We start from the raw sequence: 218,364 nt of genomic DNA on the forward strand, positions 1-218,364 counted from the left end.
TCACGCTGGGGCATCCCCACTACGACCCGTGGCGGGAATGTCTGGTCAACCTGGGCGTCGCCTACGGCCGGGAGACGACCTACACCCTCTTTCGTCGGGACGGCGAGTCTGTCACTCCGACGGCGACAGTCGCGTTCGACGACGCCCCCTACGTCCACTCCTTCGCGCTGACCGAGCGCTACGCCGTGCTCCCGGCCATGCCCTTCGGGCTCGACCCGACCGCGCTGTTGCTTGGGGCCATCACTCGCAGGACCTTCGTCGACGCCTTCGAGCGGTTCGACCGGCCGGGCGAGTTCGTCGTCGTCGACCGCGAGACGGGCGAGATTGCGGCCCGCAACCGCGTCGACCCGCTCTTCGTCTATCATCACGCCAACGCCTTCCCCGACGGCGACGAGCTGGTCGTCGACCTCGTCGGCTACGGGGACCAGCGGGCCGTGACCGACCTCACGCTCGCGAACCTCCGGAGCGAGAATCCCTCGGTCCCCCGTGGCGACCTCCAGCGCTACCGGCTGCCACTCGACGGCGGCCGGGCGACCGGCGAGACGGTTCGCGAGGGCCACATGGAATTTCCCGTCATCGACTATCCGTCGCGGCTCGGCGAGTCCTACGACCGGTGCTACGTCGCCGAGGGCGACGGCCCGTCGGCGCTCCCGACCCGGCTGGCCCGTGTCAGTGTGCCCGACGGCGAGGCGGTGACCTGGCACGAGTCCAGCACGTTCCCGGGCGAGCCAATCTTCGTCCGCGCGCCAGAGGGTGCCGACGCCGAGGGCGTCGTCCTCTCGGTCGTGCTGGATACCGAGACCGACGGCTCCGTCCTGCTGGTGCTTGACGCGACGACGATGGACGAGCGGGCGCGGGCACCCCTGCCCCACCGGCTCCCCTACGGGTTCCACGGGCAGTTCTACGCCGCCGACAACCCAGTCCGAAGTATGGCATGACGGTGTCGCTGCTGGGCTGTCAGCGTTGGATCAGGCAGCTCGCATCGGCGACGAGCCCGATTGCCCGCGAGGGAAAAACGCGCGCTTGCTGTGCCTACCTCGGATATTTAACTGGAGGCTACCGGGTAACACCGGGCGAAAACTAAGTACCCGGCTCCCGTCGGTCCGGATATGTCACCGCCCGGGCGCGAAGTCCAGTACACGGAATCGGACGTCATCGAGGTGTTCAAAGACCGGGGCGACTACGCCGAGCCGCTGACCGCAAAGGAAATCGCGGACCGGCTGGGCTGTTCGCGGCGGACGGCGCTGAACAAGCTCCACGACCTCGAAGCGGAGACGGACATCACCAGCAAAAAAGTGGGCGGACGCTCGCGGGTGTGGTGGATTCCGGTCCGGACCGACTGACGATGGCCGGACGACGGAAACGCCCATCGCTGCCGGGACAGCGACGGCCATGAATCCCGTGACAGTGCTCTCGGGGCATCGGTTCAGGGTCGCCTTCGCGCTGGCGGCTCTGCTCTGTGTGGCCGTCATCGTCGGCGGCTACGCGACCGCCGAGAGCGACGCGTCGCTGGCCCGGAGCGACTCGGCTGGCGCGGACATCAGCAACGGGACCGGAGAGCAGGTCGTCCCACCCCGGGACAACGTCACCGTCGTCTCGACCGACTCGACGGCGTTTGTCACCGACGACGGTGACGGCCCGCGAAAGCGCGCGGAGCTGGTCGCGTTCGCCCCCAACGGAAGCCTCTACTACCGCAACGAGAGCCACACGCGCTACTGGGACGTCGACCCCATCGAGGGGACGAACGCCACCGTCGAGTACGTCTACGCCGACCACCTCGAGCCCGAGGACTGCAACTCCGAGAGCGTCTGTACGCGCAACGGTATCGAGCGGGTGAACCTGACCACCGGCAACGTGACTCACATCTACTCGCGAATCACGCCCGGGAAACACTCGACGCGGTGGCACGACGCCGACCGCATCGGCGAGGACCGGCTGCTGGTGGCCGACATCGCCCAGGACCGCGCGTTCGTCGTCAACACCACCTCCGAGCAGATAACGTGGTCCTGGGACGCCCAGACGGACTTCAACACGAGCAGCGGCGGCCCCTATCCCGAGGACTGGACCCACATCAACGACGTCGAGTACGTCGAACTCGAGGGTCGGGAGACGGTGATGGTGAGCGTCCGCAACCACGACCAGGTCGTCTTCGTCGATATGGAGAGCGGGCTGCGTGAGAACTGGACGCTGGGCAGCGACGGCGACCACGAGACGCTGTACGAGCAGCACAACCCCGATTTCATCCCCGAAGCGCGGGGCGGCCCGGCCGTCCTCGTCGCCGACTCGGAGAACGGCCGCGTCGTCGAGTACCAGCGAGCGAACGGCTCCTGGGAGCAGTCCTGGGAGTGGCGCGACCAGCGCCTGACGTGGGTTCGCGACGCCGACCGGCTGCCGAACGGCCACACCCTGATAACCGACTCCAACGGCGATCGCGTGCTGGAGATAGACGAGAACAGCAGCGTCGTCTGGTCGAGTACGATCGGCTTCCCCTACGAGTCCGAACGGCTGGGCACCGGCGACGAGAGCGCGGGCGGGCAGAGTGCGGCGGCACTCGGGCTCCCCGACAGGACGCCGTCGGCGGAGAACCGCTCGGCGGTGAGCGACGCGGCGACGCTCCTGCCGAAGCCGGTCGTCAACGGCGTCGCCTACCTGCTGCCGGGGTGGGTCGGCCCGGTCGAGTCCCTGGCCGCGGTCGGACTCCTCGTCGTGCTCGCGCTCTGGGCGGTCCTCGAGTGGCGCCGGCGCTCCTTCGAAGTACATTTGCGGTGGCCGGTGCAGATACGTAACAGATGACCAGCTCGCACGTAGACGGCGGGGTTCGAGCGGACGTCCGCGGGCGGCTGCCAGCGTCGCCGCTCTCCGGCGACGACGCCCGGTGGCTCGGCTGGCCGCTGTTGGTCGGGCTGGCCGTCGTGGCCATCTACCTCGGGACGAACGACTACCCGGCCTACGGGGCCGGGCTGTACGTGGAGACGGCCGACGCCATCCGGGCGAACGGCTACGCGCTCCCCGCGACAGTGCCCCACTACGGCCCCGAGGGCGTCCCCTTCGCGTATCCCCCGCTCATGTTCTACGTCCTCGCCGTGTTGCGGGACGCCGGCGCCGGGGCCTTTGGGACGTCGCTGTATCTCCCGCCGCTTTTCACCGTCGCGGCGCTCGTGCCGACGTATCTGCTCGGCCGCGACGTGGTAGGCGACCGCCGGGCCGGGACCGCCGCGGCACTGCTGCTCGTCCTGAACCCGCAGGTCCTGGAGTGGCATATCAGCGCCGGCGGCCTCGTCCGCGCGCCGGCGTTCGTCTTCGCGCTCTGGGGGAGCTACGCCGCGCTTCGCATCTTCCGGGACGGGGCCCGAGAGTGGGTGCTGCCAGGGCTAGCCGCGGTCACGCTGGTCGCCCACACCCACCCGACCTACACCATCTTCACCGTGGCCACCTATCTCCTCTTCTGGGTCGGTTACGACCGCTCGCCGACCGGATTCGTTCGGGGCGCGGTCGTCGGCTTCGGCGCGCTGGCGCTCGCCCTGCCGTGGCTGGCGACTGTCGTGAGCCACCACGGCGTCGCGGTCTTTTCCGGCGCCGGGCACGCACGGCGGTCTGTTCGGCGTCGTCTACCGGCTCCGCGAGTGGGGGCCGACCGGCGCCGTCGTGCCGATGGTCGCCGCCGTCGGCCTGCTGGGGACGCGCCACCGGGTGCTTGGCGCTGGACGGCCGCCGTCTGGCTCCTCTTTGCCCAGCCCCGCTTCGCCTACGCGGTCGGGGCCATCGCGATGGTCGCCGCCGTCGTCGAACTCGGCGAGCGGGGAGTCACGGACAGGGTCGTCGCGCTCGTCGACCGGGCCCGCGGCCGTCCCACCCCCGAGACACCCGACCGGCCTGACGGGGGTCGCGAGGCCGACCGGGAGACAGCCCTGGGACACGTGAGCGAGGTCGTCCGACCCGAAACAGTCGTCGCCGCGCTGGTCGTGCTCTCGCTGGTCGGTCTGGGCGGGGTCGGCTACGAGTTCGCCGGCGCGGACGGGACGACCCCGGAGTTCGTCGACGACGACGACACCGCGGCGATGGCGTGGGCCGCCGACGAGACCGAGCCGGACGCGACCTTCGTCGTCTTCGGCGACGCCGCCGAGTGGTTCCCGGTCTACGCCGACCGGACCATCCTCGTCTCGCCGTGGGGGGCCGAGTGGCGCGGGCCGGACACCTACGGGGCACACCTCGACGCCTTCGTCAACGGCTCTGAGTGTGCGAACCGGAGCTGTGCCGAGGCCGCGATGGCGACCGTCGACGCCGACCCCGACTACGTCTACCTGCCGCAAGGAGCCTACACGGTCCGGGGCGACTACGAGCGGGCCAACGGGACGCTTGCGGCGTCGTTCGGCGAGCACCCGCGCTACGAGCGAGCGTTCGAGAACGACGGCGTGGTCGTCTTCCGACGGCTCGGCGCCTAGTCTCGTCTCGGTTGGTCGCTATTCTTCGGAAGCCCGTACTCAGACAACTACCCTCCACGCCAGCGACCGTACAGCGACGTACAGCGACCGTACAGCGACGTACAGCGACCGTACAGCGACGCCACGCGGGGAGAAGAGACCACCCACACGCTGAAGAGTGCGAGCACCGTCCCCGCGACGACGTCGGTCGCCCAGTGGATGCCAAGAATCATCGTCGAGAGGACGATACTCACCGCGAGGAAGACGGCGACCGGCGTCCACTTCGGGAACGTCTCGTGGTCCCGTATCGCAAGCAAGGCGACGGTCATCGACAGCGACGTGTGCAGGGACGGGAAGACGTTCGTGTTGGCGTTGACCTCGCTGGTCAGCAGCTGGAATCTCGGGAGCGTATCGAACAGGAGCGGCTCGACGATACCGTAGTTTCGCGGCCCATAGGAGACAAAGAGGAGGTAACAGCACATCCCGATGGTGTAGTTGATGATGTAGGCAAATGCGGTGTGGCGCAGGTAGCGTCGCTCGGCGGCGACCAGCCCGGCCAGTAACGGGAACACGAGCAAGAAGGCGTAGCCGTAGACGTACACGTAGCCGAAATACAGGGTGAGCCAGCCCGGGACTGCAGACTGGAGGGTCGCGACGACAGTCCCCTCGATGGAGAACAGCAGCCGCGTGATGTTGAACCCGATGAGCCAGGAGAGGTCGACGCCGGTGGTGCGCACGCGGCTGTTTATCGCCAGCACGACCACGAGCAGCCCTATCGGTCTGGCTGCCATCCGGAGCCGCTCCGGGAGTTCGGTCAGTGACGCCCGGAGCCGCTCCGGGCCGACGACGACGGAGAGCGACACGGTCAGCATGAGCGCGAGGACCGCGACGACTTCCAGAAAGACGGCGACTATCCCCATCGCTATGACCGAAGCAATCGCTGCTGTTCATTGTATCGGTAGCCGACCGCCCGGAACGCCTTGCGAGCGCGCTCCGAGTCGACGGTCCCGCCGGTCCCGAGGAAGTCCGTGACCGGGTTCGTCGGCTCCCAGGCGAGGTCCGAAGGGAGCCACGCGGTGCCCGAAAGCGGACTCACTGCGGGGTCGACGTAGCCGTCGAACACCGACTCAGACAGCGCGCCTCGGTCGACCAGTCGGGCGAGCGTGCTCCGGAAACGCGGATTCGTCAGCGGCGAGCGGCGCGTGTTGAACCCGACGAAGTAGAACGCCCCGCTGCGCTCGAGATTGAGCGAGACGTCGTCTGCGCGCCCGATAGTCGAGGTGAGGTCGGGACCCACGCCGAGTGCGGTCACGTCGGCCTCGTCGTTCGCGACGAGATTCACTGCGGAGGCGTCGGAGCCGACGAACTGGAGTTCGAACTCCTCGAAGGGCGGCCCGCCGGACAGCGCGCTCGGCAGTCCGGTCTCCTCCGAGGTCGAAAGGAAGTGGTCGTCGAACCGCTCGAGCACCAGCGTCTGGCTCTCTGTCACCGACCTGAACTCTAGGGGTCCGCTCCCGACCGGCTCGATGTTCGAGGTCACCAGAGCGTCAGTCGTCGTGACGCCGACGTCGACGCCGCTGACCGTGGCCTTGTCCGTTCGGTCTTCCCAGACGTGCTCTGGCAACAGCGGCACAGTGAACACCCGGCGGGCGGTCTGTCGGCTACAGTCATCGAACTGCAACCGTACTGTCGTGTCGTCGACGGCCTCGGCGCTCTCGACGAGCGAGGACCGGCCGCGAAAGCGGAACGTCGGGACCGACTCGGAGAGCGACCCCAGAGAGGTGTCCTGCAACAGCCGGTAGGTGAAAGCCACGTCCGACGCGGTCAGACGCCGGCCGTCGTGCCACCTCAGTCCCTCGCGAAGCGTCACCTCGAGTTCGAGCGGCTCCTTGTCGGTCCACTCCCAGTTCGTGGCCGCCCACGGGTAGAGCGTGTCCCGGTAGCGGTACGCGAGTGTGTCGTACAGCAGGTCGGTGATATCCGACGGCCCGCGGTGGCTCGCCATGAGCGGATTGAGGTTCGCAGTCGGCCGGTCGTCGGGCGTAGTCGCACGGAGCCGTGTCGCCGACTCGTCGTTGCGGTTCAGTCCCAGCAGGTTCACCGGCGACGGGTCGAACACCCCGTTCCACCCGGTGAAGCGGTCGGTGCGCGCGGCCCGGATGACGTTGGGAAAGCCAAGCACCAGGAAGGGACACACCTGCACGAGCTGTCGCTGGATACGCGTGACCGTCTCGGTCCGCTGACGACCGGTCTCCCGGCGCTGTCGCTCCAGCAGGTCGTCCAGCAGGAGGTTCGTGTAGCCAAACGGGTTCTGCATCCCCGACTCGACCGAATACGTCGAGTGCAACAGCGGGTAGAACGCGTCCGGGTCCGCGAACGGGCCCGGGAACTGCCCGACGAACACGTCGAATTCGTGGTTGATGAGGGCCTGTCGGTAGAGCTCCTCGGCGGTGATCGGCTGGATACTCGTCCGGATACCGGCGGCTTCGAACCACTCCGACAGCTGGCGGGCGATGGCAATCGCGTACGGGTCCTGATCAACGGGACGTGTTTTGATAGAAAGCGAGACAGTCGTCGGCTGGTTCCGACCGACGAGCGCGCGGATCTTGCCGAGACAGCCGCTCGTCGCAGCCAGTCCCCCAGTGAGACCAGCCAGTGCGGACCGACGGGTGACCCCCACATCACCACCGGAACGGGACGCCATTACTGTAGGTGTTCACCTCATGATATAACAGCCCTGTGTTTGCGGACGGGCAGTCATATAAATCCGAACAGCGGGGCCACGAGCCCCCATATCCACACAGCGCTGCCAGCGAGCGTAAACAGCGAGCGACGGTCGCCGCCACCCGCCGCCAGCGCCCCGAGTGCGGCCGTCATCAGCAGTCGGTGCTGGAGTATCGTGTCCGGCGGGACCAGTCCCAGCATGGCGAACTCCAGCGTGAACCCGACCGCGAGCCCGAGGCCCGCCGCCGGCGCGGCCAGCCAGTTGGGCAGGTCGGCCCCGTACCAGGCCACCGCTACCGGCAGCCCGATAGCGAGAATCGGGTATAACACGAGGACGAACAGCTTCGGCGTGACGAGCGGGACAGCGTCCTCCAGTCCGATACCGAGGGCCCGAACGCCCAGCGGAATCCCGGCCGCCAGCCCGAAGACGACCAGCGCCTGGTCGCGGATTGTGGGTTTGGAGAGCGCCTCGTCGATACCCGCCCAGTCCCTCCGGGTGGTGATGCCGACGAGGGCCGGGAGGAGCATGCTCACCACGACGACGATACCGCGGTCGAGCCCTCTGGCGTTTCGCTGGTGTCGCCGTTCGACCGACTCGACGTCGCCGTCCTGGAACTCCGTCTCCAGCATGTCGGCGGTCCCGCGGATGTCGGTGACGGTGTGGCGCAGTCGGAACCAGTCCCAGTACTCGGAGTGGGCCTGCAGCGCGGTCCAGGAGGCGTCCTCGGAGGGGGCGAAGGCACGGACGTGGTGGCGCGAGCCCAGATAGGTCCCGACGTGGAGCTGGTACCGCTGTTCGAGCCACTGCCCGTCACCGGAGCCGGTTTCGACGTAGGTGTACCGCACCGACCCGTGGGCGTGTCGCCAGCTCGACACCGAGTTGCTCTCGGCGAGGTTTATCTGTGCGCCCAGTGGCTGCCTGGTCGGTTTCGTCCGTTCCCAGCCGTCCTCGACGTTCTCGCCGAGGATGTCTCTGGACGTCTCCGGGTCCTCGATGATAATGGCGTTGATGACGAGCGTCCGGTCCGCGAACGTCTCCGAGCGGCTGGTGTATGGCCACAGCCTGTCCCCGGAGTCACCGACCTCAATGATGGTCTGTGAGCCGTCGGCCTGCTGGCCACGGTCCGGCGCGTGGCCGGCGACCGGTGCCGAGAGCGCCGGGACGAGCGCGAGTGCAAGCACGGCGAGCGTGACGGCGAGATAACGCCCCATTGGTGTGGCGATTACTACAGAGCACAGCGTTAATTACGTGTCGTTCAATCCCCATTCGGCTGCGCGCTGCTTCGCTTCCTGTCGAGCCTGCTCGCGGATGGCCGATATCTTCTCTTCGTCTTCGAGGAAGGCCTCGACCGCGCCGTGGTCGTCAGCCGACTCGGCCCCCGCGGCGGTCGGCCGTCCGGCGGGCGCGGCCCGACGGGTGCTGTCGGCCAGCGCGGGGTCACCGGCGAGCCGTTCGGCGGGCATCCCCGGCGGGACACACAGCTCTTCGACGTCGTGGACGGGGGCGAGGTCCGCCGCGTCGAGTTCGAAGATCGAGACGTGGTAGGGCCCGGGGACGGCGAGGTCGGCCAGTGCCGGCGGCCCGCCCCGGTCGCTGCCGGTGTGATAGGCGACCACCGGTACGCCGTCGGTGAACGTGACGACGCCGCGACCGTCGGCATCGAGCAACAGTGAGTCCTGTGGCTCGAACACCGCGTACCCGGTCACCCTGCGGTCCAGCATCTCCGCGAGCGGCTCGCGCGGGTCCGAGACCACCCGGGACTTCAGCAGTCGGCCCTGGGGGAGCCTCATGGTGGCTCCGGGATGACCGCACTGCGGAACCGGTCGGCGACGTCGTCCGAGGGCCCGTCCCGAACCGACAGGGAGTCAGCCGCCCGGCGGTAGGCCGCCGCAGCCTCGCAGTCGGGGGCGTGAGCCAGCAGTGGCCGGCCCGCTCGGCGGGCCTCACGCGCGCGTTCGCTCTCGGGGACAGCCTCGAGCGTCGGCCCATCGAAGTAGCGCTCGGTCTTCTCGGCGACCGACTCGATACCGTCCTCACGGACCTTGTTGAAGAGGATACCCGCCACGTCGGTGCCGTAGGAGGTGGCGTACTCCTGGACTTTCAGGCCGTCCGAGATAGCGGGGATGGTCGGCTGGAGCACCACGACAGCCCGGTCGGCGATCACGACCGGGAGCACGGCGGCCCGGCTGTCCAGGGCCGGCGGCGAATCGAGCAGGATGACGTCGGTGTCAGCGGCCAGCGTCGCTACCACCTCGCGCAAGCGCGACGGGTCGGCGTCGCGAAAGCCCTCGAGACTCGTCCCACACGGGACGACCGTCATTCCGAACCGGTCGTAGGTCGCGTCCGCGACCGCCGCCGAGTCGGCGAGCACGTCGTGCAGCGTGGTCTCCACCTCGGAGAGGCCGGCGTGGAAGAGCAGGTTCGCCATCCCCGTGTCGGCGTCGACCACGGTGACGTCGTAGCGCTCGGCGAGTGCCATCCCCAGGGCGACTGTACTAGTGGTCTTGCCCGTTCCACCTTTCCCGCTGGCGACGGCGAACACTTCGACCATTATCGGTAGTGGACAACCGATAGCATATAAAGTTCCGGGCAGGTGTCGTAAAATAAAGCTACCAGTCGACAGGCATGGGTCCCGGGTCGACGTGGTCACCGACCAGTGTGCCAGCGCGGTCGTAGGGGTCGTCCCGTTCACCCTCGTCGGTCAGTAGACGCTCGACACCGACCGCCTCGAATATATTTTTCACGAAGGCATCAACTACCGTCCGGTTGTTGAAGAGGTCGTGGAGGTAGGTCCCGAAGGCATCCTCGGTCGCCGCGCCGGCGCCGTCGAAGGGCCTCGCAACGTCCCCGGTCGGTTCCGACTCGCCCATGTGTATCTCGTATCCCGAGACGGTGCCGCTAGCACCCGAAAGCGGCCCGACACCGTCGACGTGCCGCTCGACGTGTTCGACGGTCTTCGCCGCCGAGAACCGCGTTCGAACCGGGAGCAAGCCGACCCCGTCGACACGCGCTGCAGTTCCAGTACCTTCGAGAGATGCGTTCGTTATCTCCTCGCCGAGCATCTGATAGCCGCCACAGAGTCCGACGACCGGCCCATCGAACGCCCGAAGTCGGTCGTCGAAGCCGGCCTCGCGCAGCGCCAGCAGGTCGTCGACGGTGTTCTTGCTCCCCGGGAGCACCACGGCGTCGGCGCCGGCCAGGGAGGCAGACAGCGGGACGTAGGCGACACGGACGCCGGGTTCGGCAGCCAGCGGCTGGAGGTCGGTGAAATTCGAGATACGCGGGAGCCGCGGGACCGCGACGGTGACACTGTGCTCGTCGGACACACCGTCGTCATCACCCCGAACAGCCCGCTGGCCGACCGGCGGCAACGCGACGCTGTCCTCCTCGGGGAGGCCGGGGTCGTCGTACGGGAGGACGCCCAGCACCGGAACTCCGGTGCGCTCCTCGAACGCCTCCAGCCCGGGAGCAAGCAGCGACTCGTCGCCCCGGAACTTCGTGATGACGACGCCGACGATTCGCTCGCGGACGTCCTCGGGGACGAGTTCGATAGTCCCCACGAGCGACGCGAAGACGCCGCCGCGCTCGATGTCCGCCACGAGCAGGACGTCGGCGTCGGCAAAGCGGGCCGTCTCGACGTTCGCGAGGTCGCGGTGGTGGAGGTTGATCTCGGCGATGGAGCCCGCGCCCTCGGCGACGACGACATCGTGGTCGGCCGCGAGTCTGCCGTGGGCGGCTTCGGCGGCCCCCAGCGCGTCCGCCCAGTGTTCCTCGTAGTAGCTCCCGGCCGCGTAGTTACCCACGGCCTCGCCGTCGACGACCAGCTGGGACTCGCCGTCGCCGCGTGGCTTGAGCAGGACGGGGTTGTGGTCGGTCGACGGCGAGACCCTCGCCGCGCGGGCCTGGACGTACTGCGAGACGCCGATTTCGCCGCCGGGAGTCGCGCGGGCGTTGTTGCTCATGTTCTGGGCCTTAAACGGCGCGACCGAGACGCCGCGGTCGGCGAGCAGTCGGCACAGCCCCGCCGCTACCGTGCTCTTGCCAACGTGTGAGGCCGTGCCGGCCACCAGTATCGTCTCGGCCATCTATCGGGGCTGAGGGCGCCGGCGACATGAGTGATTCGACAGGGGGACTTTTCTCGACGGGCCGTCTGGCTGGCGTATGAACGACGAGCGTCTGCGGGACCTGCACGACCACCTGGCGGCGACCGCCGAGCGCCCGGTCGAACGCACCGCGAGTCGATGGCTCGGCGAGGCCGAGGCCATCGCCGACGATATCGCCCACGGCGAGATGGACGCGTCGGTCCGACGGGAGCGACTGGGGAACGTCGAGCATCTACTGGAGAACGTCGAGGAGACGGGCGACGAAACCGCCGACGGTCACGTGGCGGCCGCCGAGGCGATTCTCGACGAGCTACTCACAGACAGCTGACCGGCAGACAGCCACGAGCCGTCGCTATCGACGTTCTGACGGCTCAATTCGAGCGAGTTAGCTGTTAAACCGTTATAGGTTTAACCACTGATTATAAATCGTAATGGATTTATACAGAAGATATGAACGGGCGCCGGTGCGTCGTCGTCGGCGAGGTGCTGGAACCGCGGTCGGTCAACGACAGAGAAGCGTTGCGAGCGTCGCTCGAAGCGGGTATCGAGCGGGCGAACGAGGCGCTGCGTGAGCAGCTCGTCGCGCCGTTTTCGGTGTTGCGAGGGGTCGAAGAGATAGGCGGCGCCCTCACCAATCCCGAGCGGTCCTATCGGGCACTACGGGAAATCACTGAAACGGTCCTCCCGGTCGAGATGCGCTTTGCGGTCGTCCACGGGGGGATAGACGTAGGGCTGGCGACCGAGGCGGTCTCGCGGATGGACGGCCCGGCGTTCCAGACGGTCGACAGGCTCCTGACGACGCTTGCCAGCGACGGGCGGGCGGTCGCGTTCGCGGACCCCAACGTCGAGCCGTGGATTCGGACGGTGCTCGCAGACCAGATACAGTTGCTCCAGACGTTGAAACGAGCGTGGACGGCCCATCAGGCCGAGCTGGTGCGGGCGTACCGGCGCGAGGAGCGCATGCAGGCGATAGCAGACCAGCGGGACGTGTCGGTCCAGACGGTGTCCCAGACGCTCGCCCGGGCGAACGCGAAGCAGATACTGGCCGTGGAGTCGAACCTCGAGACCGCGCTGTCGGCAGTGTGGGGCTGGACGCCGTAGCTGTCAGAACTCCGCCCCCTTCCGCGCCGGGTGTCCCGCGTCGAGGGGATGTTTCACCTTGCCGACTTCCGTCACGAGGTCGGCGTGGTCGAAGACGTACTCCGGCGGTTCGTGGCCGCCGGTGAGGACGAGTTCGACGTCGTCTGGTTTCGCCTCGACGAGCTCGACCACGTCCGCGGGGTCGATGAGGTCCCGGTTGGCAGCGTACAGTATCTCGTCGATGACGAGCATGTTTACGCCGTCCTCGGGCGGCCCGTCGGCGTCGAGCGGCTGGGAAAGGTCCACGTTGCCGCTGGCGGCCAGTATCTCGTGAGCGCGTTCGAGTGCGCCCTTCGCGCGGGCCGCGTGTTCATCGTCGCTACTCCCGTCCAGAAAGCCGTGCCAGCCGTAGTGGCCCGCGTTCTCGTAGGAAAAACCCGGCAGCGCCGCGATGGCGTTGTACTCGCCGCGGACGTCTTCTACGGTCCCGGTGCCGCCTTTCATGAACTGGAGCAGGTGGACGCGGTAGCCGTGGCCGACCGCGCGGGTCGCCATCCCCAGAGCCGCCGTCGTCTTGCCTTTGCCGTCGCCCCACCAGACCTGAACCAGACCGAACTCCTCGGGCGCGCTGGGCTCGATGGGTTCGGCCGTCGGACCGGCAGTGTTGTCGCTCATAGGAGGGTGGTTAGGGGGCACGAACATCGCTCTGGCGGTCGGTGACGACGCCGTGCTCTGCGGTCGCCGGCGCGGGCGGCCCGTCGTCGTAGCGGGCATCCAGACTCGCCAGCACAGCGTCGCGCACGCAAGCCCTCGTTGCCGCCCCCACCTCGGTCGCGCTACCCGCGAACTCGGCCGGGGCGGCGCTCGGGTCGGTACCGACCAGCACGGCGTCCGAGGTGGTCCCCGGCATCTCGGCGACCGCGAGCAGCGTCGCCGCCTTCGCTTCGACGGCGGTCCCCAGCAGGGTCGCCAGCGCGCCGTCGGCGAGCGAGCGGGCGACGCCCACGACGAGGTTGACCGTGCCAGGACGCCAGGGCTCGCTGTCGTCGCTATCGCGCACATCGCTACCGTCAGCAGTCGCACCGTCGCGGTCAACCGGCAACACCGCCGGGTTCGAGAGCCCCGCCGTCGCCAGCACCGTCACCGGGCCGCTCGTGGCGACGCGGGCGTGGCACATCTCGACCCCCGTCAACAGCGTCGGCCCGACCGGGAAGCCAGCCTCGGCGAGGCGCGCCTCGCGATAGGCGTCGAGGTCGGTGCGGGCGAACCCGATCGGGACGGAGACGTTGTAGACAGTGTCCGACTCGCAGTAGCCCCCGTCCCACGCCGTCGAGAGCCAGCGCGCCCCCTCGTGGCGGACCTGCGCGATGCCGTCCCGGCGGGTCGTCTCAAACATCCAGTACCTCCAGCAGCCGGTCGTTTTCCTCCGGGCGCCGGACGGCCACGCGGACGTGGCTGTCGAGCCGCCGGAAGGTGCGGGCGTCCCGCAGCGCGATACCCGCCTCGCGGGCGGTCGCGAGCAGGTCCTCGACCCCGGTGTCGCCAGTGTCGAAGCAGAGGAAGGGGGCGTCCGACGGGAACACGTCGAACCGCGTTGCGAGCCGGTCGCGCATACGCTCGCGTTCCTGGGCGACCCGTTCGCGGGTCTCGGCGACGAACGCGTCGGCCCCGTAGCAGTGCGTGCCGAGAGCCGCAGCTGCCGCGCTCATCGACCAGGCCCGCCGGGCGGTCGCGAGCCGGTCGAGCGCGTCGTGAGTGGCTACGGCGTAGCCCATGCGGACCCCAGGTAACCCGAACAGCTTGGTGAGCGAGCGCGCGACGACGACGCCCGCACGACCCGCGAGCGAGGGCTCGTCGGTGAAACCCAGGAAGGCCTCGTCGACGAGCAGGGTCGTCCCGACCTCGCGACAGCGGTCGGCGAAGGCCCGGAGCGCGTCGGCGTCGTAGCACTCCCCGGTGGGGTTGTTGGGGGTACAGACGACGGCCATGGCGTGGTCGGCCGGGTCCGCGTCGAGAATCTCGTCGTGGCCGACGAAGGTGGGCTCGCCGCCCTGCAGGCGCACCTCGCGGGCGTACTCGCCGAAGCTCGGGGCCGGGATGAGGACCGACTCGCCCGAACGGACGGTGGTCTGAATCGACAGTCGGATGGCTTCCAGCCCGCCCGCAGTGGGAACGACCTGAGCCGGGTCACAGCCGACGAACTCGGCCGCCGCCGCGCGAAAATCGGGGTAACCGTCGTTGGGGTAGGAGCGTGCGGTGTCGAACGCCGCTTCGAACACCTCGCGCGTGCCCGGTGGGACCCGCGGGTTCGTGTTCGCGCTGAAATCGAGCACGTCGGGGTCGTCGCTGCTCCCGTGTGGGACACGCCCGTCGGTCCCGATGTGTGACTCGCTCTCGCCGGCGGCGCGCAGCGCCGCGACGCTGTCGGGGTCCATGGGAACGACGACGGTGAGCAGTGGGGAGAAACTTTCGTGCGACGCCTCTAGCTGAAAATCGAATACGAACAGCCAGAAAGCCCCGGCATGCTACACTCGGGGGACTCGCTGTCGTTCGAAAGATGGCTGCGCCGTCTTTCGTGATGACGAGAGAGCAAAGCTCTCTCGAACCACGCTCCTCGCCTTCGGCTGCGGTGTCTGCTCACGGGCCGTAGGCCCGTTCGCACGTGCCGAGGCGCGTAGCGCCTCGCGCCTTACGTCGTCCACCGTCGTGTAGCATGCCGCCCCTTTCAGTCCCACCCGCGCCGGCTGGCCAACCAGCTACGGGCGGGGCATTCTGGCCTTCGAAATCAGCAGCGTTGCAAGATAATTCAGCTACAGCAATGCCTCAGCAATCCGGGCGTCGGCGAGCGTGTTCACGTTGACCGCGACCCGCGCGTCCTCGGTCATCCATGCATCGTCACCATCGTCGCCGACGACGTTGACACCGGTCGGCGCGACCTCGCGGCCCTCACGCTCGAAGGTGGTGTCGTCGCTGACACCCAGCTCGCGCTTGCGGGCGGCGGGGACGAGTACCGACAGCGACCCGCCCTCGTGGGCGTCGAGCACGCGGTCGAGAATCGCGCCGTCGAGCAGCGGGAGGTCGGCGGCGACGGTGAGTACGGGCGCCGAGACGCGGTCGTCGGCAAGCGCCGCGTCGAGGTCCGCGACGTATCCGTCGCCGGGCGTCTCGATACAGGGAACGTCGAGATGCGCCCGTGTCTCGGGCGTCGCGGGCGACGTGACCGCGTAGGCAGTGTCGACGGCGCTCTCGGAGAGCGCCCCGAACACGCGGCCGACCATCGGCGCGTCGCCGACCCGAAACAGGGGCTTCTCGACGGGGGTATCGAGCCGAGTGCCGCGGCCGCCACACATCACCAGAGCGTCCACGCGGACCCCCCCAGGAGGTGCCAGGCGGCGACCGCGCTATGCAGCGCGACGACGCGGGCGAGTTCGTTCGTGGCACCGAAGACGTCACCGCCGACGCCACCCAGTGAACGCTTTGCCCACCGGCGGACCAGCAGTGTCACGACAAGAGCGGCGGCGAGAGCGACGGCGGTGGCCGCCGGGGCGACGGCGGCTATCGGCACGGCAGCCGCGAGCGCGACCAGCAAGTCGACCGGGCCGTTGCCGTCGAGCATCGTCGCACCGAACCCCTCGTGACTCGGGGTACCCAGGCAGGCGAGCGTCGCCATGGCGGCTTTCGCACCGACCTCGCTGGCGACGACGGCGGCGACGGCGACGCGGACCGGCAGGGTCGTCACCGCCAGCAGGCCGAGCGCGAGCCCGACGAGGGCAGTTCCCAGCGCGAGCACCGCGCCGACGCCGACCGTCGTGTCGCGCATCACCTCGCGGCGCTCTTCTGGGGTGCCGTGGACCGCCGCCGCGTCGCCGAGGTCGGCCAAGCCGTCGGCATGGTTGACGCCGGTGACCGCGACCAGGGCCGCGAGCGCCGCCGCGGCGACGACCGGGCCGGGAAGCCGGCCGACGGCCAGGAACGGGAGTGCCACCAGCCCGCCGACGACGTAGCCCGCGAGCGGGAACGCCGCCGGCGTCGCGGTGAAGGCCACCCACGCGCCCTCGTCGTGGCCGACGGGGAGCCGGGAGAGAAAGCCCAGCGCGCCACGCAGTGCACTCAGAACCACGCTGGCACCCCCGAGCGCGGCAAGTGCCAGCCCCGCGAGCGCGTAGCTGCAGACGCCGGCGAGCCCGACCGCGCGGACGCCGCGGCGCGACGCCGCCACGTCCGGCAGGCTGGCCTCGGGGTTGAGGACGTACACGCCCGGCTTCTCCAGGCGCACGTCCAGCCCGGCGGCGGCGACGCCCATCGGCCAGCCGGAGTTCGGCGAGGGGACGCCGTCGAGCCACTGTCGCGTGCGCACGAGCGAGCGCAGGTCCGCGAACGCGACCGCGAGTGCGAGCGCGCTCAGGCGGGCCGGGAGCCACATCACCGCGTCGTCGAGCACGGCGGCGGGGGTGCCGACCCGCTTCGTGCGATAGCCCAGCATCGAGTCCAGCGTGTTGACGGCCTTGACCCACACCGCCGCCGCCGCGGCGACCGGGAGCGGGGCCACGCCAGCGAGCGCGGCGACCACCGCGGCGAGGACGAACGCCGACAGCGGCGCGACCAGTCCGTCGGCCAGGTTCTCGGCGGCGCTTTCGACGGCCGCGCTGCGGAGCTGTCCCGGCGAGAGCGCGCTCGCGTCCCGTCCGGCGAGCGCGAGTAGCCCGCCGCGAGCCGCCTCGATATCGGTGTCAGAGTCGCCGATGACCGACCCGGCCGCGGTGAGCAACCGCCGGAGGCTCGTCGAGAGGAACAGGACCAGCCCCGCGATGGCGACCGCGGCCAGTTCTGACCGGGTCCCGACGACAGCGACAATCGTCGCGACCGGGACAGCGGCCGCGAGCGGGAGCGCGAGCGCGCCGACACCACCCACGACCAGCGGGTGTCGCCACTCGCGGTCCAGCGGCGCGACCAGCCGACCGAACCAGGCGACAGGGTGGTACCGCGTCGGCGGTTCGCCGACGAGCGCCTCAAGCCCACCCGCGACGAGCATCGCGACGACCGGCATCACAGCCGACCCTCCCGGAGCCGCGTCGCGACGGTCGAAAGCGGCGTGTCGGCCAGCAGGACCGACCGTGCGCCGGCCCGCTCCGCGCCGCCGTCGGTGCGAGCGTCGTCGCCGACGTGGACCAGCGCGGGGAGCGGGACATCGAGCGCGTCGACAGTCGCCTCGAAGATGCGGGGGTGGGGCTTGCGCCAGCCCACGTCTACGCTGGTCACGACGACATCGAGCACGTCGCCGGCGAGGTCGGTGCGGTCGAGCGTTCGTTCGACCAGCCCGGGAACGCTGCAGTTCGAGCAAATGGCGACCTGACCGCTGTCGGCCGCCGCAGCGAGCGCGTCGCGAGCGCCCTCGCGTCGGGACACTGGCCCGTCGAAGGCAGCCAGGACGGCCTCGCGAGCGGTCGCCGCCGTGACCTCGACGCCGCGGCTGGCCAGGGCGAGTCGAACGTGTTCGTCGAGGGCGCCTCCCGGCCGCGGTCGTACTCGCGATGGGCGGACCGATAGGCGGCCTCCCAGTCGTCGGGCACGGAGACACCGCGCTCGGCGAGGCTGTCGGCGACGGCGTCCCAGGGCTGGTCGGGCCGGTCGGTCGCGACGAGGGTCCCGAACAGGTCGAACGAAACTACCACGTCCGTGTGGTTACTGCAATCGCACTTGAACTGTGTGGTCAGCACGGCCCGTGGCCGTCGCCGTCATACGGACGTCTTTCACCAGTACTAATTCTGATAGTAATATCAGCTATTTCTATTAGAACTCTTATATTTGAGGTGGCGTTTACAGTTAGATTTGATATATTAATTGGCAGACTGAGATGGTATGAGACCCTACATTTATTCGACAGGTCTCCCCTTCGGAATCTCATCGAACACGCAGCAATAATCATTTGTATACCGATATATTCCGGTACTGCGTGGTCGTCACACCCGTCAGCACTGCCGACAGCGCTGGCCACCCGGTGTGTGGGTGTGTACAAAAATGGGCGAAGGCCCGATAGCGAAGCGGACGTGCCAGTGTGGACGCCGACGGTTACTCGACCCATTTCGCGCGGCGGATATCGTACCCGCCACAGTCTGGACAGGAGTGGTGCTGGAGGTCGAACGACGCATCGCATGCTAGACAGATGTACGGGCGTCCCGTGGGCTCCCCGAGGTGGGAAACGCTGCGTGCTTTGTCAAAGACTCCCATCGACGACCACATCGAGTAATCGGTCCATACTACCAAAAAGAGCGCTGATAGTTCACGTTATTTTATCCGACGCCGTCTTGCGGTTTGTTCGAAGAGTACGATACGGGCGGTCGGCCGGTTGTGTCGACCGGAGGACCCGCCAGTGGCGGCGCGAGAGCCACTGACCGGTGACCGGAAGACTGGGTCTGTGACAGAACGATTACTATGTCAGACACCCACCAGTTAGGCTGGAAGTACGGCACGCCGATCACTCATCGACGGTTCCGGACGTCGCCTGTGTCAGCGAACGGGACACATACTAATATCGGTGTTTGGCGAGTCCAACATACGACCGAACGGCATGGCCGAGGCACTCATTCCGACGGGACACGAGGCACAGAGCTACGTCTGTCTCCGATCGCTATCCGGCCACGGTGTCGGTTCGATAATCGCATCGGAGAAACCGAAGGTCCCGGCGGCGAGGTCACGCTACTGCTCGGCGTCGGTCCGCGTCGCGGACCCCCGCGAAGACCTGCTGGCGTACCGCGACGACCTGCTCGCGGTTGCCCGCCGACCGACAGTCGAGACGGTGATTCCGATACGACCGGAAGACAGCTACGTCCTCTCGCGGTACCGCGAGCAGTTCGAGTCGGTGACAAACGTCGTCGTCCCGACGTTCGAACAGCTCCAGGCCGTCATCGATAGACAGCGTCTCATCGAGGTCGCGGCGACTGCCGGCGTCCCGGCCCCCCGGACGACGAGACTCGACGCCGTCGACGACTGGACGCCCCAGCAACTCGTCAAGTCACGATACAACGTGCTTGCGGAGGGTGTCCTGCCGGGGATGGACGCCTCGGAGATAGCGGTCGAAAAATCGCTGACCCATCTCGCCGCTGGTGAGCAGCCCGACCGGCGGGCACTGCGGGAGGCGATGGGACACGAGCCAATCGTTCAGGAGTATATCCCGTCAGACGCGGAGTATCTGGTCGGCGCGCTGTACGCCCACGGCGACCCACTGGCGCTCTTTCAGCACCGACAGGTCCGTGGCGACAGCTACACCGGCGGCGGCGGTGTCTACCGGAAATCCGTGGCCATCCCTGAACTGGAAGCGGTCGCACGCGACCTGCTCGGCGAGCTCGACTGGCACGGGCTGGCCTGTATCGAGTACATGCGCCACGAGGAGACAGGCGAGTTCGTCCTGACGGAAATTAACCCCCGAATGTGGCAATCGCTCCCGTCGGCGGTCAGGGCCGGCGCCGACTTTCCGGGCTATTACTGGCTCGCGGCGACCGACCGACGCGATGCCATCAGCTGTGACTACGACGTCGGTGTGGGCACGCATCTGCTACACGGCGAGCTGGGCCACCTGCTGAGCATCATCCGGGAAGACTCCCCGCTCGTGGCGAAACCGTCGGTCGCGAAGCGTGCCACGGAAATCGTCGCGTCCTGTCTGGGCGACCCGAACTTCGACTACCTCGCGATGGACGACCCGCGACCGTTTCTCCGGGGCGTCCTGAACAAGGTCTCGAACTGACTGCCCCGAGCTGAACAAAAGAAGACGATCAGTAACAAAACGAGTCCGCCCTCTCCGATTTGAACAGGTGAGAGACGTTCCTGCTCGGTCGCTTCGCTCCCTTCGCGGGCTGCGGCTCTCGTGTTCAAACCGTGTCGTGGGTGACTCGATAGACGCCGCTGGCTCACTACGTTCGCAGGCGGCGTCAAAACGAGTCCGCCCTCCCCGATTTGAACGGGGGACAAGTCGATCTACAGTCGACTGCTCTACCAGTCTGAGCTAAGGGCGGTCTGCAGTCGAAAGTAGCCCGTGGTCGAGACTTAAGGATTGTTATTCGCGAAGCGTGCGGGGTCCCGTAACATATGCGCATTCGCACACAATATGTAAATCAGAGGTAAGCGTAGGGAGGGGTGTGCTTGGAGACTGTGACTACTGTGGTGACCCGCTCACCAACGAACTCCAGTCGGTAACCTGTGACCACTGTGGGGAAGGGTTCCACGTCGAATGCGCTCGCGAGGCGGGCGAGTTCTCGGTCACGGTCGAGTCGAAACTGCTCGGTTCGGATAACTACCGTATCGAGTGCCCCTTCTGTGACCTCTCCTGGAGTGCCGGCTACGACCCGCGCTGACGCGACGACGACGAGCGTCAGACACAGCGGGAAGATTGAAATACCCGGGAGACAACCTGTATGACGAGTCGGATGAGCAAGATAACGTTCCGCGCTGACGACGACCTCGTCGACCGCCTCGAGGAGTTCGACGCCTCGAAGAGTCAGGTCATGCGCGAGGCACTCCGTGCGTATCTCGATGGCGAGGGGTCATCGGAGAGCGCGTCGGACGCGGACGAGGCAGTCACCGACACGGAGAGCATCGACGCGCTCATCGCCGACCGCGTCGACGCGCTCGTCGCCGACCGACTGGAGACACCGACGACGCCGCGCCAGCCACAGGACGTGAATGTAAACATCACGCTCGACGCCGATAGCGGGGCTGTAACAGAGGAACGGGCCGGCAGCAGACGCGCGTCAGACACAGAGACCGACACTGCGACGACGGGTGTATCACACGACCGCGAGGGCCGTAAGACAGCACCCGAGAGCCGTGAAGACGCGGAGGCCAGCGGGCAGTCCGCCTGTGCCCAGTGTGGCGAGAACCTGGCGTCCTCGCACGTTTACTGCCCGAACTGCGGGGAGAAAGCCTCCCGACGCGTGTTCTGTGACTGCGGTGACGAGCTCCGGTCGGACTGGGGATTCTGCCCCGGTTGCGGGCGACGAACCCCCGCTGCGGACGTGCTCGAACAGACCAGAAGTGGCGCAAACAGGGAGTAAGAGCCCCTTACCGCCGTAAACGCACAATTGTCATACACTCAGCGATACTTTTATTATCCCATAGTCTGTGGTACATCGTGCGTAAGACGGTCGTCTTACACAGCCGGGGTCGCGGTGGCGTACCCGCCGCCGTCGGTCGATTTCGCTGTGTAAAACAGTCAGGCGGGCCGTAAACACGGCTCGTTTGGATCGTCTTACCCAAAGGGAAACAACCATGGAGCGTGTGACACTACGGATTCCGAAGCAGCAGATAGAAGAGGTCGAACAGATGGTCGATACGGGGGAATACCCCAACCGGAGTGAGGCTATCCGGTCGGCCGTCCGGGAGATGCTGTCCGAGCAAGAGGGCTCGGAACGTGCCTCCGAGAAAGACAAACGAACGTGGGCGAGGGTGTAACGATGCAGGACATCGTCAACGAAGCCCTCGAACGCGACGAGCAGGAACAGCAGAAGCTGTCCGACGAGGACGTCGACGGGTTCGGTGACCCCCGCATCGTCATCGTCGGCTGCGGTGGCGCCGGCAACAACACGGTCAACCGGCTCTACAACATCGGCGTCGAGGGCGCCGACACCGTGGCCATCAACACGGACAAACAGCACCTCAAGATGATCGAGGCCGACACGAAGATACTGGTCGGCAAGTCCCTCACCAACGGTCTCGGCGCGGGTGGCGACCCCTCGATGGGCGAGCGCGCGACCGAGATGGCACAGGGGACCATCAAGGAGGTCCTGGGCGATGCGGACCTGGTCTTCGTCACCGCCGGTATGGGTGGCGGGACCGGGACCGGCGCGGCGCCGGTCGTCTCGAAGATCGCCAAAGAGCAGGGCGCCATCGTGGTCGGCATGGTGTCGACGCCGTTCAACGTCGAGCGCGCCCGCACGGTGAAAGCCGAGGAAGGCCTGGAGAAGCTTCGCAACGAAGCCGACTCCATCATCGTGCTGGACAACAACCGCCTGCTCGATTACGTCCCGAACCTGCCCATCGGCAAGGCGTTCTCGGTGATGGACCAGATCATCGCCGAGACCGTCAAGGGCATCTCGGAGACCATCACCCAGCCCAGCCTCATCAACCTCGACTACGCCGACATGACCTCGATCATGAACCAGGGCGGCGTCGCGGTGATGCTGGTGGGTGAGACCCAGGACAAGAACAAGACCGAAGAAGTGGTCAAGGACGCGATGAACCACCCCCTGCTGGACGTGGACTACCGCGGCGCGAGCGGCGGGCTCGTCCACATCACCGGCGGCCCGGACCTCACGCTGAAGGAGGCCGAGGGCATCGCTCAGAACATCACCGAGCGACTGGAGGCCAACGCCAACGTCATCTGGGGCGCCCGCATCCAGGAGGAGTACAAGGGCAAGGTCCGAGTCATGGCCATCATGACCGGCGTCCAGTCCGCACAGGTCCTGGGGCCGTCCACCCAAAAGCAGGCCAACAAGTCCCGCGAGGCGATTCAGGAGGTCGACGACGGCACCTCCTTCGACGCCTCCGAGAACTTCGAGAGCGCCGGCGGCGCCGGCGGCAGCAGTGCCGGCTACGGCGAGACGGACGGCGGCCGCAGCACGAAAGAGAAGAACAACGGCCTCGACGTCATCCGGACGAGCGAGTAGCGGTCGACCTCGTTCTCCGAGGGACAGGACCCCTCTTTTTGTGCGTGCTGAGCTAGAAGCGGAAGCCGGATAGCCGACAGCTACTGCGTCGAAACCATTGTTAACAGCCAGAAAGTCCCTGGAGACGCTTCGCGTCTCCCGACCCTCGCGGAGCCTTCGGCTCCGCTCAGTCCCACCCGTAGCTGTTTGACCAGCCAGCTTGGGCGGGACTGAGAGGGGCACTGCTCTCAGCGAACCCCGGCGAAGTAAGCACTGGAGCGAACGCAGTGAGCGAAGGGCGTCGTTCGAGAGAGCGAAGTCGTCCGAGAGAGCAAAGCTCTCTCGTGATGGCGAAAATCTTCGATTTTCGGACGACTCTCTCGTGATGCTGCAAGACCGAAGGTCTTGCACAGATCGCGAATCTCCGATTCGCTCACTCACGAAAGGCGCTACGCGCCTTTCGGGCGACAGCGAGCCGCGGGTCGCGAGGGACCGAAGGTCCCTCGTCTTGGCGAGCGGGCCTTGCGCGGCGCTACGCGCCGCGAAGTCGAGGCGGTGGAACCGCCTCGCACGGCCCGCGAGCCAAAGCTGAGAGCAGTGGGACTTTCTGGCTCTCTGTACGGTCTACAGCTAACAGAAAAGCAACTAGTCAGACTGCTTCCAGCGCCTCGAGCAGGTTGCACTTCCGACAGATGTCGCGAGCGGTGGGCGCACCGCAGTTGTCACACTCGCCGAAGTCCCTATCGCTACTCTCGCCGCCGAAGGCGTCGGCCGCCAGCGCGGCGAGTTTCTCGTAGCCCGCCATGATCGAGTGGCGGGTCCCGGGATGGTTCTCCTCCAGCCCGAGCATCAGCTCCTGAATCTCGCCGCGGTAGGCCTCGGAGGCGTGGGGACACTCGGTGATGTGAGCCGGGAGGTCGCGAAAGCGAGCGTAGAGCGCGATTTCCTTCTCGGGCACGTCACGCAGGGGCTTGGCCCTGGGGACGTGGTGGTCCTGTGGCTCGCGTGTCTGCTCCGTGGGCGCGTCGCCGCCCTCGAACGGGCCCAGCGAGGCGTCGAAGTGCTTGGCGATCTGGTCGACGTCGCCCTCCAGGAAGTTCATCAGCGCCGTCTCGGCCTCGTCGTCTAAGTTGTGGCCCGTCAGCAGTTTGTCCGCGCCCAGTTTCTCGGCGTAGCGCGAGAGGATATCGCGGCGGAAGACCCCGCAGTACGCACAGGCGGCCATCCCCTCGGGGTCGTCCTCGACGACGTCGTCCATCTGGACGCCGAATTCGGACTCGTAGGAGACGACCTCGTGGCGGATGCCCAGCTCCTCGGTGAGTTCCTCGCAGGCGTCGAGGCTCTTGTCGCGGTACCCCTCGATACCCTCGTGAATGGAGAGGGCGACGAGTTCGATTCTGGGGTCGCGTTCGAAGATGTCGTACAAGATGTGTGTGAGGACGACGCTGTCCTTGCCCCCGGAGAGACCGATGACCCAGGTCTCCGGGTCCTCGGGCGTCGCGTCGTCGGGAACGAGGCCGTCCTCGCGCACCCGGCGGCGCAGGCGTTTCTCGACGGCCCGACAGAGGTGGTCCTCACAGAGATAGAGGCCGGAGTAGGCCGCGTGCAACACCGCGTCGGACCCGCACTTGTCACACTCCATTAGTTCAGGGTACGTCCGGGTCGTCCTGAGGGTTTCGTCTCGTGCCTACAGCACCGCCTCGATGGCGGGCCCGCTCGTGACGGTTCGGGTGTCGGCGTCGTAGGTGAGCAGGTCGACCGACGCCAGTTTCGGGAGGTCGACGTGGTGGCAGGCGATAGCGAGTTCGCGCGGCGTCGCGGTGAACCCGTCGGTGTCCGCCAGTCGGTCGGCGAGCCGCGACAGGGAGAGCGACTCCTCCTCAGCGAGGGCGGCGACGAGTGAGTACCGGTATGGCCGCCTGAGCACCGCCGCGGCGGCGGGCCACGAGGGGTCAGTCGGCTCCGCCAGCGACGGGAACCGGACGTCGAAGCGCGCCAGCGTTTCGGGGACGTATCGGACGAAGCCGTCGGGGGACCGCTCGAGGAGCCCGGTGTCGGTCAGCCGCGGCAGGTAGTGCTGGTCAAGTTGCCGGCGGTACTGCCGTCGGTCGGCCGATGTCAGGGCCGAACGTGCACAGCCGAGCTCCGTCGCCGCGAGGGCGACGGCCAGGTCCCGGACGGTCGCCGGGCTGTCCTGGAGACAGCTGAGGAGGTGCCTCGACCGCTGGTCGGCCAGGGCGGCGGACAGCTGACGGCGGTTGGGTCGCGAACACTGTGCGGTTTTCATTGGGAGGTGTACACTCGGTCTGAGGATACGTTGCCTGCCGGAAATATGTGACACTCGGAGAACTATTCGAAGACGGCGTCGAGTAGCTTCGCCTCGGCCTTCCGGAGATGCTGGTGGAAGGTCGAGGAACTCACGCCGAGGCGCTCGGCCACCTCCGGCCCGGAGCTGTCACGCGGCCAGTCGAAGTACCCCATGAAGTACGCTGCATCCAGCGACGCTCGCTGGCGCTCGGTCAGCGAGTCCGGGAGCCGCTTGAAGAGTCGGTCCAGCGAGCGAGCGGGACGAGTCATCTGTCGGCGCCGGAGCATCTCTGCGTCGGGTTCGGCGCTCGTGATGCGGTCGATGGCCCCGGAGACGTCCTGGTCGGCCGCGAGGTTGACGGTCATCGTCGTGCTGGTGCCGGTGATGGTCACGTTCGAGACTGACCCACCGAGGTTCGCGACTGTCGAGAGAACCGGCGGGTCGACCATCTCGACCTCGAGTTCGTACCCGTCGTTTGTCTCCCCGAGAATCGTGAGACGCTCGATATACTGGAGTTCCTCGGTGTCGGCGAGCGAGGCTATCGGGGCCCGTTCGACGTCCGTCGCCGTACAGTACACCAGGAACGTCCCGTCGCCAAGCGACAGCGTGCTGTCGAACTCGAAGGAGGCCTCAAACGACGGCGGGATACCGATTTGGCTGTCGGTGTTGTCAATCCGGAACGACAGTTCGACAATCTCGTCAGAGAGCAGGGCCTGTTTGCGCTCGACGGCCGCGATAGCGTGGCCGACTATCTCGCCGATACCCGCGAGCACCTCCCGCTCGGCCGCCCCGAAGGCGCCCACCCGCTCGGAGTAGATGCCGAGCACGCCGTACAGCGTCTCCCCGAAGACGATCGGGATGACGGCCATCGAGCGGTAACCGTAGCGCTCGGCCAGGTCCAGCCAGGGCTCGAAATCGGGGTCGGCGTAGACGTCCCGCGAGAACTGCATCTCCTGGGTCCGGACAGCTCGGCCGGCGGGACCCCGTCCGCCGGGCTCGGTCGGGTTCGACGTGAGTTTGGCGTCGGTCAGATAGCCCTCACAGCCGTGTCCCACGCGCGGGACGAGTTCCAGCGTGACAGGGTCTACCGTGGCAATCCACGCGAATCGATAGGGCTCGGCGCCGGCGAGCCGTTCGCAGGTCGTCGCCTCTATCTCGGCCCGCGTCGACTGGTCGATGACGGCGTCGGTGAGCTGTCGGACGACGGCGTTGAGACTGTTCAACACCTCCAGGTCAGCGCGCTGGGTTTCGAGCAGTCGCTCGTGTTGCTTCTGGGCGGTGATGTCCTGGAGGTAGCCCCGGACCGTCGCATAGCCGTTCTCGGAAATGGCTTCCCCCGAGACACTGACCCAGCGTTCCTCGTCGGCCGCCGTGATCAGGCGAGCCTCCGTGCTGTAGGGGGTGGCCGTCTCGACGCAGGTCTCGAACAGCCGGCGAATGGCCGGCCGGTCGTCGGGGTGGTAGAACGCCAGTGCCGCTTCCAGCTCCGGCTCGTAGTCGCTGTCGACGCCGTGTATCCGACAGGTCCCGTCGGTCCAGAACAGCTCCTCGTCGTCGATGTCGTACTCCCAGGCGCCGACGTCGCCCAGCCGCTCGGTGTTGGTCAGTAACTCCCTGAGTCGGCGGCGGTCACGCGAGTCGGTGTCGGCCGGGGGCCACCAGACCCGGGCGCCCGCGCCGACTTTCTTCGTGCGGAGCTCGCCCACCTCGACCAGCTGTTGCAGCCGCTTGTGGGTGGCGCGGCGACCACACTCCAGTTCCGCGGCGACCTCCGGTGTGGTTCGAGGGGCCGTCGGCTCGTCGCTGTCGGTGAACACCCGCAGCGTCGCGACGTAGATATCGTCGAGCACCGAACGGTCCTCCATGTGGTGTCAACTATCCTGAAAGATATAACTGTTCCGCCGGTGGAACCGGTGTCGCGAACGCTACAGCGTCTCACGAGCGTCGGCGGCCAGAAGTCCCCCGGGCCCCCGTTCAAGCGTCTCGAGGACCGTCTCGGTGAGCCGCTCCCTGACAGTCGAGGAGAACAGCTCGTGGCCCCCGTCGTACAGCCGGATGCGGTCGGCCGGGAGCCGGTGGCCGACCGCCCGCGGGTCGACGATGGCGTCCGTGAGCGTACAGAAGGCCACGGCGTCCTCGCGACCAGGTGGGAGTCGTCGCTGTGCGCGGTCGATAGCCCCGAGGAAGGCCGGCGACGCGGCCGTGGGGGCGTCCGCGACCTGCTGGTCGGTCGCGAGCGCGCCCAGCGCGTCGCCCTCGAGGTCGCTGAACGGGACGATAGGCCTCGATATCGGAAGCGAGGTGAGGGCGCCGAAGACGAAGCCGGGCAGCGGGTAGTCGCTGCCCCACCAGGGGCTGAGATAGACGCGGTTGCCAAGCCCCTCGGCCTCGAGGTGGGCGGTCGCCAGCCCGCCGGCGCTGTGACTCAGGACGTGAAAGCGCTCGAGGTCGGCCGCGTACTCCGCCAGCGGCGCGACCCACTCGCGCTCGACGTCCGTGATGTGTGTCGGCAACTCGGCGACGTGGACGCGGTAGCGCTCGGCGAGCCGGTCGACGAGCCACTGGACGTTCTCGTGACGACAGCGGTTCCCCCAGCCCAGCACGAACAGGCAGTCCCGGACCGCGTCGTCAGCACCAGCGGCGCCGTCGTCGTAAACCCGAATCTGCATACTCCCGGCTTGGCCTGTGGGCGTGAAAAAACCGCGTTCCACGGCCCGCTTCGCTCACGGGTCGCTGCGCTCCCCGTTCGCGACCTCGCTATCCCCATTCGAGCCACTTACCGTGGGGGTCGTGTGTGAGGAGGCGGTCTCGGCGGACCGCACCGGCCTCGCGACGGACCCAGTCGAGGTCGACCGACTCGCCCCCCGAAAGTTCCGGCGCGCCGGTGAGCCAGTGGAGCGGTCGCTCGGCCATCCGCTCGTGTAGCGTGGCTTCGAGGGCGCCACAGACCGCGTCGGGAACCTGGTACAGCACGAGCGTGTTGACCACGCAGACGGGCACGTCGTCGGGAATCCCGGAAAGCACGGCTGGCAAATCCTCGAGGAGGTCACCCTCGACGAGCCGGGGCGGGTCCGCCCTTGCGACCTGGAGCGCACCCTCCAGTAGCTCGCGCCGCTCGGTGTGGGCCGGCCAGACGAGCGCGCGGAGCCAGTCGGTATCAGCAGGGTCGGTCACGGCAAGCGGGTTCAGGTCGACGCCGACCCGCGAGTGGACGGCCGGCGGTGACTCGGGCAGCGGCGGGTCACCGCCGCGAATCTCGCTCTCGATGGTGACCGGCGACTCGGTCTCGCCGACCACCTGGCCGTCGTAGTCGTAGCAGTAGCGGTCAAAGCGGAGGTTCAGCCCGGCGCCCGGCCCGAGTTCGACCAGCGCGAGCGGGCCGTCGGTCCGGGCCGCGACGTGCGCGATGGCGGGATAGAGCACGGCCGACCGGCGCACCGAGTTGGTCTGGGTCCGCCGGGTCGCAAGCAGCGGGCGGAGCGCGTCGGCGTTGTCGAGACAGAACTCCCGAAAAGCCGGATAGCACTCCGCGTCCGGTGAGCGTGGGTCCGCGGTCAGGCTCGGATAGTACCGGGCCAGGCGGTGGTCACCGTCGCGCTCGAGCCGGTACTGTACCGCCGCGAGCAGGAGATTCGGCATCTGTCGGCCCTCTGGGGCCGTCTCGGCCAGCGCCAGCACGTCGGGGTCGTCGGCGACGCGCCGGCAGAGATGGGCGTACAGCGGGTCCGACCCCTCGGCCCACGCGGCCAGGTCTCGGAACTGGTCGGCATGTCCGTCCATACGACCGCCGACTGCCGTCGGCGACAAAACGCTATCGCCTGTGTGGGAAGTCGTGTCACGCCCTGGCGGCGGAGAGTCAGCGTTTTGGCCGCCGACCTACAACGACGGACAATGAGTATGGACCGCGCGGCCGCCGTCGCCCGCGTCGAGGACATCGTCGAGACGGTCGAGTCCGAGACCATGCCGGTGCCGGTCCGGGAGGTCTGGGTGTACGGCGACGTGGCGCTCGGGCTCGACCCCCTCGAGCGCCTTGACGTCTACGTCACCAAGGACATCCTGTTCAAGGACGCCCCGGAGCGCAGCGAGGAGTTCAGGAAGCGTCACGGCGTCGACGGCGTGGGCAAGACGGTCCGGGCCGAGTGGGCCGACGAGCATCCCGACTACCTGCGGGCCAACGCGAGCGGCCACGCCGCCCCGGAGAAATGTCTGGCCGCCCACCTCCTGCCCGACGACACGGACGAGCCCATCCACCTGGAAGTGTGTAACGCCTCCTTCGACGACAACGTCACCCAGCGGTTGAAGGGCGCGATGGCTCGCGAGAACTACGAGCAGATTCTGGACCCCCGCGGTGCGTGTCTGTGGGTAGAGGGGCAGCGGTCCGAGGAAGCGTTCCGGAAGCTCCGCGAGGGCGAGTTCGTCCTGCCGACGCTGTCGGGTGCGCTGGAGATGCTGGGGATGGCGGCCGAGGAGGCCGACGAAGCCGCCGACGCGGTGCGGGCCTACCGTGACCGGCAGGAGGGGGCGACGGTCCGCGGGGATGTGGTGTAGGAGACGCTGACCGTAAGGAAGCGTCTCCGGACAGGCGAGCGGTGGAACCGCGAGCAATAGCGAGGGAGTGAGCGAAGCGAACTACCTCGAAGCGGGACGGTGACCGCAGGGAGCCACATAGCAGTAGCGAGGGAGTGAGGAGTATCCCAGTCGAGTATCGCTCAAATCCTCGTTTGAGCCACTACAAGAGCTTTACTTGCACCGAATCACCTCCCAGTATGGCACGAACCCGACGCGACGCCCTCCGACTGGCCGGCGTCTCGGTAGCGACGCTGGCCGCTGGCTGTCTGGACGACACCGCCGACGAGCCCGCCGGGACGACGGGTGACAGGACCGAGACGACCACGGACCCAGGAACGCCGACCGACGGGACTGAGAAACCCCCGGAGCCGGGAACGCCGACCGACGGCGAGCTCCCCTCGGACCTGGCGCGTGTCGACGAGCCACCCTACGAGATATCCGTCCCCCAGTGCGACGAAACCGATTCCGACGAAGGGGGCAGGGACCCGCTGTATCTCTGTGCGGACATGGCCAGCGAGCCGTCGCTGTCGTTCGAACAGGCGAGTGCCCGCGGCTCGGTGTTCCCCGACGCGGGACTCGAGAACACGAAAGACAACGCGAACGAGCAGGTGTTCGCAACGCTGTTGACCGAGGACTCCGACAGGACGCGGGTAGACGGGGACGCGGACGACGGGCCGGTCGAGCTCATCGAGGGGACGGAGTTCGATACCCACGCCGTCCTCGTGGTCGAGACCGGGTGGGGGTCGGGTTCGGTGGTGCCACACATCAAGCGCGTCGAGGCCACCGACGACGGCGTCCGCGCCTTCGGCTGTCACAGCGACCCGTGTATCCAGACGGACGACTACACCTCACGGACGGTCGCCGTCCGCTTCGAGCGGCCCGAGACGCTGTCCGCTGCGGTTGCGAGCCTGACCGTCGCGTCGGACGAACGCTGGAACGTCGCCGCCGGCGAGGGGGTCGTGTCGATTCCGGATAGCTAGACCCGACCGACGGTGACGAAGAAGGGGACCGTCTCCCGGCGCTCGTAGTCGCCGGTCCCCATCTGGTCGACAACTGTCCGCCCCATCTCGCGCCACTGCTCTCGCAGGGCGTCGTACTCCTCGGGCGTGGTCTCGCCGTCGAGAATCGTCTCCCGGTCGGTCGCCAGCCCCTCGCCGGTGGCCTTCCGCCGGGCGGCCCGCACGGCCCGCTCGCCATACGGTGGCTCGACGCACAGTTCCTGGTCGTAGCGGCGGGTCGAGACGACGTCGAGGCCGGCCGCCTCGAAGACGTCGGCGGCGTCGGCCCCCAGTTCGACGTCGGTGTCGACCCCGTCGAGAAAGAACTGACGGGCGCGCCGCGCTGGCTGGGGCTCGCTGTCGACCGTGGACTGGACCGTGACCGCGCCGTTGTTGGGCTCGACGGCCGCGACGCGGTCGCTGGCCACGCGTTTGAACTCCCGGACCGCGGCGACGGGGTCGGGGAGGTTGATGAGCAGTGCCTGACAGACCACGAGGTCAAAACTGTCGTCGGCGACGGGCAGCCGGGTGGCGTCGCCCCTGACGGTCGGCCCGGGCACCGAGGCCAGCAGGCCCGCGTCGGCGTCGAGGGCCACCACGTCGCCGTCGCTCTCTTCGCGGAGCACGCGGGTGAGTTCCCCGGTGCCACAGCCGACATCGAGCACGCGGTCCGACTCCGCGAGCGCGAGGTCAGACAGGGCCTCGCGGGAGTCGGCCCACATCCCTGAGCGGGTGTCCGAGAGATAGTCGGCGGAGAAGCGTCGCACGCGAGAGCAAAGTCGGGACAGCAGCAAAAAGTCCGCGGTCGGCGGTCAGTCCTCGCGCAGTTCGCGCACCCGCTCGATGTTCCACGCGAAGCTCTTGCCGTTCTCGGTCGGTGTCTCGAGGACGAACGGAACATCCGCGACGGCGTCGTGGTTGACGAACGCACGCATTCCGGCTTCGCCGATCTCGCCCTCGCCGATGTGGGCGTGTTCGTCCTTGTTGGTCCCGCAGGCGTGTTTCGAGTCGTTGAGGTGGATGCAGGCGAGGTCGTCGAAGCCGACCACGTCGTCGAACTCGGCGAAGGTCTCTGCGACCCCGTCGGGCGTCGAGAGGTCATAGCCCGCCGCGAACATGTGGGCGGTGTCGAGACAGAACTCGATGTCCAGACTGGTGCGCTCGCGGACCGTCGCCAGGTGGTCGAACTGCCCGCCGAGCTTCGTCCCGCTGCCGGCGTCGGACTCGATGAGGACGGTGACGCCGTCGGGGACATCCAGCTCGTCCAGCACGCTCGCGGCGTTGTCGAGGCCACCGTCGACGCCCGCGCCCGTGTGGGCGCCCAGGTGGACGTTGACGTACTCGACACCGAGCTTGGCTGCGGCGTCGACCTCCTTTTGCATCGAGTCCAGCGATTTCTCGCGGAGGTCGTCTTTGGGCGTACAGAGATTGACGAGATAGGAGGAGTGGATGACCCACGGACCGACGCCGTTGTCCTCGGTCAACTCGCGGAACTTCGCTGCTTCCTCGTCCTCGATGTTGGGGTCCTGCCAGACCTGCGGGGAGTGGGAGAATATCTGGCCACAGTTGCCGCCGTACTCGACCTGCTCGTCGACGGCGTTGTACGCGCCGCCGGCGATAGAGGTGTGTGCACCGACTTGTACCATGGACAGCGGTGTGTGCCGTTGGATAAAATGGGTTCCGACATCTCGTGGAGCAAATGTTCACAGTGCCTTCGCGGCTCACCTGGCTCACAGCTGCGCCGTTCGCTCTCGAGGCGTCTCCGAGTCGACGCCTCGCTCTCCCCGCTTCGGTCAGAGACGCGGTGGGCCTCGTTGCCCCGCGCTCGTTCGGCAGTGTCTCCCTGTGGTCGAGACCGCCCGACTCAGGGTGACTTCCGGACCCACTCGTCAGTGTCGTACTTTGATCCCGCGCGCTCGCGGGCGCGATATCGCTCGTCGTCGGTCCAAGTGCCTTCGTCGGCATCGACCCACGCCGAAAGCGTCTCCCGGAGCGCCGCGACCACGTCGCCCCGTTCGAGGTCAACGTACTCGTCGATAGCACCGACTCGCTCACGGAACGCCTCGGGGTCCGGCTTTTCGGTGAAACAGCCGCAGTGTCGCTCAGGCCGCAGGGACACCGACAACGAACCGTGCTGGACGACGGCGTCCTTCCGCCGGTACTGGGCGTTGCCACCTATCTTCCGGCCGTCCGGACCGACGATGTCGTGGGCGGGGTGCAGGGCCCGTAGGTAGCAGGCCGGCTGGTGGACGGCCTCGTACGTTCGGTCGACGAAGCCGGCGTCGACGCCTATTCCTTCGAAGGTGTCGAGGATGGGCCCACAGAACAGCTCGTAACACTCCATAAGGTCGCCCGGCACCGCGTCGGCGGGCGCGACGATGCTGTAGGAGAGGTCCGCGTCGTGGTCGTGGTAGATAGCGCCGCCGCCGGTCGGCCGGCGGGTGACGCCGATGTCCGCCCGTTCGCAAAAGTCCCAGTCGACGCTGTCGGGGTCCTGGTTGTACCCCAGCGAGAGCACGTCGGGCCAGGTGTAGACCCGCACGGTGGCCGGCCCGCCCGCTGCCGCGGTCTCGGCGGCTATCTCCTCGAGTGCCATCGTCATCGGGCCGTCGTCGGTGGCCGCCCCGATGACCCGCCAGTCAAGCTCCGCGAGTGTCATTGCGAGCGGTAGGTCGCCGCCGGCGTTAGGGGTTGCGAATATCGGCGCGAGCGGTTCAGACCGGTCCGTCGCCGTCCACGAGCCGTCCCATCACCCGCGATTCGGCCTTCCGGAGGTGTTCGGCGGCGGTGCCCGGTGAGCAGCCCAGCGCCTCGGCCACCTCCGCCGTAGAGCCCTTGCGGGGCTCGTCGTAGTAGCCACAGTCGACGGCGGCGGCGACGGCCTCGAACTGGCGGTCGGTCAGCGCCGCCGTCGGCTCGAAGCGGTGGCTCGCGTACTCGCCGACCTCGCGGACGTCGACGCCGATGCCGTCCGGGACGGCCTCGAGCGCTCGCTGGACGGTCTCGCCCGGACCGACCAGCGTGAGTGCCATCGTCCCGTCGGCGCGGAACGCGACCGGCGATACGCCTACTAGCCCGGCGGCGGTGACCGCGTCGACGATACCCCGCCCCGTCTCCGAGAACCGGTCTCGAACGTAGAGGTAGAACGACTCGTCCGGACACCGCGAGATGGCGTACTCGATGACGTTCGCGGTCGCCTCCAGGGCCTCGCGATAGGGGGCAATCGGGTGACCGTCGACGTAGAACAGCATCGTGTGGACGTCGTCGTCGATGTTGTTCCCCCGGAGGAGATAGGACGCCTCGTAGCCGTCGTGGTCGACGACGAACTGGTGCATGGGGTTGCGCGCGTCGGGCGGCAGCGACAGCGAGAGCCTGACGTACTTCACACCGGGTAACGGGGCGCCGAATATAAATTCGCCTCGCCGCTGGGGCACCACGGCGAGGGTCGCTGCGGGCGACACCGCACGTATGTCACAGTCCGTCACCAGGCCGGCCGCTGCGGCCGGCGACGCCATCGAGTCGATACGCGAGCACGTCGTCCGCGAAGAGCGCCACGAGAACGCGCCGGCGGTCGTGATACGCGCCGACGAGGTCCAGCAGGTGCTCTCGACGTTGAAGGCCGAGGCGGGCCTCGACCACTGCGCCTGTGTCACCGCACAGGAGTACGCCGACCGTTTCGAGACAATCTATCACCTGCGCAGCTACGACGACCCGACTCGGGAGCTGTCCGTCGTGGTGCCCACCGCACACGACGACCCCCACAGCGAGTCGGCGGCGCCGGTCTACCGGACCGCCGAGTGGCACGAACGGGAGGCCTACGACCTGCTGGGTATCGACTACGACGACCACCCCGACCCCCGCCGGATTCTGTTGCCCGAGACCTGGCAGGGCCACCCGTTGCGCCGGGAGTACGACCAGTCCCAGCCCCAGATTGTGACGTTCCGCGAACACCAGAAACTGCTGGAAGACGAGCGTACCGGCCCCGACACGATGCACCTCAACGTCGGGCCCCACCACCCCTCCACGCACGGCGTGCTCCACCTGAACGTCGAACTCGACGGGGAGCAGGTCGCCGCCGTCGACCCCGACATCGGCTACATCCACCGCTGCGAGGAGCAGATGTGCCAGCAGGGCACCTACCGGCACCAGATTATGCCCTATCCCGACCGCTGGGACTGGGGCGGGGCCGGACTGTTGAACGAGTGGGCCTACGCCCGGACGGCGGAGGCCCTGGCCGACATCGAGGTTCCCGAGTACGCCCAGGTCATCCGGACGATGTGTGGCGAACTCGCGCGCGTCCTCTCGCATATGCTCGCCGTGGCAACCTACGCGCTGGACGTGGTCGGTGAGTTCACCGCCGTCTTCCAGTGGGGCATCCGGGACAGGGAGGTCGTCCAGGACATCCTGGAGGACCTGACTGGACAGCGGCTGATGTTCAACTACCTCCGGCTTGGCGGGGTCGCATGGGATCTTCCCGAGCCCCGCGAGGCGTTCTTCGAGACGATTCAAGAGTTCCTTGACGGCCTCCCCCGCAAGCTCGCCGAGTACCACGACATGCTCACCACCAACGAGATTCTCCAGATGCGCACGGTCGACACTGGGTATCTCGACCCCGAGACGGCGAAGGCCTACGGCTGTACCGGGCCCGTCACACGGGCCTCCGGCGTCGACTACGACCTCCGGCGGGACGACCCCTACGGCTACTACGACGAACTCGACTGGTCGGTGGTCACGGCGGACGGCGGCGACAACTTTGCGCGCCTGCTCGTGCGCCTGCGCGAGGTCGAGGAATCAGCGAAGATAGTACAGCAGTGTGTCGACCTGCTCCGAGAGTGGCCCGAGAGCGACCGCGAGATACAGGCTAACGTCCCCCGGACGCTGCGACCCGAGCCCGACACAGAGATCTATCGGGCGGTCGAGGCCGCCAAGGGGGAACTGGGTATCTACATCCGGTCCGACGGGACGGAGACGCCCGCCCGGTTCAAGATTCGCGGCCCCTCCTTCTCGCACGTCCAGGCACTCTCCGAGATGGCCGAGGGCGAGTACGTCCCGGACCTCGTGGCCACGCTTGGCAGCCTAGACACGATTATGGGCGAGGTCGACCGGTAGTGACGGCCCCTTGCCCGACAGGTCGCCGAAGTCGACGGTGTACTCGTGGGGCGTCGGCGTGTCGTTGCCCGGCGCCGAGACGACCGTGACCGTGAGTGTGTCCGGCTGGTCGCCGTCGGGGAGCTGCCAGGTGCCGGTGACCAGGCCGTCCGCGCCGGCGTCGAGCCGACCGGTCGTCGCTCCAGACCCTTCGACGGTCCGGCCCGACCGCGTCGTGACCGCCCCGAGCCGGAGCTCGTAGCCGTCGAGCGGGTCGGTGACGGTCACCGTGAGGACGAACCGCGTCGCGTTGTCCGCCTCGGTGAGCGTCGCCGCGTCGAGACGCTCGGTGGCCGCGGTGGCCGTGAGTATCTCGTCGCCGACGGTCGCCCCGCCGGTCTCGGCCGTCGCGGTCGGCGTCGCCGCCGGCCCGGCGCCGCCACCGCCCAGGTAGTGACCGAAGAGACCGGCGAAGGTCACCACCTCGATGACGATTGGGATGGCGATGGCGAGCACGATGAGCACCCGGACCATGCTCACCTCCGGCGGGTCGACGTCCTCGAGCATCAGACCGGAATGGGCGGGCTGCCTGGTGCGAAGATGCCGTCAGCGACCATACTCCAGAGCGGCGGCCCGTAGGCGATGACGATGAGCACCAGGGCGATGGCAGTCCAGAGCTTGTAGTTGTCGAGCACCCGCGGGCTGTGGTCCGCCCCCGACAGCGGCTCGGGGATGTGGCCGTTGACCGAGAGGGTCCCGCCACGGTGGGCGAGCCACGTCTCGGCCATCACGAACAGGAACATCGCCGCGCCGACGAACAGCAGCGTGCCGCCGATGGCGATCTGGATTCGCATCTCGCCGATGCCCCCGGCGACGCCGCTGAAGGCGAACTCGTCGTAGGTCGGGTCGGCGGTCCGGCGCGGGACGCCCGCCAGCCCGGCCCGGTGCATCGCGTTGGACATCAGCGCCATGCCGATAAACCAGACGTAGGGCTGGGCGACCGCCACCGACCGGCGCTTGAGTTGCTTGCCGGTGAGCTGGGGGACGAGCCAGTAGCTGATGGCCATCGCCGTCAGGGCGAAGGCCGTCCCCACGGTCAGGTGGAAGTGGCCGGGCACCCACAGCGTGTTGTGGATGAGGTAGTTGATGTTCATCCCGGCGTTTATCATCCCGCTGAATCCGCCGGCGGCGAACATCAGTCCGGCCAGCATACAGCCCGTAAAGGCCGGCTTGTCCCACGGCAGGTCACGAATCCAGCTGACATAGCCCGTCGCACCGCGCTGTCGGGCGCCGTGTTCGACGCTCGCGACCACCGTGAAGGCGGTCAACAGCGACGGCAACAGCAGGAACATCGTGTTCGTCATCGCGATGGCCTTGAACCCCTCCGGGATGCCCGGGTCGACGTACTGGTGGTGGAACCCGACCGGCGTCGACAGCAGCAGGAAGAGGACGAAGACGACGCGAGCGAGCGGGTCGCTGAACAGCCGTCCGCCGGCCAGTTTCGGCAGGATGGTGTACCACACGAGGTAGGCCGGCATCAACCAGAAGTAGACGACGGGGTGACCGAAGTACCAGAACAGCGTCCTGGTCAGCAGTGGGTCGACCTGGCTGATGAGCCCCAGCGACCACGGGATGAGGAAGACGACCACCTCGACGGCGACGCCGATGGTGGAGATGTACCACATCAGCATCGTCGTCAGCACCATGAACGTCTGCAGCGGGATACGCTCGTCGGGGTTGTCCTTGCGCCACGCCCACAGCGACTTGAAGTAGGCGAGGCCGGCGAACCAGGAGCCGACGATGAGCAGCGCCGCGCCGACGTAGAACATCGGGTGAGCCTGCATCGGCGCGTAGAACGTAAAGAGCACGTCCGCGCTCAGGTCCTGGCCGAGGATCGACGGCGCGCCCATGATCCCGCCGAGGATGGCGACGGTCGCGAGCACGGTCCCGACGAGCATCAGCCAGAACGCCCCCCAGGCGATTCGCTGTGGGAGCTCACGCTCCAAGGTGTTGCTCACCGCCCAGCCGAAGAGGCCGGCGATGAAGAAGGTGGTAAACACCAGCGCCAGCAGGACGCCGTGGCCCGTCAGGAGGGTGTAGTAGTCCGAGGAGCTGACGAGCCCGTCGAAGACGCCGGTTCGATGCAGCGCCTGGACGATGCCAAACAGCGCGCCGATACCCAGCGCGACAAAGGAAACGATGAACTGGCTCCGAACGAGCTTCGCCGTCTTGGGATAGCTATCGATGTAGACCATCAGTTTTGCACCTCCGTTTCGTTGGTCCCGTACTCGTCCTGGGGGACCACCTCGATGGACCCGCCCATCTCGTGGTGGGCGGCCCCGCAGTACTCGTGACAGACCAGCCCGTAGGTCCCCGGCTCGTCGAAGCTGGCGGTGACCTCCGACACCTGCCCGGGGATGACCATCGTGTTGACGTTGGTCTCGACGATGGAGAACCCGTGGACCACGTCAGCACTGGTCACGCGGAACGTGACCCGCGTGTCGGCGGGGACGCGGATGGGGTTGTCACCGGTGCCGGGCGCAAACTGGAACTGCTGGGCCACCACGTGGACGACGTAGTGGCTGTCGTTCCGTTTGGTGACACCCGGGTCGTCGAACCCGGTCCCGGTCGAACCCTGCTGGACTGCCTTCGGGTCTATCTCGCCGCCCGAGTCGTCGACCATCTGGACGCCGGCACCGACGGTGCCGTAGGCGACTGTGGCGATGAAGCCGACGATGAGCAGGAGCGCTGCGCCGAGCCATATCTTCTCGAAGTTATGAACCTGCATTGTATCACCCGATCACCGAGACGCGGCCGAGGAACTCCACGAAGTACATGAACACCCACAGCAGGGCGATGAGCACGAAGTACGCCGCTACCAGCGAGGCCGTCCCCCACGGGTCGAACTCGTCGTGGCCGACCTCGACGGCCGGCTCCGGCTCCGGGGCCTCCTCGACCGGCGTGGGACCGCTCGCCCGTTCGAGGTCCGAACCCGTCGGCTCCGGCGGCCGCTCGCGGTAGCGCCGGCGCATCACCGCGGCCAGAAGCAGCGGTGAGAAGAAGGCCGCAAGCACCGACCCCGCAAGCAGCCATCCCGGCCCCGAGAGCTCGATGTCGCCGCCCTCGCCACCGCCGTCCCCGTCCGAAAGCGGGCCGCCGACGACGACAGCGCCTTTCATCCCGAGGCTCTCGTGGGGGGTACAGACGTACTTGTAGATGCCGTACTCCTCGAAGGTGTGGCTGAAGGTGGTCCCGCTGTCCGAGACCGGGTCACCCGAGTCCAGCGGCCCGTCACCGTCCGAGACGACGTTGTGGCCGCCGCCCTCGCCAGTCCACGTCCAGGTGACCTCCGTCCCGGGCGTGACCCGGACCGCCGGCGGGTCGAAGGCGTACGCGCCGTCGTTGCCCTCGGCGCCGACGCTTATCTCGACGCTGTCCGAGCCCGTCTCGTCGACCGTGTTCCCGTCGTAGTTGCCGACGTCGTCGAACCACCCCTCGTAGTCGGGGTCGGCCGGCGGCCCTTCCGGGCCGGACGTGCCTTCTTCGACGACGACGGCGCCTTTCATCCCGAGGCTCTCGTGGGGGGTACAGACGTACTTGTAGGTACCCGTCTCCTCGAACGTGTAGCTGTAGGTCGTCCCGCTGTCCGAGACCGGGTCACCCGAGTCAAGCGGCCCGTCGCCGTCCGAGACGACGTTGTGGCCGCCGCCGTTCCCGGTCCACTTCCAGACGACTTCCGTACCGGGGTTGACCTTGACGGCGGCCGGCCCGAAGGCGTAGGCACCGTCGTTCCCCTCCGCGCCGACGGTTATCTCGACGGTGTCCTGGCCGCGCTTGTCGACAGTCTCGTCGTAGTTGCCGACGTCGTCGAACCAGCCGCCGTAGTCCGGTTCGCTCTGTGCGCTGGCAGTCCCGGCCACACCGAGGGCCGCTGCCCCGGCGGTCGCCGTCAGGAACTGCCGCCGTCCGACAGTCATCGGCCACCTCCCGGCACACTGGTCGTCCACACGCTACCGCTACTGAACCATACCATGTTCGACGCGTATCACCGTCACCAGAAAAAGGGATTACGACGTTCTTACCAACTTGGAATACGCCAACCGTTTTTATATAATGTCCGTCTAACCCTCGGTCATGTCGACGTCCAGCCCGCGACTCGTCACGCTGCTCGCACTGCTGGGTCTGGCACCCGTTGCCTACTACATCCTCGGCACCGGCCGGACCATCGTCACGCTCTCGCTGGTCAGTGTCTGTATCATCGCGGCGAGCCTCTACCTGATGACCGGCGACCACGAGGGTCAGGCCACCTGAGATGGACGCCGTAAGCGGCGGGCTGTCGGCCGGCGAGACGACCGGCCTCGCCGCGATGGTCGGGCTCGGGCTCGTCGGGAGCGTCCACTGCCTGGGGATGTGTGGCCCGCTCGTGACGACCTACGCCGACCGGCTCGACGACGGCGGGCCGCTGTCACTCGGGGAGATTCGCCAGCAGGCGCTGTTCAACGTCGGCCGCACGGTGAGTTACACGCTGCTGGGCGGCCTGTTCGGAGCGGCGGGGGCGCTGGTCTACGACCTGGCGGCGCTTACACGAGTGGGTGAACTCGTCCGTGGTGGAGTCGGCGTCCTCGTCGGCCTCGCCATCCTGGCCGTCGGCGTTGGCTATCTGACCCGGGGCCGGGCGGTCGACCTCGCCCGCGGGCTCCCCGTCGTCGGCGCTGGTTCGGCCGCGTCTCGTCGGCGCTGGTCTCGCGGCTCGACCGACTGGTCGACGGGCCGGGGATGGTCGCGCTGGGCGCGATACACGGACTCCTGCCGTGTCCGCTGCTGTACCCGGCCTTCCTCTATGCCGCCGCGACCGGCTCGGCGGTGACCGGCGCCGTCTCGCTCGCGGCGCTGGGACTCGGCACTGTCCCGCTCGTGTTCGCCTACGGCACCGCCTTCGGTACGCTCTCGCCCGGACGGCGCGAGTCGCTACATCGCGTGCTCGGGGCGCTGTTCGTCCTGCTGGCGCTGGTACCGCTCGCGAACGGGCTGGCGGCCTTCGGCGTCGCCATCCCGAAACCGCCGCTGCCGATGCCCTGGACATGACCGACTGCACGCTCTGTGGCCTGGCGACCGACGAGCCCGTCACCGACAGCGACGTTGCCGGCGCCTTCTGCTGTCGGGGCTGTCTGGAGGTCGCCCGCACGCTCGAGGACCCCGCCGAGACCGACCCGGACGCCGTCGACACCCCAGACCCCGACGACGTCGAGGGGGAGACGGCATTCTGCTCGGTGTCGGGGATGCACTGTGCGACCTGCGAGCTGTTCCTCGAACGGCGGGCGACTACCCACGACGGCATCAGGGCGGCGTCGGCCAGTTACGCGACCGGAACGATGCAGCTCACCTACGACCCGGAGCGGGTCGACGCCGACGCCCTGCCCGAACTGGTCTCCGGGACCGGCTACGAACTCACCCGCCGCGGGGCCGGCGACGCGGACGACAGCGAACAGGTCGGGCGCCTGCTCGTCGGCGGCTTCTTCGGGATGATGACGATGCTGTGGTACCTGCTCTTTCTGTATCCGGCGTACCTCGGACTGGACTTCGGACTGGTCGACCTCGAGGGGCCGGCCGGCGCGTATCTGCTCTGGAACACGGCCGTGATGACCGCCGTCGTGGTCGGCTACACGGGCTGGCCGCTGCTGCGTGGCGCGGTCGTGAGCCTCCGTACCGGCAGACCCAACATGGACCTGCTGGTGTCGATGGCCGCGACGACGGCCTTCGCCTACAGCGTCGTCGCTGTCCTCCTCGGCCGGACGGAGGTGTACTTCGACGTGGCGACGGTCATCGTACTGGCCGTCTCCGTCGGCGACTACTACCGCGACCGGGTCCGCCGGGCCGCCGCGGGGCGGCTGACGGACCTGGAAAGCCAGCGAGTCCAGCGGGCCACGCTGCGGACCGATTCCGGAACCGAGACGGTCGACCTCGACGCGCTCGCCCCCGGCGACGAGGTCGTCGTCAGCGCCGGCGAACGCATCCCCGTCGACGGGCAGATCGCCGAGGGGACCGCCGGCGTCGACGAGTCGCTGGTGACCGGCGAGTCCCTGCCGGTCAGGAAGACGCCGGGCGACGACGCGGTCGGCGGGGCGATGGTGACCGACGGCGAGGTGGTCGTCCGGGTCGGCCCCGACGCCGAGAGCACCGTCTCCCGACTCACGGAACTGCTGTGGCGCGTCCAGAGCGAGCGCGGCGGCGTCCAGCGGCTCGTCGACCGCATCGCGGCGGTCTTTGTCCCCCTCGTCGTCGGACTGGCCGTCCTCGCAGGGGTCGGCCACCTGCTGGGCGGGGCGGCCCCGACCGACGCCCTGCTGACCGGGCTGGCGGTGCTTGTGGTCTCCTGTCCCTGCGCGCTCGGCCTGGCGACGCCGCTGGCGACGGCCGCCGGGGTCCGGACGGCCCTGGACGAGGGCGTCGTCATCACCGACGGGTCGGCATTCGAGACCGCCAGCGAGGTGGACGTCGTCGCCTTCGACAAGACCGGGACGCTCACCACCGGCGAGATGCGACTGGTCGAGCGGCCCGGCGACGACGCGCTGTGGCGGGCCGCCGCCGTCGAACAGTTCGCCGACCACCCGCTGGCGAGTGCCATCAATGCGGCTGCACCGCCGATTGACGCCGTCGTCGAGGACGTCGAACACCACCCCGGTCGCGGCGTGAGCGGGAGAATCGACGCGGCCGCGCAACGGTCCGACGCGGCCGTCGAAGCGGGCGCGCAGGCGTCCGACGCGGCCGTCGAAGCGGGCGCGCAGCGGTCCGACGCGGCCGTCGAAGCGGCCGCGCAGGCGTCCGACGCGCCCGTCGACGGCGAGCGCGTGGTCGTCGGGACGCCTTCGCTACTGGCCGACGAGGGGCTGTCGGTGCCCGAGGGACTGGCCAAACGTTGCGAGCGGGCCCGCGACGACGGGCAGATTCCCGCGCTCGTCGGCTGGGACGGGCGTGCCCGAGACGTCGTGGTGGGCGGCGACCAGCCACGCGATGAGTGGGAGACTGTCGTCGAATCGCTGTCGCCCCGCGAGGTCGTGGTCATCACCGGCGACGGCCCGGCCGCGGCCGCGCCGTTCGAGCGACACGGCGCGGTCGACCAGGTGTTCGCCGGCGTCCCGCCGGACGCGAAAGCCGAAGTGGTCGAGCGGCTCACGTCGCGGGGCACCGTCGCGATGGTCGGCGACGGCACCAACGACGCGCCGGCGCTGGGGACCGCCGACCTGGGCATCTCGCTTGCCTCGGGCACGGCGCTGGCCGCCGACGCCGCCGACGCGGTGGTGACCACGGACGACCTCGCCGCGGTCCCGCGAGTGTTCGACCTGACGACCCGGACCCGACGGCGCATCCGCGAGAACCTCGCGTGGGCCTTCTGCTACAACGCCGTGGCGCTGCCGCTTGCGCTTGCCGGCCTGCTGAACCCGCTGTTTGCCGCGCTGGCGATGACCGCCTCCAGTCTGCTCGTGGTCGCAAACTCCGCGCGGTCGCTGGGTGGCGGCGACGCCGTCTCGACCGATAGCGACGTCACAGCGCCCGCGACGCCGGCGACGGGGGACTGAAAGCAGCCGTCCGTTTTTGTACGTCCCACACCTACTAGCGGTCGATGACCGAGCAAGCGACGTTCGCGGGTGGGTGTTTCTGGTGTACCGAGTCCGTCTTCAAACAGGTCGAGGGCGTCGAGGACGTCGTCTCGGGCTACGCCGGGGGCCACGCCGAGACCCCGAGTTACGAGGCCGTCTGTCGGGAGGAGACGGGCCACGCCGAGTGTGTCCAGCTAACCTACGACCCCGAGGTGGTGAGCTACGAGGACCTGCTGGCAGTGCATTTTACCACGCACACGCCGACGACGCTGAACCGGGAGGGCAACGACGTGGGCACCCAATACCGCTCGGCAGTGTTCTACCACGACGAGGGCCAGCGCGAGGCCGTCGAGGCCTTTATCGACGAGATTCGGCCGGCCTACGACGACGACATCGTCACCGAGGTCGAACCGCTGGAGACGTTCTACCCCGCCGAGGAGTACCATCAGGATTACTTCGAGAAACAACGTACGGCAGATGGAACTATTACGGACGCGTACTGCGCCGCGACGATTCCCCCGAAACTCGACAAGCTACAAAAGAAACACAAAGAACTACTAAGGTCAGAGTAGCGCCTTTGTATCGCGTGTTTGTGCGGGAACACGCAATACGGGTGGTTAAGTGAAAAACCGTTCTACCGAAGAAATTTTTACTAGTCGTCTTCGAGGTTTGAGTATCATGTCAGAGGGTTCGAAGGTCAAGCGGTTCTACTTCGTGGATCAAAAGCCTCGTGAGAAGTCTCTTGATGAGCATCAAGTGATGTTCGGGCCGAGTATCGACGGCGAAGGGGTAGACCTCTATCAGTGTACCGAGGCGGGGTACTTCGATGAGGATGCTGTGATGATGGTGGTGGAACGAGGAGCCTCCGTCTCAGTGGCGGACGACAACTTCCACCAAGCCGTCCGCTGTCAGCTTGTCAGCGAGCCATGGCTTGAGGAAGCGGACGATGGGGAGCTCAAGGACGTGGAGGTGGTGGATGTCCCGGAACAGTTCATGGGCGTGAACCTTCCCGAAGCTGAGAGGCTTGACGAGAACCAGATGGCTTCATTTAAGCTTTCGATCAACATGGCCAGGTCCACCGAGCAAGAACGGGAAACCGGTGGCGGGCGTGGGTCAATCTGGCGTAAGCTGGGAGAAAAAATTGGGCGGGTTTTCTAATTGTTCATCTCAGAATTTGTCACGCGTGCTCTGAACGCTTGGTCTCTGCTATGCCTCGCTCACTGGCTATCATTTTTTGCATTCGCACGCTCTTTCTGATAGCTATTTCATCCACATTCAGGCACAAACAACTTCTTGTTAATCGTTCTATGGCGCCCTCCTATTCGTCGCTTTCTGCCATCTCGCTGAAAAGGATGTCTCTCACTTCGGGGTCGTCTAACATTTCGTCGACGGCCTGCATTTTCTCTAATGTGTTCATATTCTCGATGTCTATCTCTTGGTAGGTGTCCCGTGCTGTCTCGCCAACATCTTCGCCGCGATTCTGTGCCTTCGGGGTGAACTCTTTACCACAGATATGGCACACCTGGGCTTCGGCCGGTGGGGAAGTCCCACATTGCGGGCACACGTCCGGCGTTAGTTTACTCTCTGGCTCTTCGGTTTCCTTCCCGAACGCCTTACGCGTGGCGCGTATGTGGTCACTGTCTTTCAGGTGCGCGTAGGTCGATTCCATGACACTGCTGTCCGGTGCGTGCCCTATCTGGTGTTTAATCGCGGACTCTTCCATACCACGCCGAAGAGCAATGGTAACGAAATTGTGCCTCAGTGCGTGCGGGTGGGTTGGCTTGTCGTCGATTGACGGCACCTCTTCGGCAGCTCGGTTAGCCATACGCCGGACGATTGCACCGATGGTAGTTGGGTCCAGCATGGTCTCGGGCTGCATACCGTTGTACTTCGGCCGGCCCACGAACACGTAGGCATCAGGATTGTTCGGGTCGGGATGTTCGGTATCAAGATACTGTTGTACGGTCGTGCTCGACAACAGCATATCTCGCCACTTCCCGTTTTTTTCGGCTCCTTTCAGTCCCTCGGCGTCCTCATTCAGTTTGAACCGTTCGTTTGGCAGGTCCAAATCCCTAATCCGAAGCGTGCGGGCCGCTGTATTGCGTTGGCCGGCGTATATGAGAAAGTCGAAAAGGGCCTTGTCACGCATACAGGTAGCAGCACTACGGATTTCCTGTATCTCTTCGCGGTCCAGCATATCCGATGGGTCAACACCGCTGTTGTCGGCCGTGAATAGCTTAACGTCCTCGGGGTCTACTTCGGTGTCGTCGTGAACGTAATAGAACTGGCGTAGCGCGTTCTGGTACACGCGAATAGTCCCTTTGGATAGGCCGTCGTCTTTGACATTGCTAACGTCCCCATCATAGAATCCCTGCATGACCGCGTTGATTTCACCGGCCGTGGTGTCGGTAAGCGCGAGATGGGGAGCGATCTTTTTTAGGCCAGAGAGGTAGTTTTTCAGCGTCGTGGGACTCTTCGGTTTCTGGCCGTCCGGCGTCTCTTCTAACAGATTATCTTCTTCATAGGCGTTTGCCATTTGGATTATCCGGTCGGCGTCGTTTGGGTCCTCATACGCCGGAAACTCCTCTTCCCGGCCGTTCCATACCTCAAAACTTCCACCGTGCCTATGTTCTTTTACTCTGTCTCTCGTATCTTGATACTGCTGTGGGTAATCACGTGCCATGAACACTCAGAGACACACCACTAACAAAGTATTTGCTCAAGTCATGCCAATCAATTTTGAGAAGAACCCCAACCAGGCCTACTGCCAGATGACTATCCCGCCCAAGCTGAACAAACTGCGCGAGAAACACACCGGGCTCCTCGCATGAACTTCGAGACCGAGGTGGCCTTGCGCTTCGACGACCTGGACACCTACGGCCACGTCAACAACGTCCGTTACGGCACCTATCTGGAGGAGGCCCGCATCGACTACCTCGTCGAGGTCGTCGGCAACGGCGACCGCGCCTTCCTCGCGGACAGCGACGACGGTATCGTCATCAAGACCCTCGAAATCGAGTTCGAGCAGCCGGTCCGGAGCGCCGACAGCGTCACCGTCAGTGTGGGTGTGCCCCGCCTTGGCACGACGAGTTTCCCCTTCGAGTACGAGATTCGGGACGGCGATGCGGTCGCTGCGACCGGCGAGACGACCGTTGTCACCTACGACCGCGCGGCGGACGAACCCCAGCCCATCCCCGAGCGCTGGCGTGACGCCATCAGCGAGTTCGAGTTCGGGCAGTAACAGTTTCTGGAGTGGCGGTATCGGTCGCTTCCATCGTGTGTAGATAGGTGACCGAGGATGGTAGCAGCCAGAAAGCCCCCGGACGCTTTCAGTCCCGCCCGTAGCCGGTCGACCAGCCGGCATGGGTGGACTGAAAGGGGCGCCTGGCTAACCGAAGGCGGGCGAAGTAAGGACCGCAACGAGTCCCCCCGAGTTTAGCCGGGCGGGGCTTTCTGGCTGTGAGCGGCGTACCGAGATGTGCCTTTCTGGCTGTCGTCGGCCACGAGTGAGGCGTCATTTGCAGCCGCTGCTAGGCGAAGTCTCTTTGGCAGACTCACCTCAAGATGGGAGTATGGGTGACGATGCTATCGACGACGTTGACCAGGCCATCCTCCACGCCCTCCAGGAGGACGCCCGCAACATCTCGTCGGGCGACATCGCTGAGCGAACCGGTACGTCGAGCAGCACCGTCCGGAAACGAATCCAGCGCCTGGAGAGCGACGAGGTAATCAAGGGATACAGCGCCGAGATTGACTACCAGAAGTCGGGCTATCCGCTGCGGATGCTGCTGTTCTGTACGGCGCCGATTCCCGAGCGTGGCGAGCAGATTCCGGCCATCCTCGACATCGACGGCGTCGTCTCGGTCCAGGAGCTGGTCACCGGCGAGCGGAACCTGCTGGTGACCGTCGTCGGCGAGACGGACAGCGACATCACCCCGGTCGCCCAGGAGCTGCTGGACCTGGGGCTGACCGTCGTCGACGAGGTGCTGGTCCGGAGCCACGAGACGACGCCGTTTGGCGATTTCGTGAGCGAGTAGGGGCCTCGCGGCCGCTTGCCACGCCGTCTGGACGCTCCCGAGCAGCCCGCCGCCGCTGAATCGTGTGGCCGTCGCTGCCCGCCCGGAGCCGCTAAATGGCTCAAAACCGACAGCAAAGCCGCGTGAGCGGCCGCTATCGTCGCTGACCGCCCGGCCATTCCGCCAAAAATCATAATGTTCTTTAATTCCCTTATGCACGAACAGACTGGTAAGATAGAAGGTTTTAATAACCAGTCTGTTCGTCTATTGGATGAACGACGGCCGACATCGCTCGGGGAATCTCCCCGGTGATGACGGACGACGACATCAACGATGGCAGACGAAACACAGCGCACGACGGTCGGACCGCTTCCGAGCGGCATAGGGCAGCAAGCACCGAGTACGCCGGCGGCCCTGACCCGAGCCGTCTGGCTGCTGTGGGGCCTGAGTCTGGCGGCCCTGGCCGGCCACGCGGTGACCGGCTGGGCCCCGCGCTCGGCGACCTGGTCGCCGTCGACGGGCTGACGGTCCTGATGTGGACGGTCGTGACCTTCTTTTCGGGTATCGTCCACAGCTACTCGCGCCGCTACATGGCCGGAAGCGCCCACCAGACCCGGTTTTTCGCCGTCGTCTTCGGCTTTACTGTGGTGGTGATGGGACTTGTCGCAGCCAACCACATCGCCCTGTTCGGGGCGCTGTGGCTGGCGATGGGACTGCTGATGGCACAGCTCATCGGCGTCATCAGCGGGTGGGAACAGGCGCGAGCGGCCGCCTCCGTCGCCCGCAGGTACTTCCTCGCGAGTAGCGCGCTGCTTGCCGTCGCACTGACGGCGCTGTGGTGGACGACCGGCGCGACGACGATATCGGGCATCGCCGCTGCTTCCGACACGCTCGGCGGCCCGGTGTGGTTGCTAGCTGCGGGCGCGCTCGTGCTCGCGGCGATGATACAGTCCGCGCTCATCCCCTTCCAGGGCTGGCTGCTCTCCTCGATGACCGCGCCGACGCCGGCCTCGGCGCTGATGCACGCCGGCTTCGTCAACGCCGGCGGCATCCTGCTGACCCGTTTTGCCCCGGTCATCACCGTCGACCCCACGCTCATGCTCGCGGTGGTCGGCGTCGGCGCGGCCAGCGCGCTGGGCGGGAAGCTCCTGAAGTCGGTCCAGACGGACGTCAAGAGCAAACTTGGCTGCTCGACGGTCGGCCAGATGGGCTTTATGATAATGCAGGCCGGCCTGGGCTTTTTCGGGGCCGCCATCACCCACCTCATCCTGCACGGCTGCTACAAGGCCTACCAGTTCCTGAGTTCGGGCGACAGCGTCGAACACAACAGCCCGACCGGGGAAATCGGGCGCAGAGAAAGCATCGTCGGCGTCGTCGTGACGCTGCTGACGGCCCTGGCCGGCGGGTGGCTGTTCGCGACGCTGACCGGCAAGGGGGCGAAAGTCGACAGCGGCCTCCTGCTTACCTTCTTCGTCGTCTTCACCACGCTGCACGCGGCCCGCAACGCGGTCACGCACACCGAGCTGCCGGCGACGGCCCGCTACGGTGCGGTCCCGCTGGTGTTCTTCCCGGCTATCGTCATCTACGCCGTGGTGTACGAGGGCATCGCCGGGCTCCTGGCCGTCGGGACGGCCACGACCGAGTTGACCCTGCTCCACGGCGCCGTCGCCGTCTTCTTCGTCGGCGTCTACCTCGCCATCGAGACCGGCATCCACGAACACAGCCAGCGCCTCTACGTGGCGCTGTTGAACGCCAGCCAGCCGCCGACCGAGACGCTGGTGACCGCTCCGGAGGACTACAATGAGTACTGAACAGGACATCCACGACAGCATCGACGACGCGGCCGAGACCGTCGGCTCGGTCTGGCCCATCCACTCGTTCGTGACCGCCAACCCCCTCTCGGGGTTCGAGGACCAGCCCTTCACCGAGGCGGTCGCTCAGGCCTCGGAGTTGCTTGGCGGCCGGGGCTACCCTAGCCCGGAGACGTTCCGCCAGGCGCTCGAACGCGGCCAGATAGACCGCGACGTCCTCGAAGCGGAACTGGCCGACGCCGGCTACGAGGCCGACCCCGAGACGGCACTTTCCCGCATGGAGACCGCGGCCGAAACCGACACCGACGAGCCGGAGACGGCCGTCGACCGCGTCGACCACGTGCTGACGAAGTGGCTGTCGGCCTTCCTCGACGAGGGGCGTGCCCACTGGGCGCTGCCGGACCGCGACCTCGGCTTCTACGGCGTCTTCCGCAACGTGGCCACCTACGACGGCCAGATACCCGACAGGGGCGTCGTGGCGGACCTACCGGCGACGCCGACCGAGACCATCGAGACGGTGCTCGAAGACTACCCGGAAGAGCAGTGGTCGGCTATCTTCGAGACGCAACTGGCCGCGCTCCCGGGCTGGACCGGCTTCATCAAACAGCGCGCCGCCGACGAGAGCGAGTGGCAGTCCCGGTACCCGATAACGGTCGCGGGATATCTCGCGGCGCGACTGGCGCTGCTCGATGCCGTCGACGCCGACCTCGCGCCGGACGACACCGCGACCGACGGACCGACGGCGGCCGACGAACTCGCGGCGGCGTTCCTGAGCGCGTGGGAAGGGACCTACCGCGAGGACCTCGTCGACGCCGTCAGCGCCGAGAGTGAGACCCGCGCCGAGGCCGAGCCGTCGGGCCGCCCGGACGCCCAGCTCGTCTTCTGTATCGACACGCGCTCGGAAGTCCTGCGCCGCCACCTGGAGGACACGGGCGACTACGAGACTCACGGCTACGCCGGCTTCTTCGGCGTCCCCATGGAGTACGGGGGGTACGACGCCGAGGTGTCCGTCGAGGCGTGCCCCCCGATTCTCGACGCACACCACACCATCACCGAGGAGCCGACAGACCCCGAGACGCGGGCCGACCACGACCACCTGGCGGGCATCCGCGAGGCCGCCGCCGAAATCGTCGAGACCATCGAGGCCAACGCCGCGACGGCTTACGGCTTCGTCGAGAGCGCCGGGAGCGGCTACGGGCTCGCACTGGCGAGTCGCACGCTGGTGCCCGGGCGCGTCCACGACGTCTTCGACAGCGTCGACGAGACGATTCCGGACGACCACGACTTCTGCAGCCCGTCCGTCGATACTCTCACCCTGGAAGAGAAGGTCGGATACGCCGAGACCGCCTTCGACCTGATGGGGTGGGACCACTTCGCCCGTCTCGTCGTCTTCACCGGCCACGCCAGCGAGACCGCGAACAACCCGTTCGATTCGAGTCTGGACTGTGGGGCCTGTGCCGGCAACCCCGGCGGCCCGAGCGCCCGCGTGCTCGCGAAAATCTGCAACGCCGACGCCGTCCGGGCCGAGCTCCGCGAGCGCGGCTTCGACGTCCCCGAGGACACCGTCTTCCTCGCCGGCGAGCACAACACCACGACCGACGAGGTCGAGGTCTACGACGGTGCCGTCCCCGAGAGCCACGCAGACGACCTCGCGGCGCTCCGCGCCGACCTCGAAACCGCCCGCAAGGGGCGGCTGCCGAACGCGTGGGCGGGAGCGACGCCGTCCGCGAGACCGAGCGCAAGGCGGCAGACTGGGCCGAGACCCGCCCCGAGTGGGGGCTGGCCGGCAACGCCGGCTTCGTCGTCGGGCCGGGAGAGCTGACCGCCAACATCGACTTCGACGGCCGCTCGTTCCTCCACTCCTACGACTGGACGACCGACCCCGACGGCACGGCCCTCGAAGCCATCATCGCGGGGCCGATGGTCGTCACCCAGTGGATTAACTGCCAGTACTACTTCTCGACGGTCGACACCGCCGCCTACGGGAGCGGGTCGAAGATAACCCACAACCCCGTCGGCAACGTCGGCGTCTACCAGGGTAACGGCGGCGACCTGATGACCGGGCTGCCCCTCCAGTCGCTTATGGCGGCCGACGACGAACCCTACCACCAGCCGCTGCGCCTCTCGACGGTCATCCACGCGCCCGTCGACACCGTCACCGACATCCTCGCCGACCACGAGAACGTGGCCGGGCTGCTCGACAACGGGTGGCTCTCCCTGACCGTCGTCGACCCGACCCGGGACCACACCGCCTTCAACTACGCCGGCGAACTGTCCTGGCGTCCGGCCGACGAGGCGACGACCGTCGAACCGCTGGCAGAAGCGACGGCGACCGTGGCCGACGACTGATACTGGGGGCTGTACGTTCGGAAAGAGATTCGCAGTGGCGAATTGCGCCAGTTTGTTACAGCCACCAGTATGAGCGCCCCACCGGCCCGCTTTCTGGCGATAGGGGGATGAGAGTCCACACCGTGACCGGCCGATTCAGCCAGAAGTTGAGACCGGGCCTCTCAATGCATAAGATTGGATTCGACGGTTGAACGCCAATCGTTTTCCCTGCTACCTCCGTCGGTTGAGTCGTCTCGCGCGTCGAGTACCTCGCACCGGCCACGTGTACAGAAAGTAACGTATGCCACTCGCTCAACTGCTTGAACAATACGTCAGTCTCGGTATCTTCGTTCTCGCTGCAGGGCTGAGTGTTCTCAGCTTCCTCGCATGGCGGCGGGAACGTGATGACCGTATGCGGATCGTCACGCTCGGGTACGCGATGTTCGCCGTCTACGGACTCATCGTGTTTCTCGAGTATCCACTGCTTCCGTATTTCCCGTACGCCACGCTCGAACTCCTCGAACACGGGAGTGCAATCCTCATCCTCGGTGGCCTCCTGGCGTTCTTCGCCGCTTTGACGCGGGACTGAGAGCAATGTCGGACCCGGATCTCGAACTGGCCTCTCGACGGGAAATCTACCAGCGGATAGCCGATACGCCGGGCGTTCACTTTCGCTCGCTCCTCGACGATCTCGAGTACGCACAGGGGACGCTCCAGTACCAGCTCAGGTGGCTCGCCGACGAGGGCCTGATCGACATCTCGGACGACGGTAAGTACACGCGGTACTATCCAGCTGCCGAGTTCGATGAATCCGACCGGACAGTGATGAACGCGTTGCGCCGAGAGTACAGTCGCCGCATCCTCGCACATCTTCTCACGGACGGGCCGCTCTCGACGAGCGAACTCAGCGACCGCCTCGACAAGGCGCAATCGACTGTCTCGTGGCACCTCTCGAAGCTCGCTGAGGCCGACCTCGTCACGAAGGAGCGTGACGGCCGGAGCGTCGTCTACGAGGTCAGCGACCCCGACCGAGTCAAGTACCTCTATACAGTTCACCGGCGCTCGTTCACTGACAAAGTCGTCGACCGTCTCCTGGGCCTCTGGGACAGCTACTAGCTTGCCGTCGCGTTCGAGAGTATCCCGTGAAACACTAGCAACCGCAACAGGAGCACGTACACGAGAAATGCAACCGAGGGCCCCAGCAGGGGACGGACGAGTCCCGTCATATCAGTCCCGATTGCGGCTGCGTGGATTGTCCCGAACGCGAACCCAGCGTACGCGAACGAGTGGACGACGCGTGGCCCCCACGGCCGCTGGAAGCGTTTCGCGTCGGTAAAGCCCAAGACCGCGACGACCAGCATAAGTAGCGCCCCCGAACCCACGGCGACGCCGCCGAGAAAGTACGGTATCGAGTATGCGGGTGCCGGGACCTGTCCGGTGACGACGAACCACGCATCAACTACACCGAGTCCCGCGTGTAGCAACGTGACGGTCATCGCGAACACGGACAGTTCGATATGGACACGTCGAGCAGCCTCGTGGAGCACGCCGAACGACTCCGTGTTATAGAGAACGCCCGTCAGAACCGCCAGATATAACGCCGGATACGTCACGAGTGCGGCACCTCGGTCGAGGAGCCAGACGAGTTGTGACATTACGATGCCCCCGTCGTTTCGACGACGTCGGGACAGCCGTCCGCGTCCTGGAACCCATTTTTCGTTTCCGGTCGTGTCGGACACTTATCGGCGGAGTCATTGATACCATCTCCGTCGTAATCGGCAGGTGCCTGTCGTGTCGAAACGGTCTGGTCGACGAGGTCGCTTTGCTTCTCTTCGGTCGCCTGGGCGGCGCGCACGTCTCCGATCTGCCAGAGAGCAGGGACAGCCACCGCTAAGACGATGATCGCCACGACGGTGATTCGTTGCTTATGTGTCCAGGACATGTGTCTCAAAGCCATTTGTCGTATGAAAGACGCCGTCATGGATGACGAGTGCCTCCAGGCCCTCCCATGCCGATGCTAGTTCGCGTGCCTCGGCAAGAGGGAGCGCCGCAAGCGTCGTCGCCAGGGCGTCAGCCTCCATACAGTCTCGGCGCGCCACGACGGTAACGGACTCGTGACGAGAGCCGAGCGATGCGGTGGTCGGATCGTAGACGTGGTCAGTACCGTTTCGCGACCGCCGGTATCCGCCGGATGTTGCGACGTACCAGTCCGTGTCGAGGATCTTCAGCGCGGTGTCGTCGCCGTACGGGCTCTCGATGGCGACGGGGCCCGTCGGTGGAGACATATCTCCGCCACCACTGACGAACCCGCATCGCCCGAGTCCCGCGAGCGTCTCGGCGGTTCGATCGACGATGTATCCCTTGGCAAGGCCGTTCAGGTCGAGTTCGACGTCGGTCGTGACGTGAGACCCGTTGGTTTCCACAGTTCCGGTATCGAACTCCGTCGGTGGTGTTTCACTGTCACCACGCAGGAACGTTTTGAGGGCTTGTTCGACGCGGCCCTGGCGAATATCAAACACCCCCTCGGTCCGGTCGTTGTATTCGAGCCCACGGCTGACGATGCGGGCGACGTGTTCGTTCGCAACCTCCCCTTCACGGTTAATCTGGCTGACGGCACTCGCCTCATCGAAGGCGTTCAGCTGTGCTTCGAGTGATTCAGCCGTTTCTCGGGCCGCGGTAGCCGCAGTCTCGACCCGAACGCCCGTCGCCTGAATCCGAAACGTCGTATCACAACACTCGAACACGCGGTGTGAGTTCCCGAACCGTTCGTAGACCGCTGCGAGCGATCCCATCATCTCGGTCACTCGTCCTCCTCGTGTTCTTCCTCGTCCTCCTCGTGTTCTTCCTCGTCCTCCTCGTGTTCTTCCTCGTCCTCCTCGTGTTCTTTATCTTCGTAGCCAGACTGCGTCTGAACTTCGGGGGTGAAGTTTTGGTTTGGCGTCGGAGCATCGGCAGCGACCTGTTGTGAGGGGTCTGACTCGGACGTGTCTGGTGAGTTAGGTTGCTCGCCCGCCTGCGCGAGGCCGCCACCGGGCAGCGCAAGGGCGCCGGCGACACCGGCTGTGAGGAGCGCACCGACGAGCGTGAAGGTGACGAGTTTGTTTTTCGGGACTGGAACGCGCATGATTAGCTGCCCCTCGGTTCAGAACCGCTATCATCGACGTGTCGGTCGTTGCGTTCTGCCATTGCAAATAGAGGGTTGAGACAGCCGTAATAAGTCGTTCGCGTCCAACCCTCGAATCGTCGTACAGCTATCGAATCGATTCCGAGCGTGAGGTCGTCCCGGATATGTCTGTGACTTCGTTATTGAGCAGCTGGCATACCGAGTTCTCTCCGTTTGCCCCCGCGTCCGAAACGATTCGAGGAATGGACGCGAACGAACTCTTCGGGAGTGTATCTACGTGGTTCTATGCAGACTCGTTTGCGGCGAGCAAATCTGGTCGCTGTACTCCCTGTGGTTGCTAGTGGCGTCAGCACTGTTCACGCGGGAGCGTCCCCAGCCGGTGAAAATTACTGCTGACTGTCTTGAAACTTCGCCCACACATTATCAGTATGACAATGGTGGCCGTTGGGAGAGCGCTCTGAGGCAGTTTCTGGTGGCTGGTTCGGTCAAATTCACGTATCACACCCTCGCTAACCCCACTGTAGCCGCAACTCCCAGCCCAGCTATTCTGTATAGCGCTATCTGATTTATCACACTCACACCGCCGACGCGTCGAACTTTTAGGAGTCGGGCGTCTAGGCGCCGCTAATGGTCCAGAACGTGGCGTCCGTGATGGGCGAACTGGAGCCGGAGGATTTCCACCTGCTGTCGGGGGTCGAACAGGGGATGCGCTTCTCGGAGTACGTCAACCGCGACAAGCTGACGGAGTTCTCCCGGCTGAGCGAGGAAAACGTCGACTACCGGCTGGACCGCTGTGAGGACCGCGGGCTGGTCGAACGCAAGACCATCCAGTACGAGGGGTTCAAGCTCACCTTCGAGGGGTACGACGCGCTGGCGCTTCACACCTTCGTCGAACGGGACACCTTAGAGGGCTTTGGCGCGCCGCTGGGTGTCGGCAAAGAGAGCGACGTCTACGAAGTCCAGTCGTACAAGCCGCTCGCGCTCAAGTACCACCGCGAGGGGTACACCAACTTCCGCGAGGTGATGCGCGACCGGGATTACACCTCCGACCGTGACCACGTCTCCTGGCTCTACACCGCCCGGAAGGCCGCCGAGCGGGAGTACGAGGCCCTGGAGACGCTGTATCCCGACGTCTCGGTCCCCCAGCCCATCGATACGAACCGCCACGCCATCGTCATGGAGAAAGTCGACGGCGTCGAGCTCTCCCGGACCGGGCTCGAACCCGAGCAGGTCGTGCCCGTACTCGATCTCGTCTTAGCGGAGATGCAGACGGCCTACGACGCCGGCTTCGTCCACGCGGACATGAGCGAGTACAACGTCTTCGTCACGACCCAGGGGGTCGTCGTCTTCGACTGGCCCCAGGCAGTGCCGACCGACCACGAGAACGCCGAAGAACTGCTGACCCGGGACGTCGAGAACATCGTGAGCTACTTCCAGCGCAAATACCCCGCCCACGTCGACGAGGTCGATACCGACGCTGTCGCGTCGGCGCTGACCGCCGGCAGCTTCGAGACGGTCACCGACGACACCGTCTGAGGGCGCTACCGCCCGATTTCTGGGTATCCAGCCGCGAGCGGCGCCGCTCGCGAGCCCACTGATAAACTCCATAATGCTATATTAAATCGGCTTTTGCGGTGAGAGAGCAGACACAGATGGCAAGGGCGGCTGCGCTCCAGTACTGCTGTATCTCCCAGAATCCGGAACAGAGACCGTCGTCGGTGCTACTCAGTTGAGGTAGTCGTGCAGGCCGTCCGCGAGCGAGATGGTCGGCTCGAAGCCCAGCTGCTCGCGGGCCTTCGAGATGTCGGCGGCCGAGTGCCGGATATCCCCCTCGCGGGCGTCGACGTGCGCTATCTCGGCGGTCGGGTCGATTTCGTCTCTGATTAGCTCGGCGAGCTCGCGGACCGAGGTGCGCGAGCCGGTACCGACGTTGAACGCCTCGCCGGTCGCGTCGGTGGTAGCTGCGAGGCAGTTCGCCTGCACCACGTCGGCGACGTTGACGAAGTCCCGCGTCTGCTCGCCGTCGCCGTGGACCGTCAGCGGGCCGCCGTCGCGGGCCTGTTCGGTGAAGGCCTTGATGACGCCAGCGTAGTCCCCACCCGACTGGCGCGGGCCGTATATGTTGAAGTAGCGCAGGGCTACCGTCGGGAGGTCGTAGAGGTCGGCGTACAATCGACAGTAGTGGTCACTGGTCAGTTTCTCCAGCCCGTATGGCGAGGAGGGATCTTTAGATTCGGTCTCCATGACGGGCAAGCTGTCGGGTGCGCCGTAGATGGCCGCGCTGGAAGCAAAGACGACGCGGGCGTCCTGCCGGCGGGCCGCTTCCAGAACCGCGAGAGTCCCGGTGGCGTTGACCGCGTTGCTCGTCGTCGGCTCCTCGACCGAGCGGGCGACACTGACGATAGCCGCCTGGTGGAAGACGAGGTCGACGCCGTCCATCGCCTCGGCGAGTGCTGCGTCGTCGCGGATATCCCCCTCGATGAGCGCCGCGCCGTCAGGGACGTTCTCGCGCTTGCCGCTGGCGAAGTTATCGAGAATTCGGACCTCGTTGTCCGGGAGGTGGGCATCGGCGATGTGACTCCCAACGAAGCCAGCACCGCCAGTGACGAGAACCGTCTTGTCGGTCACAGTGGCCGTCATACCCGGGAGTGGGCGGAGCGGAAGTAAATAGGTCAGGTCGGTCCAACATTTAAGTAGTTCGAGTGGTTCGGCCGGTGCGACGGCCGCTCGCGGCTCCCCCTACGCGCTTGCGTTTGAACCGCCCGTCGCGCCGGTGGTGTCGCGGGCGGACTCGGCTTCGAGCAGTTCGCGATAGCGGTCTCGGATAGTGACCGTGCTCACGTCGGTCGCGTCGCTCACCGTCTCCTGGGTGAGTTCCTCGTTGACCAGCAGGCCGGCGGCGTAGATAGCCGCGGCGGCCAGGCCGACGGGGCTCTTGCCGCTGTGGACATTTGCGGCCTTGCCGGTCTCGAGCAGGTCGCGGGCCCGACGCACAAGCTCGTCGCTGGCGTCGAGCTGAGAGGCGAACTTCGTTAGGTAGTCGGCCGGGTCCGGCGGGCCGATCTCCAGGGCGAGCTCGCGGTTGATGTAGCGGTAGGCCCGCGTGAACTCTTGCTCGTCGACGCGGCTCACGAGCACCATGTCGCCGATGGTCTGTGGGAGGTTCGCCTGCCGGACGGCGGCGTACAGCGCGGCCGTGGCGATACCTTCGATGGAGCGGCCCGGGAGCAGTCCCTCGTCCAGCGCCCGACGATAGACGACGCTTGCGGTCTCGCGGGCGCTCTCGGGGACGCCGAGCGCGGAGCCCATGCGGTCGATTTCGCCAAGGGCCTGCTTGAGGTTGCGCTCGCTGTGGTCACGGGTGCGAAAGCGCTCGTTCCACGTTCGCAGGCGCTGCATCTTCTCGCGCTGGCTCGAGGACAGCGCGTTGCCGTTGGCGTCTTTGTCCTGCCAGCCGATGTTGGTCGAGAGCCCCTCGTCGTGCATCATCTTGGTCGTGGGGGCGCCGACGCGGGACTTCTGGTCGCGTTCGGCCGAGTCGAAGGCGCGCCACTCCGGACCGTGGTCGATTTCGTCCTCTTCGACCACCAGTCCGCAGTCCCCACAGACCGTCTCGCCGCGGGACGCATCGCTGGTGAGCGACCCGCCACAGTCCGGACAGCGCTGTTCGTCAGCGACCGCTTCCTCCTCGTCGATATCGCGCTCGTGGGCGTCGTAGGTGCTGAGTGTAGTCATAATGGGGGGGATGCGAGGGAACCGCGACTCGCGTACGTGTTCGTACGAACACACGCATCCTGTATCAGGACTCGGTTGGCATATGCCGAACTGCCGTGTCAGCGCCTCACACGCCCGAGCGGCCGACCCGGAGCCGGCTCCCCTCCGCGACGGCCTCGTCGGCCTCGACGGGGCCCATCGAGCGGGTGACAAAGGAGCGGACGATCCACGCCTCGGCGCGCTGGAGGCGGTACTGCAGCGTCGACCGAGAGACGTCGAGCCGGTCGGCGAGTTCGGTCAGCGAGACGTCCCGTGGCGTGCGGTAGTAGCCGTAGTCGACGGCGGCCTCCACGGCGGCCTGCTGTTCGGGGGGTAACTCGGCGAGCGTGACGGCCTCGTCGGCCCAGTAGGCCGGCTCGCCGAGCTGACGGAACTCGACGGTGAGCCCGGGGCGAAGCTCCGCTTCGAGCGCCGAGAAGAGGTCGTCGACGCCGTCGTCCGAGCAAAGCAGGAGCCGCCACTCACAGCGGCTGCCCCGGCGCTCGGTTTCACAGAGGACGCCCTGACCGACGTGTTCGATGGCGAGTCGAGGGATGGAGTGACAGTCACCGGCTTCCGAGCGGTAGCTGTACACCGTCCGGCGCCCCGCCTCGCGCGAGATGACCTCGTAGTGCCAGTCGGTCACGCAGTCGCGGGTCCCGATACACTCGGTACACTGGACCGGGCTGTCGAAGACGTCGTCCAGCCGATCGAGCGCCGCTTCGGGCCCGGCGACCCGTTCGAGGCGCCACATCCCGTCGTCGGTGACGTTGCAGGCGATAGAGCGGGAGTGGGTCTCGGGGTGGTCGATGAACACGTCCATCAACGGGTCCACGTCCCGGTCGTAATCGATAGTGAAGATGAACTCGCGCATAGCGCAGATACGCAGGCTAGGGGTTTATATCTCCGGTTGGTTTCGGCACACGCCGAACTCGAGGTGCGAGAGCGGTCACGGTATTCGACGAAAAAGACGGCAGAGAGCGTCAAACGGATTTTTGCATCACTGTGCGTTCGAGTCGATATCGACGACGCCCCCCGCGATAAATCAGTCAGCGCGATAGCAAACTACAGCCAGTCCGTCTCGGGGTCGATGTAGTTCGGCGGCGTCTCCCCCGCGAGGCCGGCCCGGACGTTCGCCGCGACGGTGGCGTTCAGGTCCTCGCGGGCCTCCTCGGAGTACCACGCTGCGTGGGGCGTGACGACGCAGTTGTCGAGTTCGAGAAGCGGGTTGTCCGGGGCCGGCGGTTCGCGCTGGAGCACGTCGAGACCCGCAGCGGCGATGGTGCCCTCACGCAGGGCCTCGGCCAGCGCCGCCTCGTCGACGAGCGCCCCGCGGCCGGTGTTGACGAGAACAGTCTCCTCGCCCATCCGTGCCAGCGCGTCGGCGTCGACCATCTCGCGGGTCTCGTCGGTCACCGGCGCGTGCAGGGAGACGTAGTCGGCACGCGCGTACAGTTCCTCGAGCCAGACCTTCTCGACGTCGGCGTCGGCCATCGCCTCGGCGTCGACGTAGGGGTCGTAGGCAACCACGTCGACGTCGAACCCGCGCAGCTGCTCGCGGACCCGGCGGGCGATCGGCCCGAAGGAGACCAGACCGAGGGTCCCACCTCGCAGGCGGTGGACGCGACGGCCCCGCTCCCAGCCCCAGTTTCCGGCGCGAGTGTCACGGTCGTAGGCGGCGACCCCGCGCACGCAGTCCAGCAACAGCGTCACGGTGTGGGTCGCGACCTCGCGGGTGCAGTAGTCGGGCGCGTTCGTGACGGCGACACCGTGGTCGGCAGCCGCGGCCACGTCGATGTTGTCAATGCCGACACCGGCCCTGGCGACCACCTGCAGGTCGTCAAGCGCCTCGAAGGCGTCGCGCCCCACCGGGGTGTTCACGTCGACGACAAGCCCGGCGGCGTCGGCGGCAGAACCCAGCATCTCCTCGCCGTCAGCGACGACGACCTCGGCGTCGAGGCGGTCACGGAGCAGGGCGGCGTCTATCATCGGGTCATCGCTTGCAACCACACGGTCCATATGCGAACCGAACAAGTCTGCGAAGATAAGGGCTCCAGTGAGTTCCCAGCGGTCGGGAACGGCGTTTGCGGTACTGTCGCACGGTCGAGCGGCTTCGAACCGTTTAAGGCCGCGACTGTGGAACTGTCGACAACTCGCTGGACGACGGGCACCAGCGGGCACCTGCGTGTGCAGGTCGGGATGTGAGTCGCTGACGCTACAGAGGCGACTTGAACCACGCAACGCCCGTGGTGAAACACAATGGCACGAAGTGCATACTCGTACATCCGAGACGCATGGCAGACCCCCAAGGAGGGGAAACTGGCCGAACTGCAGTGGCAGCGCCAGCAGGAGTGGCGCGACGAGGGGTCGGTCGTTCGTATCGAGCGCCCGACCCGCCTCGACAAGGCCCGCTCGCAGGGGTACAAGGCAAAGCAGGGTATCGTCGTCGCCCGCGTCTCCGTCCGCAAGGGCAGCGCGCGCAAGCAGCGACACAAAGCCGGTCGACGCTCGAAGCGACAGGGTGTCACCCGCATCACCCGCCGGAAGAACCTCCAGCGCGTCGCCGAGGAGCGCGCCGCGCGGGTCTATCCGAACCTCCGGGTGCTGAACAGCTACTCCGTCGGCCAGGACGGCCGACAGAAGTGGCACGAGGTCATCCTCGTGGACCCGGAACACCCCGCCATCCAGAACGACGACGACCTCAACTGGATCTGTGAACCGGACCAGGCCGACCGCGTCTTCCGCGGCCTGACCGGCGCCGGCCGCCGCAACCGCGGTCTGAGCGGCAAGGGCAAGGGCACGGAGAAGACCCGACCCTCGATTCGCTCGAACAGCGGCAAAGGGAAGTAGAGCGAGGCGTCGAACGAAGAGGGACCGACGGTCCCTCAGGCAGTCGAGCGGCCGTGCCGCTCGACGACGGAGCGAGACGCCTCGGAGCGGAACGGTGAGCGGTGTACGGTCGCTCGCGACCGCATGAGACGAACGGTGTGCAACACCGTGAGTCAGCGAACCGTGGAGCACACGCCCGATTTTCGCGGTTTCCTCGCAGCTACATAGCACTCCCGTGAGCCACATGGACAAATATGACAAACTAATAGCAATTTTAATATACGCAGCTTCTGAAGTCGATTTATGACGAAAGAAAACCGCGCAGCCAACCGGACCTGCCCGGAGTGTGAGACGAAGCCGATTCTCGAAGCGGACGGAAACGCCTTCTGCGACATCTGTAATCGCTACATGGAGACGCAGACGCTGGTTATCTGAGTCGTACACACGAGACGGCCGACCGTGTCTCTCCGTTGTCTCGGTATAGTTTGCCAGTTACACCCAGACGCCCTGCTCCTGTGCGGTCCGTTCGGACTACGCCCAGATGCGTTGCTCCCCATCCATTATCGTCACCACGACCACGTGGGGGAGCGTGACGACGGCGATAAAGACCAGGTAGAGCCCCACCCACTCGGGGACGGTCTCGGGCGGGTTCGGGACCAGGAGTGCGAGACCGCCCAGCAAGGCGAGTGAGACGAGCGTCAGGGGAGCCGCGTCGCGAGCGAACCGGGCGAACGCGGCGGTCGAGTCGCCGTCGCCGAGTTCGGCCGTCGCCGCGTCGTCGACAAGCAGGAGTCGGGCGATGTGTCGCAGCGAGTGCCACAGACAGAAGTAGACGCCGATGGCAAGCACAGGCGGAACGAAGGCGAAAAACGCGACGAGCCCGAGCGTCTCGGCGGCGTCGAGCCGCCAGGGCGCGCTGTCGCTCGCCCGGACGTAACCGACGGAAAGCGTCGCGACGACGACGGCGCCGTAGGCGATAGCCAGCCCCAGGCGAACGTCGGGGCGAAAGGCGGGCGAAAGCGCCGCCACGGCGTCGGGGGCGAACCGGCCCACCAGCGTCACCGCGACCCGGCGGTACCACTCCGGAAAGGCAAGTAGTGGGACGAGCATCGGCAGGCCGCCGCGGACGACGACAGTCCCGGCGCGCTGGGCGCGCGAGCGGAGGTGGTCGGCGTCGGCCAGCGCCACGAGCGCGTAGAGGTCGCCCTGCCCCCAGTGGAACCACGTGACGACGATAAAGAGGGCGAAGGCGGCGGCGGGCGCGAGGAACCAGGCGACGGCATAGGCCCCGCCGACGACGGCATAGAGGGCGACGACCCGCCCGATAGCCCACAGGTCGGGACGCCGGCCGCGGGTCCGGGCGACCGCGAGGTGGTCGACAGCGCCGTGGGGGAGTCCCAACAGGAGCGCGCTGGCGACCAGCGGCACGTACTGGAGGACGGGCGAGAGCTCGAGGCCGACCACGAAGGGCACGACGGCGACGGCGAGCGCGGCCCACCCCGGAACGAACACCAGCGGCCGAAGCGTCTCGCGGGCGGCGCGAGCGGTCGTCGCCACGCGTCATCGCCCCCCGAACAGCGCCGCAAGCGACTGCCGGTCACGGTCCTCGACCGCCCGCAACTGGTCGACCAGCCAGACGTACAGCACCAGTCCCTGGACGACGAACAGCGAGGTCAGCAGGAAGAACACGGCCTCCTCTATCGGGAGTCCCAGCAGGGGGACGTCGACCCCGGTAGTGTACCGCGGCGAGATGGTCCAGAGTCCGACACCGATGGCGATTCGGTCGACGACCCAGAGATACAGCGTCGGGACGAGCGTCCCGGCCAGGACGGGACGCCACTGCGCAAGCAGGAACGGGCCACCGAAGGCCCACTGGATGGCCAGGATCGGAGCGCTCCAGACCAGCAAGGAGCCTAGATACAGGCCGCTGTCCGCGCCGAGCAACACGAGTCCCGCGGCGGCGACCGCGCCGGCGCCGGCCAGCCCGAGGGCCCGCTCGGGCAGGGGTATCGACAGCGGCCGCTCCGTCTCGACCCGAAACCGGGCGGCCCACAGCCCCACCAGCAGCGGCTGGAGGACGAAGAACAGATACTCGCCCAGCGGGACGGCGCCAAAGCGCACGAAGACCGCGCCGTCGCCGTACCACCAGACGCCGCGGCCGATGAGGTAGCCGTCCCAGGGCGTCGTGTATACAAGCGCAAGCCCGGCAAGCACCAGCGTCCCCGTGAGCACGTCGCGCCGGCTGGCGAGCCGGTAGCGGGTGACAGACGCCAGGGCGGCGATGACCGGCACGATAGCGACGGCGTGGAAGACGAGGTAGCCGACTCCGGCAGTCATCGCCGGTGACTCCGTTACCCTCTCCAGGTCGGCTGGCCGTGGCTGGTCCGCTCTGTCGCGGTCGCACCGGGGCGGCGCTCGGAGACAGCGCTGACGGCGTAGAAGGTCGCCTCCGGGTCGCCGTTGCGCCGCCAGTGCCACCACGTCCGGGCGAGCAGCCAGAGGCGGCGGCGCCGGGTCAGCTCCGGCGTCTCGGTGAGCACGTCGTACCCCCGAGAGCGGATGAGCCGGTGGTGTTCGGCGTACAGCACCGCCGACAGTAAGACGCCGAACTGGCAGTCCTCGGGGAGATAGCGGATACCGGCCACGCCCTCCCGATACAGGTCCTCCGTCCGGGCGAGTTCCTCCTGCATCACCGCGCGAAAGCCCTCGTCGACCTCGGCCCTGGCGAGTTGCTCTTCGGTGACGCCGTGGCGCTCCAGGGTCTCCTGTGGGAGGTACACCCGACCGTACTCGTGGATGTCCTCGCGGACGTCACGGAGGAAATTCGAGAGCTGGAACGCCTCGGCCAGCGCCTGGGCGTGGGGGAGGGCAGTGTCGGCCTGTGGGGGGTCCATCACCATCGTCATCATGTTGCCGACGGCGACGGCGGAACCACGCATATACTCGCGGAGGTCCTCGAAGGTCTCGTAGCGGGCCTGTGCGATGTCCATCTCCATCGCGTCGACGAAGACGTTCACCTCCTCGTCGGGGATGTCGTGGGCCTCACGAAGGTCCTGGAACGCCGCGAGCACCTCGCCGTCGGGCATCTCGGCGGGGTCTCGGTTGCCCAGCGCGGCCTCGCGAATCTCCTCTAGCCGCTCGTGCTGGACGGTCGGCGGGGGGCCGTCGGGCTGGTCGACGACCTCGTCGGCGACCCGGAAGAAGGCGTACATCACGTACGTCGGGTGGCGAATCCGCTCAGGGAGAAGGCGGGTCGCGAGGTGGAACGTCCGACCGGTCTGCTGCTGAATCGACTTGCTCGTTTTGATATTGTCAGATTGCATTATCTCGACGTGGTGGGCTTGTTGTTCGGCGCGCCGTGACTGTCACGCCGCTCCGAGGTGTGGACGGAGTGCGGAGACGAGCGAACGTGGGCCGGCGGCGGAGAGGGTGACCGCGGTTCGCTCGTGGGACCCAGTTGGCGCATCGTATGTCCAATATTAGGGCAGGAGAGGTTTAAATCACCTGCCAAACTGGTCGGATGGCGTTGCGGTAGCCGGCTCGCGGGTTCCCGACGACGGCGTCACCACGTCTCGAAGATGGCTTCGAGCAGTTTCCGCTCGCCGGCCCGGAGATGCTGGTGGAACGTAGAGGGGCAGATACCCATCGACTCGGCCAGTTCCTCGCCGGAGACGTCCCGCGGCCAGTCGAAAAACCCCCCGAGATACCCCTTCCGCAGCGCCGTGAGCTGTCGGTTCGTCAGCCGGTCCTCGAGGTCGCCCAGGAACGCCTGCCGGGAGACCGGCGGCTCGTCGCGCTCCCGGACAGAGAGCAGGTCGGTCCCGGGGTAGTGGTCCCTGACCTGTTCGACGATGCTTCTGGTTTCGGTCGTCGACGGGAGCGTGACGGTAAATCGGGCGTGTTCGGGCGTGACGACGATGTCGCGCGTCTCGGCGCCGCGGTCGGCCAGCACCGAGACGACCGGTGGGTCGGCAACGGTGAACTCGAACAGCGCCGTCGACTCGGCGGTCGAAACGTGGGTGACGGCGCTGACCTGCGGGTGGTCGCCGGCCACGGCACACACCGTCGACGGGTCGTCGCTCTCGACCAGGAAGAACATCACCGTCTCCTCGCCGCCGGCGACGCTGCCGCCGTACTCCAGCCGACAGCCCAGTTCGCGGGCCAGTGCGACGAAGAAGATGTCGTCGTCCCGAATCTGGAGTTCGAGTTCGGTGACGTTGTCCGCCGTGAGCAGCCGGCTCGTCTCGGTGGCGTCGATGGCGGTGGCGACGGCCTGGCCCACCGCCCCGAGGACGGCCCGCTCGCGGGGGTCGAAGACGTCCGCACTGTCGGCGTACACCGTCAGCACGCCGTACAGGGACTCGCCGGCGACCAGCGGCACCGCCGCGAGGCTCGCGATATCGGCGTCGGCCAGCTCGGCGTGGGCCGGCCCGATGTCGTCCGTGAACTGTATCTCCTCGGTCCGGGCCGCCAGCGCGGCGGGGTCCTCGGCGGACAGCGAGATAGCCAAGTCCGTCTCGCGGTCGGCCGAAAGCGCCGCCGGTCGCAGCGTCTCGTCCCGCAGGTCGAACTTCCCGACCCAGGCAAAGCGATAGGAGTCGACGGTCGCGAGCCGGTCGACGACCGTCTGCTGGATCGCGGCCCGCGAGTCCGCGCTCATCACGTCGTCCATGACGGCGGTGATGAGCCCCTCGACGCGGTCGACGAGATGCTGGAGGTTCGAGCGTTCCGCTTTGAGCTGTTCGCTGCGCCGTTCGGCGGCCAACTCGGCCAGTTTCCGTTGTGTGATATCGATGTGCGCGACGACGGCGCTGCCGTCGTCTTCGGGGGGAAGCGGCGCGACCCGCATCAGGAACCACTGCTTCTCGTCCGGGGAGTGACAGGGGTATTCGAGCGTAAAGAGCTCCTGCTCGCCGGCGATGACCGCCTCGATACCCTCGACGGCCTGTCCGGCGTACTCGTCAGCGTCGACATCGGTGGTCCCGAAGTAGTTCATCCCCTGCATCTCCCCCTCGTCGGCGCTGGCGAACTCCTGCCAGGCGCGGTTCGTAAAAAGAATCGTCCCCTCGTCGTCGAGGACAGCGATGTTGATGGGAAGCGTATCGAGCGTCGAGTGGACGAGCGTCTGGGGTGGTTGCATGGTCGGGCCAGCGGCCTCACAGCCGATGTATAGACTACTCGTGGCAGTTTGATAAACGTATGGCTGACCACCACGAACCGCTTGCCCGCTCGGAAAACAATTTATCCTGCCAGCCGCTACTCTCCCGTATGTTCGGGTCCCGGCGCGACGGGGAGACGGTGACCTGCATCGCCTGTGGGGAGGAGTGCGCCCGGACGGACGCCCGCGAGTACGACAAGCACGGCGACCGCTGGGACCGACAGGACAAGTCCTTCGAGTATCTCTGTAAGACGTGTTTCACCGAGACCTGCCGCCAGCCACGCGACGGGCTGGAGGCGACGCTCGCGGCGGCCGAGGCGGGTGAAACCGACCGCGAGACCTTCCTGCGGCAGTACCACGAGCTGGCGGACGACCGGACGTAGCGCAAATCAGGTCTCGCGACAGCTGTAAACCGCCAGCCACGGCGCAGGAAAGCAAGTAGATGTCGAGGATGGACCGTTCGAACTCGCAGCTACAGCTAGGGTGGCGTTTTGGCGGATTCTACAGGCTGTAAGCGGCGAATGCTGTGTCAGCCAGTAGCAGCGGCGTAAATTCCATAGCGCGATATAAAATACCGTCAGGGCCGCAGACCGCGTCACTCCGACTCCCGCCGCTGCTTTGCCGTGTCCGGCCGCGTCCGTCTGCTCTCGCGGTAGACGTCGCCGGCGGCCTCGCTGGTAGCGACGAACGTCCCGAGAGTGACCCCGTAGACGGCGTGGCCGACGTGAAACACGAGCGCGTCCTCGGACTGAAGTTCGCGCCCGAGCAGTCGCACGAAGACGACCCGGGAACCGAACGCGGAGAGACCGAGCCCGTAGGCGACCCCGCTCAGCACGCTCAGGCGTTCCCGCGCGACGGGGTCGTCCACGTCGACGAAACTCGCCAGTATCCCGTAGACCGCACCGCCGATGACGCCATAGAGGAGATGCAAGAGCAGCCCCGGCACGAAGTACTCTTCCACGTCGCCACCGCCGACGAACCGCGCCCAGAACTCCGCCGTCGGCGGGAGCGCCTTGAAGACGGGAATGCGGTAGACGGTCATCACGACCGTCGCGACGAGGCCCCCGACACAGCCTCGCGCGAGCGAGCGGAGGAGTCGTGCCCGTGATGGCACGCGGAGAGTCCGTTCCTCGGCCTGTCGACGCTCGGACGCTGTCTGGTGACCGGTAGACATTATTCTAATCTGACAGATGTGGCGAGACCATTTCTATCTGGGGGTGGTCGGCGGCGCTCGCTCGGGCCGGCGCTCTCGGACACACCGACCGGCGGCTGTCGGGCGCCCCGACAGCCCTAACTACACCGTGGGCGTAGCCGGGGGCATGAATACCGAAGACGCCCAGTCGGCGGCCGGCACCGCCGAGGGGCAAGGCCCCGTCGAAATCGACGAGGAGATGGCCCGCCACCTCGCGAACAAGCGCGAGGAGCTGTTCGAGAAGTTCGGCATCCGCGACGAGTTCCCGCCCGAGGTCCTCGAAGAGGCCGAGGCCCGAACCGAGGACGTCTACGCCGAAATCCAGTCCGAAATCGACGAGCGCGATGACCTCCGAGAGATGACGACGTGGACCACCGACCCCATCGACGCCCAGGACTTCGACGACGCCATCTCCGTCGAAGAGCGAGAGGAGGAGTACGTCCTCTGGGTCCATATCGCCGACGTGACCCACTACGTCAACCCCGAGACAGCGATGTGGGAGGAGGCCGTCGAACGGGGCAACACGGTCTATCTACCGGACTACACCATCCACATGCTCCCGCCGGTGCTCGCCGAGACCGTCTGCTCGCTCGTGCCCAACGAGGAGCGGCTCGCCCACACCGTCGAGATGCACCTAGACAAGGAGAACCTCGGCTACGAGGAGATTGACATCTACAAGTCCGTCATCGAGAGCGACGCCCGCCTCACCTACACCGAAGCCGAGAACATTCTCGACGACCCTGACAGCGCCGACGACCTGCTGGAAGATACCAGCGTGGACCTCGCTGAGAAGACGGAACTGGTCTGGGAGCTGGCCGACCGGATGCACGAACAGCGCAAGGAGGAGGGGTCGCTCGTCCTGAACCCGGCCCGTGACCGCGCCCACACCATCATCGAGGAGTGTATGCTGAAGGCGAACAAGGCCGTCACCCACGAGCTGATGTGGAATCGCGGCGTCGAGGCGATGTACCGGGTCCACCCACAGCCCAGCCCCGACGAGTGGGACGAGGCCTTAGTCGAGATACAGGAACTCGACGGCGTCTCCATCCCGGGGTCGGCGTGGGACGACCCGCGGAAGGCTGTCAACGCCACGCTCGAGGAAGCGCCGGGGCGCCAGCTCGATAAGATTCAGTGGGCCGTGATGAAAGTGATGCCCCGCGCGAAGTACATGAACGACCCCTTCGGGGGCCACCACGCGCTGAACTTCGAGATATACGGTCACTTCACCTCGCCGATTCGACGGCTCTCGGATCTCATCAACCACTGGATCGTCTACAGCAACGACGTGCCCGAGGACCTCGTTGCCCTGTGTGACCGCGCCAGCGACCGCCAGAAGGACGCCGAGCAGTGCGAACGCGAGTACAAGCAGTTCCTCGAGGAGGTCGGGCTGGACGCGTCGGCGGTGAACAACCGCGGGCTAGAAGTCGTCGACGACGAGGAGTAGATGGTTCTATTCGCCGGCTAGCGACTCTCGACGAGGTGCTCGTGGCTCCACTCGAGCAGCTCCTCGATAGTGGGCTCGAGGTCCTGTCCAGCGGGAGTCAGCGAGTAGTTCACCCGGACGGGTTTGTCCTCGACCACGTCGCGGACGACCAGCCCGGCCTCCTGTAAGTCGTCCAGTGCCTCCGACAGCACCTTATCTGAGATGCCGTCGATTCGGCCCTTCATGTCGTTAAAACCCAGCGGTCCGTCGGTGAGAAGCGTGTACAGCAATACCGGGTGCCATTTTTTGCCCAGTATGGCGGTCGCTCGGCGGAGGGGCTCGCTCCCTGCGTGGGTACCTGTCGGGCCCCCATGCCCAGTCATGTTCTCGCGTTCCCACCGGTGGATAATATAGCTACGGGCCGATGGGCAAACGATTTGACGCTTCGACCGCCAGTCGGGACGTGAGCTCGCCGACGCTTGCGATTCGAACAGACGGCCTGCGGAAACGGTACGGTGACGCTGTCGCCGTCGACGACCTCGACCTCACTGTCGAGTCGGGGAGCGTCTTCGGCTTTCTCGGTCCCAACGGGGCCGGGAAGACCTCCACCATCCGCATCCTGACGACGCTGACCGAACCGACCGCGGGCAGTGCGCACGTCGCCGGCCACCCCGTCAGCGACCGGCCGACCGTGGTCGAACACATCGGCTTTCTCCCCGAGGAGCCGCCGCTGTACGACGAACTCACCGGCCGCGAGCAACTGGAGTACATCGCCGGGCTGCGCGGCCACGAGGACTGGGACCGAGTGGAGGCGCTGCTTTCCCGGTTCGACCTCGCCGCGGACGCCGACCGCCGGGTCGGGACCTACTCGAAGGGGATGAAACAGAAGCTCGGCCTGGTGCAGGCGCTCCTCCACGACCCCGACGTGCTCTTTCTGGACGAGCCGACGAGCGGGCTCGATCCCAGAGCGGCCCGCACCGTGCGAAACACCATCGACGAGGTCGCCGCCGCGGAGACGACCGTGTTCCTCTCGACGCACATCCTCCCGGTCGTCGAGGAGCTTGCCGACACCGTCGGCGTGCTCTACGACGGCGAGCTCGTGGCCGAGGGAGCGCCGGCGGAACTGACCGCCCGGGCCGAAACCGGGACCACGCTGGAAGACGTGTTCCTCGACGTCACCAGCGACGACCACGCGGAGCGATGACCCGCCCGGACCCCGGGCGAAGTGCCCGCATCGCACGGCTGGAACTTCGCCGCACGTGGCGCGCGGTCACCGACAGCACCCGTGGCCTTCTCCTGCTGGCCGGCGGGCTGGCGCTCCTCGCGCTGTACAGTCTCGCCATCGGTATCGCGGCGTTCGCCGGTGGGACCGAACTGGAACGGACCAGTCCCGAGGCGGTCCGGTTCGTGACAACGGTGGTACTTGGCGGTCTCGGCGGAACGGTCGCGTTCGTCGTGGTCCAGCGGACGGTCAAGACAAACGGCGACCCCGACGCGGCCGACGGGCTGTTGACGACTGTTCCCTACGAGGACGTGCTGGTCGGACTGGTCGGTGCCGAGGTCGGTCGCGTCCTCGCGCTGCTTGCGCTCCCGCTGAGCGCGCTCGTCGTCGGCGTGACCCTCGGGAGCGGGCTCGCCCTGCTCGGTGTCGCGGTGGCCGTGACGACAGTCGTCGTGGCGACGGTCGCGACGGTCGGGAGCTACGCGGCCGGGCTCGCGGTGAAGCTGCTCGTCGCCCGCTCGGCGTTCGTGGCACGCCACCGGACCGCACTCGGCGCGGTGGTGTCGCTGCTCGTCCTCACAGGCTGGGTCGTGGCCACAGATGAAAACAGCGCCCGGCTGGTACTCCTGCGGGAAGCGGCCCGGTCGCCGCTGGCCTGGACCGGCGATATCCTGCTCCTTTCGGTCCCGTCCCTGAGTGGTGACCCAGTCGCCGCGGGTGTCGCAGCTGCCGGGCTGCTCGGCGTGCTGGCAGTCGCCGGGGTCGCCTGTGGCTGGCTGGCCGAGCGGGTCTGGTACGGCGACCCCGTCCGGCCCGACCACGTCTTCGACGCCACCGGACGGACGCTGTCGGACCGCCTGCTCGGGGACCGGGTCTCGACCGCGACCCGCGTGGTCGCACAGAAGTCGTGGCTCCGTGCGAAGCGAGCGCCCTTTACTGTCCAGTTCGCCTTCGCGCCGTTCTTTCTGATAGCGTTCAGGCTCGAGAGCGTCATCCTCGAGGGGACCGTCCCGCCGAATCTCCCGCTGCTCGTCGGGCTGGCGGGCGCGACGGGGACCGGCGCGGCGTTCACGCTCAATCCGCTCGGCAGCGAAGAACGGGTCCTCCCGCTGACGCTGACCGCGACGCTCTCGGGCCGGGCGTTCGTCACCGGCCTGGTCCTCGCCGGCGCGCTCCCGGGAGTGGCTGCGACGGCGCTGCTCGTCGCCGGTGTCGGTCTCGCCGGCGGGCTGGCACCGGTCACGCTCGCCGCGGCGCTCGTGACAGCGCTGTCGGCGGCAGCCGCGGCCCCAGCTATCGCCGCCGCGGCGGGCGTCGTGTTCCCCAAGTTCGGCCGAACGACTGTCGGGGACAGAACGGTCGTTATCCCGAGTGCGCTGGCTTTCGGGAGCTATCTCGCCGTCCTCGGCGTCGTCGCAGCCCCCGGGACCGTCGCCACACTGTCGCTGCTCGGCACCGCACCGGTCAGCGCGCCGCGCCCGCTCGCGAGCGGGGTCGCGGCGACCGTCCTGCTCGCGGCCGTCGCTGGGACGAGCGGGTTTCTGTACGCGGCCACCCGCGTCGGGACCTACCGACTCGACTGACGGTCAACAGACCGGCTTCGGGTCCAGCCCCATTGACTCGAGCGCCGACGCGTACTCCTCGTAGGCGACCCCGACCGCCTCGACGGCCGCGTCTCGCGCCTGCTCACGTCCTGACGCATCGAGCGCCTCGAGGGCCTCGCGGGCCAGGTCGAGGTCGCTCGCGTCGCTTCGGAGCTCCCGGACCACGTCGGCGCTGCTCTCGTCGGCCTCGTTGACGAAGAAGCTCACCACCTGCAGGTAGAACCGGTCGAGCACGAGCGGAACCGCGACGAGCCCCGCTCCGACCCGCTTAGGAGTGCCTTCGAGGGTATCGAGGTGCGACGAGAGCGCGTCGGGCTCGCCCGGCGCCGGGTCGATTCGCTCTGCCCGCTCGCTCGCCGCCCGCCCGGCCCGGTCGAAGGCGTCGGCGATAGCGTCACCGCCCGCAGTGTCGCCCGCCCAGCTCTCGAGCGCGTCGGCGACACCGGCCTCCCGAGTCGCCGCGGCCGTCCAGATAGCCTCGGCCGAGAGGTCCGCACCAGTCGCCGCGATGAGCGCCTTGTCCGAGCCGATGCGGCTTCGCTCGGTCGTCGTCGCCTCTTCGACAGCCGCGATAGTGTCGGCGGCGTCCATACCCCACACAGGACCGCTCCGGACATACATCCTCCGCCCGATTTATCGGCGCCCGTCACCTTACCCCGGTATGGCCGAGAACCCACCAGACCCGCCGGCCGAGCACCCCTCGCTCTCGGCGGCGACGCTGAAAGAACGGCTCGACGCGGGCGACTCCGTCCGACTGCTCGACGTCCGCGACCGCGACGAGTTCGAGAGCTGGCACATCGACGGCCCGACCGTCACGGCGACCCAGCTTCCCTTCGCGAAGTTCCTGCAGGCGAAAGTGACCGGCGACGTCGACGGGCTGCTCGACGACGTCGCGGGCGAAGGCCCTATCACCGCCGTCTGTGCCCGCGGCGAGGCCAGCGCCTTCGTCGCCGGTCTGCTGGTCGACCACGGCGTCGACGCCCGGAACCTCGCCGACGGCATGGAGGGGTGGGCACGGCTCTACGACGCCCACGAACTGCCCACCGACGCGGCGACCGTCCTGCAGTACGAGCGCCCCGCGTCGGGCTGTCTCTCCTACCTGGTCGTCAGCGACGGCGAGGCCGCCGTCGTCGACCCCCTGCGAGCCTTTAGCGACCGCTACGTCGCCGACGCCGCCGCCCGCGACGCGACGCTGCGCTACGCTGTCGACACCCACGTCCACGCCGACCACCTCAGCGGCATCCGCCAGCTCGCCAGCGGCCACGGCGCCGAACCAGTCGTCCCCGCCCCCGCCGTCGACCGCGGGATCACGTTCGACGTGACTGTGCTCCCCGGCGACGGCTCGCTCGCGGTCGGCTCGGCCACCCTCGAGGCGATTCCGTTGCCGGGCCACACCACCGGGATGACCGGCTTCCGCGTCGGCGACACGCTGCTTTCCGGCGACAGTATCTTCCTGGAGAGCGTCGCCCGCCCGGACCTCGAAGCCGGGGATGACGGCGCCCCCGACCTCGCACGCACGCTCTACGAGACCCTGACCGAGCGGCTGGCGAAACTACCAGACGAGACGGTCGTCGCGCCGGGCCACCGCAGCGAGACGACCGACCCCGCCGAGGACGATACCTACACCGCTCGGCTCGGCGAGCTACGGGACCGGCTCCCAGCGCTCGCGCTCGACCGCGAGAGCTTCGTCGAGCGCCTCTGTGGCGACATCCCCCCACGGCCCGCCAACTTCGAGCGCATCGTCGCCATCAATCTTGGCACCGACGCGGCCGACGACGACACCGCGTTCGAACTGGAGCTAGGCCCAAACAACTGCGCGGCGGCGCCGCTCTAGAACGGCAACTTGCTGCGGAGTTTGTCGAGTAGCGACACGTCCTCGTCGTTCGTCTCCGGCCCCACCACGTCCTCGTCGGGCAGGATGAGCGTCCGCTCCTCGTCCTTCTCGACGACGATGAGGTCGTCGTCTTTCAGCGCAGCCAACGCGTCCTCGATCTGGTCGATGGTCACGTCGGCTCGCGAGCGAATCTCGAACACCGTCATCCCCTCCTGGTGGCGGTCCGCGAGCGCGTCGAGTACCACAACCTCCGTCTCGTCCCGATTGCGGTACTCCGGCTTCGCTCTCATACCCCCCTCTAAATCCGGCTGGCTCTTGGCTTTGTCCCTCATTTGGCCGGCGTTCGCTCACCAGTGCAGCGTCACGGCTGGGTGTAGAACGGTGTGAGTGTGTCGGTTGTCGAAGAACACAACCGATGTGAAAAAACGACTACGACAGCCCGTATCGCTCCGCCAGCGTCGTGTTGCCCGGCAATCTGTCCGTGTAGTTCCAGTACGTCTGCGGGAACTCGTCGGCTGTTACCGTCTCGTATCCGCTCACATCGTAGAGCGAACTCGCCGGCCCCCACTTTTCCGTGGAGTAGTAATTACCGCTGGATTCAGTACCACTAATTTCGTCGGCGAGTGCCTGTGCTGCCCACTCTTTCGTGAAGAACGTGGTCCTCACGAGCTCACCAGTCTCGTTATCGACTCCTCTGAAGAAGATGATCTCGGGCAACCACGACTCATCTGTAACTGAATTGTCCCCCTGCTGAGACTGGTTGAGTAAAGCCTCGTAAGACAGCTGAAACGCCACATCCAATTCATTTCGCTGGGTGAAATTGTAGTCAGCTGGTATTTCATAGGTGATGATAGCGTAGTTCTCTGCCGCGTTCGCGGCTATGTTTCCTTTGGTCACATTATAAGGAACATCCCCTTTATCGGTGTACTGATTCACTACTATGCCATAACTCTGGGCAGCAAAGAGGTACTGCTCCGTCTCGTTCCACGTGCGGGCATCACCTTCGAGCAGACCCTCCTCATCCTCTATTTTAACTCGCTCGATATTTATCGTGTAGTTGAACGTCGCATTTTGGTCAACGGAAGTAACCTCAAACGTGTATCCCCCGGTCTGAGTGATATATGCACGGAACAATCCAGTCTTGTTTCCCGTTTCGTTGCTAACAACTTCAGTGGTGTTGCCATCAGGATTGACGACTCGAATAGCCGGATTCCCGCTTTCGGCTTCCACCGTGACGTTCACTGTTTGCCCCTGTACGGCAGCGACCTGCACCGGCTCGTAGTATTTATTCCCGTCGCTGGGGTCGCCGTGGTCGAGCTCCCCAGCGGTGCTGACACTACCGTTCTCGGGGACAGACATATTACGGAGGTCAGTACCGTTAGTCCGCTTCTCCTCCGCGTCTGCCTGAACAGGTTCCGGTGTGCTTGTACCTGTCTCGGTTTCTGTCTCCTTAGTGTTGCCCTCGCCCGAAAGGAGTCCGGTACACCCTGACGTGACGATGAGAGTTGCCAGGAGAACGCTGAGTAGCGCCTGTCGAGTCGTAATATCAGTGGGTATTTTCATTGCTTGCTTTGTTTTATTACTGCCTATTTTTGCCTTATTATATAAATGTCGAGAAAATTGTCAGTGTGAAACGGACACCTGAGAACTTCGATTCAGGTTAGACCAGTGGGTCGAAAATACCGCCGTCACCGAAGCCACCACCATCGTCACTGTTGCCGTCGTCACTGCTATCCGATTTTCCGCCGTCGTCACTGCTATCCGATTTTCCGCCGTCGTCACTGCTATCCGATTTTCCGCCGTCGTCACTGCTATCCGATTTTCCGCTGTCGTCACTGCTATCCGATTTTCCGCTGTCGTCACTGCTATCCGATTTTCCGCTGTCGTCACTGCTATCCGATTTTCCGCTGTCGTCACTGCTATCCGATTTTCCGCTGTCGTCACTGCTATCCGATTTTCCGTCGCCAAGGCCGGGGAGAGCCGAGTCTCCACCAAGGCCGGGGAGAGCCGAGTCTCCGCCAAATCCGGGGAGATCCGAGTCTCCACCAAGGCCGGGGAGAGCCGAGTCTCCGCCAAATCCGGGGAGATCCGAGTCTCCACCAAATCCGGGGGCGTCCGGCTCCTCCACTGCGTTCCCCTCATCGTTAATAAACATATCCGTCCGATGTTTCTCGTCAACGTTGTCGGCCCCATCTTCAATTGTATATCCGCTGCCCGGTCTCTCTTTCACGCTCGGCGCGTCGGTGTCGATAGCAGTGAGCTGACCGTCGATATAGGTCTTGACCTTGCCGTCGTTGTCTCCATCGGCGATTATCTTCTCCCCGTTCTCGAGAGTGTATCGCATATCAGCACCGCACCCTTGGTTGGGACATTCGGGGTCGTAGCTGCCAGTGCCAATGACGCCATCACCACCACCAACACTCCCAACCGAAACCCGATGCGTCGCGCTGCCGCGATTTCCGAGCGTGTCGTAGGCCACGGCGCGGACGGACGGTGTCCCGGTCTCGTCGAAGGAGTGCGTGAACGAGCGGTTCGCCGCCGAGCCGTTCAACGAGTCCCGCTCGACGACGCTGCCGTTGACCAACCACGTCAGCGTCTGGAGTGACGCTTCCTCGGCCGAGACGTTCGCGGTGAACGTCGCATTGCTACCCGACGCCGTCGCGGTCGGACCGGAAACCGAAACGTCGGGCCCGCTCTCGTTAGTCGTGGTGACATAGAGCGTATCCGAGCGGGTCGCGCCGTCGTCGTCGGTGACGGTTAGTGTCACCGTGTACTGGCCCAGCGCAGTGGCGTCGAACTCCGTCCGGTTGCAGTTTTCACAGTCCGGCGATATCGTCCCGCCACTGGGTGTCTCGATAGTCCAGGAGACGTTCGTAATCTCACCGTCGGGGTCCCGCGAGGCGGTCCCGTCCAGGTACACCGTCGAGTTGACCGGGACCGTCTGGTCGACGCCCGCTTCGGGCATCGGTGCGGTGTTGTCCGCCGCAGCGGCGATACCACTCGTCGAGAACAGTACGACAGCCGCGAGCAGCAGGAGGGCTCCGACGCGCATTGCCGGTAACTGGCCGTCGAATCCTTTATAAAATTACGGACAGCATCGATGAAACGAATATGGCGGATTCGACGGAAGCGGCGGTATCACCCCCCGGCAACCGACGGGCAGGGTTTAAGTATGCCACGGCAACATTGACTGACAATGGGTCTCAAATGCTCCGTCATCGGGCACAAGTACGGTGAGGCGGAAGTCGAACGCGAACGGGAGGAACAGGGCAGCGAGGTCGTCATCACGATTCAGGAACGTGAGACCTGCAAGCGCTGCGGGAAGACGCGTATCGTCTCGGAGAACAAGGAAGTGACCGCTATCGAGACACCGTCGGACATCGCCGGGGACATGATCGACGACGCGGAGCCGACGGCCGACGAGACGGCGGACGGTGACGGGGCGTCGGTCGAGGAAGATCCGTCCGACGACGCGACGCCGGAGGACGAAACAGCCCCGGAGGCGGACGAACAGGAGCCAGCGGTGTCGGGCGAGCGTGACGATATCGACGATAGCACCGTCGATGCCGTGGACCCCGACGCCGACGATGCGGAGATACTCGACGACGATGACGAGGAGGCGCCCGCTGGTGGGGACAGCGAACTCGAGAACCCGTCGACCGAGGTGTCGGTGGCCGACGGTGAGGAGCTGGACGCCGAGGAACCAGCGGTCGCGAGCGACCCGGAGTCCGACGACGGCGTGATAATCGACGGCGACGACGAGGGCGACTCCGTGGTCGACGACCGGGAGCCGGGCGAGTGGCCCGACGAACCCGACAACGACGGCGACGACTGGACGCCCGAGACGGTGGCCACCGGGGCGGACGAAGATGACGAGGAGTCGTCAGAGGTCGAGCCGTTCGGCGGAACGGGCATGACGGTCCCGAACGGGCAGTTCATCTGTCCCGAGTGTGACTTCACCACCGACGTGGCCTCGAGCTCGCTGCGGGCGGGCGATTTCTGTCCCGAGTGTCACAAAGGGGCACTCGAAACCACCGCGGAGTGAACGCAAAGGGTAAGACGGCGCCTTGCAAAACGACGCCCATGCGAGAGTACAAGATGCGACGCGGCGAGCACCTCGAAGACCGCGTCCCGGACATGGAAGCGTTCGTCGAGGAGTACTTCGGTCCAGTAACCGATACGGAGGAACACAACGGTAGTGACCTCCTGGTCGTCGACGAACCCGACAATCCGGTCTTCGAGCGCGTCGTCGCCGGCACCGTCTCCTACGGGAGCAAGAAGGACAAGCTGGCGCTGCACATCGACGAGCGCCCGGCCGAGGAGGTCATCGCCGAGGGCCACGTCGACGCCGCCGAAGACGCCGTCAGCAAGAAGAACAACTTCCTCGAAGAGGCGACCGGTCGCGACGCCAAGGCCCGGCGGGACTCGCTAAAGCGCGACGTCGAGGACGACGCCGACGCGCCCGACAACGTCTGATTGGTCAGTTTACCCGTTTGTCGGTGACCGTTCCGGGGACCGAGCATACTGGGACCTGATGACACCACGCTGTACAGACGCCGCTTGTCGCTATCGGCAATGAGACACTGCCGATATGCCTAAATATCTCCGTGACATACGTTCACATACGCCCCGCCGGAGGCGAACTGAAGTATCCGGACCACCGACGGACCCGCGGTCCTGCGGGTGCGTTCCCCCTGTCATAGTTTGTCCGCTCCGCCGGAAGCGGCCCCAATCCGGCCACTTTGGCACGTCCGTTTTTCCGCTCTCTCGACCGTCGGCAGTCGACACGGCGTGAACGTCGTATGAGCGATAGCGACGGTCGGCCGGGCTGGTGCCGTGCGCGCCCTACTCGGCGAGCCCGTAGCCCCGTTTGAACAGCAGGAGGTCGATCGCCAGCACGACCACGGTCACGCCGGTCAGGACGACCAGCGAGGTGTTCGGGTCGATTTCCGTGACCCCGATCATCCCGTAGCGGACGCCGTTGACCATGTAGACCATCGGGTTGAGCAAGGAGACGTTCCGCCAGAGCGGCGGCAGGACGTCGAGCGAGTAGAACACCGCCCCGAAGAACACCAGCGGCCGGAGGATGAACTGGTTCATCACGGTGAGGTAGTCGAAGTCGCTCGCCCAGAGCCCGCCAATGACGCCGAGGCCGCCAAATAGCGTGGTGATAATCAGCAGGAAGGCGACCAGATACAGTGGATTGGCGACGGGGACGGACGTGAACACCAGTCCCACACCGACAATCAGCAGGGAGGTGACGATCCCTCTGAGCGCGCTCGCCGAGACGTAGGCCGTCACCATACTGCGATTCGACATCGGCGAGGTCAGCACCGCCTGAATGTAGTCGTTCCACCGCCCGTGGAAGATAGTAAAGGAGGCGTTCTCGAAGCTATCCGAGATAGCCCCAAGAACCACCAGCCCCGGCAGGACGAACTGGAGGTAGCTCACGCCCGCAATCTCCCCGATTCGGTTGCCGAGTATCACACCGAACACGGCGAAATACAGCGTGTTCGTGATAATCGGTGGCAGGAACGTGTTGTACGGGCGTCGCACGAACCGGAGGATTTCACGACGTACCAGCGTCGCGAACTGGATCGTGTTCGTGTTCACGCCGACACCTCCGCGAACTCGCGGTCGTCACGGGTCAGGTTCACGAACACCTCTTCGAGGGAGGCCCGGCGGATGTCAAGCGAGATGACGGTGTGGCCCTGGCGTTCGAGTTCGCGCATGAGGCCGGGGGCGGTCTGACTCCCGCCGGCAGCGGTGACGCTGAGGCCGTCGTCGGTGACGGCCACCTCGGAGACACCCTCGACGTCGAGTCGCGGCGCGGTGCGTGGCGGGTCGGCCAGCCCGATGTCGATGGTGTCGGTGCCCCGGGCCATCAGTTCGTCCGGGGCGGCGACCTCGACTTTCCGGCCCGAATCCATGATGGCGACGCGGTCACAGAGCCGCTCGGCCTCCTCGATGTAGTGGGTCGTCAGCAGGATGGTGGTCCCCTCGTCGTTCATCCGGTTGATGATGTCCCAGAGGTCGTGGCGTAGCTGAACGTCGACGCCGGCCGTGGGCTCGTCCAGAATCAGCAGGTCGGGGTTCGAGACCAGTGCGCGTGCGAGGACGAAGCGGCGTTTCATCCCGCCCGAGAGCCAGTCGAAGCGGGTGTCGCGTTTCTCCCAGATGCCCACGGTTTTCAGGGCCTCCTCGGCCCGGCGACTGGCCTCCTCGCTACCGATACCGTGATAGCCGGCCTTGTGCTCTAGAACTTCGATGATAGGGAAGAAGCGGTCGACATTGAACTCCTGGGGCGCCAGGCCGATGCGGTCGCGTGCCTCGCGGTAGTCGTCCTCGACGTCGTAGCCGAAGACCTCGGCGGTGCCGCTGTTCTTTTTCACGAGGCCGACGAGCGTGTTGATGAACGTCGTCTTGCCAGCGCCGTTGGGACCGAGTAATCCGAAGAACTCGCCGCGGTCGACAGTCAGGTCCAGCCCGTCTAACGCCTGCACGTCGCCGTAGTTCTTGCGTAACTCCCGTGTTCGAATAGCCAGTTCCGTCATTGCCGTCCCTATCGGCCCAGCACCGAAAAGCACATTGGACCGCTCCGCCAATGACAGCCGTGTCAGCCGGTGACGCGGGTGTTACTGACCCAGCCGCTCGCGGGAGACGGTGACTCCGGCGGGCGTGATGATGAGCTGGTCGTCGTCCTTCTGGACGATGTCGCCGCCGACCTCGTCGGCGACCTGCTTGAGCTCGTCGCTGATGCGTTCCATCGTGGTGTCCTGCGTGGAGTGGCGCGTGATGTCGGCCACAACGATGTCGCCGTCGTAGACGGCGTCTTTGATGTCGATGACGTCTTTCGACCCGCTGATTCGGGCGATGCGTACCTGTCGCTCGGACTCGACGGCCCCGGTGTCGAAGTTGTCGGCGTTCAGTTCGACGTAGTCGTCCGTCTTCCGGGACGGCCCCGACTCGCCGAGAATCTTGCTCATTAGTCCCATATCACGGAGAGCGGGCGCTACCCGTTTCAACTTTACGTCAGACATGATGGTCGAGCTGGATATATGCCCTGAACAGCGGGCAGGTCCGCCTACACCGAGAACTCGAAGAGGTCGTCCCCGACGTGGTGGATGGACTCGACGACCTTCCCCGACTCGCCGACCATATCCGACCCGTCGGTCCTCGCACGGCCGATAGCGAGGAACTTCCCGTGGGCCTCCTCGTTGATGGCGACCAGGTCACCGTCGCTGATGTCGTCGTCGGCCTCGGTGATGCCGGGGCGCATGATGTCGGCACCGTCGGAGACAAAGGAGATAGCGCCGGTGTCGACGGTGACGACGTGTTTCTCGGGCGGGTGGACGTTGGCGCCCTGGACCGTGAGAAACGGTTCGGCTCCGGCGGCGTTGCCGCCTCCGTCCGAGGCCCCCTGGGCCTCGCTCTCGACGTAGAGCACGAACGGCTCGCCGTCGACGAGGACAACGTCCCAGTCGCTGTCCTCGAACTCGACTTTCTCGAAGCTGTCGGCGTCCAGTTCGACGCCGAGGTTGTCCGCGAGCGCGTCGGCGATGTCGTCGACCGCGTCCGAGCGGAGGTGGTGGCGAGATTTGACGTTCATACGAGCGACTGCGCGGTCAGGGGGCGTAAGCGTAACGAAGGCACGGGAGCGACGCGAGTCTTTAGACCCACCCGCCCGTAGGACCCCCATGCGCGTCGTCACCCTGCTGCCGTCCGCCACGGAGATCGTCTACGCGCTCGGGGTCGAGCCGGTCGGGGTCTCACACGAGTGTGACTACCCGCCGGCGGCCCGCGAGCAGCCTTCGGTCAACCGCTCCCGGGTAGACCCGGAGGCCTCGAGCAGCGAGATAAACGAGCAGGTCGCCGAGGCTGAAGACGGCGACGGCGTCTACGCCGTCGACCGTGAGGCGCTCGCGGCAGTCGACCCCGACGTCGTCATTACGCAGGGAGTCTGTGACGTCTGTGCCGTCGACCACGTGCTGGTCGAAGCTGCCGTCGCGGAGCTCGGCCTGGAGGCCGAGGTACTGACGCTGGACATCCACAGCCTCGACGGCCTCTTCGAGAGCATCCACCGCGTCGGCGCAGCAATCGACCGCGACGAGCGGGCGACAGAGCTCGTGGCGAACCTCCGGGAACGGGTGGCCGCCGTCGAGACGACCGCCGCGCAGGCGAGCGAGACGCCCAGCGTCGCCGTGCTGGACTGGCTGGACCCGGTGATGGTCGCGGGCCACTGGGTTCCCGAGATGGTCGAGCTGGCGGGTGGCGAGTACGGCATGGCCGAGCGCGGGGCGCACTCTCGCCCCCGCGAATGGGACGAGGTCAGGGCGTACGACCCCGACGTGCTGGTGGCCGCGCCCTGCGGGTTCGACATCGACCAGACCCACGAGAACCTCACTGACGTTACCGAGCGACCCGGCTTCGACGACCTCCGGGCGGTGCGCGAGGGGCGAGCCTACGTCGTGGACGGGCACCACTACGTGAACCGGTCGGGCCCCCGGCTGGTCGACACGCTGGAGTTTCTGGCGGCGCTGTGTCACCCCGACCTGTTCGACTCGCCACCGCGGGACGCCGTGGCCGAGCTGGCGCCGCTGCGCGCCTGAAAACAGCGTTCAGAGGGGTGCAGCCGAGAGCGCAACGTAGAGGTTTATCGCGACGACGCCGGAGCCCACGCCGAGGAGCCCGCCGAGCAGGAACCGCCACCGCGGCAGTTGTTCGACGTCCTCCTGGTATCTGAAGAGGACGAGCCCCACGACCAGCATGACGGCGCCTTTCAGCGCGACGACCAGAAGTGGGTCGCGGGCCAGCAGCGTCCGCACCAGCGGGTTCGCCTCGGCCCAGAGGCCGGTAAAGTGCAGCGCGGCGAACGTCGAAAGTAGGTCGCCAGTCCCCCAGACGAACACGATGCCGAAGACGAGTTCGACGTAGTCGGGGCGTTGCAGCCGGCCGGCGAGGGTTCGAGGCGACGAGGTGGACATTGAGAACGCTCTACGACTACGTTGCAAATTCCGAACTGTAAAGCTCCGCTCCCAGTTATCGGCCGTGAGAACTGGCTACAGCTCACAGCGGCCGTCGTAGCTCGCCTCGGAGATGTCGTCGATGGCGGGGTCGTCGCCACACACCGGGCAGTCCGGGTTCGGCGCGATAGGCACCTCGTCTACCGACATCGAGCCGGCGTCGAACGCCAACAGGCGGCCGTCGAGGGTCTCGCCGTAGGCCATCGCGAGTTTGCAGACTTCAGTGGCCTGTAGACAGCCGATGGTCCCCGGGAGGACCCCCAGCACGCCGGCCGTCGAGCAGTCGGGGACGGTACCCGCGGGCGGGGCTTTCGGGAACAGACATCGGTAGCAGGGGCCCTCGCCGGTGAACGTGGTCACCTGGCCCTCGAAGCGGAAGACGGCGCCGTGAGAGAAGGGGACCCCGGCGAGCGTGCAGGCGTCGTTGACCAGAAAGCGGGTCGCGAAGTTGTCGGAGGCGTCGACGACGATGTCGTAGTCGGCGACGAGGTCAGCGACGGTGTCGGCCGACAGCCGAAGCTCGTGGGCGTCGACGGTCACGTCGGGGTTCAAATCGGCGACGAACTCGCGGGCGCTGTCGACCTTCGGCCGGCCCACGTCGCCGTCGGCGTGGATAATCTGGCGCTGGAGGTTCGACCGCTCGACGCGGTCGTCGTCGACGATACCGAGGCGGCACACACCGGCGGCGGCGAGATACTGCAGGACCGGCGACCCGAGCCCGCCCGCGCCGACTACCAGCACGGCGGTGTCGAGCAGCGCCGCCTGCCCCGCCGGCCCCACGTCGTCCATGATGATGTGGCGGGAGTAACGGTCGAGCTGTTCGGGGTCGAGGTCCGGTCGCATAGCGGCGTGTTGGCTACCGTCGGATATAAGCGACGGGATGCAGATGGCCACAGCGTCGCCGTCTCGGGTGGCGGTTGTCGCCGCCGTCGTCCTGAGCGCACCTATCGGGGACCTGAGACTTATTCCCCTGGGCTGCCAAGGCGATATATGAGTGATGGGGAGGAGCCGGACAGCGGACGACGGGCTGGCATGGGCTTGCCCGTCCAGCCGCCCAAGCCGGGGACGGCGATGAGCATCTTCGTCCTGCTTGTCGGTCTCGGTATCGTCGGGGTCGGCGCTTACTCGTACGTGTCCGATTCCGCGGCGCTGGAAAACAGCGTCGAGGTGTCGGCCGAAATCACGGACACCAGCATCGAAGCGGTCGAATCGTCGCGAGGACGGACAGCGTACGTCCCGGTCGTGACGTTCCAGTACCGGTTTCAGGGGACCGACTACACGTCGGACGGAATCTATCCGGGGGATACACAGCCCCAGTACGGGGAGAGAGCGGTCGCAGCGTCACGTCTGTCGGACTACACCGTCGGCGAGCGCGTCACGGCCTACGTCGACCCCGACGCACCGGGGCAGGCGTTCCTCGAACCATCCCGGTCCGGACTGCCGATAGGGGCCATCATCGTCGGCGTCCTCGTCTGTCTCGTCGCTGGCATAGGACTGTATCAGGCGCGCCGGCAAGCACGCGCACGCGAACTCCGCTGAGGGCCTAATTGTTCCGCTGGAGGTCTTCGACGAGGTCGTCCATCTTCCGGTTGATACCGGCTATCTGGTCGGTCTGGCCCTCGGCCTCGTCGGCGATGTCGGCCGTCGCGTCGGCGATGACCTCGGCGGCGTCGGTCGCCTGGTCGACCATACTCGCCACTTCCTCGGTGGAAGCGGCCTGTTGGTCCGTGGCGGTCGCGACCTCTTCGATGCCGTGGTTGACCTCACGGACGGCGTCGTCGATATCCGAGAGAATCTTCGTCGATTCCTCGACGGTGTCGATACCGTCGTCTATCTGTTGGTTGCTCGTTTCGAGACTCTCGACGGCGTTCTCGGTGTCGTCCTGAATGCCGTCTATCATCTGCTCGATGGCGGTCGCCTGTTGCTGGGACTCCTCGGCGAGTGATTTAACCTCGTCGGCGACGACAGCGAATCCCTCGCCGGCCTCGCCGGCGCGAGCAGCCTCGATGGAGGCGTTCAGCGCCAGCATATTCGTCTGGTCGGCGATGTCGTTGATGACCTCGACGATTTCGTCTATCTCCTGGACGCCCTGTTGAATCGTGCGAACGTCCTGGGCGACGCTGTCGGCGGCCTGCTGGATAGCCTCCATCGCCTCGTGGACGTCTTCGGCGTTGTCCTGGCCCCGTTCAGCGAGCTGGGTGGCCTCGCGAGAGGCCGCCGAGACCTCCTCCGAGGATGAGGCAATCTCCTCGACGGACGCCGAGAGGTTCGACACCTCGCTGGCGATTTCGGCCATCCCCTCGTACTGCTCTGCGGTCCGCTCGCGGATGTCGGCCGTCTCCCGGGCGATGTCGACCGACGAGTTCTCCAGTTCGGCAAGCAGCGTCTGTATCTCGCTTGCGACCTCGTGGTCGTAGCCGGCCTGCCGGTCGATGTTCTCGGCGATATCGTCCTCGATATCGGCGTCGATATCGTCGTCGATGTCGGCGCTTGCTGAGACGTCGGGACTCCCGAGCTCTGATTCGGCCATAACACGACTGGCAAGGGAACTGCGCACAAAAAGCGCCATGCCTAATGGAATCAAATCTGAAAACCGAACCGTCGAGAGAGTGTCAGCAGTCGTAGAGGTCGCGGTACTTCTCGTCGGCGTAGGCGAGGAAGTGGTCGGCACTAACGGACTCGCCGGTCGCCTCGCGCACCAGGTCGTCGGTCTCGTAGCGGGCGCCGTGGCGGTGGACGTTCTCGGTGAGCCAGTCGTGGATGTCATCGAAGTCGCCGTCACGAACGAGCGTGTCCACGTCGCCCACGTCGGCCCGGAGGTGGTGGTCAAGCTGGGCGGCAAGCACCGAGCCGAGCGTGTACGTCGGGAAGTAGCCGATAGCGCCGTTGGTCCAGTGGATGTCCTGCAGACAGCCCTCGGCGTCGGTCTCGGGTCGCACACCGAGGTACTCCTCCATCTTCTCGTTCCAGACCTGTGGCACGTCCTCGACGGCCAGGTCGCCCCGAATCAGGTCCCGCTCGATTTCGAAGCGGAGGACGATGTGCATGTGGTAGGTGAGTTCGTCGGCCTCCACGCGAATCAGGTTGTCCGGGTGGACCGTGTTTGCGGCCTCGTAGAACTCGCGGGGCGAGGCGTCGATGCCGAGGTGGTCGTTGGCCGTCTCGGCAAAGTGGTCCCAGAACGGCCGGGAGCGGCCGACGTGGTTCTCCCAGAATCGCGACTGTGACTCGTGGACCGAGAGGTCCCGGTTGTCGCCCAGCGGTGTGCCGTACTGCTCCCGTGGGAGTCCGAGCGTGTAGGTGGCGTGGCCGAACTCGTGGATGGTCGAACCGACGGCGTCCATCGGGTCGTCGGGCTTGAAGCGGGTGGTGACGCGGGCGTCGAACTGCGTCCCCGTGGAGAACGGGTGGGGCGCAGTGTCAAGGCGGCCGTGGTCCCAGTCGTATCCCAGCGTGGCGAGGGCGTCCTCGACGAGCGCGTGCTGGGTGTCGTCGTCGTAGGTTCCCGAGAAGGGATCCGCGAGGGTGACGTCGCTGTCGGCGATGTCGTCGATGAGGGGAACCAGTTCGTCCCGCAGCGTCGTGAGGACGTCCTCAGCGGTGTCGATACCCAGGTACGGCTCGTACTCCTCAAAGAGAACCTCGTAGGGGTCCCGGTCGGGGTCGATGGCGGCGGCGTACTCCCGTCGGAGCTGTACCATCTCTTCGAGCGTGTCGGCGTACATCTCGAAGTCGTCCTCGGCCTTGGCCTCCTCCCAGACCGGCAGGGCGTTCGAGGACGCTTCCGAGATGCGCTCGACGAGATCCGAGGAGACCCGCACCGCGCGTTCGTGGTCCCGTCGGACCTCCCGGACGACGGCCGCCTCCTCGGCGTCGAGGTCCGCCGCCTCGAGTTCGTCCAGCCACTCGCCCAGCTGGTCGTCGGTCAGCAGGTCGTGGTGCAGCGTCGAGAGGGCGGAAGACTGCTTGGCGCGGGCGGGCGTGCCGCCCTCGGGCATCATCACCTGCTGGTCCCACTGGAGGACGCTCCCCGCATCGGAGACGTAGTGGAGCTGCCGGACGTGCTCTATGAACTGCTCGTAGGTCTCGCTCGTCTCGGTCGTCGTTGCCATGGCAGGGGGTTAGACTGGCTGGCCTATCTTGGTTCCGCTAGAGAATCCCGCCGTTTACGGCGGGAGTGAATCGCGTGAGCTCCGTGCCACAATAGCCACACTGTTGCCTAACTGAATAGCCAACATAAGTATTTATTGGAGTGAAAAGTATAAATTATTGTGTAAACAGATACTGATATGAAGTGCGGTGGTGACCTGCACGAGCGGGTCAAAGTGTACGCTCACAAGAATGGTACTCCGCCATCCGCGTGCCTACCGCGAGCTAATTGAACAAGGATTAGAGATAGATGGAAACGGCGACTAAGACGCTCGAAGCCACACTCGCCCCGCCGACAGCCCACAAGGAGGGGAAACTGTGTGATCTGCTCGAAACCTACCGTGAGGGGCTACACGAGGCGTTTGACGCCGGGTGCGACACGATGAGCGCAACTAGCGAAGTGGTGACGCCTTACGACCTGCCGTATCAGGCAAAAGCGGCCCTCTGCAACTACGTTCCACAACTGCACGGCGCCTACGGCGCTCAAGAGTTAGACGACGACCACCCGGTTCGGCTCACCAATCAAGCCGCCGAGTTTGATCACTCTCCGGCGCGAGAATACGAGTTTACATGGTGGGCACCCCAGCCCGGTCGCGGAACGAATTTCTGGATACCGCTTCGTATCAACCCCGAACAAGAGGGACTGTGGCACGACCTCGTGGACGGGGACGCTTCGGCGGGCCAACTCCGCCTGCAACGCAATCGCACATCGTGGACGCTACACGTCACTGTCGAATTTCCGGTCGAAGAACCCGACTACGCGATAGACGGCGACGACGTGACACACATCGGTCTGGATATTGGTGAAACTGCCCTGATAACGGGCTGTGCCCTCAAGGACGGTTCACCAACTGGCCCGTTCGTGTGTGACGGGAGCCGTGCGAAGCATCTCCGCAAAGAGATGCACACGACCCTGAAAAGACTCCAAGAGCGTGACGCCGCCGAGTGGCGGATTAACGAGCGATTCGACCACTACCAGAACGCACTCACGGATATTGTCGAGAAAGCGTCTCGACAGGCCGTTGAGTACGCCCGTGGTTTCGAGAAGCCGGTAATCGTGATGGAGAATCTGACCTACATCCGTGAGGAGATGGACTACGGTTCTTACATGAACCGGCGGCTCCATGCGTGGGCGTTTGCTCGGTTACAGAACCGCGTCAAGGACAAAGCACGGGAGGCTGGTATCCCCGTTGAGTACGTCCGACCGGAGTACACCAGTCAGACGTGCCACGCCTGCGGCTACATCGGAAACAGGGCCACACAAGGCACATTTCGGTGTACCAATGACGAGTGCCGCGTCACGGAGTTTCAGGGCGACATAAACGGCGCAATTAACGTTGCACGACGGGCTGACCCGTGGGGAGAGAGCGTGCCGCTGAAACCGGCAGGCAGTGACTCGCCGCGGGGTGGGAGTGCCTGTGACAGCACCACGACCTCGTTCGAGACGGCGAAGCCGTCTCGTGATCACGAAAGACGCAACGCGTCTTTCAAACGACACCGTGAGATGAGCGAGAAACACTCGCAAATGACTCTCTCGGCGTTCCACGGGTCGGAACCCTCTACCAGCGATAATCGCACTTAGCTGGTATTCCACATGCGTGGGAAGCCGCGCCGTTTACGGCGCGGAGGATGTCACAGACGCGTTGCCGGCGGAAAGCCTGGACGTCACTGGGTCCGCCGGCACAGCCACGCCCCGGCGCCAAGCACCAGCCCGAGGAGCGCCGAAGAAGCGCCGAACCCGGGACCCGACGCACCCGTGGTAGGCGAGCCCGACGCTGTCGTGGCAGTGGGCGGCGTCCCAGTGGGAGAGGACTGCGCCCGGGACGGTGTCGCCGTGGCCGACTCCGAAGAGAGCTCGAACGTCCCGACGACGCCCGCGTGGTCCGAGGGCCAGACGCGGACCGTCTCGCCATCGACCTCGACCGCGGTTCGGTCCTCCGGCTGGTCGCCGACGCGGTCGATAGCTGTCGGGCGGACCGAGCCGCGGTACAGCACCGTGTCGATGCGTCGGGAAAGCAGTGACTCGTCGTTGCGCAGGTCCTTGGCCTGACAGCAGGTGGCACCGTTCGCGTCGGGCCGGAGCTCGGGGTAGGGGTCGGTCAGCGAGCGCGTCAGCAGGTCGTAGGCGTCCTCGCCCGGAGCGCTGTTGAGGTCGCCACAGACGACCACCGGCCCCGTCGCGGGGAGCGCGTCGAGCAGTTCCTGTGCCTGCCGGCGTCTGTATCGGGGCGAGGCCGACGCCAGATGGGTCGAGACGGCCCGGACGTCGACGCCGCCGACGGTCACGTCGGCCGCGCTGTAGCCGCGAGTGATGGGTAAGGTCCGGTCGCTCTCGGGTATCGGGAGTTCCAGCGCGGCGTCGTAGGTCGCCGTCACCGGGTCGGCGGTGTCGAGGTCGCTCCGGACGAGGAGCACGTCACGGTCGGTGATACGGAGGTCGACCGGGTCGTCGTCGGTCTCGGCGGGCAGTTCGAAGTCGTTGGCCACCGACTCGGCGGCGACGGTGTAGTCGAGCCCCCGCTCGGCCAGCGCCGTCCGAATCCGGTCGAGCAGGTCGACCACCACCTCGCCGGCCGCCGCCCTCGAATCTGTGCCGTACGCACCCGTGTCCTGCCGTCGGAGCAACACCGCTTCCTGCAGGGCCAGCACGTCCACGTCGGCGGTCTCGACAGCCGCGGCGATGCTGTCGGCGCGGGCCGCGTACAGCTCGGGCTCGATATCCGCGAGGAACCCGCCGGTAACGTCGCGTACCTCGGCCAGTGAGTCCGCCCGCAACAGCTCGGCGACGTCGAAGCCGAGATACGCGTTCTGGGTCATGACCGTCGCGGCGGGCGACGCTCCGGCGGCTGTCCCGGTCGCCCCGGCGAGTCCGGCGGCGACAGCGGCCGTGCTCCCGAGGACGGCCCGGCGAGTGACTGGCGAGCGTGTGGTGTCCGGCGAACGCATACACGGGAGACTGCGTAGAGCCGACAGAAATAATGTCGTCTCCCGTACCATTTATATCGAGTGTCGGCGGGGCGGTCATCCCAGCCACGACGCGACCACACCGTCGTAGATTCGCCGGCACCGTTCCAGCACGTCGATTGAGACGCTTTCGGTCGCGGTGTGGGCCTCGCCGGGTTCGGCGGCCCCGACCACGACGCAGTCGGTGCCAGCGGCGGCGAGCCAGCCGGCGTCGGTCGCGTGTGGCTTGACGACGTGTTCGGGGTCAGCGTCCTGGGCCGCGGTCGCTGCGTCCAGTACGGCGTCGGCGAAGTCGGCGTCGCCACAGGCCATCGGCGGGAGGTCCTGGTCGACCCGCAAGGAGACGCCCGCGATATCCTCGATACGCTCCAGGGGAGCGCGCTCGCCCGGCACCGTCCGCTCGTCGACGGTCGCCTCGCAGCGTTCGGGGACGACGTTCCAGGCCGAGCCGCCGTCGATTTCGGTGACCGCGACGCTCCCCTGGAGCTCGTGACCCAGCACCTCAGCGGTCGGAGAGTCGAGGTCCCTGACCACGTCGACCGCGTCGGTCGCCCGATAGATGGCGTTCTCGCCGGCGTCGACTTCGCTGGCGTGGGCCGCCTCGCCCTCGGCGGCGATTGTCGACCCCCGCCGGCCCTTGTGCGCGACGGCCACGTCGGTCACCCCCGGCCCGGAGTAGCCCGTCGACCCCTCCACGACGACGGCGTAGTCGGTCTCGAACCCGTCTTCGACGGCGGCCCGACACCCCTCGCCGCCCTGTTCCTCGCCGGCGAATGAGGCGACGACGAGTTCACCGTCGGTGGGGTCGGCGGTAGCGAAGGTCAGCATCGCCGCCGCGAGCGAACCCTTCATGTCGGCGGTACCGCGGCCGTAGAGGCGCTCGCGTGTCGTTTCACTCCCGCTCGCGCTGTTCGAGGCCTCACTCCGTTCGGCCTCGCGGCCCTCGCGTGTCGTTTCACTCCCGCTCGCACCGTCCGTGGTCTCGCGGCGCTCGACCACGTACTCACCGTCCTCGTCGACCTGCGACTCGTCCGGCGGCACGACGTCGTGGTGGCCGACCAGCGCGAGCGAGGGCTCGCCCGTCCCCTTGCGCGCGATGACGTTGCCGTGTACGTCGTGAGTGACAGCGGCCTCAGTGTGTTCGCGGAGCCAGTCGGCGACGAAGGCGCCGGCAGCGGCCTCGTCGGCGTGGCTCGGAATCGCGACGAGTTCCTCGGTCAGTGAGACGACGTCCATACCCGGGCGACGGCCGCGACGGGTTTGGCTCTTTTTCTACCGCAGCCCGGCGTACGCCACGCCCAGGACGCCACCGTAGGCGGCGTGCCACAGCAGGCTCGGCGGGGCGAAGTTCGGGAACGGCGGGGCCATCGGGAAGCCGACGGCCGAGAGCCAGATGGGCATCACGAGCGCCGCGAGGCCGACCCACGCGAGGACCCCCCAGAAGAGGCCCAGCCCGACGACGGTGCCGGTTGAGTGGTCGCCGGGGTAGCCCCGTTCGAGAAGCGCCGCGAAGACGACTCCCAGGACGGCGCCGTGCGAGAGGTGGACGGCCCAGCCGGCGACGCCGCCCGAGAGGCCGTACAGGGCGGGAATCGCACCCGCCAGCACTGCTGCGTTCATGAGCGATACGAGGACGCCCATCACGGCGGCCCCTGCGATACCACCGACGACGCCCGCCTGCCAGTCTGCGAGGCGGACGCCGGTGTCGGCCGAGGTAGAAGTGTCGGTTGCCATTGCACGCTGAGATGCGACAGATAGTATCAAATAGCCGACCTGAAACCGCGGCGGGCCCGCACGAGCACGATAGCTTCAAGTACAGAACCGCACGACACCTGCTCATTCATGCGCCCTCGGTTCGGATGGCAGGTATTGTCGCACACGTGCTGTGTCGCTGATAGCTATCCGACCTCAGTCGGGCCCGCTGAACGGAAAGCTTCAGGGCGGTCACCGCCGACCTGTGGGTAATGACTGCCACCGTCGTCGCCGCGGTAACCACCGCGGGGTTGCTCGGCGTGACCCACGCCGTCGAACCCGACCACGTCGCCGGTATCGCGTCCCTGACCGGCGAGTACGGCGACTCCCGGCTCTCGGCGCTGGCGGGCGCGTGTTTCAGTCTCGGCCACGTCGCCCTGGTGGTCGCGTGGCTCGGGCTGGCCTGGCTCGCGCTCGGGCAGACGTCGTTCCCGCCGGTCTTCGACGCCGTGGGGACCGTCGGGGTCGGCGTCGTCCTCGGTCTGCTCGGGGTCGCGATGGCGGTCGGGGGCCTGCGAGCGGTGATTCGGACCGACGAGCACGACCACGGCGACCGACGCCACAGCCACCCGCACCTCGGGGTGACCCTCCCCGGGGGCGACGCCGACCACGGCCACAGCACCGTCGCCTATCTCAAGACCGGTCTCGTCGGCGCACTGTTTACCCTCTCGCCGCCGGTGTCGATGATGGTCTTCGCGGCGACGCTCTTTCCCGACTACGGGGGCGGCGTCGTCGCGCTGGCCGTCCTCACCTACGGCGTGGCCATCACCGCGACGATGAGCGCCATCGGGGCCGGAGCTGGGACCGTTTTCGGCGCCACGAAGACGTGGAACGGGCGGGTCCACGCCGGGGCGAGACTCGTCGCCGGCGTCGCCATCGCCGCGCTGGCCGGGTCCTTGCTGCTCGACGGGGCCACCGTGCTCGTCTAGGTCACGGGCCGGCTAGCGCTGCCGTACCGACTCCACACCCTTTTCAACGCCTGCGACAAACCCCAGGTATGGAAATCGTCCCGGACACGAGCGTGGTCATCGACGGCCGCGTGTCCACACAGGTTGCCGCAGATGCCGACGCCGACAGCGAGGTCGACGGGCTGGGCTTTGCGGGCGCGACGGTCGTCGTCCCCGAGGCGGTCGTCGGCGAGCTCGAAGCACAGGCCAACGACGGCCGGGAAACCGGCTGGGAGGGACTCGAAGAGCTGCAGGCGCTGGTCGAACTGGCCGACGACGGCACCATCGACGTGGAGTACGTCGGCCGGCGGCCCGACGCCGTCGAGAAGCGCGACGCCGGCGAGGGCGAAATCGACGCGCTCATTCGCGACATCGCCGGTGACCGCGGGGCCACGCTGGTCACCAGCGACGACGTGCAGGCGGAGGTCGCCCGCGCGAAGGGGCTCGACGTGGAGTACATCGAGCCGCGAGGTCGGACCGTCGACCGACTGAAGATAGAGAACTTCTTCGACGAGGGGACGATGAGCGTCCACCTCAAAGTGGGCGTCAAACCCTACGCAAAGAAGGGGTCCATCGGGGATATGCACTACCAGCCTATCCGCGATACAACCGCCACCGAGGACGAACTCCGCGAGTACGCCGAGGACGTCCTCGACGCGGCCCGGGACTCCGCCGATGGCTTCCTCGAACTCGACGAGCCGGGGATGAGCATCGTCCAGTTCCGCGATATGCGTATCGCCATCGCCCGGCCGCCTTTTTCCGACGCCCGGGAGATTACCGCCGTCCGACCCATCGTCAAGACCGACCTCGACGACTACGAACACGCCGACGAGCTCCGGAATCGGTTCACCGAGCACCAGCGCGGCGTCCTCATCGCCGGCTCGCCCGGTGCCGGCAAGTCCACCTTCGCCCAGGCCGTCGGGGAGTTCCTCGTCGATTCGGACTACTCCGTCAAGACGATGGAGAAACCGCGGGACCTCCAGGTCGGTCCGGATATCACCCAGTATACGGCGCTGGGGGGCTCAATGGAGAAGACCGCCGACTCGCTGCTGATGGTCCGGCCCGACTACACCATCTACGACGAGGTCAGGAAGACCGACGACTTCGAGGTCTTTGCCGACATGCGACTCGCCGGCGTCGGGATGGTCGGGGTCGTCCACGCCACCCGGGCCGTCGACGCCCTCCAGCGGCTCATCGGCCGCGTGGAACTGGGACTCATCCCCCAGATAGTCGACACCGTCGTCTACATCGAGGCCGGGCAGGTCCACACCGTCTACGACGTCAAGACCGAGGTCAAGGTCCCCCACGGCCTGATGGAGGAGGACCTCGCGCGCCCGGTCATCGTCGTCCGTGACTTCGAGACCGGCCAGCCCGAGTACGAGATATACACCTTCAACCGCCAGGTCGTCACCGTCCCGCTCAACGAGGACGAGGACGAACAGGATTCGGGCGTCGACCGCCTCGCGAAACAGGAGGTCGAACGCGAGATCCGCTCCATCGCCCGCGGGCACGTGGACGTGGAACTCCGCGGTCCCAACAACGCCGTCGTCTGGGTCGAAGAGGACGACATCCCGCAGGTCATCGGGAAGGGCGGGGGCCGCATCACCGACGTGGAGAATCGCCTGGGTATCGACATCGACGTGCGCACGTTAGACGAGAAGCCGACGGGTCCCTCCGGCGGGCCCCAGAAAGACAGCGGCGGCCAGCAGGGCGAAATCGTCCAGCCAGAGGTCACCTCCCGGCACGTGATGATTCCGCTCAACGGCCACGCCGGCGACACCGTCGAGGTGCAGGCCGACGGGGAGTACCTCTTTACGGCGACAGTGAGTCGCGGTGGCGAAATTCAGGTCTCCCGTGGCTCCGGCATCGCCGAGGAACTGGAGCGAGCTATCGACCGCGGCAGTACCATTACCGTCGTTCCGTCGTAGCGCCGGGAATTCCTTCGTCCCGTCGCAGCGTCGGGCATCAACCATTGGTTCGTCGAACCACCGAGTGGCCGCTGTCTCGCTGCCCGTCAGACTCCGTCACGACCAGGGAGTAATCCCTGTTTTTTACTCGAAGTTTTTTCACAAACACGTATATAAGTAGCCGAATCTAGCGATAAATTGCGCTATACCCATAGATAGCAATAGAATATAAGGACATTCCCAGACGTATGTCCACAGCACTTTTGTACTACTCCGTGGTTGTTGTTGACATGGCAGTCAACGAATCACGTACCGTCGAATCGACCGTTCCCTCGGCTGGGCCGGACACCTCGGCGATGACGAGCGACCGCTACTGTCGCCACTGTACCGAAATCGCGCTGGCGTACGACCCGGCCGCCAACCGAGCCCGCTGTCGGTCCTGCGGTGAGCTGGCATGAGCGTCCGCCGGGCAATTCGGGCGTCGCTCAGGAACCGCTCGGGCCGTGGCTGTGGGTTCTGTGGGCAACGGTACGGCGACCGGCGAAGCTGTCCGGCCTGTTCGGACGGAAAGCGATAGGAGAGTCAGTCCGAGATGGCGGGGTCGGCCTGTTCGGCCGGCGACTCGTTCAGTTCGTAGAGGTTCTGTCGGGCGTCCGCGAAGTAGACGTCTTCCTCGATAACGCCGACCTCGTCGAGTCGTTCGAGCGCATACCGGACCGTGCGTGCCGAGAGCATCGACTCCTCGACGATGCCTTTCTGTGTCAGCGGCCCGTCGTACTCCAGTACCTTGTAGACGAGCTTCGCGCTGGGTGGGAGATCCGAGATACCCTCGCCATCGGTTTCCGTCATTAGCTCCAACGAATGTCGCCGGATGCATAAAGATTGAGGAGTGGCTGCGCCAGACGCACGCTCACGCAGGTTCTGGCCCGGAACCGCGCCCCTTTTGGTGGCGGGTCGTCGAACTGTGGGTATGGCTACGGAATCGGCGGACGGAATGAGTTCCCACATGCGGGGGCTCACTGTCACGACGATAACGGCGATCGCCGGCATCGCCGCGGCGTTCGTATCGAACGCCGTGGCGAGCGGTGCGACCGACACGCTCGCGCTGGTCGTCGTCCTCGCCGCCATCTTCGTGCAGCTCCCGCTGTTGCGGGGTATCGGTATCCTTGACGACGACTTCTCGGGGAAAGACTACCTCTACATCTCCTTCATGACCTTCGCGCTGTGGTTCGTGTCGTGGGGAATCCTGCTGACTGCGGGGGCCTGAGATGGCCGACGACAGCATCGCAGTGGTCGACCTGGAGCGGTGCCAACCCGACCGCTGTAACTACGAGTGTATGAACTACTGCCCGCCCAACCGGAGCGGGAAAGAGTGTATCGTCAAACGGGGCGACACCTACGAAGAGGACGAGGAGTTCGAGGGCAAGCCCGACCAGGTCCGAATCTCCGAGGAGATCTGTCTGGGCGAGAGCTGTGGTATCTGTGTCAACAAGTGCCCGTTCGACGCCATCGAGATTATCAACCTCCCACAGGAACTGGACGACGACCCCGTCCACCGCTACGGCGAGAACGCCTTCGCGCTGTACGGGCTCCCGTCGCCGGCGGAGGGACAGGTCACCGGCATCCTCGGGCCGAACGGTATCGGGAAGACCACCGCCGTCCGCATCCTCGCCGACGAGATGGCGCCCAATCTGGGCCAGTACGGCACCGAGCCAAGCTGGGACGAGGTTCTCGAGGAGTATCGGGGCACCGCCTTGCAGGACTACCTCGAACAGATGCGCGACGGCGACGTGACCGTCGCCCGGAAACCCCAGTACGTCGACCGCATCCCCGACCAGTTCGACGGGCCGGCGATGCAGTTGCTCGAACAGACCGACGAGCGGGGCGCCCTGGACGAGCTCATCGACCGGACCGGTATCCGCCCGGTCGTCGACAACCACATCGACGACCTCTCCGGCGGGGAGCTCCAGCGGGTCGCGCTGGTCGCGACCCTCGCGAGAGACGCGGATTTCTACTTCCTCGACGAGATTACGCCCTATCTGGACATCGGCCAGCGGATGACCGCCGCTCGCCTGATTCGGGAGCTCGCCGAGGAGGGCGACCGGTCGATGCTCGTCGTCGAGCACGACCTCGCCATCCTGGACCTGCTTGCGGACAACATCAACGTCGCCTACGGGTCGCCCGGGGCGTTCGGTATCATCACGCCGCCCAAATCGACCAAGAAGGGCATCAACCAGTACCTCTCTGGCTTCCTCGAGAACGAGAACATGCGCATCCGCCAGACGGAGATTCAGTTCGAGGAACACGCCCCCCGGCCCGGGTCGACGGGCGACGTGGTCATCGAGTACCCCGACCTCACCAAGTCCTACGGCGACGGGGAGTTCAGCCTCGACGTCGAGGCCGGCACCATCCGCGAGAGCGAAGTGCTCGGTGTGGTTGGGCCCAACGGTATCGGGAAGTCCACGTTCGCGAAGATGCTGGCCGGCCGGCTCGAACCCACCAGCGGCGACGTCGACAGCCGGCTCGACATCGCCTACAAGCCGCAGTACATCGAGATAGACCAGCCGATGCGGGTCGACGCCTTCCTCTCCTCGATCACCGACGACTTCGGCAGCTCCTACTGGACCACCGAGATCGCCGACCCACTCCAGCTGGACGCGGTGATGGAACAGCAGCTCACCGACCTCTCGGGCGGGGAACGCCAGCGCGTGGCCATCGCGGCTTGCCTCTCGAAGGACGCCGACCTCTACCTGCTCGACGAGCCCTCGGCCCACCTGGACGTCGAACAGCGGGTGCTGGCCACCTCGGCCATCCGCAGGTACGCCGAGAACCACGACGCGACGGCGCTGGTCATCGACCACGACATCTACATGATAGACCTGCTTGCCGACCGACTGCTCGTCTTCGACGGCGAGCCCGCCAAATCCGGCCACGCGGCCCCGCCACAGGGGATGCGCGAGGGGATGAACGAGTTCCTCGCCAACCTCGATATCACCTTCCGCCGGGACGAGCGCACCTCCCGACCCCGCATCAACAAGCCCGACTCACAGCTCGACCGGAAACAGAAGAAGGCCGGCGAGTACTACTACGCGCCCGACGAGAACTGAGACGGCTTGATGTAGTCTCTCACCGCATCGGCACCCCAGTTTGGATGGGGACCGGTAAACAGCGACACCAATTCGTATGAGCTACAGGGTCGAACGTACCGCTCGCCGAAGGCGAGCGGTTTCACGCGAATCGCCAATGGCGATTCGCGCCTTTTTCGCCCACGTTTTTCGAGGCGTGGTGCGCGAACGGGGTGAGCGCACCAAACGACGAAAAAGGTGGTGGAGAACACATGGAGGCGCCGGTGCGGCCTAGGCAGCCGGGTCACTCGTATCGCCGGTCTCGGAACCGGCGACGGCATCGTCGAGTCCGTCAGCGACCTCGTCGGGGTCGAACTCCTCGTCGGGCCGGAGCTCCCTGTCAGGGGAGTCCCCCGACTGTGTTTCGGTGACCGATTCGTCGCCAGTGACTGCGACGAAGATGTCACCGAGCTCTGCAATTCGGTCGCGTGACTGACTCGTGCTCATCGCAATAGGTACTACAGACTACGGGCCCATAGCAACACCACCTAACTCGTTAGGACAGTCGACGTCGGGCGGTTCTACAGGACGGTTCGCTGGCAGGAGCCACACAGCGAGGGCTCTTTGACGTCGACCTGTCGCACCGTCGGGGAGAAGTTCATCACACAGCGCTTGTTGTCACAGTGTTCGAGCCCGAGCGTGTGGCCGATCTCGTGGACGACCTCCTTTCGCACACGGGCAGAGAAGATGTCGCTTGCCGACTGGTTCGAGAAGCCGCCGTCAGAGGAGGTCTGGAGCCGGTACGTCGAGATAACGCTGCCGGAGCCGCTGAGGTATGCGAGACCAAAGACGTAGTTCCGACGACGGTAGAAGAGGTCTTTCGGGGTGATAGCGATGTTCTTATCGCCCGAGCCGACCCGTCGCGCGAGGTCGATGAACTCCTCGGCCCGGTACTGGTCGCGGTCGCTGTGGTACGCACCGGCGGGGACTGACTGCGGTTCGTGCATGGAGACCTCGCAGTCGTATGTCTCACGGAGGCCCTCCGAGGCCTCCCGCTTTACGAGGCTGGAGACCTCGCCCACCGGTACGATGTCGACGTGCATGGGAACCCATAAACGCCACCGGGCCATAAGTTTCCCGCCGTGACAGCGCCCGTGACCGCGCTCGTTACCCGACTCTCCGAGGCCGATTCCGTCGTCGAGGTCGGCGTCGGCAACCGGTCCGACGTCGCCGCCGGGCTGGCCGAGCGAGGCGTCGACGTGACCGCGACCGATATCCGCGAGCGGTCGGTCCCCGAACTCGTTTCCTTCGTCCGCGACGACGTGACCGAGCCGACGCTGTCGGTCTACGAGGGGGCAGACGTCGTCTTCGCTCGCAACCTGCCGCCCGAACTCCAGCGGCCCGTCCGGGACGTGGCGCGGCGGGCCGACGCCGCCTGCTGGTTCACCACGCTGGGCGGCGACCCGGTCGTCGTGCCGGCCGAGCCCGAGCAACTGCCCGGCGGCGTGGTGCTGTACCGAGCGACGGCCGAGCCCGGATAGCAAGCGGCTTGAACGAGCGCGCGGAGGTCCGGGTATGCAAGTCGACGCTGTCGTGCTGGATATCGACGGGGTGCTGGTGGACGTGGCCGATTCGTACCGACGGGCCATCGTCGAGTCCGTCGAGCGGGTGTACGGCGACACCATCGCGAAAGAGGATATCCAGCGGTTCAAGAACGCCGGCGGGTTCAACAACGACTGGGAACTGACCGACGCGGCGGCGCTGTTCGTGCTGGCCTCGCGAGAGACCGACGTGGACGTGGCGGGCTTTACCGACGCCATCGCCGAGGCCGGCGGCGGCCTCGACGCGGCGAAATCTGTCGTCCGGGAGCTGCTGGAAGAGAACGCAGAGGCGGTCCTCGACGCGTGGGACCCCAGGGGCCTCCGCGAGGTGTTCCAGACGCTGTATCTCGGGAGCGAGCTGTATCGGGACCTGGAGGGCGGCGAACCCGCCTTCGACGCGCCGGGCTACATCAACGACGAGCCGAAACTGGTCAGCGAGGCGACGCTCGATGCCCTCAAGCGAGGCTACCAGGTCGGCGTCGTCACCGGCCGCCCCGCCGCGGAGGCCGACATCGCGATGGAGCGGGTGGGACTGGATATCCCTGACGAGCACCGCTTTACCATGGACGACTGGGAGCAGGGGAAACCCCACCCCCACGCCCTGCTGACGCTGGCCGAACGATTCGACGCACAACGGGTCGCCTTCGTTGGCGACACGCTGGACGACATCCAGACCGCCGTCAACGCCGACGACGAGGACCCGGACCGAGTGTACTACGGCGTCGGCGTCCTCACTGGTGGACTCACCGGCGAGGACGGCCGAGCGACCTACGCGAGCGCCGGGGCCAGCGCAGTCGTCGAGAGCGTCGAGGACCTGCCCGAACTGCTGGAGTGAGGAGCGGGCTGCCACCATCGAAAGGGGACGGCAAGCACGTCCGGTCGCACAACGCTTATTCGCAGTTCGCCCTACGCCTGCATATGGACATCGCGTTACTCGGCGGCACCGGCGATATCGGCGAAGGACTCGCCCTGCGGTGGGCGGACGATACGAACCATACGGTCATCGTCGGCTCGCGAGAGGCCGACAAGGCCGCGGCGAAAGCCGAGGAGTACGAAGCCGAACTCGACAGCCGCGGTCGCGAGGCCGATATCGCGGGGCTAGAAAACGTCGAAGCCGCCGCGCAGGCGGACGTCGTCGTGACAGCGGTGCCGGCCTACCACCTCACGGACACCGTCGAGGCCGTCGCCGACGAGCTCGGCGACGCCATCCTCGTCTCGCCCGCCGTCGGCATGAAACGCGACGAGGACGGCTTCCACTACAACCGCCCCGGCGTCGGCAGCGTCACCCAGCTCGCCGCCAAAGCGGCCCCCGAGGACACGCCGGTCGTCGGTGCGTTCCACAACCTCGCGGCCGGCCGACTGGCCGACCTCGAAGCCGACCTGGACTGGGACACCATCGTCGTCGGCGACGACAGAGACGCGAAAGCCACAGTGTCGGAACTCGCCGAGGGCATCGAGGGCCTGCGAGCGCTGGACGGCGGTCCGCTCGCCAACGCCGCCGAGGTGGAGGGACTCACGCCGCTGCTCATCAACGTCGCCCGCCACAACGACGGCCTGCATGATTTAGGCGTTCAGTTTCGGTAGCAATAGCTGGAGTGTCTTTTGCGGTGGTATCGGTTGCTAACAGCCAGAAAGCCCCGTGAGCGATTGCTGCATAGTAGACCGCAAACAGCCAGAAAGCCCCGTGAGCGATTGCTGCATAGTAGACCGCAAACAGCCAGAAAGCCCCGTGAGCGATTGCTGCATAGTAGACCGCAAACAGCCAGAAAGCCCCGTGAGCGATTGCTGCATAGTAGACCGCAAACAGCCAGAAAGCCCCGACTGGCTCCGGTCGGGGGCCTCGCTGCGCTCCTCAGTCGCTTCGCTCCTTGCGGTGCTTGCGTCGTCCACCTTCCCGGAGCCAGTCGCCCCTTTCAGTCCCGCCCGTAGCCGGTTGACCAGCCGACTTGGGTGGGACTGAAAGGGGCCGCGCTCTCGACGAAGCACGGCGTTCGCAAGAGCGAAGCTCTTGCGCAGCCCATCAGAAATCTTCGATTTCTGAGGACGAAGTAAGCACTGGAGCGAACGAAGTGAGCGAAGCGCGCAACGAGCCGCGCGAGTCGAGAGCGCGGGGGCTTTCTGGCTCTCCCGCACCGCTGCAGTAGCGTTCACAAAAGCAGGTCCATCGTTTCCTAGCCGCAATTTGGGTCGATTGCACACTGCTTTTGACGACCCAACCCTACGTGCGACTGTGGCGTCCCCATACGAGATACTCGGCGTCGACCCCGACGCGGACGAGGCCGAGATAGTCGATGCCTATCGGGAGCGCGTCAAGGAGACCCACCCCGACCAGGGCGGGTCGACGGAGGCGTTTCTGGCGGTGAAGACCGCCTTCGAACGCATCGAGAACGGCTGGGAGCCCGGGGACGCAGTTCCGGAGGACGACATCGCCGGCGACCCGGACGCGGGGACCGACGCTGCCGATGGGACGACTGAGCCCGAACAGCCCCCGGAGCCGGAGGGCGTCAAGGTGGAGTACCTGAACTACGAGGTGATGGCCGACCGGCTGTGGGAGCTGACCGACGACGACCTCTTCGAGAAGGCGGCCGATGGCGGCCTCGCGCCCGAGGATTACGGCGAGTTCTACGTCAGAGACAGCGAGTCGCTGCTTGAGGCCGCCGAACGCCAGGGGTACGCCTGGCCCTTCGCCTGTCGCGGGGGCGCCTGTACGAACTGCGCCGTCGCCGTCGTCGAGGGGGAGATGCCATCGCCGTCGAGTCACATTCTGCCGAAGGAACTCCACGACCGCGGGATTCGTCTCTCCTGTATCGTCGCGCCCGAGACGGACGCGAAAATCGTCTACAACGTGAAGCATCTGCCCGCGGTGCAGGACCTCCTGCTGCCGGCGAGCCGGTTCGAGGCGTCGTCGACGGACTGAGCGGCCGCTGTCGGGGACAGCGCCGATAAAATCCTAAGACGGCTACGCCGAGGCCTGCGTCAGCGCGTCCTCGATGTCGTCGGCCTGCGTGACGCCGACGAAGCGCTCGACGATGCCGTCGTCGTTCTCGACGACGAGCGTCGGGAGCGAGCGGACCTGGTACTCGTTGGCCACGTCCTGTTCCTCGTCGACGTTGATCTTCTCGAACTCGACGTCGCCCCACTCTTCCTCGAGATCTTCGAGGATGGGGTCTTGCGTCTTGCAGGGGCCGCACCAATCGGCGTAGAAGTCCTTGAGCGTGACAGCCATGGTTCTTCTCAGCCTAGACTGTGGTATCAGATAAGGATTGTCCATACGGGTACGGCGCGAGCGAAGCCGAAAGGCTTACTCGGGATGGGTGATGAGAAGCGCCCATGAGCAGCGACAGCGGCGGACTGATGTCCAGTGCCGGCCTCGTCCGGTACTTCGACGCCGAAGACCAGAACACCATCCGCATCGACCCGCGAACCATCGTCGCCTTCGGCGTCCTCTTTGGCGCGCTCGTGCTGATTCTGAACGCGATGCTTCAGACTGGCGGGCTGTAGAAGGAGACGCTTTTTTCGCCGATACGAGCTGTTTTACTGGTGACTCAGTGAGGACTGCCGAGAGCCAGAAAGCCCCGGTTCGCTTCGGTCGAGGGCTTCGCTGCGCGTGGTTCGAGAGAGCAAATCTCTCTCGTCATCTGCTCACGGGTCGGAGGCCCGTTCGCAGGTTCGTGGGACTCTGCGAGTCCCACGCTCATCACGAAAGGCGCCACGCGCCTTTCGAACGACTTCGCTCACTCCGTTCGGTCCAGTGCTTGTGTCAGCCGTCTTCCCGGAGCGAACCGCCTCTTTCGGTCCCACCCCGGCGCTGTTTAACCAACCGGCACGGGTGGGACTGAAAGGGGCCGCACTCTCGACGAAGCCCGGCGACGCAAGCACCGCAAGCCAGCGGCTGAGGAGCGCAGCGAGCCGCGCGAGTCGAGAGCGTGGGGGCTTTCTGGCTGTTTACAACCGGTCGAACGCCAGCGGTAACGACCCCGACTGACCACACGAACTCCACGTGGCTTAATTTATCACACGACAATTGGCAGGTATGCACTTCACACAGCGCGAACAGGCCGCGCTTCGGGACGTGGGACTCGACCAGGAGACCATCGAGGCCGCCTCGGCGGCCGTGGTCGGAGCCACGAAACAGGCCGCCGACGACCTCGAAGCGTTCTTTGCGGATATGGACACCGTCTACTCGGATATGGATATCGCCCACAGCAGTAGCGAGATCCAGGAACACAGTCTCGACTACGTGGACCTGTACACCCACGCCGACGACATCCGGGGGTACGTCCGCTTCGACACGTGGGGCGTCCCCGTCGAGGGCGGGCGCGTACTCACCGACGAGAAAGTCGAGCTGACGCTCGGGCCCACCGTAGACGGCCGGGTCCGCTTTGCCGCCGACGAGGACGCCCTATGAGCGTCCGGGTCAGGGGCATCTACGCGACGGCGCTGACCCGGCTACTCTCCGACGCTGGCGTCGACGTGGTGCAGGCCTCCGGCCCTATCGAGGAGCGCTTCGACACCGAGTTCCCGGTCGAACGGGCCGGCGCTGCCGTCACGACGACCGACGACCGACAGGGCGTGGGCGTCAGCGGCGACCGCGAGACAGTCAAGCGGGTCGTTACGGAACTCCGAGGGCTGGGCCGGGACACGCTGTCGTGGGCCGACCCGCTCCCGGTCCGAGCGGTCTACGCCGGCGAAGTCACGGAGACACTTTCTAGCGGCGCCGTCGTCGACTGCGGCGACGGCGAGGGGTTCCTGCCGTACTCGAACAGCGACGAGCGCGTCGAGACCGGCGACCGCCTGCGGGTGCAGGTCATCGAAGGGGGCGCACCCTGGACCGACGGCCGCGCGGTGCTCGATACGACCGCCGCCGTTCGGGGCGAGCTTCTGACCCTGGTTCGGGGCGGGTCGACGAGTGCGACGGCATCGGGCCCGGCGATGCTCGACGTGATTTCGGCCGACCCGCGCGAGGGGTGGGGCGTCTCGTGGGGACGAGCAAGCGACGAGGCGGGCTTTGACGCCATCGCCGATGCGCTCGAGGTGGCCAACGAACGGGCGGCGGCCATCGACGACGCGCTGGCGGGCGCCGACGACCCCGAAGACGCCGCCCCTGCTCGACAGTTCGACGGCGGCGCGACGACGTGGGTGTGGTTCGGTCGGGAGAGCCGCTTCGCGCTCGACGAGCGACGCCGCGACGTGACGACGACGATGGCGGGCCACCACCGCGTGAAGGCGGGCTCGAACAGCGCAGCGCGGCGGTCGACTACGTCGAGGCGCTGTGTGCGGAGCCCGGCGCCGGCGCCGAGACCGACTTCCCCTTCGCCGTCACCGCGCGGCAGTTCGGCCCGCAGGCCGGTGACACGCTACGGCTGGGCCACGGGAAACCGGACGGGCGGCTCATCACGCTGGGCCGGGCGGACGTCCAGCAGGTCGACGCCGACGGCACCGTCACCGTCGAGCGCGAGATGCGTGCCGGCGGCGAGTACGACGGTCTGGGCGTCCCGAAGGAGGCCGGCGACGTGGCCGAAACCAAACTGAAGGAAGGGCGGTGGTGGTATCCGACGGTGTACCGCGACAGCGAGGGCGAGAAGAAGGGCACCTACGTCAACGTCTGCACGCCCGTCGAGATATTCCCGGACACCGCCCGCTACGTCGACCTCCACGTCGACGTGCTGAAACACGCCGACGGCCGGGTCGAACGCGTCGACGACGACGAACTCGACGCCGCCGTCGAGGCGGGTGACGTCCCCGATGAACTGGCCGAGCGCGCCCGGAGCGTGGCCGCGGCAGTCGCGAGCGCACTGTCGTAGCTGCTATCTGCGCCGCCGGCCCAGCCGCCACGCTCCAAGTCCGATTGCGGCCAGCGCCCCGGCGATACCGAACCCGTCGCCGGTCACGCCGAGGAGCCCGCCGTCGGTCGGTGTGGGCGTCCGGGCCGGCGCGTCCGCGGCGGGGTCGGGGAAGGTGTAGACGCCGGGCGTGACGCTGTCGTCCAGGGCGGCCGTACTCGTGGCCACGAAGCAACCGGCGGCCCGCTGGGCCGTCCAGAACGACGTCGTCTCGGAGTCGCGCCACCGGAATATCTGTCGGGGTTCGCTCGGCTCTCGCAGGTCGTGGACACGGACGCCGCCCTGATACCACGCCGAGTAGAGCCGGCCGCCCGTGAGTTCGAAGTTGTGTGCGGTCGTCAATACGCCGCCCCGCGTGGGGTCATTCGTCGGTGGGGGGTCAATGGTGGAAAGCGACTCGGGTGACTGGGGGTCACTGATGTCGAACAGCTCGATACCGCTGGGCCCGCCGTCGCTGTCCTCGCTCGCGGCCCAGGACTCCCCGCCGACAGCGAGCAGCGTCGCGCCCTCGTCGACCGTGACGAAGTGGTCGTTACCCGGCGGTTCGGTGCGCTCGGTCCCCGGATCGGACACGGCCGCGAGCGTCTCGCGGTCCCGGCCCCGAACGCGGGAGACCAGCGAGATATCGGCGGGGTCGCTCACGTCGAGAATCCACGTCCCGGCGTCCCAGTAGGCCAGATAGGCGCGGTCGCCCCGAACGGTGACGTCGTGGAGCGGCCGGAGCGCGGGGTGGACCGCTGCCCACCCCTCGTCGGCGTCGAGCAGGGACCACGAGCCGACCTCGTCGTCGGTTTCGGTGTCGACGACGACGAGCGGACTGTCAGTGCGGCCGTTGGCGGTGACGTAGGCGTAGCGGCCGTCGAAATCGCAGTTGTGGACCCGCGTGTCAAGTTCGACGGCGGCGACCTGCGCTGGGTGCTCCCGGTCGCTGACGTCGAAGACGACGACGCCGTGGGCGCCGCTGTCGACGGGATTGGCGGGACCGGCCACGAGCAGGCGGTCGTCCACGACGGCGGCGTCCTGGACGACCTGCATCGGCCCGTTGGGGCTGTCGGCCAGCAGGTCGGTTCGCTCCGCGAGCAGCCGGGGAGCACTGGGCGAGACGAGGTCAACGACGGCGATGCCGTCGCCAGTGGCGACGTAGGCGGTGTGGCCGTCCGGGCTGGTGACGAGTTCACGGGCCCCCGAGAGGTCAAGCGTGCCCAGCGGCTCGCCGCCAGTGGGGGTGCTCGCAGGGGTCGAATCGCCGTCGTCGGTGGGGAGCGGGTGGGCGGCGGCCGAGCCGACAGCCCCGGCGGCGCCAGCGACACCGAGCGAGCGCAGGAGGGTACGGCGGCGCATACCGGCCGGTGGGCAGCGACGGCAAGAAGGGTTGCGGTGACGGGGAGTTGCCTGAAACGGTTTGGGTTCGAATCGGGTCCGGACTGCTGGTCGCGCGAGCAACCGACAGGGTTTCACGCCTCCATTCCCTGAAGACGGCATAGATGAGCAAAGACGTCATCGAGGTCACCGGCGCAGAGGAACACAACCTCAAAGACGTCGACGTGGAGATTCCCCGGGAGGAACTCACCGTCGTCACGGGGCTGTCGGGGTCGGGAAAGTCGTCGCTGGCCTTCGAGACGATTTACGCCGAGGGGCAACGGCGCTACATCGAGTCGCTGTCGGCGTACGCCCGGAACTTCCTCGGGCAGATGGACAAACCGCAGGTCGAGAACGTCGAGGGGCTCTCACCCGCAATCAGTATCGACCAGAAGAACGCCGCCAACAACCCCCGCTCGACGGTTGGCACCGTCACCGAGCTACACGACTACCTCCGCTTGCTGTACGCTCGGGTCGGCGTCCCGCACTGTCCGGAGTGTGGCCGCGAGGTAGGCGAGCAGTCGGCCCAGAACATGGTCACGCGGCTGCTGGAACTGCCCGAGGGCACCCGCGCGAAGCTGTGTGCCCCCGTCGTCCGGGACCAGAAAGGCGCCTTCGAGGACCTCTTCGACGACCTCGTCGGCGAGGGGTACTCCCGGGTCGAGGTCGACGGCGAACCGTACGACCTCGCGATGGAGAAGCCCGACCTGGACGAGAACTACGACCACACTGTCGACGTGGTGGTCGACCGCGTGAAGATTAGCACGGAGGCCCGCTCCCGAATCAACGACTCCGTCGAGACCGCTCTCACCGAGGCCGACGGCACCCTGAAAGTCGTCCTGCCGGACCCGCCCGAGGGCGCCGCCGAGGCGCTGGGCGGCGCGACGGCCCGCGCGACCGGGGACCTCGCCGAGAGCGACGAATCCACCGCCGACCGCCTCGTCGTCGAACTCTCCGAGGAGCTGGCCTGCACGCACTGTGGCATCGACATCTCCGAGGTCGAGACCCGCTCCTTTTCGTTTAACTCACCGCACGGCGCCTGTCCGGAGTGTGAGGGGCTGGGCGAGACAAAGGAGGTCAGCGAGGACCTGGTGATTCGGGACCTCTCAAAGCCACTGAAACACGTCTTCGAGCCCTGGAGCTACGACCGGACCTACTACTCCCGGCAGCTGGACAACGTCGCCGACCACTTCGGCGTCTCGCTGTCGACACCGTTCGAGGACCTGGACGAATCCATCCAGCGGCAGTTCCTCTATGGCACCGACGACCTGGTCCACTTCGAGTGGCGCACCAAGAACGGCACCCGCGAGAAGACCGAGCGCTTCGAGGGCGTCATCCCGAATCTGGAACGCCGCCACGTCGAGACGGACTCCGACCGCGCCCGCGAGCACATCGAGGACTTCATGGCCACCACGGAGTGTCCGGCCTGTGAGGGCACCCGGCTGAAAGCCGAGTCCCGCGCGGTGCTGGTCGACGGCACCGCCATCACCGAGGTCAACGAGCTGTCCATCGGCGACGCCCTGGCACACTTCGAGGGGCTGGAGAGCGAGCTCTCGGCCCGCGATAAGAAAATCGCCGAGGAGATCCTCAAAGAGATTCGCGCCCGACTCGGGTTCATGGAGGAAGTGGGCCTGGAGTATCTGACCCTCGACAGGGAGGCCGCCACGCTCTCCGGCGGAGAGAGCCAGCGAATCCGCCTGGCCACCCAGATAGGGTCGGGGCTGGTCGGGGTGCTGTACGTGCTGGACGAGCCCTCCATCGGGCTCCACCAGCGGGACAACGACAAGCTACTGAACACCTTAGAGGAACTCCGGGACCTCGGGAACACGCTCATCGTCGTCGAGCACGACACCGAGACGATGCGGCGGGCCGACCAGGTCATCGACATGGGCCCCGGCCCCGGCAAACGCGGCGGCGAGGTCGTCGTCAACGGCCCACAGGAGGCGCTGATGGAGACAGAGGCGTCCGTGACGGGCAAGTACCTCTCCGGCGAGCGCTCGATTCCGGTCCCCGACGACCGGCGCGACGGCGACGGCGACCACCTCACCGTGCGGGGCGCCCGCCAGCACAACCTCCGTGACGTCGACGTCAAGTTCCCACTCGGCACCTTCACCGCCATCACCGGCGTCTCGGGCTCCGGGAAGTCCACGCTGATGCACGATATCCTGTATAAGGGCCTCGTGCGACGGATGAACGACACCGACGTCAATCCCGGCGAGCACGACGACATCGACGGTATCGAGAACATCGAGACGGTGCGACTCATCGACCAGTCGCCGATCGGCCGCACGCCCCGCTCGAACCCGGCGACGTACACCAACGTCTTCGACCACATCCGCGAGCTGTTCGCCGAGACCAGCCTCTCGAAGCAACGGGGCTACGAGAAGGGGCGGTTCTCGTTCAACGTCAAGGGCGGCCGGTGTGAGGCCTGTGGCGGGCAGGGAACGGTGACCATCGACATGAACTTCCTCTCGGACGTGCAGGTCCCCTGCGAGGAGTGTGACGGCGCCCGGTACAACGACGAGACCCTCGATGTGACCTACAGGGGCAAGACCATCGCCGACGTCCTTTCGATGAGCGTCGAGGAGGCCTACGACTTCTTCGAGAGCCACAGCGGCATCCGGCGGCGCCTCCAGTTGCTGAAAGACGTCGGGCTGGACTACATGCGCCTGGGCCAGCCCTCGACCACCCTCTCCGGTGGCGAGGCCCAGCGCGTGAAACTCGCCGAGGAGCTGGGCAAGAAAGACTCCGGCGAGACGCTGTATCTGCTGGACGAGCCCACGACCGGGCTCCACCCGGAAGACGAGCGCAAGCTCATCGACGTGTTGCATCGGCTGACCGACGACGGCAACACCGTGGTCGTCATCGAGCACGAACTCGACCTCGTGAAAAACGCCGACCACGTCATCGACCTCGGGCCGGAGGGCGGCGAGGGCGGTGGCGACCTCGTCGCCGAGGGCACGCCGGAGGACGTGGCCCGCACCGACGAGTCCTACACCGGGCGATACCTGCGTGACCACCTGCCCGACGTGGAGCTTGAGGGGCCACGTTCCGAGCGGGACGTGGCGACGCCGGCGGCCGACGACGACTAATCGGCGGCGTCACACCGTCGCGATACCCTGTTTCCGTCGCTCATCGAAGCGCGTCGACATCATCGCTCAGCTCGTCCTCGTCGAAGTTCGAAACGATGCCGCGCTCGTCTGCTGTTGCCATCATCTCCGAGATAGTAAGTCCAGCCAGTCTAGCCGCGCCGCGCATCCCGACCTCTCGGTCCTGATATCGCTGGAGTGCAGTCTCGACAGGCGCTGCTTCCTCGTCGCTCATCTGTGTGTAGTCATGTGTCCGACAGAAGATAAAATTCGGCGACGACACACTTCTTTCGAGGGCGCCCCAACAGTGAGCCATGCCCACGTACTACGCGGCGCTCTCGGACCGTCTGCTCGTCGGTGACGGCGAGTGGACCGAGCGACTCCGCGGGCACGACATCGAGTGCGTCGCGGCCGACAGACACGCCCCGTCCCGCGTCCTCGTCGGCACCGCCGAGCGGGGCTCCAGCGCAGCATCGACGGCGGCGAGAGCTGGCAACGCGTCCTCGACCCGAGCGCGAACGGCGGGCAAAGTGCCGACCGCGTCACCAGCGTCACCGTCAGCCCACACGACCCCGACGTCGTGTGGGCCGGCACCGAACCGAGCGCCGTCTACCGCTCGACCGACGGCGGGTCCAGCTGGACCGAACGCGAGGGGCTCACCGACCTCGACTCGGCCCCGGGATGGTCGTTCCCGCCGCGGCCCCACACGCATCACGTCCGGTGGATAGCCGTCGCACCCGACGACCCCGACCAGCTGTACGTCGCCATCGAGGCCGGCGCCTTCGTCCGGAGCGAAGACGGCGGCGAGAGCTGGAGAGACCACCCCGAGGGCGGCCGCTACGACACCCACACCATCGCCACGCACCCTGACGCCCCCGACCGCGTCTACGCCGCCGCGGGCGACGGCTACGCGCTGTCGACGGACCGCGGCGAGACGTGGAATAGCGTCGAGCCCCGCTCGACGAACGACGCGAGCGGCGGCCAGCCGCGAGCCCCGCAGGACGGCCTCGACCACCGGTACGTCTGGAGCGTGGCGGTCCACCCCGAGGACCCCGACACCGTCGTGGTCTCGGCGGCCCGGGGCGCGCGGTCGGCCCACTCGACGACCGGCGAGAGCTACGTCTACCGGACGACGGGCGAGGGGTGGGAGTCCGCGATGGACGGGCTGCCCGAGCCGGACGGACTCGCGCGTGCCGTACTCGCGACCGACGGCGACGGGTTCGCGGCGCTTTCGAACCACGGGCTCTTTCGCTCAGTGGACGGAGTGACGTGGCAGCAGGTCGGTAGGTGGACCGACGCTTTCGACCAGGTGCCCCGCGGGCTGGCGGTCGTCTAGACCGCCCCGCCGAGCAGGACGATAGGGGCGGTGGTCACGACCGCCAGGCCCGCCGCTACGACCAGAATCTGTAGCGCCCGCTTGCGGTCCGCGGCGACGGCCTCGGTCTCGGCGACCGCCCCCGTCGACCCGCCCGACCCCGAGAGGTCGTAGCGGGCAGCGCGCCGAATGCCACACAGAAGCCGTAGTAGTCCTGGACGAGCCCGACCCAGCCGCCGAAGACGAACGGTGCACTCGCCCACAGCGCACTCGCCGGGAGCACGTCGAGCGCGACCGCGAGCACGATTGCGGCGGCGAGACCGAACGACCCGATGCCCGACAGCCGCCGGGCGCGGCGCTGCTCGGCGCCGATGTTGCAGACGCCGGGCTGGTACTCTGCCATACCGCCTCGTTTGGCGTGGCCCGTTATATCTAATCCGGCCACTCGGTCGGGGCCGTACGAACGGCTCGTGTCAGAGAAAAGTTATGCGCTGCCAGGTCCCAGTCACTTCAACGGTGCCCTCCATCAGGTCGATTCCACCGGCCGGCTCCCCGGAACGGCAGTACGCACTGCTGGGCGGGCTCGCCGCGGTACCGTTTACCGCCACGAGCTACTCACAGGCCGACGTGGGCGTGTCGCTGTGGCCGGTGTTCTGGGGCGGGCTGCTGGCCGGCTATCTCGTCAAGCGCCGCGAGGGTGACGGCACACCCGTCGGTTTCGATGCCGGCGTACTCGGTGTGCTACCGGGGCTCCAGTGGTTCTACGATGAGTTCGGGCACGTGCTCGGTCAACCTGTCGACCCCGGCGTCGTCGCGGAGATAGCACTGCTCGTCGCCATGTTGTTCCCTATCTTCCTGGCCCTGGGTGGCCTGGCCGGTGCCGTCGGTGGTCGGCTCGGTGGCTGGCTGGCCGAAGTGAATGGACACCCGGAACAACCCGTCGAGGTGAGCTAACCATGGCCCGGGCTGTCACCATCCTGCGACCGGACCCCGAAACGGGACCGTACAGCCTTCTCGGCGGGGTCTGTGCGCTGGGCGTCGCCGCCGTCAGCGCCTGGCTATCGAGGGGTTTGCTCTCGGTCACGGGCGCCGCCGTCGGCGGGCTGGTGGCCGGCTACCTCGCCGGACGCATCGGCTCGCCGAGCGGTCCCGTGGGGTTCCGTGCCGGGCTCATCGGCTGGCTCCCGGTGCTGCTGCTGGTCGCGACCGAACCGCTCCGAACCGCCGACGGAGCGGACGCCGAGGGACAGGTGATTGCGCTGGGCGTCACAGCGGTGATGACAGCGGTGCTGCTGGTCGTCGGCGGACTCATCGGCGCCTTCGGCGCGCGACTCGGCGGCTGGCTGGCCGAGCGCCGGGGCCACGCCGCGGACTGAACCCGTCCGAATCGAGAAGGTATTTGGCCTCTGACACCCACGCACCGGGTATGCACGATGTCGTCGTCGTCGGGGCCGGCCCCGCCGGCTCGCGGTACGCCCGCCGGGCCGCCGAGTCCGGACTGGACGTGCTCGTCTTCGAGCAGGGCGAGGTGGGCGAGCCACTGGCGTGTTCGGGCCACGTCAGCACCGACCTCTGGGAGTACACCGAGGACGCCCGCGAGGAGCTGTTCCAGAACGAAATCAGCGGGGCGCGCTTCCACACCGGCGGCCCCGGGAGCGACGACCACCCCTTCTACAAGGACGAGGTCATCTCGAACGTCATCGACCGCGTGGGGCTGGACAGACACCTCGCGGAGCTGGCCCGCGACGCCGGCGCCGACCTGCGCGAGCACCACACCGTCGTCGCCGTCGCGGAACACCGGGACCACGTCACCGTCGACGCCCGCGGCCCCGACGGCGAGGTCGAGACCCACCGCGCGAAACTCGTGGCCGGCTGTGACGGCCCCAAGAGCCGCGTCCGCCGGGAACTCGGGCTCCCCGAACCCGGTGAGTTGCTCCACGGGGTGCTGGGCTTCGACGAGACGCCCGACCACCAGGACTTCGTCGACGTCCACCTCACCGTCCCGACCTTTTTCGCCTGGCGCATCCCGCGCGGCGAGGCCGGCGTCGAGTACGGGCTGGCGGTGCCGCCGGGCGACGACGCCCGCGAGCGCTTCGAGGCCTTCGTCGCCGGCTACGACGCCGACGTGACCCGGCGCTGTTCGGGCCTCATCCCCATCGGTCCGCCGAAACGTGTCACTGGCTCCCGGGCCTTCCTCATCGGCGACGCCGCCGCCCAGACCAAGCCGTTCACCGGCGGCGGTATCCTCTATGGCATGACCGCCGCGGACCACGCCGCTCGCGAGATCGACCCCGAGGACCCCGCGACGCTGGGCGACTACGAGCGGGCATGGCGCGACGACCTGCGCGGCGACATCCGCCTGGGCCACGCCGTGCGGGCGGGCTATTCCGTGCCGAAAACAGTCCAGAAAGTCGGTATGAAAGCGTTCGAGGGGGAAATCGGCGTCCACATGGACCGCCCGTCGACGCTCTTTTCGCGTGAACAGTTGAAGGCGCTGCTGTCGCGGTCGTAGCTCAGCTCGCGAGCCGCGCCTGAATCTCGAGCCACACCTCTCTGTACCCGAGCATGTAGATGCCGGTGTACAGCAGGAGGAGTCCCATCCCGAGTTCCCAGAGCGCAAAGACCGACGGCTCCGCCAGCAGGTCCGCGATGCCGGCGTTCTCCGTGAGCGCGCCGACGACCGTCAGCACGCCGGCCGCCGCAGCGGTCAACAGGAGCGATAGCAGTTCCGTCAGCGAGCCAAGGCCGTTCATCGGCGGCTTTAGACCAACGGCCGATATAGGCCTTCCGGCCGAAGCGTAACTGGTTTCATGGACCGTCGTCTGGAGACGGAGTATGAGCCAGTACCGCGGTATGGACCACGCAACGCTCGCGAAACGCGGCTTCCTGCTCGGCGTCGCGCTCTTTGCGGTCGGCGTCGTCGGCGAGGTCGGCGGCCACGCGCTCCTCGGGACACTCCCCGCGCTGGTGAACACACTGCTTGTCGATATGGAGGCCATCGGCATTCTGCTGGCGCTGTTCTCGCCGCTCGTGTTCGGCATCGTCCTCCCCCTTATCGAGTGAGCGACCGCCGAACGTGTTTAGCCTGTGCAGTGCTACCAAAGCATATGGACGCGAGTCGTTTCACCGTCGCCTCGGGTGTCGTCGCACTGGTTGGCTGTCTGATCGCCTTCGTCGCGCCGCTGGCCCTGGACGCCCAGCCGGGTATCCGCGGGAGCGTGACGCTCTCGGCCGTCGTCGGGGCCGTCTTCGCCGGTAAGAACTTCCTGACCATCCGCGAGCACGGCCGCCCGAGCTTCGCAGCGGGGATGATGGCCACCGTGCTTGGCCTGTGGCTCATCGTCGCGCCGCTGCAGTACGACATCGTCGGCGCCCCGCTGACCGCGCTCACGCAGTTCGGTGGGATGTGTCTCGCGGCGTTCTCGGCGTACACCGCACTCGTTGCCGTCGAGGGGTTCTTCAGTTCAGGAGAGACGACGGACGGTGAAGAGGGCGACTCTATCGGCTACTCGTAACGGGGCAGGCGCGCCGAGACGGCAGAGCCGTCCACGAAGGGGAGCTCGTGGCGCTCGGCCGGGACGTCCGCGCCGTCGACACTGACCGTGAGGTCGCCGTCGGGGTAGTCCCAATCGAGGGTCGCCATCGCGATGGGAGCCTCGACGGTGGGGCTCTCGACGGCGCGGGTCACCTCGCCGACGTGCTCGTCGCCCACGGAGACGGCCGCTCCGGGGTCGGGCAGGGCGTCGACGGTCAGCCCGACGACGCGCGAGTTGGGATAGCCCTGGTTCTCGACCCGGGAGACGACCTCCTGGCCGACGTAACAGCCTTTCTCGAAGTCAAGCGCCGTCCGCAGGCCGAGGTCGTTCGGGAGCGCGCCGTCGATTTCCGTATCGAACAGCGGCGAACCAGCTTCCAGCGTGAGCGTCTCCCACGTGCGATAGCCGAAGGGGACGGCGTTGAGCCCGCGGTTGACGAGCGTATCGAAGACGCGTTCGGCGTCGTCGGCGCCACACACCACGTCGTAGCTCTCCTCGCCGGCGAGGTTGTCGGTCCGGATGACCGAGACGCCGGCGTCGCCGAGCTCGCCGCGATTAAACGAGAGGGCGGGCTCGGGCGAGGACGCCTGGTGGAGCACGCTCGCTATCTTCTCGGTCGCTTTCGGGCCGTGCACGCCGAAGACCGCGAAGTCGTCCGTGGCGACGCGAATCTCGACGTCCTGGATGAACGTCTTTGCCTGCCAGTCCTCGGCCAGCGCCGTGGCTTCCTGTGGCGGGGTGAAGACGAGCAGCCGTTCGCCGGCGTTGTAAACGTACATATCCGTCTCGACGCGGCCCTGCGGGTCGAGCAAGAGTGCATACGTCCCCTCACCGTCTTCCGCAGGCACGCGGTTCGAGACGGCGTTGTCGACGTAGTCGACGCGGTCCTCGCCGGTGACGACGAGGACGCCGTAGCCGAACTCACAGACGCCGACGACGTTGCGGACCGCCCGGTGGGTCCGCTCGGGCCGGCCGTAGTGGGCGACGACGCGGCGACCGCCGACCTCGCGGAAGGTCGCACCGTGGTCGGCGTGGACGCCCTCGATAACAGTCATGCGAACGGATGGGAGCCTCGCGGCAAAAAACGTCCCGCTCTCGCAGTTAGCGGCGCCGGTAGGCGACCAGCGAGAGCAAGGCGAGCGCGGCGACAAGCGTCACGGGCGTGAAGCCGGGCCCGAGACCGCCGGAGGTCTCGGTCGGTTCAGTGTCGGTGGCAGTCGGGGTGGACGTGGCCACCGGCGTTCCGGTCAGTTCCGCCGCTTCCTCGACGACCGTGACAGTGACCTCCTGCTGGACCTCGCCGTCGTCGACGGTGAAGGTCACCGGTCCGGCCGACTCGGTGTCAATCTCGAGCTCGCCGTCGTCGTCAGTCGTGCCGACCTGCTGCCCGTTCTGGGATACCGTCGCACCGGAGACGGGGTCGTCGTACTCGTCGGTGACCTCCAGGGTTATCGAATTACCCAGGAGCACCCGGTCCTGGGCCGAGATAGTGAGATTGTCTGTGCGGTCGATGGAGATAGTCTCGGTGACGTCGCTCTGCTTGACCTTGACTGTCTGTGTGGTCCGGTCGTAGCTGTCCTTGGTCACGACGATGTCGTAGTTGGTGTTGACCGGTACCGAGGTGGTCGCATCGCCGTCCGAGCCAGTCTGGAGGGTCCCTGCGCTCGGAATCTCGACGGCTGCATCGAGCGGTCGGGGCTGTTCGAAGTAGTCGTCGGCCACCTTGACGGTGAGCAACACTTCACCCTGTTCGATGGTGCGGTCGATGTCGGTCTGGTCTCCGACAGTGACGCGGGTTCGGTTGTCGAAGTACCCGTTCTTGTAGATGTCGAGGCGGTACTCGCCGTGCTCGACGGCCGGCGTCGTGACAGTTCCGTCGGCACCGGTCCGCTGGTCGGTGACAAAGCCGTCCCCGCCACGATATAGCAGGACGCGGGCGTCTTCGACGGTCTCGTTGTCCGTGTTACGCACCGTCACCGTCGCGGTGCCCGACTCGGAAACGGGCACCTCGACCGACTGCTCGGTCGCGTCGCGGATGTCGTAGGCGTTGTTCCGGATGTACTGCTCGTCGTCGACACGTATCGAAACGTTCGCACCGCGGGGGGCTTCGAATCGAACCCGCCCGTCGGACAGCGTGGTCTCGTTCGTCGAGCCGCCGTCCCAGGTTGCCGTCACGTCGACGCCACCGCCGACTGACTGGCCGTCCTGATTGACGATGGTCGCGGTGATGACCACCGGGTCCTGTTGTGCAGTGACGGCCGCCGGGAGGACAGCAACCACCCCGGCGAGCATCACGATACAGAGACCGACTGAAACTCGTGTCGAACCCATATCTGGGTGGTAACAACGTACGGACTTAAAGTATGGCCCAGCTACGCCGACAGTTATCACCGGTTCGATGCCGACTGGACGAGTGCCTCGACGTCGGCCGGTTCGATGGGGGGGAGCGGCCCAGTCATCGTCCGTGCCAGCGCCGCGGCCGCCGCGCCGTGAGACAGGGCAGTGTCGGTCGACGCCCCGTCGGTGAGCTGCTGGAGGACGGCGCCGACCAGCGCGGCGTGCTGGCCGGCGCTGTCGGTCGCCTCGGTCTCGAAGGCGTCCTGTTCGTGGAGGACGCCGTCGTGGTAGCCGACGACCCCGTACTCGTTCCGGGTGAGGACGACGTGAGAGAAATCGTAGTCGCTGGCGATGGTGTGGACCAGCTCGCGGGGCGACCCCGTCCGGTCGAAGACGGCCTGGGCCCCGTCCTCGCTGGCAAACAGCAGTTCGACCGGGTCGAAGAGGTCTTCGAGGGTGTCGTGGGCCGTCTGTCCGCTCCAGATGCCAGGGTAGAAATCCAGGTCCATCGCCCGCAGCCCGGGGGCCGAACGAAGCAGGGCACCGGCGGTCTCGGCGGCGTTCTCGGACAGCGCCGCCATCGATCCCGTCGTGAAGACCGCGTCGGCCTCCTGGACGCGACCGACCGGGAAGTCGCCCGGTGACACGGTCGCCAGCGCCGTGTCGGCCCGGTCCTGAAAGAGGCGCGACTCGCGGGGCGGGGTCCCACTCTCGTGGAACTTCAGCCCGTGTCGACCGGCCTCGGGGGCGGCCCAGGTCACCTCGGTCTCGAGTCCGTGTTCGTGGAGCTCGGCGACAGCTCGCCGCCCCAGCGGCGTGTCGGCGAGCTTCGAGAGCCAGACGGCCTCGGCGCCCAGCCGGCTGGCGATAGCGGCCGCGTTGCTGGATACCCCGTCGACGTGCAACCTCACCTCGCGGGCAGTCTCGAACCGTTCGCCCTCCTGCGTTGCGAAGCGAAGCGCCGTATCACCGAACGAAACGATAGACATGTCCCACCCATGGACAGACAGGGGTTTAGTTCATCCGGCTGTGTGGGACTCGTTTACCACACCTTGCCGGTGACGCGAAACTGAATCGCGCGACGGCTCGCACCGGCCACAGTCTCCCGTCAGCAGCGTGGCTGCGCTCTCACTTTCGCCGACCAGTGTGCCCCGGGTAATCCCGCTCGAACCGGTCCTCCAGTTCGTCGAAGTCGACCTCGATGACCGTCGGCCGGCCGTGGGGACAGGCGTAGGGGTTGTCACAGTCGTCAAGCGCCGCGAGCAAGTCCCGGACCGACCCCTCGGTCAGCGAGGTGTTACCGGTGACCGACGGGTAACAGGCGAGGTCGCCCAGCAGTTCGTCGGCGGCCGCCTCGACGGTGGTCGCGGCCTCGCTCTCCCCGCCGACAAAGGCACTCAGGACGTCGCGGACGATGTCGGGACCGGCGGCGTCGGCGATGACGCCCGGCAGCGTCCGCACCTCGACGGTTCGCTCGCCGGTGCGGGCGGTGTGGAAGCCCAGACTCGCCAGCGCGTCGCTGCGGTCGGCGAAGACGGCGGCCTCGCGGGCCGTGAGCTCCAGTTCGACCGGCTCGGCCAGGGCCTGCGTCGTCGTCTCGCCCTCGAAATCCCGCTTGAGCCGCTCGTAGTTGACCCGCTCGTCGGCAGCGTGCTGGTCTATCAGCACGAGCCCGTCGTCGGTCTCGGCGACGACGTAAGTGTCGTGCAACTGGCCGAGTATCCGCATCGCTGGCAGCGTGTCGTGGGCTGTCTCGGGTGCCTCACCCAGATGTGTCTGGTCGTGGCCGCCAGAGAACTTCCGGTCCGGGTCCGCCGACGCGGTAGCATCGCTCGCGGGCGACGTGTCGGTCGCCGACAGCTCACTCTCCGATGCCGACTGCGACCCGCTGGGAGACGACTCCCACGCCGACGATTCCGTCGTTCGACCCGAAGCGGTGGTGTCCGGGGTCGACGCTGCGTCGGCTGGTTCCGGTGTGGTCGACGCTGCGTCGGCCGCAGGGCGCTCGTCGTCCGAGGACATCGACTCGTTGTGTCGCGTGGTAGATGAACCGCCGTCTACGTCGCTCGTCGTCGAATCTCCGGTCGCCGAATCGCCCGTCGTCGACTCACTCACACTCGAATCGGTCCCAGCCCGTTCGGGCGTTATCTCGGTCTGTTCGGGCTGGGACCGGCCCCGTGGCGCGGTCGAGCGCAACAGTCCCTCCTCCATGAGGGCGTCCGCGACGGCAGTTCGGACCTGCTCGTGGACGCCCTCGTCGTCGACGAATCGCACTTCCATCTTGCGCGGATGGACGTTCACGTCCACGTCACCTGCTGGCACGTCCATGAACAGGACGGCGAAGGGGTAGCGGTCCGGCGCAATCTGGGTGCCGTAGGCGTCGACGACGGCATCGTGGGCGGTCTTGGCCCGGACGTAGCGGCCGTTGACGTACGTCGAGAGGTACTCCCGGCCCGCGCGGGTGGTCTCGGGATGGGACACCAGCCCGGTGACGCCGGAAAGCGGGCCGTCCGGTAAGTCCTCACCATCGACTGCTATCATAGATTCGGCCACTTCACGGCCGTAGACGGACATCACCGTCTCTCGCAGGTCACCCTGCCCCGTAGTAGCGAACGTCTCGCGACCGTCGTGTTCGAGTGAGACGGCCACGTCGGGGTTGGCAAGCGCGTAGCTCGTGACGATAGTGTTGACGTGGGCGAACTCCGTCGAGGCCTGTTTGAGGTACTTCCGCCGGGCGGGGACGTTATAAAAGAGGTCCTCGATTTCGATGGTCGTCCCCTCGGGACAGCCGGCCGGACTCACAGCGGTGACCTCGCCGCCCTCGACGACGAGTTCGGTGCCTGCCTCGCCGCCACGCGGGCGCGTGGTGATTGTCAGCCTCGACACCGCGCCGATGGCGTGCAGCGCCTCACCGCGAAAGCCAAGCGTTCCGACGCCGCCCTCCAGGTCCTCGATGTTCCGAATCTTGGAGGTGGTGTGTTGCTCGACGGCGCGCTGGACGGCGTCCCGTCCCATCCCGACGCCGTCGTCGGTGACGCGGATGCCCTCGCGGCCGCCGTCCGCGACGCTGACCGTGACCCGCGAGGCGTCGGCGTCGATGGCGTTTTCGACCAGTTCCTTCACGACCGAGGCCGGCCGCTCGACGACCTCGCCGGCGGCGATGCGCTCGACGGTCCGCTCGTCGAGTTGCTGGATATCTCCTGGCGTCTCCCCCATGCTCTTGTGACCGGTAGCGGGCCGGCCGACTTGAGACTGTCCCAGCGCGGCCCGTTAGTGTCAATAATTAACACACTGTAGTCCCTAGGGGAAAACGGTGAGCCAATATGTGTCACCACAGAGGCGATATCCCCGAGGAAATGCCCGAATGGACGATGGAGCGCGAGGAGACAGCCGACGAGGCTGACGGGGAGGAACTGCCGGAGTTCCTCAACGAAGCGGACGAGGAGGTTTCGGTGTTGACCGACGGTGGGGAGTAGCGAGGCGTCGAACGGAGAGACGCCTCGAAGCGACGCGGTGAACGTAGTGAGCCGCGGAGCAGTAGCGAGGACGCGAACGGAGCGAGTGTCCTCGAAACAGTGAGCCAGAAAACGGCCGATTTTTCGCGGCGGGTTCGGCCTCGAAACCGGCCCCTCGGACGGGCCGGAATCCAGGCCGTGTTTCGCACCGGCTTTTCCGCCCGATTTTTGGCCCAAAACTGCCATTATTTCATATAATTCGGCTATTTTGTGGAAATATACATATAATGGTGGGGCGTAGGGGTGGTATGCAACCAGACGATAGTTGCGGCGAGTGCGGCGGCGAACTGACCCAGGTTCGGGCGGTCCGGCAGCTCTTCGAGCCGGACCCGACGACGATGACGGACGGCCAGCTGGCCGACCAGCTGGCTGCCGGGATGGGCGGCTTCTACGAGGAGGGCGTCCACGGGACTACCGTCCGTGTGTTCCGGTGTGAGGACTGCGGCCACCGACTGGAGCGCCACTGATGAGCGACCGGTCGCTGCGGGAGATACGCGCGTTTCTGGGACAGCTCGAACTCGGGGACCAGATATGGTGGGCGACGACCAGTAAACGGCGCCAGGACGCGCCGTCGAGGGTCACCGGTATCAGCCGGGACGACGAGGACTGGCGAGTGAAGATACGGGGGCCGGGCGGTGGCAGATACTGGCTCGTCGTCGAGAGCGACAGCGCCCGGGTGTTCCACGGCGGGTCGCCGGACGGCGCTGGAACCTCGGCGGGTCCGCTCACCGAGTTCGGCCGGCTCGTCGTCCGCCCGGTCGAGAACTGACCGAGTGGGGCCGTGCCCCGAGGTATCAAGTACGCTCGCGGAGACCGGGCCAGTATCCATGGAACAGCACGACCGCCTCTACCGGCTGTACGAGACGGTGGACACGGAGACGGTGCGAGCCTATCAGGAACTCGTCGACCTCTTTCCGGCCCTGCGGTCGACCGTCGCACTGGAGCAGTGGGAAGACGCGAAGACGGAACTGGACGAGCGGAAGACGACCATCGCCGAACAGTTCCCCGACCCCTACGCCGAACTCGCCTCGCACCTGACGCGTGAGGAGGCCTTCACCGCGCTCGACCTGTACTCGAAGTACGACCGGACGGTGAACGTCCTCGTGCTGGACGTCGACGAGACGCTCCGGTCGGCCGGCGACACCGACAACGAGATTCCCCGGCCGACGCTGCATCTGCTGACGGAGTTCCACGAACGCGGGATACCCATCGTCGTCTGCACCGGCCAGACCCTGGAAAATGTCAAGGGTTTCATGATTCAGGGACTCGGCAACGACATCGTCGGCTCGGGAGAGATGAGCATCGTCTACGAGACGGGCAACGCCGCGTTCACGCCGAACCACGGCGCCGACACCAAGCGGCTGCTGTACGAGGGGCTGGACCCGGTCGTCGTCGAGACGTTCGACGACGTCCGCGGCCGCGTGCTCTCTGCCGCCCCGGACAGCGTCCGGCGGGGCTGTCACCTGCAGGGCAACGAGTTCAACGTCACCATCAAACCCAACGCCGAGGTCGGCAGCGACGCCGCCGTCGCGGTCATCGACGAGGCCGTCCGCTACTTCTGTGGGCTCGTCGGCGACTGTCTCGCCGCTGCCGTCGACACCGACGTGGCCGAGCCCGAACGGCTCGCTCGCACCTACTTCGCGAGAGACCCCGAAATCGCCGCGGTGTTCGAGGACGGCGACCTCGCGTACGACGCCGACCTCGACGGGGCCCCCGACCCGTTCACCGACGCCCTAGAACGCATCGACGTGGGGTACTACGAGGGTGACGCCGCAGAACTGGTCAGTCTCGAACTGGACAAACCGACCGGTGTCAGGGCGGCACTGGACGTGCTTGGCATCGAGGACCCCTTCGCGCTGGCGATGGGCGACTCCAAGAGCGACCTGCGGGTGATGGAGTGGCTCGCCGACGCCGACTGCGGCATCGCTGCCGCACCGGAACACGCCTCCGAGGGCGTCCTCGACCACGTCAACGAGCGGGACGAGCTGGTCTATACTGCGGGCGAAGCCAGCACTGTCCTCAAGATTGTCTACGGGATGGAACTGCTGGCGGGGTGTACCGACGCGTAGCCAGCGACGGGTTCGCCCCAACAGTTAGACGCTACCCGAGCCTAGTAGGGATATGAGCCTCGACAACGTCTTCGGGCAGGTCCCCGACCCCAGTGCCTACTCCTTTCCCGACTACGCACTGCCCCAGGGCGAGCCCGTCCGCCCGGTCGCCGTGACCGCGGCCGAACTCGACTCGCTGCTGGACCTCTACGAGCGGTTCGCCGCCGTCGACCCGACGGGTATCGACTCGAACCCGTTCCTGCGGGCCACCAGTGAGTTTCTCGAGCAGACGGTCGGGACGACCCTCGAACGGCCCGACGAGCGGCTCCACGACGACATCGCGACCATGCTCTCGGAGTTCGCCGAGGACCTCGGCAGTGAGCGGCTGGGCGTCGTCGACGTGACGCCGGCCCACTTCCGCACACTGTATTTCTTCCTGACGAGCTGCAAGGCCTACCACGTGGCGCCACACATCCAGTTCTCGCCCGACGAGGGCGCCGTCGAGACGCTCTATACGGTGTTCCAGCGCGTCGTCGACCAGGATGTGTACAGGCGGAGCAGGTAGCTAGCATTCGATGCCGTGTAATTCGACCTTTTTACCCATACAGACTTGACAGGGACCAAATTTAAGTATTGCAGTATCTAAGTATATATGTGAGATGACGACACGACTGACTGTGGACTTCGAGGACGACGTATACAAAGAATTCTCAAAACAGTGCATCGATGCCGAGAGAACCAAGTCTGATGTAGTGCGTGAACTCGTTAAAGACTGGCTCAACGAATCCGAAGAATGACAGACAAACGGGATCTCGTCAAAACCCTGGATTTCCAACTTGACGTCCAGAGTGACAACGAGAGCCTACTGTACGACGCCACGTTGGAAGCCCGGTCGGTGTACAACGAATCCATCCGACTCGCCAAGCAAGGAGTGGATTGGGACGTTATTCCCGACCGCGTGGCCGACGACGCCAATCTCGTGAAGAACACGACACAGCGCGTCGTTGCGAAGGCACTCGGCGCGGTGGAGAACTACTACGAGTACGACGACTTCGGCCAGCCGAGCCACACCAAGGACGGCGCGTATCCGCTCCGTGCGAACTACGAGGAGGGGTACAACCTATCGCTCACCGACGACGGCGACGTGGCGTTCCGCATCAGCGCGAAACCGTATAGGCACGTCAAAGGTGTCCTCGAAGGAAGTGACGCTCACCTCGACGTTCTCCGGACCGCGCTGACGAGTGACGAGTGGAAGATTGGGACGGCAGAAGCCCTGTTCCACGACAACAACGCAGAGTTACACGTCACCGTCACCAACACCGAGCGGGTCGTTCGAGGCAAGGAGAACTCACGGACGGTCATCGGCGTCGACGTGAACGAGGACAACGTGGCTCTCACCGCACTTTCCGAGGATGGCGTCGAGAACTCGTTGGTCATCGACTTCCCCGAAATCAAGTTCGAGCGTCACCGCTACTTCACGATACGGAAGCGCGTGCAGAACGCGGGGAAAGACAGTATTCACGACACGCTTGAAGCGCGTGAGGAACGGTTCGTCCGTGACCGACTACATAAAGTATCCCGTCATATCGTAGAGTGGAGCCACCAGTTCGAGAAGCCGTGTATTGTCTTTGAAGACCTCAAAGAGATGCGCGACAGTATCAACTATGGCGCCCGGATGAACCGTCGCTTGCATCACCTTCCCTTCCGTGCCCTCCAATTCTATACATCGTATAAAGCATCGTTCGAGGGAATCCCGACTGGATGGATTAACCCTGAGTATACGAGTCAGCGGTGTCCGATGTGTGGGCATACGGAGCGAGCGAATCGAAACAAGAAGCGGTTCAAGTGCCGATCGTGTTCCCATCAAGACCACAGCGACCATAGTGCAAGCGTCAACATCGCCGTAAAAGGCATCGAGAAGCATCAGGATTGGAATGTGCCTGCTCTCAACAGCCTTCCCGTTGTTCGGAAGGTGCGACGGCAAGCATCGGGGGCCGTGGACGCCCCGGCCGTGACCCACTCGACCGCCCGAGGCTATCAAGCCGATGGTCAGGTGGGAGTGTCCGACTAAACCACGGGAAGCCTCAGAATCGTACGGAAATCTCCAATTTCCGTGCCACGAGATGCTCTGCGTCTCGAACCACCTGAATACGAGGCGGTTCACCTGAAACGGCCCCGGTCGGTCCTGGAGTAGCTACCGCGGGACCATCGGCGTCGAAGGGCGATAACCCATCGCGGGGCGCTGCCAGTCGGTCCCAGGCGGCCCGGGTGTAGGCGTCGCCGGCTCGCTCGTACTCGCGGTCGGCCAGTGTGCCGACGGCGACAGCCCGGTGGTCGCTGTCCATACCGGGTCCCAGGAGTGCAGCGACACAAGCGTTCCGTCCGACGTGTGAGTGTTCCCCACAACTGATACGGCGAGCGCCCCTAGCCCGCGTATGGACAGAAACGACGTCCGCCGCGCCTGGGACGACGTGGCCGAGACCTACGCGGCCCGCCGGGACCCCGACGGTTCTGACGCCGCCCTCATCGACGACCTGCTGGCGGAGCTGCCCCAGTCGCCCACCGTCCTGGACGTGGGCTGTGGCGACGGCGCCCGCACGCTGGCGAACCTCCCCGCTGGCGCGGTCGGGCTGGACTTCTCCCAGCGCGGGCTGGAACTGGCGGCCGACACCGTCCCCGACGCCCGGCTGGTCCAGGGCGATATGACCGCCCTCCCGGTGGCCGACGAGAGCGTCGACGGTATTACCGCCTACCACGCCGTGTTCCACGTCCCCCGGGAGCGCCATCCCGAGGTGTACCGGGAGTTCGCCCGCGTACTGGGCCCCGGCGGCGTCGTCCTCATGACCTTGCCAAGCGGCGACTTCGAGACCGTCCGCCGCGGGTGGATGGGCGGCTCGATGTTCTTCTCGGCGCCCGGGCGCCGGGCCACGCTCGAACAGCTAGAGGCCGCCGGCTTCGAGGATGTCTGGACCGCGACGGCCGACGACCCGCTTGGAAGTTCGACGGAGTTCGCGTTCGCCCGGCTCGGGTGACGCCCAAGCGCATATACAGTTAGGAAACCAACACTTCTGCATGACGCTCGAAGTGTCAGTCCCCGACCCGCCCACCCAGTCCGAGGGCGCACCCGGTACGGGGTACAACGACGTCGAACCACCCGAAACCGACGCCAGCGACGACTACCATCGGGACGATATCGAATCGGCGCTTTCCGCGGGCGCGTGGGTCGACGGGTTCGAGGCGTGGGCGGCCCAGACGGAACTCGAAGAGAGCGAGTTCCGGCTCCTCCAGCGCCACGGCCTCGTCGACGGCCTCGACTTCTTCTGGGACCCCGCCAGCGAGGCGGTCGAGTACCACGCTCCGACCCTGTCCGACGACGCCCGCGAGGCGCTACAGGAAAGCGAGCACGACCTCGTCGACGCAGAGCTGAAATCACTGGGCGAACACGTCTCGGAGACGCTGTCCGAGGCGTACCTCGTCCGGGAGGACGGGCGAGTGCGTTTCGTCGTCGAGGAGTAGCGAGACCTCGAGCAGACAACGTGGAGAGCGGACCGCACAGCCTCGCGACCGCCGGTCTGTCGTACTCGACGCCCACACCGTTCCCGACGGGGGACCCGGTGTGTGTCACGCCTCGTCCAGGTTGTCCTGCCACTGCTTTACTTTCGCCATCAGCTCGACGGGCGGCGTCTCGTTGACGTCGAGGTCGCTGAGTTCCTCGAGGACGTCCTCGGTCGACGGGTCGAGCTGGTCGGCGGCGCCGTCCGTCGCGACCTGGTCGGTCTCGTCGCCCCCGTCCGCGCTGGCGCCGCTGAACTGTCCCGACGAGAGGTCGAAGACGGCCTGTGTCGTCCCCTCGTCGCCGCTTTCGGCCCCCCGGACCTCGATGGCTTTGTCGTCGCGCAGTCGGTCCAGTACCTCCCGCGAGCGGTCGACGACCGGTTCGGGGACGCCGGCCAGGTCGGCGACGTGGACGCCGTAGGACCGGTTGGTCGGTCCCTCGCGGACAGTCCGCATGAAGGTGACGTCGCCGTCGCGCTCGTCGGCCGCGACGTGGACGTTCTGCACGTTCGGGAGCGACTCCCCGAGTGACGTCAGTTCGTGGTAATGTGTCGCAAAGAGGGTCTTGGCGTGTATCCGCGTCGAGATGTACTCGACGGCGGCCCACGCGATAGAGATGCCGTCGAACGTCGCGGTCCCGCGGCCGACCTCGTCCAAGATTATCAGTGAGTCCTCGGTCGCCGAGTGGAGGATGTTCGAGAGCTCCTGCATCTCGACCATGAACGTCGAGCGTCCCTGCGCGAGTTCGTCAAGCGCGCCCACGCGCGTGTAGATGCCGTCGACCAGTCCCACCGTCGCCGACCGGGCCGGGACGAAACTTCCCGTCTGGGCAAGCAGCGTGATGAGTGCGTTCTGGCGCATATAGGTCGATTTCCCGCTCATGTTGGGCCCGGTGACGACGAGGAAATCCCGCTCGTCGGGGCGCATTTCGAGGTCGTTGGGAACGAACTCGGTGGTCTGCTCGACGACGGGGTGGCGGCCGGCCTCGATGTCGAGGCGGCCGTCGTCGGTCAGCTCGGGCCGGGTCCAGTCGTTCTCGACGGCGTGGACCGCAAGCGAGGCCAGCGCGTCGACCTCCGCCAGCGCCCGGCCCACGTCCTGCAACAGCGCCGCGTGGGCGGCGACCCGCTCGCGCAGGCGCTCGAACAGGTCGTGCTCCATCTCGTGGCGTCGCTCCTCCAGTCGAAGCACGTCCCGCTCGCGCTCGTCGAGTTCGGGGATGGTGTAGCGTTTCGAGTTCTTGAGCGTCTTTATCTCCTCGTAGGCGTCGGGGGCCTGGTCGGTCTCGCTTTTCCCGACCTGGATGTAGTAGCCGTCGGTCTTGTTGCGGTCGACCGAGAGGTGGGTGATACCCGTCCGTTCTTTCTCCCGGTCGGGGAGGGTCTCCAGCCACTCCAGGGCCGCCTCGTGTTCCTCGATGAGGTCGTCGAGGTCGTCGTCGTACCCCCGGCTGAAGAGCCCGCCCTGGGTGACGGTGCCGGGCGGGTCGGGAACGAGAGCGGTGTCGAGTTCCGCGGCGAGGTCGGCCGCCCCCTCGCGGTCCACGGTCGCCAGCACGTCCGCGAGGGGCGAGTCGGCCAGCCGCTCGGTCTCGGCGACGGCGTCGGCGACCGCCGAGAGCAGGCCGAGCGTGTCCTCTATCGCACGCAGGTCCCGGGCGTCGGCGCTGCCGGAGGTCGCGCGGGCCGCGAGCCGTTCGAGGTCGTAACCGTCGGCGAGGGTCTCCCGAATCGCCTCGCGGGCCATCGCCTCGCGGGTCAGCGCCGCGACCGCGGACTGGCGCCGGACGAGTTCGCCCCGCTCGCGTCGGGGACGCTGGAGCCACCGTTTCAGCAGCCGGCCGCCCGCGGCGGTGACGGTGTGGTCGACGGTCGCAAAGAGCGACCCCGAACTGTCGCCCTGCATCGTCTCGGTGAGTTCGAGGTTGCGCTGGGTGGTCGCGTCGAGCGAGACGTGCTCGCGGGCGCCGTAGGCCTGCAGGCGGGTCACCGCCGCCAGCGTCCCGACGCCGGTCTCCTCGACGTACGAGAGGACCGCGCCGGCGGCCGCGATGGCCGCGTCGTCGTCGGCGATACCTACGCTCTCGAGGGTCTCGGCGCCGAACTGCTCGCGGACCCGGTGGCGGGCCCGTCCCGGCGCGAACGACTCCGTCGCGTGCAGCGACACGGCGGCCTCGGAGCGCTCGTCAAGCTGGGCGAGAAAGTCGTCGTCGTTTCTGAGCTCGGGGCCCGGCAGGACTTCGGCGGGCGAAAACGTGTACAGCTCGGTCAGCACCGCGCTCACGTCGGCGTCGTCCAGCTGGGTGACCTGAAACCGGCCCGTCGTCACGTCGGCCACCGCGAGGCCGTACGTCTCTCCATCTGCGCCCCGTCCCCCGTCGTGGCGAACGACGGCGGCGAGATGCTGGGCGCTGGCGTCGCCGGTCGCCAGATGCGTTCCCGGGGTGACCACGCGGGTTATCTCGCGGGCGTGACCGTCGGCCGTCTCGTGCTGGTCGGCGACGGCGACCCGATAGCCCCGTTCGACCAGCGCGGAGACGTAGGGGGTCAGGTCGTCCACGGGGACGCCGGCCATCGGATACTTCGAGCCGTGGGAGGACTTCTGGCTCACCTTCAGGTCCAGCTCGTCGGCCACCAGCTCGGCGTCGTCGGCGAAGAACTCGTAGAAGTCACCGCACTGCATCGCGAGAATGTCGGCGTCGGTCTCCTCCTTGAGCGCGAGGAACTCCCCGACGATACCCGTCGCCTCTGTCATACTCACCCGTGTGGTCGTCCCCGGCGTAAGGATTGCGGGTGGCGACTGGACGAGCGGTATCGAAGTCAGACGGTGTGGCCGGTCCGACCCGGGCTATCCGACTGCGTACACTGACAGCTGGCACATAGCACTACATAGCGGTATAGAGACGCAAGCACACCGAAAACACCATTTGCGCGGTCGTGGAAGGTCGACCAGAGACGCCAATGACAGACTCCTTCCGCGTCGCATTCGTCTGCGTACAAAATGCAGGCCGCTCCCAGATGTCCACCGCGTTCGCCGAGCAGGAGGTCACAGAGCGAGCCCTCGGCGACCACGTCGAGGTCGTCACCGGTGGCACGGACCCCGCCGACCACGTCCACGAGGAAGTCGTCGAGATTATGCGGGAACTCGACGTCGACCTCTCGGAGCGTACCCCGCGGGCGGTCTCGACCGAGGAGCTCGAAGCCTGCGACCTCGTGGTCACGATGGGCTGTTCGACGCTCGAGTTAGACGCCGACGTCGAGGTCCGGGACTGGGCGCTTTCGGACCCGGACGGGCAGGATCTCGATGCGGTTCGCGAGATTCGCGACGACATCCGCGAGCGCGTCGCCGCCGTCTTCGACGACATCGAACGGCGACTGGAGACCGCGTAGGCAACCAGATATATGACGCCCGACCCGTAAGCGGTTCCTAATGCGAAGCGCGGACCGCAGGTGGGTCGCCGTGGGACTCACCGTTCTTCTCGTCGTGTCGATGGGAGGCACCGCCGTCGCGAGCGGCCCGGTAACGGACACATCGCGGTCGACCGACGCGTCCGGGCCGGCCGTCGAGTCGGCCGGGTCGTCGACGAACGCCTCGCTTTCGGCCGCCGACGGGACAGCGAGCGACGACGCCATCGTTCGGACGAGCCGATACGCGCTGACGCCCGAGGAGCCGGGGTCGGTGCGGGTAACGCTTACCTACGAGCTCCCCGACGATGTGCGCTCGCTGGAGACGCGACTCGTCGACGACGGGAGCGTCACCAGCACGGACGGATTCGACCGGGTCAACTCGACGCGCTACGAGTGGGACGAGTCGACGGAGCGAGCCAGCATCACGCTCACGTACAAGCCAAACGAGACGACCAGCAAGACCGGGCCCGAGGCGGCCGACGGCCGGTACGTCTTCGCTGATGCCGGCGAGTGGGCGCTGATACGGCAGTTCCGAGCGAGCAGCAGATACAGTTACACCGGGTCCCAGCCGGGGTTCGAACGCCGGTCGGAGACCGATGGGCCGGGGGCAGTCGGTGACCGCATCGTCTTCCTCGGGGAGGTCTCGACCGCCGAGCGGACCCAGAACGGCCAGACGTTCCGACTTGTAGTCCCCGAGGCGGCGGACCTGGACGAATCCCCCGAGGCCATCCTGGACTCGCTGACCAACGCGTCACAGTCCCTGCGAATCGGTGACCGCGACGAGACGGTCACCGGGTTCGCGGCGCCGACCGACCGACTGGAGTGGGGGGTTCGGGGACTGGCCACCGGCGAGTCGGAGTTCTGGGTGCGGGACTTCGAGCGGCTGGACGAACCGGCCAACGTCTGGCTCCACGAGTACGTCCACTCGCGCCAGTCCTTCCGGACCACGGCCGAGACGCGCTGGCTCACCGAGGCGACAGCCCAGTACTACGCCGCCGCGCTGACACTCGAACAGGAGCGCATCGACTTCGAGCAGTTCCGCCGGGAACTCGCCCGGGGCGAGCGCTCGACGTACGACGACGTCGTGCTGTCGTCACCGTCGACGTGGACGGCCAACGCCAACTACATCAAGGGAGCGCTTGGTGCCGGACGGCTCGACCTGACGCTCCGGGAACAGACGAACCAGTCTGCGACGCTCCAGCGGGTGATACGCCAGATGAACGCCAGAGACGGGCCCGTGACACAGTCCGACTTTCTCGGCATCGTCGAGGAGACGGGCGGCGCCGACTCGCGGGCGATAGCCACGGGGATAACCGAGACCAGCGACCCCCTCTCGATGTGGGACCAGCGGACGCACACGGAGCTGTTCGGGGTGGTCCCGGCCCGGATTAGCTACGCGCTCCCGGCGGACGCCGACGGCTACCGGGCCAGCGGCCCCTACCGGAACGACACAGTGTCGGCGACGCCAGTGCGGCTGGCGACCGGGGAGACGCTGACGGTCGACGCCGTCGTCAGCAACAACGGCGGCGAGGTGGGACCCTACAACGCCACGCTGACTGTCGACGGGCGCGTCGTCTCGTCGGCCGCGGGCGAACTGTCCCCCGAAAGCGAGCGGACAGTCCGGCTGAGCCACACCTTCGAGCGGGCCGGGGAGTACACCGTCGGCGTGGGCGAGGAGACGGTGACGGTCGTCGTCGAGGAGCCCGCCGAGCCGACCGTCAGCGCGGTCAGCGTGGACCGCGAGCAGTTCCAGGTGGGCCAGCGTGCGACCGTCACGGCGACGGTGGGCAACGACGCGGCGGTCCCGGCAAATGGCACCGTCGCGTTCACCCGTGACGACGAGTCGGTGACACAGCGGGCGGTGACGCTGGCCCCGGGCAACACGACCGAGCTGTCGGCCAGCGTCGAGTTGCCGACGGCCGGGACGGTGCGGCTCGGTGCGGGGGCCGCCGACCCGGTCGCGGTGACCGTCGTCGAACCGACCGCGACCGACAGTCCGGCGACGAGCGACGGCAGCGGGCCGGGCTTTACCGCCGGCCTGGCCGTGGTCGCGGCCCTGCTGGCGCTGCTGGCGCGTCGGCGATAAAAACGGGGTGGCCGTCCTCGTCACCGTGCGAGACGGCCGTTGATTATTCGGTCGATGATGCGCTCGGGGGCGGGCGCGCGCTCGCGCTCGTCGTCCTCGGGAAAGTCGTGGTGTGACACGCGTGGTGACCTCCGGCCGCATTAGCGGGTGGTCACTGAAAAACTGTCGGTGACCATTAACTTCGAGGGCGTATCGTCGGGACTCGGTTCGGAGCGGCGGAGAACTAGGCGCTTGTCCGCTCGGAAGCGGGGCCTACTTCGACGGCGTAGTCCGACTGGAGCCACGCCTCGGGGTTGTCCGTGTCGTAGACGACAACGTCGCCGTCGCCGGTCGTGAAAGCGCCGTACCGCTCGTCTGCTTGCTGCGTATTACTGGGGGCCGATGCCATTGTGCAGGTGATGGTTGGGCAGTTCTACCGTATAAGCCTTTCCCAGGTGTCGTATGAAGTATTATTAGCATACTAGGATGGTACGCACATTGCCGGTTTCTCACCGGAAGTATTCGTTTCGGCGACGGGTACGTACGGCTTTACGACGACGATGGCGGAGTCGGCACTGCTTTGGGGCCGCCCGCCGACCGCCCGGCTATGCAACGGACGGAGTCACCGGTAACGCCGCCGGTCGTGCTCACCATCGCGGGGAGCGACTCGGGGGGCGGGGCCGGCATCCAGGCCGACCTGAAGACCATCGAGGCCGGCGGGGCCTTCGGTACCAGCGCTATCACGAGCGTCACGGCACAGAACACGACCGGCGTGCAGGGGAGCCACCTCCTGCCGACCGACGACATCGCGGCCCAGATACGGGCCGTCCGCGAGGACTTCGACGTCGCGGCGGTCAAGACCGGGATGCTCGCCACCAGCGAGGTCATCGAGCTCGTCGCCGAGCGCGCAGCCGACCTCCCGAACCTGGTCGTCGACCCGGTGATGGTGGCGACGTCGGGCGACCGCCTGCTGGCCGCCGAGGCCGAGGACGCCTACGAGGCCCTCATCGCCGAGGCGGCAGCGGTCACGCCCAACGCCGACGAGGCCGAAGTGCTGACGGGCCGGGCCATCGACGGCCCCGAGGACGCGGCCGCGGCGGGGCGGGACCTCGTGGCGATGGGCGCCGACGCCGCCCTGGTCAAGGGCGGGCACGTCGCCGGCGACGACATCGCGGACGTGCTGGTGACCGCCGACGCCGTGCGGACCTATCGCCACGACCGGGTCGACACCGACGCGACCCACGGCTCGGGCTGTACGCTCTCGGCGGCCATCGCGACCCGGCTGGCCCGCGGCGACGACCTGAACGATGCGGTCGCGAGCGGCATCGGCCTCCTCGCGCGCGCCGTCCGCTACAACCTCGACGTCGGCGAGGGGCCGGGTTCGGTCCAGCACACGGTCGAACTGCGCGACAGGGCCGCCCGCGAAGAGACGAGCGAGGCCGTCGAGAGCGTCGCCGCGGCGCTGACCGAGCTCAAGCTCGCCCCACTGGTCCCCGAGCCGGGGATGGCCGTCGCGGGCGCGACCCCCACGCGGAGCGTCCCGACGAGGTCGCCGCGGTCGACGGGCGCATCACACAGACGATGGCCGGGCCGCGGCCGAACCACGGCGTCCGCTTCGGCGCGGAGCCGGAACTGGCCCGAAGTCTGCTGGCGGTGCGGGAAGGGGACCCCTCGCGTCGGTTCGCGGTCACCTGCCGGCTGTCCGACGACGTCCGGACCGCACTGGACGCCCTCGAGGGCCCGGTCGCGTCGGTGGCCGACGGTGAGCGCGAGGCGGAGGCCACGCCCGAAGCGCTGGTCGAGCAGGCGCTCGACGGGCGCGACGACGTCCCGGTCGCCGTCGTCGACCCCGGCGCGGTCGGCGTGGCGGGGCAAGTAGTGGTGCTTGCCGACGGCGCCGCCACGGTCGTCGAGCGGGTCGAGACGGTGCTGAACGCAGTCCAGCAGCTCTAGGCCCGGTGGTCACTAGGTGGAGATAGCAGCGTCGGAGACTCACTCGAACGGAAAAAAGCGCGACCGAGTCGCGCGCTACAGCCCCGAGCTGAGCCGGACCTCGTCGTCTGTCACGTGTTCGACCTGGTCCTCGTTGAGCGCGTAGTGTTCCTCGTCAGCGTCTGTCCAGCCCAGCGACGACATCACTTTGTCCGTGATGCCGGGGTCCGGGTCGACGTAGGCCTGCCCCCCGCGGAAATCCGAGATGACCCCGATTTCGTCGCCATCAGCGTTAACTACGTTTTTCCCCTCGTCTTTCTCCGTGAGTTGGGTGTTTGCCATTGCACCCGACGGTTCGCCCGACAGCGAATTTGTTATAGCTGTCCAATCGGGGGACAGGAAGGCTTACCGAGGGGATGCCTGTCAGCCCGCAGCTATCTCAATCGCTTCGGTACTCGGTGCGAAAGCCCCGGAACTCCGTTCGGTGGGCCTCCTCGTCGCCGAGGATTGTCACTGCCAGGTCTTCGGTGACCGGGTCGTCGGCGTCCTCGGCGGCATGGACGAGGTCACGATACGTCTCGATAGCGTCGTTTTCGGCGTCAAGGACGCCTTCGATGACGGAGATGACGTCAGTCGAGTCCTCGGGGGGCTGGAGCGTCTCCTGCCGGGCGACGAACTCGGCCGACCCGGGCGGCTGGGCCTCCAGCTGTTTCAGGCGCTGGCCGAGCATCTCGGCGTGGCCCAGCTCCTCTTGGATGTCCGTCTGGAGACTCTCCTTTATTTCCTCGGCGCGGACGCCGTCGAGGACGATCGCGTTCGTCTGGTAGTTCATGACGGTCTCAATCTCGTCGCTGTACGCCTTGCGAAGCAGTCCGATGACCTGGTCACTCGCCATACACCTGTTTGTTTCCTCACACGTAAACATACACGGGAACTGAGAGGATAGTAGGGCAGTCGTACGCCGTCCCGATGTCAGGCGCCAGGACCGTAATATCAGGTAAGCATCACTATCCGAAAAAGTAATACTCGCCATCCACCGTGTGTCGGGTATCACACCCGACCCGTGGCCCGAACAGGCGGCGGCCGACCCCCGGCTCGACGAGGCGACTGTCGCGCGCGTGGGCGGCGTCGTCCTCGTCGGCGTCCTCCACGACCATCCCGCGAGTATCTATCGGACCCGGACGGTGGTCGAGGCGGTCGCCCCCGACGTGCTCGCGCTCGAACTGCCGCCGCTCGCGGTCCCACTGGCGACCCACCACGCCGACGACGAGCAGACGCCACCGGCGCTGGGCGGGGAGATGAGCGCCGCAGTCCAGGCGGCCGACACCGACCGCATCGTCGGTATCGACGGGCCCTCGCTTGATTTTCTGGGCTATCTCGCCGCCGAGCTGTACGCCGAGCGGGCCGCCCCGGCCACCTTTTGCCGGACAGCGGCGGCGCTCCGGTCGGTCACCTCGCGGGCCGTCAGGCGACGGGTCACGGCCGCCATCGCGACACTGACCGCGGTGCAGGTCACTGTCGACCCGCCCACGACGTACGACACCGGCCATAGGGACGACCCGGACGCGCAGGCCGACGAGGAGCGGCGCCGTATCGACACCGCCCAGGCGATGTTGCGGGCCTTCAGCTCGCCGCCGGCGGCCGCGATTCGCCGGGCGGCCCGCGAGCGGTACATGGCCGACCAGCTGGGGGCGCTCGCCGGCGCCGGGGACGTCGTCGCCGTCGTCGGGCAGGCCCACCTCGACGCCGTCGCCGATCACCTGCGCGATGCCGCGTGACCGGCGCCGGTCGGCTGTGTGTGGGGCGCACACGACCGACGCCCGTTCTTGGCGGTCGAGCAGGTACGGAGCGTATGAGTGAACAACAGGCGAGCGAACGGATAACGGTCTACTCAGACTACGTCTGTCCGTTCTGTTATCTCGGCCGGGCGTCACTGGACCAGTATCAGGCGGGCCGCGAGGAACCGCTGGACATCGACTGGCACCCCTTCGACCTCCGGAGCGGACAGCGCCGCCCGGACGGCACTATCGACCACGGCGTCGACACCGGGAAAGACGAGGAGTACTACGAGGAGGCAAAGCAGGGCGTCCGGCGCCTCCAGGAAAAATACGACGTGGAGATGGACATGGAGATAGCCACCGACGTCGACTCCCTGCCCACGCAAATCGTCTCCTACGCGCTCAAACAGAGCGAGGACTACGAGACGTGGCTCACCTTCGACGAGGCCCTCCTCGACGCGCTGTGGAAAGACGGACGTGACATCGGGGACGCCGACGTGCTGGCCGAGGTCGCCGACGCGGTCGGGATAGCCCCCGGGCGCGTCGACGAGATTCTCTCCGACGAGGCCCACCGCGAGGCGGTCCACGAGCAGTTCCAGCGGGCACAGCAACAGGGCGTCACCGGCGTCCCGACGTTCGCCTACGACGGCCACGCCGCTCGCGGCGCGGTGCCACCAGCACAGCTGGAACGGTTAGTCGACGGCGTCTAAACGGCCGTCGAGGCCGTCTCGGCGGCCGGGGTCGACCCGGACCCGTCGTCGCTCGCCCCGCGGAGCTGGTCGAACGCCGCGGCGATGACGGCGAGCGAAAATAGCGAGGCCGGCGACTGGATGAACGCGAGCGCGAGCTGTCCGAGCGCGGGTGGCAGGAGCAGTCCCGATATCAGTCCACCGACAGCGCCGACCACGCCGGCGAAGCCGACGACGACGAGCAAGAGCACCCCCAGCATGAGCCAGTTCCCGCTGGTCAGGCGGTAGCTCGACCGCAGGGCGTCGACGAAGTTCCGGTCCTCGACGGCGACGAAGGGGAGCATGAACAGGAACGCGATGTAGGCCAGCAGTCCGGGGATGACGAGCAAGAGGGAGCCGACAGCCACGAGCAGCCCGTACACCAGCCCGCCCACCACGACGTTCGCGATAGCCAGCGGGACGTTCCGGGTGAAGGCGCCTGACGGGAACTGCCCCCTGTCGCCGGAGACGAACGTCCGGACGGCGACGACGGAGAGATACGAGCCCACGATGACGCCGAACAGGTAGCCACCGACGGCGACCGACAGCGGGACGTCGAGCACCAGCGGAATCACCTCGGTCGCCTCGGCGAGCCCGACCCGCTCGTAGATGCGGACGAGCATCGTGTTGCTGAGCGGCAAGAGCGCGGCCATCAGGGCGATATACGCGGCAAGCAGTATCGCGCCGGTACGACTGAACAGTTGCGCCCCCGCCGAACGGAGGACAGGGCCAATCTGGAGGGACATCACCTGTACTCTACAGAAAACGCCATCAAAAGTTTTCTCCACCCAATACCGTACGAGTTGGTCTTTCAGGGACCAGCGGCGAACGCGGTGAGGTCCTCGGTCGGGACGAAGCCGTCGGCCCGGCGGTCGACCAGGTCGCCGTCGACAAACAGGAGGAACGTGGGGACACTTCGCACGGCGAAGTCGGCCACCGCGTCGAGGTCCTCGCGTGGATTGAACTCGACAACCGCCGCGTCGGTCGACCGGGCAACGCCGTCGAGAATCGGCGACATCGACTTGCAGACGGCACAGCCGGCGGTTCGGACCATCACCAGGACGCGGTCGTGGTCGGCAAGGACGGTGTCCAGTTGCTCGCGGGTGTCGACAGAGACCGGGGCGTCGGTCGTTGTCATAGGGAAGCTACGTGGTCGAGAGACAAAACACCTCGCCGGTCATCACGAGTCAGCGCTGCGCTGCTCACAGGTAATCTCGTAATCGACGGTCCGGTCCTCGCTCGTCTCGGCGAAGGCACTGGTTCCGTCGGCGGTCGCGTCGTACGCGACCGACACCTCGTAGTCGTCCGCGTCGGCCGGACACGTCACCGTAGTCGAAACCTCGGTCACCTTGCCGACACCGAGGTCGGTCGGTCCGCTGTCACCGGTGGTGGAGGCCCCCGCCGGCCCCAAGACAGTGTAGTCGACGGTGACGGTCACGTCCTCAGTGAACTGGTTCGTGACGTTGACCACCGGGAGGGGGACCGCCTCCCCGACGGTTCCGTCACGTTCAACCGTCTGTTCAGGCGCATCGAGCGCCATATAGGCGTCCTCGTCGTCGGAGACCTCGACGGCCACGCCGCGGTCGGCCTCCGCCGAGGTGAACCCACCCGCACCGACGGTGAGGCCGACGACGGCGGCGAGCGCACAGCAGACAAAGAAGGCCCTACGCATCGGCCACCTCCGGCGGGGACTCGCCCGTCCCCAGTCGATTCCGGCGCGTGAGTGCGTAGTGAGACACCGACGAGACGAACAGCGCCGCGAGCAGGAAGGCCGTCCAGCCGGCAAACGGTATCACGGCAAAGGGCCCGATGTCGAGCCAGGAGAGCGTCACGAGCACGGTCCCGATAGTGCTGAATCCGAGGTAGTAGAAGCTCCACGGGATATCGTACTCGTCGACGACCTCCAGATAGATGTCCAGGTTCTGGGCGGCGTCGGTGAGTTCGACCTCGCCGACGCGGTCGTCGAACTCGACGACGCCGGTCTCGTCCATCTTCGGGAGATGGAACTGCTGGAGCGACGTGTAGACGGTCTTGCGCTCGTTGGCGGAGATGCTCGCGATGTCGGTCTCGTTCTCCCACGCGGCGACCTGCTCGGCCAGGTCAGAAAGCGTGACGACCGTTTGAGCGTCCTGCAGGTAGTGCAGAATGAACCGACGGCGTCGGTTACTCAACATCTCGAAGGCCTCATCGCGTGAGAGTTGCGTCTCATCCGGTCCGGACTGTTGTGCAGGCGTTACCTCGGCTGCCGTGGAGGGCCCAGTATCTGGTGCTTCCGATTGTGTCTGACTCATCTACCCCACCCCTGGGAATCAGCAATCGCCTCGTTCGCGTATCTGTCAAACAATCATAATTGAGCCAGCGATATAATACTTTCTTTCTATCAGATGCATATATTAACTATAATTCGATATTCGTATTACCCGTATATATGTGCGTTGGCAACGTTCAGAACAGAGGTTCAGCGGCCTTCAAACAGTGTAATATCCCAGTTTCGAGCGGTCTCTGGTGCGATTCTATACGCTCCTGAAGCCGACAGAAGACAGATGAAGGGGCGCCTGAAGTCAATGTAGACCCTGTCTACTGCGCTTCAAACAGACTGAGCGGTGTTCTCAAAGAGATTACTACAATACATAGAGGGGTGCTTGCATCAGGTAGCACGTCCGACCCACCAGCGGCGAAGTGGGGGTGGGCAGGCGTGCGCTGAGACAACTATGAACCGACGCAAGTTCCTCATCGGCGCAGGATCGATCGCGGCCGGCTCGGCCGCTGCAATGGGTACCGGGGCGTTTACGAGTGTCAGCGCGGACCGTACGATGGAAGTGCAGGTGTCTGACGACGCTGACGCGCTGCTGGCTATCGACGATATCGACGACTCGCCAAACAGCGAGTACGTCGACACGTCGGGCAACACCGTCTCTATCGACATCGCCAGCGCTGAAGGTGGGACCGGACTCAACGACGATGCAAAGACCATCATCAAGGACCTGCTGAAAATCACCAACCAGGGGACCCAGAACGTGTACGTCTGGGCTGAGGGACTCCCGACGGACCCCAGTGTCAAGTTCGGCGTTCAGGATTCGAGTGATATCGAGAACGACGGCACGGGCGCTGGAGAGAACCAGGGCGCGTTCTCATCGAACAGCAACCTCGATACGGACGATATCGACGACGACGAAGGCGACGGTCAGGAAGAAGCCGCACCCCTGGTCGCACCGGGCGGCCACGTCGATGTCGAGGCGTTCGCCCTCGGTGACCTCGAAGGGCTCGACTTCGACGGGACCATCACTATCAAAGCGGTCGCTGAAGACGAGGCCTGAAAGTAGTTACTGAGTGGACGGTATCGTCATGAAACGACGCAACTTCGTCCTCGGCCTCGGCGGACTCGCAAGCGCTGGGACGCTCGCGATGGGTACCGGCGCGTTCACGAGCGTCAGCGCCGACCGGCGCCTACAGGTCGAGACCGCAGACGACAACGACGCGTTACTCGGTCTTGAGGAGCTCGGCGAGGGGTATCGAAGTACCAAGGACGGTAGCCAAGTCAAGTTCAACTTCCCAAGCCTCGACAACCAAGACCCCGACCTCGGGCTCGGCGCTGACTCGGTGTACGAATTCGACCGGGACGCGGACGAGTCAGACAAGGACTCTCCGACAGAGGGGCTCCTCCGCATCGAGAACCAGGGAACGCAACCCGTCGACACCTACTCAGAACACGAGACAGACTCCGAACTGGAGATAGAACTCTACGATGTGACCGACCCCGACAAGACGGCGCTCGGCGACGACCCAGTCACGCTGGACGTCGGCGAACACGTCGACGTCGGGTTCCGCATTCGGACCTTCGACGCAGACATCGGGACGTTCGACGAGACGTTGACCATCGTCGCCGAGGTCTAAGACAGCTAGGCAGGGCCACAGCCCCGCCTCCCGCCCACGCTAGCATCTCGGCGGTTCGAGTCCGCCGGTGGGCCTCGCCCGAGAGGGCGAACGAATTAGCTCCCTCCCGGTCCGTAATGACCCCACGGACCGTACACTCCGGCGACCTGACCCCCGCCGGGTTTTCCGACCGATGGGCTAAAAGGCCGTTTGAATCGGTTTCAAACGGCGAAATACTAACCGTATGGCATGATATGTCCAGTTAGATTCGTCCGTATGGCCCGCAAAGGACTCCTCGTCGTCGCCGCCTTCGCGACAGCGGCGATACTCGTCCCGAGCGGTGCCGTACCTTTTGACCTGACCGGGACCGACGACGTGAGCGGGGATATCGAGCTCCGACCCACCGACGGCCCGAACGGCGACTACGCCCTGCTGAACGAAGACGACGAGCTCGAACTCCACCTGACCGGCGCCAACCCGTCCGTCGAAGGCGAGGGAATCGGTTCGAACGCAGTCACGCCGGTCCCCCGCGTCTTCACGATGACCTACACCGGCGACCGGCGCGCGACGGTCTGGCTTACCGACGACGCCGAAGACGTGCGCTTCTACCGCGGTGACGACAGCGGCGACTCGCTCGAAGGGCGGGCCAACAGCGTCGCGCTTGGCCCGAGCGAGACAGTCACTGTAGGCCTGCTGGTGGACACGCGGGGCGACCACGACGTAGAGCGGGCCGAGACGTTCACTGTGAACGCCCGGGTAGCCGACGGCGACGACGGCGACGGCGGCGGCGGCGGGTACGCGCCCCCGACGTCGACGCCCACGCCGACCGAAGAGGTCGAGACGGTGCGTACCCCAGAGGGGACGCCGCCGACACCTGAGGAGGAGGACACCGAAACGCCGTCACCGACGCCGTCGGAGCCGCCGACCCAACCGCCCAGCGAGTCGCCGACCGAGCCGGCGGAGTCGTCGCCGACAACGGCGAGCAATACCGAAGGTGGTGGACTGGTCGAACTGGGCGGTATCGGTCTCGGACCCCTGCTGGGCATCGGGGTCGGGTTGCTGACGCTGCTCGCCACGCTGGCCGGCTACCGGCAGTTCGCGTGAGATGCCACAACTGTGATACCGCCGGGCGAACGTCGATAGCGTACGGATGGACGGTGTCGGGGACGGTGAGTCGACCGGGAGCGGTTTCGAGTCGCTACGCACGGCGTCGACGGCGGCGGACTTGCTGGTACTGTGTGCGGTCCCGGCGGTGTTGCTGGCGGTGGCGACGCTCCCGGTGTCGGTTCGCCAGTCGCTCGTCTTCGAGTACGCCGACCCGACGCTGCGCACCGCGGTGGCCTCGTCGTTCGTTCATATTGGGCCACAGCATCTGGCAGTGAATCTAGTGGGCTATCTGCTGGTGGTCCCCGTCACGTACCTGCTGAGTACGGCCAACGGCGAACGGTGGCAGTTCCGAGTCGCGTTCGCCGCCTTGCTGTTGGTCTGTCCGCCCGTGCTGTCGTATCTGAACCTGGCTATCGTCCGGACCGGTGGCAGCGCCGGTTTCTCGGGCGTGTTGCTGGCGCTGTACGGCTACCTCCCGCTGGCGCTTGCGTCCCACGCCGAGGGACAGTTAAGCCTGGGCCGCCAGCGGACGACCGCGCCGCTGCTCTTTTTCATCGGGCTGACACTGATAGCGGTGTTGACACTGGGGGCGGTGTTGACCTACGGCGTGACCGTCCCAGTCCGGGGACGGACAGTCGCGGTGGGCCACGTACTGACGGCGACGCTGGTCGGGCTGCTGGCCGCGCTCGTGCTCGTGCTAGCGCTGTACGCGCTGTCGGCTGCCGAGGACGGCGTGGCCTGGCGTGAGAGCTTCCGGGCGGCCGCGGGCGAGACGGGCCACTTCGAGCTGGCCGTCGTCGGCATGGGGTTGTTTCTGGCGCTACCCTTCGCGACCTTCCCAGTCGACCCCGTCGTCGGCGGCCGGGTACTGAACCTCTATACCCACCTGCTCGGCTACTCGCTCGGGTTCATCGCGACGTACGTGCTGGTCGTCCTGGAGTCGGAGTGAACGGCGTCGACGGACGTCCAGGGCGCGGCGGTAACAATATTCTTCCAGCATAAAATGTTTTGTATCTGGCAGCAGGAAGCGTCAATAATGGGACTGCGAAGGGTGGGGGCCCTCCTGGGAGAGGCAGCTATCGTCGTCTTCCTCGCCGCAATGGTGCTCGGGCAGGTGCTCGGACAACCGGTACTGCTCGGCTTCGTCACGTCGGGGAGCATGGAGCCGACCATCGAGACCGGCGAGGGGTTCGTGGCGATCCCAGCCGACGTCGCCGGCCCCGTCGAGGAAGGGGACGTCGTCGTCTTCCGGGCCGAGGAGATACAGGGCGGCGGCCTCACGACCCACCGCGTCGTCGAGAAGACCGAGCGAGGATACGTGACGAAAGGCGACGCGAACCCATTTACTGACCAGGACAGCGGCGAACCGCCGGTCAGCGAGGCACAGGTGGTCGCCATCGCCTGGCAGCCCGGCGGGGCGGTGGTGACGATTCCCGGCGTGGGTGCCGTCGTCACCGGTTCCCAAGACGCGCTCGCGGGGACACAACAGCGACTCGCCGCGCTCGCTGGCACGCGGTCGCTGCTGGGCGCCCAGGGCATCGCCTATCTGATCCTCTCGCTGTCAGTACTCGGGTACCTGCTGGACCTGTATCTGAGCGACAGTCGCGGCCGCACGCGTGACACCGACCGTGACACGGGGGTGAGCGCCCGTCTCGTCGTCGCCGTCTTCAGCGTGGCCATCGTGCTGTCGGCGACGGCCGCGATGGTGGTCCCCGCGGGGCCACAGACGTTCGGTGTGGTCAGCGCCGAGAGCGACGCTCCCGGACCGCGCGTCATCGAACAGGGGACGAGCGAGTCAGTCAGGTACACGACTCCAAACGGTGGGTTCGTGCCGGTCGTCCGGTACGTCGAACCGGTCGACGACGGCGTCAGCGTCGAACCGCAGGAGGCAGCCGTCCCGGCCCGGTCGTCGGTCAACGGGACGCTCACGCTCTCAGCACCGCCCGAGACCGGCTACTACCGGTACCACGTGGTCGAACACCGGTATCTGCTGGTCCTCCCGCCGTCGGTTATCAGGTCGCTGTATCTCGTCCATCCGTGGCTCCCCGTCGTCGCCATCGACGCCCTGCTGGGCGGTGGCTTCTATCTGCTCGGGGCAGCACTCGTCGACACCGGACGGGTCCGGCGTCGGAACCGCTCGGGACCGTCCCGAACCGACCGATTCCTCTCACGTATCAGATGAATCAGAATTGTTATTACTCGGTGACCAGTAGCGATAGCGGAACCGTGGGGCGGACTGTCGACAGCGTGACCGGGGGACAGCAATGAGAGACCGTCGCCGACAGCTCAGGATACTGCTCGCCGATAACTGGACGGTAGTGCTCCTGGCGTTGCTTGCAGTCGTTGCGCTGGGGGCATATCTGACCTACAGCGGGTACGTCTCGCCCGGGACGGAGACCGAAGAGCGACAGGTCGAGTCGTGGGAATCAACGGGTGCGTTCACCCATCAGGCGACTGTCAGGATCGATACCAGCGTGTATCAGGAGGGAGACGTCCTTCGTGACCGGGGGACGTACTTCCGGGCTATCGCCCCGGTACTCGACGGTGAATTCGTCTACCGCTACACCGCAAGCGGGGGCGGGAATCTCACCGTGACGACCGACACCACGCTCGTCTTCCGGTCGGTCGATACGGACCAGGAGAACGAATCGGAGTACTGGCGGACCGAAGAACAGCTCTCATCGACTACCGAAACCGATGTCGGTCCGGGCGGCTCCGTCAGCACGCCTTTCAGGGTGAACGTGAGCGAGGCGAGCCAGCGAATCGAGACAATCGACGAGCAACTCGGTGGGACCCCCGGGGAGAAACAGCTGCTCGTCGCCGCGACGGTCGCGGTATCGGGGACCCGAAACGGCAAACCGGTCGACGTGACGCGGACGTATCGGCTCCCGGTTACCACCGAGGGGTCGCTGTATCGCGTCGACGACCCGGGAGAGTCGGTCGAGTCGGACGGACAGACCGAACGTGTGACAGTTCCGGCCGACCCCGGTCCGGTCCAATCGCTCGGCGGGCCGGCGTTGTTCGGTCTCGGACTGGCCGGTCTCGTGGGTGTCGTCGCCGCCCGACGATACGCGCCGCCGGTCATGGAGACCGAGCGAACCTGGCACCGGTACCAGCAGACTCGGGCGGAGTTCGACGAGTGGATCACCGCCGGACGGGTACCGCCGGCGGCCGACGGGCCACCGGTCGTCACCGTCGACACGCTCTCCGGGCTGGTCGACCTGGCCATCGATACCGGCGAACGCGTCGTCGAGGACGAGCGCCGCGGGGCCTGTCTCGTCATGCAAGACAGTCGGTGGTACCGCTACGAGATGCCCCCGGAGCCGGCTACGGGGCGCGAGTCCGACGACGCGACGCCGACCACCGACGACACGTCCGACCGAGAGGACTAGGGCGAGCCGGTCCCTCTCGAACCGTCTCACCAGCGAGCGAGCCACGCAACGTGCAATCGCGGGCCACCCACCGGGACTGGCTCCCGACCGTGGGGTATTTTGGCGGGGACCCCGCCAGATCGGATATGGACGCGGCGCTCGGGCCACCGGCGAAGATGGCCGAGCTGGACGACGAGCTGACGCCGATGATGGCCCAGTACTTCGAGCTGTGTGAGCGCTACGACGAGGCGCTGGTCCTCTTTCAGGTGGGGGACTTCTACGAGGCGTTTTGCGAGGCCGCTGAGCGGGTCGCCCGGCTGTGTGAGATAACGCTGACCCAGCGCAGCGACTCCACGGGCGAGTACCCGATGGCGGGCATCCCCATCGACAACGCCGAGTCGTACATCGAGACGCTGCTGGACGCGGGCTATCGGGTCGCCATCGCCGACCAGGTCGAGGATCCCGACGAGGTCAGCGGCGTCGTCGAGCGGGCCGTCACGCGGGTCGTCACGCCGGGGACGCTGACCGAGGCGGAGCTACTGGACGGGGCCGACAGCAACTACGTCGCGGCACTCGCCCGGGGCGAGGCGTACGGTCTCGCGCTCGTGGACATCTCGACTGGCGCGTGTTACGCGACCAGCGTGGACTCGGAGACGGCCGTCGCCGACGAGCTACGCCGCTTCGGGCCCGCCGAAGCCATCGTCGGTCCCGACGTCGAGGTGGACGAGGCCGTCTTTGGCGGGGGCTGTCTCGTCACCGAGTACGACGCCGACGCCTTCGATATCGAGCGGGCCGAGACCCGCATCGAGCGGTATTTCGGCCCGCCCGAGCGGCTACTGGCGGACGAGAGCGAGGTTCGGGCCACGGGCGCCCTGCTCGCCTACGCCGAGTACACCCGCGGGAAGTCGGGGGCCGTCGGCCCCGACGGGGAGCCGGTCGACCCCGATGTCGACCCGGAGGGGACCCTCGACTACCTGAACCACCTCACCCGCTACGACCCCCGCGAGTACATGCTGCTCGACGCGGTCGCCGTCGAGAGCCTCGAGCTGTTCGACCGGCGCTCGGTGCGGGGCCACGGGAACCTGACGCTCGTGGACACGCTCGACGAGACGGCCTCGGCGCTTGGCCGGCGCAAGCTCACGGACTGGCTGCGCCGCCCGCTGCTGGATACGGACCGAATCGAGGCGCGCCACGAGGCCGTCGGCGAGCTGAAGCGTAGTCCCGGGACCCGCGAGCGACTCCACGAGCTGCTCTCGCGGGTGTACGATATCGAACGGCTCATCTCGCGGGTGTCACGGGGCCGGGCCAACGCCCGGGACCTGCGCTCGCTTTCGGCGACGCTCTCGGTAGTGCCCGATATCCGGGCGGCACTCGCCGACGCGGAGTCGCGGCTGCTTGCGGACCTGCAGGCGACGCTTGACCCGCTCACGGAGACCCGCGAGGAAATCGAGGCAGCCATCCGGCCGGACCCGCCCCAGCAGGTCACCGAGGGCGACGTGATTCGCTCGGGGTACGACGACGAGCTGGACGAGCTGCGCTCGACGGAGCGGTCGGGCAAGGCGTGGATAGACGACCTCGAAGCGAGCGAACGCGAGCGCACCGGTATCGACTCGCTGAAGGTCGGCCACACCGCGGTACACGGCTACTACATCGAGGTGACGAACGCCAACCTCGATGCGGTGCCCGAGGACTACCAGCGCCGCCAGACGCTCAAGAACAGCGAGCGCTACTACACGCCCGAGCTGAAAGCGCGGGAAGAGGAGATTATCCGGGCAGAGGCGGCGGCCGATGACATGGAGTACGAGCTGTTCTGTCGGGTTCGGGACGCCGTCGCCGCGGAGGCCGAACGCGTCCAGGCGCTGGCCGAGAAGCTCGCTCGACTGGACGTCCTCGTCGCCTTCGGCGAGGTCGCCGCGACACAGGGGTACTGCCGACCCACCGTCGGCGCCGACGGCATCGACATCGAGGCCGGGCGCCACCCCGTCGTCGAGCGCACCGAAGAGTCGTTCGTACCCAACGACACGGCCCTGCACAGCTCCGAGCGGGCCGGGGCCGACCCTCACTTCGTCGTCCTCACCGGCCCGAACATGAGCGGGAAGTCAACCTACATGCGCCAGGTCGCGCTCTGCTCGGTCCTCGCCCAGACCGGCTCGTTCGTCCCGGCGTCGTCGGCCGCCCTGCCGATACTCGACCGGGTGTTCACTCGCGTCGGCGCCAGCGACGACATCGCCGGCGGTCGCTCGACGTTCATGATAGAGATGACGGAGCTTTCGACCATCCTGACGGAGGCGACCGCCGACTCGCTGGTCCTACTGGACGAGGTCGGTCGTGGTACCTCAACGGCGGACGGGCTGGCCATCGCCCGCGCAGTCACGGCGTATCTCCACGACGAGGTCGGCGCCTACACGCTCTTTGCGACCCACCACCACGACCTCACGGCGGCGGCCGAAGAACTGTCGGGAGTGGCCAACCGGCACTTCGAGACCTCCCGGGAGGACGGGTCGGTCGTCTTCGACCACGAGCTGGCCGACGGGCCGGCCGCCGCGTCCTACGGCGTCGAGGTGGCGGCGATGGCCGGGGTGCCTGAACCCGTCGTCGAAGCCGCCCGCGAGCGGCTGGTGGCAGCCGGCGAGGCCCCGGCGGCCGAGGCGGGCGACCCGCCCGAGGGCGGGGACGACGGCTCGGTCCCCAACCGGCCGGCCAGCGAAGGCCTGCCAGCGGGTCGAGCGGCCGACGACGACGTTGAGTCCCTGCTCCGGGAGGTCGACGTGGCGACGATGACGCCACTGGACGCGCTCAATACGCTGGCCGACCTCGCCGACCGGGTCGAGTAGGACTTACTAACGAGTAAGGTACCATGGCTTTTTGTTTAAATCAATACACTAATTGCATGAACTGTTCTGGTGGTAGAACAGATGGGTCCCCGCTCGTCCGGCAGCCGACGGGCACCAGTTCGCCGATAATGGCCATCCTCCGCGCCGTCGCGACCGCCGAGAACGTAGACCCCCAGGCGCTCGACCCGCTCGGTGACGTGGTCGACCCCGAAGCCCTCGAGGTACTCCTCGCCGGCCCCGACAGCGGCGCACACGTGACTTTCAGCTACGCTGACCACCGTGTCGTGGTGACGGACGAGGCGGTCGAAGTCTACTGAACTGGTTCGAGCGAGACGAACTCCAGGCCCTTCTTCGCGAGCAGCTGGCGCGCCCGGTCGGTCACCGACGGGGCGACCAGGACGCCCCGAACCGCCGTCCCCGCATGGAGGTCCCGTTCCAGGGCGTCGACGTAGCGGTCGAGCTGGCCGACCGCGTCCGGCCCGACGCGGCGCCGTTTCAGCTCGACGACGACAGTCCGACCGCTTTCGTCCTCGCCGTAGACGTCGACGGCGCCGGCGGGGGTCGCCCGCTCGGTCGCCAGCGGCGTGAAGCCGGGCTCGACGAGGTCGGGGTCCTCGAGGATGCGCTCCTTGAGGTCGGCTTCGGTCCCGGTGACGGCCAGCTCCTCGGGGTCACTGACGTCGAAGGCGGCGGCGTGGGCCACCGTCTCGAAGGATATCTCGAGGGTCTCGTCGGGATTCGACCGTTCTGAACACAATTCGAGGGCCCCGTCGGTGACGGTGACGGCGTGCTCACAGCCCGGCGGCTGCCAGTTGACCGGCTGCTGGCCCTCGTCAGTGTGGACCAGCGACGCCCCGTCCGGTTTCAGGGTCACGTGGCGGTCGCCCGGCCCGAGCGAACTCGCCGCGCGGCCGTCGTACTCGACCGTACAGCGACCGAACAGAGTCACCATCGCGCCCCGGTCGACGGCGCGGGCGACGAGGTCGCGGGCGGTGTTGGCCTCCGGATACGAGAGCGTCTCGACGGCGCTGTCGGCGGTCACGGCTGGCGATTAGCGGTCGTCGCGTAAAAAGGACGCGTCGTCGCCCCGGTAGACTGTGTCGGCGCGACGGGCCAGACCGAGCAGGAGCCCCGCCCGGGCCGCGTTGGGGTGGAGGCCTTCGGCGACCGCGTCGACGGCGCGGCTCTTGGCCTCGGTCCAGCGGGCACGCAGTCCCGCCGGGTCGTCCGTCCGTGCCAGCACGACGTCGTCGGGCTCGGCGAGCGTCGGGTCGAGCCAGCAGACACAGTACCAGCGGGGAGTCCCGTCGGCGACGAGCAGCCGCTCGTAGCCCGCGTCGAGCTCGTCGAGGACGTCCCCGGCCGACCAGTCGCGGCCCAGCGGCCGGGACTGGGCGAGCGGGTCGGTCGTCACCCCCCAGTGGGCGTATCGGCAGTCGAAGCCGTCCCCACGGGGCACGACCACGAGCGTTCGCTGTCCCATGGCGAGAGAGTGGCCCCGGCACGGTATTTGAACGCTCGGGCATGGTAACGAAAGCACCCGGCCACTACCCCATGTGAAGCATGCACAACCCTCAAGTGTCGCGTCACCGTATCGTCACGTATGCTCGGGAGCGAATGGCTGTACGGTGCCATTGCCCTGCTGGTGGGCGTGCACATCCTGACGATGTTGTACGCCTATCGCCGTCAGGGCGAACCAGCGAGCGGAGCCGCACAGTCCGACCCCGGGGCGACGCCGCCGGCCACCAGTGACGAGCAGGCGACGGGCGTGGTCACCTGTGCCAACTGCGGGACGAGAAACGAAGAGGGCTACCAGTTCTGTCGTGAGTGTATCGCCGATATGTCGAGTGGCACGCCGCAACGTCCCTCACGGGAGCGGCCCAACGCCCACTGACGGGGACCGACAGGCGGGCGCGTTCGCTGTCACCGGGAGTGGGGACACTATCTCCGGGGGTGGCCGATTCGACACAGTGCGACAGGCGCTAGTCACCCGACTGAAAGCATTTACTCGATTCCGTGTCAGATAGATTTTATGTACGCCCGGCCAGTACATGCAGGTGATGCCCCAGATCGAAGTCTCGGAGAACCTGTACCGACAGCTCGAAGACGAAGCGAGCGGTGAGCGACTCGACGACACCCTCTGGAAGATGGTCGGTACCTACCGCCGCAAGCACAACCCCGAGTCGGACCGCAGGTAGCGCCGACAGCAGCGTCCCCCTCGATAGCCCGATTCAGTCCCGTAGCTCGTCGAGTCGCGCCCCCAGCACCTCGCGTATCGACGCCGTGTCGCCGCCGATGCGGACGATGCGGTAGCCGGCGTCGATCGCGTCCCGCGCCCCCGGGACGCCGTTGCGGATGCGCCCGACCGGCACCCCGGCGTCGAGACAGGCTTCGAGCGTGCGGTCGATAGCCGCCGAGACGGCCTCGGCGTTCTTCTCGAGCGGGTCACCGCCCGACAGCGACATCGAGAGGTCCGCCGGCCCGACGAAGGCAAAGCCCAGCTGAGGCACCGACAGGAGCGCCTCGATGTTGTCGACGGCGCGCTGGTTCTCTATCATCGTCCCGACCAGCACCTCGCTGTCCTCGCCGCCGACGTAGCTGTCGACGTAGCCCGCCCACTCGCCCGACCGACCCACGCCGACCCCGCGGTCGCCCACGCCGCCGTCGTACGCGAAGTGGGCCGCCCTGACACCGGCCCGGAGTTCCTCGGCCGTCTCGATGCGGGGCAGCAGGATGGTCCTGACGCCGGCGTCGAGCACCTTCCTGATGAGCGCCGGTTCGGGTTTGGGCAGCCGGACAAGCAGTTCGATGTCGCCCGCCTCTGCGGCCCGTGTCAGCTCTTCTAAGGCGCTGCTGTCGTAGGGGCTTGGCCCGCCGTGTTCGAAGTCCAGCCAGACGTAGTCCAGGCCGACCGCGCCCAGCGTCTCGATGACCGTCGGCGAGAACGTCTCCGCGCTCGCACCGAAGACTGTCTCACCGCTGTCCAGCGCCCGCCGGAGCCCGTTCTCGGACCTCATTCGTCGTCCTCCGACAGCGCGGCCGTGTTCCGCGTCGAGTCGGGTATCTCGCCCTCGTAGACGGTCCGGACGTTCGCCGCGGCCCGCCGACTCATCCGGGCCAGCGCCTGCCGTGTCACCCCGCCGACGTGGGGCGTCAGCAACACGTCGTCACGGTCGTACAGTGGGTGGTCCGAACCGGGCGGCTCGGACTCGAACGTGTCGAGTGCCGCCCCGCCGACGGTGCCGGCCTCGAGCGCGTCGATTAGCGCCGCCTCGTCGACGACCGCGCCGCGAGCGGTGTTGACGATGACGCCGTGCTCGCCAAGCGCCGACAGCTCCGCCGTCGAGATGGAGTGGTGGGTGTGGTCCGTCAGGGGGACGTGGACGCTCACGGCGTCGGAGCGCTCGAACAGCCCCTCGAACCGCTCGGCACGCCGGACACTCTCCGGGAAGTACTCGTCGGGCTTGCGCGGGTCGTAGGCGACGACGCGCATCCCCATGCCGGTCGCCAGCGCCGCCGTCTTCTGTGCGATGTTCCCGAAGCCGTACAGCCCGAGCGTGTCGTTGCTGAGCTCCCGCCCGGTGTATGCCGCCCGCTCCCACTCACCGGACCGGACGTGTCTGTCAGCGGAGTGGAGATTGCGGCGCAGTCCAAACAGCGAGGCGATGGCGTGTTCGGCGACGGACTGGGCGTTCGCGCCCGGCGTGTTGCAGACGACGATGTCGCGCTCGGCGGCCGCCGCCATGTCGACGTTGTCGAGGCCGGCGCCGTGTTTCGCGATGACCTTCAGCTTCTCCGCCCGCTCGATGACCGCTGCGGTAAGCGGCGCGACGCGGACGATGACGGCGTCGTAGCGTGCGATGTCGGCCAGCGCGTCGTCGTAGCTGTCGTACTCGTCCATCCCAGTACAGTCGGCGAAATCCGCGATTGACTCCGGCCCCGAGGGGTCGATTTCTTTCGGCAGGAGGACCTCCCACGTGTCTGTCATGGCCCCCTCTTGACGGGACGTGGGTAAAAGTGTACAGCCCAGCTGGGACCCCACCGGCGTGGCGTTCTGTGCCGCTACGCAGCCCGGCGTTACCCGTAGTGTTCGCCCAGGTACGCCACGATGTCGTCGCTCTCGTACATCGTCACGCCCCTGTCGGTGTCGACCAGATACGGAATCTGGTCCTCGCCATCGGCCGTCAGTTGCTGGTGTATGAGTTCGTTGGTTACGTCCCCACCCGCATCGCCGGGCAGGCGCGGGTTGTGGATGACATACGAAAGGCCGAGTTCGGAGAGTTTCGTCCGTGCTTTCTCGCTGTGCGGGCAGCCTTCTGACTGGTAGAGTTCGAGCATTGGTGCCGAGAGAGACGAGGGGCCGAAGCGGGAAATGGTAGTTTCCCACTAGCTCTGCGAGCGCATGTCGGTACGCCACGGCGTCGATACCAGCGTCGGTACGTCAGCAGTTACTCTTGACTGCCGAAGCGGCAGAACTCGCCGGGAGTGAGCAAACCCGAAGGGTTTGCGATGTTCGGCGAGTCCACGACTGAGCGAAGGAAATTGACTCGCCGGGGTTTCGCCACGCTGCATGGAAGATTCGTACTAACCCCTCTGCGTTCTAGTGGGTATGCAGCCAGCCAGGAAAGATAGGACAACCGGCACTGCTGGAGTTCGTACTACCCAATATTCGAATCGTGTTCCGAACATCAATGGTTTGCTGTCGGAAGTGCCGAACCAGTATCGAAAGCAGACAGTTCGAAGCAATCAGCAAATGTGAGCGCTGGACCGGGACTGTCGGGCTACCCCTCAAAACGTGGCACGTATCGACTGCTGAATATAGAGGGGGAAGTCAGCACAGAGACCATATTTGTTCCCGGCATGTTCCGGTGAATCACCTGTCAGCGTGCGTTCGGAGTGGCTACTCGATTTCTAACTGTCCACTTCCGCCACTCTCCTGACCGTCGTTTTCGTCCCATTCGAGTTCGAACTCGATACTTCGTTCAGTCATATTGCCAGCCGGGCCTTCGCGTTCAGCTTTGACTTCGAAGGTCGGTCGGGCAGGGGGGTTCAGCGTTACAGATTCTGAGCCTGCTTTCAGCTTGATAGCGTTGCCGCTATCGAGATTGTCCGCGACTTTCCGAAGGTACGATGCAATCTCTTCTCGACTCTGGTCGCTCTCTGATTTGAACAGGACTTCTTCAGGCATACAGGAGATAGTACACAGCCTGCACCAATAAATGCGCCCGCCGTATTGAGTGGATAGGACTGGCCAGTGTGTTCACAGCTGTTGGGCCATCCCCCGTTCGTGATGCCTGTTACTGAGAGCACTACACACCCGAATGCTATTCAAATTCGCGCTTGAACACCACTGTAGAGCCGTATGGAACGTAATCGCGGTATCGGTATTCTGTGTCAAAAGAGCAAGCCGGTGTTCCGCGACGTAGGCGAGCGTCTTCGGAACGCAGGCTTTCAGGTTCGATTCATCCATCCCGAATCATCCCTCTCACCAGAACAGGTCGCCGACCTCTCGTTGATTGTTAACAAGAAGACACGCCCGAGTGCACTCCCAACTCTCAGGCGTGCTCGACGGACGGGGACAGTGCTGTGGAACAATTTGCAGGCGTGGATGTTGTTCAGTTCACGGCTTGTCGGTCTTCGAGCGCTTTCGGAGATGGGATTTCTCACACCCGAAGTCACCTTCGAGAAACCTGATCGCGAGTACGTCGCTAAAGGCTACTACATCTGGAACGACGAACCCGAACTCAACGGCGAGGGCGATTTCTATCAGGAACTGATTCCGACGGAACCAGTCGATTACAAGTATTATGCCGTCAACGACGGGTCAGAAATACACGTCGCGGGGCGGCGGGTCACCTCGAAACTCTACGGGGAAAAACAGTTCATCGGCCAGATAGAGAACAGGCCGGCACTCGCAGCGTCGCTCCGGAAACTTGTTGAACGATTTGACCTTCGGGGTGTCGGGGTTGATTTGGTCAAAGATATCGACGGCCAGTATTGGGCTGTCGATGTCAACCTCGCAGCGGGATACCGTGACACTGGACTAGAGCCAGCTCTCACCGAATCGATTATTGCGAGTCTGCCAAGCGGTTGAAAAGAAGTAACCGCGAATTCTGGATCGGGCCCACTCTGGTGTTGATATTATAGAGTCGGAAACGCGAATCCGAGCCAGCGATGACCCCCACCACGAATCATGACGAACGCCAAGAGAGTCCATCATAGGTGCGTTCAGAGCCGGTAGAGAGACCGAGAAGTCGAAAGAACCGGATATGGACTCGCCGGGGTTTCGTCACGCTCCGTGAAAGAATCGTACTAATCCCGGTACCGTCGTACAGTCCAAGAGCTACCCGTCGGAAAATCCGTTAATCGAAATCGGGCCCAAGCGCTCACCGGTGCTCGTCGATCCACTCACACCACGCGTGAAAGTCGTGTGCACCACACTGATCAGCGATACTCTGAAGCGTCCCAACGCGAACTCGATCGTGTAACGGCACCGTAACGGTTCGTTTCTCACCAGTCTCGGGATGGCTGTATTTGAGAATCGCGTGGTCGCCGCGTGTCCGATCGTGGCGATAGCCGAATTTCCGGAGCGCGTTGACGATTTCTCGGCCTGAGAAATCTCTTGTCGCCATTCACTGGCCCTCGAACCACGGCGCGTCAGGGTCGGGAGCTGGTGTGTCCTCGTCTCTCGCCTCTTTGGTGAGTTCGACGGCTTCGTCGAGATTTGCGAGCGCATCCGCCCGAGATGGCCCCTGACTCGCAACGCCAGTTTCCTCGTCTACCGCCGACCACCAGCCATCGTCTTCTTCGATGAGGCGTATCTCGCGTCCGGTACTCATACGCCATCGTAGGGCCGAATAGCAAATAAGGATTCGGCCGTGGTCGAGATGGGTTCACGTCCAGTCGTCACTCGGCATCCTCGTCCCGGCCCACCATCTCCACTACTTCTTCGCGCGCGACGAGTTTGGCGTCACCTGAGCGAAGGTCGTGTTCGCTCGCGGCGACCTGCTTCCACCCCTCACGAGAGAACTCGGGATGCTTCACCGCGTCTCGGGCCGCGTACCGCAGGAACTCGCTCCGGGAGTTGAATCCCTGGTCCTTCCACGTCGTGTCGATGTCGTCAAGGAAGGCCTTGCTAAGCCGAAGGTTGATCTGTACCATCTCCGGGCCGTCATCTCCCGTGCTTGTGTCTGCGTCGGGCATATACAGATGCTATGCATTCGTATATGCTTGAATCTTGTTGCGGCTCCGATGCTACCAGAAACAGGCAACTGCACTGTGGAGACTACAAGCGAAATGACCGATTGATTATCTCGTGTGTCGCCGAATCGAAGAACGCGAATCCGAGCCAGCGATGACCCCCGACCCGAACAATGACAAACTCCGGTAGAGTCCATCATGAGTGCGTGCAGATGCCGATGGAGAGACTGAAAAGTCGAAAGAACCGGATATGGACTCGCCGGGATTGAGCAAACCCGAAGGGTTTGCGGGGATCGAGAGGCGCTTCGCACCTCTCGGGATTTGAACCAGAGGAAGACGGTCGCCTCGCTTCGCTCGGCGCTGCGACTTCCAGGGCTCAAATCCCGTCTCGAACAGACACGATTTCACGCGGCGCTGGCGACTCGCTTCGCTCGTCGCGTTGCGCCGCGAAAATAGTGGACTCGCCGGGGTTTCGCCACGCCGCGTGAAAGAATTGTACTAATTCCGGTGCTGTCCCGTAGTTCGACGCTTGGGCACAGTCAATCGTCGTCAGCAGTGTAGGCCCCGCTTCGGCGTTCGATACGGTGGACCTCCAACACCAATCCACTGCGGTCAAGCGTACAGGCGAGTCGATACTGTCCGACACGGAGTTTCGAGAACGGCCCACCGGTTAGCGGTTTGAGGAACTCGTCCGGGTCCCGCCACTCCGACTCAACCACCTCGTCGAGTTTCGAGACGATGCGATCCGGTACGTGTGGGTCGAGCGAGTCGAACTGGTCCACAGCCTGTGGCGTGAATTTCCACGTCTAGTCGTCACTCGGCATCCTCGTCCCGACCCATCATCTCGACGACTTCCTCGCGCGATACGAGCTCGGCGTCGCCCGAGCGGAGGTCGTGTTCGCTCACCGCAATCTGTTTCCATCCTTCACGGGAGAATTCGGGGTGTTTCACGGCGTCTCGTGCTGCGTGCCGCAGGAACTCGCTACGAGAGTTGAATCCCTGGTCCTTCCACGTCGAATCGATATCGTCGAGAAACGCCTTGCTAAGCCGGAGATTGATTTGTACCATCTCAGGGCCGTCGTCTCCCGCGCTCGTGTCTGTACCGGACATATACAGATGCTATGCGTTCGTATATACCTAAACATTGCTGCGGCCCCCATACTACCAGGGACGGGGCACTGCACTGTGGAGACTACGAGCGAAATTACCGATTGATTATCTCGTGTGTCTCCGAGTCGGTGAACGCAAATCCGAGCCAGCGATGACCCCCTGACACGAATCACGACGAACTCCGGGAGAGTTCATGATGGGTGCACCTAAACGACGTTAGAGAACCTGAGGAATCGGAAAAGTCGCTATGGACTCGCCGGGATTTGAACCCGGGGCCTCTTCCTTGCGAAGGAAGCGATCTGCCACTGATCTACGAGCCCGCACGTGCCTCTCGAACGCGGGGTGATAAAAACCCTGCGCGTGAGGGCGATTTTCGATAGCGATGCACACGGAGTGTGGAGTGTGTCCCGGCCAGCGATTCGGGGTGCGAGCCGGAGGTCGTAGCGACCGCAGTACGGTCGCTAGGTCTCGAGACACGCCATAGGGCGTGCCTCGACCTTCGCAGACTCGGTGAGTCTGCTCAGTTCCGAAAGGCTGGCGCCTTTCGGCCTTCGTGAAGCTGGCGCTTCACTCAGTCCTCGAGGACGATCTCGATGGAGACGTCGTTGGGCACCTGGATGCGCATCAGCTGGCGCAGGGCCCGTTCGTCGGCATCGATATCGATGAGGCGCTTGTGGACGCGCATCTCCCAGTGTTCCCACGTCGCGGTCCCCTCACCGTCGGGGGACTTGCGGGTGGGGACTTCCAGCGTCTTGGTGGGGAGCGGGACGGGGCCCGACAGTTCGACCCCCGTCTTCTCGGCGATCTCCCGCACGTCGTCGCAGATGTTGTCCAGGTCCTCGGGACTCGTGCCCGCGAGCCGAACGCGTGCCTGCTGGGACATGTGTTATCGCTCGTTGACGCTGAGGACTTTCCCAGCGGCGATGGTCTGACCCATGTCCCGAATCGCGAACGAACCGAGCTCCGGAATCTCGGAGGACGGCTCGATGCTGAGCGGTTTCTGGGGTCGGACCGTCACGACGGCGGCGTCGCCGTTCTGGATGAAGTCCGGGTTCTCCTCGGCGACCTCGCCGGAGGAGGGGTCGATCTTCTTGTCGATGGACTCGACCGTACAGGCGACCTGTGCGGTGTGTGCGTGGAAGACCGGCGTGTACCCCTCGGTGATGACCGACGGGTGCTGCATCACGACGATCTGGGCCTGGAACGTCTCGGCGACCGACGGCGGGTCGTCGGCGGGGCCACAGACGTCACCGCGGCGGATGTCGTCCTTGCCGACGCCACGGACGTTGAACCCGACGTTGTCACCGGGCTCGGCCTTGGGGACTTCCTCGTGGTGCATCTCGACGGTCTTGACCTCGCCGGCGACGTCAGACGGCTGGAAGCTGACGTTGTCGCCGGTGTTGAGGATACCCGTCTCGACGCGGCCTACGGGGACCGTCCCGATGCCGGAGATGGTGTAGACGTCCTGGATCGGCAGTCGGAGCGGCGCGTCCGTCGGCGGCTCCGGGGCCGGCAGGTTGTTCAGGGCCTCGAGCAGGATTTCGCCGTCGTACCAGCCCGTGTTGTCGGACTCGTCGGCGATGTTGTCGCCCTCGAAGGCCGAAATCGGGATGAACTCGGCGTCGTCGGTGTCGAAGCGGACCTGGTTGAGGAGGTCCTTGACCTCTTCGACGGTGGTCTTGTAGTCGGACTCGGCGTAGTCGACGAGGTCCATCTTGTTGACCGCAACGATGAGTTCGCCGATGCCCAGGGTGCGGGCCAGGAAGACGTGCTCCTGGGTCTGCGGCTGGACACCGTCGTCGGCAGCGACGACGAGGACGGCGTTGTCGGCCTGGCTCGCGCCCGTGATCATGTTCTTCACGAAGTCGCGGTGGCCGGGACAGTCGACGATAGTGAAGTCGTAGGTGTCCGTGCTGAACTCCTGGTGGGCGATGTCGATGGTGACACCACGCTCTCGCTCTTCGGCGAGGTTGTCCATGACGTAGGCGAACTCGAAGCCGCCCTTGCCCTTCTCCTCTGCCTCTTCCTTGTGCTGTTCGATGACGTGCTCGGGGACCGATCCTGTCTCGTACAGGAGTCGGCCGACGAGCGTGCTCTTACCGTGGTCGACGTGGCCGATGATGGCCAGGTTCTGGTGTTGTTCGTCGCTCATGTTGTTTCTCACGCGCAGGGGCGCTGTATCGGAGTCTTTAGCCGGTGGTTCATAAAACGATTTCGAAAGTCCGCGCCACGCAGAGGCCCGCTGTCTGGCGATTTGAGAGAGTGTGTCGTGTGTGGCGCCCACACACGAGTAAAACGGGACTACTCCAGCTCGGGCAGCCGCCCGACGTCGGCGAGCACGGCACTCGCGGTCTCGGGGCCGCCGGCGCCCCGGCCGGAGATGTTGAGCCGCCCGGCGTGTTCGGTCTCCAGCTGGACGATGTTGCGCGTGCCCGTCGGTGCCAGCGGCGCGTGCTCGGGGACGAGCCGCGGACCGACCCGGACCTCCCCTTCGATGACCTCCGCGATGAGGCGCACGGTCCGACCGTCCTCGGCGGCCAGTTCCAGAGCGCTGCCCTCGATGTCCTGGATGCCCTCGACGTCGGCGTCTTCGAGCGTGTACTCGGTGTCGTCGGCCGAGAGGACGTTCGCGACGATGACGCCCTTGAGCGCGGCGTCGGTGCCGTCGACGTCGAAAGTCGGGTCGGCCTCGGCGACGCCCAGGTCCTGGGCCTCGGCGAGTACGTGTTCGTAGCCCAGTCCCTCCGCGCCCATGCGCGAGAGGATGAAGTTCGCGGTGCCATTGAGGACGCCCCGAACCGCGGTGATGTGTTCAGGGTCGAAGTCGTCGATGGTGGAGAGGACCGGCATCGCGCCGCCGACGGTCGCCTCGAACAGCACGGAGCCGGCGCTGTCGCGTTCGAGGGCGCGCACGTCGGCGTAGCGCTCGGCCACCGGGCCCTTGTTCGCCAGCACGACGTGGCGGTCGTTCGTCAGCGCGGCCTCGACGTGGCCGAAGCCGGGCTGAGCGTCGCCCAGCGTCGTCGGCGTGGCCTCGACGAGGACGTCGTAGGGGCCCTCGACCGCGGCCGCGGGGTCGTCGTCACCGACGATGCCGTCGGTCTGCTTGCGCTCGAACGCCCCCTCGACGTCGATGCCGTCGGGGTCGACGGCGGCGCTCTGTGAGTCGGCGTAGGCGGTGACAGTGTGGCCGTAGTCGGCGGCGAGTTCGACGACCGAGGAGCCCACAGCGCCGGCGCCGATGACGGCGAGTCTCATAGGTCACCTCCGGGACCGAGCGGCTCGATGACGCGCAGGTCCTTCTCGCCTGCGACCTCGCGGACCGTATCGAGTACGCCCTCGGCGGCGTCCTGTTCGGTCGCCAGCCGGATACGAGCGCTCGACGCGTCTTCAGTGCCCTCCGGTGCGGACAGAGAGAGATCGGTCACCGTCGCGTTGGTGGCCTCCTGAATGCGCGAGACGGTATCGGAGAGGTCGGTGTTGATGAGGTGGCCCGTGAGCACGACCGTCATGGCCTCGCTGTAGCGCTCCGCGCCGGCCTGGATGACGTTGATGCCGGCGCCGCGCAGTGCCTCGACGATACCCTCGAAGCGCTCCGGGGTGGCCTCCAGGTCAACCTCGACCGGGATGTGGCCCCGCGGGGTGAGGTTCCCCCGCTCGTGGAAGATAGAGAGGAGGTTGCCGCCGTTGCTGGCGATGGGGTCGAGCGCGTTCAGCAGTGCGCCCGGCTCGTCGACGAGTTCGAGCCGCACTGTGTAGGACCGAACCTCGTCGGTCGAGTCGCTCATCGCCCGCTCACCTCCTGTAAGCTCGTAGGTCTCATTACCGGTCACTCAAAGCGGGTAGCTATAAGAATCCCGCCGTTTCGAACGACGCCACGAGGGTAACGCCGTCGGTCCGGGAGGTCGTAGGAGACGGGCGCTATCATCAGGTGCCCACTCAGGGAAGATACCGGTCGTAGAGGTCGTCTATCCACTCGTTGTACGCCTCCCCGTTGGGCGAGCCCCACGGGTTCCGGGAGAAGTAGTACATCGCCGCAAACAGCGTCGCGAACCACAGCGCGACCGCTGGCGGGGCCACGAATCCCCACAGGACCGTCGATGTACCGGCGATGAGCGCCGCCACGAGGAGGTCCACGAGCTGGTGGAGTCGGTTGACCATACCGGCGGTTCGTCGCCGGGTCGCCTAAGCGTGCTGGCGGTGCCGGTAGGTGAATCGGAGAGAAGCATACCGCGCGAGCGGAGCGAGCGCGGTTTCGACCGAACTCGCGGCGTCGCCGCGAGTTCGGCCTTTTTGGCGAACGTTTTTCGAGGAGCCCTCCCACAGCGGCGCGAAGCGCCGCGGGGAAGGGCGACGACCAAAAAGGTTCTCTAGAAGTAGTCGATAGCGGCGGGCAGTTCCGTCTTCATGCCCTTGCGCTCTCGAATCTCCGTGATCTTTTCCGGCTGGAGGTTGTCGGCCATGACCTGGAAGCCGGCGTTCTCGGTGTTCCAGGAGGCACGGCCCTCGGTGGCGCTCCGGATGTCACTGGAGAAGCCGATCATCTCGTCGACGGGCGCGATACCCTCGACGACCATGAGGTCACCCTCCTGGTACATGTCGTCGACACGGCCACGGCGGCCCTGAATCTCGCCGGACGCGGCGCCCATGTGGTCGTTGGGCACGTCGATGCGGACCTCCTGAATCGGCTCCAGGAGCTTGATGTCGGCGTCGATGAGGGCGTTGTGGACGGCCTCCCGAACGGCGGGGATGACCTGTGCCGGACCGCGGTGGATGGCGTCCTCGTGGAGGCGGGCGTCGTGGAGGCGCAGCAGCGAGCCCTGGACCGGTTCCGCGGCGAGCGGCCCGTCGTCCAGTGCTTCTTCGAGCCCCTCGATGACGAGCTCCATCGTCTCGTTCAAGTGCTGGATACCTTTCGTCTCGTCGAGCAGGATGTTGGTCCCGTGGATGTGCTCGATGTTCTGGGAGTCGTCCTTGTCCATGCCGGCGTCCTGCAGCGCTTCGCGGCGCTCCAGTTCGGGCATGTCCATGGAGGCCTCGCCAAGCTTGATGGCCTCGACGATGTCGTCGCCGAGCGGTTCGACGGTGATGTAGAACCGGTTGTGGTTGTTCGGCGAACGGCCCTCGACCTCGCGGGACTCGCTCTGGACTGCCTCGCGGTAGACAACGATGGGCTCACCGGTGTTGATCGGGATGCCCTGGTTGCGCTCGATACGCTGGCCGATGACCTCCAGGTGGAGTTCACCCTGGCCGGAGATGAGGTGTTCCCCGGTGTCCTCGTTGATCTCGATCTGGATGGTCGGGTCCTCCTTGGCGACCTGCTGGAGCGTCTTGATGAGGTTCGGCAGGTCGTCCATGTTCTGTGCCTCGACGGACTTCGTGATGACCGGCTCCGAGATGTGTTCGATGGACTCGAAGGGAGTCATCTCCTGGCTGGAGACCGTCGAACCTGCGATGGCGTCCTTGAGGCCGGTAACGGCGGCGATGTTCCCGGCGGGGACGTGGTCCACTTCCTCGCGCTCGCCACCCATGTAGATGCCGACGCTCTGGATGCGGTTCTTGCCCGCGGTCCCGGAGACGTACAGCTCCTGGCCCTTCTCCAGCGTGCCGGAGAAGACGCGTCCGGCAGCGATCTCGCCGGCGTGGGGGTCGACACCGATGTCGGTGACCATGAGGACGACCTCGCCGTCCTCGTTGACCAGCCGCATGTCCTCGGCGAGGTCGGACTCGTCGTCGCCACGCCAGATGCGCGGGACACGCATCGGCTGGGCGTCGACGGGGTTCGGGAAGTGCTCACAGACCATGTCGAGGACGACGTTCGACAGCGGCGTGCGCTCGTGGAGCTCCTGGCGCTTGTCCGCGCGCTCGAGTTCCATGATGTCGCCGAAGTCCATCCCGGTGCGCTGCATCGACGGCATCGAGACGCCCCACTTGTACAGTGCGGAGCCGAAGCCGACGGTGCCCTCCTCGACAGAGACCGTCCAGTCGTCGATGTCGTCCATCTCCTCGGTCATCCCGCGGATGAGCTCGTTGACGTCGTCGATGACGTTGAGGAGTCGGTTCTGCATCTCCTCGGGACCCTCCTGGAGCTCGGAGATGAGGCGGTCGACTTTGTTGATGAACAGCGTCGGCTTGACGCCCTCGCGCAGGGCCTGCCGGAGCACCGTCTCGGTCTGGGGCATCGCGCCCTCGACGGCGTCGACCACCACGAGCGCGCCGTCGACGGCACGCATCGCGCGGGTCACGTCCCCGCCGAAGTCGACGTGGCCGGGGGTGTCGATGAGGTTGATGAGGTGGTTCTTGTCCTCGTACTCGTGAGTCATCGAGACGTTGGCCGCGTCGATAGTGATACCGCGTTCCTGCTCGTCCTCCTCGGTGTCCATCGCGAGCTGCTCGCCCGCGGTGTCGTCGGAGATCATGCCTGCCCCAGCGAGCAGGTTGTCCGTAAGCGTCGTCTTGCCGTGGTCCACGTGAGCAGCGATGGCGATGTTCCGGATGTGCTCCGGGTCGCTCATCAGTGTCTCACATTCTTGTACGATCTTTTTGCGTCGGCCCATTATACAGAATCGTATCAACAGGAGGGTCAAAAGGATAGTGTTTCCGCGTCAGCGTGTCAGAGCCACGCGAACGTCGGCCCCCGAGCGATAGGGCGGACAGCACCGGTGTCTGCGGGTGCTCCGGGCCGTGGTCAACCAGTGGGTGGCAATAGCTAGCAAGCCCGCAAGAATCATACCCGACCGCCCCCTGTGAACGACACACATGGACGTACACGTACAGGGCGGACCGGCCGAACCGTTTCTTGGCGCGCGGAACCTCTTCTCGACGGAGTACGACCTCGACCGCCCCGTGACCGTACGGGTCCGCGAGGACCCCGACGAGCGCACGCGCGTCAGCCACGACGCCGCCGGCCACCGGCTCACTATCTCCCGGCAGGCGGCCACGAGCGCGATGGCCCGCGAACTCGCCTTACACGAGTTCGCCCACATGCACCACAACGAGCGGGGCCACCCCTCACACACCCAGTCGACCGAGGAAGCCATCTACCTCGCCCTGGCGGGCCACAGCGTCGAACAGCGCAAGCTCACCCACTGCTACCAGATCGCCAACCACATGAAGGACATCTACGCCGACGACGTCTGGATGGCGCTGGTCTCGGGCGAGAAGCTGGTCGCCTTCCTGGAGGCGAGCCTCGCGGCCGCGGTCTCGGACCTTCCCGGGGGGCAGCCGGGCTGGACGCAGCTGACCCCCGCCGCCGACCCCGACATCACGGCGGTCAACGCCGCCTTCGCGCTGGCGCTCGTCGAGCGCCACGACCTCGTGAGCGAGGGACACCAGCTGTACGACCTCGCGCACGCGGCCGCCCAGGACGCCGAGGGAATCGATATAGCGGAGTTCAAGGGGTACTTCGCCGGTCTCTCGCCCGACCCCGACGAGTCGGAGTTCCGGAAGGCGCTGGTCGACGTCACGAGGGCGTACGCCACGGCCGAGAGCGGGCAGGCGGCCGACTAGAGCAAGACAATCAGCGGCCACAGCGCCAGGACGACACCGAGTAGCAACACCGGGTAGTCCCGGCCGGTAAAGGCCATCTTGGGTGGTGTCGGGTTCCAGGCGAAACAGCGGGCCCGGAGCGCGAGCGAGAGCCGGTCCGAGCGGTCGAAGGCCCGGGCTAGCCCGACGACTGCGATGCGTTTCGCGCGGTCGACGACGGACCGGGTCTCCCCGCCCCGGGCGGCGATAGCGTCCCGTACCGAAAGCAAGTCCCGCCGAAGGACGGGCAGGAACCGAAAGGTCAGCCCCACGCCGACACCCAGGGCCTGACCGGTCCGACCGGGGACGTACCGCTGGACGACCGCCCGGGTCTCACGGACCGGTGTCGTCCGGACGTAGACGGCAGCGACGGCCAACACGAGGACGACCCGCGTCGTCGCCAGCAGTGGCTCCACGGCGCGTGCGGGGTCGACGTACGGCGGCGTCAGCGCCAGTACGGCCGACAGCGGGCTTAACAGGAGGATAAAGAGGACGAACCGATAGCTCCTGGCCACCGCGAGCGGCGACAGCCGCCCGGCGACGAGCGCCAGCCCTGCCAGTACGCTCAGGGCCGCCAGGCGCTTCGGGGTCGGCCCGACGAATGCGGCGACGGCGAAGCCGAACTGGCAGACCAGCTTCGACCGGGCGTCCAGCCGGTGGGCGACCGTCTCGCCGGGGCGGTAGGTCAGCATCCGCCGTCGACGCCGTACGGTTCGAGCGCCCCGAGGTCGGCCGGCGGGCCGTCGGCAGCGATTTCCCCATCGCTCAGTGCGACGATACGGTCGGTCCGCTCGCGCAAGTCACGCAGGTCGTGCGTGACCACGACAATGCTCGTCCCCGCTTCGTGGAGGTCGTCCAGTCGAGCGAGCAGCGAGCGACGGGCGCGCAAGTCCAGCCCGGCGAACGGTTCGTCAAGAACGAGGTGGGTAGGTTCCATCGCCAGCGCACCGGCAATGGCGACGCGGGCCTGCTCGCCGCCCGACAGCGCGTCGATATGGTCGTTCTCGCGACCGTCGAGCTCGACCGCCGAGAGCGCCGACGCGACACGGCGGTCTATCTCCCCGCGGTCGAGCCCCAGGTTTTCGGGGCCAAACGCCACGTCCGCACCGACGGTGGCGGCAACCAGCTGGTCCCGTGGCTGCTGGAACACCATGCCGATGCTCCTGCGGGCGGCAAGCGGGTCCTCGGTCACGTCCGTCCCGTCGACCGTGACCGTCCCCGAATCGGGCTCCAGCAGGGCGTTGAAGTGGCGCACGAGCGTCGTCTTGCCGCTCCCGTTGGGCCCGACCAGCAGGCAGAACTCGCCGTCGGGAATCCGCAGCGACACGTCGCCGAGCGCGACGCTCTCGCCAAAGCGGTGTGTGAGACCGTCGACCGTTATCATGCGGTCGTGGTCGCCTGCTGTCGGGCGAGCACCCCGCCTTTCACCAGGGCCAGCGTCGCGGTGATCTTGATGGCGTCACCGGGAAGGAAGACGAGGGCCCCGACGGTCAGCGCCTCGACCGGCGCCAGCCCAGCGATAGCCGCCAGCCACGGAACGCCGATGGCGTAGATGAGGACGAGCCCCGCGACCAGCGCGGCGACCTGTCGCGTGAGCGGGATATCGGTGAGCGGCTTCGGGTCGAGCCCGCGGTGGACGACGGCCCCGATGAGGACCACCGCAAGCAGGAAGCCGACGAGGTACCCGCCCGTCGGCCCGAGCAGGTAGCCGAGTCCGGCCTGCCCGTTCGAGAATACCGGCGCCCCGGCGATGCCGACAAGCAGGTACAGCGCGACGGAAAAGCCGCCCCAGCGCGCCCCCAGCAGGAGGCCGGCGAAGTAGACACCGAAGACCTGGAAGGATACCGGGGCCGGCAGCCCGGGTATCGGTATCGAGACGTACGCGAAGGCCGCAGTGAGTGCGGCAAGCACCGCCGCGAGCGCGATGTTCGACACTGCCTCGTCGCCGACGAGGTCGACCGACTCCGTTCCTGACATACCTGTGACTGTCCCGTCAACCAAGAAATAGCTAGTGGTTTACGAGCTGGCGTGGCTCGGCACAAGCGAGCCGCGAGTCACGACGGCGCTACCGCTTCCAGCGGGCGAAAACGGGAGAATACAGTCGATATTATCGGGCTGCGGCCGCGACGCGTTCCTTCTCTTCTTTCTGGTTGACGGAGTAGGTGCTGACGTCGTTGTTGGCGGCGCCGATGAGCAGGGAAGCGAGTGCCTCCTCGGCGCTGGTGGTCGTCTTGAACGAGCCACCGTAGGTGCCCTCGGCGATGAACTTCAGGGCCTGGTCGACCCGTCGCTGGGGGGCGACGTCGACGGCCTTCGGGACCGAGATACCACCGTATTTCAGGCGGACGGTCTCCTCTCGGGGCGCGCTGTTCTCGACGGCCTCGACGAGGACCTGCACCGGGTTCTCCTCGGTGCGCTCGTGGACGATGTCGAAGGCGTCACTGACGATGGTCGTCGCGAGCTGCTTCTTGCCCGTGTTCTCGTCGGTCTGCATCAGCCGGTTGATGAGTCGCTCGACGACGCTGATTTCGGACTTCTGGAACTGCTTGTTCGAGTGCCGTCCCATCGTGTGGGCGATGGGCGTCACCGTGATGTACCGTTCCGTGGAGGGGTCCGAATACTCGATGTTGGTGACCGACCACTTGCCGAACAGCTCGGCGCGGGCGACCTCTTCTTCGGGCTCCTCAGCCTCAACGTCTTCGTCGGTCTCGGGTGTGTCTTCGTCTGCACTCATGGTTATCGGACCGGCTTTTCGGCGTTACCGCGGACCAGTTCGAGCATGGAGACGCCGTTTACCTTCTCGACCTTGTAGTTGACACCGGAGAGGTCGCCCATCGCGCGACCCTTCGCGCCGCCGATACCGGCGATGGTGACCTCGTCGTGTTCGTCGATAAAGGAGATAGCGCCGTCACCGGGACAGAACGCGGTGACCTGCTTGCCGTTCTTGATGAGCTGGACCCGGACGCATTTCCGGATCGCGGAGTTGGGCTGTTTCGCCTCGATACCGACCTTCTCCAGGACGATACCGCGGCCCTGGGGGGCACCCTCGAGCGGGTCGGACTTCTTGCCGAGCCCGCGCTCGCGTCGCGCGTAGTCCGAGTCGGACCACCGGTGTTTCTGGCGGTCCTTCTTCAGCTTCCGCGCGGCGTATTTGCCGTTTGCCATAGTACACGTCGGTATCCTGCCGAGCTACTTAAGACTCCTCTTTCGTCGTCGCCGTACAGCCCGTGTGGGGCGTTCTCGTACGCGAGTGGGTGGCAAATGGAGTGTCCGTCGCCGAGGCCGTCAGGTCAGTTCGATACCGTCGATGTCGAAGTGACGCTGGGCCAGCCGGCGGGCGGCGTCGATGTTGCGGCCGTCGCGGCCGATAGCGGCCCCGTGGTCGTCCTGGGGCACCTCGACGTAGGCGACGGTGTCGCCGTTCTCCGAGACGGTGACGTTGTAGACGGCGGCGGGCGCCAGGGCGTTGGCGACGAAGTCCTCGGCCCGTTCGGCGTCCTCGATGAGCTTCACGTCCCGGCCGAGTTGCTCCTCGACGCGCGCGACGGTGGTGCCGCCGGGACCGATGGCGTCGGCTATCTGGCCGCGCTTGACCAGGTAGACGACCTGGTCGTGGTCCTCGTCGACGACGCAATCCCGGACAGTGACGCCGGCTTCGTCCTCGAAGAGGGCGACCAGTCGTCGGGCTTCGTCCGAGATTTCGACGCCCATCAGTCCTGCGTGGTGCCCATACGGAGGTCGACGTCGCCGGTGCCCAGCTTGATGGGCTTGCCGACGATGACGTTCTCCGTGACGCCGTCCAGTTCGTCGACCTCGCCGTGGATGGCGGCGTCGAGCAGGTGGTTCACCGTCACCTCGAACGCTGCGCGGGCCAGCACGGAGTCCTTCGAGCCGGAGATACCGTGGCGGCCGATGGACTCGATGGTCCCCTCGTTGGTCATGATGTCCGCGACCAGCATGAGGTGGCGGACGTTCACGTCGTCGAGGCCCTGCTCTTCGAGCGTGTTCATCGTCTCGTTGATGAGCGTCTCGCGGGCGGCCTCGACGCCGAGGCTCCGGTATATCTCGTGGATGTTGTTACACGTCGTCCGGGAGGCGTCGACACCCTCGATGCCCAGCACCTCGCCGAAGTCCGAGCCCTCGGTGTAGAGGACGAACTCCTCGCCGTCTTCTAAGTCTTCCTTGCGAATGACGACGCGGGATATCTCGTCGATACCCTTGAAGACGATGTCCCGGAGCTCCTCGACCAGCTGGAGCAGGTCCCGGTAGCTGGGCTCCTCCGGGCCGAACTCGATGACGGTCCCGGCCTGGCGGGTCTTGACGCCGAGGTTCGACTCGATGGTCTCGGCGATCTCCTCGGCGATGGCCTCGGTGGTATCGACCGTGGGCCAGCGTTCCTGCAGGGTCTCTTCGTTCAAGTCGATCTGGACGAGCATGTCCGCGACGTTCGTGGAGATGTCACCCAGCGCGAGGATGCGCGTGGCCTCTATCTTCCAGACGACCTCGTGGGCCTTCTCGCGGTCGTCGGCGTACTCCTCGTCTAAGTGGACAGTCATCATCGGCGTGTCCGGCGTCTTCCGGGCGTCGACCAGTTCGATGAGCCGGGGCAGGCCCTGGGTCACGTCGATTTCGGCCACACCGGCGTAGTGGAACGTGTTCATCGTCATCTGCGTTCCGGGTTCGCCGATGGACTGGGCCGAGACGGTCCCGACCGGGTCCAGGGGGTCCACGCGTGTCTGCATGTAGCGGGACTCGACCGCCTGAGCGATGCGGTCGGCGTCCTCGACGCCGACGCCGCGTTCCTCGACTGCGCTGTACACCTCGTCTTTCAGCCGCCGGGGGAGCTCCGTGTCCTCGACGACGGCCTCGATGTCTTCTGATACCATTAGTCGTCACCCTCCGCCATCCACCAGTCGTCGGCGTGTTCGGAGAGATTGGTTCGCTCGGTCTTCTGTCCGAGGAAGCTCTCTTTCTGTTTCTCGCTCTCGAACTCCTCGTTGAGGACGCTGTCGGCGATCTGGTCGACGTCGACGGCCGGCCCCTCCTCGCCGGATGAGACGTCGACCGGCGACGTGCCGTCCTCGCCGAACTCGAACTGGACGATAGTGTCCGAGGTGTCCCGGACCGTCCCGTCGTACTGGGTCTCCAGTTCCGACAGCGCGTTGATGAGCCGACGCTGGAGGTAGCCGGATTTGGAGGTTCGGACTGCGGTGTCGACCAGTCCCTCGCGGCCACCCATCGCGTGGAAGAAGAACTCCTTCGGGCCGAGCCCCGAGCGGTAGGACGATTCCACGAAGCCGTGGGCGTCCGAGGAGAGGTCGTTCTCTTCGAAGTGGGAAAGCGTCCGGTTCTCGTAGCCGCGGTTGATACGCTCGCCGCGGACTGCCTGCTGGCCGACACAGCCGGCCATCTGGGTCAGGTTCAGCATCGACCCACGCGCGCCGGACTCGGCCATCACGACGGCCGGGTTGTCGTCGTCGAAGTGGTCCTCGGCGATGTCGCCGGCGGAGTCACGGGCCTTGCCCAGCGTCTGCATGATCTTCATCTCGAGGGTCTCATCGACCGTGCGGCCGGGCAGCGATTCGAGCTCGCCCCGCTCGTAGGTCTCGATGAGCTCCTCGACGCGGTCGTAGGCGTTGTCGATGGCGTCGTTGATCTGCTCTTCGGCCTCGCGGGGAATCGACTCGTCGTCGATACCGATGGAGAACCCGAAGTGCATGATCGAACGCATCGCCAGCGCGGAAATCTCGTTGACCAGGATGCGCGCGCGCGTCTTCGAGTAGTCCTTGGCGATAACGTCGACGACCTCGCCGCCGAAGGCGCCGACGGCGTCCTCGTCGATAGTTCCGGAGGTCATCTGTCCGTCCTCGATGACGACGGTGTCGCCGGCCGAGGAGGTGAACTCCAGATTGAGGTCGTCGGGCAGGAGTTCCGAGAACAGCGAGCGGCCGGTCCAGTACGGTTCGCCGGCCTCCTCGCCGTCCGGTTCGGGCAGTTCGTCGATACGCGTCGCCCGGAGCATGTCCAGGGCCTGGGTCTCGTTGAACTGCGGGTTGGTGTGAGTCAGCAGGTAGGTCCCGCTGATGTGGTCCTGAATCGCACCGATGATGTTCTCGCCGAACCGGGGCGAGAGCATCTGTTCCTGTACGCGCATGAGGACGCGCGCTTCCGCGCGGGCCTCCTCGTTCTGCAGCGCGTGCATGTTCATCTCGTCGCCGTCGAAGTCAGCGTTATACGGCGGGCAGACGACCGTGTTGAGCCGGAACGTCTTGTACGGCATCACGACCACTTCGTGGGCCATGATGGACATCCGGTGCAGCGACGGCTGCCGGTTGAAGATGATGATATCGCCGTCGACGAGGTGGCGGGAGACTTCCCAGCCGGCCTCGACCTTCTCGGCGAGTTCCTCGCAGTTCTTCTCGGTGACCTTCAGGCGGCGGCCGTCCGGTCGGCGGACGTAGTTAGCGCCCGGGTGGCCCATCGGGCCGTTGGCGACGTAGCGGCGGGCCTTCTCCAGGTTGCGCTCGTTGACGTTCATCGTCTGGGTCATCTCCCGGGCGACCCGTTCGGGGACGCCGACCTCGTTCAGGCTGAGCGTCGGGTCCGGCGAGATGACGGTCCGGGCCGAGAAGTTGACACGCTTCCCCGAAAGCGAGCCACGGAAGCGGCCCTCCTTGCCCTTGAGTCGCTGGGAGAGGGTCTTCAGGGGCCGGCCGGAGCGGTGACGCGCCGGCGGCGTGCCCGAAATCTCGTTGTCCATGAACGTGGTGACGTGGTACTGGAGCAGTTCCCAGAGGTCCTCGATGATAAGCTGGGGCGCACCCGCCTCGCGATTCTCCATGAACCGCTGGTTGATGCGGATGATGTCCACGAGCTTGTGGGTGAGGTCGTCCTCGCTGCGCTGGCCGTTGTCAAGCGTAATCGAGGGACGGGCGGTCACCGGCGGCACCGGCAGCACCGTCAGAATCATCCACTCGGGCCGGGAACGGTCGGGGTTCATCCCCAGGACCTCGATGTCCTCGTCCGGGATGTCCTCGAACCAGTCCCGGATGTCGGAGGGCATCAGCTTGTTCATGTCCTCCTCGGTGAGGTCCACGGAGAGGGCCTTCTCGATGGCCCGGCGGTCCTCCTGTCGCGGGCGGAAGTCGCCGCTGATTATCTCCTGGACGCGACCGGCGTCGATACCGGTCTCCTCGGCGAGGTCGGTGGGCGTGATACGGTCGTCAGCCTCCTCCATCGCCTCGGCGATGCGGGCTGGATAGTCGGCCGAGAGCACCTGCTGGACCTCGTAGTAGGTCGTCGGCTTCTCGTGTTTGATGTCGTACTGCTTCTCGCCGCAGAACGGACAGGTGTCCTTCTTGCGGGCCTGCCGGATGGCGGCCTTGGTCACGTCGTTGAGGTCGCGGCCGAGGTCCCGGGTCCGAGTGAGCCGGTCGCGGAACTCGTCGCGCTCGTTCTCGTCGAGACAGAGCCGGGAACACTCCCGGCACGTGCCACGGAGGAGGCGACGGATGAGCTTCGCGAAGCCGACGTGGATGACGGGGGCGGCGAGTTCGATGTGGCCGAAGTGGCCGTTACACGAGCCGCTGTGTTTCCCGCAGGTCTTGCATTCGAGTCCGGGGTCGATGACCCCGAGCCGCGGGTCCATCAGCCCCATGTCGATGGGGAACCCGTCGTCGTCGTAGGTGTCGGCCGTGATGACCTTCGTGGCCGACATCTCGCGGTACTCCTCGGGGTCCATCAGCCCGAAGCTGAGTGACCCAATCTCCTGTGGTGTCTGTTGTGAGCTCATACGGCGTCCTCCAGTTCGACCCGCGGGGCGATTCCAAGCGCCTTCATCTCGTCTAACAGGAGCTTGAACGCATACGACATCTCGACCTCGTGGATGTCGGTCTCCTCCTCGCAGTTGGGACAGTAGATACGTCGCTGTTCGACGTTCTCGACGGCGGTCATCCCACACTCGCCACAGACGTTGATCCACTCGCGGTCGGACTCATCGAGCAGGCGCTCCTTGAGCGCCATCGCCGCGCCGTGCCCGATGAGCACGTCCCGCTCCATCTCACCCACACGGAGCCCGCCCTCGCGGGCCCGGCCTTCGGTGGGCTGGCGGGTCAGCACCTGCACCGGCCCGCGCGAGCGGGCGTGCAGCTTGTTCGAGACCATGTGGTAGAGCTTCTGGTAGAAGATGTCGCCGACGAAGATGTCGGCCTCGATCTTCTCGCCGGTGACGCCGGAGTACATCGTCTCCTTGCCCGAGGAGTCGAAGCCGTGCTCCTCCAGGGAGCCACGGAGCTGCTCCTCGTCCTCACCGGTGAAGGCGGTCCCGTCGACGCGCCGACCCTCTAGGGCCCCGACCTTCCCGCCGATCATCTCTAAGATGTGGCCGACGGTCATCCGCGACGGCAGGGCGTGGGGATTGATCACCAGGTCGGGCACGACGCCTTCCTCGGTGAAGGGCATGTCCTCCTGTGGCGCGATGTGGCCGACGACACCCTTCTGGCCGTGCCGGGATGCGAACTTATCGCCCAGTTCGGGGATTCGCTCGTCACGCACGGAGACCTTCGAGAGCTTGGAGCCGTCCTCGCCCTCCATCAGGGTGACCGTGTCCACGACGCCGGATTCGCCCGAGCGCATGGTGACGCTCGTCTCGCGGCGCTTCTGCGGGGAGAGTCCGCCCATGTCGTCCGGTTCTTCGAGGAACCGGGGCGGGCTGGTCTTGCCCAGGAGGACGGCGTTCTCGCCGACTTGCGTCTCGGGGTTGACGAGCCCGTCGTCGTCCAGGTGCGTGTAGGCCTCTTCGCCACGCGCACCGCGGACGTCCTCGTCGGGCATCTCGAAGCGGTCTTCCTGACCGCCGGGGTAGCGTCGCTCCTCGCCCTCGTAGGTCCGGAAGAAGTGCGACCGGGCGAGCGCGCGCTCGACCGACCCCTTGTTCATGACCAGCGCGTCCTCGATGTTGAACCCCTCGTAGCTCATGACGGCGACGACGAAGTTCTGCGCGGCCGGGCGGTCGTCGTAACCGATCTGTTCGGTCGTCTGAGTCTTGACCATCGAGAGCTGCGGGTAGTGCAGCAGGTGCTGGCGCGTGTCGGGCCGGATTCGGTAGTTCGCACTCGGCAGGCCCAGCGACTGCTTGATCATCCCCGACCCCATCGTAATCCGCGGGGAGGCGTTGTGTTCGGGGTACGGAATCATCCCCGCGCCGATACCGAACATCAGCTGCGGGTCGACCTCGAGGTGGGTGTGGTTCTCGGTGAGTTCGTCCTCGTCGACACCGACGAGGATGTCCTCCTCCTCCTCGGCGTCGATGAACTCGACGAGGCCGCGCTCGACGAGTTCCTCGAACTCCAGGTCGCCGTTCTTGACGGCCTCGACCTGTTCGTCGGTCATCAGCGGCTCGCCGTTCTCGACGACCAGCAGCGGCCGGCGGGCCCGCCCCGCGTCGGCGTTGATGATGACCTCGTCGGTGCGGCCCTTGACAGAGACGTTGACCATCTGGGAGACGTCCCCCCGACGGCGGGCCTGTCGCACCTGTTCTGCGAGCTGTTCGGGGTCGGGATGTGTCCCGACCAAACTACCGTTGACGTATACCTTGGCTTCTCGGCTCTGACTCATGTTAGTCGTCCGCGGGCTGCTGTTCGATCGATTCGATACCGGGGATGCCCTGGACCCCCATGTCCGAAAGTTCCTGTTTGAGGTCCTGTGCGTCCTCGACGTCCTGTGACAGCTCCATCGCCTGTGCGAAGTTCTTCACGAGCCCGCAGTTCGGGCCTTCGGGCGTCTCGGAGGGACAGATGCGACCCCACTGGGTCGCGTGCAGGTCCCGCGCCTCGAAGTGTGGCTGGGAGCGCGAGAGCGGCGAGCGCAGGCGGCGAAGGTGTGAGAGGACCCCCATGAAGTCGGTCCGGTCGACGAGCTGGGACACCCCGGAGCGGCCGCCGACCCAGTTGCCCGTCGCGATGGGGTGTTCGAGGCGCTCGGTCAGCACGTCCGAGCGAACCACAGTAGAGACGGAGAGCTGCCGATTTCGCATATTCGCGCGTTCGAGCTGGTACTTCACGTCCCGGGCCAGCTTGTTCAGCGCGGTCCTGAACAGGTCAGTCATCAGGTCGCCGCTGACCTTCAGGCGCTTGTTCGCGTAGTGGTCCTTGTCGTCGGCCTCGCGACGTTCCAGGGCGAGTTCGAAACACGCCTCGGCCATCCGGCAGAGGTAGTACGCCTTGTTGATTCGGACCTCTTCCTCGTCGACACCCTCCTCGTGGAGGTGGGGCAGGAGGTAGCGGTCGATGACGTAGTTGGCCCGCTTGAGCTGGTAGTTCTTGCCCTGGCCGGAGGCGACACGCTGACCCAGCGTCTCGATGGCCTCCTCGGTCGTCTGGACTTCCGCTTCCTCCAGATTCTCGAGCATGAACTTCACGATTTCCGGGTCCTCGGAGACGCGGTGGACGATCTCCTCGTCGGATTCCAGACCCAGCGCGCGAACCAGGGTCACGAAGTCGATAGAGCCCGAGACCGATGGGAAAGAGACTTCGAGCAGCCCGTCGCGGGTCCGCTCACAGAGGACGAGCGCACGATAGCCCCGTCGCTGGGAGAAGGTCTTTGCGACCTGGACCTCGTCGCCGTACTTGGTGTCGTACTCGGCCAGAATCTTGTTCGGCGCCAGGTCCTCGCTCGTCATCAGGACGCGCTCGGAGCCGTTGACACAGAAGTAGCCGCCGGGGTCGGCCGGGTCCTCGCCGATGTCGATGAGCTCCTCGCGGGTGAAGCCGGCGATGTTACACTTGTTCGAGCCGACCATGATGGGCATCCGGCCGATCTTGGTCTCGGTGCGGTCGACGACTTCCTCGGGTTCTTCTTCGCCGCCCCGCACGATAGCCATCTCCATGAACACCGGTGCGGAGTAGGTGATGTTCCGGAGGCGGGCTTCCTGCGGATAGAGCAGTTCCTCGCTCCCGTCGGCCTCTCGCACCCGTGGCGTGACGACGCGGACGTCGCCCAGTTCGACCCACACCGGCTCCTGGCCTTCCTTGTCGCCGATGTCGGTGTCGATGGTCTCTTTCTCGTCGACCACCTGCTGCATCCCTCGGTCGAGGAAGGCGTTGAACGAGCGGAAGTGGTGTTCGGCGAGCCGTTCCTTCGCGAAGTACTCACGCGATATAGCGCGTCGGTCCTGTGTGTTCATTATTCGACCACCAGCCGATAGACAACGGCGGTATCGGTGGTTCGCGAGTCGCGTTCGATACGGATGACATCGCCGACTTCCGCGTCGTCCGGCAGTCCGGGGTCGGCGCGTTTTATCTTCGGGAGGTCGGTCTTCTTGATGTCGTACTCATCGAGCACTGCTTCGAGGTCGGCCTCGTCGACGACGCTGTGGTCGGGAACGAGGTCGTGTTGACTTACATCTACCATGTGTGTGTGCGTGCGTGGGGCCTGTGGCTGGAGAAGGTGGCTGTCACGAGATACTACAGGTCGCTATAGTCGGGACCCTAATAACACTTACCAACTTGGCCTGCAGTAGCTACTGGACCCCCGACCCACTGCGGGGGAGAACCGCTTGCGATACCACTCGGTTCGGTCAGAGAAGATATAGTCGTTTGGGTCCCGCCAAGTGGTCCCATGGCAGGGCGCCCTCCTTTGGAAAGCCTTAATACCACGACCGGGATACGATTGAGTGCAGCAAGGTAGCGTGCCCGGATGGTGTAGTGGCCCATCATACGACCCTGTCACGGTCGTGACGCGGGTTCAAATCCCGCTCCGGGCGTACTTTTGCGACGAACGAACTCGTGAGTCGCAAATACGTCATGAGCGGATTTGAACCATGGAAGTCGCAGCGGCCGAACGGAGTGAGGCCGACCGTCTTCCTCCGGTTCAAATCCCGCTCCGGGCGCTTCTTCGAAATCAAATCGACGAGCGGCGCGTTTCATCGCGTCGCGTTCTGATTTTGCTGTGCGACAAAGAGGGATTTGAATCACGCAAACGCGAGCGGCAGCGAGCGTTTGCCCGGGTTCAAATTCCGCTCCGGGCGTACTTCAATTTCAAACTACCAAGCGACGCGTTTCATCGCGTCGCGTTCTGACATTGCTGTACGGCCAAGAGGGATTTGAATCACGCGAGACGAACGTAGTGGGTCTCGCCTGGGTTCAAATTCCGAGAGACGAGCGGCGCTCGTCTCTCGATGTTCGCACTCGCGTTGCGAGTGCTCACTTCCAGAAGACGCATAGCGTCTTCTGTCGTTCGCGAACCCTCCGGGTTCGCTCACTCCCAGAACGACTGAATACGCTCGTCCAGCTCCGACAAAACCCCAGATATCACCCTACGCCAATCACCGTCGAACGCCGTGTCTCGGCCGGGCGTCGTTGCGTCAGGCGGCGGATGAAAATGCTCCCGGTCGTTGTGGCTGTTCGGGTGGCGGTCCCATCTGCACTCCCAGGAGTCGCCGTTCCGATACTGCTCCGAGTAGTGAACGTTGAAATCATCCGTTTCGAACCACCGAACGCGGAGATATGCGCGCTCTATAGCGGCTGGAAAGTAGCCGAGGTCGTACTCGGCGACCACCGCGTTCGGGGCGTACTCGGGACGGTACTCTACGGCCGCGAACCGGGCACTACCACGAAGCCGCCGACCGACTCGTTCTAAGATATCGCTATCGATGCCCCCGACGCCGCCTGTCTCCCCTTCAGGCATCGATTGTCTCGGTATGCCCGCCGGAGGTGTCCTCACGACGAGCGGCATCTAACAGCGCTGCTCTCTCCTCGAGGCTCTTCCAGTTCGACACCGCCTCCCATACGTCTTCGATTGGCTCCTCGTAGCTCTCCTCAACCAGCGAGACGTCGTCTGGCGAGCCGGCATCGAAGTGGTCTCGATACTCCGTGGCCGCATCGAGCGTCTCCTTGAGACGTGCCACGATCTGTGTCTCCGAGTAGCGTTGGCGAATCTGCTCTATTCTGCGCCACCGTAGATAGGAATCGTTGCGCTCATATCGCACCGGGCGTCCGGATAGCTCACGTACCATCCCCATCTCAGCGAACCACTGGAGATACTCACGGGCGGTCTCCGTATCACAATCCGCTCGCGTCGCGACGGTCGACACCTTCGTTGGCTCCCGCAACTGGACAACGACATCGAGCATCCGCTCTCTGGTCGGTCCGTCCGTCAGAGCCTCGTCGGGAGAGTCCCACGCATCGAAGTCCGGCGTTTCTTCAGCATCTCTCGGGATATCTGGAGAGGTATCAGTCAAATCCATATTCGGGCCCACTTACGAGGACTAACGCGGTTGTCTGTGATATAGCTGGTGCTAGCTGTATTATTTCAGTTCGACGGTTCATACTGGGGGCCGTCCCAAACTGAAGGCATTCGCCGCATCTGGGTGAGGAATATCGTTACGAACGTACAGCCGCCAGTATCAGCCGCTGCTCCCACGCGACGATACAACACCGGTGGTCAGTACAGACAAAGCACTTATCAAAAGGAGCAAAATACCCGGTCAATGCCGGAATTCCGGTCACGTCGAGAATTTCTAAGCCACGTTGCTGGAATCGGAGTGGTGACAGCCATCGCGGGGTGCTCGGAACTGGAAAGTGACCAAGCGGGACTACACATTTATAATCACCAGGCTAGCCAACACCGCGTGTCCATCGAAATTACTGATACTGAAACAGCAGCAGCCGTGTACAAGGAAACATTCGATGTTGCAGGCGACGAAGATTTAGCTACCTCCGATGTCGTCGGCGAAGGTGAATACGACTTTCAGGCAGTGATTGGTGGAGAACAGGAACTTTCAAAAACGGTCACTGTTGTCTGTACCACGACTTTGATTATCGAAATTCGAGACCCCGGAAATAGCCGAATTTCGGGACCGGACTGTGGGTAACTACACAGCCCTACTGACCGGATTATTCAGTCGCAAACGGTGAAACAAATCTCGCGAGACTGGTTCACGACACGCATTCGACTGCAACATCCCATCGAGCCGTCTCCTTGCCGACGCTACTCCCGCCGGGCCAGCGACCACTCGTAGCCGTAGCCCACGAGCGCACCGACCGGGGCGATGACGGAGGCGGTGAAGACGGTCCCGAAGACGAAGACGACCATCGTGATGACGAAGAACTCGCCGACGGCGTCGAACGGTGCAGTGGAGACGGCGGACAGTCCGGCAAGGACACCGAAGACGAGCGCGAGCACCACCAGCGAGGCGAACGCGGTCACCACACCGGTGCCGGCACCGCGGCGTGGTGCCGGCTCGTCGGGCATACCGATTCGCCAGACGACGGTGCCGACGACGAGGGCAGCGACGGGCGCGACGACCAGCGGGAGCGCGATGAGGGGCCCCCAGTGGAATATGGACCACACGATGTCGGGGTCGGCCAACACAGTTGCGGGGTCAGAGATGAACACCCGCGCGACCATGCCGGCGTGGAACAGGACGTTAGCGAGGAGCGCGGCGACGCCGGCGACGAGGCCAGCACCGACATCGCGCCGGGAGACACCGAGTCGGGACCGCCGGCGGACGGACATACCTGCTGGTACGCAGTCGACAGGTAAGGCACTGGCTGTCTGTCCAGCCGGAACACGGCGCACGAGGTACCACCGAAGGGGGTGGTCCCCCTACCCTGTCATAGGTCCACCTCGGGGTGGACGTGTGCTACATCAGTAGATTCCGGTATAGCTCTTGTGCCCGCCGACAGACTGTTTACTCGCGGCTTCCTTGGATGGACATGGACGATATCGAGGGCGAGGAGATGCCGGGCGCCATCGTCGAGGCGTTCCTCGAACGGGAGGAGGGCGTCCGGGCGCTGCTTGAGGAACTGGAGAAGCTCACCATCGAGGGGCGCCACGAGGCGGTCCGCGAGCGGCTCCGGAACCTCGCTGACAGCGACGAATCGGTCTTCTACACCGTGGCGTTCTCGCTCACCAACTCACAGCAGTTCTTCGGCGACGTGGAGGCCCAGCTCGACGTGACCGCCGCCGACCGGCTGCGGGACCTCGCCGAGACATACCCGACGCTGGCGGAGCCGTTCAACATCGTGCGCACCGAGCGGGCGGAAGACCGGCTGAATCCCGTCACCGATACGAGCTACACCGTCACCTACCACCACAGCGTCGAGTCGCCGATGATAACCTACAGCCCGCTGTCGGGCGACCAGGTGCTCTACGAGTCCCGCGGGACCCCCAGCGAGGTGTTGCGGGTCTCGACGGACCTGGCGGCCGCGACCACCGACGCCCTCGATGTCGCACTGGACAAGGACTTCTCGGTCAACACCGAGGAGCTGTCGACGCTCATCGACCGCCGGGAGGAACTGGAGACGGAGCTGTCGAAGCTGCGTGACCAGCTCGACGAGTTGCGGCGCAAACCCGTAGAGGAATAGGGAGGTTTCGAGCGGAGCGAGAAACCTCCTATCATGCGAACGGGGAGCGAAGCGACCCGTGAGCAGCGAGGTCCTGAGCGGGGATGCGGCCGGCGACCACAGGGAGCAACGAGCCGATATCCCTCTAACAACCGCGTTTATATACCGTCACCCGATAGCCCTAGATACGAATGGGCATGGAGCGCTTACGCGATCAGGTCGAGAAGGAGAGCCGGGACCTCTCGATACTCGGGGCCGTCATCGACGACGGGCCCATCGGTATCGTGCGGCTGGCCGAGGAGACCGGGATACCAGAACACAAGGTGCGGTACTCCCTGCGGATGCTGGAAGACGACGGACTCGTCGAGCCGACGCCCCAGGGGGCGATACCGGTCGACGACATCGAGGACCGTGTCGCGGACATCAACGCCGGGCTGGACCGGCTCATCGAGCGACTGGAAGAGCTGGAGGCGGCCATCCCGGCCGCCGAGGCGGCGGAGTAACTGACGGGCGGGACGAACTGTTTTGCGGCGGGCGACGCTACCCCGGATATGGACGTCGCGCTCATCAGCGACACGCACATACCCTCGCGGGCGAGCCGGATTCCCGACCCGTTCCGCGAGCACGTTGCGGCCGCCGACCACGTGATTCACGCCGGCGACTTCGACAGCGAGGGGGCGCTGTCGAACGTCCGTGCGCTGGCCGCGCGACTGACAGCTGTCGGTGGGAACATGGACCCCCGAATCGGCCTGCCCGACCGCGCGACGGTCGAGCTGGGCGGCGTGACCTTCGTCGTGACCCACGGCACCGGCTCGAAGCGTGGCTACGAGGACCGCGTGGCCAATATCGTGCGCGTAGAAGCGGACGAGACAGCCGTCGGCGTTTCCGGCCACACCCACGAGGTCATGGACACGACCCACGGCGGCGTCCGGCTGCTGAATCCGGGAAGTGCAACGGGTGCAGCGCCGGCCGAGCGGGCGACGATGATGACAGCGACGGTCAGAAACGGCGAGCTGGACGTGACGGTTCACGAGCAGTAGCGGCAGCCGTTGCCACTGTTCGCGGGCCTTGCGACTAACGGCGTCCTTTTTCCCGCGGAGGCCTCAGGGCGGGTATGGAGGTCTTCGCGGTCGAGGGGCTGCCGGAGGTTCGCCGCGGCGACGCAGTTGCCGAACTCGTCGCCGAACGGGCGGACCTGCAGGACGGCGACGTCGTCTGTGTGGCAAGTACCATCGTCTCGAAGGCCGCGGGCCGGCAGGCAGACCTCGCCGACTTCCCGGCGAGCGAGCGCGCCGAGCGCATCGCCGACGGCATCGCAGATATCGCCGGCGAGGAGAAGGACCCCCGCTTCGCCCAGGCCGTCATCGAGGCGAGCGAGGAGATACTGACCGAGGCGCCGTTTATCCTGGCGGTCACGCGCTTTGGCCACATCACGGTCAACGCGGGTATCGACCGCTCGAACGTGCCCGGCGCCGACCTCCTCTTGCTCCCAGAGGACCCGACCGACTGCGCCGAGCGCATCCGGGCCGGGCTGGCGGAACATCTCGACGTGGACGTGGCGGTCATCGTCACCGACACCTCGGGACGGCCCTTCCGCCTGGGTCAGCGCGGCGTCGCGCTGGGCTGGGACGGGATACCCGCCGCCCGCGACTGGCGGGGCGAACACGACCGCGAGGGCCGTGAACTCGGCGCCACGGTCCAGGCGGTCGTCGACGAACTCGCCGCCGCGGGCAATCTCGTCACCGGCGAGGGCGACGGGGGAACCCCGGTCGCCGTCGTCCGGGACTTCGACTTCGGCGACCACGCAGGCAGCGACGAACTCTACCGACCCGAAGACACGGACGTCGTCCGCGACGCACTCAGAGAGTGGTCTCATGTACGCGATTGAACTCACACCGGAACACCCAGTGGCACAGCTCACCGACTTCGCCCGCACCGCCGAGAACGAGGGGTTCGATGCGGTCTTTGCGAGTCATCACTACAACAACCGCGACCAGTTCATGGCGCTTGCCTCGATGGCACAGGCGACCGACGAGGTCCGCCTGGGGCCGGGTATCGCCAACCCCTACGAGACCCATCCCGTGACACTGGCCTCGCGGGTCGCGACGCTCGACGAAATCAGCGACGGCCGTGCCCTGTTCGGGGTCGGCCCCGGCGACAAGTCGACGATTCGGAACCTCGGCTTCGACCACGACGACGCGCTCCGACGGGTGCTCGAGACGTTCAAAGTCGCCCAGCAGCTCTGGGACGGCGAGCGCGTCGACCACGACGGTACCTTCCGAGCCGACGACGCCGGGCTGAACTACGAGGTCGGCGAGATTCCGGTCTACGTCGGCGCACAGGGACCCCACATGACGAAGATGGCCGCCAAACACGCCGACGGCGCGCTGTACAACGGCTCGCATCCGAAGGACCTCGCCTGGGCCCGCGACCAGGTCGACTCGATGGCCGACGAGCGCGTCGCCGACACCGAGTTCGACCTCGCGGCCTACGCCAGCGTCTCGGTGGCGGAGGACGCCGACGCCGCCCGCGAGGCCGCCCGGCCCCCGGTCGCGTTCGTCGCCGCCGGCTCACCGCCGCCGGTGCTCGGCCGCCACGGCATCGACCAGGACGTCGCGAGCGATATCGGCGACGCTATCTCGGCGGGGAACTTCGAGGAGGCCTTCGGCCTCGTCACGGAGCCGATGCTCGATGCGTTCTGTATCGCCGGCACGCCCGAAGACGTGGCCGACCGGGTCGAAGCACTGCGAGAACACGCCGACAGCGTCGTCTTCGCCTCGCCGCTGGGGCCCGATATCGAGGACGCTATTTCGCTTCTGGGGGCGGCGACCGACCGCTTCCCGGCCTGACGACGAGGGACGCCGCTGCGCCCAGCGAGAGGTAGCCAAAGACCGCCGAGGCGGCGCCGACCAGCAGGGCGCCGATGAGGATGAGAACGGCGGAGAGGGGGTCGAACAGCGCGATGTCGATGAACTTCCCGGGCATGTCGAGGACACTCTGGACGAACTGCATGGGGAGACTTTGCATACCCGCTGCTTTGGAGTGGGCCTACTTTGTGCTTCCGCTCGCGGCGACGAGCAAAGTAGTCATCACGACCGGTCTGGGACGCAGTTTTTTCACCTGCTGGAGCAACGGATAGAATAGATGGTATCGTCTGACAGTCGACGGAAATTTCTGTCTGCCTTCGCTGGGGGCGTGATATCGATAGCTGGGTGTACATCGGACAGTGCCAGGCAAACCCGGGAGACACCGACCTTCGGGGGCGGCTCGTGGCCGATGGTCCATTTCGATGCCCAGAACACCGGCTACGCACCGACAGTGACGGGACCGACGTCCGAGGTTTCGGAACAGTGGCAACAGCCTGTCGATCGCCTGCGAAGTGCCAGCGCCTCGTGTCCAGTGCTCGCCGGTAAACAGGTCTACACCGGCATGAGTACCGAGCAGGCCGTGCTCGGTTCGTTCTCGGCTGCCGACGGGACCAGAGCGTGGCAGTTCCGGAGTGGAACGAGTAGTTCGACCCCCGCAGTCGGTGACGGCAGTCTCTACTTCGGTGACGACGGCGTGATTTACGCCATCGACAGCGCCGACGGAACAGTCGAGTGGTCAGTAGCGACGAACGGGTTCCTGATGACATCGGTCACCCTCGAGGACGGAACCGTGTACACCAGTGGCGGCCCCAGAAGTCGGCGGCTGTACGCGATCGATGCCGGGACGGGGTCGGTCGAGTGGACACACAGTACTGACGACCTGGACGGCCCATTGATCAACGTGCCGCCCGCAGTCGATTCGGCGGGTGTCGTCGTGTCCGTTGACGTCTACACCGAAAGTTCGAGCCGCCCACAGCTCCGGAGCCTCTCACTCGATGGTAAAGAGCAGTGGCGATACGAGATTCCGGCGAGCTACGGCAGTCTCTCGACACCCGTACTCTGGAACGACCGAGTGTACGTCTCAGTCGGCGACTACGGAATCGTTGCCCTCAACCGGGAAACGGGAGAGTCCGAGTGGGCCCACCGCGTCGACGACCTCTGGGCGTTGAACGGCATCCTGTCGTCCCCAGCAGTCGCCGACGGAACGGTCTACGGAACTAGCAGCGGTCGAGAGCTGTTTGCGCTCACGGCGGACGACGGCACCGTGGAGTGGCAGGTAGACCTCGAACTCCCGACGGTCTCTTCGCCGGTCGTCGCCGGACAGCGGTTGTATATCGGAACGACGGAACGGAGTGACCGACCGGAGATGGAGGCCGAAGTCCTCGGCATCGACACGGCAGACGGGTCGATCGACTGGCGGTGGACGGCTCCGGGTTCGGTACCGACGACGGGCAGCGTCGGCGACGGAACGCTGTTCATCTCGACGGACAGGACATTGCACGCACTCGCGTGAGATACGCTGGGCAGTGAGCAGACAGCTATTTGCCGCCGGCAGACACAGCAAGTGGCATGAGCGAAGACGCCTCGCTGGACGATTTCCTCGGCGGTGAGTCGAGCGAGCAGTCCGAGGCGGACGAGGAAGCGACAGGTGACGACACGGAGGCGACGGTCGAGGCGGCAGAGTCTACGGCGAAGACGGCCGCGGACGACACGGAGGCGACGGCCGAGACAGACACGGAGACGGCCGAGACGGACGACGTCGAACCCGCAGCCACGACGTACGCCTGGTCCGGCGAGGGCACGACCTGCGAAGGTTGCGGCGAGACGGTCGAGCGGCGCTGGCAGCAAGACGGCGAGCTGGTCTGTATCGAGTGCAAGGACTGGGAGCGGGCGTAGAACCCGGCTACGTCTGTCAGGGGAGGGCTATATGCCGTTTGTCCGAGCCCTCCAGCAGAGTTACATATTCCCGTTCCGAACAGGTAGGTAACTGGAACCAGACGCCCTGCAGGTCGGCGGTTCCGGCCTGATACTCCCCAATCGCCACTATCCATGACAGATACGACAGCCAGTCAGCAGTCAGACAGCGCGCTCCGGGATGCGAGCCGTCTCGCGACCGGGGTCATCGAGAACGTCGAGGAGGTCATCGTCGGCCACCACGAGGCCGTAGAGCACATCGTCACCGCACTGCTGGGTCGTGGGCACGTCCTGCTGGAGGACGTCCCCGGGGTCGGCAAGACGATGCTTGCCCGGTCGGTCGCCGCGAGCGTCGACGGCGAGTTCAAGCGGGTGCAGTTCACGCCGGACCTGCTGCCGACCGACGTCACCGGCGTCAACGTCTACAACCAGAAGACCGGGGAGTTCGAGTTCCGTCCGGGCCCCATCTTCGCCAACGTCGTGCTGGGCGACGAAATCAATCGGGCGCCGCCCAAAACCCAGTCGGCGCTGCTGGAGGCGATGGAGGAGGGCCAGGTCTCGGCCGACGGGACGACCCGCGAGCTTCCCCAGCCCTTCACCGTCATCGCGACCCAGAACACCGTCGAGCAGCACAAGGCCTACGAGCTCCCGATGGCCGAGCTCGACCGGTTCATGACGAAGCTACGACTGGGATATCCCGACGCCGACGAAGAGACGGCGATGCTGGGCGAGGTCGTCGGGAACCACCCCATCGAGGCGCTGGAGCCGGTCGCCACGCTCGAAGAACTGCGGGCGGCCCGCGCGGCCGTGGCGGGGGTCACCGTCGAGGAGCCGATTCGGGCCTACGCGACCCGGCTCGCGGGCTACACCCGCGAGCACGCTCGCCTCGGCGTGAGCCCGCGCGGGAGCATCAACCTGTTGCGGGCCGCACAGGGCCGGGCGGTCCTCGACGGACGAGACTACGTGGTGCCGGACGACGTCCAGACCGAGGCGCCGGTCGTGCTCCCCCACCGCATCCGGACCGACAGCAGCGACCAGACCGCTGAGGAGCTCGTCGCGGCGGCCCTCGACCGGGTCGCCGTCGAGTGAATGCGACCGACCCTCCGGGGCGTCGGCGTGCTGGTGGTCGCCGTCGGCGCGACCCTCGTCGGCGCGCAGTTCGGCCAGCCGGGGCTGGCCGCTATCGCCGCGCCGCTGCTGGTCGCGCTGGTGGGTGCGACGGTCCAGGTGTCGCTGAGCGGGCTCCCGGACATCGAGCGGTCGACGCTCCGCCGGGGGTTCGCCGGCGAGAGCCGGACCCTGGAACTCACTGCTGCGGGCAGCGGTATCGCCCGACTCACCGACCGCCGCGACGACGCCGTCGGTGGTGACGTGACCGCGCGGTGCTCGCTGCCGGCGACGCTCAGCTTCGACGTGCCCTACGAGCGCCGCGGTGAGCACGCGCTGGGGCCCGTCGAGGCGACCGTCACCGACTCGCTCGGGCTGGTCGTCGCCAGCGGCACGGTCGAAATCACCGACGAGGTGCTGGTGTTCCCGCCGGTGTATCGGCTCGGCGGACCCGACGCCTTCGTCCGCACCCTCACCCCCGACGCCGAGGAGCGGGAGACGTTCGACCGCCTCCGCGAGTACACGGCGGGGGACTCGTTGCGGGACATCCACTGGAAGTCGAGCGCAAAGCGCGACGACCTCTTGGTGACGGAGTTCGACGACGACAGCGAGGACCGCGAGCTGGTCGTCGCCGCGCGGGCGACGGCGGGCCACGGCGACGCGATGGCGGCCGCCGCGGCGACGGTCGTCGTCGGCGCGCTCCAGAGCGGCTTCACCGTCGAGCTGGCGACCCCCGACGGGACCGTGCCAGCGGGCTTCGGCGAGCGCCACCAGACCCGGCTGCTCGAAGCGCTGGCACGCACCGGCGAGGGCGAGAGCGGGCGGAACGAGGCGGCCGACGTCCTCGTCAGCGCCACCGACGGCGGCGTCACGGTCGCGGTCAACGACCGAACCGAGTCCTTCGACGAGCTGACGGTGAATCGTGAGAACCCGCTGGTCTCGGGGGTGAGCGCGTGAGCCGTCTCGCCGGCCGACTCCCGTGGTCCCAGCCGCGCGCACTGACCCTGCTCGCGGTAGCACTGGCGCTGGGCGCGCCGCTACGAACCATGTACCACCTCATCGACGTCGTCGGCTCGCCGACGCAGTTCCTGCTCGTGGTTGGCGTGGCACTGGTGCTCGCGGCGCTGCTTGCGCGGATACTCCATCCGGTCCTCGCCCTCGTCCTCGGCGGGGGGCTGTTCGTGCTCGGCCTGCTCTGGTACGTCACGAACCTGACGACGAACCCCTCGTTTGACGTCTTGCTCGCCGACACGGTCAAACTCCTGACGGGGCGTCGCCTGCTCCAGATAGCGAACGTCCGGCTCTGGGTGACCTCCTTCGCCGCGGCGCCGGTGTTCCTGACGACGTACTTCGCGCTCCGGCGGTGGTACGTCACCGCCGTCTTCGCCGCCAGTCTCACCCTCTCGTTTTTCGTCCTGACGACCGACGCCGGCGTCGTGACGACGCTACTCGGTGTCGTCGGCGGCGTCGCCGCACTCGGGTTCGGGACGCTCGATTCGGTCGCAAGCGAGGGGGGCGTGACGACGAGTAGCGCGGAGTCGTCGGCGACGGTCACCGACGCGGCCGGCGGTATCGACGCCGGGCGACGGTCGGTGCTGTCCCAGCTCGCGGCCATCATCGTCCTGCCGACAGTCGTCTCGCGCATCCCCGGGGTCGAGGGAACGGCCCTCTCCCTGCTGGGCGGGTCGGGCGGGACCGTCGAGGGGAGCCTGGTCGACGCCGGCGACTCGCTGACGGTCCAGGGGTCGCTGTCGCTGAGTTCGACCCTGCGTTTCACCGTCGAGGCCGACGAGGCCAGATACTGGCGCGTCGGGGCCTACGACCGCTACACCGGCGACGGCTGGGTCCGGACGGGGAGCCTCGAGACGTACGACGAGGGGGCCGTTCTCGAGAGTCACCCGGCGGAGCAAACGCGTGAGGTCGTCCAGACCTACGAGGTCGAGTCGGCCGTTGGGACCGTCCCAGCGGCGTGGAAACCGACGCGGTACGAGGGCGACGCCGACGTGCAGGTGACCCGACACGGCGGGTTCCAGCCCGAGGACGGACTGGAGAGCGGCGACAGCTACCGGGTCGAGAGCGAAGTAATCGAGGCTGTCGAGGACGAGCTGCGGGCCGCCAGGGACGACTACCCGGACGACGTCGAAGGGACGTACGTCCAGCTCCCCAAGAGCACGCCCGACCGGGTCGCCGAGACGACCGCGACGCTGACCGAGAACGCCGAGACGCCCTACCAGACCGCGCTGGTCATCGAGCGGTGGTTAAAAACAAACCGCGGCTACTCGCTGGACGTCTCCCGGCCCCGCCGCAACGTCGCCGACCGGTTCCTCCACGCGATGACGGAGGGGTACTGCACCTACTTCGCGACGACGATGGCCGTCATGCTGCGCACGCAGGACATCCCCGCCAGGATGGCCGTCGGCTACACCCCCGGAGAGGCGGTCGGGGCGAACCGCTGGGAGGTCCGGGGGCTCCACTCCCACGCGTGGGTCGAGATGTATGTCGAGGACTGGGGCTGGGTGCAGTTCGACCCGACGCCGGCCGGCCCCCGCCAGGCGGCGGAGCAACAGCGCCTCGACGAGGACGACGACACTGACGGCGACGACGACGACCGGGAGACGCCGACCGAGACCGAGTCCACACCGACGCCAACGCCGACGCCAACCGAGACACCGGAGCCGGGACGGACCCCGACGCCGACACCCACGCCGACCCGGACCCGGGCGCCGGGCGAGACGCAGACTCCCGGACGGACGGCCACACAGACCGGAACGGCCGACGACGACGAGGGGAACCAGTTGCCCAGCCTCCCATCGCGCGAGGAGGCAGCCCTCGGCGTCATTGCCCTGGTGGGCACTGCGGCCGGGCTTCGCCGCGCCGGCGTCCCCGAGCGCGTCTCGCGCGGGCTGTGGCTGCGCTACCAGTCGCCGGAGACCCCGGCCGAGGACGTCGAGACGGCGTTCCAGCGGGCGATGTACGTACTGGGCGAGCGCCACCGCGAGCGCCGGCCGGGCGAGACGGTCCGGGCGTATCTCGACGCCGTCGACGCCGACGACGACGTCCGGCGGCTGGCCGGACTGCGCGAACAGCTCCGGTACGGCGGGGCTGTTTCCGAGGCGGCGGCCGCGGAAGCAATCGAAATCGCCGACGAAATGGTCGCCGAACGGTAAGCCGGGCTTTCCCCCGACAGTGTTTAATACGAAGGTTTCGTACGCCCCGTTGTAATGTCGGAAGTCTGCTCGACGTGCGGGTTGCCTGAGGAGCTCTGCGTCTGCGAAGACGTGGCCAAGGAGTCTCAGGAGATCAACATCCGCATCGACGAGCGCCGTTACGGGAAGGAGGTAACGATCATCGAGGGGTTCGACCCGAAAGACGTGGACATGGACTCGCTGTCCTCGGACCTGAAGTCCAAGTTCGCCTGCGGTGGGACGGTCGAAGACGGCCAGATCGAGCTCCAGGGGAACCACACCGGTCGCGTCGAGGACTTCCTGCGCGACAAAGGTTTCAACGTCGCCTGAGAGGAAGTTGTAGCGAGGGTCCGGTACGCGCCGACCCCCGTCGACACTCTCCGGAAACAGCCCCCAACAGTTCCACTATTCCCGTCGTTCGTTCGGATGCAGCGCGCGGTACGTGCCTGCGGCGTCGATTTTTGCTGGCGGTAGCCAGTGACCAGCGCGAGCGCCCGCTCACAGATACGGCCCGAGGATAGCGACGATCAGCAACCCGACGACGAAGCCGCTGGTCCCGTAGACGGCGAGCCGCTTGAACAGCGGTGAGACGGCGTAGCCGAGCCGGTTGTCGGCCGCGTCGATACTCTCGGCGAGGACCCGACCGCCGTCCAGCGGGCCGATAGGCAGGGCGTTCAGGAGTCCGACGTTCGCATTGAGGAGAACGAGCCAGAAGCAGGCGTTCGTGAGCGGTCCCAGCGCCGCCACGGCAGCGGCCGTCGGGGCCTGCCCGCCCGTCGCCGCCCAGCCGAAGTAGGTGAGAAAGGCCTCGATGGGTGTGGCGGTCAGCGAACTCACCAGTAGCCCACCGGCCACCACAGTGACGACGAGGTTGTGCTGGACGCCCAGCGCGAACACGCGCATCCGCGTCCTGGCGCCGGCCTCGTCGAGCGCGTCGTCGGGCAGGACGTAGCCCGCCAGCGGGACGATACCTAGCAGGAGTGCGACGCCCCACTCCTCGACTGGGACGCCCTCGGCCCGGCAGGCCAGCGCGTGGCCGCCCTCGTGGACGACGGTCGCGACGACCAAGCCGAGGACGATGTAGGGCGTCGACGCCAGCGGCATGAATTCGTTGACGCCCGGAATCGCGATGGTGTTGACCGGGTCGTTCAGCGCCGTCGGCTCCCGACCGAGAGCGTTGCCTGCGGCCACGGTGACCAGTACCAGCGTCCCCACCTGCAAGACGAACAGCGTGAGGATTGCCAGGTCCGCCCATCGACGGACGGCGGCGCGGTCGGCGAACGCGTCGAACCGTTCGGAGGTTCGGGTCGAGAACCAGTAGAGCACGCCGAACCCGATTTTCAGCGACGACGGAAGCCGGGCGTTGATGCGGTCCTCGACGGCCTCGACGCGGTCGCGGAGGCGGCCGATTGACTCACCCAACTCAGTCATGTTGTCGGAGCCACACTGGCCGGATACAATTGTGTTTCGCCAGGCGCGGCGGGGATAGCAGCGTCTGAGCCACACGCGGGACATCAACTGTTTCCGCTCGAACCGAAGAAAATATAAGGTGATTAAAAGAATTATAATATATGAGCGCGGCGACTGCCGAGACGGCGGAAGTGCTCTGTAAACGCTTCGGGCCGGGACGCCTGCCCGGGGCGGACAACCGTGTCGTCGGTGCCGGCTACGCCTTCGCGACCGCTGCGCTGTCGGCGGCCACCGTGTTCGTCGTCGTGACAGGGTTCGAGTCAATCACGAAGCACGGTCTCGCGGCCTTCGGTCCGGCCCACGGCGGCATCTACATGTTCGGGGTGTACGCGATACCGTTTGTCGTGCCGTCCGCGTTCATCGCGGGCGCGTTCACCTGGGCGCAGCGACCGGCGTCGGCCCGCTACTGGGGTGCGGTCGGCGGCATCGTCGCGACGGTGCTGACCTACATAATCGCGACGCCACTGACGATTAGCGGCTGGTACGTGATTACGCTCCTGCACCCCGAGTGGACGATGTCCAGTAATCTGCCCCGTCTTATGATGTTGCTCGGCATCGTCGGGTTCCTGCTCACGTGCTGGCTGACCCTGCCAGTCGGTGCCATCAGCGGGTATATCCACGAGCGGGCGGTCGTGGAGACCTGAGTCGGACACATCATAGCCCGCCGGCGGTCGCTGTGGCCGGGCGCGAGTGGCGCGATGGTTATAGCGCCCGAGCGCCGACGGGGAAGGGCAGGCCGTCGCGGTGAGCATACCGCGCCGGAGGCGCGGTTTCCCCGAACTCGCGACGGCGTCGCGAGTTCGGCCTTTTTCATGGACGTTCACGAGAGCGAAGCTCTCGTGCAGCCCATCAGAAATCGAAGATTTCTGAGGACGTTTTTCGAGGAGGGTTCCCGCAGGCTGCCGAAGGCAGCCGAGGAAACCCGACGACGAAAAAGGTTCTTTAGAAGAACTGGAACAGGTCGTCCCGCTCTGCTTCGTGCAGATGGTGGCGGACGGCCTCGTTCAGCGCCGATATGTTGCCCCGCTTGGCGCTGATGGGCGCGATGGTCTCCTGCCACTGTTTCCAGGGGGGATAGAGGCCGAGGCGGTCACACAGCTCGTTCAGGCGTTCGTCCTCGTCGTCGACCTTGTCCATCTTGTTGACGGCGACGACGGGTTCGACTCCGACCTCCCGGAGGAAGTGGAACATCTCCACGTCGTGGGGAATCTCGTCGGGGCCGGAGTGGCGGTCGATGATGTCGATGACGCTTTTCCCGTCGACGACAAGGATGCCCACCAGAATCTTCTCGGCGTTGTCTTCGACGTAGCGGACCACGTCGGTCTTTATCTGTTCTCGGACCTCGTCTGGGACGCCCTTCATGAAGCCGAAGCCGGGCAGGTCGGTCAGCACGAAATCGGGGCCGGTCCAGTCGTAGTGGTTGGGGCTGCGGGTGACGCCGGGGCGCTGGCCGGTGTCGAACGTGTGGCCGGTCAGCTCCCGCATCAGCGTCGACTTGCCGACGTTGGAGCGGCCGACGAGCACCACTTCGGCGCTCCGGTCGGGGCGTGAGTCGAACATATGCCCGATACTCCGTCGACAGGGAAAAACGCGTCAGTTCGGTATCGTTACCACGAATCCCCGCTGTCACCCGGTCAGTAGTGGTGTGAGACTGAAATCAGTGGACCCGTGGCGTGGTTTCAGGGGCAGTTAAACACTGTATTACGGACTCAAATCGAGTGGTATGGAGTGTGTTATTTTGTTCAGCTAATTGGCAAGTAAATCCTGATGAAATACAGAAGTGTTGCAGATATCAACGCAGACGTGCATCAGCTCGCCCGGGAACTACCACAGGACATCGACCTGGTCGTCGGCATCCCCAGAAGCGGGCTTCTCGCTGCGAATCTCCTCTGTCTCCACCTGGACGTTCCGATGACGGACGTACAGAACCTCTGTGCGGGCCAGATTCTAAATGCCGGGAGCCGTTGCGAGGACGAACTCGCCGTCGACGATATCGACTCCGTGTTCGTCGTCGACGACTCCGTACTGACCGGCAGCCAGATGCGCGAAACCAGGGCGCAACTCGCCGAACAGGACTTTCCGTTCGAAATACAGTACGGCGCGATATACATCTCGCCGCGGGGCCACCAGTACGTCGATTACTGGAGCGAGGTCGTCAGTTCACCGCGCGTCTTCGAGTGGAACGTCCTCCACCACACGCAACTGGAGAACTTCTGCGTAGATATCGACGGTGTCCTCTGTCGGGACCCGACGGCAGAAGAGAACGACGACGGGCAAAACTACCGCGAGTTTCTCACCGAGGTCGAACCGAACGTCGTCCCGAGTCAGGAGATCGGCTGGCTCGTCACCAACAGACTCGAGAAGTACCGGCCGGAGACCGAAGCGTGGCTGGACAGCCACGGCATCGAGTACGGCACGCTCGTGATGATGGACGTCCCGGATATGGAAACCCGACGTGAACGTGGGAACCACGGGCAGCATAAAGCGGCCGTCTACGAGTCGACCGGCGCGTCGCTGTTCATCGAGAGCGACCACGGACAGGCGGCGGAGATATGCCAGGAGACGAACAAGCCGGTGTTCTGTTACGGAACCAACGAGATGCTACAGCCCGGACTCGCCGGCCGGTCCTACAGGAAGGGCGTCGAAACTGCGTCCGGAATCAGAGAGAACCCTATTATGTTGCCCGCAAGAGTCGGCCACAGGCTGCTCTCACGTTGCTACCACCGGCTATCGAGATAACGTCCCGCGTTCGAATCGGGCTGTCACAGCCCAATTCGACGCCGAGGTCCCGCCAGTACAGGGCCGCTACCTTCCCCGCCAGCGAGTCGGCCAATCACACGGGTTTTTGTCGCCGGCCGCCACACCGGTAGCCGTGCGGCTCGTACAGATTTCGGTCCCGCAGGGCAAGGTCGAGGCGGTGATGGGCGTCCTCGACGAGGAGGGTATCGACTACGTGGTCAACGAGGAGTCCAGCGGGCGAGATATCGGGGCGACTGTGACCTTTCCCCTGCCGACCAACGCCGTCGAGCCGGTGCTGGAATCGCTGCGCGACGTGGGGCTCAACGACGACACGTACACGGTCATCACCGATGCCAACACCGTCCTCTCCCGGGACTTCGAGGCGCTGGAGGAGCGCTACGCCGAGGAGGAAGACGAGGACCGCATCGCCCGCGAGGAACTGACCAGCAAGGCCAAAGAGCTCGCGCCGTCGATGCAGACGTACGTCCTCATGACCGTCATCAGTGCGGTCATCGCGACGGCGGGGCTCCTGCTCAACTCCCCGGCCGTCGTCGTCGGCTCGATGGTCATCGCACCGCTCATCGGGCCGGCGATGACGGCTAACGTCGGCACCGTGGTCGACGACCACGAGCTGTTCGTCCGGGGCGTCAAGCTACAGGCGCTGGGACTCTTACTCGCTATCGCGAGCGCGACCGTCTTCGCCCTGCTGGTGCGGACCGCCAACGTCGTGCCGCCCATCAACGACGTGACCACGGTCCAGCAGGTCCGCGAGCGGGTCGCGCCCGATTTCCTCTCACTCGTGGTGGCCATCGGTGCCGGCGCGGCGGGCGTGTTGAGTCTGACATCCGGGGTGTCGACGGCGCTGGTCGGCGTGATGATCGCCGTCGCGCTCATCCCGCCGGCGGCGACGGTCGGCATCGGCATCGCGTGGGGCCAGCCACTCGTCTCGCTGGGCTCGGGCGTGCTCGTGCTGGTGAACGTCCTCTCTATCAACCTCGCGGTTCTGGTCGGACTGTGGTACCAGGGCTACCGGCCGGAACACTGGTTCCGGGAAGACGACGCCCGCTCGGCGACGGTGAAACGCATCGGCGTCCTCGTCGCCTCGATTCTCGTCCTGTCGGCGTTTCTGGGCGGCGTCACGCTGGATTCGTACCAGCAAGCGACCACCGAGGAACGGATACAGGAGCGCGTCGAGGGCGAGGTCGACGCGCCCAGAGTCGTCCTCGACGTCGAGGTCGAACGCAGCAACAGCGCCATCTTCCGGGAACCCAGGCACGTCATCGTCAGAGTCGGGATTCCGCCGGGGACCCAGCCGCCGGCGCTGGCGGGCCGGCTCGACAGCGTGATCGACGACGCCGCCGGGCAGGACGTCGAGACCTCCGTTCACTACACCGTCGTCGAGCGGGGATAGAAGTGATCACGAACGCACTCGAAGCGAGGGGGCGACCGTCACCGCCTCGCGGTTCAGCGTCCGACCGGAGTACGCGACCGCAGCCGACGGCGGCGAGACGAACATCTCACCCAGGCCGGTCACTGTCGAAGTGAGCGTGCAGGTCACCGACGAACTGGACTGAAGAAGGGCCGCGAGGCGACTTATTCCTCGTCGAAGGGGAGTTCAATCTCCCAGTCGACGGCCTCGATAGCCGCCGCCAGGACCTTCTGGACGTTGTCGCCCTCGGTGACGCTCATGAAGTGGTCGGCCTCGACGTCGGTCGAGCGGTCGCTCTTGTTCCCGATTGTCAGCACCGGCGCGTCGAACAGCGACTCGATGTCGTCGCGCAGTTCGAGCTGTTGGGCCAGGGGGTAGCCACACTCGCCACTGGGGTCGACGAGGACGAGCACGGCGTCGGCGAGGTGTTCGAGCGCGCTGATGGCCTGGGATTCGATCTCGTTGCGCTCCTCGGGCGGTCGGTCGAGCAGTCCCGGCGTGTCGACGAGCTGGTAGCGGATGCGGTCGGCCTCGACGTGGCCGACGCGTATCTGCGTCGTCGTGAAGGGATAGGAGGCGATCTCGTTGTCCGCGCGGGTGACCCGGTTAACGAACGACGACTTGCCGACGTTCGGGTAGCCGGCGACGACGATGACGGGCTCGTCCGGGCGGATGTCGGGCAGCCCCTTCAGCGCGTCGCGGGCCTTCGAGACCGCTTCGAGGTCCTCGGCGACCTGCTCGGTGATGTCGGCCATGCGGGCGAAGGCCTGCTTGCGCAGTTTGCGGGACGTGTCGACGTCGCTTCGGACCACGCGGCCCTCGTACTCCTGGCGGATTTCTTTCGCTTTGCGGCCGGCCCAGGAGATATTCGAGAGGTGTTGTTTCAGCGCGTCGATACCGGGGTCGTCGTCGGCGGGGTCGGTCTCGCTGACGACGGCGTCGGCAAGCTCCACGTAAAAGGGGTCCAGCTCGTCGATGGTCGGCCACTGCGTCGCGACGTTCTCTAAGTTGTCCGAGATGATGTTCGAGGCCGTCATCAGCATCGACTGCTGGGCCTCGATACCGGTCTTGGACCCGGAGGCCCGCGTCGCTCGCGAGAACGCTTTGTCCAGTATCTCCTCGGCCCGCGGGGTGGTCGGGAGATTCTCGAAGGGATGGCTCATTGCCGCTTCTTTCTCGGTCACCGGGTAAAAGGTCGTTCAATCGCAGTTCGAGGCCGAGCCACGTTTTTGTCCGTCGGGTCCCCAGGGCCGATATGGCACACATCGACGCCGGCGAGATACTGCCGAACGAGCACGTCCAGCAGATGGCCGCCGAGGGGCGGGTCACCCAGCTGCACCGCGGTCACGAGTACGCCGAGGAGGGCGACACCTTCGACATCGACGGCCAGACCTTCGAGGTGACCGACGTGACCCACCGGACGCTCGGCGACCTCACCGACGAGGATGCACAGCGGGAGGGGTCAGAAGACCTGGAAGCGTACCGCGAGCGACTCGCTGCAGTCCACGAGGAGTTCGAGTGGGACGACGACAGCGAGGTCGTCCGGCATCGGTTCGAAGTTGTGAGTGAGTAGCGAGCAACTTCGAACCTCGGGAGACTGCGTCTCCCGGCGGTTCGAAGTCGTGAGCGAGTAGGAACGATAGCGAGCATCCCAGCGACCACGCCGCCCGAAGCGCGGTGGAGCGACGCCGTCGGTGCACGCCGAACTAGACGTTATTGTAGAATAGAAACAATACTGAAATGAGATATGAGTCAGACAGAACCACCCGACGAGTGGGCCGACCGGCGCAGGAGCGACCGCGAGGCGAAAACCGAGTACTTCCGTGACTCGCCACACTCGCCGCTTCCGGTTGAGATGCGCGGCGACGGGTTCCCGGGCCTGTCGTATTTCGACCCGGACCCGGCGTACCGGTTCGTGCTCCCGCTCGAGGAACACGACGAGAAAGAGACGGTGACGGTGGAGACGACCGCCGACGGCGAGCAGACGTACGACAGGTGGGGAGAGTTCCGGTTCGACATCGACGGGGAGACACAGACGCTACAGGCCTACCGGCCAAGCGGCGGCGACGAGCGGTTCTGGGTGCCGTTCCGGGACGAGACAAACGACGAGGAGACCTACGACGCCGGCCGATATCTCGACCTCGACCCGGACGAACACGAGGTCGACGGCGAGTGGGTCCTCGATTTTAATCGGGCGTACAATCCCACCTGTGCGTACAACTACGCCTACGAGTGTCCCCTGATTCCGATGGCAAACTGGCTCGACGTCCGCATCGAGGCGGGCGAGAAGGATTTCCCCGCCGAGCCCGCCGACCCGCAGGGCCACTGAGCGGGCGGGACACGGGGCTGCCGGCGACGGCGCAGACACCCGCCGGCAGTCGTGGTGCTACCCACCACGCTGGGGACGAAGACGGGAGATTCGCCATGGCAGGTAGTAGCCAGTTGCTGTCCGGGCCTATCCCCAGTATTGTGAATTTCGCGAAATACTTTTGCCGGCAGTCGGCCAACTAGTACGTATGACCGACACGTTCGTGGTCGTCGGCGGTGACGCAGCGGGGATGAGCGCCGCGAGCAAGGCCAAGCGGGCGGACCCGGAGATGGACGTAATCGTCTTCGAGCAGGGGGAGTGGGTGTCGTATGCGGCCTGCGGGATGCCGTACTTCATCAAGGGCGACGTCCAGAATATCACCGACCTCGTCGCCGTCGAGCCGGAGACGTTCCGCGAGGAGCGCGACATCGACCTGCGGACGGGCCACGAGGTCGTCGATATCGACCCCGACGAGCAGGTCGTGACGGTCGTCGGCGAAGACCGGTTCGAGCAGCCCTACGACGACCTGCTCGTCGCCACCGGCGCGACGGCCGTCGAGCCGCCGTTCGACGGGATGGACTTAGACGGCGTGTTCACGCTCCACGACATGGACGAGGCGGCCGCTATCGAGGCGTATCTGGCCGAGCAGGCTCCCGAGACGGCGGCAGTCGTCGGCGGCGGCTACGTCGGCATCGAGATAGCGGAGGCGCTTGCCGACCGCGACATCGCGGTCCACCTGTACGAGATGCTGCCCAGCGTCCTCCAGCCGTTCGGCGAGACCGTCGGCGAGGCCGTGGCCGAGCACCTCCGCGAGCAGGGCGTACAGCTCCATCTCGAGACGGCCGTGTCCGGCTTCGCTGGCGACGGGGCCGTCGAGCGCGTCCACTTCGAGGACGAGGACGCGCCGGCGGACGTCGCAGTCGTGGGCGTCGGCGTCGCGCCGAACGTCGACCTCGCGGCCGACGCCGGCGTCGAGCTCGGCCCGACCGGGGCCATCGCGACCGACGAGTACGGCCGGACGAACCTCGACAACGTCTTCGCCGCGGGCGACACCGCCGAGATGCGTCACACGGTGACCGACGAACCGGCGCACGTCCCGCTCGCGCTGACCGCCAACCGCGCCGGGCGCGCCATCGGGCAGACGGTCGCCGGGTCGCCGACGGCGGTCGGCCCGACGGCCGGGACGGCCATCGTGAAGGCCTTCGACCTGGGGGCGGCCAGGACTGGCGTCATCGACGAGGAGCGGGCGCGCGAGGCCGGCTTCGACCCCGTCTCGGTCACGATTTCGGCGCCGTCGCGGGCCCACTACTACCCCGACGCCGCGGAGGTGACGGTCACGCTGGTGGCCGACGGGGAGACGGGACGGCTGCTTGGCGGAAGTATCGTGGGACGCGAGGGCGTCAAGCGAATCGACACGGTGGCGATGGCACTCCACGCCGACCAGACCGTCTCGGCGGTACAGAACGCCGACCTCGCGTACGCGCCGCCCTTCAGTCCCGTCTGGGACCCGGTGCTGACGGCGGCGAAGGTGCTCGGAGGGAAACTGGACTGAGGCGAGTCGTTGTAGGGCCCGGGACCGGCGATACCGTTCCGAGACGACGACACGTCTGAGCGTCGAGCCGTTTCACCATCGACACTCGGGCCCGCGCTGGTGGTCGGCAACGAGCGCGAGGGAGTTGTCGAACGCCCCGCGCACGGTGGCGACAGTCGTCTCCAACACTCTCGAGGTGCTGTGGACCGCTACGGATACTCGCTCACGCAGAATCCGTTGCCCTCGGGGTCTTCCAGCACGGTCCACGTCGAGGTGTGGGTCTCGTAGGTCTCGGTCTTGGTCTCGCGGACGGTGGCCCCCAGCTCGCAGAGGCGTTCGACCGTCGCCTCGCGGTCGGCGGCGGCCACGTCCAGGTGGATGGGCAGGTCGGTTTTGTCACCGCTGGGATGGTCGTTAAACAGCAGGTCCGGTCCGTCGTCGGGACGTTCGACGATGGCCGAGTCCAGCGTGTCCGGCAGTCCCCGGCGCTCGCCGTCGAGGGCAGCCGCCCAGAAATCGGCCAGTCGCTCGGGCTCGGTACAACTGAAAGTTATGAATTGTATTCTAGTCATGCATATCAGGCATCTCCCGCAGCCGATAAACCACCGGTGCCAGCGGAAAGAACTGCCAACAGAAAGATACGTTAGCGGGCCACAGGGCCGACTCGGGTCAGAACCCGCCGTAGCGCAGATACACCATGTCGGCGATGAGCACGAGCTGGACGAGCCCCTGCAGGCCGCCGAGTTTGGCGTTCTGCTGCCCGATGGCCGAGATGACACTCGCATCCGGCGCCGGTGAGACCATCTGCTTGTAGATGCGAATCTCGCCGGGCATCAGGAAGCCAAAGCCCTGGACCGACAACAGCGTCACCAGCGCGAGCGCGACGACGAGGGCGGGCTCGGTCATCTGGAAGGCGCCGATAGTGGTCGCGACCCAGGCCAGCGAGCCGACGGTGCCGACGGCGAAGGGGACCTGCCAGCGCCAGTCGTCGAAGGCGTCGAGTCTCCAGCCAAGCAGCAGGAGGATAGGGACGACGTTGAACAGGGTAAAGAGGGCGAGCCACGGGCCCGCGTTCGGGAAGACGCCCAGTCGAAGGGCGAGCGGGATACCCGTGGCGATGGTCAGGAAGGCCATCGACGGCAGGAAGAACGCGGTCTTTGGGGTGAGCCGCTCGAACACCGCGGCGCTTGCCTCCTCGTCGAGCCCGCCGATGACCGGCCCCAGGATGGCGCCGATGAACAGGTCGGTGCCGGTCCAGAGAACGCCAGACATGACGTGGACGTAGGTGTGGTGCTGTATCGAGGCCATCGTCGTCGCGTAGGCCAGCGCCGCCAGGGCGACGGCGACCACCCCCACGGCGAAGGCCGGGTTCGCCCGCTGTCCCATCCCCGTGATGGTGCCACGCACTGTGGTCGTGCTCATGGGCGTGTGAAGGCGTAGCAAGAAATATAAATCTCATCACTGGCACAATCGGTGAGGAGTCGAGCCGCCGCGGTCCACACCGAGTCCCGCCTACCGACGGTCGGCCAGTTCCGCCCGCAGGTCGTCGACGTCCATGTCCTGCATCGACAGCAGGACCAGCAGGTGATAGACGATGTCGGCGGACTCGTGAGCGATTTCCTCGCGGTCGTCGTCCTTTGCCGCCAGTAGCAGCTCCGTCGTCTCCTCGCCGAGCTTCTCCAGGACGGCGTTCTCGCCTTTCTCGTGGGTGAACAGCGAGGCAGTGTAGGAGTCCTCGGGGAGGTTCGCTTTGCGGTCTTCGATGACCGCGAACACGTCGTCGATGACATCGGCGTCGTCGCTCATACTTCGAGGTCGACGCCACGGTCCTTCAGCGCGTCGTTACGCAGCTGGCAGAGAGCCGTCGGCTAACGAACGACCGTCCTCAGCGAGCGGTGCGACCGGATGTCCGCGGCCGAAGGCCGCGGTTCCACCGCAACGCGCGGACTGCGGCGGGCCGAAGGCCCGCAAAAAGGAGTAGCGAGGGACCTTCGGTCCCTCGGACCATGTGAACGGGCAGTGCGCGGCGCTACGCGCCGCGACGTCGAGGCGGTGAAACCGCCCGAAGGAGATGCAAAAAAGTTGGTCAGGATTGCACGCTGTCGAAGAAGGCAAGGTCGTGGATACGAGGGTCTTCGGTCAGTTCGGGGTGGAAAGAAGTGCCGACGACGGGGCCGTCCCGGACGGCGACGGGCCGGTCGTCCCACGAGGCCAGCACCTCGACGTCGGACCCGACGTAGTCGATGACCGGCGCGCGGATGAACACGGCCGGGAACGGGTCCTCGAAGCCAGCCACGTCGAGGGGTGCCTCGAAGCTGTCTTTCTGCCGGCCGAAGGCGTTGCGCTCGACGGTTGCGTCGACGATGTTCAGGGTCTCGACCCGGTCGTCGTGGGCGTCGCTGGCGGCGACGATGAGCCCGGCACACGTCGCAAGCACCGGTTTGCCCTCGGCGACGTGGGTCTCTATCTCGCCGGCGATGTCCTCCCGATGGATAAGCCGGGAGATGGTGGTCGACTCACCGCCGGGCATCAGCAGTACGTCACAGTCGGGGACGAGGCCGGATTCGCGAATCTCGACGACCTCGGCCGACTCGTCGTGGGCCGCCGCGGACCGCTCGATAGCCCTCGCGTGTTCGGAGACGTCACCCTGCACGGCGAGGACACCTGCCCGTAGACTCATACCCGCGTTACGGCCGTGGCCCCCAAAACCTTCTCGTCTCGGCGACATACTGTCACGGTGTCGCGGGCCAAACCGTTAGGTTGCGGGCCCTCGACCATCGACCATATGGCTGAACGACCGCGGGACCCGGTGGAACGAGACGCCGACCGGTCGGCAGACCTCTACGAGATAGCCGACTGGGAGGTCCGGTCGGTGTTCGACCGGCTGGTGTATTTCCTGTACTACGCCGGGCAGTGGGCGCTGCGCGGGCTGGTTATCCTGCTTGCCGTCGCGATTCTCGCGGTCCAGATAGCCTTCGGGAGCCTCGGCGCGCTGGGGGCACAGCCCCTCTTTGGCGTGCTCGCGGCGATGTCGGCGATTCCGGCGCTTGTGCTCGCGGGCTACATCTACTACGCCGACGTGACGACTCAGGAGCCCCTGACGCTGCTCGTCGGGACGTTCATGCTCGGCGTGCTCTTTGCCGGCTTCGCCGCTATCCTGAACACGGTGTTTCGGGGCCCGGTCCAGGCCGTCGGCTCGGTGGGCGGCCTCCTGCCCTTTCTCGGCCAACTGGCCTTCTTTTTCCTCATCGTCGGGCCCGTCGAAGAGAGCGTGAAACTGCTCGCAGTGCGGCTGTACGCCTTCCGTGACGACCGGTTCGACGCGGTCATCGACGGCGCCGTCTACGGGGCGATGGCGGGGCTGGGCTTTGCCACCATCGAGAACGCGCTGTACATCGTCCAGAACACCGAGATGGTCACCGGGACCTTCCGGGCCATCAACGAGGGCAGCGGCATCGCGGCGGTGCGCGCACTGGCCGGCCCGGGCCACGTCATCTACTCGGCCTTCGCGGGCTACTACCTCGGGCTCGCGAAGTTCAACCCCGAGGACGCCGGCCCCATCGTCCTGAAGGGGCTGGTCATCGCGTCGGTCATCCACGCGGGCTACAACTCGCTTTCTGGCATCGCAATCGGCGTGCTGTCGGCGGTGTACGGCGTGAACCAGTTCGTCGCGTTCATCGGCTTCGTCGTCGTCTACGACGGCATCTTCATCCTGCTCCTCTTGCGGAAACTCGACGCCTACCGGCAGGCGTACAAGCGGGCCCAGCGCACCGACGAGCCACAGAGCGAGCCCGGCGTCCCCGACTTCGAGTCCTAGCAGAGCTGTTCGACGTACTTCGCGACCACGTCGACCTCCAGGTGGACGGGGTCACCCGCGGACTTCTCCGAGAGCGTCGTCTCGTCGTAGGTCGTCGGGATGATGGCCACGTCGAAGCGGTCTTCGTAGCGAGCGGCGACGGTGAGGCTGATGCCGTCGACGGTTATCGAGCCCTTCTCGACGAGGTAGTCGCGCTGGTGCTCTGGGAGCGAGAACGAGAAGGTCCAGTCCTCCCCCTCCTGTTCGATATCTGCAACTTCGGCCGTCGCATCGACGTGGCCCTGGACGATGTGGCCGTCGAAGCGCCCGTCGGCCGGCATCGCCCGCTCCAGATTGACGCGGTCGCCCACTTCGAGGGTGTCGAAGAAGGTCTTCGCCAGCGTCTCCCGCGCGAGGAAGAACTCGGCCCACTCCCCGTCAGTATAGTCTTCGACGGTGAGACAGGCCCCGCTGATACTGATGGACTGGCCGTGAGCGAGGTCCGAAAACGGTGTCCCGACGCGGATTCGCCGGCCACCTTCGTCGTCCGTCACTGCCAGTACCTCGCCGGTCGCCTCCACGATGCCGGTGAACATACCCACCGGTAGGGAACTGCCGTGCATAGGGGTTTGGCTCTCCGGTTACGACAGCAGCGGGTGTGACTACAGTTAGAACAGCCAGAAAGCCCCGGAGCTATCGACTTTGGCTCGCGGCTACGCCGCTCGCCAAGACGAGGGACCGCCGGTCCCTCGCGACCCGCGACTCGCTGTCGGCCGAGTGTAGCAGGCCGGGGCTTTCTTTCTCTTAGCGGCAGCTAGCCCAGTCGAAATACCACCGTTTCACACCTCAACAGCTTCGGTCTCCACGTCCGGCTCCTTTCCCAGTGCTAGCCGCACACTCTCCTCAAACCCGGTCAGGTCGGGCTGGACGTACTCGGCGATGCTGTCGTCGGTGACGACGACGCGGTTGCTGAGCCCGTCGACGAGCGGTACGGCGACGCTTACGTCCACGTCGGTCACCAGCCCCAGCCAGCGGGCCGACAGCCCCGGCGAGAGCACCGGGACGGGGATGATGAGCGGCCGCCGGCCGACCAGAATCCGGGCCGTCGTCGTCAGTATCTCCTGGTAGGTCAGCACGTCCGGGCCGCCGATGTCGTACGTCTCGCCGGCCGTCTCGGGTGCCTCGAGGACGCCGACGAGGTAGGTCACCACGTCGTCGACGTAGATGGGTTGACACTCCGTGCGGACCCACGACGGGGTAACCATCACCGGCAGGCGGGCGGCGAGCTGGCGGATTATCTGGAAGGAGGCCGACCCGTCGCCGATGACGATGGCGGCCCGCAGCGCGGTCAGGTCGGCCGCGCCCTCGCCGAGTACGCGTTCGACCTCGCGGCGCGATTGGAGGTGCTCGGACAGACCCTGGTCCTCGTTGCCCAGCCCGCCCAGATAGACGATGCGCTCGATACCGGCGGCGTCGACGGCGTCCCGGAAGTTCCGGGCGGCGCGGCGGTCCCGCTCCTCGAAGTCCTCACCGGCCTCCATCGAGTGGACGAGGTAGTAGGCGGCGTCGACGTCGGGGAGCGCCAGGTCGGAGTCCAGCACGTCGCCCTCGACCACCTCGACGCCCGCGGGCGCGACGTAACTCGCCGGGTCCCGCGTCAGCGCGACGACGTCGTGGCCCCGCTCGACCAGTTCGGGGACGAGGTGGCTCCCGACGAAGCCGGAGGCACCGGTAACGAGGACTCGCATACCCATAGCTTGGGCTCCAGTGGCTTAACAGCCAGCCACGGAACGGGACTGTTCGACCGGTTCAGTCATCCGCAAACCGCCGACGATTAACTGCTCGGACACGCACAGCGGTCCTCCCCGCTTCAATCGTCCGCATCCGTCTGCGCCCGGCGCCGAATCGCCCGCTGGACGAACTCCTCGGGCAGCTCGTCGATTTCGCCGGCCTGGACCGCCCAGAGGTTGGCGTAGAGGCCGTCCGCTGCGAGCAGGTCGTCGTGGCTCCCTCGCTCGACAATGCGGCCGTCTTCGAGCACCAGGATAGTGTCTGCGTCCTTGATTGTGGAGAGGCGGTGGGCGATGGCGAAGGTGGTCCGGTCGGCGGTCAGTTCGTCCAGCGAGCGCTGGATGAGCATCTCTGTCTCCGTGTCGACGTCGCTGGTGGCCTCGTCCAGCACGAGGATGTCGGGGTCTTTGAGCATCGCGCGGGCGATAGCGATGCGCTGGCGCTGGCCTCCCGACAGTTTGACGCCGCGCTCGCCGACCATCGTCTCGTAGCCGTCGGGGAGGTTCCGAACGAACTGGTGGGCCTCGGCGGCCTCCGCGGCCTGCCGAATCTCCTCGTCGGTGGCGTCGAACGTGCCGTAGGCGATGTTGTCCCGGACGGTGCCGTAGAACAGGAACGTCTCCTGGCTGACGTAGCCGATGGCCCGCCGGATGGACGTTATCTGTACGTCACGGAGGTCCTGGCCGTCGATGCGGACCGCACCGTCGTCGGGGTCGTACATCCGCAAGAGGAGCTTCATCACGGTCGATTTGCCCGCGCCGGTCGGACCCACGAGCGCGACGGTGTCACCGCCATCGACGGTAAAAGAGACGTCGTCGAGCACGGGCTCGTCCTCGCCGTAGCCGAAGGTCACGTCGTCGTACGCCACGGCGCCGTCGCTGACCGACAGGGGCGGGGCCTCGGTAGCCTCGTCGAGCCGGCCCGGCGTCTCCATCAGCCCGAACACCCGCTCCGCGGAGGCGTAGGCCCGCTGGTACATGTTGATGACCTGTCCGAACTGGGCCATCGGCCAGACGAACCGCTGGGTGTAGATGATAAAGGCGACGAAGCCGCCGGTCGTGAGCTCCAGGGAGAAGAAGCCGGGCGCCTGCCCGATGACGATGAGCCCGCCCAGCACGAACGTGACGACGAATCCCAGTCCGGAGACCAGCCGGAGCCCCGGGAAGAAGGTGATGCGGGTGCCGATGGCGTCCCAGTTGGCGTCGAGGTAGTCCTGGGAGCTGTCCTCGACGCGGTCGGCCTCGTAGGACTCCGTGTTTGCGGTCTTGATTATCTGGATGCCGCTCAGGTTGTTCTCCAGCCGGGAGTTCAGCGAGCCGACGGAGGCCCGGACGTCGGCGTACTTGGGCTGGATAGTCTCGATGAACCACTTCGTGAACACGGCGATGAGCGGCACCGGGAGCAGCGCCACCAGAGCAAGTTGCCAGTTGATCCAGAAGAGGTACGCGGCGATACCCAGCACCATGATAATCAGCCGCGAGGAGGAGTTCAGCCCGTCGTTGAGGAACTTCTCTAGCCGGTTGACGTCGTTCGACAACACCGACATCATCTCGCCGGTCTGCTTGTCGGCGAAAAACTCCATGTTGAGCCGCTGCATCGTCTCGTAGGTGTCCGTCCGCACCGCGTGCTGGACGTGCTGGGCGAACTTGTTCCACCCCCAGTTACGCGCGTAGTGGAAGATAGCACCGAAGCCGAAGGAGGCCGCGATGAGCCCCGCCGTCAACCAGAGCTGGCCCGTCGTGCTCGCGGGAATCCACGCGTCGGGGACGAACAGGAGGTTGTATCTCGTGTTGTCCTCGATGACGGCGTCGATAGCGAGCGCCAGGAGCAGCGGCGGCAGCAGGTCCAGCATCCGGGCGAAAATCGAGCTGATAAGTCCGATGACGAAGGCGAGTCGCTGTCCCTTGCCGTAGTCGGTGAACAGCCGCCACATCGGCCGGTCGACCCGCTCGCGAGCGTCCTCGAACGCGTCGTCGTCTGAGGCCGCCTCGATATCCATTAGCTACGGTTACGCGTCGAGACGCAAATACGCGTCGGGGACCGCTACTGCAGCGGACAGATACAATACAGCTACTGCGACAGCGCCGAACAGAGTGACAGCTACTATACAGAGCCAGAAAGCCCCCGCGTTCTGGACCGCCGATAGACTCGCTTCGATCGTCTATCGTGCTCTCGCTCGCGTTGCTCGCGAGACTCCCAGGACTCGCTGTCGTCCGAGAGAGCGTAGCTCTCTCGTGATCACGAAAATCTGAGATTTTCGAACGACGCTCCTCGTCACTCACTCCGTTCGTTCCTCCGGTGCTTGTGATCTGAAAATCGCGGAGCGATTTTCATCATCGCGAGGGAACGAAGTTCCCTCGGAGATCGCGAATCTTCGATTCGCTCACTCCCGCGAGAGCGGAGCTCTCACGAGGACGTCGTCCGGGTTCGTCCAGAACGCGGCCCCTTTCAGTCCCGCCCATGCCGGCTGGCCAACCGGCTACGGGGGAACCGAAAGGGGCTTTCTGGCTGTTTGCAGTATCTTGTCGACCAGCAGCCTCAGCCGTAGTTCATTCGACGCCGTCAGGCAGCTCCACAGTGTCGCCGACGCTCACGCCGGTCCGGTTGGCCCAGCCGCGGTTCACTTCGAGAACGTACTTGGCGCGTCCGGAGTAGCGTTCGCTGTAGCTCTCGCCTTCAGGCGGCGGTGGCGCGTGGTGGATAGTCGTTATCGTCCTGTTGGCGTCGATGTAGATGATATCCAGCGCGAAGTCCATATCCCGCATGACGTAGGTCTGTACATCTTCCTCGGGATGGACGAACAGCATCCCCTCGTTCGGGCCGAGCGATTCGGTGTCGCTGAGGCCGGTCCAGCGCTGGCGGTCGTTGGCTGCAATGCGGACGTCGACCGTCCCCAGCGTCCGCGACTCGTCACACGCCGCGACGGCGGTCCGGTTCGGCGGCACGGTACACGGCGCCGTGGCGGTTGGCGTTGTCGTCGTGGCGGTCGGGGTTGAAGTACACGTACTGCACGATGTCGTGTTGTCGGCGTCGGTGACTGTCACCGTCCCCCGGTCGTACTCACCGACGCCGACGACATCCACCCACAGCCCGGTCTGGAGCGCGAGGACGGCGACAGCGAGTGCAACGATGGCCCCCACGAGGGCGACGACTGCACGACGTGCCATATGTGTCCCGTGGGCCAGGTGATGCCTAAGCGTTCCGCCCCAGAGAGAAAGCGTTATTCCTGCCGGTGGAAAAACCGGTAGTGCGGGTCCGTGGTCTAGTCGGTTATGACGTGGCCTTTACAAGGCCGAGGTCGGTGGTTCGAATCCGCCCGGACCCACTTCTGACGGCGACTGCGACGAACGTAGTGAGGAGCCAGCGCCGTCTGTTTGGGTGACGAGGATTCGAACCCTGGAAGACGAACGCAGTGAGTCTTCCTCCGGTTCGAATCCGCCCGGACCCATCCTGCGACGAACGGACGTGAGGAGTGGATAGTCAAGCGGATTCGACACCCTGAGAGACGAGCGAAGCGAGTCTCTCTTCGGTTCGAATCCGCCCGGACCCATAGATTCTGCCGCGAACGATACGTGAGCGGCGAATCTGTCCTCTGGGCGGTTCGAACCCTGGAAGTCGCGCGCAACGAACGGAGTGAATGAGCACGTCTTCTTCCGGTTCGAATCCGCCAGCAGAGCAAAGCTCTGCTGTGTCTCGGACTCGCGGCGCTCGTCCGAGCCGCCGGGAGAGCAAAGCTCTCCCGAGCCCTGCACTCAGTCCGTTCCACGGCTCGCGTCGCTCGCCGTTTCACTTCGAGGTATCTCCGGTCGACCTCGCAACACTCGCGCAGGACGCCCGGACCCAGGCGCGAGCGATCCACCAGCCCACTGTCACCTGCCGAAACGCACTTAGTCAGTGTGGTGGTACCACAAGACATGATAGACGGGTCGACGTGTCCCCACTGTGCAGGGCACGTCTCGACGGACGACGGGACGAGATACACCTGTGACGACTGTGGCGAGGCCTTCGACAGCGCGGACCTCTTTCTCCCCTTGGGCAGCGGGGTATCGAAATCCTTTTTTCTACCCTCGTCGTCGCTCGATATGCGCCGCCTTAGCTCAGACTGGGAGAGCACTCGACTGAAGATCGAGCTGTCCCCGGTTCAAATCCGGGAGGCGGCACTTCTGTGATTCTGACCGGTGAGCGAAGCGAACCGTCAGAATCCAGTGTGCGAACCGAGCGCGATTTGAACGAGACCAGAAAGGCGCAGCGAAGCGAGCATTTCTGGGCGTAGTTCACAATCCGGGAGGCGACAGACTGCCCAGATAGCAATCGCCACACGGCCCCGGGAAATCACTGTGGGTGGGCGACCGGCGGAGCCGTGGTCCCGAAGAACGCGGCACACGCCTCGTTGAACGCCCATGGATTGTCCTGGTTGATCAGATGACCCGAGTCAGGTATCTCGCGTACCTGCCCCTGCGGGACCGTCGTCGCGAGTCGCTCGCCCTGGCGCTTGACCATGGGCGCTTCCTGGGCCCCGTAGAGGACGAGCATCGGCGTCGCGACGTGGGACAGGGTCGGCGGTTCGAACTCGTAGAGCGCGCGGAATATTTTCCGGTACTCGTCCGGCGAGACGTCGCCGAGCGCATCGAGCGCTTTCGAGCGGACTGCGGGGTCGAGCGTCAGCCACCGCCGGCCGGTTATCGTTCTGATGGACATGAGCAACGACTGGAACGTCGCGGTCGACCCGAACGTCGACGCCATGCCCGTAATCGCCGGAAGCGGCGAGAGGAAGGGCTTCAGCATCGGCGGGATGTCGACGGGCGGCATCGACTGCAGCGGCCCGCCGACGACGGCGCCTCGCGCCCGGTCTGGATGTCTGTCGAGATAAGACTGTGCTACCATGCCACCCACTGATAGGCCACACAGAATCGGGCGGTGGATATCGAGGTGGGCGAGGAGGCGTTCGAGATCGTCCACGAACAGGTCTATCGAATAGTCTCGTGTCCCGGTCGGGCCGGTCCGACCGTGCCCACGCAGGTCGAATGTCACCACCCGATACGCGTCTGCGAATCGTTCGACCTGCTCGTCCCAGGAGCGGTTGTTCAGCCAGCCACCGTGAATACAGACCAGCGGCGGCCCGCGTCCGTGCTCGTCGTACCAGAGCGTTCCGTCCTCGATAGAGAGTGTCGGCATTCAGTGGACACTGTCGCTTTCGAGAGTTAATCGGGCGGCCTGCGAGCGCCGGGTCCCGTGGTGGCGTCTGAGTCCGGGCTCGCCGTCACTCACAGCCTGCAGTATCAGTCGTTGCGGAAGACGAGGATGTTCTGGTGGACCATCGAGGGGACAAAGGAGAACGGATAGCCGTAGACGTGGAGGTCCTTCGAGGGGTCGTACCAGACGAGATTCGCCTTCATCGTGTAGCCGGCGGCCTCGATGCGGTCGGCCAGCGCCGCCGAGAGCATATTGTAGGACTGTTCGCGGTACATATCGCCGATGAAGACGGCGACATAGCCGTCGGGCTTGAGTACACGGCGAAACTGTGCGAATTTCGCTTCCATCTCCTCGAGCCAGTCAGCTTTCGTCTGGCGGTCGTCGTCGTCGAAATCGCCAAGCTTACTGTCCCGTGTCGCGGCCTCGTTGCGGGTCTGTTCGACCTTGTCCATGTCCCAGTAGGGGACGTCCGTCAGCAGGAAATCGACGCCGTCGGTCTCGACGTCTTCGACCAGGTCGGCACAGTCACCGTGGCGCAGCTCCTGGGCGGCCAGCGGTCCCTCGCCGCGGGCCTCGCGGTCGGCGTTCTCGCGTTCGAGGACCGTCTCGTAGACGTCTATCCAGCGGTCGTTGCGTTCGAAGCCGACGGCGTCCCGTCGGCCGGTGCCCTCGTACTCGGCCAGCGAGGCACCGAGCAGCGTCCCGCCGACGCCGGCGAAGGGGTCGAGCACGCGGTCGCCGGCCTTGCTGAACCGCTGGATGAGTGCCAGACAGAGTCTGGGGGGTTTCTGGCCGCCGTGTTCGCTCCGCAGGTCGTGCTGGAGGGCGGGCGGGTACTGCTCGGGGATGACGGACTTGGTCGCGAACTTCCACTCCCGACCGGTGAGGTCGTTGACGCGGTTGCGCTCGTCGTAGATGCCCCGCTCCTCGACGTAGCGCTGGTGGTCAGCGAGCTCGCCGGTGTCGACGACCTCGCCGTCCTCGACGGGGAGCGCGTCCGCCTTCGCCCGGTCTTCGTCGAAGTCGCCGTCCTCGGTGGTGAACAGACGGCTTTGTTTGTGGTCGGACGACTCGTCGCTCATACGGACGAGTTGTGTCCACCCACAGGATAAGTGTAGTCACTGGTCGGGCGACAGACGGACCTGATGTCGTGTGGAGTGACGCCGGACGCAGGTACCGAGTCCGAATCAGTTAGATAATGGAAAATTTTATTCGACGGAGTATAGATTGATGTGTCGTAATGAAGCGACGGAAAACGTTGAAAATCATGGGCGCGGCGGGTGCTACCGCGTCGGTGGCGGGCTGCAGTGGCATACTCGGCGGCTGTGGGCCGGGGGAAAACGAGATCGGTGCCTTGGCCGAGGCTGTAAACAGCGAAGAGTCCTCGACCGCGGAGGAGGCCGCGACGGGTGACAGCGAGACAGTGAGCATCACGGGCGAGATCCAGTCGATTGGAGACAACGAAGTCATCATCGACGACGGCACCGGGACGGCGAAGCTGACGACCCTGGTCGGTGGCTTCGAGACCGAGAACGTCGGCGAAGGCGACTGCGCAGAGGCGAGCGGAATTCCGTTCGCGCCGGAGGACGGCAGCGACAACGACATCCGCTTTCTCGTCGACGATGTCGGGCTCGCAGACGAGTAAGCCTGCGACGGGCGCCCTCGCCGCGCTGGCGCCCGTTACCTAAGGGGCGACCGCCCGCAACGCTCATTTCCGGGGCTGTACCAGATACCACCAGCCGATGGGACGCGACAGTCACCACCCCGGCCCGCCGCGGTTCATGCAGGTGGGCCAGCGCCTCGTCGACCCCGTCTTCGTCGACGCCGACCACGGGTTCGACCGGGACAACCTCGCGCCGACGATAGCGGGGGCGCCCGAACGGGACCCGAAGAGCTACGACGCCGACGCGTTCACGTGGTCAGTCGCGTCACGCCCGGCCGGAAGTAGCGCCGGCCTCAAGGACGCGCCGACACCGTACGACGACCGCGACCGCTACGACTACGGGCAGGGACACACCGCCGAGTTCGAGCCCGACGAGCCGGGGACCTACGTCTTCGAACTCGACGCGCCCGACGGGACCCACGAGCTGACGGTTCGTGTCTTCGACGGCGACGAGAGCGACGCGGCAGCCGCCGACGGGGTCGGCGCCAGCGGACGGCGGGAGGGCGGCGGCCCGCCACGCATCGAACTCGACGGCCGGTACGACGCTGCCACCGAGTCGTTCGTCGTCGAGGCGAGCCCGGAACTCGCGCCCGATAGCCACGCCGTCGAGTCGGCCCTCACCGTCGACTATCTCCCCCACGACGCGAGTGGCCTCGATGCGACCGACATCACGATCGATGGGACCACGGCACGGATTCCCGCCGACGCGCTCGACGGGCCGACACAGCTCTACGCGGCCCCGTTCGACGGCCACCGCGTCGGCGTTCGCGACGAGATTGTGCTGGACGCCGAGTCCGGGTCCGTCTCGCTGCCGAACCGACCACCCGACTGGCTCGACGACGCCGTCGTCTACGAGATATTCACGCGTTCGTTCGCCGGCAAGCCGGGCGAGACAACCTTCGAGGTGCTTTCCGACCGCGTCGGCTACCTCGACGAGCTGGGCGTCGACGTGGTGTGGCTGACGCCCATCGTCCCGGCCTGGAGCCCCACCGTCGAGACTGCGCCGGGCGGCCCACACGGGTACAGCACGGCCGATTACTTCGACGTGGCCCCGGATCTTGGCACCCTCGAGGAGTTCGAGGCGTTCGTCGACCGGTGTCACGACCGCGGCATCCGCGTCTGCTTCGACCTCGTCGCCAACCACTGCGGCTGGACCCACCCGTTCTTCCAGGACACCATCGCGCAAGTCGGCGACGACCCCGGGGAACCCGGCCAGTTCCCAGATATCGAAGCGTGGGACGCGTCCTCGAAGTACTTCGACTGGTTCGACCGCCAGCGGGAGGCGAGCCGCCACGACGCCGCGCCGGCCCAGACGAGCTTCTTCGGCGTGCGGCTCCAGCCCAACCTCAATCACGGCAACATCGCGCTGCGTGAACACCTGCTGGCCGCCGTCGAGTTCTGGGCCGAGCGCGTCGACGGCTTCCGCTGTGACATCGCCTGGGGGGTGCCCCACAGCTTCTGGGCGGAGGTTCGCGAGCGCGTTCGGGCGATCGATTCGGAGTTCCTCCTGCTCGACGAGGCGATTCCCCGGACACCCGCCTTCGCCGCCTCGGAGTTCGACTGTCACTTCGACACGACCGGGTTCACCGAGACGGCCCACGCCGTCGCCCGCGGCGAACGGCCACCCAGCGACCTGCTCGACGCGATCCGGGCCCGGGAGCGCGACGGGTTCCCCTCCTACACGCGCCTGTTGAACGCCACGGAGAACCACGACGAGCCCCGGCTGGCCCACGAGGCCGCCGTCGGCCACCGCGAGGACCCGGCGGCGGTCGCACGCGCCGCGGCCGCCGCCGCGTTCACGCTGCCCGGGGTGCCGATGCTCTACTACGGCCAGGAGCGCCTTATTACCAGACACGGCGAGCGTCGCGAGTTCCCCTACGCCGACGACCCCGACCGCGCCGACGACATCGAACGGGACCCGTACAAGCGGGCGTTCGTGAACTGGGCAGAGTTCCCCGAGGACCACCTCGATTTCTATCGGTGCCTCGTCGCGTGCTACCACGACTCGCCCGTCCTCGGGCCGAGTGCCGACCTCGTCAGCCCGGCCTACCGGACCGAAACACCCGACGACGTGCTCGTCTTCGGCCGCGACGCGGGCGATGCGAAGCGAGTCGTCGTCGTCAACTTCGCCGCCGACCCCCGCAGGGTCGACCTCCGTCCGGTCGTCGACACGACGGACCGATTCACGGGCCGAGACGTGGCCGTCGCCCGCAGCGAGGACGCCGTCACCGTCGAGGTCGAGCGGCTGGCAGTCCTGTCGACGCCGTCGCTGTTCGACGGGGGCCGGTGACCGACTGGTCGAAAAACGGACTGCGATTCGGTGGTGGCGACGACCTTCCCCTGTTCAGGTCCCACCGCCCTCGACGCGCTCGCCGTCCGTCGCCGTCTCGACGACGAGCAGTTCGAAGCCGGGGAGGTCACCCTCGGCAGGCGTGCCCACAGGTGAGCCGTCCGTCGGTGTCGCTTCGTCCGCTGGCGTTCCACCGTCCGTCGGGGTTTCCTCGGCCGCAGCGTCCGGGTCCACGTAACCGACCGCGAAGCTGCTGTAGACGGTGCCCGCTTCGAGCGTGACGTTCGCACTGAGCGGTGGACCCTGACCTTGACCTTGGCCCTGTCCCGGGCCGCCGCCCTGTCCCTGACCCTGGCCTTGACCCTGTCCCGGGCCGCCGCCCTGTCCCTGGCCCTGACCTTGACCCTGTCCCGGGCCGCCGCCCTGTCCCTGACCCTGGCCGCCCTGGCCCTGACCCTGACCTTGACCCTGGCCGTCCTGTGGTGTGGCGATGACGTTGACCGGCCCGACGTCCGGCACCGCGTGGAAGACGCGGGCGCGCGACTCTCCCTCGGGCGGGCTGGAGAGGTCGTCTTCGAGGATGGTGACCTGGAATTCGGTCCCCGATTCGGGTGTGCCAGCTTCAGCAGGGGTGGTCGCGCCGTCCGGCGTCGGTGTCGTCTCCTCGCCGGGCGTCGGGGTCATGTCCCCGTCGTCGGCCGGCCGGACCATGAGCCGATAGTCGCCCGCCGGGACGGTCGCGCTGGCGCTCTCTCCGAAGCCGAGGTCCTGAACGAGCGGGCCGGCCTGGCCGCCGCCAGCCTGGAGCGTTTCGACCGTCGGCGTTGCACCGCCGTCGGGTGTTTCGGTCTCGGTCGGCGTTGCACCGCCGTCGGGTGTCGCGGTCTCGTTGGGTGTCGGGGTGCCGGCAGTCGGGGTCTCGGCGGCCCCCTGTCCGGCTTCGCCGTAGGCGACGGCGGTGTAGGTCGCCCCCGCCTCGACAGTCACTTCCTGGTCGTACAGCACCGTCTCGCCCTGCTCGTTCGAGCCGAAGAGGTCCCCCAGTACCCCACCGAGGAATCCGCCGCCGTCCTCGGCCGGGACGATCTGGAGCTGGTAGGTCCCTGGCTCTACCGTCTGGTAGTCGGCGACGTTGCCGAATTCGAGATTCTCGACGACGGTCTGGTCGTCGAGGGTGACGTTCACGGCCGGCGCGTCCGGCGACGCGTGGGTGACCCGCAGCGCCGTCTCACCCTCAGTCGGCGTCGGGGACTCCTGTCCGGCGACGACGCCGCCGACGACGCCTGTGATACCGATGACTCCCGCACCCTGGATAACCCGTCTGCGTGTCGTATCGTCCATCATCGAACCGAGTTCGTACGAGCGCCGACTTTGTTACTGACACGCGACTGAGAGAAAGGCGACCGTATCGTCGACCGGCCCGGTATCGCCCGTCGGTAACGGGGCCACAACGGCCAGATGGTGGTGGTTTCTCCTCGAAACCGGACGTTACCGTCGAAGCCGGCATGGGGTGGCAGGCGAGCGCGCCGCCGCGGGAGCCGGAGCTGGCCTGGCCGGGTCGTGGTCGCCGTATCGCCACAGGGGACACCAATCTGAACGAGCGCGGACGTCGGGCACATTAAACCCACCTGCACGTGCAAGCACCACGGCGAGGCGACCGCCCCGCCTTGTGCGAACGCAATGTCAGTGTTACAACAAGACGACTCGAACGCGAAGGAGAAGGTCGACGAGGTGGCCGAGCGGACACCGATGTCGGCGGGCGACCCCGTCGCGGCCGCCGCGGTTGCCTCGGTACTGTTTGCCTGGTACAACTTCTACATCAGAGGCGAGAAACAGACCGGCATCTTCGTTGGGCTCTGGGCGCCGACGATGCTCGCGGCCGCGAGCTACCTCCAGCAGAAAGACATCATCCGGAAGTTCAAGCAGGGTCTGGCCTCGTTCTGAACCGCACGGCTAGTAGTCGTAGACGGCGGCGACGATCCCGGCAGTCTGGCCGACGTTCGCCATGGTCAACCCCGCGATGACGAGTGCGGAGACCGCCCCGAAGAGCCCGCCAACGTAGCTGACGGCGCCGACGGCGCTCAGCGCGCCGCCGAGCGTGTAGGCTCGCGGACGGCGGTCGATGCGCTGGCCGGTCGCGACGAGCCCGGCCGCGGGGACGAGCATCCACCCGACGACGGTGGCCGAAAGCAAGGGCCCGACGGGCGGCTCGGCAAGCAGCGCGGCCGTCCCGACGAGCGTGACACCGAGTCCGACCACCAGGACGCGGCGCCACACCAGCAGGACGCCCTCCGTCATCTCCCGCCAGGAGAGGACGGTAAAGGCCGCGATGATGGCGTCCATCACCAGATGGGCGATGAGGACGGTCCGGAGCGCAAGCAGGTCCAGGTGGGCTGCGGTCGCGAAGGTCCAGGCCAGCGGGACGAGTACGACGGGGCCGTTCTCGCGCAGTCGGCGCAACATACCGCGTCCGTCGGGTGCGAACTACAAGAATACCGCGACCGCTGGGTACGAACGACCACAGTTGCGACCGTGTTGGTCAGTGGGGTCACCACGACGAGTGAGAGCAACGCAGCTACTCGATCTGGACGGTGACCGTGCGCTCGGGCCCTTCGTTGAGACTGACAGTTATGTCGTACTCACCGGCCTCTGACGGGTTGTCGATGGCGGGGTAGTCCAGCATGACAATATCGCCGCTCTGCAGCTCGTAGGACGTATCGAGCGTGATGGTAAACGAGTAGTCGTTGTTGTTGCTCCCGCTGATGACGCCGCTGTCGAACTCCTCGTCCAGCGAGCCGTCGCCGCTACTGTCGACACCGACAGTGATGGCGTCGTGGCTGGCACTGTCGACGACAAAGCGGTCCCGCGGGTACGTGGCCGAGACGGACTGGAGTGTCTGGCCCGCCGTCTCCTCCGAGACGGGGATTCGGAGCGTCTGGGTCACGTCGGTGGCATCGGTCGACTGGTTCCCGAGGTCCGCCGATGAGTCATCGTCGTTCCCGTCGTCCCCGCCGGGGAGCGCGGAACAGCCGGCTATCGATGCGACCCCGAGCGTCGCGGCCGTGACAAACGTTCGTCGGTTCACAGGCGATGTCGGGAGTCGGGACCTGAGTATTTGTTGGCCACCACCCGAAACCGGGTGGTGTGTGAACTAGCAGCAACCCATAACGGGCCGCAGTACGGCGGTTTCCCGTCGTTCGCGGAACGAACCGTACCGACACTGTTATCCGTCGGCCCGGACTCTCTTTGGTTGCAATGGCGAAAGGAACGGTTGATTTCTTCAACGACACTGGCGGTTACGGTTTCATCGATACTGAGGACGCGGACGAGGACGTCTTCTTCCACATGGAAGACATCGGCGGCCCGGACCTCGAGGAAGGACAGGAGCTCGAATTCGACATCGAGCAGGCGGACAAGGGTCCGCGAGCCAACAACGTGGAGCGACTCTAACGATGGCGAAAGGCAAAGTCGATTTCTTCAACGACACCGGCGGCTACGGCTTTATCGACACTGAGGACGCGGACGAGGACGTCTTCTTCCACATGGAAGACGTCGGCGGCCCCGACCTCGAAGAAGGGCAGGAAGTCGAGTTCGATATCGAGCAGGCCGACAAGGGCCCGCGAGCGACCAACCTGGAGCGTCTCTAACGATGGCGAAAGGTAAGGTCGACTTCTTCAACGACACTGGTGGCTACGGCTTCATCGATACTGAGGACGCGGACGAGGACGTCTTCTTCCACATGGAAGACGTCGGCGGTCCAGACCTCGAAGAGGGGCAGGAAGTCGAATTCGACATCGAGCAGGCGGACAAGGGTCCGCGAGCGACCAACCTGGAGCGTCTCTAACGATGGCGAAAGGTAAGGTCGACTTCTTCAACGACACCGGCGGCTACGGCTTCATCGACACCGACGAGGAAGACGAGGACGTCTTCTTCCACATGGAAGATGTCGGCGGCCCTGACCTCGAAGAGGGGCAGGAAGTCGAGTTCGACATCGAGCAGGCGGATAAGGGTCCGCGCGCGACCAACCTCGAGCGACTGTAAGACTGTCTGCAGTTCCGCATATTCACACCCGGGTGACGGTTCCGTCACCACGGTCGTACTCCTCACCTGACCAGCGGCGCGACCGCCCGGTAGACCAGTTCCATCGGGAGCCCGCTGGCGTCGGTCGGCACCTCGGCGGGGAGCGTCCGTAGCTCCCCACCACCAGGGGCGGCCGTATACGCGAGCACGACAGCGTCGAGCGCCGCAGCCACGGGCACGCTGTGACCAGTTGTCGCCTCGGCCACCTTCTGGACGACCGGCGGCGCGTCGCGGTCCTGCTGGGCGAGCGTTCGCATCCGCTCGGCGTAGCCCGCGGCGGTCGTCGCGTCCTCGGCCAGCGGCTCACCCGCGAAGGCCCGAAAGCAGAGTTCGGAGTGTGCGCTGCGGATAACTGCGGCGGCCTCGGGCACCTCCTGTAGCAGCTCGTCACACATCGCGATAGCGTCGCTGCGCTCGAAGGCCGCCTCCGAGAGCGCCGCGCCGGCCTTGCGCTCGTGGACCCGGTTCGCCGTCGAGTAGCGCCGCTTCCGGGTCGCCTCCCGGACCGGCGGGTCGACGACGGCCGTGCTGCGCGGGCCCAGCAGCTCGCGGGCGAGCGCGTCACACCGCCGGACTGGGTCGCCCGACTCGACGAGCCCGATGGGGACGTCGACCAGAATCAGCCGGGCCGCCTCCTCGTAGGCCGCCCAGCAGTCGCCGATACCGTCGAAGACGGCCGTCTCCTCGTAGCCGTCCCCGGAGAACGTCACTGCCAGCCACGACCCGTCACGGTATGCGACCCCCACGTAGCGGTCCTCGACCATCGTCGGATATGCGTGACGCGGGCGCAAAAAGCTACCCGGCCAAGGGTTTTCACGACGGGGGACCGCGGCCCACTATGAACGGTGTCGTCCTGGCGGCCGGCGAATGGACCAGAAGGGGACCGCTGACCGACGAGCAGTCGAAGGCCCTCGTCACAGTCGCCGGTCAGCCGCTGCTCTCCCATGGCTTCGACGCCCTGCTGTCGGTCGGCGTTTCCCAACTCGTCGTGGTCGGCTACCGCGGCGACGATATCGTCGACCGCTACGGCGACAGCTACCGCGAGACCGACACCGCGGCGAGGACGAGCGCACCGCCGCCGTGGACGACCTCCGGCAGCGCGGCCACCGCGCCGAGACGGTCGAACTCGACGGACGGTGTCACACCGTCAACGAACCGGCCGACAGGGAACGGGTCACAGAGAAACTGGGACGCTGAGCGGCGGCGTTACCTGGCCGTCGCCAGCAGGTCTTCGGGCAGTTCTCCAGGGAGCCCGTCGCGGTCGTGAGGCGCCTCGAAGTCGAGGTCGGGACCGATAGGAACGAACCCCTTCGGGCTCACGTCCGGGTGCGTGGTGTAGTAGTGCTCCTTGATGTGGTCCATGTTCACCGTCTCGGCCACGCCTGGCGTCTGGTAGAGGTCGCGCAGATACGGCCAGAGGTTGTCGTACTCCCGGATGAGCATATGATTGCACTGGAAGTGGGTGTGGTACACCTCGTCGAAGCGGACCAGGGTGGTGAACAGACAGATGTCCGCCTCGGTCAGCCGGTCACCGGCGAGGTAGCGCTGGTCTGCTAGCACCTCGTCCCAGTGGTCGAGCGCGTCGAAGAGTTCGGAAACAGCGTTGTCGTAGGCGTTTTGCGTGTCTGCAAAGCCAGCGCGATAGACGCCGTTGTTGATGGGCTCGTAGATATCCTCGATGATGCGGTCGACGTCCTCCCGGTAGCCCCCGGGGTAGAGGTTCACGTCGTTGTCTGCCCCCGAATCGAACTCGGTGTCGAGCATTCGGAGAATCTCCTTGGACTCGTTGTTGACAATGGTCTCTTCCTGTTTATCCCACAGGACGGGGACGGTGACGCGGCCGGTCATGTCGGGGTCGGCCTCGACGTAGAGCTCACGGAGGTACTCCGAGCCATAGAGGGAATCCGCTGTGCAGCCGTCCTTCTCGGGCGTGAACTGCCAGCCGTCGTCCGCCCGGTAGGGGTCGACGATATCGACGCTGATGGCGTCTTCGAGCCCCTTCAGCGCCCGCACGAGCAGCGTTCGGTGGGCCCACGGACAGGCCAGCGAGACGTACAGGTGGTACCGACCCGCTTCGGGCTGGAAGCGTGCGTCCGGGTCGTCCTGGATGCGATTTCTGAAGCTGGTCTCCTGTCGGTCGAACTCCCCGTCTTCGTTCGTACTCTGATACGCGTCTGTCCGCCACTCACCGTCGACGAGCATATTCATGGTACGATTCGTTGGCGCCCGACCGGTATAAACACCCCAGCGCGGTTACACGCGTGTCACCGGGCCGTTCGCGGCCGCTCGGCGGGGTCGACACGGCGTGTGCCACACCGACTCACCCGCACGCGGGCCCTTCGAAGCCCTTATTGGGGCGCTCGGCCACGTCTCCACCAAGAGTACCTATGTCCGACAAACCTGCCTCGATGTACCGGGACATCGACAAGCCGTCCTACACCCGGCGCGAGTACATCACGGGCATCCCCGGTTCGAAGATTGCACAGCACGAGATGGGTCGCAAGACCAAAGACAAGGGCGAGTACCCCGTCCAGATCAGCCTCATTGTCGAGGAAGAGGTCCAGCTCCGACACGGCTCGCTGGAGGCCTCGCGCCTCTCCGCGAACCGCCACCTCATCAAGACCATCGGTGAGGAGGGCGACTACCGCATGACCCTGCGGAAGTTCCCCCACCAAGTCCTGCGAGAGAACAAGCAGGCAACCGGCGCCGGCGCCGACCGTGTCTCCGACGGGATGCGGGCCGCCTTCGGGAAGATTGTCGGTACCGCCGCCCGGATGAACGCCGGCGAGCAGCTGTTTACCGCCTACTGCAACGTCGAGGACGCCGAGCACGTCAAGGAAGCGTTCCGCCGTGCCTACAACAAGATTACGCCGTCCTGCCGCGTCAAGGTCGAGAAGGG

The 218,364-nt window shown here is 66.2% G+C and carries 229 protein-coding genes, 5 tRNA genes and 8 pseudogenes (2 of these 242 only partly in view); 114 read left to right on the forward strand and 128 right to left on the reverse strand.

Annotated features, from left to right (window positions below):
• The 4 genes from P1K32_RS05210 to P1K32_RS05225 all read left to right on the forward strand — a co-directional run.
• Positions 1-938: the 3' portion of a carotenoid oxygenase family protein gene (locus tag P1K32_RS05210; protein WP_276251646.1), read on the forward strand. Its footprint begins 487 nt before the window's first position; only the last 938 of its 1,425 coding nucleotides appear in the window; its start codon lies off the left edge, out of view; the stop codon is at positions 936-938.
• 171 nt (positions 939-1,109) lie between these two features.
• Positions 1,110-1,343, forward strand: a complete 234-nt coding sequence (locus P1K32_RS05215; RefSeq protein ID WP_220586463.1) for a helix-turn-helix domain-containing protein — start codon at positions 1,110-1,112, stop codon at positions 1,341-1,343.
• A 49-nt stretch (positions 1,344-1,392) separates the two neighbouring features.
• Positions 1,393-2,793: an arylsulfotransferase family protein gene (locus tag P1K32_RS05220; RefSeq protein ID WP_276251647.1), complete on the forward strand. Its 1,401-nt coding sequence runs from the start codon at positions 1,393-1,395 to the stop codon at positions 2,791-2,793.
• Entirely contained in the window at positions 2,790-4,442 is a 1,653-nt protein-coding gene (locus P1K32_RS05225) for a hypothetical protein (protein ID WP_276251648.1), read from the forward strand. The genes P1K32_RS05220 and P1K32_RS05225 overlap by 4 nt, the downstream gene beginning before the upstream one ends.
• A gap of 47 nt (positions 4,443-4,489) precedes the next feature.
• Here P1K32_RS05225 and P1K32_RS05230 read toward each other — a convergent pair whose 3' ends face one another.
• The 6 genes from P1K32_RS05230 to P1K32_RS05255 are packed head-to-tail and all read right to left on the reverse strand — an operon-like array spanning position 4,490 to position 11,231.
• Entirely contained in the window at positions 4,490-5,341 is an 852-nt protein-coding gene (locus P1K32_RS05230; RefSeq protein ID WP_276251649.1) for a phosphatase PAP2 family protein, read from the reverse strand.
• Positions 5,342-5,343: 2 nt separating this feature from the next.
• Positions 5,344-7,125 (reverse strand): ABC transporter substrate-binding protein, encoded by a 1,782-nt coding sequence (locus tag P1K32_RS05235; protein ID WP_276251650.1) that lies wholly within the window; start codon positions 7,123-7,125, stop codon positions 5,344-5,346.
• A gap of 53 nt (positions 7,126-7,178) precedes the next feature.
• Entirely contained in the window at positions 7,179-8,357 is a 1,179-nt protein-coding gene (locus P1K32_RS05240; protein WP_276251651.1) for a hypothetical protein, read from the reverse strand.
• A gap of 33 nt (positions 8,358-8,390) precedes the next feature.
• Positions 8,391-8,936 (reverse strand): DUF8054 family protein, encoded by a 546-nt coding sequence (locus P1K32_RS05245; RefSeq protein WP_276251652.1) that lies wholly within the window; start codon positions 8,934-8,936, stop codon positions 8,391-8,393.
• Positions 8,933-9,697: a nucleotide-binding protein gene (locus P1K32_RS05250; RefSeq protein WP_276251653.1), complete on the reverse strand. Its 765-nt coding sequence runs from the start codon at positions 9,695-9,697 to the stop codon at positions 8,933-8,935. The genes P1K32_RS05245 and P1K32_RS05250 overlap by 4 nt, the downstream gene beginning before the upstream one ends.
• A 58-nt stretch (positions 9,698-9,755) precedes the next feature.
• On the reverse strand, positions 9,756-11,231 hold the full coding sequence (locus P1K32_RS05255; RefSeq protein ID WP_276251654.1) for a cobyric acid synthase: 1,476 nt from the start codon (positions 11,229-11,231) through the stop codon (positions 9,756-9,758).
• A gap of 76 nt (positions 11,232-11,307) precedes the next feature.
• On the opposite strand from P1K32_RS05255, the gene P1K32_RS05260 reads away from it, so the two are divergent.
• Together P1K32_RS05260 and P1K32_RS05265 are read left to right on the forward strand one after the other, a co-directional pair.
• The gene (locus P1K32_RS05260; RefSeq protein WP_276251655.1) at positions 11,308-11,577 is read left to right on the forward strand and encodes a DUF8152 family protein; all 270 of its coding nucleotides are present in this window, start codon (positions 11,308-11,310) and stop codon (positions 11,575-11,577) included.
• Positions 11,578-11,699: 122 nt separating this feature from the next.
• Positions 11,700-12,350, forward strand: a complete 651-nt coding sequence (locus P1K32_RS05265) for a SatD family protein (RefSeq protein ID WP_276251656.1) — start codon at positions 11,700-11,702, stop codon at positions 12,348-12,350.
• 3 nt (positions 12,351-12,353) lie between these two features.
• Here P1K32_RS05265 and P1K32_RS05270 read toward each other — a convergent pair whose 3' ends face one another.
• The 6 genes and pseudogenes from P1K32_RS05270 to P1K32_RS05300 form a co-directional block, all read right to left on the reverse strand.
• Complete coding sequence (locus P1K32_RS05270) at positions 12,354-13,004, reverse strand: cob(I)yrinic acid a,c-diamide adenosyltransferase (protein WP_276251657.1); 651 nt, start codon at positions 13,002-13,004, stop codon at positions 12,354-12,356.
• Between the two features lie 10 nt (positions 13,005-13,014).
• A complete protein-coding gene (locus P1K32_RS05275; RefSeq protein ID WP_276251658.1) occupies positions 13,015-13,725 on the reverse strand; it encodes an adenosylcobinamide amidohydrolase in 711 nt (236 codons plus the stop codon).
• A complete protein-coding gene (gene cobD / locus P1K32_RS05280; RefSeq protein ID WP_276251659.1) occupies positions 13,718-14,764 on the reverse strand; it encodes a threonine-phosphate decarboxylase CobD in 1,047 nt (348 codons plus the stop codon). Before cobD ends, P1K32_RS05275 begins: the two co-directional genes overlap by 8 nt.
• A gap of 375 nt (positions 14,765-15,139) precedes the next feature.
• Positions 15,140-15,679 carry an NTP transferase domain-containing protein gene (locus P1K32_RS05285; protein WP_276251660.1) on the reverse strand — a complete coding sequence of 180 codons (540 nt, stop codon included), beginning with the start codon at positions 15,677-15,679 and terminating at the stop codon, positions 15,140-15,142.
• Positions 15,679-17,379, reverse strand: coding sequence for an adenosylcobinamide-GDP ribazoletransferase (gene cobS, locus P1K32_RS17770; RefSeq protein ID WP_419181061.1), 1,701 nt, complete (start codon positions 17,377-17,379; stop codon positions 15,679-15,681). The genes P1K32_RS05285 and cobS overlap by 1 nt, the downstream gene beginning before the upstream one ends.
• Positions 17,376-18,001: pseudogene (locus P1K32_RS05300) on the reverse strand (HAD family hydrolase). Before P1K32_RS05300 ends, cobS begins: the two are co-directional and overlap by 4 nt.
• Positions 18,002-18,897: 896 nt before the next feature.
• On the opposite strand from P1K32_RS05300, the gene P1K32_RS05305 reads away from it, so the two are divergent.
• Positions 18,898-20,070: a carboxylate--amine ligase gene (locus P1K32_RS05305; protein ID WP_276251661.1), complete on the forward strand. Its 1,173-nt coding sequence runs from the start codon at positions 18,898-18,900 to the stop codon at positions 20,068-20,070.
• Positions 20,071-20,264: 194 nt separating this feature from the next.
• Here P1K32_RS05305 and P1K32_RS05310 read toward each other — a convergent pair.
• A tRNA-Tyr gene (locus tag P1K32_RS05310) sits at positions 20,265-20,338 on the reverse strand.
• Positions 20,339-20,461: 123 nt separating this feature from the next.
• Here P1K32_RS05310 and P1K32_RS05315 point away from each other — a divergent pair.
• The 4 genes from P1K32_RS05315 (at position 20,462) to ftsZ (ending at position 22,987) form a co-directional block, all read left to right on the forward strand.
• Positions 20,462-20,677, forward strand: coding sequence for a hypothetical protein (locus P1K32_RS05315; protein WP_276251662.1), 216 nt, complete (start codon positions 20,462-20,464; stop codon positions 20,675-20,677).
• A 72-nt stretch (positions 20,678-20,749) separates the two neighbouring features.
• Positions 20,750-21,376 carry a double zinc ribbon domain-containing protein gene (locus P1K32_RS05320; protein WP_276252170.1) on the forward strand — a complete coding sequence of 209 codons (627 nt, stop codon included), beginning with the start codon at positions 20,750-20,752 and terminating at the stop codon, positions 21,374-21,376.
• A gap of 214 nt (positions 21,377-21,590) precedes the next feature.
• Positions 21,591-21,773: a ribbon-helix-helix domain-containing protein gene (locus tag P1K32_RS05325; protein ID WP_220586444.1), complete on the forward strand. Its 183-nt coding sequence runs from the start codon at positions 21,591-21,593 to the stop codon at positions 21,771-21,773.
• A gap of 2 nt (positions 21,774-21,775) precedes the next feature.
• Positions 21,776-22,987: a cell division protein FtsZ gene (gene ftsZ, locus P1K32_RS05330; RefSeq protein ID WP_276251663.1), complete on the forward strand. Its 1,212-nt coding sequence runs from the start codon at positions 21,776-21,778 to the stop codon at positions 22,985-22,987.
• A gap of 628 nt (positions 22,988-23,615) precedes the next feature.
• Here ftsZ and ncsA read toward each other — a convergent pair.
• The 5 genes from ncsA to P1K32_RS05355 form a co-directional block, all read right to left on the reverse strand.
• Positions 23,616-24,608, reverse strand: coding sequence for a tRNA 2-thiolation protein NcsA (ncsA, locus tag P1K32_RS05335; RefSeq protein ID WP_276251664.1), 993 nt, complete (start codon positions 24,606-24,608; stop codon positions 23,616-23,618).
• A 45-nt stretch (positions 24,609-24,653) separates the two neighbouring features.
• On the reverse strand, positions 24,654-25,253 hold the full coding sequence (locus tag P1K32_RS05340) for a DUF7344 domain-containing protein (RefSeq protein WP_276251665.1): 600 nt from the start codon (positions 25,251-25,253) through the stop codon (positions 24,654-24,656).
• A 62-nt stretch (positions 25,254-25,315) separates the two neighbouring features.
• Complete coding sequence (locus P1K32_RS05345; protein WP_276251666.1) at positions 25,316-27,139, reverse strand: bacterio-opsin activator domain-containing protein; 1,824 nt, start codon at positions 27,137-27,139, stop codon at positions 25,316-25,318.
• Between the two features lie 60 nt (positions 27,140-27,199).
• A complete protein-coding gene (locus P1K32_RS05350) occupies positions 27,200-27,943 on the reverse strand; it encodes an alpha/beta fold hydrolase (RefSeq protein WP_276251667.1) in 744 nt (247 codons plus the stop codon).
• Between the two features lie 88 nt (positions 27,944-28,031).
• Positions 28,032-29,054 carry a DUF2332 domain-containing protein gene (locus tag P1K32_RS05355; protein ID WP_276251668.1) on the reverse strand — a complete coding sequence of 341 codons (1,023 nt, stop codon included), beginning with the start codon at positions 29,052-29,054 and terminating at the stop codon, positions 28,032-28,034.
• Positions 29,055-29,171: 117 nt separating this feature from the next.
• Here P1K32_RS05355 and P1K32_RS05360 point away from each other — a divergent pair, with 117 nt between their 5' ends.
• Positions 29,172-29,822 (forward strand): DUF7095 family protein, encoded by a 651-nt coding sequence (locus tag P1K32_RS05360; protein ID WP_419181064.1) that lies wholly within the window; start codon positions 29,172-29,174, stop codon positions 29,820-29,822.
• A gap of 218 nt (positions 29,823-30,040) precedes the next feature.
• Positions 30,041-30,823: a hypothetical protein gene (locus tag P1K32_RS05365; protein ID WP_276251670.1), complete on the forward strand. Its 783-nt coding sequence runs from the start codon at positions 30,041-30,043 to the stop codon at positions 30,821-30,823.
• Here P1K32_RS05365 and P1K32_RS05370 read toward each other — a convergent pair.
• The 4 genes from P1K32_RS05370 to P1K32_RS05385 all read right to left on the reverse strand — a co-directional run bounded on the left by P1K32_RS05370 (position 30,820) and on the right by P1K32_RS05385 (position 34,227).
• A complete protein-coding gene (locus P1K32_RS05370) occupies positions 30,820-31,563 on the reverse strand; it encodes a class I SAM-dependent methyltransferase (RefSeq protein WP_276252171.1) in 744 nt (247 codons plus the stop codon). The two genes, P1K32_RS05365 and P1K32_RS05370, sit on opposite strands and share 4 nt — an antisense overlap.
• Positions 31,564-31,653: 90 nt before the next feature.
• Positions 31,654-32,487, reverse strand: coding sequence for a deoxyribonuclease IV (locus tag P1K32_RS05375; RefSeq protein ID WP_276251671.1), 834 nt, complete (start codon positions 32,485-32,487; stop codon positions 31,654-31,656).
• 218 nt (positions 32,488-32,705) lie between these two features.
• Complete coding sequence (locus tag P1K32_RS05380) at positions 32,706-33,500, reverse strand: lipoate--protein ligase family protein (RefSeq protein WP_276251672.1); 795 nt, start codon at positions 33,498-33,500, stop codon at positions 32,706-32,708.
• Between the two features lie 55 nt (positions 33,501-33,555).
• Positions 33,556-34,227: a helix-turn-helix domain-containing protein gene (locus P1K32_RS05385; RefSeq protein ID WP_276251673.1), complete on the reverse strand. Its 672-nt coding sequence runs from the start codon at positions 34,225-34,227 to the stop codon at positions 33,556-33,558.
• A gap of 82 nt (positions 34,228-34,309) precedes the next feature.
• Here P1K32_RS05385 and P1K32_RS05390 point away from each other — a divergent pair, with 82 nt between their 5' ends.
• Positions 34,310-35,950 carry an NADH-quinone oxidoreductase subunit D gene (locus P1K32_RS05390; protein WP_276251674.1) on the forward strand — a complete coding sequence of 547 codons (1,641 nt, stop codon included), beginning with the start codon at positions 34,310-34,312 and terminating at the stop codon, positions 35,948-35,950.
• Here the strand turns inward: P1K32_RS05390 and P1K32_RS05395 are convergent.
• The 4 genes from P1K32_RS05395 to P1K32_RS05410 are packed head-to-tail and all read right to left on the reverse strand — an operon-like array spanning position 35,918 to position 39,906.
• A complete protein-coding gene (locus P1K32_RS05395; RefSeq protein WP_276251675.1) occupies positions 35,918-36,496 on the reverse strand; it encodes a hypothetical protein in 579 nt (192 codons plus the stop codon). The two genes, P1K32_RS05390 and P1K32_RS05395, sit on opposite strands and share 33 nt — an antisense overlap.
• Positions 36,496-38,184, reverse strand: coding sequence for a b(o/a)3-type cytochrome-c oxidase subunit 1 (locus tag P1K32_RS05400; protein ID WP_276251676.1), 1,689 nt, complete (start codon positions 38,182-38,184; stop codon positions 36,496-36,498). Before P1K32_RS05400 ends, P1K32_RS05395 begins: the two co-directional genes overlap by 1 nt.
• Positions 38,184-38,717 carry a cytochrome c oxidase subunit II gene (locus tag P1K32_RS05405; RefSeq protein ID WP_276251677.1) on the reverse strand — a complete coding sequence of 178 codons (534 nt, stop codon included), beginning with the start codon at positions 38,715-38,717 and terminating at the stop codon, positions 38,184-38,186. The genes P1K32_RS05400 and P1K32_RS05405 overlap by 1 nt, the downstream gene beginning before the upstream one ends.
• Positions 38,718-38,721: 4 nt before the next feature.
• A complete protein-coding gene (locus tag P1K32_RS05410; protein WP_276251678.1) occupies positions 38,722-39,906 on the reverse strand; it encodes a halocyanin domain-containing protein in 1,185 nt (394 codons plus the stop codon).
• Between the two features lie 157 nt (positions 39,907-40,063).
• On the opposite strand from P1K32_RS05410, the gene P1K32_RS05415 reads away from it, so the two are divergent.
• The 5 genes and pseudogenes from P1K32_RS05415 (at position 40,064) to P1K32_RS05440 (ending at position 44,685) form a co-directional block, all read left to right on the forward strand.
• Positions 40,064-40,240, forward strand: coding sequence for a DUF8131 family protein (locus tag P1K32_RS05415; protein ID WP_276251679.1), 177 nt, complete (start codon positions 40,064-40,066; stop codon positions 40,238-40,240).
• A 1-nt stretch (position 40,241) separates the two neighbouring features.
• Positions 40,242-41,014 (forward strand): annotated as a pseudogene (locus P1K32_RS05420) (sulfite exporter TauE/SafE family protein).
• On the forward strand, positions 41,011-43,506 hold the full coding sequence (locus tag P1K32_RS05430; protein ID WP_276251681.1) for a heavy metal translocating P-type ATPase: 2,496 nt from the start codon (positions 41,011-41,013) through the stop codon (positions 43,504-43,506). Before P1K32_RS05420 ends, P1K32_RS05430 begins: the two are co-directional and overlap by 4 nt.
• Before the next feature lie 44 nt (positions 43,507-43,550).
• Positions 43,551-44,099 carry a peptide-methionine (S)-S-oxide reductase MsrA gene (msrA, locus tag P1K32_RS05435; RefSeq protein WP_276251682.1) on the forward strand — a complete coding sequence of 183 codons (549 nt, stop codon included), beginning with the start codon at positions 43,551-43,553 and terminating at the stop codon, positions 44,097-44,099.
• 106 nt (positions 44,100-44,205) lie between these two features.
• On the forward strand, positions 44,206-44,685 hold the full coding sequence (locus tag P1K32_RS05440) for a hypothetical protein (RefSeq protein ID WP_276251683.1): 480 nt from the start codon (positions 44,206-44,208) through the stop codon (positions 44,683-44,685).
• Positions 44,686-44,845: 160 nt separating this feature from the next.
• On the opposite strand, the gene P1K32_RS05445 is transcribed toward P1K32_RS05440, so the two are convergent.
• Positions 44,846-46,210: a site-specific integrase gene (locus P1K32_RS05445; RefSeq protein WP_276251684.1), complete on the reverse strand. Its 1,365-nt coding sequence runs from the start codon at positions 46,208-46,210 to the stop codon at positions 44,846-44,848.
• A gap of 144 nt (positions 46,211-46,354) precedes the next feature.
• On the opposite strand from P1K32_RS05445, the gene P1K32_RS05450 reads away from it, so the two are divergent.
• The 6 genes and pseudogenes from P1K32_RS05450 (at position 46,355) to P1K32_RS05475 (ending at position 52,798) form a co-directional block, all read left to right on the forward strand.
• The gene (locus P1K32_RS05450) at positions 46,355-46,768 is read left to right on the forward strand and encodes an acyl-CoA thioesterase (RefSeq protein WP_276251685.1); all 414 of its coding nucleotides are present in this window, start codon (positions 46,355-46,357) and stop codon (positions 46,766-46,768) included.
• A gap of 331 nt (positions 46,769-47,099) precedes the next feature.
• A complete protein-coding gene (locus tag P1K32_RS05455; RefSeq protein ID WP_276251686.1) occupies positions 47,100-47,564 on the forward strand; it encodes an Lrp/AsnC family transcriptional regulator in 465 nt (154 codons plus the stop codon).
• 312 nt (positions 47,565-47,876) lie between these two features.
• A pseudogene (locus P1K32_RS05460) lies at positions 47,877-49,354 on the forward strand (proton-conducting transporter transmembrane domain-containing protein).
• Positions 49,344-51,703 (forward strand): annotated as a pseudogene (locus P1K32_RS05465) (DUF2309 domain-containing protein). Before P1K32_RS05460 ends, P1K32_RS05465 begins: the two co-directional pseudogenes overlap by 11 nt.
• 391 nt (positions 51,704-52,094) lie before the next feature.
• On the forward strand, positions 52,095-52,271 hold the full coding sequence (locus P1K32_RS05470) for a hypothetical protein (protein ID WP_276251688.1): 177 nt from the start codon (positions 52,095-52,097) through the stop codon (positions 52,269-52,271).
• Positions 52,272-52,276: 5 nt separating this feature from the next.
• Positions 52,277-52,798 (forward strand): winged helix-turn-helix transcriptional regulator, encoded by a 522-nt coding sequence (locus P1K32_RS05475; protein ID WP_276251689.1) that lies wholly within the window; start codon positions 52,277-52,279, stop codon positions 52,796-52,798.
• Here the strand turns inward: P1K32_RS05475 and P1K32_RS05480 are convergent.
• The 4 genes from P1K32_RS05480 to P1K32_RS05495 are packed head-to-tail and all read right to left on the reverse strand — an operon-like array spanning position 52,795 to position 54,806.
• A complete protein-coding gene (locus tag P1K32_RS05480; RefSeq protein ID WP_276251690.1) occupies positions 52,795-53,337 on the reverse strand; it encodes a hypothetical protein in 543 nt (180 codons plus the stop codon). The two genes, P1K32_RS05475 and P1K32_RS05480, sit on opposite strands and share 4 nt — an antisense overlap.
• On the reverse strand, positions 53,337-53,624 hold the full coding sequence (locus P1K32_RS05485) for a thrombospondin type 3 repeat-containing protein (RefSeq protein WP_419181062.1): 288 nt from the start codon (positions 53,622-53,624) through the stop codon (positions 53,337-53,339). The genes P1K32_RS05480 and P1K32_RS05485 overlap by 1 nt, the downstream gene beginning before the upstream one ends.
• Positions 53,608-54,477, reverse strand: a complete 870-nt coding sequence (locus tag P1K32_RS05490) for an FAD:protein FMN transferase (RefSeq protein WP_379690885.1) — start codon at positions 54,475-54,477, stop codon at positions 53,608-53,610. The genes P1K32_RS05485 and P1K32_RS05490 overlap by 17 nt, the downstream gene beginning before the upstream one ends.
• 5 nt (positions 54,478-54,482) lie before the next feature.
• Positions 54,483-54,806, reverse strand: a complete 324-nt coding sequence (locus P1K32_RS05495; protein WP_276251693.1) for a hypothetical protein — start codon at positions 54,804-54,806, stop codon at positions 54,483-54,485.
• Between the two features lie 627 nt (positions 54,807-55,433).
• Here P1K32_RS05495 and P1K32_RS05500 point away from each other — a divergent pair.
• Positions 55,434-56,342: a serine/threonine-protein kinase RIO2 gene (locus P1K32_RS05500; protein ID WP_276251694.1), complete on the forward strand. Its 909-nt coding sequence runs from the start codon at positions 55,434-55,436 to the stop codon at positions 56,340-56,342.
• A gap of 189 nt (positions 56,343-56,531) precedes the next feature.
• Here the strand turns inward: P1K32_RS05500 and P1K32_RS05505 are convergent, their stop codons facing one another.
• The 4 genes from P1K32_RS05505 to P1K32_RS05520 form a co-directional block, all read right to left on the reverse strand.
• Entirely contained in the window at positions 56,532-57,446 is a 915-nt protein-coding gene (locus P1K32_RS05505) for an NAD-dependent epimerase/dehydratase family protein (RefSeq protein ID WP_276251695.1), read from the reverse strand.
• A gap of 99 nt (positions 57,447-57,545) precedes the next feature.
• Entirely contained in the window at positions 57,546-58,541 is a 996-nt protein-coding gene (locus P1K32_RS05510) for a transcription initiation factor IIB (protein WP_276251696.1), read from the reverse strand.
• A gap of 106 nt (positions 58,542-58,647) precedes the next feature.
• On the reverse strand, positions 58,648-59,433 hold the full coding sequence (locus tag P1K32_RS05515; RefSeq protein WP_276251697.1) for a helix-turn-helix domain-containing protein: 786 nt from the start codon (positions 59,431-59,433) through the stop codon (positions 58,648-58,650).
• A gap of 191 nt (positions 59,434-59,624) precedes the next feature.
• Entirely contained in the window at positions 59,625-60,578 is a 954-nt protein-coding gene (locus P1K32_RS05520) for a C-terminal binding protein (RefSeq protein ID WP_276251698.1), read from the reverse strand.
• 240 nt (positions 60,579-60,818) lie between these two features.
• On the opposite strand from P1K32_RS05520, the gene P1K32_RS05525 reads away from it, so the two are divergent.
• Positions 60,819-61,409 carry a 50S ribosomal protein L15e gene (locus P1K32_RS05525; RefSeq protein WP_276251699.1) on the forward strand — a complete coding sequence of 197 codons (591 nt, stop codon included), beginning with the start codon at positions 60,819-60,821 and terminating at the stop codon, positions 61,407-61,409.
• 282 nt (positions 61,410-61,691) lie between these two features.
• Positions 61,692-61,823 carry a hypothetical protein gene (locus P1K32_RS05530; protein WP_276251700.1) on the forward strand — a complete coding sequence of 44 codons (132 nt, stop codon included), beginning with the start codon at positions 61,692-61,694 and terminating at the stop codon, positions 61,821-61,823.
• A gap of 96 nt (positions 61,824-61,919) precedes the next feature.
• Here P1K32_RS05530 and P1K32_RS05535 read toward each other — a convergent pair whose 3' ends face one another.
• The 4 genes from P1K32_RS05535 to P1K32_RS05550 all read right to left on the reverse strand — a co-directional run bounded on the left by P1K32_RS05535 (position 61,920) and on the right by P1K32_RS05550 (position 66,528).
• Positions 61,920-62,945, reverse strand: a complete 1,026-nt coding sequence (locus P1K32_RS05535; protein ID WP_276251701.1) for a Brp/Blh family beta-carotene 15,15'-dioxygenase — start codon at positions 62,943-62,945, stop codon at positions 61,920-61,922.
• Positions 62,946-62,948: 3 nt separating this feature from the next.
• The gene (locus P1K32_RS05540) at positions 62,949-63,725 is read right to left on the reverse strand and encodes a lycopene cyclase domain-containing protein (protein ID WP_276251702.1); all 777 of its coding nucleotides are present in this window, start codon (positions 63,723-63,725) and stop codon (positions 62,949-62,951) included.
• A gap of 14 nt (positions 63,726-63,739) precedes the next feature.
• Entirely contained in the window at positions 63,740-64,711 is a 972-nt protein-coding gene (locus P1K32_RS05545; protein ID WP_276251703.1) for a phytoene/squalene synthase family protein, read from the reverse strand.
• 239 nt (positions 64,712-64,950) lie between these two features.
• Positions 64,951-66,528, reverse strand: coding sequence for a bacterio-opsin activator domain-containing protein (locus P1K32_RS05550; protein WP_276251704.1), 1,578 nt, complete (start codon positions 66,526-66,528; stop codon positions 64,951-64,953).
• Between the two features lie 128 nt (positions 66,529-66,656).
• On the opposite strand from P1K32_RS05550, the gene P1K32_RS05555 reads away from it, so the two are divergent.
• Positions 66,657-66,929: a DUF7562 family protein gene (locus tag P1K32_RS05555; protein ID WP_276251705.1), complete on the forward strand. Its 273-nt coding sequence runs from the start codon at positions 66,657-66,659 to the stop codon at positions 66,927-66,929.
• A 212-nt stretch (positions 66,930-67,141) separates the two neighbouring features.
• On the opposite strand, the gene P1K32_RS05560 is transcribed toward P1K32_RS05555, so the two are convergent.
• Positions 67,142-67,660, reverse strand: coding sequence for a hypothetical protein (locus P1K32_RS05560; RefSeq protein ID WP_276251706.1), 519 nt, complete (start codon positions 67,658-67,660; stop codon positions 67,142-67,144).
• 205 nt (positions 67,661-67,865) lie between these two features.
• Between P1K32_RS05560 and P1K32_RS05565 the strand changes: the two genes are divergently transcribed.
• On the forward strand, positions 67,866-69,182 hold the full coding sequence (locus tag P1K32_RS05565) for an RNB domain-containing ribonuclease (protein ID WP_276251707.1): 1,317 nt from the start codon (positions 67,866-67,868) through the stop codon (positions 69,180-69,182).
• Between the two features lie 17 nt (positions 69,183-69,199).
• Here the strand turns inward: P1K32_RS05565 and P1K32_RS05570 are convergent, their stop codons facing one another.
• Positions 69,200-69,544, reverse strand: a complete 345-nt coding sequence (locus P1K32_RS05570; RefSeq protein ID WP_276251708.1) for a winged helix-turn-helix transcriptional regulator — start codon at positions 69,542-69,544, stop codon at positions 69,200-69,202.
• Between the two features lie 41 nt (positions 69,545-69,585).
• Here P1K32_RS05570 and P1K32_RS05575 point away from each other — a divergent pair, with 41 nt between their 5' ends.
• Positions 69,586-70,365, forward strand: coding sequence for an ABC transporter ATP-binding protein (locus P1K32_RS05575; protein ID WP_379690890.1), 780 nt, complete (start codon positions 69,586-69,588; stop codon positions 70,363-70,365).
• Entirely contained in the window at positions 70,362-71,966 is a 1,605-nt protein-coding gene (locus P1K32_RS05580) for a hypothetical protein (RefSeq protein WP_276251710.1), read from the forward strand. Before P1K32_RS05575 ends, P1K32_RS05580 begins: the two co-directional genes overlap by 4 nt.
• 3 nt (positions 71,967-71,969) lie before the next feature.
• Here P1K32_RS05580 and P1K32_RS05585 read toward each other — a convergent pair whose 3' ends face one another.
• The gene (locus P1K32_RS05585; RefSeq protein WP_276251711.1) at positions 71,970-72,578 is read right to left on the reverse strand and encodes a transcription antitermination protein; all 609 of its coding nucleotides are present in this window, start codon (positions 72,576-72,578) and stop codon (positions 71,970-71,972) included.
• A 70-nt stretch (positions 72,579-72,648) separates the two neighbouring features.
• Here P1K32_RS05585 and P1K32_RS05590 point away from each other — a divergent pair, with 70 nt between their 5' ends.
• Complete coding sequence (locus P1K32_RS05590) at positions 72,649-73,821, forward strand: MBL fold metallo-hydrolase (protein WP_276251712.1); 1,173 nt, start codon at positions 72,649-72,651, stop codon at positions 73,819-73,821.
• Here the strand turns inward: P1K32_RS05590 and P1K32_RS05595 are convergent.
• From P1K32_RS05595 to P1K32_RS05605, 3 genes are all read right to left on the reverse strand, one after another.
• Entirely contained in the window at positions 73,818-74,111 is a 294-nt protein-coding gene (locus P1K32_RS05595; RefSeq protein ID WP_276251713.1) for a DUF6432 family protein, read from the reverse strand. The two genes, P1K32_RS05590 and P1K32_RS05595, sit on opposite strands and share 4 nt — an antisense overlap.
• Positions 74,112-74,250: 139 nt before the next feature.
• Positions 74,251-75,384, reverse strand: a complete 1,134-nt coding sequence (locus P1K32_RS05600; RefSeq protein ID WP_276251714.1) for a hypothetical protein — start codon at positions 75,382-75,384, stop codon at positions 74,251-74,253.
• A 97-nt stretch (positions 75,385-75,481) separates the two neighbouring features.
• Positions 75,482-76,873, reverse strand: coding sequence for a PKD domain-containing protein (locus P1K32_RS05605; protein WP_276251715.1), 1,392 nt, complete (start codon positions 76,871-76,873; stop codon positions 75,482-75,484).
• A gap of 144 nt (positions 76,874-77,017) precedes the next feature.
• Here P1K32_RS05605 and P1K32_RS05610 point away from each other — a divergent pair, with 144 nt between their 5' ends.
• Positions 77,018-77,866, forward strand: a complete 849-nt coding sequence (locus P1K32_RS05610) for a DUF7093 family protein (RefSeq protein ID WP_276251716.1) — start codon at positions 77,018-77,020, stop codon at positions 77,864-77,866.
• Between the two features lie 38 nt (positions 77,867-77,904).
• Positions 77,905-78,297 carry a DUF5611 family protein gene (locus tag P1K32_RS05615; protein WP_220586370.1) on the forward strand — a complete coding sequence of 131 codons (393 nt, stop codon included), beginning with the start codon at positions 77,905-77,907 and terminating at the stop codon, positions 78,295-78,297.
• A gap of 369 nt (positions 78,298-78,666) precedes the next feature.
• Here P1K32_RS05615 and P1K32_RS05620 read toward each other — a convergent pair whose 3' ends face one another.
• From P1K32_RS05620 to P1K32_RS05635, 4 genes are all read right to left on the reverse strand, one after another.
• Positions 78,667-79,434 carry an ABC transporter permease gene (locus P1K32_RS05620; protein ID WP_276251717.1) on the reverse strand — a complete coding sequence of 256 codons (768 nt, stop codon included), beginning with the start codon at positions 79,432-79,434 and terminating at the stop codon, positions 78,667-78,669.
• Positions 79,431-80,375, reverse strand: a complete 945-nt coding sequence (locus P1K32_RS05625; RefSeq protein WP_276251718.1) for an ABC transporter ATP-binding protein — start codon at positions 80,373-80,375, stop codon at positions 79,431-79,433. Before P1K32_RS05625 ends, P1K32_RS05620 begins: the two co-directional genes overlap by 4 nt.
• Before the next feature lie 81 nt (positions 80,376-80,456).
• Positions 80,457-80,816, reverse strand: coding sequence for a cell division protein SepF (locus tag P1K32_RS05630; protein ID WP_276251719.1), 360 nt, complete (start codon positions 80,814-80,816; stop codon positions 80,457-80,459).
• Between the two features lie 89 nt (positions 80,817-80,905).
• Entirely contained in the window at positions 80,906-81,430 is a 525-nt protein-coding gene (locus P1K32_RS05635; RefSeq protein WP_276251720.1) for an RNA-binding protein, read from the reverse strand.
• Between the two features lie 88 nt (positions 81,431-81,518).
• Here P1K32_RS05635 and P1K32_RS05640 point away from each other — a divergent pair, with 88 nt between their 5' ends.
• A complete protein-coding gene (locus tag P1K32_RS05640) occupies positions 81,519-82,430 on the forward strand; it encodes a cobalamin-binding protein (RefSeq protein ID WP_276251721.1) in 912 nt (303 codons plus the stop codon).
• A gap of 9 nt (positions 82,431-82,439) precedes the next feature.
• On the opposite strand, the gene P1K32_RS05645 is transcribed toward P1K32_RS05640, so the two are convergent.
• On the reverse strand, positions 82,440-82,805 hold the full coding sequence (locus P1K32_RS05645; RefSeq protein WP_276251722.1) for a DUF5658 family protein: 366 nt from the start codon (positions 82,803-82,805) through the stop codon (positions 82,440-82,442).
• Positions 82,806-82,880: 75 nt separating this feature from the next.
• A complete protein-coding gene (gene ubaA, locus P1K32_RS05650) occupies positions 82,881-83,687 on the reverse strand; it encodes an SAMP-activating enzyme E1 (RefSeq protein WP_276251723.1) in 807 nt (268 codons plus the stop codon).
• A gap of 147 nt (positions 83,688-83,834) precedes the next feature.
• On the opposite strand from ubaA, the gene P1K32_RS05655 reads away from it, so the two are divergent.
• Entirely contained in the window at positions 83,835-84,383 is a 549-nt protein-coding gene (locus tag P1K32_RS05655; protein ID WP_276251724.1) for a DUF3592 domain-containing protein, read from the forward strand.
• Positions 84,384-84,387: 4 nt separating this feature from the next.
• Here the strand turns inward: P1K32_RS05655 and P1K32_RS05660 are convergent, their stop codons facing one another.
• Both P1K32_RS05660 and P1K32_RS05665 read right to left on the reverse strand, forming a co-directional pair.
• A complete protein-coding gene (locus P1K32_RS05660; protein ID WP_276251725.1) occupies positions 84,388-85,374 on the reverse strand; it encodes a methyl-accepting chemotaxis protein in 987 nt (328 codons plus the stop codon).
• A gap of 82 nt (positions 85,375-85,456) precedes the next feature.
• The gene (locus P1K32_RS05665) at positions 85,457-86,956 is read right to left on the reverse strand and encodes a carboxypeptidase M32 (protein ID WP_276251726.1); all 1,500 of its coding nucleotides are present in this window, start codon (positions 86,954-86,956) and stop codon (positions 85,457-85,459) included.
• A gap of 287 nt (positions 86,957-87,243) precedes the next feature.
• Between P1K32_RS05665 and P1K32_RS05670 the strand changes: the two genes are divergently transcribed.
• Positions 87,244-88,575 carry a transposase gene (locus P1K32_RS05670; RefSeq protein WP_276251727.1) on the forward strand — a complete coding sequence of 444 codons (1,332 nt, stop codon included), beginning with the start codon at positions 87,244-87,246 and terminating at the stop codon, positions 88,573-88,575.
• A gap of 83 nt (positions 88,576-88,658) precedes the next feature.
• Here the strand turns inward: P1K32_RS05670 and P1K32_RS05675 are convergent, their stop codons facing one another.
• The 3 genes from P1K32_RS05675 to P1K32_RS05685 form a co-directional block, all read right to left on the reverse strand.
• Positions 88,659-89,939, reverse strand: coding sequence for an endonuclease/exonuclease/phosphatase family protein (locus tag P1K32_RS05675; RefSeq protein ID WP_276251728.1), 1,281 nt, complete (start codon positions 89,937-89,939; stop codon positions 88,659-88,661).
• Between the two features lie 75 nt (positions 89,940-90,014).
• The gene (locus P1K32_RS05680) at positions 90,015-91,193 is read right to left on the reverse strand and encodes a M20 family metallopeptidase (protein WP_276251729.1); all 1,179 of its coding nucleotides are present in this window, start codon (positions 91,191-91,193) and stop codon (positions 90,015-90,017) included.
• Between the two features lie 36 nt (positions 91,194-91,229).
• The gene (locus tag P1K32_RS05685; RefSeq protein WP_276251730.1) at positions 91,230-91,691 is read right to left on the reverse strand and encodes a histidine kinase; all 462 of its coding nucleotides are present in this window, start codon (positions 91,689-91,691) and stop codon (positions 91,230-91,232) included.
• Between the two features lie 230 nt (positions 91,692-91,921).
• Between P1K32_RS05685 and P1K32_RS05690 the strand changes: the two genes are divergently transcribed.
• The 3 genes from P1K32_RS05690 to P1K32_RS05700 all read left to right on the forward strand — a co-directional run bounded on the left by P1K32_RS05690 (position 91,922) and on the right by P1K32_RS05700 (position 95,021).
• Positions 91,922-92,638 (forward strand): hypothetical protein, encoded by a 717-nt coding sequence (locus P1K32_RS05690; RefSeq protein WP_276251731.1) that lies wholly within the window; start codon positions 91,922-91,924, stop codon positions 92,636-92,638.
• Between the two features lie 68 nt (positions 92,639-92,706).
• A complete protein-coding gene (locus P1K32_RS05695; RefSeq protein WP_276251732.1) occupies positions 92,707-94,584 on the forward strand; it encodes a PINc/VapC family ATPase in 1,878 nt (625 codons plus the stop codon).
• 269 nt (positions 94,585-94,853) lie between these two features.
• Positions 94,854-95,021, forward strand: coding sequence for a hypothetical protein (locus P1K32_RS05700; protein ID WP_276251733.1), 168 nt, complete (start codon positions 94,854-94,856; stop codon positions 95,019-95,021).
• 124 nt (positions 95,022-95,145) lie between these two features.
• Here P1K32_RS05700 and P1K32_RS05705 read toward each other — a convergent pair whose 3' ends face one another.
• Entirely contained in the window at positions 95,146-95,412 is a 267-nt protein-coding gene (locus P1K32_RS05705; RefSeq protein WP_276251734.1) for a helix-turn-helix domain-containing protein, read from the reverse strand.
• Between the two features lie 121 nt (positions 95,413-95,533).
• Between P1K32_RS05705 and P1K32_RS05710 the strand changes: the two genes are divergently transcribed.
• Together P1K32_RS05710 and P1K32_RS05715 are read left to right on the forward strand one after the other, a co-directional pair.
• The gene (locus tag P1K32_RS05710; protein ID WP_220586349.1) at positions 95,534-95,830 is read left to right on the forward strand and encodes an EMC6-like membrane protein; all 297 of its coding nucleotides are present in this window, start codon (positions 95,534-95,536) and stop codon (positions 95,828-95,830) included.
• A gap of 1 nt (position 95,831) precedes the next feature.
• Entirely contained in the window at positions 95,832-97,670 is a 1,839-nt protein-coding gene (locus tag P1K32_RS05715) for a ribosome biogenesis/translation initiation ATPase RLI (RefSeq protein ID WP_276251735.1), read from the forward strand.
• A gap of 249 nt (positions 97,671-97,919) precedes the next feature.
• Here P1K32_RS05715 and P1K32_RS05720 read toward each other — a convergent pair whose 3' ends face one another.
• Together P1K32_RS05720 and P1K32_RS05725 are read right to left on the reverse strand one after the other, a co-directional pair.
• Complete coding sequence (locus P1K32_RS05720) at positions 97,920-98,135, reverse strand: hypothetical protein (protein WP_276251736.1); 216 nt, start codon at positions 98,133-98,135, stop codon at positions 97,920-97,922.
• Positions 98,136-98,209: 74 nt separating this feature from the next.
• On the reverse strand, positions 98,210-98,731 hold the full coding sequence (locus P1K32_RS05725; RefSeq protein ID WP_220586345.1) for an archaemetzincin family Zn-dependent metalloprotease: 522 nt from the start codon (positions 98,729-98,731) through the stop codon (positions 98,210-98,212).
• Between the two features lie 39 nt (positions 98,732-98,770).
• Between P1K32_RS05725 and P1K32_RS05730 the strand changes: the two genes are divergently transcribed.
• The 4 genes from P1K32_RS05730 to fer all read left to right on the forward strand — a co-directional run bounded on the left by P1K32_RS05730 (position 98,771) and on the right by fer (position 102,146).
• Positions 98,771-99,169, forward strand: a complete 399-nt coding sequence (locus P1K32_RS05730; RefSeq protein WP_379690896.1) for a UPF0146 family protein — start codon at positions 98,771-98,773, stop codon at positions 99,167-99,169.
• Positions 99,170-99,203: 34 nt separating this feature from the next.
• The gene (locus tag P1K32_RS05735; protein ID WP_276251737.1) at positions 99,204-100,064 is read left to right on the forward strand and encodes a TIGR01548 family HAD-type hydrolase; all 861 of its coding nucleotides are present in this window, start codon (positions 99,204-99,206) and stop codon (positions 100,062-100,064) included.
• Positions 100,065-100,147: 83 nt separating this feature from the next.
• Positions 100,148-100,813: an NADPH-dependent F420 reductase gene (gene npdG / locus P1K32_RS05740; RefSeq protein ID WP_276251738.1), complete on the forward strand. Its 666-nt coding sequence runs from the start codon at positions 100,148-100,150 to the stop codon at positions 100,811-100,813.
• A 646-nt stretch (positions 100,814-101,459) separates the two neighbouring features.
• Positions 101,460-102,146, forward strand: coding sequence for a ferredoxin Fer (fer, locus tag P1K32_RS05745; protein WP_276251739.1), 687 nt, complete (start codon positions 101,460-101,462; stop codon positions 102,144-102,146).
• A 42-nt stretch (positions 102,147-102,188) separates the two neighbouring features.
• On the opposite strand, the gene P1K32_RS05750 is transcribed toward fer, so the two are convergent.
• Positions 102,189-102,455 carry a thioredoxin family protein gene (locus tag P1K32_RS05750; RefSeq protein WP_276251740.1) on the reverse strand — a complete coding sequence of 89 codons (267 nt, stop codon included), beginning with the start codon at positions 102,453-102,455 and terminating at the stop codon, positions 102,189-102,191.
• 104 nt (positions 102,456-102,559) lie between these two features.
• On the opposite strand from P1K32_RS05750, the gene P1K32_RS05755 reads away from it, so the two are divergent.
• The 3 genes and pseudogenes from P1K32_RS05755 (at position 102,560) to P1K32_RS05765 (ending at position 105,033) form a co-directional block, all read left to right on the forward strand.
• Positions 102,560-102,730, forward strand: coding sequence for a preprotein translocase subunit Sec61beta (locus tag P1K32_RS05755; protein WP_276251741.1), 171 nt, complete (start codon positions 102,560-102,562; stop codon positions 102,728-102,730).
• A 532-nt stretch (positions 102,731-103,262) separates the two neighbouring features.
• Complete coding sequence (locus P1K32_RS05760) at positions 103,263-103,637, forward strand: DUF7532 family protein (RefSeq protein ID WP_276251742.1); 375 nt, start codon at positions 103,263-103,265, stop codon at positions 103,635-103,637.
• Positions 103,634-105,033, forward strand: a pseudogene (locus P1K32_RS05765) (ribonuclease FAU-1 family protein). The gene P1K32_RS05760 and the pseudogene P1K32_RS05765 overlap by 4 nt, the downstream one beginning before the upstream one ends.
• A 3-nt stretch (positions 105,034-105,036) precedes the next feature.
• Here P1K32_RS05765 and P1K32_RS05770 read toward each other — a convergent pair.
• Positions 105,037-106,413, reverse strand: a complete 1,377-nt coding sequence (locus P1K32_RS05770) for an LVIVD repeat-containing protein (protein WP_276251743.1) — start codon at positions 106,411-106,413, stop codon at positions 105,037-105,039.
• A 143-nt stretch (positions 106,414-106,556) separates the two neighbouring features.
• Between P1K32_RS05770 and uvrA the strand changes: the two genes are divergently transcribed.
• Positions 106,557-109,523: an excinuclease ABC subunit UvrA gene (uvrA, locus tag P1K32_RS05775; RefSeq protein ID WP_276251744.1), complete on the forward strand. Its 2,967-nt coding sequence runs from the start codon at positions 106,557-106,559 to the stop codon at positions 109,521-109,523.
• Positions 109,524-109,563: 40 nt separating this feature from the next.
• Here uvrA and P1K32_RS05780 read toward each other — a convergent pair whose 3' ends face one another.
• Positions 109,564-109,755, reverse strand: coding sequence for a UPF0175 family protein (locus P1K32_RS05780; RefSeq protein ID WP_276251745.1), 192 nt, complete (start codon positions 109,753-109,755; stop codon positions 109,564-109,566).
• Between the two features lie 79 nt (positions 109,756-109,834).
• Between P1K32_RS05780 and P1K32_RS05785 the strand changes: the two are divergent.
• Positions 109,835-110,856: pseudogene (locus P1K32_RS05785) on the forward strand (WD40/YVTN/BNR-like repeat-containing protein).
• Between the two features lie 55 nt (positions 110,857-110,911).
• Here P1K32_RS05785 and P1K32_RS05790 read toward each other — a convergent pair.
• Positions 110,912-111,238 carry a hypothetical protein gene (locus P1K32_RS05790; RefSeq protein WP_349682132.1) on the reverse strand — a complete coding sequence of 109 codons (327 nt, stop codon included), beginning with the start codon at positions 111,236-111,238 and terminating at the stop codon, positions 110,912-110,914.
• 113 nt (positions 111,239-111,351) lie between these two features.
• Here P1K32_RS05790 and P1K32_RS05795 point away from each other — a divergent pair, with 113 nt between their 5' ends.
• The 3 genes from P1K32_RS05795 to P1K32_RS05805 are packed head-to-tail and all read left to right on the forward strand — an operon-like array spanning position 111,352 to position 113,347.
• Positions 111,352-111,789, forward strand: coding sequence for a DUF5518 domain-containing protein (locus P1K32_RS05795; protein ID WP_276251746.1), 438 nt, complete (start codon positions 111,352-111,354; stop codon positions 111,787-111,789).
• 2 nt (positions 111,790-111,791) lie between these two features.
• Positions 111,792-112,211 carry a DUF5518 domain-containing protein gene (locus tag P1K32_RS05800; RefSeq protein WP_276251747.1) on the forward strand — a complete coding sequence of 140 codons (420 nt, stop codon included), beginning with the start codon at positions 111,792-111,794 and terminating at the stop codon, positions 112,209-112,211.
• 50 nt (positions 112,212-112,261) lie between these two features.
• Positions 112,262-113,347 carry a geranylgeranyl reductase family protein gene (locus P1K32_RS05805; protein WP_276251748.1) on the forward strand — a complete coding sequence of 362 codons (1,086 nt, stop codon included), beginning with the start codon at positions 112,262-112,264 and terminating at the stop codon, positions 113,345-113,347.
• 1 nt (position 113,348) lies between these two features.
• On the opposite strand, the gene P1K32_RS05810 is transcribed toward P1K32_RS05805, so the two are convergent.
• On the reverse strand, positions 113,349-113,588 hold the full coding sequence (locus P1K32_RS05810; protein ID WP_276251749.1) for a DUF8151 family protein: 240 nt from the start codon (positions 113,586-113,588) through the stop codon (positions 113,349-113,351).
• A gap of 82 nt (positions 113,589-113,670) precedes the next feature.
• Here P1K32_RS05810 and P1K32_RS05815 point away from each other — a divergent pair, with 82 nt between their 5' ends.
• Positions 113,671-113,898 (forward strand): DUF7860 family protein, encoded by a 228-nt coding sequence (locus tag P1K32_RS05815; RefSeq protein ID WP_276251750.1) that lies wholly within the window; start codon positions 113,671-113,673, stop codon positions 113,896-113,898.
• A 44-nt stretch (positions 113,899-113,942) separates the two neighbouring features.
• Positions 113,943-114,350, forward strand: a complete 408-nt coding sequence (locus P1K32_RS05820; protein ID WP_276251751.1) for a hypothetical protein — start codon at positions 113,943-113,945, stop codon at positions 114,348-114,350.
• Here P1K32_RS05820 and ygfZ read toward each other — a convergent pair.
• From ygfZ to mutL, 4 genes are all read right to left on the reverse strand, one after another.
• A complete protein-coding gene (gene ygfZ, locus P1K32_RS05825; protein ID WP_276251752.1) occupies positions 114,341-115,426 on the reverse strand; it encodes a CAF17-like 4Fe-4S cluster assembly/insertion protein YgfZ in 1,086 nt (361 codons plus the stop codon). The two genes, P1K32_RS05820 and ygfZ, sit on opposite strands and share 10 nt — an antisense overlap.
• Positions 115,427-115,472: 46 nt before the next feature.
• Entirely contained in the window at positions 115,473-116,702 is a 1,230-nt protein-coding gene (locus P1K32_RS05830; RefSeq protein ID WP_276251753.1) for a carboxypeptidase-like regulatory domain-containing protein, read from the reverse strand.
• Between the two features lie 56 nt (positions 116,703-116,758).
• Positions 116,759-117,697, reverse strand: a complete 939-nt coding sequence (locus P1K32_RS05835) for a carbohydrate kinase family protein (RefSeq protein ID WP_276251754.1) — start codon at positions 117,695-117,697, stop codon at positions 116,759-116,761.
• Between the two features lie 139 nt (positions 117,698-117,836).
• Positions 117,837-119,924 carry a DNA mismatch repair endonuclease MutL gene (gene mutL / locus P1K32_RS05840; protein ID WP_276251755.1) on the reverse strand — a complete coding sequence of 696 codons (2,088 nt, stop codon included), beginning with the start codon at positions 119,922-119,924 and terminating at the stop codon, positions 117,837-117,839.
• 107 nt (positions 119,925-120,031) lie between these two features.
• Here mutL and P1K32_RS05845 point away from each other — a divergent pair, with 107 nt between their 5' ends.
• From P1K32_RS05845 to P1K32_RS05875, 7 genes are all read left to right on the forward strand, one after another.
• Positions 120,032-120,184 carry a hypothetical protein gene (locus P1K32_RS05845; RefSeq protein ID WP_276251756.1) on the forward strand — a complete coding sequence of 51 codons (153 nt, stop codon included), beginning with the start codon at positions 120,032-120,034 and terminating at the stop codon, positions 120,182-120,184.
• A gap of 287 nt (positions 120,185-120,471) precedes the next feature.
• Positions 120,472-120,690, forward strand: a complete 219-nt coding sequence (locus P1K32_RS05850) for a hypothetical protein (RefSeq protein ID WP_276251757.1) — start codon at positions 120,472-120,474, stop codon at positions 120,688-120,690.
• Entirely contained in the window at positions 120,690-120,992 is a 303-nt protein-coding gene (locus P1K32_RS05855; RefSeq protein ID WP_276251758.1) for a hypothetical protein, read from the forward strand. The genes P1K32_RS05850 and P1K32_RS05855 overlap by 1 nt, the downstream gene beginning before the upstream one ends.
• A 58-nt stretch (positions 120,993-121,050) precedes the next feature.
• Entirely contained in the window at positions 121,051-122,292 is a 1,242-nt protein-coding gene (locus tag P1K32_RS05860; protein ID WP_276251759.1) for an HAD family hydrolase, read from the forward strand.
• A 52-nt stretch (positions 122,293-122,344) separates the two neighbouring features.
• Positions 122,345-122,836 carry a hypothetical protein gene (locus P1K32_RS05865; RefSeq protein WP_276251760.1) on the forward strand — a complete coding sequence of 164 codons (492 nt, stop codon included), beginning with the start codon at positions 122,345-122,347 and terminating at the stop codon, positions 122,834-122,836.
• 94 nt (positions 122,837-122,930) lie between these two features.
• Entirely contained in the window at positions 122,931-123,068 is a 138-nt protein-coding gene (locus P1K32_RS05870; RefSeq protein ID WP_379690901.1) for a plasmid partition protein ParG, read from the forward strand.
• The gene (locus tag P1K32_RS05875; protein WP_276251762.1) at positions 123,065-124,342 is read left to right on the forward strand and encodes an RNA-guided endonuclease InsQ/TnpB family protein; all 1,278 of its coding nucleotides are present in this window, start codon (positions 123,065-123,067) and stop codon (positions 124,340-124,342) included. The genes P1K32_RS05870 and P1K32_RS05875 overlap by 4 nt, the downstream gene beginning before the upstream one ends.
• A gap of 13 nt (positions 124,343-124,355) precedes the next feature.
• Here the strand turns inward: P1K32_RS05875 and P1K32_RS05880 are convergent, their stop codons facing one another.
• On the reverse strand, positions 124,356-124,616 hold the full coding sequence (locus P1K32_RS05880; protein WP_276251763.1) for a hypothetical protein: 261 nt from the start codon (positions 124,614-124,616) through the stop codon (positions 124,356-124,358).
• A gap of 90 nt (positions 124,617-124,706) precedes the next feature.
• On the opposite strand from P1K32_RS05880, the gene P1K32_RS05885 reads away from it, so the two are divergent.
• Together P1K32_RS05885 and P1K32_RS05890 are read left to right on the forward strand one after the other, a co-directional pair.
• Positions 124,707-125,303 carry a class I SAM-dependent methyltransferase gene (locus tag P1K32_RS05885; protein ID WP_276251764.1) on the forward strand — a complete coding sequence of 199 codons (597 nt, stop codon included), beginning with the start codon at positions 124,707-124,709 and terminating at the stop codon, positions 125,301-125,303.
• A 40-nt stretch (positions 125,304-125,343) separates the two neighbouring features.
• Positions 125,344-125,787 (forward strand): DUF7992 family protein, encoded by a 444-nt coding sequence (locus tag P1K32_RS05890; protein ID WP_276251765.1) that lies wholly within the window; start codon positions 125,344-125,346, stop codon positions 125,785-125,787.
• Between the two features lie 105 nt (positions 125,788-125,892).
• Here P1K32_RS05890 and mutS (P1K32_RS05895) read toward each other — a convergent pair whose 3' ends face one another.
• Positions 125,893-128,580 carry a DNA mismatch repair protein MutS gene (mutS, locus tag P1K32_RS05895; RefSeq protein WP_276251766.1) on the reverse strand — a complete coding sequence of 896 codons (2,688 nt, stop codon included), beginning with the start codon at positions 128,578-128,580 and terminating at the stop codon, positions 125,893-125,895.
• A 206-nt stretch (positions 128,581-128,786) separates the two neighbouring features.
• Here mutS (P1K32_RS05895) and P1K32_RS05900 point away from each other — a divergent pair, with 206 nt between their 5' ends.
• Positions 128,787-129,215 (forward strand): arsenate-mycothiol transferase ArsC, encoded by a 429-nt coding sequence (locus P1K32_RS05900; protein ID WP_276251767.1) that lies wholly within the window; start codon positions 128,787-128,789, stop codon positions 129,213-129,215.
• 40 nt (positions 129,216-129,255) lie between these two features.
• A complete protein-coding gene (locus P1K32_RS05905; protein WP_276251768.1) occupies positions 129,256-131,319 on the forward strand; it encodes a CARDB domain-containing protein in 2,064 nt (687 codons plus the stop codon).
• Between the two features lie 223 nt (positions 131,320-131,542).
• Here P1K32_RS05905 and P1K32_RS05910 read toward each other — a convergent pair whose 3' ends face one another.
• Positions 131,543-131,707 carry a DUF7331 family protein gene (locus P1K32_RS05910; protein WP_276251769.1) on the reverse strand — a complete coding sequence of 55 codons (165 nt, stop codon included), beginning with the start codon at positions 131,705-131,707 and terminating at the stop codon, positions 131,543-131,545.
• 198 nt (positions 131,708-131,905) lie between these two features.
• On the opposite strand from P1K32_RS05910, the pseudogene thiD reads away from it, so the two are divergent.
• Positions 131,906-133,251, forward strand: a pseudogene (thiD, locus tag P1K32_RS05915) (bifunctional hydroxymethylpyrimidine kinase/phosphomethylpyrimidine kinase).
• A 75-nt stretch (positions 133,252-133,326) separates the two neighbouring features.
• On the opposite strand, the gene P1K32_RS05920 reads toward thiD, so the two are convergent.
• Both P1K32_RS05920 and P1K32_RS05925 read right to left on the reverse strand, forming a co-directional pair.
• Positions 133,327-133,572, reverse strand: a complete 246-nt coding sequence (locus tag P1K32_RS05920) for a PRC-barrel domain containing protein (RefSeq protein ID WP_276251770.1) — start codon at positions 133,570-133,572, stop codon at positions 133,327-133,329.
• A 97-nt stretch (positions 133,573-133,669) separates the two neighbouring features.
• Positions 133,670-134,125: a ferritin-like domain-containing protein gene (locus P1K32_RS05925; RefSeq protein WP_276251771.1), complete on the reverse strand. Its 456-nt coding sequence runs from the start codon at positions 134,123-134,125 to the stop codon at positions 133,670-133,672.
• A 145-nt stretch (positions 134,126-134,270) separates the two neighbouring features.
• Here P1K32_RS05925 and P1K32_RS05930 point away from each other — a divergent pair, with 145 nt between their 5' ends.
• Positions 134,271-135,008 (forward strand): hypothetical protein, encoded by a 738-nt coding sequence (locus tag P1K32_RS05930; RefSeq protein ID WP_276251772.1) that lies wholly within the window; start codon positions 134,271-134,273, stop codon positions 135,006-135,008.
• 74 nt (positions 135,009-135,082) lie between these two features.
• Positions 135,083-135,718, forward strand: a complete 636-nt coding sequence (locus P1K32_RS05935) for a DsbA family oxidoreductase (RefSeq protein ID WP_276251773.1) — start codon at positions 135,083-135,085, stop codon at positions 135,716-135,718.
• On the opposite strand, the gene P1K32_RS05940 is transcribed toward P1K32_RS05935, so the two are convergent.
• From P1K32_RS05940 to P1K32_RS05955, 4 genes are all read right to left on the reverse strand, one after another.
• Positions 135,715-136,482 (reverse strand): DUF7847 domain-containing protein, encoded by a 768-nt coding sequence (locus P1K32_RS05940; RefSeq protein ID WP_276251774.1) that lies wholly within the window; start codon positions 136,480-136,482, stop codon positions 135,715-135,717. The two genes, P1K32_RS05935 and P1K32_RS05940, sit on opposite strands and share 4 nt — an antisense overlap.
• Positions 136,483-136,547: 65 nt before the next feature.
• A complete protein-coding gene (locus P1K32_RS05945; RefSeq protein WP_276251775.1) occupies positions 136,548-136,874 on the reverse strand; it encodes a thioredoxin family protein in 327 nt (108 codons plus the stop codon).
• 42 nt (positions 136,875-136,916) lie between these two features.
• Positions 136,917-137,408 (reverse strand): hypothetical protein, encoded by a 492-nt coding sequence (locus tag P1K32_RS05950; protein WP_276251776.1) that lies wholly within the window; start codon positions 137,406-137,408, stop codon positions 136,917-136,919.
• Positions 137,401-138,027 carry a DUF7344 domain-containing protein gene (locus P1K32_RS05955; protein ID WP_276251777.1) on the reverse strand — a complete coding sequence of 209 codons (627 nt, stop codon included), beginning with the start codon at positions 138,025-138,027 and terminating at the stop codon, positions 137,401-137,403. Before P1K32_RS05955 ends, P1K32_RS05950 begins: the two co-directional genes overlap by 8 nt.
• A gap of 420 nt (positions 138,028-138,447) precedes the next feature.
• Between P1K32_RS05955 and P1K32_RS05960 the strand changes: the two genes are divergently transcribed.
• The 8 genes from P1K32_RS05960 to P1K32_RS05995 all read left to right on the forward strand — a co-directional run bounded on the left by P1K32_RS05960 (position 138,448) and on the right by P1K32_RS05995 (position 147,238).
• Positions 138,448-139,053 (forward strand): hypothetical protein, encoded by a 606-nt coding sequence (locus tag P1K32_RS05960; protein ID WP_276251778.1) that lies wholly within the window; start codon positions 138,448-138,450, stop codon positions 139,051-139,053.
• 28 nt (positions 139,054-139,081) lie between these two features.
• Positions 139,082-139,630, forward strand: a complete 549-nt coding sequence (locus tag P1K32_RS05965; RefSeq protein ID WP_276251779.1) for a hypothetical protein — start codon at positions 139,082-139,084, stop codon at positions 139,628-139,630.
• 255 nt (positions 139,631-139,885) lie between these two features.
• Positions 139,886-140,713 (forward strand): hypothetical protein, encoded by an 828-nt coding sequence (locus tag P1K32_RS05970; RefSeq protein ID WP_276251780.1) that lies wholly within the window; start codon positions 139,886-139,888, stop codon positions 140,711-140,713.
• Positions 140,714-140,759: 46 nt separating this feature from the next.
• Entirely contained in the window at positions 140,760-141,665 is a 906-nt protein-coding gene (locus P1K32_RS05975) for a hypothetical protein (RefSeq protein WP_276251781.1), read from the forward strand.
• Between the two features lie 87 nt (positions 141,666-141,752).
• Entirely contained in the window at positions 141,753-142,898 is a 1,146-nt protein-coding gene (locus P1K32_RS05980) for a signal peptidase I (RefSeq protein WP_276251782.1), read from the forward strand.
• 82 nt (positions 142,899-142,980) lie between these two features.
• On the forward strand, positions 142,981-144,108 hold the full coding sequence (locus tag P1K32_RS05985; protein WP_276251783.1) for a DUF5305 domain-containing protein: 1,128 nt from the start codon (positions 142,981-142,983) through the stop codon (positions 144,106-144,108).
• A 125-nt stretch (positions 144,109-144,233) separates the two neighbouring features.
• Complete coding sequence (gene mutS / locus P1K32_RS05990) at positions 144,234-146,921, forward strand: DNA mismatch repair protein MutS (RefSeq protein WP_276251784.1); 2,688 nt, start codon at positions 144,234-144,236, stop codon at positions 146,919-146,921.
• A gap of 128 nt (positions 146,922-147,049) precedes the next feature.
• Entirely contained in the window at positions 147,050-147,238 is a 189-nt protein-coding gene (locus P1K32_RS05995; RefSeq protein WP_276251785.1) for a HalOD1 output domain-containing protein, read from the forward strand.
• On the opposite strand, the gene nucS is transcribed toward P1K32_RS05995, so the two are convergent.
• Entirely contained in the window at positions 147,232-147,963 is a 732-nt protein-coding gene (nucS, locus tag P1K32_RS06000; RefSeq protein ID WP_276251786.1) for an endonuclease NucS, read from the reverse strand. The genes P1K32_RS05995 and nucS overlap by 7 nt on opposite strands.
• A gap of 9 nt (positions 147,964-147,972) precedes the next feature.
• The gene (locus P1K32_RS06005; protein ID WP_276251787.1) at positions 147,973-148,404 is read right to left on the reverse strand and encodes a hypothetical protein; all 432 of its coding nucleotides are present in this window, start codon (positions 148,402-148,404) and stop codon (positions 147,973-147,975) included.
• 120 nt (positions 148,405-148,524) lie between these two features.
• On the opposite strand from P1K32_RS06005, the gene P1K32_RS06010 reads away from it, so the two are divergent.
• A complete protein-coding gene (locus P1K32_RS06010; protein ID WP_276251788.1) occupies positions 148,525-148,815 on the forward strand; it encodes a DUF7577 domain-containing protein in 291 nt (96 codons plus the stop codon).
• A gap of 166 nt (positions 148,816-148,981) precedes the next feature.
• Entirely contained in the window at positions 148,982-149,119 is a 138-nt protein-coding gene (locus P1K32_RS06015; RefSeq protein WP_276251789.1) for a hypothetical protein, read from the forward strand.
• A 33-nt stretch (positions 149,120-149,152) separates the two neighbouring features.
• On the opposite strand, the gene P1K32_RS06020 is transcribed toward P1K32_RS06015, so the two are convergent.
• From P1K32_RS06020 to P1K32_RS06035, 4 genes are all read right to left on the reverse strand, one after another.
• Positions 149,153-149,938, reverse strand: coding sequence for an HpcH/HpaI aldolase family protein (locus tag P1K32_RS06020; protein ID WP_276251790.1), 786 nt, complete (start codon positions 149,936-149,938; stop codon positions 149,153-149,155).
• Positions 149,935-150,909 carry a hydroxyacid dehydrogenase gene (locus P1K32_RS06025; RefSeq protein WP_276251791.1) on the reverse strand — a complete coding sequence of 325 codons (975 nt, stop codon included), beginning with the start codon at positions 150,907-150,909 and terminating at the stop codon, positions 149,935-149,937. The genes P1K32_RS06020 and P1K32_RS06025 overlap by 4 nt, the downstream gene beginning before the upstream one ends.
• Before the next feature lie 89 nt (positions 150,910-150,998).
• Positions 150,999-151,259 (reverse strand): glutathione S-transferase N-terminal domain-containing protein, encoded by a 261-nt coding sequence (locus tag P1K32_RS06030; protein WP_276251792.1) that lies wholly within the window; start codon positions 151,257-151,259, stop codon positions 150,999-151,001.
• A gap of 562 nt (positions 151,260-151,821) precedes the next feature.
• Positions 151,822-152,109, reverse strand: coding sequence for an amphi-Trp domain-containing protein (locus tag P1K32_RS06035; protein WP_276251793.1), 288 nt, complete (start codon positions 152,107-152,109; stop codon positions 151,822-151,824).
• A gap of 174 nt (positions 152,110-152,283) precedes the next feature.
• On the opposite strand from P1K32_RS06035, the gene P1K32_RS06040 reads away from it, so the two are divergent.
• The gene (locus tag P1K32_RS06040; RefSeq protein ID WP_276251794.1) at positions 152,284-153,015 is read left to right on the forward strand and encodes a hypothetical protein; all 732 of its coding nucleotides are present in this window, start codon (positions 152,284-152,286) and stop codon (positions 153,013-153,015) included.
• A gap of 292 nt (positions 153,016-153,307) precedes the next feature.
• Here the strand turns inward: P1K32_RS06040 and P1K32_RS06045 are convergent, their stop codons facing one another.
• The 12 genes and pseudogenes from P1K32_RS06045 to P1K32_RS06100 all read right to left on the reverse strand — a co-directional run bounded on the left by P1K32_RS06045 (position 153,308) and on the right by P1K32_RS06100 (position 161,788).
• Positions 153,308-153,553, reverse strand: a complete 246-nt coding sequence (locus tag P1K32_RS06045; protein ID WP_276251795.1) for a type II toxin-antitoxin system HicA family toxin — start codon at positions 153,551-153,553, stop codon at positions 153,308-153,310.
• Positions 153,554-153,760 (reverse strand): type II toxin-antitoxin system HicB family antitoxin, encoded by a 207-nt coding sequence (locus tag P1K32_RS06050; protein ID WP_276251796.1) that lies wholly within the window; start codon positions 153,758-153,760, stop codon positions 153,554-153,556.
• 67 nt (positions 153,761-153,827) lie between these two features.
• Positions 153,828-154,124 (reverse strand): ribbon-helix-helix domain-containing protein, encoded by a 297-nt coding sequence (locus tag P1K32_RS06055; protein ID WP_276251797.1) that lies wholly within the window; start codon positions 154,122-154,124, stop codon positions 153,828-153,830.
• Between the two features lie 536 nt (positions 154,125-154,660).
• A pseudogene (locus P1K32_RS06060) lies at positions 154,661-154,927 on the reverse strand (type II toxin-antitoxin system RelE family toxin); the annotation flags it as partial.
• A gap of 7 nt (positions 154,928-154,934) precedes the next feature.
• Entirely contained in the window at positions 154,935-155,231 is a 297-nt protein-coding gene (locus P1K32_RS06065) for a ribbon-helix-helix domain-containing protein (protein WP_276251799.1), read from the reverse strand.
• Between the two features lie 248 nt (positions 155,232-155,479).
• Positions 155,480-155,551 (reverse strand) — tRNA-Ala (locus tag P1K32_RS06070).
• Positions 155,552-155,802: 251 nt separating this feature from the next.
• Positions 155,803-156,114: a 30S ribosomal protein S10 gene (gene rpsJ / locus P1K32_RS06075; RefSeq protein WP_220589587.1), complete on the reverse strand. Its 312-nt coding sequence runs from the start codon at positions 156,112-156,114 to the stop codon at positions 155,803-155,805.
• 3 nt (positions 156,115-156,117) lie between these two features.
• On the reverse strand, positions 156,118-157,383 hold the full coding sequence (tuf, locus tag P1K32_RS06080; RefSeq protein ID WP_276251800.1) for a translation elongation factor EF-1 subunit alpha: 1,266 nt from the start codon (positions 157,381-157,383) through the stop codon (positions 156,118-156,120).
• Between the two features lie 149 nt (positions 157,384-157,532).
• Positions 157,533-158,489 carry a homoserine dehydrogenase gene (locus tag P1K32_RS06085; protein ID WP_276251801.1) on the reverse strand — a complete coding sequence of 319 codons (957 nt, stop codon included), beginning with the start codon at positions 158,487-158,489 and terminating at the stop codon, positions 157,533-157,535.
• Positions 158,486-159,019, reverse strand: coding sequence for an amino acid-binding protein (locus P1K32_RS06090; RefSeq protein WP_276251802.1), 534 nt, complete (start codon positions 159,017-159,019; stop codon positions 158,486-158,488). The genes P1K32_RS06085 and P1K32_RS06090 overlap by 4 nt, the downstream gene beginning before the upstream one ends.
• 151 nt (positions 159,020-159,170) lie before the next feature.
• Positions 159,171-159,392 (reverse strand): hypothetical protein, encoded by a 222-nt coding sequence (locus P1K32_RS06095; RefSeq protein ID WP_276251803.1) that lies wholly within the window; start codon positions 159,390-159,392, stop codon positions 159,171-159,173.
• A gap of 209 nt (positions 159,393-159,601) precedes the next feature.
• Positions 159,602-161,788 (reverse strand): elongation factor EF-2, encoded by a 2,187-nt coding sequence (locus P1K32_RS06100; RefSeq protein WP_276251804.1) that lies wholly within the window; start codon positions 161,786-161,788, stop codon positions 159,602-159,604.
• A gap of 202 nt (positions 161,789-161,990) precedes the next feature.
• Between P1K32_RS06100 and P1K32_RS06105 the strand changes: the two genes are divergently transcribed.
• Complete coding sequence (locus tag P1K32_RS06105) at positions 161,991-162,740, forward strand: DUF5781 family protein (RefSeq protein ID WP_276251805.1); 750 nt, start codon at positions 161,991-161,993, stop codon at positions 162,738-162,740.
• On the opposite strand, the gene P1K32_RS06110 is transcribed toward P1K32_RS06105, so the two are convergent.
• The 11 genes from P1K32_RS06110 to P1K32_RS06160 form a co-directional block, all read right to left on the reverse strand.
• On the reverse strand, positions 162,737-163,450 hold the full coding sequence (locus P1K32_RS06110) for an energy-coupling factor transporter transmembrane component T family protein (RefSeq protein WP_276251806.1): 714 nt from the start codon (positions 163,448-163,450) through the stop codon (positions 162,737-162,739). The two genes, P1K32_RS06105 and P1K32_RS06110, sit on opposite strands and share 4 nt — an antisense overlap.
• A complete protein-coding gene (locus tag P1K32_RS06115; RefSeq protein ID WP_276251807.1) occupies positions 163,444-164,142 on the reverse strand; it encodes an energy-coupling factor ABC transporter ATP-binding protein in 699 nt (232 codons plus the stop codon). The genes P1K32_RS06110 and P1K32_RS06115 overlap by 7 nt, the downstream gene beginning before the upstream one ends.
• On the reverse strand, positions 164,139-164,735 hold the full coding sequence (locus P1K32_RS06120) for a biotin transporter BioY (RefSeq protein WP_276251808.1): 597 nt from the start codon (positions 164,733-164,735) through the stop codon (positions 164,139-164,141). The genes P1K32_RS06115 and P1K32_RS06120 overlap by 4 nt, the downstream gene beginning before the upstream one ends.
• Before the next feature lie 130 nt (positions 164,736-164,865).
• The gene (locus P1K32_RS06125) at positions 164,866-165,492 is read right to left on the reverse strand and encodes a 30S ribosomal protein S7 (RefSeq protein WP_276251809.1); all 627 of its coding nucleotides are present in this window, start codon (positions 165,490-165,492) and stop codon (positions 164,866-164,868) included.
• 2 nt (positions 165,493-165,494) lie between these two features.
• On the reverse strand, positions 165,495-165,923 hold the full coding sequence (locus P1K32_RS06130; RefSeq protein ID WP_220589566.1) for a 30S ribosomal protein S12: 429 nt from the start codon (positions 165,921-165,923) through the stop codon (positions 165,495-165,497).
• 120 nt (positions 165,924-166,043) lie between these two features.
• Entirely contained in the window at positions 166,044-166,469 is a 426-nt protein-coding gene (locus P1K32_RS06135) for a NusA-like transcription termination signal-binding factor (protein WP_276251810.1), read from the reverse strand.
• Positions 166,469-167,644, reverse strand: coding sequence for a DNA-directed RNA polymerase subunit A'' (rpoA2, locus tag P1K32_RS06140; protein ID WP_276251811.1), 1,176 nt, complete (start codon positions 167,642-167,644; stop codon positions 166,469-166,471). Before rpoA2 ends, P1K32_RS06135 begins: the two co-directional genes overlap by 1 nt.
• The gene (locus P1K32_RS06145; RefSeq protein WP_276251812.1) at positions 167,644-170,550 is read right to left on the reverse strand and encodes a DNA-directed RNA polymerase subunit A'; all 2,907 of its coding nucleotides are present in this window, start codon (positions 170,548-170,550) and stop codon (positions 167,644-167,646) included. The genes rpoA2 and P1K32_RS06145 overlap by 1 nt, the downstream gene beginning before the upstream one ends.
• Entirely contained in the window at positions 170,547-172,373 is a 1,827-nt protein-coding gene (gene rpoB, locus P1K32_RS06150) for a DNA-directed RNA polymerase subunit B (protein WP_276251813.1), read from the reverse strand. The genes P1K32_RS06145 and rpoB overlap by 4 nt, the downstream gene beginning before the upstream one ends.
• A 1-nt stretch (position 172,374) precedes the next feature.
• Complete coding sequence (locus P1K32_RS06155) at positions 172,375-173,940, reverse strand: DNA-directed RNA polymerase subunit B'' (protein WP_276251814.1); 1,566 nt, start codon at positions 173,938-173,940, stop codon at positions 172,375-172,377.
• A complete protein-coding gene (locus tag P1K32_RS06160) occupies positions 173,940-174,167 on the reverse strand; it encodes a DNA-directed RNA polymerase subunit H (protein ID WP_220589559.1) in 228 nt (75 codons plus the stop codon). The genes P1K32_RS06155 and P1K32_RS06160 overlap by 1 nt, the downstream gene beginning before the upstream one ends.
• 279 nt (positions 174,168-174,446) lie before the next feature.
• Between P1K32_RS06160 and P1K32_RS06165 the strand changes: the two genes are divergently transcribed.
• Positions 174,447-174,519, forward strand: a tRNA-Asp gene (locus P1K32_RS06165).
• Positions 174,520-175,013: 494 nt separating this feature from the next.
• Here P1K32_RS06165 and P1K32_RS06170 read toward each other — a convergent pair.
• Positions 175,014-175,442 carry a toxin-antitoxin system TumE family protein gene (locus tag P1K32_RS06170; protein ID WP_276251815.1) on the reverse strand — a complete coding sequence of 143 codons (429 nt, stop codon included), beginning with the start codon at positions 175,440-175,442 and terminating at the stop codon, positions 175,014-175,016.
• Positions 175,435-176,001: a DUF7342 family protein gene (locus P1K32_RS06175; RefSeq protein WP_276251816.1), complete on the reverse strand. Its 567-nt coding sequence runs from the start codon at positions 175,999-176,001 to the stop codon at positions 175,435-175,437. The genes P1K32_RS06170 and P1K32_RS06175 overlap by 8 nt, the downstream gene beginning before the upstream one ends.
• Positions 176,002-176,385: 384 nt before the next feature.
• Here P1K32_RS06175 and P1K32_RS06180 point away from each other — a divergent pair, with 384 nt between their 5' ends.
• Positions 176,386-176,628 carry an Ig-like domain-containing protein gene (locus tag P1K32_RS06180; RefSeq protein ID WP_276251817.1) on the forward strand — a complete coding sequence of 81 codons (243 nt, stop codon included), beginning with the start codon at positions 176,386-176,388 and terminating at the stop codon, positions 176,626-176,628.
• A gap of 116 nt (positions 176,629-176,744) precedes the next feature.
• Here P1K32_RS06180 and P1K32_RS06185 read toward each other — a convergent pair whose 3' ends face one another.
• On the reverse strand, positions 176,745-177,272 hold the full coding sequence (locus P1K32_RS06185) for a hypothetical protein (RefSeq protein ID WP_276251818.1): 528 nt from the start codon (positions 177,270-177,272) through the stop codon (positions 176,745-176,747).
• A gap of 200 nt (positions 177,273-177,472) precedes the next feature.
• Between P1K32_RS06185 and P1K32_RS06190 the strand changes: the two genes are divergently transcribed.
• The 5 genes from P1K32_RS06190 to P1K32_RS06210 all read left to right on the forward strand — a co-directional run bounded on the left by P1K32_RS06190 (position 177,473) and on the right by P1K32_RS06210 (position 180,951).
• Complete coding sequence (locus P1K32_RS06190) at positions 177,473-178,123, forward strand: hypothetical protein (RefSeq protein WP_276251819.1); 651 nt, start codon at positions 177,473-177,475, stop codon at positions 178,121-178,123.
• Between the two features lie 176 nt (positions 178,124-178,299).
• Positions 178,300-178,605: a winged helix-turn-helix transcriptional regulator gene (locus P1K32_RS06195; protein WP_276252174.1), complete on the forward strand. Its 306-nt coding sequence runs from the start codon at positions 178,300-178,302 to the stop codon at positions 178,603-178,605.
• A gap of 48 nt (positions 178,606-178,653) precedes the next feature.
• Positions 178,654-179,142 carry a metallophosphoesterase family protein gene (locus tag P1K32_RS06200; RefSeq protein ID WP_276251820.1) on the forward strand — a complete coding sequence of 163 codons (489 nt, stop codon included), beginning with the start codon at positions 178,654-178,656 and terminating at the stop codon, positions 179,140-179,142.
• A 74-nt stretch (positions 179,143-179,216) separates the two neighbouring features.
• Entirely contained in the window at positions 179,217-179,990 is a 774-nt protein-coding gene (locus P1K32_RS06205) for a coenzyme F420-0:L-glutamate ligase (protein WP_276251821.1), read from the forward strand.
• Entirely contained in the window at positions 179,977-180,951 is a 975-nt protein-coding gene (locus tag P1K32_RS06210; protein ID WP_276251822.1) for a 5,10-methylenetetrahydromethanopterin reductase, read from the forward strand. Before P1K32_RS06205 ends, P1K32_RS06210 begins: the two co-directional genes overlap by 14 nt.
• On the opposite strand, the gene P1K32_RS06215 is transcribed toward P1K32_RS06210, so the two are convergent.
• Positions 180,908-181,129: a DUF8024 family protein gene (locus tag P1K32_RS06215; RefSeq protein ID WP_276251823.1), complete on the reverse strand. Its 222-nt coding sequence runs from the start codon at positions 181,127-181,129 to the stop codon at positions 180,908-180,910. The two genes, P1K32_RS06210 and P1K32_RS06215, sit on opposite strands and share 44 nt — an antisense overlap.
• A 402-nt stretch (positions 181,130-181,531) precedes the next feature.
• Here P1K32_RS06215 and P1K32_RS06220 point away from each other — a divergent pair, with 402 nt between their 5' ends.
• The 6 genes from P1K32_RS06220 (at position 181,532) to yciH (ending at position 187,505) form a co-directional block, all read left to right on the forward strand.
• A complete protein-coding gene (locus tag P1K32_RS06220) occupies positions 181,532-182,482 on the forward strand; it encodes an outer membrane protein assembly factor BamB family protein (RefSeq protein ID WP_276251824.1) in 951 nt (316 codons plus the stop codon).
• A 56-nt stretch (positions 182,483-182,538) separates the two neighbouring features.
• Positions 182,539-182,865 (forward strand): DUF7573 domain-containing protein, encoded by a 327-nt coding sequence (locus P1K32_RS06225; RefSeq protein WP_276251825.1) that lies wholly within the window; start codon positions 182,539-182,541, stop codon positions 182,863-182,865.
• A gap of 153 nt (positions 182,866-183,018) precedes the next feature.
• Entirely contained in the window at positions 183,019-183,972 is a 954-nt protein-coding gene (locus tag P1K32_RS06230) for an AAA family ATPase (RefSeq protein WP_276251826.1), read from the forward strand.
• Positions 183,973-184,947: a DUF58 domain-containing protein gene (locus P1K32_RS06235; RefSeq protein ID WP_276251827.1), complete on the forward strand. Its 975-nt coding sequence runs from the start codon at positions 183,973-183,975 to the stop codon at positions 184,945-184,947. It begins immediately after the preceding gene.
• Positions 184,944-187,157, forward strand: a complete 2,214-nt coding sequence (locus tag P1K32_RS06240) for a transglutaminase TgpA family protein (protein WP_276251828.1) — start codon at positions 184,944-184,946, stop codon at positions 187,155-187,157. The genes P1K32_RS06235 and P1K32_RS06240 overlap by 4 nt, the downstream gene beginning before the upstream one ends.
• 54 nt (positions 187,158-187,211) lie before the next feature.
• Positions 187,212-187,505 (forward strand): stress response translation initiation inhibitor YciH, encoded by a 294-nt coding sequence (gene yciH / locus P1K32_RS06245; RefSeq protein ID WP_004516073.1) that lies wholly within the window; start codon positions 187,212-187,214, stop codon positions 187,503-187,505.
• Positions 187,506-187,673: 168 nt separating this feature from the next.
• On the opposite strand, the gene P1K32_RS06250 is transcribed toward yciH, so the two are convergent.
• Positions 187,674-188,606 carry a site-2 protease family protein gene (locus P1K32_RS06250; protein WP_276251829.1) on the reverse strand — a complete coding sequence of 311 codons (933 nt, stop codon included), beginning with the start codon at positions 188,604-188,606 and terminating at the stop codon, positions 187,674-187,676.
• A 140-nt stretch (positions 188,607-188,746) separates the two neighbouring features.
• Here P1K32_RS06250 and P1K32_RS06255 point away from each other — a divergent pair, with 140 nt between their 5' ends.
• Positions 188,747-189,289: a hypothetical protein gene (locus P1K32_RS06255; RefSeq protein WP_276251830.1), complete on the forward strand. Its 543-nt coding sequence runs from the start codon at positions 188,747-188,749 to the stop codon at positions 189,287-189,289.
• A 298-nt stretch (positions 189,290-189,587) separates the two neighbouring features.
• Here the strand turns inward: P1K32_RS06255 and engB are convergent, their stop codons facing one another.
• The gene (gene engB / locus P1K32_RS06260) at positions 189,588-190,205 is read right to left on the reverse strand and encodes a GTP-binding protein EngB (protein ID WP_276251831.1); all 618 of its coding nucleotides are present in this window, start codon (positions 190,203-190,205) and stop codon (positions 189,588-189,590) included.
• A gap of 207 nt (positions 190,206-190,412) precedes the next feature.
• Between engB and P1K32_RS06265 the strand changes: the two genes are divergently transcribed.
• Entirely contained in the window at positions 190,413-191,384 is a 972-nt protein-coding gene (locus P1K32_RS06265; protein WP_276251832.1) for an orotate phosphoribosyltransferase, read from the forward strand.
• A gap of 133 nt (positions 191,385-191,517) precedes the next feature.
• The gene (locus P1K32_RS06270) at positions 191,518-192,795 is read left to right on the forward strand and encodes a TIGR00341 family protein (RefSeq protein WP_276251833.1); all 1,278 of its coding nucleotides are present in this window, start codon (positions 191,518-191,520) and stop codon (positions 192,793-192,795) included.
• 182 nt (positions 192,796-192,977) lie between these two features.
• Here the strand turns inward: P1K32_RS06270 and P1K32_RS06275 are convergent, their stop codons facing one another.
• On the reverse strand, positions 192,978-193,976 hold the full coding sequence (locus tag P1K32_RS06275; protein WP_276251834.1) for an NOG1 family protein: 999 nt from the start codon (positions 193,974-193,976) through the stop codon (positions 192,978-192,980).
• A 92-nt stretch (positions 193,977-194,068) separates the two neighbouring features.
• Between P1K32_RS06275 and P1K32_RS06280 the strand changes: the two genes are divergently transcribed.
• The 3 genes from P1K32_RS06280 to P1K32_RS06290 all read left to right on the forward strand — a co-directional run bounded on the left by P1K32_RS06280 (position 194,069) and on the right by P1K32_RS06290 (position 196,673).
• On the forward strand, positions 194,069-194,386 hold the full coding sequence (locus P1K32_RS06280; protein ID WP_276251835.1) for an ASCH domain-containing protein: 318 nt from the start codon (positions 194,069-194,071) through the stop codon (positions 194,384-194,386).
• 174 nt (positions 194,387-194,560) lie between these two features.
• Positions 194,561-195,142, forward strand: coding sequence for a DUF1684 domain-containing protein (locus P1K32_RS06285; protein ID WP_276251836.1), 582 nt, complete (start codon positions 194,561-194,563; stop codon positions 195,140-195,142).
• A gap of 187 nt (positions 195,143-195,329) precedes the next feature.
• Positions 195,330-196,673 (forward strand): FAD-dependent oxidoreductase, encoded by a 1,344-nt coding sequence (locus tag P1K32_RS06290; protein ID WP_276251837.1) that lies wholly within the window; start codon positions 195,330-195,332, stop codon positions 196,671-196,673.
• Between the two features lie 188 nt (positions 196,674-196,861).
• Here P1K32_RS06290 and P1K32_RS06295 read toward each other — a convergent pair whose 3' ends face one another.
• The 4 genes from P1K32_RS06295 to pdxT all read right to left on the reverse strand — a co-directional run bounded on the left by P1K32_RS06295 (position 196,862) and on the right by pdxT (position 199,332).
• Positions 196,862-197,224: a VOC family protein gene (locus P1K32_RS06295; RefSeq protein WP_276251838.1), complete on the reverse strand. Its 363-nt coding sequence runs from the start codon at positions 197,222-197,224 to the stop codon at positions 196,862-196,864.
• Between the two features lie 97 nt (positions 197,225-197,321).
• On the reverse strand, positions 197,322-198,038 hold the full coding sequence (locus P1K32_RS06300; RefSeq protein WP_379691380.1) for a hypothetical protein: 717 nt from the start codon (positions 198,036-198,038) through the stop codon (positions 197,322-197,324).
• 126 nt (positions 198,039-198,164) lie between these two features.
• The gene (gene hisE / locus P1K32_RS06305) at positions 198,165-198,458 is read right to left on the reverse strand and encodes a phosphoribosyl-ATP diphosphatase (RefSeq protein ID WP_276251840.1); all 294 of its coding nucleotides are present in this window, start codon (positions 198,456-198,458) and stop codon (positions 198,165-198,167) included.
• Between the two features lie 280 nt (positions 198,459-198,738).
• Positions 198,739-199,332, reverse strand: a complete 594-nt coding sequence (gene pdxT, locus P1K32_RS06310; RefSeq protein WP_276251841.1) for a pyridoxal 5'-phosphate synthase glutaminase subunit PdxT — start codon at positions 199,330-199,332, stop codon at positions 198,739-198,741.
• A 105-nt stretch (positions 199,333-199,437) separates the two neighbouring features.
• On the opposite strand from pdxT, the gene P1K32_RS06315 reads away from it, so the two are divergent.
• A complete protein-coding gene (locus P1K32_RS06315; protein WP_276251842.1) occupies positions 199,438-200,469 on the forward strand; it encodes a PrsW family intramembrane metalloprotease in 1,032 nt (343 codons plus the stop codon).
• Here P1K32_RS06315 and P1K32_RS06320 read toward each other — a convergent pair.
• The 4 genes from P1K32_RS06320 to P1K32_RS06335 form a co-directional block, all read right to left on the reverse strand.
• Positions 200,466-201,044 (reverse strand): riboflavin synthase, encoded by a 579-nt coding sequence (locus P1K32_RS06320; RefSeq protein WP_276251843.1) that lies wholly within the window; start codon positions 201,042-201,044, stop codon positions 200,466-200,468. The two genes, P1K32_RS06315 and P1K32_RS06320, sit on opposite strands and share 4 nt — an antisense overlap.
• Before the next feature lie 243 nt (positions 201,045-201,287).
• On the reverse strand, positions 201,288-202,196 hold the full coding sequence (locus tag P1K32_RS06325) for an NAD(P)H-binding protein (protein WP_276251844.1): 909 nt from the start codon (positions 202,194-202,196) through the stop codon (positions 201,288-201,290).
• Positions 202,197-202,318: 122 nt separating this feature from the next.
• A complete protein-coding gene (locus P1K32_RS06330) occupies positions 202,319-204,238 on the reverse strand; it encodes an ABC transporter ATP-binding protein (RefSeq protein WP_276251845.1) in 1,920 nt (639 codons plus the stop codon).
• A 550-nt stretch (positions 204,239-204,788) separates the two neighbouring features.
• Positions 204,789-205,406, reverse strand: a complete 618-nt coding sequence (locus P1K32_RS06335; RefSeq protein ID WP_276251846.1) for a DUF192 domain-containing protein — start codon at positions 205,404-205,406, stop codon at positions 204,789-204,791.
• Positions 205,407-205,490: 84 nt separating this feature from the next.
• Here P1K32_RS06335 and P1K32_RS06340 point away from each other — a divergent pair.
• Both P1K32_RS06340 and P1K32_RS06345 read left to right on the forward strand, forming a co-directional pair.
• Positions 205,491-205,564 (forward strand) — tRNA-Val (locus P1K32_RS06340).
• Positions 205,565-206,325: 761 nt separating this feature from the next.
• A tRNA-Phe gene (locus P1K32_RS06345) sits at positions 206,326-206,399 on the forward strand.
• A 172-nt stretch (positions 206,400-206,571) separates the two neighbouring features.
• Here the strand turns inward: P1K32_RS06345 and P1K32_RS06350 are convergent.
• Together P1K32_RS06350 and P1K32_RS06355 are read right to left on the reverse strand one after the other, a co-directional pair.
• Complete coding sequence (locus P1K32_RS06350) at positions 206,572-207,414, reverse strand: alpha/beta fold hydrolase (RefSeq protein ID WP_276251847.1); 843 nt, start codon at positions 207,412-207,414, stop codon at positions 206,572-206,574.
• A 104-nt stretch (positions 207,415-207,518) separates the two neighbouring features.
• A complete protein-coding gene (locus P1K32_RS06355) occupies positions 207,519-208,514 on the reverse strand; it encodes a DNA methyltransferase (RefSeq protein ID WP_276251848.1) in 996 nt (331 codons plus the stop codon).
• Between the two features lie 158 nt (positions 208,515-208,672).
• Between P1K32_RS06355 and P1K32_RS06360 the strand changes: the two genes are divergently transcribed.
• On the forward strand, positions 208,673-209,077 hold the full coding sequence (locus P1K32_RS06360; protein WP_276251849.1) for a hypothetical protein: 405 nt from the start codon (positions 208,673-208,675) through the stop codon (positions 209,075-209,077).
• Positions 209,078-209,174: 97 nt separating this feature from the next.
• The gene (locus P1K32_RS06365; protein ID WP_276251850.1) at positions 209,175-211,385 is read left to right on the forward strand and encodes an alpha-amylase family glycosyl hydrolase; all 2,211 of its coding nucleotides are present in this window, start codon (positions 209,175-209,177) and stop codon (positions 211,383-211,385) included.
• A 54-nt stretch (positions 211,386-211,439) separates the two neighbouring features.
• On the opposite strand, the gene P1K32_RS06370 is transcribed toward P1K32_RS06365, so the two are convergent.
• Complete coding sequence (locus P1K32_RS06370; protein ID WP_276251851.1) at positions 211,440-212,726, reverse strand: DUF4397 domain-containing protein; 1,287 nt, start codon at positions 212,724-212,726, stop codon at positions 211,440-211,442.
• Between the two features lie 339 nt (positions 212,727-213,065).
• On the opposite strand from P1K32_RS06370, the gene P1K32_RS06375 reads away from it, so the two are divergent.
• The gene (locus P1K32_RS06375) at positions 213,066-213,329 is read left to right on the forward strand and encodes a hypothetical protein (protein ID WP_379690920.1); all 264 of its coding nucleotides are present in this window, start codon (positions 213,066-213,068) and stop codon (positions 213,327-213,329) included.
• A gap of 9 nt (positions 213,330-213,338) precedes the next feature.
• Here P1K32_RS06375 and P1K32_RS06380 read toward each other — a convergent pair whose 3' ends face one another.
• Together P1K32_RS06380 and P1K32_RS06385 are read right to left on the reverse strand one after the other, a co-directional pair.
• The gene (locus P1K32_RS06380) at positions 213,339-213,848 is read right to left on the reverse strand and encodes a hypothetical protein (RefSeq protein ID WP_276251853.1); all 510 of its coding nucleotides are present in this window, start codon (positions 213,846-213,848) and stop codon (positions 213,339-213,341) included.
• A gap of 112 nt (positions 213,849-213,960) precedes the next feature.
• Positions 213,961-214,470: a hypothetical protein gene (locus tag P1K32_RS06385; protein ID WP_276251854.1), complete on the reverse strand. Its 510-nt coding sequence runs from the start codon at positions 214,468-214,470 to the stop codon at positions 213,961-213,963.
• A gap of 170 nt (positions 214,471-214,640) precedes the next feature.
• On the opposite strand from P1K32_RS06385, the gene P1K32_RS06390 reads away from it, so the two are divergent.
• Genes P1K32_RS06390 through P1K32_RS06405 form a run of 4 tightly spaced genes read left to right on the forward strand, consistent with a single transcriptional unit; the run spans position 214,641 to position 215,426 of the window.
• Complete coding sequence (locus tag P1K32_RS06390; RefSeq protein WP_137683596.1) at positions 214,641-214,835, forward strand: cold-shock protein; 195 nt, start codon at positions 214,641-214,643, stop codon at positions 214,833-214,835.
• A gap of 2 nt (positions 214,836-214,837) precedes the next feature.
• On the forward strand, positions 214,838-215,032 hold the full coding sequence (locus P1K32_RS06395; protein WP_162317206.1) for a cold-shock protein: 195 nt from the start codon (positions 214,838-214,840) through the stop codon (positions 215,030-215,032).
• A 2-nt stretch (positions 215,033-215,034) separates the two neighbouring features.
• On the forward strand, positions 215,035-215,229 hold the full coding sequence (locus P1K32_RS06400) for a cold-shock protein (protein WP_162317206.1): 195 nt from the start codon (positions 215,035-215,037) through the stop codon (positions 215,227-215,229).
• A gap of 2 nt (positions 215,230-215,231) precedes the next feature.
• Positions 215,232-215,426, forward strand: a complete 195-nt coding sequence (locus P1K32_RS06405) for a cold-shock protein (protein WP_220589504.1) — start codon at positions 215,232-215,234, stop codon at positions 215,424-215,426.
• Positions 215,427-215,488: 62 nt separating this feature from the next.
• Here P1K32_RS06405 and P1K32_RS06410 read toward each other — a convergent pair whose 3' ends face one another.
• Positions 215,489-216,229, reverse strand: a complete 741-nt coding sequence (locus P1K32_RS06410; RefSeq protein ID WP_276251855.1) for a DUF429 domain-containing protein — start codon at positions 216,227-216,229, stop codon at positions 215,489-215,491.
• 74 nt (positions 216,230-216,303) lie between these two features.
• On the opposite strand from P1K32_RS06410, the gene P1K32_RS06415 reads away from it, so the two are divergent.
• Positions 216,304-216,732 (forward strand): NTP transferase domain-containing protein, encoded by a 429-nt coding sequence (locus P1K32_RS06415; RefSeq protein ID WP_276251856.1) that lies wholly within the window; start codon positions 216,304-216,306, stop codon positions 216,730-216,732.
• On the opposite strand, the gene P1K32_RS06420 is transcribed toward P1K32_RS06415, so the two are convergent.
• Positions 216,672-217,673: a glutathione S-transferase family protein gene (locus P1K32_RS06420; RefSeq protein ID WP_276251857.1), complete on the reverse strand. Its 1,002-nt coding sequence runs from the start codon at positions 217,671-217,673 to the stop codon at positions 216,672-216,674. The two genes, P1K32_RS06415 and P1K32_RS06420, sit on opposite strands and share 61 nt — an antisense overlap.
• Before the next feature lie 179 nt (positions 217,674-217,852).
• Between P1K32_RS06420 and P1K32_RS06425 the strand changes: the two genes are divergently transcribed.
• Positions 217,853-218,364, forward strand: partial view of a 50S ribosomal protein L16 gene (locus P1K32_RS06425; protein WP_276251858.1) — the 5' portion only. The gene runs 22 nt beyond the window's last position; only the first 512 of its 534 coding nucleotides appear in the window; the start codon lies at positions 217,853-217,855; its stop codon lies off the right edge, out of view.

This window comes from Haloarcula rara, from assembly GCF_029338235.1.
Lineage (GTDB): Archaea > Halobacteriota > Halobacteria > Halobacteriales > Haloarculaceae > Haloarcula > Haloarcula rara.

Excerpts from the sequence above, each read along its gene's own strand:
- P1K32_RS05215 (WP_220586463.1), top strand. The coding sequence starts at position 1,110 with ATGTCACCGCCCGGGCGCGAAGTCCAGTACACGGAATCGGACGTCATC.
- P1K32_RS05220 (WP_276251647.1), top strand. The coding sequence starts at position 1,393 with ATGAATCCCGTGACAGTGCTCTCGGGGCATCGGTTCAGGGTCGCCTTC.
- P1K32_RS05225 (WP_276251648.1), top strand. The coding sequence starts at position 2,790 with ATGACCAGCTCGCACGTAGACGGCGGGGTTCGAGCGGACGTCCGCGGG.
- P1K32_RS05230 (WP_276251649.1), bottom strand. The coding sequence starts at position 5,341 with ATGGGGATAGTCGCCGTCTTTCTGGAAGTCGTCGCGGTCCTCGCGCTC.
- P1K32_RS05235 (WP_276251650.1), bottom strand. The coding sequence starts at position 7,125 with ATGGCGTCCCGTTCCGGTGGTGATGTGGGGGTCACCCGTCGGTCCGCA.
- P1K32_RS05240 (WP_276251651.1), bottom strand. The coding sequence starts at position 8,357 with ATGGGGCGTTATCTCGCCGTCACGCTCGCCGTGCTTGCACTCGCGCTC.
- P1K32_RS05245 (WP_276251652.1), bottom strand. The coding sequence starts at position 8,936 with ATGAGGCTCCCCCAGGGCCGACTGCTGAAGTCCCGGGTGGTCTCGGAC.
- P1K32_RS05250 (WP_276251653.1), bottom strand. The coding sequence starts at position 9,697 with ATGGTCGAAGTGTTCGCCGTCGCCAGCGGGAAAGGTGGAACGGGCAAG.
- P1K32_RS05255 (WP_276251654.1), bottom strand. The coding sequence starts at position 11,231 with ATGGCCGAGACGATACTGGTGGCCGGCACGGCCTCACACGTTGGCAAG.
- P1K32_RS05260 (WP_276251655.1), top strand. The coding sequence starts at position 11,308 with ATGAACGACGAGCGTCTGCGGGACCTGCACGACCACCTGGCGGCGACC.
- P1K32_RS05265 (WP_276251656.1), top strand. The coding sequence starts at position 11,700 with ATGAACGGGCGCCGGTGCGTCGTCGTCGGCGAGGTGCTGGAACCGCGG.
- P1K32_RS05270 (WP_276251657.1), bottom strand. The coding sequence starts at position 13,004 with ATGAGCGACAACACTGCCGGTCCGACGGCCGAACCCATCGAGCCCAGC.
- P1K32_RS05275 (WP_276251658.1), bottom strand. The coding sequence starts at position 13,725 with ATGTTTGAGACGACCCGCCGGGACGGCATCGCGCAGGTCCGCCACGAG.
- cobD (WP_276251659.1), bottom strand. The coding sequence starts at position 14,764 with ATGGACCCCGACAGCGTCGCGGCGCTGCGCGCCGCCGGCGAGAGCGAG.
- P1K32_RS05285 (WP_276251660.1), bottom strand. The coding sequence starts at position 15,679 with ATGTGTGGCGGCCGCGGCACTCGGCTCGATACCCCCGTCGAGAAGCCC.
- P1K32_RS05305 (WP_276251661.1), top strand. The coding sequence starts at position 18,898 with ATGGCCGAGGCACTCATTCCGACGGGACACGAGGCACAGAGCTACGTC.
- P1K32_RS05320 (WP_276252170.1), top strand. The coding sequence starts at position 20,750 with ATGAGCAAGATAACGTTCCGCGCTGACGACGACCTCGTCGACCGCCTC.
- P1K32_RS05325 (WP_220586444.1), top strand. The coding sequence starts at position 21,591 with ATGGAGCGTGTGACACTACGGATTCCGAAGCAGCAGATAGAAGAGGTC.
- ftsZ (WP_276251663.1), top strand. The coding sequence starts at position 21,776 with ATGCAGGACATCGTCAACGAAGCCCTCGAACGCGACGAGCAGGAACAG.
- ncsA (WP_276251664.1), bottom strand. The coding sequence starts at position 24,608 with ATGGAGTGTGACAAGTGCGGGTCCGACGCGGTGTTGCACGCGGCCTAC.
- P1K32_RS05340 (WP_276251665.1), bottom strand. The coding sequence starts at position 25,253 with ATGAAAACCGCACAGTGTTCGCGACCCAACCGCCGTCAGCTGTCCGCC.
- P1K32_RS05345 (WP_276251666.1), bottom strand. The coding sequence starts at position 27,139 with ATGGAGGACCGTTCGGTGCTCGACGATATCTACGTCGCGACGCTGCGG.
- P1K32_RS05350 (WP_276251667.1), bottom strand. The coding sequence starts at position 27,943 with ATGCAGATTCGGGTTTACGACGACGGCGCCGCTGGTGCTGACGACGCG.
- P1K32_RS05355 (WP_276251668.1), bottom strand. The coding sequence starts at position 29,054 with ATGGACGGACATGCCGACCAGTTCCGAGACCTGGCCGCGTGGGCCGAG.
- P1K32_RS05360 (WP_419181064.1), top strand. The coding sequence starts at position 29,172 with ATGGACCGCGCGGCCGCCGTCGCCCGCGTCGAGGACATCGTCGAGACG.
- P1K32_RS05365 (WP_276251670.1), top strand. The coding sequence starts at position 30,041 with ATGGCACGAACCCGACGCGACGCCCTCCGACTGGCCGGCGTCTCGGTA.
- P1K32_RS05370 (WP_276252171.1), bottom strand. The coding sequence starts at position 31,563 with ATGTGGGCCGACTCCCGCGAGGCCCTGTCTGACCTCGCGCTCGCGGAG.
- P1K32_RS05375 (WP_276251671.1), bottom strand. The coding sequence starts at position 32,487 with ATGGTACAAGTCGGTGCACACACCTCTATCGCCGGCGGCGCGTACAAC.
- P1K32_RS05380 (WP_276251672.1), bottom strand. The coding sequence starts at position 33,500 with ATGACACTCGCGGAGCTTGACTGGCGGGTCATCGGGGCGGCCACCGAC.
- P1K32_RS05390 (WP_276251674.1), top strand. The coding sequence starts at position 34,310 with ATGTCACAGTCCGTCACCAGGCCGGCCGCTGCGGCCGGCGACGCCATC.
- P1K32_RS05395 (WP_276251675.1), bottom strand. The coding sequence starts at position 36,496 with ATGCTCGAGGACGTCGACCCGCCGGAGGTGAGCATGGTCCGGGTGCTC.
- P1K32_RS05400 (WP_276251676.1), bottom strand. The coding sequence starts at position 38,184 with ATGGTCTACATCGATAGCTATCCCAAGACGGCGAAGCTCGTTCGGAGC.
- P1K32_RS05405 (WP_276251677.1), bottom strand. The coding sequence starts at position 38,717 with ATGCAGGTTCATAACTTCGAGAAGATATGGCTCGGCGCAGCGCTCCTG.
- P1K32_RS05410 (WP_276251678.1), bottom strand. The coding sequence starts at position 39,906 with ATGACTGTCGGACGGCGGCAGTTCCTGACGGCGACCGCCGGGGCAGCG.
- P1K32_RS05415 (WP_276251679.1), top strand. The coding sequence starts at position 40,064 with ATGTCGACGTCCAGCCCGCGACTCGTCACGCTGCTCGCACTGCTGGGT.
- P1K32_RS05430 (WP_276251681.1), top strand. The coding sequence starts at position 41,011 with ATGACCGACTGCACGCTCTGTGGCCTGGCGACCGACGAGCCCGTCACC.
- msrA (WP_276251682.1), top strand. The coding sequence starts at position 43,551 with ATGACCGAGCAAGCGACGTTCGCGGGTGGGTGTTTCTGGTGTACCGAG.
- P1K32_RS05440 (WP_276251683.1), top strand. The coding sequence starts at position 44,206 with ATGTCAGAGGGTTCGAAGGTCAAGCGGTTCTACTTCGTGGATCAAAAG.
- P1K32_RS05445 (WP_276251684.1), bottom strand. The coding sequence starts at position 46,210 with ATGGCACGTGATTACCCACAGCAGTATCAAGATACGAGAGACAGAGTA.
- P1K32_RS05450 (WP_276251685.1), top strand. The coding sequence starts at position 46,355 with ATGAACTTCGAGACCGAGGTGGCCTTGCGCTTCGACGACCTGGACACC.
- P1K32_RS05455 (WP_276251686.1), top strand. The coding sequence starts at position 47,100 with ATGGGTGACGATGCTATCGACGACGTTGACCAGGCCATCCTCCACGCC.
- P1K32_RS05470 (WP_276251688.1), top strand. The coding sequence starts at position 52,095 with ATGCGGATCGTCACGCTCGGGTACGCGATGTTCGCCGTCTACGGACTC.
- P1K32_RS05475 (WP_276251689.1), top strand. The coding sequence starts at position 52,277 with ATGTCGGACCCGGATCTCGAACTGGCCTCTCGACGGGAAATCTACCAG.
- P1K32_RS05480 (WP_276251690.1), bottom strand. The coding sequence starts at position 53,337 with ATGTCACAACTCGTCTGGCTCCTCGACCGAGGTGCCGCACTCGTGACG.
- P1K32_RS05485 (WP_419181062.1), bottom strand. The coding sequence starts at position 53,624 with ATGTCCTGGACACATAAGCAACGAATCACCGTCGTGGCGATCATCGTC.
- P1K32_RS05490 (WP_379690885.1), bottom strand. The coding sequence starts at position 54,477 with ATGATGGGATCGCTCGCAGCGGTCTACGAACGGTTCGGGAACTCACAC.
- P1K32_RS05495 (WP_276251693.1), bottom strand. The coding sequence starts at position 54,806 with ATGCGCGTTCCAGTCCCGAAAAACAAACTCGTCACCTTCACGCTCGTC.
- P1K32_RS05500 (WP_276251694.1), top strand. The coding sequence starts at position 55,434 with ATGGTCCAGAACGTGGCGTCCGTGATGGGCGAACTGGAGCCGGAGGAT.
- P1K32_RS05505 (WP_276251695.1), bottom strand. The coding sequence starts at position 57,446 with ATGACGGCCACTGTGACCGACAAGACGGTTCTCGTCACTGGCGGTGCT.
- P1K32_RS05510 (WP_276251696.1), bottom strand. The coding sequence starts at position 58,541 with ATGACTACACTCAGCACCTACGACGCCCACGAGCGCGATATCGACGAG.
- P1K32_RS05515 (WP_276251697.1), bottom strand. The coding sequence starts at position 59,433 with ATGCGCGAGTTCATCTTCACTATCGATTACGACCGGGACGTGGACCCG.
- P1K32_RS05520 (WP_276251698.1), bottom strand. The coding sequence starts at position 60,578 with ATGGACCGTGTGGTTGCAAGCGATGACCCGATGATAGACGCCGCCCTG.
- P1K32_RS05525 (WP_276251699.1), top strand. The coding sequence starts at position 60,819 with ATGGCACGAAGTGCATACTCGTACATCCGAGACGCATGGCAGACCCCC.
- P1K32_RS05530 (WP_276251700.1), top strand. The coding sequence starts at position 61,692 with ATGACGAAAGAAAACCGCGCAGCCAACCGGACCTGCCCGGAGTGTGAG.
- P1K32_RS05540 (WP_276251702.1), bottom strand. The coding sequence starts at position 63,725 with ATGACTGCCGGAGTCGGCTACCTCGTCTTCCACGCCGTCGCTATCGTG.
- P1K32_RS05545 (WP_276251703.1), bottom strand. The coding sequence starts at position 64,711 with ATGCAATCTGACAATATCAAAACGAGCAAGTCGATTCAGCAGCAGACC.
- P1K32_RS05550 (WP_276251704.1), bottom strand. The coding sequence starts at position 66,528 with ATGCAACCACCCCAGACGCTCGTCCACTCGACGCTCGATACGCTTCCC.
- P1K32_RS05555 (WP_276251705.1), top strand. The coding sequence starts at position 66,657 with ATGTTCGGGTCCCGGCGCGACGGGGAGACGGTGACCTGCATCGCCTGT.
- P1K32_RS05565 (WP_276251707.1), top strand. The coding sequence starts at position 67,866 with ATGAATACCGAAGACGCCCAGTCGGCGGCCGGCACCGCCGAGGGGCAA.
- P1K32_RS05570 (WP_276251708.1), bottom strand. The coding sequence starts at position 69,544 with ATGACTGGGCATGGGGGCCCGACAGGTACCCACGCAGGGAGCGAGCCC.
- P1K32_RS05575 (WP_379690890.1), top strand. The coding sequence starts at position 69,586 with ATGGGCAAACGATTTGACGCTTCGACCGCCAGTCGGGACGTGAGCTCG.
- P1K32_RS05580 (WP_276251710.1), top strand. The coding sequence starts at position 70,362 with ATGACCCGCCCGGACCCCGGGCGAAGTGCCCGCATCGCACGGCTGGAA.
- P1K32_RS05585 (WP_276251711.1), bottom strand. The coding sequence starts at position 72,578 with ATGGACGCCGCCGACACTATCGCGGCTGTCGAAGAGGCGACGACGACC.
- P1K32_RS05590 (WP_276251712.1), top strand. The coding sequence starts at position 72,649 with ATGGCCGAGAACCCACCAGACCCGCCGGCCGAGCACCCCTCGCTCTCG.
- P1K32_RS05595 (WP_276251713.1), bottom strand. The coding sequence starts at position 74,111 with ATGAGAGCGAAGCCGGAGTACCGCAATCGGGACGAGACGGAGGTTGTG.
- P1K32_RS05600 (WP_276251714.1), bottom strand. The coding sequence starts at position 75,384 with ATGAAAATACCCACTGATATTACGACTCGACAGGCGCTACTCAGCGTT.
- P1K32_RS05605 (WP_276251715.1), bottom strand. The coding sequence starts at position 76,873 with ATGCGCGTCGGAGCCCTCCTGCTGCTCGCGGCTGTCGTACTGTTCTCG.
- P1K32_RS05610 (WP_276251716.1), top strand. The coding sequence starts at position 77,018 with ATGGGTCTCAAATGCTCCGTCATCGGGCACAAGTACGGTGAGGCGGAA.
- P1K32_RS05615 (WP_220586370.1), top strand. The coding sequence starts at position 77,905 with ATGCGAGAGTACAAGATGCGACGCGGCGAGCACCTCGAAGACCGCGTC.
- P1K32_RS05625 (WP_276251718.1), bottom strand. The coding sequence starts at position 80,375 with ATGACGGAACTGGCTATTCGAACACGGGAGTTACGCAAGAACTACGGC.
- P1K32_RS05630 (WP_276251719.1), bottom strand. The coding sequence starts at position 80,816 with ATGGGACTAATGAGCAAGATTCTCGGCGAGTCGGGGCCGTCCCGGAAG.
- P1K32_RS05635 (WP_276251720.1), bottom strand. The coding sequence starts at position 81,430 with ATGAACGTCAAATCTCGCCACCACCTCCGCTCGGACGCGGTCGACGAC.
- P1K32_RS05640 (WP_276251721.1), top strand. The coding sequence starts at position 81,519 with ATGCGCGTCGTCACCCTGCTGCCGTCCGCCACGGAGATCGTCTACGCG.
- P1K32_RS05645 (WP_276251722.1), bottom strand. The coding sequence starts at position 82,805 with ATGTCCACCTCGTCGCCTCGAACCCTCGCCGGCCGGCTGCAACGCCCC.
- ubaA (WP_276251723.1), bottom strand. The coding sequence starts at position 83,687 with ATGCGACCGGACCTCGACCCCGAACAGCTCGACCGTTACTCCCGCCAC.
- P1K32_RS05655 (WP_276251724.1), top strand. The coding sequence starts at position 83,835 with ATGAGTGATGGGGAGGAGCCGGACAGCGGACGACGGGCTGGCATGGGC.
- P1K32_RS05660 (WP_276251725.1), bottom strand. The coding sequence starts at position 85,374 with ATGGCCGAATCAGAGCTCGGGAGTCCCGACGTCTCAGCAAGCGCCGAC.
- P1K32_RS05665 (WP_276251726.1), bottom strand. The coding sequence starts at position 86,956 with ATGGCAACGACGACCGAGACGAGCGAGACCTACGAGCAGTTCATAGAG.
- P1K32_RS05670 (WP_276251727.1), top strand. The coding sequence starts at position 87,244 with ATGGAAACGGCGACTAAGACGCTCGAAGCCACACTCGCCCCGCCGACA.
- P1K32_RS05675 (WP_276251728.1), bottom strand. The coding sequence starts at position 89,939 with ATGCGTTCGCCGGACACCACACGCTCGCCAGTCACTCGCCGGGCCGTC.
- P1K32_RS05680 (WP_276251729.1), bottom strand. The coding sequence starts at position 91,193 with ATGGACGTCGTCTCACTGACCGAGGAACTCGTCGCGATTCCGAGCCAC.
- P1K32_RS05685 (WP_276251730.1), bottom strand. The coding sequence starts at position 91,691 with ATGGCAACCGACACTTCTACCTCGGCCGACACCGGCGTCCGCCTCGCA.
- P1K32_RS05690 (WP_276251731.1), top strand. The coding sequence starts at position 91,922 with ATGACTGCCACCGTCGTCGCCGCGGTAACCACCGCGGGGTTGCTCGGC.
- P1K32_RS05695 (WP_276251732.1), top strand. The coding sequence starts at position 92,707 with ATGGAAATCGTCCCGGACACGAGCGTGGTCATCGACGGCCGCGTGTCC.
- P1K32_RS05700 (WP_276251733.1), top strand. The coding sequence starts at position 94,854 with ATGGCAGTCAACGAATCACGTACCGTCGAATCGACCGTTCCCTCGGCT.
- P1K32_RS05705 (WP_276251734.1), bottom strand. The coding sequence starts at position 95,412 with ATGACGGAAACCGATGGCGAGGGTATCTCGGATCTCCCACCCAGCGCG.
- P1K32_RS05710 (WP_220586349.1), top strand. The coding sequence starts at position 95,534 with ATGGCTACGGAATCGGCGGACGGAATGAGTTCCCACATGCGGGGGCTC.
- P1K32_RS05715 (WP_276251735.1), top strand. The coding sequence starts at position 95,832 with ATGGCCGACGACAGCATCGCAGTGGTCGACCTGGAGCGGTGCCAACCC.
- P1K32_RS05720 (WP_276251736.1), bottom strand. The coding sequence starts at position 98,135 with ATGAGCACGAGTCAGTCACGCGACCGAATTGCAGAGCTCGGTGACATC.
- P1K32_RS05725 (WP_220586345.1), bottom strand. The coding sequence starts at position 98,731 with ATGCACGTCGACATCGTACCGGTGGGCGAGGTCTCCAGCCTCGTAAAG.
- P1K32_RS05735 (WP_276251737.1), top strand. The coding sequence starts at position 99,204 with ATGCAAGTCGACGCTGTCGTGCTGGATATCGACGGGGTGCTGGTGGAC.
- npdG (WP_276251738.1), top strand. The coding sequence starts at position 100,148 with ATGGACATCGCGTTACTCGGCGGCACCGGCGATATCGGCGAAGGACTC.
- P1K32_RS05750 (WP_276251740.1), bottom strand. The coding sequence starts at position 102,455 with ATGGCTGTCACGCTCAAGGACTTCTACGCCGATTGGTGCGGCCCCTGC.
- P1K32_RS05755 (WP_276251741.1), top strand. The coding sequence starts at position 102,560 with ATGAGCAGCGACAGCGGCGGACTGATGTCCAGTGCCGGCCTCGTCCGG.
- P1K32_RS05760 (WP_276251742.1), top strand. The coding sequence starts at position 103,263 with ATGCACTTCACACAGCGCGAACAGGCCGCGCTTCGGGACGTGGGACTC.
- P1K32_RS05770 (WP_276251743.1), bottom strand. The coding sequence starts at position 106,413 with ATGCGCCGCCGTACCCTCCTGCGCTCGCTCGGTGTCGCTGGCGCCGCC.
- uvrA (WP_276251744.1), top strand. The coding sequence starts at position 106,557 with ATGAGCAAAGACGTCATCGAGGTCACCGGCGCAGAGGAACACAACCTC.
- P1K32_RS05780 (WP_276251745.1), bottom strand. The coding sequence starts at position 109,755 with ATGAGCGACGAGGAAGCAGCGCCTGTCGAGACTGCACTCCAGCGATAT.
- P1K32_RS05790 (WP_349682132.1), bottom strand. The coding sequence starts at position 111,238 with ATGGCAGAGTACCAGCCCGGCGTCTGCAACATCGGCGCCGAGCAGCGC.
- P1K32_RS05800 (WP_276251747.1), top strand. The coding sequence starts at position 111,792 with ATGGCCCGGGCTGTCACCATCCTGCGACCGGACCCCGAAACGGGACCG.
- P1K32_RS05805 (WP_276251748.1), top strand. The coding sequence starts at position 112,262 with ATGCACGATGTCGTCGTCGTCGGGGCCGGCCCCGCCGGCTCGCGGTAC.
- P1K32_RS05810 (WP_276251749.1), bottom strand. The coding sequence starts at position 113,588 with ATGAACGGCCTTGGCTCGCTGACGGAACTGCTATCGCTCCTGTTGACC.
- P1K32_RS05815 (WP_276251750.1), top strand. The coding sequence starts at position 113,671 with ATGAGCCAGTACCGCGGTATGGACCACGCAACGCTCGCGAAACGCGGC.
- P1K32_RS05820 (WP_276251751.1), top strand. The coding sequence starts at position 113,943 with ATGGACGCGAGTCGTTTCACCGTCGCCTCGGGTGTCGTCGCACTGGTT.
- ygfZ (WP_276251752.1), bottom strand. The coding sequence starts at position 115,426 with ATGACTGTTATCGAGGGCGTCCACGCCGACCACGGTGCGACCTTCCGC.
- P1K32_RS05830 (WP_276251753.1), bottom strand. The coding sequence starts at position 116,702 with ATGGGTTCGACACGAGTTTCAGTCGGTCTCTGTATCGTGATGCTCGCC.
- P1K32_RS05835 (WP_276251754.1), bottom strand. The coding sequence starts at position 117,697 with ATGTCTATCGTTTCGTTCGGTGATACGGCGCTTCGCTTCGCAACGCAG.
- mutL (WP_276251755.1), bottom strand. The coding sequence starts at position 119,924 with ATGGGGGAGACGCCAGGAGATATCCAGCAACTCGACGAGCGGACCGTC.
- P1K32_RS05845 (WP_276251756.1), top strand. The coding sequence starts at position 120,032 with ATGTGTCACCACAGAGGCGATATCCCCGAGGAAATGCCCGAATGGACG.
- P1K32_RS05850 (WP_276251757.1), top strand. The coding sequence starts at position 120,472 with ATGCAACCAGACGATAGTTGCGGCGAGTGCGGCGGCGAACTGACCCAG.
- P1K32_RS05855 (WP_276251758.1), top strand. The coding sequence starts at position 120,690 with ATGAGCGACCGGTCGCTGCGGGAGATACGCGCGTTTCTGGGACAGCTC.
- P1K32_RS05860 (WP_276251759.1), top strand. The coding sequence starts at position 121,051 with ATGGAACAGCACGACCGCCTCTACCGGCTGTACGAGACGGTGGACACG.
- P1K32_RS05865 (WP_276251760.1), top strand. The coding sequence starts at position 122,345 with ATGAGCCTCGACAACGTCTTCGGGCAGGTCCCCGACCCCAGTGCCTAC.
- P1K32_RS05870 (WP_379690901.1), top strand. The coding sequence starts at position 122,931 with ATGACGACACGACTGACTGTGGACTTCGAGGACGACGTATACAAAGAA.
- P1K32_RS05875 (WP_276251762.1), top strand. The coding sequence starts at position 123,065 with ATGACAGACAAACGGGATCTCGTCAAAACCCTGGATTTCCAACTTGAC.
- P1K32_RS05880 (WP_276251763.1), bottom strand. The coding sequence starts at position 124,616 with ATGGACAGCGACCACCGGGCTGTCGCCGTCGGCACACTGGCCGACCGC.
- P1K32_RS05885 (WP_276251764.1), top strand. The coding sequence starts at position 124,707 with ATGGACAGAAACGACGTCCGCCGCGCCTGGGACGACGTGGCCGAGACC.
- P1K32_RS05890 (WP_276251765.1), top strand. The coding sequence starts at position 125,344 with ATGACGCTCGAAGTGTCAGTCCCCGACCCGCCCACCCAGTCCGAGGGC.
- mutS (WP_276251766.1), bottom strand. The coding sequence starts at position 128,580 with ATGACAGAGGCGACGGGTATCGTCGGGGAGTTCCTCGCGCTCAAGGAG.
- P1K32_RS05900 (WP_276251767.1), top strand. The coding sequence starts at position 128,787 with ATGACAGACTCCTTCCGCGTCGCATTCGTCTGCGTACAAAATGCAGGC.
- P1K32_RS05905 (WP_276251768.1), top strand. The coding sequence starts at position 129,256 with ATGCGAAGCGCGGACCGCAGGTGGGTCGCCGTGGGACTCACCGTTCTT.
- P1K32_RS05910 (WP_276251769.1), bottom strand. The coding sequence starts at position 131,707 with ATGGCATCGGCCCCCAGTAATACGCAGCAAGCAGACGAGCGGTACGGC.
- P1K32_RS05920 (WP_276251770.1), bottom strand. The coding sequence starts at position 133,572 with ATGGCAAACACCCAACTCACGGAGAAAGACGAGGGGAAAAACGTAGTT.
- P1K32_RS05925 (WP_276251771.1), bottom strand. The coding sequence starts at position 134,125 with ATGGCGAGTGACCAGGTCATCGGACTGCTTCGCAAGGCGTACAGCGAC.
- P1K32_RS05935 (WP_276251773.1), top strand. The coding sequence starts at position 135,083 with ATGAGTGAACAACAGGCGAGCGAACGGATAACGGTCTACTCAGACTAC.
- P1K32_RS05940 (WP_276251774.1), bottom strand. The coding sequence starts at position 136,482 with ATGTCCCTCCAGATTGGCCCTGTCCTCCGTTCGGCGGGGGCGCAACTG.
- P1K32_RS05945 (WP_276251775.1), bottom strand. The coding sequence starts at position 136,874 with ATGACAACGACCGACGCCCCGGTCTCTGTCGACACCCGCGAGCAACTG.
- P1K32_RS05950 (WP_276251776.1), bottom strand. The coding sequence starts at position 137,408 with ATGCGTAGGGCCTTCTTTGTCTGCTGTGCGCTCGCCGCCGTCGTCGGC.
- P1K32_RS05955 (WP_276251777.1), bottom strand. The coding sequence starts at position 138,027 with ATGAGTCAGACACAATCGGAAGCACCAGATACTGGGCCCTCCACGGCA.
- P1K32_RS05960 (WP_276251778.1), top strand. The coding sequence starts at position 138,448 with ATGAACCGACGCAAGTTCCTCATCGGCGCAGGATCGATCGCGGCCGGC.
- P1K32_RS05965 (WP_276251779.1), top strand. The coding sequence starts at position 139,082 with ATGAAACGACGCAACTTCGTCCTCGGCCTCGGCGGACTCGCAAGCGCT.
- P1K32_RS05970 (WP_276251780.1), top strand. The coding sequence starts at position 139,886 with ATGGCCCGCAAAGGACTCCTCGTCGTCGCCGCCTTCGCGACAGCGGCG.
- P1K32_RS05975 (WP_276251781.1), top strand. The coding sequence starts at position 140,760 with ATGGACGGTGTCGGGGACGGTGAGTCGACCGGGAGCGGTTTCGAGTCG.
- P1K32_RS05980 (WP_276251782.1), top strand. The coding sequence starts at position 141,753 with ATGGGACTGCGAAGGGTGGGGGCCCTCCTGGGAGAGGCAGCTATCGTC.
- P1K32_RS05985 (WP_276251783.1), top strand. The coding sequence starts at position 142,981 with ATGAGAGACCGTCGCCGACAGCTCAGGATACTGCTCGCCGATAACTGG.
- mutS (WP_276251784.1), top strand. The coding sequence starts at position 144,234 with ATGGACGCGGCGCTCGGGCCACCGGCGAAGATGGCCGAGCTGGACGAC.
- P1K32_RS05995 (WP_276251785.1), top strand. The coding sequence starts at position 147,050 with ATGGCCATCCTCCGCGCCGTCGCGACCGCCGAGAACGTAGACCCCCAG.
- P1K32_RS06005 (WP_276251787.1), bottom strand. The coding sequence starts at position 148,404 with ATGGGACAGCGAACGCTCGTGGTCGTGCCCCGTGGGGACGGCTTCGAC.
- P1K32_RS06010 (WP_276251788.1), top strand. The coding sequence starts at position 148,525 with ATGCTCGGGAGCGAATGGCTGTACGGTGCCATTGCCCTGCTGGTGGGC.
- P1K32_RS06015 (WP_276251789.1), top strand. The coding sequence starts at position 148,982 with ATGCCCCAGATCGAAGTCTCGGAGAACCTGTACCGACAGCTCGAAGAC.
- P1K32_RS06020 (WP_276251790.1), bottom strand. The coding sequence starts at position 149,938 with ATGAGGTCCGAGAACGGGCTCCGGCGGGCGCTGGACAGCGGTGAGACA.
- P1K32_RS06025 (WP_276251791.1), bottom strand. The coding sequence starts at position 150,909 with ATGACAGACACGTGGGAGGTCCTCCTGCCGAAAGAAATCGACCCCTCG.
- P1K32_RS06030 (WP_276251792.1), bottom strand. The coding sequence starts at position 151,259 with ATGCTCGAACTCTACCAGTCAGAAGGCTGCCCGCACAGCGAGAAAGCA.
- P1K32_RS06035 (WP_276251793.1), bottom strand. The coding sequence starts at position 152,109 with ATGCCTGAAGAAGTCCTGTTCAAATCAGAGAGCGACCAGAGTCGAGAA.
- P1K32_RS06040 (WP_276251794.1), top strand. The coding sequence starts at position 152,284 with ATGGAACGTAATCGCGGTATCGGTATTCTGTGTCAAAAGAGCAAGCCG.
- P1K32_RS06045 (WP_276251795.1), bottom strand. The coding sequence starts at position 153,553 with ATGGCGACAAGAGATTTCTCAGGCCGAGAAATCGTCAACGCGCTCCGG.
- P1K32_RS06050 (WP_276251796.1), bottom strand. The coding sequence starts at position 153,760 with ATGAGTACCGGACGCGAGATACGCCTCATCGAAGAAGACGATGGCTGG.
- P1K32_RS06055 (WP_276251797.1), bottom strand. The coding sequence starts at position 154,124 with ATGCCCGACGCAGACACAAGCACGGGAGATGACGGCCCGGAGATGGTA.
- P1K32_RS06065 (WP_276251799.1), bottom strand. The coding sequence starts at position 155,231 with ATGTCCGGTACAGACACGAGCGCGGGAGACGACGGCCCTGAGATGGTA.
- rpsJ (WP_220589587.1), bottom strand. The coding sequence starts at position 156,114 with ATGTCCCAGCAGGCACGCGTTCGGCTCGCGGGCACGAGTCCCGAGGAC.
- tuf (WP_276251800.1), bottom strand. The coding sequence starts at position 157,383 with ATGAGCGACGAACAACACCAGAACCTGGCCATCATCGGCCACGTCGAC.
- P1K32_RS06085 (WP_276251801.1), bottom strand. The coding sequence starts at position 158,489 with ATGAGACTCGCCGTCATCGGCGCCGGCGCTGTGGGCTCCTCGGTCGTC.
- P1K32_RS06090 (WP_276251802.1), bottom strand. The coding sequence starts at position 159,019 with ATGAGCGACTCGACCGACGAGGTTCGGTCCTACACAGTGCGGCTCGAA.
- P1K32_RS06095 (WP_276251803.1), bottom strand. The coding sequence starts at position 159,392 with ATGGTCAACCGACTCCACCAGCTCGTGGACCTCCTCGTGGCGGCGCTC.
- P1K32_RS06100 (WP_276251804.1), bottom strand. The coding sequence starts at position 161,788 with ATGGGCCGACGCAAAAAGATCGTACAAGAATGTGAGACACTGATGAGC.
- P1K32_RS06105 (WP_276251805.1), top strand. The coding sequence starts at position 161,991 with ATGGACGTACACGTACAGGGCGGACCGGCCGAACCGTTTCTTGGCGCG.
- P1K32_RS06110 (WP_276251806.1), bottom strand. The coding sequence starts at position 163,450 with ATGCTGACCTACCGCCCCGGCGAGACGGTCGCCCACCGGCTGGACGCC.
- P1K32_RS06115 (WP_276251807.1), bottom strand. The coding sequence starts at position 164,142 with ATGATAACGGTCGACGGTCTCACACACCGCTTTGGCGAGAGCGTCGCG.
- P1K32_RS06120 (WP_276251808.1), bottom strand. The coding sequence starts at position 164,735 with ATGTCAGGAACGGAGTCGGTCGACCTCGTCGGCGACGAGGCAGTGTCG.
- P1K32_RS06125 (WP_276251809.1), bottom strand. The coding sequence starts at position 165,492 with ATGAGTGCAGACGAAGACACACCCGAGACCGACGAAGACGTTGAGGCT.
- P1K32_RS06130 (WP_220589566.1), bottom strand. The coding sequence starts at position 165,923 with ATGGCAAACGGCAAATACGCCGCGCGGAAGCTGAAGAAGGACCGCCAG.
- P1K32_RS06135 (WP_276251810.1), bottom strand. The coding sequence starts at position 166,469 with ATGGGCGTCGAAATCTCGGACGAAGCCCGACGACTGGTCGCCCTCTTC.
- rpoA2 (WP_276251811.1), bottom strand. The coding sequence starts at position 167,644 with ATGGTATCAGAAGACATCGAGGCCGTCGTCGAGGACACGGAGCTCCCC.
- P1K32_RS06145 (WP_276251812.1), bottom strand. The coding sequence starts at position 170,550 with ATGAGCTCACAACAGACACCACAGGAGATTGGGTCACTCAGCTTCGGG.
- rpoB (WP_276251813.1), bottom strand. The coding sequence starts at position 172,373 with ATGAGTCAGAGCCGAGAAGCCAAGGTATACGTCAACGGTAGTTTGGTC.
- P1K32_RS06155 (WP_276251814.1), bottom strand. The coding sequence starts at position 173,940 with ATGAACACACAGGACCGACGCGCTATATCGCGTGAGTACTTCGCGAAG.
- P1K32_RS06160 (WP_220589559.1), bottom strand. The coding sequence starts at position 174,167 with ATGGTAGATGTAAGTCAACACGACCTCGTTCCCGACCACAGCGTCGTC.
- P1K32_RS06170 (WP_276251815.1), bottom strand. The coding sequence starts at position 175,442 with ATGCCTGAAGGGGAGACAGGCGGCGTCGGGGGCATCGATAGCGATATC.
- P1K32_RS06175 (WP_276251816.1), bottom strand. The coding sequence starts at position 176,001 with ATGGATTTGACTGATACCTCTCCAGATATCCCGAGAGATGCTGAAGAA.
- P1K32_RS06185 (WP_276251818.1), bottom strand. The coding sequence starts at position 177,272 with ATGTCCGTCCGCCGGCGGTCCCGACTCGGTGTCTCCCGGCGCGATGTC.
- P1K32_RS06190 (WP_276251819.1), top strand. The coding sequence starts at position 177,473 with ATGGACGATATCGAGGGCGAGGAGATGCCGGGCGCCATCGTCGAGGCG.
- P1K32_RS06195 (WP_276252174.1), top strand. The coding sequence starts at position 178,300 with ATGGAGCGCTTACGCGATCAGGTCGAGAAGGAGAGCCGGGACCTCTCG.
- P1K32_RS06200 (WP_276251820.1), top strand. The coding sequence starts at position 178,654 with ATGGACGTCGCGCTCATCAGCGACACGCACATACCCTCGCGGGCGAGC.
- P1K32_RS06205 (WP_276251821.1), top strand. The coding sequence starts at position 179,217 with ATGGAGGTCTTCGCGGTCGAGGGGCTGCCGGAGGTTCGCCGCGGCGAC.
- P1K32_RS06210 (WP_276251822.1), top strand. The coding sequence starts at position 179,977 with ATGTACGCGATTGAACTCACACCGGAACACCCAGTGGCACAGCTCACC.
- P1K32_RS06215 (WP_276251823.1), bottom strand. The coding sequence starts at position 181,129 with ATGCAAAGTCTCCCCATGCAGTTCGTCCAGAGTGTCCTCGACATGCCC.
- P1K32_RS06220 (WP_276251824.1), top strand. The coding sequence starts at position 181,532 with ATGAGTACCGAGCAGGCCGTGCTCGGTTCGTTCTCGGCTGCCGACGGG.
- P1K32_RS06225 (WP_276251825.1), top strand. The coding sequence starts at position 182,539 with ATGAGCGAAGACGCCTCGCTGGACGATTTCCTCGGCGGTGAGTCGAGC.
- P1K32_RS06230 (WP_276251826.1), top strand. The coding sequence starts at position 183,019 with ATGACAGATACGACAGCCAGTCAGCAGTCAGACAGCGCGCTCCGGGAT.
- P1K32_RS06235 (WP_276251827.1), top strand. The coding sequence starts at position 183,973 with ATGCGACCGACCCTCCGGGGCGTCGGCGTGCTGGTGGTCGCCGTCGGC.
- yciH (WP_004516073.1), top strand. The coding sequence starts at position 187,212 with ATGTCGGAAGTCTGCTCGACGTGCGGGTTGCCTGAGGAGCTCTGCGTC.
- P1K32_RS06250 (WP_276251829.1), bottom strand. The coding sequence starts at position 188,606 with ATGACTGAGTTGGGTGAGTCAATCGGCCGCCTCCGCGACCGCGTCGAG.
- P1K32_RS06255 (WP_276251830.1), top strand. The coding sequence starts at position 188,747 with ATGAGCGCGGCGACTGCCGAGACGGCGGAAGTGCTCTGTAAACGCTTC.
- engB (WP_276251831.1), bottom strand. The coding sequence starts at position 190,205 with ATGTTCGACTCACGCCCCGACCGGAGCGCCGAAGTGGTGCTCGTCGGC.
- P1K32_RS06265 (WP_276251832.1), top strand. The coding sequence starts at position 190,413 with ATGAAATACAGAAGTGTTGCAGATATCAACGCAGACGTGCATCAGCTC.
- P1K32_RS06275 (WP_276251834.1), bottom strand. The coding sequence starts at position 193,976 with ATGAGCCATCCCTTCGAGAATCTCCCGACCACCCCGCGGGCCGAGGAG.
- P1K32_RS06280 (WP_276251835.1), top strand. The coding sequence starts at position 194,069 with ATGGCACACATCGACGCCGGCGAGATACTGCCGAACGAGCACGTCCAG.
- P1K32_RS06285 (WP_276251836.1), top strand. The coding sequence starts at position 194,561 with ATGAGTCAGACAGAACCACCCGACGAGTGGGCCGACCGGCGCAGGAGC.
- P1K32_RS06290 (WP_276251837.1), top strand. The coding sequence starts at position 195,330 with ATGACCGACACGTTCGTGGTCGTCGGCGGTGACGCAGCGGGGATGAGC.
- P1K32_RS06295 (WP_276251838.1), bottom strand. The coding sequence starts at position 197,224 with ATGACTAGAATACAATTCATAACTTTCAGTTGTACCGAGCCCGAGCGA.
- P1K32_RS06300 (WP_379691380.1), bottom strand. The coding sequence starts at position 198,038 with ATGGGACAGCGGGCGAACCCGGCCTTCGCCGTGGGGGTGGTCGCCGTC.
- hisE (WP_276251840.1), bottom strand. The coding sequence starts at position 198,458 with ATGAGCGACGACGCCGATGTCATCGACGACGTGTTCGCGGTCATCGAA.
- pdxT (WP_276251841.1), bottom strand. The coding sequence starts at position 199,332 with ATGAGTCTACGGGCAGGTGTCCTCGCCGTGCAGGGTGACGTCTCCGAA.
- P1K32_RS06315 (WP_276251842.1), top strand. The coding sequence starts at position 199,438 with ATGGCTGAACGACCGCGGGACCCGGTGGAACGAGACGCCGACCGGTCG.
- P1K32_RS06320 (WP_276251843.1), bottom strand. The coding sequence starts at position 201,044 with ATGTTCACCGGCATCGTGGAGGCGACCGGCGAGGTACTGGCAGTGACG.
- P1K32_RS06325 (WP_276251844.1), bottom strand. The coding sequence starts at position 202,196 with ATGCGAGTCCTCGTTACCGGTGCCTCCGGCTTCGTCGGGAGCCACCTC.
- P1K32_RS06330 (WP_276251845.1), bottom strand. The coding sequence starts at position 204,238 with ATGGATATCGAGGCGGCCTCAGACGACGACGCGTTCGAGGACGCTCGC.
- P1K32_RS06335 (WP_276251846.1), bottom strand. The coding sequence starts at position 205,406 with ATGGCACGTCGTGCAGTCGTCGCCCTCGTGGGGGCCATCGTTGCACTC.
- P1K32_RS06350 (WP_276251847.1), bottom strand. The coding sequence starts at position 207,414 with ATGCCGACACTCTCTATCGAGGACGGAACGCTCTGGTACGACGAGCAC.
- P1K32_RS06355 (WP_276251848.1), bottom strand. The coding sequence starts at position 208,514 with ATGAGCGACGAGTCGTCCGACCACAAACAAAGCCGTCTGTTCACCACC.
- P1K32_RS06360 (WP_276251849.1), top strand. The coding sequence starts at position 208,673 with ATGAAGCGACGGAAAACGTTGAAAATCATGGGCGCGGCGGGTGCTACC.
- P1K32_RS06365 (WP_276251850.1), top strand. The coding sequence starts at position 209,175 with ATGGGACGCGACAGTCACCACCCCGGCCCGCCGCGGTTCATGCAGGTG.
- P1K32_RS06370 (WP_276251851.1), bottom strand. The coding sequence starts at position 212,726 with ATGGACGATACGACACGCAGACGGGTTATCCAGGGTGCGGGAGTCATC.
- P1K32_RS06375 (WP_379690920.1), top strand. The coding sequence starts at position 213,066 with ATGTCAGTGTTACAACAAGACGACTCGAACGCGAAGGAGAAGGTCGAC.
- P1K32_RS06380 (WP_276251853.1), bottom strand. The coding sequence starts at position 213,848 with ATGTTGCGCCGACTGCGCGAGAACGGCCCCGTCGTACTCGTCCCGCTG.
- P1K32_RS06390 (WP_137683596.1), top strand. The coding sequence starts at position 214,641 with ATGGCGAAAGGAACGGTTGATTTCTTCAACGACACTGGCGGTTACGGT.
- P1K32_RS06395 (WP_162317206.1), top strand. The coding sequence starts at position 214,838 with ATGGCGAAAGGCAAAGTCGATTTCTTCAACGACACCGGCGGCTACGGC.
- P1K32_RS06400 (WP_162317206.1), top strand. The coding sequence starts at position 215,035 with ATGGCGAAAGGTAAGGTCGACTTCTTCAACGACACTGGTGGCTACGGC.
- P1K32_RS06405 (WP_220589504.1), top strand. The coding sequence starts at position 215,232 with ATGGCGAAAGGTAAGGTCGACTTCTTCAACGACACCGGCGGCTACGGC.
- P1K32_RS06410 (WP_276251855.1), bottom strand. The coding sequence starts at position 216,229 with ATGGTCGAGGACCGCTACGTGGGGGTCGCATACCGTGACGGGTCGTGG.
- P1K32_RS06415 (WP_276251856.1), top strand. The coding sequence starts at position 216,304 with ATGAACGGTGTCGTCCTGGCGGCCGGCGAATGGACCAGAAGGGGACCG.
- P1K32_RS06420 (WP_276251857.1), bottom strand. The coding sequence starts at position 217,673 with ATGAATATGCTCGTCGACGGTGAGTGGCGGACAGACGCGTATCAGAGT.